Annotated in this window: 211 protein-coding genes, 1 tRNA gene and 25 pseudogenes (2 of these 237 only partly in view); 122 read left to right on the forward strand and 115 right to left on the reverse strand. The window is 62.9% G+C overall.

The window, feature by feature from the left end:
• Positions 1–762: the 3' portion of a polysaccharide pyruvyl transferase family protein gene (locus tag HK436_RS21310; RefSeq protein WP_173192988.1), read on the forward strand. 480 nt of this gene lie to the left of the window's left edge; 762 of the gene's 1,242 nt are visible here — the last part of the coding sequence; its start codon lies off the left edge, out of view; it ends in the stop codon at positions 760–762.
• Positions 763–770: 8 nt separating this feature from the next.
• On the opposite strand, the gene HK436_RS21315 is transcribed toward HK436_RS21310, so the two are convergent.
• Genes HK436_RS21315 through HK436_RS21325 form a run of 3 tightly spaced genes read right to left on the reverse strand, consistent with a single transcriptional unit; the run spans position 771 to position 3,721 of the window.
• Complete coding sequence (locus HK436_RS21315; RefSeq protein WP_173192990.1) at positions 771–1,775, reverse strand: glycosyltransferase family A protein; 1,005 nt, start codon at positions 1,773–1,775, stop codon at positions 771–773.
• Positions 1,772–3,280, reverse strand: coding sequence for an oligosaccharide flippase family protein (locus HK436_RS21320; protein WP_173192992.1), 1,509 nt, complete (start codon positions 3,278–3,280; stop codon positions 1,772–1,774). Before HK436_RS21320 ends, HK436_RS21315 begins: the two co-directional genes overlap by 4 nt.
• Before the next feature lie 57 nt (positions 3,281–3,337).
• A complete protein-coding gene (locus HK436_RS21325; protein WP_173192994.1) occupies positions 3,338–3,721 on the reverse strand; it encodes a hypothetical protein in 384 nt (127 codons plus the stop codon).
• 291 nt (positions 3,722–4,012) lie between these two features.
• Here HK436_RS21325 and HK436_RS21330 point away from each other — a divergent pair, with 291 nt between their 5' ends.
• The 6 genes from HK436_RS21330 (at position 4,013) to HK436_RS21350 (ending at position 8,511) form a co-directional block, all read left to right on the forward strand.
• Positions 4,013–5,116 carry an MraY family glycosyltransferase gene (locus HK436_RS21330; RefSeq protein WP_173192995.1) on the forward strand — a complete coding sequence of 368 codons (1,104 nt, stop codon included), beginning with the start codon at positions 4,013–4,015 and terminating at the stop codon, positions 5,114–5,116.
• Between the two features lie 77 nt (positions 5,117–5,193).
• Positions 5,194–6,003 carry a glycosyltransferase family 2 protein gene (locus HK436_RS21335; protein WP_312860692.1) on the forward strand — a complete coding sequence of 270 codons (810 nt, stop codon included), beginning with the start codon at positions 5,194–5,196 and terminating at the stop codon, positions 6,001–6,003.
• Positions 6,004–6,059: 56 nt separating this feature from the next.
• Complete coding sequence (locus HK436_RS31605; RefSeq protein WP_244649095.1) at positions 6,060–6,299, forward strand: hypothetical protein; 240 nt, start codon at positions 6,060–6,062, stop codon at positions 6,297–6,299.
• Positions 6,251–6,661: a YdcF family protein gene (locus HK436_RS21340; RefSeq protein WP_312860693.1), complete on the forward strand. Its 411-nt coding sequence runs from the start codon at positions 6,251–6,253 to the stop codon at positions 6,659–6,661. The genes HK436_RS31605 and HK436_RS21340 overlap by 49 nt, the downstream gene beginning before the upstream one ends.
• A complete protein-coding gene (locus HK436_RS21345) occupies positions 6,658–7,920 on the forward strand; it encodes a hypothetical protein (RefSeq protein WP_173192997.1) in 1,263 nt (420 codons plus the stop codon). Before HK436_RS21340 ends, HK436_RS21345 begins: the two co-directional genes overlap by 4 nt.
• A 3-nt stretch (positions 7,921–7,923) precedes the next feature.
• Positions 7,924–8,511, forward strand: coding sequence for an LbetaH domain-containing protein (locus HK436_RS21350; RefSeq protein WP_173192998.1), 588 nt, complete (start codon positions 7,924–7,926; stop codon positions 8,509–8,511).
• A gap of 15 nt (positions 8,512–8,526) precedes the next feature.
• Here HK436_RS21350 and HK436_RS21355 read toward each other — a convergent pair whose 3' ends face one another.
• The 4 genes from HK436_RS21355 to HK436_RS33135 are packed head-to-tail and all read right to left on the reverse strand — an operon-like array spanning position 8,527 to position 13,350.
• Positions 8,527–9,708 carry a glycosyltransferase gene (locus HK436_RS21355; protein ID WP_173193000.1) on the reverse strand — a complete coding sequence of 394 codons (1,182 nt, stop codon included), beginning with the start codon at positions 9,706–9,708 and terminating at the stop codon, positions 8,527–8,529.
• Positions 9,705–11,618 carry an asparagine synthase (glutamine-hydrolyzing) gene (gene asnB / locus HK436_RS21360; protein WP_173193002.1) on the reverse strand — a complete coding sequence of 638 codons (1,914 nt, stop codon included), beginning with the start codon at positions 11,616–11,618 and terminating at the stop codon, positions 9,705–9,707. The genes HK436_RS21355 and asnB overlap by 4 nt, the downstream gene beginning before the upstream one ends.
• Positions 11,606–12,865: a glycosyltransferase family 4 protein gene (locus tag HK436_RS21365; protein ID WP_173193003.1), complete on the reverse strand. Its 1,260-nt coding sequence runs from the start codon at positions 12,863–12,865 to the stop codon at positions 11,606–11,608. Before HK436_RS21365 ends, asnB begins: the two co-directional genes overlap by 13 nt.
• Entirely contained in the window at positions 12,862–13,350 is a 489-nt protein-coding gene (locus HK436_RS33135) for a glycosyltransferase family protein (protein ID WP_312860699.1), read from the reverse strand. Before HK436_RS33135 ends, HK436_RS21365 begins: the two co-directional genes overlap by 4 nt.
• Positions 13,351–14,394: 1,044 nt before the next feature.
• On the opposite strand from HK436_RS33135, the gene gmd reads away from it, so the two are divergent.
• On the forward strand, positions 14,395–15,468 hold the full coding sequence (gene gmd, locus HK436_RS21380; protein WP_173193009.1) for a GDP-mannose 4,6-dehydratase: 1,074 nt from the start codon (positions 14,395–14,397) through the stop codon (positions 15,466–15,468).
• Complete coding sequence (locus HK436_RS21385) at positions 15,440–16,450, forward strand: GDP-L-fucose synthase family protein (RefSeq protein ID WP_376769199.1); 1,011 nt, start codon at positions 15,440–15,442, stop codon at positions 16,448–16,450. Before gmd ends, HK436_RS21385 begins: the two co-directional genes overlap by 29 nt.
• Before the next feature lie 40 nt (positions 16,451–16,490).
• Here the strand turns inward: HK436_RS21385 and HK436_RS21390 are convergent, their stop codons facing one another.
• From HK436_RS21390 to HK436_RS21410, 5 genes and pseudogenes are all read right to left on the reverse strand, one after another.
• Complete coding sequence (locus HK436_RS21390; RefSeq protein ID WP_173193011.1) at positions 16,491–17,756, reverse strand: polysaccharide biosynthesis/export family protein; 1,266 nt, start codon at positions 17,754–17,756, stop codon at positions 16,491–16,493.
• Positions 17,753–18,286 (reverse strand): P-loop NTPase family protein, encoded by a 534-nt coding sequence (locus HK436_RS21395; protein WP_173193013.1) that lies wholly within the window; start codon positions 18,284–18,286, stop codon positions 17,753–17,755. The genes HK436_RS21390 and HK436_RS21395 overlap by 4 nt, the downstream gene beginning before the upstream one ends.
• Positions 18,235–19,722, reverse strand: coding sequence for a GumC family protein (locus HK436_RS30430; RefSeq protein ID WP_194248555.1), 1,488 nt, complete (start codon positions 19,720–19,722; stop codon positions 18,235–18,237). The genes HK436_RS21395 and HK436_RS30430 overlap by 52 nt, the downstream gene beginning before the upstream one ends.
• A gap of 298 nt (positions 19,723–20,020) precedes the next feature.
• Positions 20,021–20,784: pseudogene (locus tag HK436_RS21405) on the reverse strand (LuxR C-terminal-related transcriptional regulator).
• A gap of 351 nt (positions 20,785–21,135) precedes the next feature.
• Entirely contained in the window at positions 21,136–21,855 is a 720-nt protein-coding gene (locus tag HK436_RS21410) for a Crp/Fnr family transcriptional regulator (protein WP_173193015.1), read from the reverse strand.
• 525 nt (positions 21,856–22,380) lie between these two features.
• Between HK436_RS21410 and HK436_RS21415 the strand changes: the two genes are divergently transcribed.
• Together HK436_RS21415 and HK436_RS33660 are read left to right on the forward strand one after the other, a co-directional pair.
• A complete protein-coding gene (locus HK436_RS21415) occupies positions 22,381–24,624 on the forward strand; it encodes an AGE family epimerase/isomerase (protein WP_312860694.1) in 2,244 nt (747 codons plus the stop codon).
• Positions 24,625–24,811: 187 nt separating this feature from the next.
• On the forward strand, positions 24,812–25,129 hold the full coding sequence (locus tag HK436_RS33660) for a DUF6894 family protein (protein WP_376769183.1): 318 nt from the start codon (positions 24,812–24,814) through the stop codon (positions 25,127–25,129).
• On the opposite strand, the gene urtE is transcribed toward HK436_RS33660, so the two are convergent.
• From urtE to urtA, 5 genes are all read right to left on the reverse strand, one after another.
• Positions 25,085–25,780 carry an urea ABC transporter ATP-binding subunit UrtE gene (gene urtE, locus HK436_RS21420; protein ID WP_173193019.1) on the reverse strand — a complete coding sequence of 232 codons (696 nt, stop codon included), beginning with the start codon at positions 25,778–25,780 and terminating at the stop codon, positions 25,085–25,087. The two genes, HK436_RS33660 and urtE, sit on opposite strands and share 45 nt — an antisense overlap.
• A 2-nt stretch (positions 25,781–25,782) precedes the next feature.
• Entirely contained in the window at positions 25,783–26,529 is a 747-nt protein-coding gene (urtD, locus tag HK436_RS21425) for an urea ABC transporter ATP-binding protein UrtD (protein ID WP_173193021.1), read from the reverse strand.
• Between the two features lie 3 nt (positions 26,530–26,532).
• Entirely contained in the window at positions 26,533–27,765 is a 1,233-nt protein-coding gene (gene urtC / locus HK436_RS21430; protein WP_173193023.1) for an urea ABC transporter permease subunit UrtC, read from the reverse strand.
• Positions 27,762–29,408, reverse strand: a complete 1,647-nt coding sequence (gene urtB / locus HK436_RS21435) for an urea ABC transporter permease subunit UrtB (RefSeq protein WP_446685689.1) — start codon at positions 29,406–29,408, stop codon at positions 27,762–27,764. Before urtB ends, urtC begins: the two co-directional genes overlap by 4 nt.
• Before the next feature lie 74 nt (positions 29,409–29,482).
• Entirely contained in the window at positions 29,483–30,724 is a 1,242-nt protein-coding gene (urtA, locus tag HK436_RS21440; protein ID WP_173193027.1) for an urea ABC transporter substrate-binding protein, read from the reverse strand.
• 363 nt (positions 30,725–31,087) lie between these two features.
• Between urtA and HK436_RS21445 the strand changes: the two genes are divergently transcribed.
• From HK436_RS21445 to HK436_RS21460, 4 genes are all read left to right on the forward strand, one after another.
• The gene (locus HK436_RS21445; RefSeq protein ID WP_173193029.1) at positions 31,088–31,924 is read left to right on the forward strand and encodes an inositol monophosphatase family protein; all 837 of its coding nucleotides are present in this window, start codon (positions 31,088–31,090) and stop codon (positions 31,922–31,924) included.
• A 162-nt stretch (positions 31,925–32,086) separates the two neighbouring features.
• On the forward strand, positions 32,087–33,091 hold the full coding sequence (locus tag HK436_RS21450; protein ID WP_173193031.1) for a cache domain-containing protein: 1,005 nt from the start codon (positions 32,087–32,089) through the stop codon (positions 33,089–33,091).
• Positions 33,088–33,462 carry a PAS domain-containing protein gene (locus tag HK436_RS21455; RefSeq protein ID WP_173193032.1) on the forward strand — a complete coding sequence of 125 codons (375 nt, stop codon included), beginning with the start codon at positions 33,088–33,090 and terminating at the stop codon, positions 33,460–33,462. Before HK436_RS21450 ends, HK436_RS21455 begins: the two co-directional genes overlap by 4 nt.
• 20 nt (positions 33,463–33,482) lie before the next feature.
• Positions 33,483–34,016, forward strand: coding sequence for a diguanylate cyclase domain-containing protein (locus HK436_RS21460; protein ID WP_173193034.1), 534 nt, complete (start codon positions 33,483–33,485; stop codon positions 34,014–34,016).
• A 21-nt stretch (positions 34,017–34,037) separates the two neighbouring features.
• Here HK436_RS21460 and HK436_RS21465 read toward each other — a convergent pair whose 3' ends face one another.
• The 11 genes and pseudogenes from HK436_RS21465 to HK436_RS21500 all read right to left on the reverse strand — a co-directional run bounded on the left by HK436_RS21465 (position 34,038) and on the right by HK436_RS21500 (position 43,257).
• Complete coding sequence (locus HK436_RS21465) at positions 34,038–35,678, reverse strand: MFS transporter (RefSeq protein WP_173193036.1); 1,641 nt, start codon at positions 35,676–35,678, stop codon at positions 34,038–34,040.
• A gap of 109 nt (positions 35,679–35,787) precedes the next feature.
• Complete coding sequence (locus HK436_RS21470) at positions 35,788–37,182, reverse strand: AMP-dependent synthetase/ligase (RefSeq protein WP_312860653.1); 1,395 nt, start codon at positions 37,180–37,182, stop codon at positions 35,788–35,790.
• 11 nt (positions 37,183–37,193) lie between these two features.
• Entirely contained in the window at positions 37,194–37,334 is a 141-nt protein-coding gene (locus tag HK436_RS31610; RefSeq protein ID WP_244649097.1) for a hypothetical protein, read from the reverse strand.
• Positions 37,331–37,597: an AMP-binding protein gene (locus tag HK436_RS31615; RefSeq protein WP_244649099.1), complete on the reverse strand. Its 267-nt coding sequence runs from the start codon at positions 37,595–37,597 to the stop codon at positions 37,331–37,333. The genes HK436_RS31610 and HK436_RS31615 overlap by 4 nt, the downstream gene beginning before the upstream one ends.
• An 8-nt stretch (positions 37,598–37,605) precedes the next feature.
• Complete coding sequence (locus tag HK436_RS21475) at positions 37,606–38,415, reverse strand: ABC transporter ATP-binding protein (RefSeq protein ID WP_312860654.1); 810 nt, start codon at positions 38,413–38,415, stop codon at positions 37,606–37,608.
• Positions 38,416–38,420: 5 nt separating this feature from the next.
• Positions 38,421–39,596, reverse strand: coding sequence for an ABC transporter substrate-binding protein (locus HK436_RS21480; protein WP_173193037.1), 1,176 nt, complete (start codon positions 39,594–39,596; stop codon positions 38,421–38,423).
• A gap of 23 nt (positions 39,597–39,619) precedes the next feature.
• Positions 39,620–40,663 carry a branched-chain amino acid ABC transporter permease gene (locus tag HK436_RS21485; RefSeq protein WP_173193038.1) on the reverse strand — a complete coding sequence of 348 codons (1,044 nt, stop codon included), beginning with the start codon at positions 40,661–40,663 and terminating at the stop codon, positions 39,620–39,622.
• Position 40,664: 1 nt separating this feature from the next.
• Positions 40,665–40,859 (reverse strand): ABC transporter permease, encoded by a 195-nt coding sequence (locus tag HK436_RS31620; RefSeq protein WP_244649100.1) that lies wholly within the window; start codon positions 40,857–40,859, stop codon positions 40,665–40,667.
• Positions 40,817–41,544: pseudogene (locus HK436_RS21490) on the reverse strand (branched-chain amino acid ABC transporter permease). Before HK436_RS21490 ends, HK436_RS31620 begins: the two are co-directional and overlap by 43 nt.
• Positions 41,544–42,368, reverse strand: coding sequence for an ABC transporter ATP-binding protein (locus HK436_RS21495; RefSeq protein ID WP_173193039.1), 825 nt, complete (start codon positions 42,366–42,368; stop codon positions 41,544–41,546). Before HK436_RS21495 ends, HK436_RS21490 begins: the two are co-directional and overlap by 1 nt.
• A gap of 112 nt (positions 42,369–42,480) precedes the next feature.
• Positions 42,481–43,257 carry a FadR/GntR family transcriptional regulator gene (locus tag HK436_RS21500; RefSeq protein ID WP_173193040.1) on the reverse strand — a complete coding sequence of 259 codons (777 nt, stop codon included), beginning with the start codon at positions 43,255–43,257 and terminating at the stop codon, positions 42,481–42,483.
• A gap of 212 nt (positions 43,258–43,469) precedes the next feature.
• On the opposite strand from HK436_RS21500, the pseudogene HK436_RS21505 reads away from it, so the two are divergent.
• The 5 genes and pseudogenes from HK436_RS21505 to HK436_RS33670 all read left to right on the forward strand — a co-directional run bounded on the left by HK436_RS21505 (position 43,470) and on the right by HK436_RS33670 (position 47,785).
• Positions 43,470–44,527: pseudogene (locus HK436_RS21505) on the forward strand (AI-2E family transporter).
• 215 nt (positions 44,528–44,742) lie between these two features.
• Positions 44,743–45,723: a tripartite tricarboxylate transporter substrate binding protein gene (locus HK436_RS21510; RefSeq protein WP_173193041.1), complete on the forward strand. Its 981-nt coding sequence runs from the start codon at positions 44,743–44,745 to the stop codon at positions 45,721–45,723.
• Between the two features lie 82 nt (positions 45,724–45,805).
• Positions 45,806–46,276 (forward strand): tripartite tricarboxylate transporter TctB family protein, encoded by a 471-nt coding sequence (locus HK436_RS21515; protein ID WP_173193042.1) that lies wholly within the window; start codon positions 45,806–45,808, stop codon positions 46,274–46,276.
• Positions 46,277–46,289: 13 nt separating this feature from the next.
• Positions 46,290–47,021 (forward strand): tripartite tricarboxylate transporter permease, encoded by a 732-nt coding sequence (locus HK436_RS33665; protein ID WP_376769184.1) that lies wholly within the window; start codon positions 46,290–46,292, stop codon positions 47,019–47,021.
• Positions 46,976–47,785: a tripartite tricarboxylate transporter permease gene (locus HK436_RS33670; RefSeq protein ID WP_376769185.1), complete on the forward strand. Its 810-nt coding sequence runs from the start codon at positions 46,976–46,978 to the stop codon at positions 47,783–47,785. The genes HK436_RS33665 and HK436_RS33670 overlap by 46 nt, the downstream gene beginning before the upstream one ends.
• Positions 47,786–47,790: 5 nt before the next feature.
• On the opposite strand, the gene HK436_RS21525 is transcribed toward HK436_RS33670, so the two are convergent.
• Positions 47,791–48,591, reverse strand: coding sequence for a CPBP family glutamic-type intramembrane protease (locus HK436_RS21525; RefSeq protein WP_173193044.1), 801 nt, complete (start codon positions 48,589–48,591; stop codon positions 47,791–47,793).
• Between the two features lie 110 nt (positions 48,592–48,701).
• Positions 48,702–50,393, reverse strand: a complete 1,692-nt coding sequence (locus HK436_RS21530) for a GspE/PulE family protein (protein WP_173193046.1) — start codon at positions 50,391–50,393, stop codon at positions 48,702–48,704.
• 178 nt (positions 50,394–50,571) lie between these two features.
• Between HK436_RS21530 and gspD the strand changes: the two genes are divergently transcribed.
• The 3 genes from gspD to HK436_RS21545 all read left to right on the forward strand — a co-directional run bounded on the left by gspD (position 50,572) and on the right by HK436_RS21545 (position 54,037).
• The gene (gene gspD / locus HK436_RS21535) at positions 50,572–52,785 is read left to right on the forward strand and encodes a type II secretion system secretin GspD (protein ID WP_173193048.1); all 2,214 of its coding nucleotides are present in this window, start codon (positions 50,572–50,574) and stop codon (positions 52,783–52,785) included.
• On the forward strand, positions 52,782–53,333 hold the full coding sequence (locus HK436_RS21540; RefSeq protein WP_173193050.1) for a prepilin peptidase: 552 nt from the start codon (positions 52,782–52,784) through the stop codon (positions 53,331–53,333). The genes gspD and HK436_RS21540 overlap by 4 nt, the downstream gene beginning before the upstream one ends.
• Before the next feature lie 320 nt (positions 53,334–53,653).
• Positions 53,654–54,037 carry a hypothetical protein gene (locus tag HK436_RS21545; RefSeq protein WP_173193052.1) on the forward strand — a complete coding sequence of 128 codons (384 nt, stop codon included), beginning with the start codon at positions 53,654–53,656 and terminating at the stop codon, positions 54,035–54,037.
• 27 nt (positions 54,038–54,064) lie between these two features.
• Here the strand turns inward: HK436_RS21545 and HK436_RS21550 are convergent, their stop codons facing one another.
• The 7 genes and pseudogenes from HK436_RS21550 to HK436_RS21575 form a co-directional block, all read right to left on the reverse strand.
• Positions 54,065–54,727: a prepilin-type N-terminal cleavage/methylation domain-containing protein gene (locus HK436_RS21550; protein WP_173193054.1), complete on the reverse strand. Its 663-nt coding sequence runs from the start codon at positions 54,725–54,727 to the stop codon at positions 54,065–54,067.
• Positions 54,724–54,912, reverse strand: a complete 189-nt coding sequence (locus HK436_RS21555; RefSeq protein WP_173190149.1) for a hypothetical protein — start codon at positions 54,910–54,912, stop codon at positions 54,724–54,726. Before HK436_RS21555 ends, HK436_RS21550 begins: the two co-directional genes overlap by 4 nt.
• Entirely contained in the window at positions 54,840–55,085 is a 246-nt protein-coding gene (locus HK436_RS33675) for a PilW family protein (protein WP_173193056.1), read from the reverse strand. Before HK436_RS33675 ends, HK436_RS21555 begins: the two co-directional genes overlap by 73 nt.
• Positions 55,082–55,495, reverse strand: coding sequence for a GspH/FimT family pseudopilin (locus HK436_RS21565; RefSeq protein ID WP_173193058.1), 414 nt, complete (start codon positions 55,493–55,495; stop codon positions 55,082–55,084). The genes HK436_RS33675 and HK436_RS21565 overlap by 4 nt, the downstream gene beginning before the upstream one ends.
• Positions 55,496–55,556: 61 nt before the next feature.
• Positions 55,557–55,835 carry a type II secretion system protein GspG gene (locus HK436_RS33145; RefSeq protein ID WP_312860695.1) on the reverse strand — a complete coding sequence of 93 codons (279 nt, stop codon included), beginning with the start codon at positions 55,833–55,835 and terminating at the stop codon, positions 55,557–55,559.
• A 50-nt stretch (positions 55,836–55,885) separates the two neighbouring features.
• Positions 55,886–55,993 (reverse strand): annotated as a pseudogene (locus HK436_RS33150) (prepilin-type N-terminal cleavage/methylation domain-containing protein); the annotation flags it as partial.
• A 9-nt stretch (positions 55,994–56,002) separates the two neighbouring features.
• Positions 56,003–57,202, reverse strand: a complete 1,200-nt coding sequence (locus HK436_RS21575) for a type II secretion system F family protein (RefSeq protein ID WP_173193060.1) — start codon at positions 57,200–57,202, stop codon at positions 56,003–56,005.
• A 429-nt stretch (positions 57,203–57,631) separates the two neighbouring features.
• Here HK436_RS21575 and HK436_RS21580 point away from each other — a divergent pair, with 429 nt between their 5' ends.
• From HK436_RS21580 to lpdA, 13 genes and pseudogenes are all read left to right on the forward strand, one after another.
• Positions 57,632–60,001: a S8 family peptidase gene (locus HK436_RS21580; protein ID WP_173193062.1), complete on the forward strand. Its 2,370-nt coding sequence runs from the start codon at positions 57,632–57,634 to the stop codon at positions 59,999–60,001.
• A complete protein-coding gene (locus HK436_RS21585; RefSeq protein ID WP_173193064.1) occupies positions 59,949–60,677 on the forward strand; it encodes a hypothetical protein in 729 nt (242 codons plus the stop codon). The genes HK436_RS21580 and HK436_RS21585 overlap by 53 nt, the downstream gene beginning before the upstream one ends.
• 347 nt (positions 60,678–61,024) lie before the next feature.
• The gene (locus HK436_RS21590) at positions 61,025–61,663 is read left to right on the forward strand and encodes a hypothetical protein (RefSeq protein ID WP_173193066.1); all 639 of its coding nucleotides are present in this window, start codon (positions 61,025–61,027) and stop codon (positions 61,661–61,663) included.
• A 123-nt stretch (positions 61,664–61,786) separates the two neighbouring features.
• The gene (locus tag HK436_RS21595) at positions 61,787–62,863 is read left to right on the forward strand and encodes a PilN domain-containing protein (protein WP_173193068.1); all 1,077 of its coding nucleotides are present in this window, start codon (positions 61,787–61,789) and stop codon (positions 62,861–62,863) included.
• On the forward strand, positions 62,860–63,465 hold the full coding sequence (gspM, locus tag HK436_RS21600) for a type II secretion system protein GspM (RefSeq protein ID WP_173193070.1): 606 nt from the start codon (positions 62,860–62,862) through the stop codon (positions 63,463–63,465). The genes HK436_RS21595 and gspM overlap by 4 nt, the downstream gene beginning before the upstream one ends.
• 7 nt (positions 63,466–63,472) lie before the next feature.
• Positions 63,473–63,919, forward strand: coding sequence for a hypothetical protein (locus tag HK436_RS21605; RefSeq protein WP_173193072.1), 447 nt, complete (start codon positions 63,473–63,475; stop codon positions 63,917–63,919).
• A gap of 182 nt (positions 63,920–64,101) precedes the next feature.
• Positions 64,102–64,524, forward strand: coding sequence for a hypothetical protein (locus tag HK436_RS21610; protein ID WP_173193074.1), 423 nt, complete (start codon positions 64,102–64,104; stop codon positions 64,522–64,524).
• Between the two features lie 174 nt (positions 64,525–64,698).
• Complete coding sequence (locus tag HK436_RS21615; RefSeq protein ID WP_173193076.1) at positions 64,699–65,598, forward strand: DMT family transporter; 900 nt, start codon at positions 64,699–64,701, stop codon at positions 65,596–65,598.
• 63 nt (positions 65,599–65,661) lie between these two features.
• Positions 65,662–66,116: pseudogene (locus HK436_RS21620) on the forward strand (RbsD/FucU family protein).
• Positions 66,117–66,360: 244 nt separating this feature from the next.
• Positions 66,361–67,593, forward strand: a complete 1,233-nt coding sequence (locus HK436_RS21625; RefSeq protein WP_173193078.1) for a 3-methyl-2-oxobutanoate dehydrogenase (2-methylpropanoyl-transferring) subunit alpha — start codon at positions 66,361–66,363, stop codon at positions 67,591–67,593.
• Positions 67,594–67,595: 2 nt separating this feature from the next.
• Positions 67,596–68,609: an alpha-ketoacid dehydrogenase subunit beta gene (locus tag HK436_RS21630; protein WP_173193080.1), complete on the forward strand. Its 1,014-nt coding sequence runs from the start codon at positions 67,596–67,598 to the stop codon at positions 68,607–68,609.
• Positions 68,610–69,914: a dihydrolipoamide acetyltransferase family protein gene (locus HK436_RS21635; protein WP_173193082.1), complete on the forward strand. Its 1,305-nt coding sequence runs from the start codon at positions 68,610–68,612 to the stop codon at positions 69,912–69,914.
• 226 nt (positions 69,915–70,140) lie between these two features.
• Positions 70,141–71,538, forward strand: a complete 1,398-nt coding sequence (gene lpdA / locus HK436_RS21640; protein WP_173193084.1) for a dihydrolipoyl dehydrogenase — start codon at positions 70,141–70,143, stop codon at positions 71,536–71,538.
• A 189-nt stretch (positions 71,539–71,727) separates the two neighbouring features.
• Here the strand turns inward: lpdA and HK436_RS21645 are convergent, their stop codons facing one another.
• Both HK436_RS21645 and gcvA read right to left on the reverse strand, forming a co-directional pair.
• Entirely contained in the window at positions 71,728–72,903 is a 1,176-nt protein-coding gene (locus tag HK436_RS21645; protein ID WP_173193086.1) for an aminotransferase, read from the reverse strand.
• A 17-nt stretch (positions 72,904–72,920) separates the two neighbouring features.
• Positions 72,921–73,910, reverse strand: a complete 990-nt coding sequence (gcvA, locus tag HK436_RS21650; RefSeq protein WP_173193720.1) for a transcriptional regulator GcvA — start codon at positions 73,908–73,910, stop codon at positions 72,921–72,923.
• Between the two features lie 152 nt (positions 73,911–74,062).
• Here gcvA and speB point away from each other — a divergent pair, with 152 nt between their 5' ends.
• The 6 genes and pseudogenes from speB to HK436_RS21680 all read left to right on the forward strand — a co-directional run bounded on the left by speB (position 74,063) and on the right by HK436_RS21680 (position 79,919).
• On the forward strand, positions 74,063–75,124 hold the full coding sequence (gene speB / locus HK436_RS21655) for an agmatinase (RefSeq protein WP_173193088.1): 1,062 nt from the start codon (positions 74,063–74,065) through the stop codon (positions 75,122–75,124).
• A gap of 76 nt (positions 75,125–75,200) precedes the next feature.
• Positions 75,201–76,289: an ABC transporter substrate-binding protein gene (locus HK436_RS21660; RefSeq protein WP_173193090.1), complete on the forward strand. Its 1,089-nt coding sequence runs from the start codon at positions 75,201–75,203 to the stop codon at positions 76,287–76,289.
• Between the two features lie 98 nt (positions 76,290–76,387).
• Entirely contained in the window at positions 76,388–77,413 is a 1,026-nt protein-coding gene (locus tag HK436_RS21665) for an ABC transporter ATP-binding protein (RefSeq protein WP_173193092.1), read from the forward strand.
• A gap of 73 nt (positions 77,414–77,486) precedes the next feature.
• On the forward strand, positions 77,487–78,344 hold the full coding sequence (locus HK436_RS21670) for an ABC transporter permease (protein ID WP_173193094.1): 858 nt from the start codon (positions 77,487–77,489) through the stop codon (positions 78,342–78,344).
• Positions 78,341–79,143, forward strand: a pseudogene (locus HK436_RS21675) (ABC transporter permease). Before HK436_RS21670 ends, HK436_RS21675 begins: the two are co-directional and overlap by 4 nt.
• A complete protein-coding gene (locus HK436_RS21680; RefSeq protein WP_173193096.1) occupies positions 79,140–79,919 on the forward strand; it encodes a carbon-nitrogen hydrolase family protein in 780 nt (259 codons plus the stop codon). Before HK436_RS21675 ends, HK436_RS21680 begins: the two are co-directional and overlap by 4 nt.
• A 3-nt stretch (positions 79,920–79,922) precedes the next feature.
• Here HK436_RS21680 and HK436_RS21685 read toward each other — a convergent pair.
• Positions 79,923–81,057, reverse strand: a pseudogene (locus HK436_RS21685) (Gfo/Idh/MocA family protein).
• Between the two features lie 291 nt (positions 81,058–81,348).
• Here HK436_RS21685 and HK436_RS21690 point away from each other — a divergent pair.
• The 4 genes and pseudogenes from HK436_RS21690 (at position 81,349) to HK436_RS21705 (ending at position 84,917) form a co-directional block, all read left to right on the forward strand.
• On the forward strand, positions 81,349–82,767 hold the full coding sequence (locus HK436_RS21690) for an undecaprenyl-phosphate glucose phosphotransferase (protein WP_173193104.1): 1,419 nt from the start codon (positions 81,349–81,351) through the stop codon (positions 82,765–82,767).
• A gap of 343 nt (positions 82,768–83,110) precedes the next feature.
• A pseudogene (locus HK436_RS33680) lies at positions 83,111–83,549 on the forward strand (WecB/TagA/CpsF family glycosyltransferase).
• A 7-nt stretch (positions 83,550–83,556) separates the two neighbouring features.
• Positions 83,557–84,240, forward strand: a complete 684-nt coding sequence (locus HK436_RS21700) for a hypothetical protein (protein WP_173193109.1) — start codon at positions 83,557–83,559, stop codon at positions 84,238–84,240.
• On the forward strand, positions 84,171–84,917 hold the full coding sequence (locus tag HK436_RS21705; protein WP_173193111.1) for an O-antigen ligase family protein: 747 nt from the start codon (positions 84,171–84,173) through the stop codon (positions 84,915–84,917). Before HK436_RS21700 ends, HK436_RS21705 begins: the two co-directional genes overlap by 70 nt.
• 71 nt (positions 84,918–84,988) lie before the next feature.
• On the opposite strand, the gene HK436_RS33155 is transcribed toward HK436_RS21705, so the two are convergent.
• The 19 genes and pseudogenes from HK436_RS33155 to HK436_RS21800 form a co-directional block, all read right to left on the reverse strand.
• The gene (locus HK436_RS33155; RefSeq protein ID WP_312860655.1) at positions 84,989–85,369 is read right to left on the reverse strand and encodes a flagellin; all 381 of its coding nucleotides are present in this window, start codon (positions 85,367–85,369) and stop codon (positions 84,989–84,991) included.
• The gene (locus tag HK436_RS21715) at positions 85,294–85,983 is read right to left on the reverse strand and encodes a flagellin N-terminal helical domain-containing protein (RefSeq protein WP_173193112.1); all 690 of its coding nucleotides are present in this window, start codon (positions 85,981–85,983) and stop codon (positions 85,294–85,296) included. The genes HK436_RS33155 and HK436_RS21715 overlap by 76 nt, the downstream gene beginning before the upstream one ends.
• Before the next feature lie 173 nt (positions 85,984–86,156).
• Positions 86,157–86,956, reverse strand: a pseudogene (locus HK436_RS21720) (flagellin N-terminal helical domain-containing protein).
• Positions 86,957–87,271: 315 nt separating this feature from the next.
• The gene (locus HK436_RS21725; protein ID WP_173193114.1) at positions 87,272–88,069 is read right to left on the reverse strand and encodes a flagellin N-terminal helical domain-containing protein; all 798 of its coding nucleotides are present in this window, start codon (positions 88,067–88,069) and stop codon (positions 87,272–87,274) included.
• Between the two features lie 315 nt (positions 88,070–88,384).
• A complete protein-coding gene (locus tag HK436_RS21730; RefSeq protein WP_173193116.1) occupies positions 88,385–89,182 on the reverse strand; it encodes a flagellin N-terminal helical domain-containing protein in 798 nt (265 codons plus the stop codon).
• Positions 89,183–89,389: 207 nt separating this feature from the next.
• Positions 89,390–90,127 carry a flagellar type III secretion system pore protein FliP gene (fliP, locus tag HK436_RS21735; RefSeq protein WP_173193118.1) on the reverse strand — a complete coding sequence of 246 codons (738 nt, stop codon included), beginning with the start codon at positions 90,125–90,127 and terminating at the stop codon, positions 89,390–89,392.
• On the reverse strand, positions 90,124–90,615 hold the full coding sequence (locus HK436_RS21740; protein ID WP_173193120.1) for a flagellar basal body-associated FliL family protein: 492 nt from the start codon (positions 90,613–90,615) through the stop codon (positions 90,124–90,126). The genes fliP and HK436_RS21740 overlap by 4 nt, the downstream gene beginning before the upstream one ends.
• An 11-nt stretch (positions 90,616–90,626) precedes the next feature.
• Positions 90,627–91,328: a flagellar basal body L-ring protein FlgH gene (flgH, locus tag HK436_RS21745; RefSeq protein ID WP_173193122.1), complete on the reverse strand. Its 702-nt coding sequence runs from the start codon at positions 91,326–91,328 to the stop codon at positions 90,627–90,629.
• Positions 91,325–91,864, reverse strand: a complete 540-nt coding sequence (locus HK436_RS21750) for a MotE family protein (protein ID WP_244649101.1) — start codon at positions 91,862–91,864, stop codon at positions 91,325–91,327. The genes flgH and HK436_RS21750 overlap by 4 nt, the downstream gene beginning before the upstream one ends.
• Positions 91,865–91,874: 10 nt before the next feature.
• Positions 91,875–93,083, reverse strand: coding sequence for a flagellar basal body P-ring protein FlgI (locus HK436_RS21755; protein ID WP_173193124.1), 1,209 nt, complete (start codon positions 93,081–93,083; stop codon positions 91,875–91,877).
• Positions 93,080–93,547, reverse strand: a complete 468-nt coding sequence (gene flgA / locus HK436_RS21760) for a flagellar basal body P-ring formation chaperone FlgA (protein WP_312860658.1) — start codon at positions 93,545–93,547, stop codon at positions 93,080–93,082. Before flgA ends, HK436_RS21755 begins: the two co-directional genes overlap by 4 nt.
• A gap of 5 nt (positions 93,548–93,552) precedes the next feature.
• The gene (flgG, locus tag HK436_RS21765; RefSeq protein WP_173193126.1) at positions 93,553–94,341 is read right to left on the reverse strand and encodes a flagellar basal-body rod protein FlgG; all 789 of its coding nucleotides are present in this window, start codon (positions 94,339–94,341) and stop codon (positions 93,553–93,555) included.
• Between the two features lie 11 nt (positions 94,342–94,352).
• On the reverse strand, positions 94,353–94,631 hold the full coding sequence (gene fliE / locus HK436_RS21770) for a flagellar hook-basal body complex protein FliE (RefSeq protein ID WP_173193726.1): 279 nt from the start codon (positions 94,629–94,631) through the stop codon (positions 94,353–94,355).
• Between the two features lie 47 nt (positions 94,632–94,678).
• Entirely contained in the window at positions 94,679–95,098 is a 420-nt protein-coding gene (gene flgC / locus HK436_RS21775) for a flagellar basal body rod protein FlgC (protein ID WP_194248557.1), read from the reverse strand.
• A gap of 2 nt (positions 95,099–95,100) precedes the next feature.
• On the reverse strand, positions 95,101–95,481 hold the full coding sequence (flgB, locus tag HK436_RS21780; protein ID WP_173193128.1) for a flagellar basal body rod protein FlgB: 381 nt from the start codon (positions 95,479–95,481) through the stop codon (positions 95,101–95,103).
• 63 nt (positions 95,482–95,544) lie between these two features.
• Positions 95,545–96,351, reverse strand: coding sequence for a hypothetical protein (locus HK436_RS21785; RefSeq protein WP_173193130.1), 807 nt, complete (start codon positions 96,349–96,351; stop codon positions 95,545–95,547).
• The gene (gene fliI, locus HK436_RS21790; RefSeq protein ID WP_173193132.1) at positions 96,335–97,756 is read right to left on the reverse strand and encodes a flagellar protein export ATPase FliI; all 1,422 of its coding nucleotides are present in this window, start codon (positions 97,754–97,756) and stop codon (positions 96,335–96,337) included. The genes HK436_RS21785 and fliI overlap by 17 nt, the downstream gene beginning before the upstream one ends.
• A 4-nt stretch (positions 97,757–97,760) precedes the next feature.
• Positions 97,761–98,485, reverse strand: a pseudogene (flgF, locus tag HK436_RS21795) (flagellar basal-body rod protein FlgF).
• Between the two features lie 80 nt (positions 98,486–98,565).
• On the reverse strand, positions 98,566–99,717 hold the full coding sequence (locus HK436_RS21800; protein ID WP_312860659.1) for a DUF1217 domain-containing protein: 1,152 nt from the start codon (positions 99,715–99,717) through the stop codon (positions 98,566–98,568).
• Between the two features lie 66 nt (positions 99,718–99,783).
• On the opposite strand from HK436_RS21800, the gene motA reads away from it, so the two are divergent.
• Genes motA through HK436_RS21830 form a run of 6 tightly spaced genes read left to right on the forward strand, consistent with a single transcriptional unit; the run spans position 99,784 to position 104,724 of the window.
• The gene (gene motA / locus HK436_RS21805) at positions 99,784–100,659 is read left to right on the forward strand and encodes a flagellar motor stator protein MotA (protein ID WP_173193134.1); all 876 of its coding nucleotides are present in this window, start codon (positions 99,784–99,786) and stop codon (positions 100,657–100,659) included.
• A 10-nt stretch (positions 100,660–100,669) separates the two neighbouring features.
• Positions 100,670–101,593 carry a FliM/FliN family flagellar motor switch protein gene (locus HK436_RS21810; protein WP_173193136.1) on the forward strand — a complete coding sequence of 308 codons (924 nt, stop codon included), beginning with the start codon at positions 100,670–100,672 and terminating at the stop codon, positions 101,591–101,593.
• Between the two features lie 42 nt (positions 101,594–101,635).
• The gene (fliN, locus tag HK436_RS21815) at positions 101,636–102,112 is read left to right on the forward strand and encodes a flagellar motor switch protein FliN (RefSeq protein WP_173193138.1); all 477 of its coding nucleotides are present in this window, start codon (positions 101,636–101,638) and stop codon (positions 102,110–102,112) included.
• A gap of 41 nt (positions 102,113–102,153) precedes the next feature.
• Positions 102,154–103,164: a flagellar motor switch protein FliG gene (locus HK436_RS21820; RefSeq protein ID WP_173193140.1), complete on the forward strand. Its 1,011-nt coding sequence runs from the start codon at positions 102,154–102,156 to the stop codon at positions 103,162–103,164.
• A 31-nt stretch (positions 103,165–103,195) separates the two neighbouring features.
• Positions 103,196–104,287 (forward strand): flagellar biosynthesis protein FlhB, encoded by a 1,092-nt coding sequence (gene flhB / locus HK436_RS21825; protein WP_173193142.1) that lies wholly within the window; start codon positions 103,196–103,198, stop codon positions 104,285–104,287.
• Positions 104,284–104,724 carry a BspJ family T4SS effector nucleomodulin gene (locus HK436_RS21830; RefSeq protein WP_173193144.1) on the forward strand — a complete coding sequence of 147 codons (441 nt, stop codon included), beginning with the start codon at positions 104,284–104,286 and terminating at the stop codon, positions 104,722–104,724. The genes flhB and HK436_RS21830 overlap by 4 nt, the downstream gene beginning before the upstream one ends.
• A 2-nt stretch (positions 104,725–104,726) precedes the next feature.
• Here the strand turns inward: HK436_RS21830 and HK436_RS21835 are convergent, their stop codons facing one another.
• The 5 genes from HK436_RS21835 to HK436_RS21850 all read right to left on the reverse strand — a co-directional run bounded on the left by HK436_RS21835 (position 104,727) and on the right by HK436_RS21850 (position 108,781).
• Complete coding sequence (locus HK436_RS21835) at positions 104,727–105,461, reverse strand: helix-turn-helix transcriptional regulator (RefSeq protein ID WP_244649105.1); 735 nt, start codon at positions 105,459–105,461, stop codon at positions 104,727–104,729.
• A 29-nt stretch (positions 105,462–105,490) separates the two neighbouring features.
• Entirely contained in the window at positions 105,491–105,643 is a 153-nt protein-coding gene (locus tag HK436_RS31625) for a helix-turn-helix transcriptional regulator (RefSeq protein ID WP_312860696.1), read from the reverse strand.
• Positions 105,607–106,110, reverse strand: coding sequence for a hypothetical protein (locus HK436_RS21840; RefSeq protein ID WP_244649340.1), 504 nt, complete (start codon positions 106,108–106,110; stop codon positions 105,607–105,609). The genes HK436_RS31625 and HK436_RS21840 overlap by 37 nt, the downstream gene beginning before the upstream one ends.
• Positions 106,111–106,537: 427 nt before the next feature.
• On the reverse strand, positions 106,538–107,329 hold the full coding sequence (locus HK436_RS21845; protein WP_173193146.1) for a polysaccharide deacetylase family protein: 792 nt from the start codon (positions 107,327–107,329) through the stop codon (positions 106,538–106,540).
• A 48-nt stretch (positions 107,330–107,377) separates the two neighbouring features.
• A complete protein-coding gene (locus HK436_RS21850) occupies positions 107,378–108,781 on the reverse strand; it encodes an oligosaccharide flippase family protein (protein WP_173193148.1) in 1,404 nt (467 codons plus the stop codon).
• Positions 108,782–108,988: 207 nt separating this feature from the next.
• Here HK436_RS21850 and HK436_RS21855 point away from each other — a divergent pair, with 207 nt between their 5' ends.
• The 24 genes and pseudogenes from HK436_RS21855 (at position 108,989) to HK436_RS21960 (ending at position 129,610) form a co-directional block, all read left to right on the forward strand.
• On the forward strand, positions 108,989–109,963 hold the full coding sequence (locus HK436_RS21855; RefSeq protein ID WP_173193150.1) for a glycosyltransferase family 2 protein: 975 nt from the start codon (positions 108,989–108,991) through the stop codon (positions 109,961–109,963).
• 56 nt (positions 109,964–110,019) lie between these two features.
• Entirely contained in the window at positions 110,020–111,426 is a 1,407-nt protein-coding gene (locus tag HK436_RS21860; RefSeq protein WP_173193152.1) for a GumC family protein, read from the forward strand.
• Between the two features lie 130 nt (positions 111,427–111,556).
• On the forward strand, positions 111,557–113,200 hold the full coding sequence (gene fliF / locus HK436_RS21865; protein WP_173193154.1) for a flagellar basal-body MS-ring/collar protein FliF: 1,644 nt from the start codon (positions 111,557–111,559) through the stop codon (positions 113,198–113,200).
• Positions 113,200–113,853, forward strand: a complete 654-nt coding sequence (locus tag HK436_RS21870; protein ID WP_173193156.1) for a hypothetical protein — start codon at positions 113,200–113,202, stop codon at positions 113,851–113,853. The genes fliF and HK436_RS21870 overlap by 1 nt, the downstream gene beginning before the upstream one ends.
• On the forward strand, positions 113,850–115,118 hold the full coding sequence (locus HK436_RS21875) for a MotB family protein (protein WP_173193158.1): 1,269 nt from the start codon (positions 113,850–113,852) through the stop codon (positions 115,116–115,118). Before HK436_RS21870 ends, HK436_RS21875 begins: the two co-directional genes overlap by 4 nt.
• A 163-nt stretch (positions 115,119–115,281) precedes the next feature.
• Positions 115,282–116,316: a MotC family chemotaxis protein gene (locus tag HK436_RS21880; RefSeq protein ID WP_173193160.1), complete on the forward strand. Its 1,035-nt coding sequence runs from the start codon at positions 115,282–115,284 to the stop codon at positions 116,314–116,316.
• The gene (locus HK436_RS31630) at positions 116,313–117,524 is read left to right on the forward strand and encodes a hypothetical protein (protein ID WP_244649107.1); all 1,212 of its coding nucleotides are present in this window, start codon (positions 116,313–116,315) and stop codon (positions 117,522–117,524) included. The genes HK436_RS21880 and HK436_RS31630 overlap by 4 nt, the downstream gene beginning before the upstream one ends.
• A complete protein-coding gene (gene fliK, locus HK436_RS21885; RefSeq protein WP_244649109.1) occupies positions 117,478–117,828 on the forward strand; it encodes a flagellar hook-length control protein FliK in 351 nt (116 codons plus the stop codon). Before HK436_RS31630 ends, fliK begins: the two co-directional genes overlap by 47 nt.
• Positions 117,776–118,348 (forward strand): transglycosylase SLT domain-containing protein, encoded by a 573-nt coding sequence (locus tag HK436_RS21890; RefSeq protein ID WP_173193164.1) that lies wholly within the window; start codon positions 117,776–117,778, stop codon positions 118,346–118,348. Before fliK ends, HK436_RS21890 begins: the two co-directional genes overlap by 53 nt.
• A 148-nt stretch (positions 118,349–118,496) precedes the next feature.
• Complete coding sequence (locus HK436_RS21895; RefSeq protein WP_173193166.1) at positions 118,497–119,165, forward strand: response regulator transcription factor; 669 nt, start codon at positions 118,497–118,499, stop codon at positions 119,163–119,165.
• A 124-nt stretch (positions 119,166–119,289) separates the two neighbouring features.
• Positions 119,290–120,578, forward strand: a pseudogene (locus HK436_RS21900) (flagellar hook protein FlgE).
• Between the two features lie 33 nt (positions 120,579–120,611).
• Positions 120,612–122,060, forward strand: a complete 1,449-nt coding sequence (gene flgK, locus HK436_RS21905) for a flagellar hook-associated protein FlgK (RefSeq protein WP_173193167.1) — start codon at positions 120,612–120,614, stop codon at positions 122,058–122,060.
• A 46-nt stretch (positions 122,061–122,106) separates the two neighbouring features.
• Positions 122,107–122,877, forward strand: a complete 771-nt coding sequence (locus tag HK436_RS21910; RefSeq protein WP_312860660.1) for a flagellar hook-associated family protein — start codon at positions 122,107–122,109, stop codon at positions 122,875–122,877.
• The gene (locus tag HK436_RS33165) at positions 122,874–123,107 is read left to right on the forward strand and encodes a flagellin (RefSeq protein WP_312860661.1); all 234 of its coding nucleotides are present in this window, start codon (positions 122,874–122,876) and stop codon (positions 123,105–123,107) included. The genes HK436_RS21910 and HK436_RS33165 overlap by 4 nt, the downstream gene beginning before the upstream one ends.
• Positions 123,108–123,151: 44 nt before the next feature.
• Entirely contained in the window at positions 123,152–123,499 is a 348-nt protein-coding gene (flaF, locus tag HK436_RS21915; RefSeq protein ID WP_173193169.1) for a flagellar biosynthesis regulator FlaF, read from the forward strand.
• On the forward strand, positions 123,496–123,930 hold the full coding sequence (gene flbT / locus HK436_RS21920; RefSeq protein WP_173193171.1) for a flagellar biosynthesis repressor FlbT: 435 nt from the start codon (positions 123,496–123,498) through the stop codon (positions 123,928–123,930). The genes flaF and flbT overlap by 4 nt, the downstream gene beginning before the upstream one ends.
• Before the next feature lie 4 nt (positions 123,931–123,934).
• Positions 123,935–124,324 (forward strand): annotated as a pseudogene (gene flgD / locus HK436_RS21925) (flagellar hook assembly protein FlgD); the annotation flags it as partial.
• Positions 124,325–124,398: 74 nt separating this feature from the next.
• Entirely contained in the window at positions 124,399–124,665 is a 267-nt protein-coding gene (fliQ, locus tag HK436_RS21930; protein ID WP_173193174.1) for a flagellar biosynthesis protein FliQ, read from the forward strand.
• A 114-nt stretch (positions 124,666–124,779) separates the two neighbouring features.
• A complete protein-coding gene (gene flhA / locus HK436_RS21935) occupies positions 124,780–126,867 on the forward strand; it encodes a flagellar biosynthesis protein FlhA (protein WP_173193176.1) in 2,088 nt (695 codons plus the stop codon).
• Between the two features lie 11 nt (positions 126,868–126,878).
• Positions 126,879–127,637 carry a flagellar biosynthetic protein FliR gene (gene fliR / locus HK436_RS21940; RefSeq protein WP_173193178.1) on the forward strand — a complete coding sequence of 253 codons (759 nt, stop codon included), beginning with the start codon at positions 126,879–126,881 and terminating at the stop codon, positions 127,635–127,637.
• A 1-nt stretch (position 127,638) separates the two neighbouring features.
• A complete protein-coding gene (locus HK436_RS21945; protein ID WP_173193180.1) occupies positions 127,639–128,025 on the forward strand; it encodes a hypothetical protein in 387 nt (128 codons plus the stop codon).
• A 65-nt stretch (positions 128,026–128,090) separates the two neighbouring features.
• Positions 128,091–128,654, forward strand: a complete 564-nt coding sequence (locus tag HK436_RS21950) for a rod-binding protein (protein WP_244649111.1) — start codon at positions 128,091–128,093, stop codon at positions 128,652–128,654.
• A 96-nt stretch (positions 128,655–128,750) separates the two neighbouring features.
• Positions 128,751–129,101: a hypothetical protein gene (locus HK436_RS21955; protein WP_312860662.1), complete on the forward strand. Its 351-nt coding sequence runs from the start codon at positions 128,751–128,753 to the stop codon at positions 129,099–129,101.
• Positions 129,098–129,610: a hypothetical protein gene (locus HK436_RS21960; protein ID WP_173193184.1), complete on the forward strand. Its 513-nt coding sequence runs from the start codon at positions 129,098–129,100 to the stop codon at positions 129,608–129,610. The genes HK436_RS21955 and HK436_RS21960 overlap by 4 nt, the downstream gene beginning before the upstream one ends.
• Positions 129,611–129,614: 4 nt before the next feature.
• On the opposite strand, the gene HK436_RS21965 is transcribed toward HK436_RS21960, so the two are convergent.
• Together HK436_RS21965 and HK436_RS32490 are read right to left on the reverse strand one after the other, a co-directional pair.
• Positions 129,615–130,124 (reverse strand): crotonase/enoyl-CoA hydratase family protein, encoded by a 510-nt coding sequence (locus HK436_RS21965; RefSeq protein WP_280515741.1) that lies wholly within the window; start codon positions 130,122–130,124, stop codon positions 129,615–129,617.
• Complete coding sequence (locus tag HK436_RS32490; protein ID WP_280515742.1) at positions 130,124–130,387, reverse strand: enoyl-CoA hydratase-related protein; 264 nt, start codon at positions 130,385–130,387, stop codon at positions 130,124–130,126. Before HK436_RS32490 ends, HK436_RS21965 begins: the two co-directional genes overlap by 1 nt.
• Positions 130,388–130,719: 332 nt before the next feature.
• Here HK436_RS32490 and HK436_RS21970 point away from each other — a divergent pair, with 332 nt between their 5' ends.
• Positions 130,720–131,139, forward strand: coding sequence for a MarR family winged helix-turn-helix transcriptional regulator (locus HK436_RS21970; protein WP_173193186.1), 420 nt, complete (start codon positions 130,720–130,722; stop codon positions 131,137–131,139).
• Between the two features lie 6 nt (positions 131,140–131,145).
• On the opposite strand, the gene HK436_RS21975 is transcribed toward HK436_RS21970, so the two are convergent.
• The 6 genes from HK436_RS21975 to HK436_RS21995 all read right to left on the reverse strand — a co-directional run bounded on the left by HK436_RS21975 (position 131,146) and on the right by HK436_RS21995 (position 138,875).
• Positions 131,146–133,002, reverse strand: a complete 1,857-nt coding sequence (locus tag HK436_RS21975) for a feruloyl-CoA synthase (protein ID WP_173193188.1) — start codon at positions 133,000–133,002, stop codon at positions 131,146–131,148.
• A gap of 90 nt (positions 133,003–133,092) precedes the next feature.
• A complete protein-coding gene (locus HK436_RS33170) occupies positions 133,093–133,887 on the reverse strand; it encodes a biotin/lipoyl-containing protein (protein ID WP_312860663.1) in 795 nt (264 codons plus the stop codon).
• A complete protein-coding gene (locus tag HK436_RS33175) occupies positions 133,827–134,987 on the reverse strand; it encodes an acetyl-CoA carboxylase biotin carboxylase subunit (RefSeq protein ID WP_312860664.1) in 1,161 nt (386 codons plus the stop codon). Before HK436_RS33175 ends, HK436_RS33170 begins: the two co-directional genes overlap by 61 nt.
• 187 nt (positions 134,988–135,174) lie before the next feature.
• The gene (locus HK436_RS21985; protein ID WP_173193190.1) at positions 135,175–136,344 is read right to left on the reverse strand and encodes an acyl-CoA dehydrogenase family protein; all 1,170 of its coding nucleotides are present in this window, start codon (positions 136,342–136,344) and stop codon (positions 135,175–135,177) included.
• A 48-nt stretch (positions 136,345–136,392) separates the two neighbouring features.
• On the reverse strand, positions 136,393–138,003 hold the full coding sequence (locus tag HK436_RS21990; protein ID WP_173193192.1) for an acyl-CoA carboxylase subunit beta: 1,611 nt from the start codon (positions 138,001–138,003) through the stop codon (positions 136,393–136,395).
• Positions 138,003–138,875, reverse strand: coding sequence for an SDR family oxidoreductase (locus tag HK436_RS21995; protein WP_173193194.1), 873 nt, complete (start codon positions 138,873–138,875; stop codon positions 138,003–138,005). Before HK436_RS21995 ends, HK436_RS21990 begins: the two co-directional genes overlap by 1 nt.
• 127 nt (positions 138,876–139,002) lie before the next feature.
• On the opposite strand from HK436_RS21995, the gene HK436_RS22000 reads away from it, so the two are divergent.
• Together HK436_RS22000 and HK436_RS22005 are read left to right on the forward strand one after the other, a co-directional pair.
• Positions 139,003–139,284 carry an SCP2 sterol-binding domain-containing protein gene (locus HK436_RS22000; RefSeq protein WP_173193196.1) on the forward strand — a complete coding sequence of 94 codons (282 nt, stop codon included), beginning with the start codon at positions 139,003–139,005 and terminating at the stop codon, positions 139,282–139,284.
• A gap of 172 nt (positions 139,285–139,456) precedes the next feature.
• On the forward strand, positions 139,457–139,780 hold the full coding sequence (locus tag HK436_RS22005) for a hypothetical protein (protein WP_173193197.1): 324 nt from the start codon (positions 139,457–139,459) through the stop codon (positions 139,778–139,780).
• A 25-nt stretch (positions 139,781–139,805) separates the two neighbouring features.
• On the opposite strand, the gene HK436_RS22010 is transcribed toward HK436_RS22005, so the two are convergent.
• Positions 139,806–140,324 (reverse strand): GNAT family N-acetyltransferase, encoded by a 519-nt coding sequence (locus HK436_RS22010; RefSeq protein ID WP_173193199.1) that lies wholly within the window; start codon positions 140,322–140,324, stop codon positions 139,806–139,808.
• 270 nt (positions 140,325–140,594) lie between these two features.
• Complete coding sequence (locus tag HK436_RS22015; RefSeq protein WP_173193201.1) at positions 140,595–141,728, reverse strand: type III PLP-dependent enzyme; 1,134 nt, start codon at positions 141,726–141,728, stop codon at positions 140,595–140,597.
• Between the two features lie 535 nt (positions 141,729–142,263).
• Between HK436_RS22015 and HK436_RS22020 the strand changes: the two are divergent.
• The 4 genes and pseudogenes from HK436_RS22020 (at position 142,264) to HK436_RS22035 (ending at position 146,181) form a co-directional block, all read left to right on the forward strand.
• Positions 142,264–143,459, forward strand: a pseudogene (locus HK436_RS22020) (amidase).
• Positions 143,459–144,358, forward strand: a complete 900-nt coding sequence (locus HK436_RS22025) for a LysR family transcriptional regulator (RefSeq protein WP_173193203.1) — start codon at positions 143,459–143,461, stop codon at positions 144,356–144,358. The pseudogene HK436_RS22020 and the gene HK436_RS22025 overlap by 1 nt, the downstream one beginning before the upstream one ends.
• Positions 144,359–144,442: 84 nt before the next feature.
• The gene (locus HK436_RS22030; RefSeq protein ID WP_376769186.1) at positions 144,443–145,111 is read left to right on the forward strand and encodes a DUF1007 family protein; all 669 of its coding nucleotides are present in this window, start codon (positions 144,443–144,445) and stop codon (positions 145,109–145,111) included.
• Entirely contained in the window at positions 145,108–146,181 is a 1,074-nt protein-coding gene (locus HK436_RS22035; RefSeq protein ID WP_173193205.1) for a nickel/cobalt transporter, read from the forward strand. The genes HK436_RS22030 and HK436_RS22035 overlap by 4 nt, the downstream gene beginning before the upstream one ends.
• Here HK436_RS22035 and denD read toward each other — a convergent pair.
• The 5 genes from denD to HK436_RS22060 are packed head-to-tail and all read right to left on the reverse strand — an operon-like array spanning position 146,173 to position 149,743.
• On the reverse strand, positions 146,173–147,138 hold the full coding sequence (gene denD / locus HK436_RS22040; protein WP_173193207.1) for a D-erythronate dehydrogenase: 966 nt from the start codon (positions 147,136–147,138) through the stop codon (positions 146,173–146,175). The genes HK436_RS22035 and denD overlap by 9 nt on opposite strands.
• 2 nt (positions 147,139–147,140) lie before the next feature.
• The gene (locus HK436_RS22045; RefSeq protein ID WP_173193209.1) at positions 147,141–147,353 is read right to left on the reverse strand and encodes a hypothetical protein; all 213 of its coding nucleotides are present in this window, start codon (positions 147,351–147,353) and stop codon (positions 147,141–147,143) included.
• On the reverse strand, positions 147,353–148,111 hold the full coding sequence (locus HK436_RS22050) for an SDR family oxidoreductase (RefSeq protein WP_173193211.1): 759 nt from the start codon (positions 148,109–148,111) through the stop codon (positions 147,353–147,355). Before HK436_RS22050 ends, HK436_RS22045 begins: the two co-directional genes overlap by 1 nt.
• Before the next feature lie 13 nt (positions 148,112–148,124).
• Positions 148,125–149,048 (reverse strand): cation diffusion facilitator family transporter, encoded by a 924-nt coding sequence (locus HK436_RS22055; RefSeq protein ID WP_173193213.1) that lies wholly within the window; start codon positions 149,046–149,048, stop codon positions 148,125–148,127.
• 11 nt (positions 149,049–149,059) lie between these two features.
• Positions 149,060–149,743, reverse strand: coding sequence for a GNAT family N-acetyltransferase (locus tag HK436_RS22060; protein WP_173193215.1), 684 nt, complete (start codon positions 149,741–149,743; stop codon positions 149,060–149,062).
• An 80-nt stretch (positions 149,744–149,823) separates the two neighbouring features.
• Between HK436_RS22060 and HK436_RS22065 the strand changes: the two genes are divergently transcribed.
• Both HK436_RS22065 and HK436_RS22070 read left to right on the forward strand, forming a co-directional pair.
• A complete protein-coding gene (locus HK436_RS22065) occupies positions 149,824–151,008 on the forward strand; it encodes a pyridoxal phosphate-dependent aminotransferase (protein WP_173193217.1) in 1,185 nt (394 codons plus the stop codon).
• Between the two features lie 38 nt (positions 151,009–151,046).
• Positions 151,047–151,418, forward strand: coding sequence for a YciI family protein (locus HK436_RS22070; protein WP_173193219.1), 372 nt, complete (start codon positions 151,047–151,049; stop codon positions 151,416–151,418).
• Here the strand turns inward: HK436_RS22070 and HK436_RS22075 are convergent.
• From HK436_RS22075 to HK436_RS22090, 4 genes are all read right to left on the reverse strand, one after another.
• Positions 151,415–153,193, reverse strand: coding sequence for an SLC13 family permease (locus HK436_RS22075; protein ID WP_173193221.1), 1,779 nt, complete (start codon positions 153,191–153,193; stop codon positions 151,415–151,417). The two genes, HK436_RS22070 and HK436_RS22075, sit on opposite strands and share 4 nt — an antisense overlap.
• Before the next feature lie 161 nt (positions 153,194–153,354).
• Positions 153,355–154,113 carry an SDR family oxidoreductase gene (locus HK436_RS22080; RefSeq protein WP_173193223.1) on the reverse strand — a complete coding sequence of 253 codons (759 nt, stop codon included), beginning with the start codon at positions 154,111–154,113 and terminating at the stop codon, positions 153,355–153,357.
• A gap of 196 nt (positions 154,114–154,309) precedes the next feature.
• Positions 154,310–155,158 carry a hypothetical protein gene (locus HK436_RS22085; RefSeq protein WP_173193225.1) on the reverse strand — a complete coding sequence of 283 codons (849 nt, stop codon included), beginning with the start codon at positions 155,156–155,158 and terminating at the stop codon, positions 154,310–154,312.
• Between the two features lie 21 nt (positions 155,159–155,179).
• A complete protein-coding gene (locus HK436_RS22090; protein ID WP_173193227.1) occupies positions 155,180–155,614 on the reverse strand; it encodes an ABA4-like family protein in 435 nt (144 codons plus the stop codon).
• A gap of 140 nt (positions 155,615–155,754) precedes the next feature.
• Here HK436_RS22090 and HK436_RS22095 point away from each other — a divergent pair, with 140 nt between their 5' ends.
• A complete protein-coding gene (locus tag HK436_RS22095) occupies positions 155,755–156,372 on the forward strand; it encodes a TetR/AcrR family transcriptional regulator (RefSeq protein WP_173193229.1) in 618 nt (205 codons plus the stop codon).
• Between the two features lie 6 nt (positions 156,373–156,378).
• Here HK436_RS22095 and HK436_RS22100 read toward each other — a convergent pair whose 3' ends face one another.
• The gene (locus HK436_RS22100; protein WP_173193231.1) at positions 156,379–157,098 is read right to left on the reverse strand and encodes a tellurite resistance TerB family protein; all 720 of its coding nucleotides are present in this window, start codon (positions 157,096–157,098) and stop codon (positions 156,379–156,381) included.
• A 107-nt stretch (positions 157,099–157,205) separates the two neighbouring features.
• A pseudogene (gene trhO / locus HK436_RS22105) lies at positions 157,206–158,136 on the reverse strand (oxygen-dependent tRNA uridine(34) hydroxylase TrhO).
• 95 nt (positions 158,137–158,231) lie between these two features.
• Here trhO and HK436_RS22110 point away from each other — a divergent pair.
• A complete protein-coding gene (locus tag HK436_RS22110; RefSeq protein ID WP_173193233.1) occupies positions 158,232–159,107 on the forward strand; it encodes an N-acetylmuramidase domain-containing protein in 876 nt (291 codons plus the stop codon).
• Positions 159,108–159,193: 86 nt separating this feature from the next.
• Positions 159,194–159,852, forward strand: a pseudogene (locus HK436_RS22115) (2-dehydro-3-deoxy-phosphogluconate aldolase).
• An 80-nt stretch (positions 159,853–159,932) separates the two neighbouring features.
• Here HK436_RS22115 and mepK read toward each other — a convergent pair.
• The 3 genes and pseudogenes from mepK to HK436_RS22125 form a co-directional block, all read right to left on the reverse strand.
• Positions 159,933–161,723 carry a peptidoglycan L,D-endopeptidase MepK gene (mepK, locus tag HK436_RS22120; RefSeq protein ID WP_173193736.1) on the reverse strand — a complete coding sequence of 597 codons (1,791 nt, stop codon included), beginning with the start codon at positions 161,721–161,723 and terminating at the stop codon, positions 159,933–159,935.
• A 240-nt stretch (positions 161,724–161,963) separates the two neighbouring features.
• Positions 161,964–162,185 (reverse strand): annotated as a pseudogene (locus HK436_RS33685) (helix-turn-helix domain-containing protein); the annotation flags it as partial.
• Positions 162,167–163,492, reverse strand: a complete 1,326-nt coding sequence (locus tag HK436_RS22125; protein ID WP_376769187.1) for a sigma-54-dependent transcriptional regulator — start codon at positions 163,490–163,492, stop codon at positions 162,167–162,169. The gene HK436_RS22125 and the pseudogene HK436_RS33685, both read right to left, overlap by 19 nt.
• Before the next feature lie 143 nt (positions 163,493–163,635).
• Here HK436_RS22125 and HK436_RS22130 point away from each other — a divergent pair, with 143 nt between their 5' ends.
• From HK436_RS22130 to HK436_RS22175, 10 genes and pseudogenes are all read left to right on the forward strand, one after another.
• Positions 163,636–165,477 (forward strand): M3 family oligoendopeptidase, encoded by a 1,842-nt coding sequence (locus tag HK436_RS22130; protein WP_173193235.1) that lies wholly within the window; start codon positions 163,636–163,638, stop codon positions 165,475–165,477.
• A 30-nt stretch (positions 165,478–165,507) separates the two neighbouring features.
• On the forward strand, positions 165,508–166,665 hold the full coding sequence (locus tag HK436_RS22135) for an aminodeoxychorismate synthase component I (RefSeq protein ID WP_173193236.1): 1,158 nt from the start codon (positions 165,508–165,510) through the stop codon (positions 166,663–166,665).
• 8 nt (positions 166,666–166,673) lie between these two features.
• A pseudogene (locus tag HK436_RS33690) lies at positions 166,674–167,186 on the forward strand (aminotransferase class IV); the annotation flags it as partial.
• 96 nt (positions 167,187–167,282) lie between these two features.
• A complete protein-coding gene (locus tag HK436_RS33695) occupies positions 167,283–168,176 on the forward strand; it encodes a heme-dependent oxidative N-demethylase family protein (protein WP_173193738.1) in 894 nt (297 codons plus the stop codon).
• A gap of 68 nt (positions 168,177–168,244) precedes the next feature.
• Positions 168,245–169,695, forward strand: a pseudogene (locus HK436_RS22150) (homospermidine synthase).
• A 94-nt stretch (positions 169,696–169,789) separates the two neighbouring features.
• Complete coding sequence (omp10, locus tag HK436_RS22155; protein ID WP_173193238.1) at positions 169,790–170,188, forward strand: outer membrane lipoprotein Omp10; 399 nt, start codon at positions 169,790–169,792, stop codon at positions 170,186–170,188.
• Positions 170,189–170,320: 132 nt separating this feature from the next.
• Positions 170,321–171,573: pseudogene (locus HK436_RS22160) on the forward strand (phenylacetate--CoA ligase family protein).
• Positions 171,574–171,655: 82 nt separating this feature from the next.
• On the forward strand, positions 171,656–172,717 hold the full coding sequence (gene hemH, locus HK436_RS22165; protein ID WP_173193240.1) for a ferrochelatase: 1,062 nt from the start codon (positions 171,656–171,658) through the stop codon (positions 172,715–172,717).
• An 89-nt stretch (positions 172,718–172,806) separates the two neighbouring features.
• The gene (locus tag HK436_RS22170) at positions 172,807–173,763 is read left to right on the forward strand and encodes an SPFH domain-containing protein (protein ID WP_173193242.1); all 957 of its coding nucleotides are present in this window, start codon (positions 172,807–172,809) and stop codon (positions 173,761–173,763) included.
• A gap of 20 nt (positions 173,764–173,783) precedes the next feature.
• Positions 173,784–174,245, forward strand: a complete 462-nt coding sequence (locus HK436_RS22175; protein ID WP_173193244.1) for an NfeD family protein — start codon at positions 173,784–173,786, stop codon at positions 174,243–174,245.
• Here the strand turns inward: HK436_RS22175 and HK436_RS22180 are convergent.
• Positions 174,242–175,240, reverse strand: coding sequence for a KpsF/GutQ family sugar-phosphate isomerase (locus HK436_RS22180; RefSeq protein ID WP_173193246.1), 999 nt, complete (start codon positions 175,238–175,240; stop codon positions 174,242–174,244). The genes HK436_RS22175 and HK436_RS22180 overlap by 4 nt on opposite strands.
• Before the next feature lie 148 nt (positions 175,241–175,388).
• On the opposite strand from HK436_RS22180, the gene HK436_RS31635 reads away from it, so the two are divergent.
• Positions 175,389–175,973, forward strand: coding sequence for a hypothetical protein (locus HK436_RS31635; RefSeq protein ID WP_244649342.1), 585 nt, complete (start codon positions 175,389–175,391; stop codon positions 175,971–175,973).
• 35 nt (positions 175,974–176,008) lie between these two features.
• Positions 176,009–177,088, forward strand: coding sequence for an outer membrane beta-barrel protein (locus tag HK436_RS22185; protein WP_244649328.1), 1,080 nt, complete (start codon positions 176,009–176,011; stop codon positions 177,086–177,088).
• 5 nt (positions 177,089–177,093) lie between these two features.
• Here HK436_RS22185 and galU read toward each other — a convergent pair whose 3' ends face one another.
• Positions 177,094–177,975, reverse strand: coding sequence for a UTP--glucose-1-phosphate uridylyltransferase GalU (gene galU, locus HK436_RS22190; RefSeq protein WP_173193250.1), 882 nt, complete (start codon positions 177,973–177,975; stop codon positions 177,094–177,096).
• Positions 177,976–178,180: 205 nt separating this feature from the next.
• Here galU and HK436_RS22195 point away from each other — a divergent pair.
• Both HK436_RS22195 and HK436_RS22200 read left to right on the forward strand, forming a co-directional pair.
• A pseudogene (locus tag HK436_RS22195) lies at positions 178,181–179,409 on the forward strand (lytic murein transglycosylase).
• Positions 179,410–179,420: 11 nt separating this feature from the next.
• Positions 179,421–180,671: an SGNH/GDSL hydrolase family protein gene (locus HK436_RS22200; RefSeq protein WP_173193252.1), complete on the forward strand. Its 1,251-nt coding sequence runs from the start codon at positions 179,421–179,423 to the stop codon at positions 180,669–180,671.
• 3 nt (positions 180,672–180,674) lie between these two features.
• On the opposite strand, the pseudogene HK436_RS22205 reads toward HK436_RS22200, so the two are convergent.
• Together HK436_RS22205 and gltB are read right to left on the reverse strand one after the other, a co-directional pair.
• Positions 180,675–182,131: pseudogene (locus HK436_RS22205) on the reverse strand (glutamate synthase subunit beta).
• Positions 182,132–182,199: 68 nt separating this feature from the next.
• Positions 182,200–186,926, reverse strand: a pseudogene (gltB, locus tag HK436_RS22210) (glutamate synthase large subunit).
• A gap of 518 nt (positions 186,927–187,444) precedes the next feature.
• Here gltB and HK436_RS22215 point away from each other — a divergent pair.
• Both HK436_RS22215 and HK436_RS22220 read left to right on the forward strand, forming a co-directional pair.
• The gene (locus HK436_RS22215; protein ID WP_173193254.1) at positions 187,445–188,494 is read left to right on the forward strand and encodes a threonine aldolase family protein; all 1,050 of its coding nucleotides are present in this window, start codon (positions 187,445–187,447) and stop codon (positions 188,492–188,494) included.
• Between the two features lie 39 nt (positions 188,495–188,533).
• Positions 188,534–188,956, forward strand: coding sequence for a GFA family protein (locus HK436_RS22220; protein WP_244649117.1), 423 nt, complete (start codon positions 188,534–188,536; stop codon positions 188,954–188,956).
• A 50-nt stretch (positions 188,957–189,006) separates the two neighbouring features.
• Here the strand turns inward: HK436_RS22220 and HK436_RS22225 are convergent, their stop codons facing one another.
• Entirely contained in the window at positions 189,007–189,471 is a 465-nt protein-coding gene (locus HK436_RS22225; RefSeq protein ID WP_173193256.1) for an Hsp20 family protein, read from the reverse strand.
• 411 nt (positions 189,472–189,882) lie between these two features.
• Here HK436_RS22225 and HK436_RS22230 point away from each other — a divergent pair, with 411 nt between their 5' ends.
• Positions 189,883–190,860: an alpha/beta fold hydrolase gene (locus HK436_RS22230; RefSeq protein WP_194248560.1), complete on the forward strand. Its 978-nt coding sequence runs from the start codon at positions 189,883–189,885 to the stop codon at positions 190,858–190,860.
• Positions 190,861–190,868: 8 nt separating this feature from the next.
• On the opposite strand, the gene hisN is transcribed toward HK436_RS22230, so the two are convergent.
• The gene (gene hisN / locus HK436_RS22235; RefSeq protein WP_244649119.1) at positions 190,869–191,621 is read right to left on the reverse strand and encodes a histidinol-phosphatase; all 753 of its coding nucleotides are present in this window, start codon (positions 191,619–191,621) and stop codon (positions 190,869–190,871) included.
• A 220-nt stretch (positions 191,622–191,841) separates the two neighbouring features.
• Positions 191,842–192,730 (reverse strand): annotated as a pseudogene (locus HK436_RS22240) (N-formylglutamate amidohydrolase).
• Between the two features lie 229 nt (positions 192,731–192,959).
• Between HK436_RS22240 and cpdR the strand changes: the two are divergent.
• The 3 genes from cpdR to HK436_RS22255 all read left to right on the forward strand — a co-directional run bounded on the left by cpdR (position 192,960) and on the right by HK436_RS22255 (position 194,330).
• Positions 192,960–193,322 carry a cell cycle two-component system response regulator CpdR gene (gene cpdR / locus HK436_RS22245; protein ID WP_173193260.1) on the forward strand — a complete coding sequence of 121 codons (363 nt, stop codon included), beginning with the start codon at positions 192,960–192,962 and terminating at the stop codon, positions 193,320–193,322.
• 128 nt (positions 193,323–193,450) lie between these two features.
• A tRNA-Val gene (locus HK436_RS22250) sits at positions 193,451–193,525 on the forward strand.
• 358 nt (positions 193,526–193,883) lie between these two features.
• Positions 193,884–194,330, forward strand: a complete 447-nt coding sequence (locus tag HK436_RS22255) for a VOC family protein (RefSeq protein ID WP_173193262.1) — start codon at positions 193,884–193,886, stop codon at positions 194,328–194,330.
• A 105-nt stretch (positions 194,331–194,435) separates the two neighbouring features.
• Here the strand turns inward: HK436_RS22255 and HK436_RS22260 are convergent, their stop codons facing one another.
• The 3 genes from HK436_RS22260 to HK436_RS22270 all read right to left on the reverse strand — a co-directional run bounded on the left by HK436_RS22260 (position 194,436) and on the right by HK436_RS22270 (position 198,608).
• Complete coding sequence (locus HK436_RS22260) at positions 194,436–195,608, reverse strand: iron-containing alcohol dehydrogenase (protein WP_173193264.1); 1,173 nt, start codon at positions 195,606–195,608, stop codon at positions 194,436–194,438.
• A 209-nt stretch (positions 195,609–195,817) separates the two neighbouring features.
• Positions 195,818–197,200, reverse strand: coding sequence for an aldehyde dehydrogenase family protein (locus HK436_RS22265; protein ID WP_173193266.1), 1,383 nt, complete (start codon positions 197,198–197,200; stop codon positions 195,818–195,820).
• Positions 197,201–197,237: 37 nt separating this feature from the next.
• The gene (locus HK436_RS22270; RefSeq protein ID WP_173193268.1) at positions 197,238–198,608 is read right to left on the reverse strand and encodes a glutamine synthetase family protein; all 1,371 of its coding nucleotides are present in this window, start codon (positions 198,606–198,608) and stop codon (positions 197,238–197,240) included.
• 126 nt (positions 198,609–198,734) lie between these two features.
• On the opposite strand from HK436_RS22270, the pseudogene HK436_RS22275 reads away from it, so the two are divergent.
• The 4 genes and pseudogenes from HK436_RS22275 to HK436_RS22285 all read left to right on the forward strand — a co-directional run bounded on the left by HK436_RS22275 (position 198,735) and on the right by HK436_RS22285 (position 204,090).
• Positions 198,735–199,564: pseudogene (locus tag HK436_RS22275) on the forward strand (MurR/RpiR family transcriptional regulator).
• Positions 199,565–199,754: 190 nt separating this feature from the next.
• Positions 199,755–200,303, forward strand: coding sequence for an HlyD family secretion protein (locus HK436_RS33185; protein WP_312860667.1), 549 nt, complete (start codon positions 199,755–199,757; stop codon positions 200,301–200,303).
• A gap of 2 nt (positions 200,304–200,305) precedes the next feature.
• Positions 200,306–200,923, forward strand: coding sequence for an efflux RND transporter periplasmic adaptor subunit (locus HK436_RS33190; RefSeq protein ID WP_312860668.1), 618 nt, complete (start codon positions 200,306–200,308; stop codon positions 200,921–200,923).
• Positions 200,924–200,955: 32 nt separating this feature from the next.
• The gene (locus HK436_RS22285; protein ID WP_173193270.1) at positions 200,956–204,090 is read left to right on the forward strand and encodes an efflux RND transporter permease subunit; all 3,135 of its coding nucleotides are present in this window, start codon (positions 200,956–200,958) and stop codon (positions 204,088–204,090) included.
• Between the two features lie 249 nt (positions 204,091–204,339).
• Here HK436_RS22285 and HK436_RS22290 read toward each other — a convergent pair whose 3' ends face one another.
• The 11 genes and pseudogenes from HK436_RS22290 to HK436_RS22335 all read right to left on the reverse strand — a co-directional run bounded on the left by HK436_RS22290 (position 204,340) and on the right by HK436_RS22335 (position 215,082).
• Complete coding sequence (locus HK436_RS22290) at positions 204,340–205,518, reverse strand: ABC transporter substrate-binding protein (RefSeq protein WP_173193272.1); 1,179 nt, start codon at positions 205,516–205,518, stop codon at positions 204,340–204,342.
• Between the two features lie 44 nt (positions 205,519–205,562).
• Positions 205,563–206,168 (reverse strand): hypothetical protein, encoded by a 606-nt coding sequence (locus HK436_RS34030; RefSeq protein WP_446685690.1) that lies wholly within the window; start codon positions 206,166–206,168, stop codon positions 205,563–205,565.
• Positions 206,148–207,568, reverse strand: a pseudogene (locus HK436_RS33700) (AMP-dependent synthetase/ligase); the annotation flags it as partial. The pseudogene HK436_RS33700 and the gene HK436_RS34030, both read right to left, overlap by 21 nt.
• Positions 207,483–208,301 (reverse strand): ABC transporter ATP-binding protein, encoded by an 819-nt coding sequence (locus HK436_RS22300; RefSeq protein WP_173193275.1) that lies wholly within the window; start codon positions 208,299–208,301, stop codon positions 207,483–207,485. The gene HK436_RS22300 and the pseudogene HK436_RS33700, both read right to left, overlap by 86 nt.
• A complete protein-coding gene (locus HK436_RS22305) occupies positions 208,298–209,086 on the reverse strand; it encodes an ABC transporter ATP-binding protein (RefSeq protein ID WP_173193277.1) in 789 nt (262 codons plus the stop codon). The genes HK436_RS22300 and HK436_RS22305 overlap by 4 nt, the downstream gene beginning before the upstream one ends.
• A complete protein-coding gene (locus HK436_RS22310) occupies positions 209,083–210,183 on the reverse strand; it encodes a branched-chain amino acid ABC transporter permease (RefSeq protein WP_173193279.1) in 1,101 nt (366 codons plus the stop codon). The genes HK436_RS22305 and HK436_RS22310 overlap by 4 nt, the downstream gene beginning before the upstream one ends.
• A 7-nt stretch (positions 210,184–210,190) precedes the next feature.
• Positions 210,191–211,066, reverse strand: coding sequence for a branched-chain amino acid ABC transporter permease (locus HK436_RS22315; protein WP_173193281.1), 876 nt, complete (start codon positions 211,064–211,066; stop codon positions 210,191–210,193).
• Between the two features lie 100 nt (positions 211,067–211,166).
• Complete coding sequence (locus HK436_RS22320; protein WP_173193283.1) at positions 211,167–212,216, reverse strand: zinc-binding dehydrogenase; 1,050 nt, start codon at positions 212,214–212,216, stop codon at positions 211,167–211,169.
• A gap of 4 nt (positions 212,217–212,220) precedes the next feature.
• Positions 212,221–213,189, reverse strand: a complete 969-nt coding sequence (locus HK436_RS22325; protein WP_173193285.1) for an NADPH:quinone oxidoreductase family protein — start codon at positions 213,187–213,189, stop codon at positions 212,221–212,223.
• 1 nt (position 213,190) lies between these two features.
• The gene (locus tag HK436_RS22330; RefSeq protein ID WP_376769188.1) at positions 213,191–214,441 is read right to left on the reverse strand and encodes an acyl-CoA dehydrogenase family protein; all 1,251 of its coding nucleotides are present in this window, start codon (positions 214,439–214,441) and stop codon (positions 213,191–213,193) included.
• Positions 214,438–215,082 (reverse strand): TetR/AcrR family transcriptional regulator, encoded by a 645-nt coding sequence (locus HK436_RS22335; protein WP_173193287.1) that lies wholly within the window; start codon positions 215,080–215,082, stop codon positions 214,438–214,440. Before HK436_RS22335 ends, HK436_RS22330 begins: the two co-directional genes overlap by 4 nt.
• 163 nt (positions 215,083–215,245) lie before the next feature.
• Between HK436_RS22335 and HK436_RS22340 the strand changes: the two genes are divergently transcribed.
• Genes HK436_RS22340 through HK436_RS22355 form a run of 4 tightly spaced genes read left to right on the forward strand, consistent with a single transcriptional unit; the run spans position 215,246 to position 218,374 of the window.
• Positions 215,246–216,058: an SDR family oxidoreductase gene (locus HK436_RS22340; RefSeq protein WP_173193744.1), complete on the forward strand. Its 813-nt coding sequence runs from the start codon at positions 215,246–215,248 to the stop codon at positions 216,056–216,058.
• Between the two features lie 10 nt (positions 216,059–216,068).
• The gene (locus HK436_RS22345) at positions 216,069–216,563 is read left to right on the forward strand and encodes a MaoC family dehydratase (protein WP_173193289.1); all 495 of its coding nucleotides are present in this window, start codon (positions 216,069–216,071) and stop codon (positions 216,561–216,563) included.
• Positions 216,560–217,594 (forward strand): phosphotransferase family protein, encoded by a 1,035-nt coding sequence (locus HK436_RS22350; RefSeq protein WP_173193291.1) that lies wholly within the window; start codon positions 216,560–216,562, stop codon positions 217,592–217,594. Before HK436_RS22345 ends, HK436_RS22350 begins: the two co-directional genes overlap by 4 nt.
• Positions 217,595–217,597: 3 nt before the next feature.
• Entirely contained in the window at positions 217,598–218,374 is a 777-nt protein-coding gene (locus HK436_RS22355; RefSeq protein ID WP_173193293.1) for an SDR family NAD(P)-dependent oxidoreductase, read from the forward strand.
• Here the strand turns inward: HK436_RS22355 and HK436_RS22360 are convergent.
• Positions 218,371–219,066 (reverse strand): HAD family hydrolase, encoded by a 696-nt coding sequence (locus tag HK436_RS22360; protein WP_173193295.1) that lies wholly within the window; start codon positions 219,064–219,066, stop codon positions 218,371–218,373. The two genes, HK436_RS22355 and HK436_RS22360, sit on opposite strands and share 4 nt — an antisense overlap.
• Before the next feature lie 112 nt (positions 219,067–219,178).
• On the opposite strand from HK436_RS22360, the gene HK436_RS33195 reads away from it, so the two are divergent.
• Together HK436_RS33195 and HK436_RS22365 are read left to right on the forward strand one after the other, a co-directional pair.
• Positions 219,179–220,012: a CHASE domain-containing protein gene (locus tag HK436_RS33195; RefSeq protein ID WP_312860669.1), complete on the forward strand. Its 834-nt coding sequence runs from the start codon at positions 219,179–219,181 to the stop codon at positions 220,010–220,012.
• 23 nt (positions 220,013–220,035) lie between these two features.
• Entirely contained in the window at positions 220,036–221,880 is a 1,845-nt protein-coding gene (locus tag HK436_RS22365) for a putative bifunctional diguanylate cyclase/phosphodiesterase (RefSeq protein WP_312860670.1), read from the forward strand.
• Here HK436_RS22365 and HK436_RS22370 read toward each other — a convergent pair.
• From HK436_RS22370 to HK436_RS22390, 5 genes are read right to left on the reverse strand one after another with little or no spacing between them, the layout of a single operon-like run.
• Positions 221,877–222,428, reverse strand: coding sequence for a sarcosine oxidase subunit gamma (locus HK436_RS22370; protein ID WP_173193297.1), 552 nt, complete (start codon positions 222,426–222,428; stop codon positions 221,877–221,879). The two genes, HK436_RS22365 and HK436_RS22370, sit on opposite strands and share 4 nt — an antisense overlap.
• Positions 222,421–225,414: a sarcosine oxidase subunit alpha gene (locus HK436_RS22375; RefSeq protein ID WP_173193299.1), complete on the reverse strand. Its 2,994-nt coding sequence runs from the start codon at positions 225,412–225,414 to the stop codon at positions 222,421–222,423. Before HK436_RS22375 ends, HK436_RS22370 begins: the two co-directional genes overlap by 8 nt.
• Positions 225,411–225,704: a sarcosine oxidase subunit delta gene (locus HK436_RS22380; protein WP_173193301.1), complete on the reverse strand. Its 294-nt coding sequence runs from the start codon at positions 225,702–225,704 to the stop codon at positions 225,411–225,413. The genes HK436_RS22375 and HK436_RS22380 overlap by 4 nt, the downstream gene beginning before the upstream one ends.
• The gene (locus HK436_RS22385) at positions 225,676–226,536 is read right to left on the reverse strand and encodes an alpha/beta fold hydrolase (RefSeq protein ID WP_244649125.1); all 861 of its coding nucleotides are present in this window, start codon (positions 226,534–226,536) and stop codon (positions 225,676–225,678) included. Before HK436_RS22385 ends, HK436_RS22380 begins: the two co-directional genes overlap by 29 nt.
• Before the next feature lie 9 nt (positions 226,537–226,545).
• On the reverse strand, positions 226,546–227,799 hold the full coding sequence (locus tag HK436_RS22390) for a sarcosine oxidase subunit beta (protein ID WP_173193303.1): 1,254 nt from the start codon (positions 227,797–227,799) through the stop codon (positions 226,546–226,548).
• Positions 227,800–228,031: 232 nt separating this feature from the next.
• Here HK436_RS22390 and HK436_RS22395 point away from each other — a divergent pair, with 232 nt between their 5' ends.
• The 4 genes from HK436_RS22395 to HK436_RS22410 form a co-directional block, all read left to right on the forward strand.
• Positions 228,032–228,790 carry an SDR family oxidoreductase gene (locus HK436_RS22395; protein WP_173193305.1) on the forward strand — a complete coding sequence of 253 codons (759 nt, stop codon included), beginning with the start codon at positions 228,032–228,034 and terminating at the stop codon, positions 228,788–228,790.
• 183 nt (positions 228,791–228,973) lie between these two features.
• Complete coding sequence (rpsU, locus tag HK436_RS22400; protein WP_173193307.1) at positions 228,974–229,207, forward strand: 30S ribosomal protein S21; 234 nt, start codon at positions 228,974–228,976, stop codon at positions 229,205–229,207.
• 132 nt (positions 229,208–229,339) lie between these two features.
• On the forward strand, positions 229,340–230,212 hold the full coding sequence (locus tag HK436_RS22405) for a tetratricopeptide repeat protein (RefSeq protein WP_376769189.1): 873 nt from the start codon (positions 229,340–229,342) through the stop codon (positions 230,210–230,212).
• Positions 230,213–230,325: 113 nt separating this feature from the next.
• A protein-coding gene (locus HK436_RS22410; RefSeq protein WP_173193311.1) for an NAD(P)H-dependent oxidoreductase crosses the window boundary here: on the forward strand, positions 230,326–230,686 show its 5' portion. It continues 227 nt past the right edge of the window; the window shows 361 of its 588 coding nt (coding positions 1–361); the start codon lies at positions 230,326–230,328; the stop codon falls past the right edge of the window.

Consider the following 230,686-nt stretch of genomic DNA (forward strand, 5'->3'; position numbering starts at 1 on the left):
TACCGCTCCTACAGGGACATCCAGTCGCGCGATTTCATGGTGGAATTGGGCATCGGTCGCGGTACGGATCAGGTCTGTCCCGATCTGGCCTTTGCCCTTGCACCGCCTCCGGCAAAGCCGAGGCCCGTCCGGGATGTTTTGACCGTCGGTGTGGGCGTCATGGCCTATTCGGGCTGGGTCAATCGCGGGGCCAACTCCGAGGAGATTTACGACCTCTATATGGGTAAGATCGTGTCCTTCATCGGGTGGCTCCTGGAAAAGGGGCACGACGTTCGGCTGCTGACCGGCGACATCATGGATCAGCGCGCCGTGTGGCACGCGCTGGAGCGCCTGCAGGCAACGCTATCTCCCGAGCTCACATCAGCCCTCATCGTCGAGCCGACGACAACGCTTTTCGAGCTCATGCGCCAGATCGCGCTGACAGACGTTGTCGTCGCCAGCAGGTTCCACAACGTCGTCTGCGCTATCAAGCTGAAGCGGCCGTTGATCTCTCTCGGCTATGCCGAAAAGAACGAAGCGCTGCTGCGGCAGATCGGCCTTTATGGCTTCTCGCAGCACATCGAGCATTTCGATCTTGATTTGTTGAAGCAGCAATTCATGCGCGCATCGGCCGAGCGTGTCGAGATCGCTGACCGGATGGCCATCGTCACTTCAGGCTACATGAAACGCCTGATCGCACAGCGAGACGCTGTACTTGAATTGCTGCCATCGCCTCCCGAGCGGGAAGTGGAACTCGCGCCAGGTGCGCCCTCGTCTCGCTGATCATGGCATCAACCGCGGGCCGACTGCACACCGCCAGCCGTCAGGGATCGCAATGTTGCGGCGATACGCTCCATGGCATCGCCTCTGGTCATCAGGCTTCCCACAGGAGGCAGCACCGCAAACGAAGGACGCCTGCTTAAGGCGAAGCGGATGAGATTGGCTACCCCCGGTTCCCGCCGAACAAAGTGGGAAACCGCGCACCAGTAGGCCCGCGCCGCCAGGCTGTTTACCGCAAGCCTCCTGAGCCTTTCCGCTTGAGCCAGATTTGCGCCCGGCCCGGCGAAGAAAACGTTGAAGGCCCGCTCCATCTCGACGTTCCACATATGGACGTCGCGAACCGCGGACGATTTGTTTTCACCGTGGATACGGGAGATGACCTGCGTGGCGTCGACCTGCGCGACATCGCCTATGGCGGCGAAACGCATCCACAACTCGACGTCATCGGTATGGGTGAGCTCGGCGCGATAGTGTCCCACACGTTTTTGCGTGCTTGTCCGCACGACCACGGCCGGACCGGCAACCGGATTGCGACCGGTTCGACAGAACTCTTCAAGGAAGTCGCCGCCTGCCATCACCTGATAGCCTTCTGCGGCTCCATCCGTCGATGCAAGAGAGGCCTCGTCGTCGCCCATGACGAACCGCGTGGGCCCGTAAACGAGATTGACATTGCGGTGTCGCTCCATGATCGCGACCGCGCGCGCCAGAGCCCCGGGCGTAAACAAATCGTCGGCGCACAGAACGGCGAAATAATCCGAACGCGCCCAGTCTATGCCTTCATTGAAGGAGGAGGTCGATCCGAGATTTTTGGTGCGGGCTCGCACCTCGATCCGCGGATCCTCGGATGCATGTCGGCGAGCGATCGCGACGCTTTCGTCGGTCGACGCATTGTCGATAACCAGCACCCGCATTCCAGATTCACGGTAAGATCGGATGCTTTGGAGGCACTCGTCCAGGTAACGCGCGTAGTTGTAGCTCGGAACGAGAATGTCGATGCTGGCGATCTTGTTGCTCATGCCTGGCCCGTTCCCTGAAGAACGCCTCTTTCTCCTCCCCTCTCGGCGGAACGGTCCTCCCCGCGCCATATCCATTGCCGCAGTCGAAGCAGATTGAGCATCTCGGAGAGCACGGGATGGCGCGTGAGCAACACGCCCGCCAGCCAGCCGCAGAAGGCTAGAAGCAAGACCGCCCCGAACTCCAGGACGGTGAAATCGAGATCAGGCCGGATCCAGCAGGTGAAACCCACCGGGCATGCCATCGCCGCGACCGTGACGATCGCGCTGCTGCCGATCGCGCCGGCAAGGTCGCGCCAAGTAAACGAAACAGCCTTCCGCGCATAATGAAGCGCGATGATCATTTGCAACGGCAGGGCCACCAACTGGCTCCAGGCCATCGCCGTCAATCCGAACATGCTGGCGCTGCACAGGATGACTGCGGCGCTGGACTTGGCGGTCAGGTTGGAAACGAATGCCGTCTTGTTCTTGCCTGTAGCCATTAGCAGCGGATGGGTAAGTATGACGGGGAAGAAGAAGATGCCCCCAACCGCGACGATCCGGACAAGCGGCACCACCTCCATCCAGGCCGGCCCAAGGATGAGGTTGACGACCGGCCGCGCAAGCAGCGCCATCAAAAGCAGGGCCGGCCAGTAGATCACGCAAATAAGCCTCAACGCATGCAAATACGCGCGCTTGACGTCCCGCCCGTTGCGCACGCCGTCGGCAAGGGCTGGAAAGGCGATCGAGAATACCGAAGACAGCAGCATCTTGTCGGGTATGCCCGAGATCGCATTCATGCGGCTGTAGAGCCCGACATCGGACATCGGCATGAAGCGGCCAAGCACGAGTTGCGGGATCGCCTCGTAGATCTTGTCGACGATGCCTGCCGCGCCCCGGAACCGGCCGAAATCCAGCACGACCCGCCACGCGGAAACTGTCGGCTTCGTCGGCAGGGCGTCTGGATGGATGAAACTCGTCATCAGTGTCGTTGCGCACGCAGCAACGAGATTGCCCCATGCATAGCTCATGAAGCCGAATCCCATCGCCGCGAGGCTGATGGTGGTGATGGCCATCGCCACGATCGAGGCCACGCGGATCCTTGCCGTGTTGCCGAAATCGAGCTCGCGATGCAGCAACGCCACCGCCGGGTAGGACATGGTGTCGATCACGGTTGCCAGGATCATGACGGCGAGAAAAAGCTGCAGCCCTTCCTCGCCATAAAACCGCGACAGCATGGGGGCAGCCAGCATCAGGCCTACCCCCAACATCACGCATGCACAGATGAGTATGGTGCCGGAACTCTGCACCTCCTCCGCATTCACGGCCGGTCGCTGCACGAGGAACTCGGCGGTGAAGAATTCGCGCAAAGAGAAGGTGATGACGCACACACCCAGGCCGACCACGGCGATGCCGATCTCCGCCGGCGTCAAGAGCCGAGAGAGGGTTGCCACGAGCACGAAATTGATGATGAGCGAAAGATACTGCTCAACCGAAGCCATCACGAAGGCACGTCGAACGCGATTCATTACCCCTCCTGCCCGGCCGGCCGCCGCCGGCTTTCATGGTCTGCTGAAGACCGCCTGCTATCCTGGCTTATCGAGGACGGAGAGCCGGTCGTGTCTCAGGCGCATCGCATCGACGATGCGGCCCGCCTCCATCCATTGCGACTTGGCAGCGACAGCGCTGCTTTGGCGTAGCGCGTTAGCGGCATCTTTCAGCAACCCCTGGACGCCATCATGATCGATCCTGCCGGTCTCTTCCAATTCGAGCAATAGAGATTGACAGATGTAGAGAGCGGCCAGGCTCAAAGATCGCGTCTCGGAACTGCTTATGACCACGTCCATTTCGGTCGTACTCCACACGATCTGCCCAGCTACCGAGCAGACATTGACCGATAACTCGCCGATGCTGATGCTCGCACCGAGCGCACTCGAAATCGCTTTGAACGATTTGTCCTTTTGCGGCATCCGAATGACACCGGGTTAAGCCTTTGGTTGCATCGGCGAGTGGGGGCGATGGACTCGCGCCGCTATGGCTCGAAACAGCGATGCGGCGGATAACGGGAGGGGTTCCCAAGGCACATGGTGCTGCTCGGCAACCCTTACCCTCCACCAGAGGATTACGCAGCTAGTTCTTTTGGGCCCAACGGCTCCCTGAATGTCCAGATAGAGTGGAGCAGCGTTCAAGCTAGCATTGAGCCATGTTCGGATCGCGCAAGTGATACCGATCATTTGGTTGGGAAGGGCTTGGAGGCGGGGTTGCCAAATCTCTACGCACATCTTCTGAACGCGATCCTGACGACCGTGTTGCTGATCGAAGTCATGCGCCGCGTTGCGCCCGGCTTCCGGCTCGTCGATCTTCCAGATTTGCGAAAGCAGCACGAAGGCGCGGTGCCGCTCTGCGGTGGACTGGCGATCTTCGGCGCTTTCCTGATAACCGCCCTCGGTTTTGACGGGCATCACGAGGTGCCCTGGTACATGGCCGCGGGCATCGGCATCCTGGTCCTGACGGGTGCCGCCGACGATCGCTGGGGTCTGCGCGCAGCGACGCGCCTGGTCATCCAGCTTTGTGCCGCCTTGTTGCTCATCCTTCCTGGAATGAGCCTGTCGATCCATCTGGGCTATGTCGGCGAATTGCCGGTGCTGCTGTCACCCCTGCTCGGCGGTGCGCTTGCCCTCGTTTTCCTCGTCGGCAGCGTCAATGCGATCAATATGCTCGACGGCATCGACGGTCTCGCCGGTGCAAGCGTCGCTGCCGCGCTTTTCTGGCTCGCGCTCATAGCCGCCCATGTGGGTGACACCGACGTGGTATTGCAGGCGCTCGTGCTGCTGGCAGCAACGATCGGCTTCCTCGTCTTCAACATGCGCCATCCCTGGCGGTCCAAGGCCAGCGTCTTCCTCGGAGATGCCGGCAGCGCCATGCTCGGTGCGTTCCTGGCCTACTTCGTCGTTCGCCTCTCGACCGGCAGCAGCGTCGCATTTGTCAGTGCACTGTGGATCCTGGTGATCCCGTTCATGGATACGCTGAGCCTTATCATGCGCCGCATCGCGGCTAGGCGTAGCCCCTTTTCGCCAGATCGGATGCATCTGCACCACCTGCTGGTCGACCGCGGCATGCCGCACGCGCAGGCTGCCATTATGATCGCAGGTGTCAGCGCGCTGTGCGGCGCAATTGGCTATTTCGGCATTCTGTTCGGCGTACCGGATATTCTGATGGCGCTCGGCCTTGCGATCCCGGTTGCCGCGCACGTCGCAGCGGTGACTGCACTCACCGGAGCCGGGCGGAGCTCCAATGTCCAGCCTGCTGGCAATGCGGGCTTCGTCAGGCGTGACACACCGCCAGTCATGGGAGGTGGGCAATGACCACTGTTCTGGCCGACCGGAAGTCGGGAGCAGCTTCAGGAGCAGGCCGTACTCGGACCGGCGTGTCGGTGCTCATCATGACCTTCAACGAGGAGCAGAACCTGCCGGCTTGCCTTGCCTCGGTCGACTGGAGCGACGATGTGGTGGTGCTGGATTCCTTCAGCACAGACCGCACCGTCGAGATCGCACGGGCAGCAGGCGCACGTGTGGTGCAGCATCACTACACGACCGAAAACGGCCAGCGCATGTTCGGGCTCACCCAGATTCCGTTCCTCAACGAGTGGGTCTATACGCCCGACGCCGACGAGATCACGCCCGAAGAACTGCGCGACGAAATGCTGGCGATCGCCGCCGATCAAGGCCGGCCGGAAGCATTTTTCAAGGCGCGCTACAAGAACATGTTCATGGGGCGCTGGATCAAGCACGCGAGCCTGTATCCCACCTGGATCACACGGCTTGTCAGGCCCGCCAAGGTCCGCTTCGACCGCGAGGTCCATTCCGTCTGCGCTTCCGACCAGCCGGGTGGCCTGCTGAAAGCGCATTTCATCCACTACAGCTTCAACAACGGGCTCCGCGCCTGGTTCGACAAACACAACCGCTATTCGAGCGTGGAGGCTGAACTCGCGATCGAGAATCCGCCGCCGCCGCTACGCTGGGCATCCTTGTTCAGCCGACGTGCCGACCAGCGGCGCGGCGCGCTGAAGGCGATGGCAGCCAGGCTGCCGTTCCGCCCCACCCTGCGCTTTCTCTACATGTACGTGCTGCGCGGCGGCTTCCTCGACGGCTGGCCGGGCTACGCCTATTGCCGGCTCATTTCCGGCTATGAGTTCATGATTGGGCTGAAGACGGAAGAGCTTCGTCGCAGGCGGCAAGGCCTGCGGATCTGACGACCGCGATGCAGCTCATGAATGCACTCATCACAACGGGTATCGGGAGAGCAAGCATGCTCGCCGCGGCCGCTTTGGCGGCAATTGCGGTTTTCGTGCTCTATCTCTGTCTGGTCGCCCTGGCCGAACCGCTGCTGACGGTGAGGGACGCGTTCGCGAGGACCGATGTCATTGTGGTGCTTGGGGAGACGGACCGCCGCGCGCTGCAAAAGCGGCAGAGCTGTGGCTCGCCGGCCTGGCGCCCAGGATTCTCGTATCGGGCGACGGCGACTGTCTGTACATCCGCGACGCCATGATTGCAGCGGGCGTGTCCAGGGGTGCCATAACCACGGAATGTCGATCCGGTAGTACCCGCGAAAACGCGCAGCTCTCCGCTCCCATACTTGCCAGATCTGAGATGGCTTCGGCCACGCTCGTGACAAGCTGGTACCATTCGCGCCGCGCTCTGGCGAGCTTCGAAAGGGCCTGTCCGCGCATCGACTGGAAATCCAATCCGACGGAACCCCCGCCGACATTTCCAGGAGCCGCATTCAGCCATCACGGCCCCGCGATAGCCCAGGAATATGCCAAGACCGTCGTCTACGCGCTCGGCGATCTCGCGCGAGATATCGAAGCTACGGATAAGCCCACTGGCTGGTGCGCGGGAGAACCGGCATGAGCTGGGCCCTGACCTTGATTTTCACCGGCATCGTCGCCTGGTTCCTTGCCACCGGCTTTGCCTCCCCACGGCGGGTCTACGAGTTTCCGTTTCTTGCAGGGATGATGGCGTTTGCCTTCCTGGTGCCGCAGATTCCGCCGGTCATCAGCGATATGACGCTGCCGGAGGGCGCCTATACCGCCGCGATGGGCGTCGCGGTGCTTTGCATGGCGATGATCCGTGTTGGCTGGCGGGAGAATGCCGCGCCGCTTCCGTTTTTCGCCCAGAGCTTTTCCGAAGCGAGGCTTCTGAAAGTCGCCATCGTCATGTCGCTCGTGGGAGCGCTGTTCTACTTCCAGCTCAGCCGCATGCCCTCGGAACTGACCGTCGGCGTTCAGATGTCCGGCATCAGCGTGGTTTACCTGTTCTTCGGCCGGCTTCTGATTTACGGACTTGCCATCGCCGCCCTGTGTTTCGCACGACGACCGAGTTGGCTGGCCGGCGCGGTCATCGCCTTCGACCTGGTATTCTGCCTCGACCGGATTCTGGTCACGGGCAAGCGTGCCGAGACCCTGGAAATCGTTTTGATCCTGGCGCTTGCCTACTGGTTCCATCGCGGCTGGACACCGCCACGTCTTGCTGCGATCGCTGGCGTGGTCGGCATCACGCTCGTCATGGGAAGCCTCGCCGACTACCGTCACATCAACCGCGAAAGCGGTGGCTTCGACGCCCGGCAGATCATGGAGATCGATGTCGTCGACAACTTCAGGGAAAACCTGGCCAATGGCGGGCTCGAGTTTCGCAACGCCGTCCAGCGCATAGGGCAGATCGATCGCAGCGGCGAATTCGACTACGGCGCGGTTCACTGGAACCGTCTCGTCTTCAACTTCGTGCCTGCCCAGATTCTTGGGGCCTCGACGAAGAAGGCATTGATGATCCCGACGCCGGAACCCTCGCGAGACTATCTTCCCCCAACGGGCACGACCGAGACCGGCTTTGTCGATGCTTTCCTGTCGTTCTGGTATTTCGGAGCGGTCAAGTTTCTCATCCTCTCCTATCTCATGTCCCGCATCTGGGCCTCGGCCATGAGCGGGTCCACGACGGGACAGATCGTCTACATGCTCAGCATCGTACCTGCGATGCATTCCATTTCACATGTGACCGACTGGGTGTTGCAGGTCTGGGTGCACATGATCTTTTTCCTGGCGCCGGCACTGTTGTTGGCATCGCTGCACCAGGTCAAAAGCCGACACCGGCTTGTGCCGGCAACGGTGGCGTGACCCATGGCCCGTTACAGCGAGACAGTAGAACCCAGGGGCCGCGCGCACGGACGGTCTCCGTTGCTTGGCGGGGCGACATTCGAACTGCGCCATCGTGTGGCAAGGATGGCATGGTCGACCTGCTGGATTTTGTTCGCGAGATGGACGCCGCCGCAGTTGCAGCCGCTGCGCCGGCTGGTTCTGCGCGCCTTCGGAGCCGACATCCACCCGACGGCCATGGTGCGCAGCAGCGTGAAGATCTGGTGGCCCGGCAATTTGAAGATGGGTGAGCGGGCCTCTCTGGGACCGGGCGCAATCTGCTACAACGTCGCCCCGGTGACGATCGAGGATTTCGCAATCGTCTCGCAACGGGCACATCTGTGTACGGGCACCCACGACATCGACGACCCGGACTTCCCGCTGCGTGCTCGGCCGATCAAGGTCGGGCGAAACGCATGGGTGGCGGCCGAGGCGTTCGTCGGTCCGGGGGTACATATCGGCGAAGGCGCGGTTCTTGGAGCCCGCGCGGTGACCTTCCGCAACCTTGAAGACTGGACAGTCTATGGCGGCAATCACGCCGAGCCGCTCAGAAGTCGCAAAAAGATAGTCTGAACCAGCCCATCAAACTCAAGCAGCGACGCGGATGTTCGGTTTTCTCGCAAGCGCGTAGGCATCGAGCGTCATGTTGGCGATCACCGGCCAGGTGAAGCGCTGCCTGACGAGCGCGCGGCCGGCAGCGCTCATTGCCTCGGCTGTCTCGGCGTCGGCCAGGATAGCCGAAAGTGCGGATGCAACAGCCTCCGCATTCAGATCGACGACCATGCCGGCGCCCACTGCCGCAACCTCGGGAAAATGGCACTCCTTCGAGATGACGACGGGTGCGCCGCAGGCGAGCGCCTCCGTGATCGCCACGCTGAACCCCTCCTGCCGACTGGGTAGGCAGAAGCACGCGGCATCGCAAAGCGCCTCGAGCTTCTCGCGGCCGTAGAGGCCGCCGACAAGGTGCACGCGCTTGCCAAGTCCATGGGTGTCAATGGCGCTGCGTAGGGACGCTTCGGCCCCGTCGTCCGGGCCGGCAATCACCAGATCGACGTCCGGCCACTGCGGCGCGAGCCGCGCATAGGCATCGACCAGATAATCGAGCCCCTTCTTGGTGTGCAGCCGCGACAGAAACAGCACGAAGCGCCGTCCCGCCAGCGCCGAATGCTGGTTTGAAAAGCTGCCTTTTGGCGGCAACGGCTCAATCTCGTCGAGAAAGATGCCGTTGGGGATCGTTCGTGTTGGCGCGCGTAGGTTCAATGGCGCCAGTAGCCGCGCCTCGTCGTCGTTGAGCACATGGATGAACGCGGCCTCGTCGAGCATCCGTCGATAGCCCAAAGCGAGCGCGACCCGCTTCTTCCAGTATTTCTGCTGCAGGCTCCAGGGATCGAGCATTCCCGCCAGACGAACGCAGTATGGAATGCCGGCCGACCGCGCGACATTCGCCGCCTGCCGCAGGATCGGTTCCCATACTCCGTGAAGATGAACGGCATCGGCGCCAGCGATGATTTCGGTGAGAGGTCGGCGTGTCGCCAGCGCCAGTATGCGTTCGCTGCGGCCCGGTTCGGGCAGCAGGTGCCGTTCGACATCGAGTATCCCGGGCACGTCCATCAGGGCCCTTCGAATGCGCGGCTCCGCTTCCGCATCCGCGTAGCTGACGATGTGCACATTGTGCCCTTTGGCAGCCTGGGCTGCGGCTATGCGCATCACGACCCCGGGAGGGCCGCCGAAGGCCGGGTCGATCGAGCCGATGACGTGAACGACCTTCATGACGCGTACTCCCTTGCAGGCGAGGTGCGGGCGGTTCGGCGCAGATAGTGGCCGAGCACGCAGCAGGCGAAAGCGCGTGACCATGCCGGACTTTCCGGCTCGGTGACGAAGGTCGACCACAAGGCCTCGAGGCCTTCCGCCTCGACGAGCCCGGACGCGCGAAGATGTTCGAATCCGCTTCGGCAGCTCTCGGCCAGCGGGCCGAGCATCCAGCGCCGTATAGGCAGCGTGAAGCCGTGCTTGGGCTGGTTGAGGAGTTCGGGACGAAGCAGGTCCGGCATTGCCGCGCGAAGCATATGTTTGTCGGCGCGCCCGTTGGGAAGGCGAACGCGTCCCGGCAGGCCGAAAGCAAGGTCGACAAGCCGTCGATCAAGCAACGGTACGCGAATTTCCAGCGAGTGCGCCATGCCATCGGCATCCCCATCCCGCAGCAGCATGTTGCCCATGTAGAGGCGGCTCTCGAGCAGGCCGACACTCCATATCGGGTCCCGAGGATTGACGGGCATCGCCTCCATTTCCTCGGGATCGAGGAAATTTTCATCCAGTCCCAGCCATCGCGCATCGAGACCGAGCGCATTCATCTGCGCAGGAGCCATTAGCCGCCGCCGATGAGTGTAGAGGCTGGTCAGGTCCGCGCCGGATTCGGCCAGAGCGGCAGCCTTGGCCCGGAACGCTGCCGGCTTGCCCGCGCTGAGGAGTTCCGCCAGCCGCCGCCGCTTCGGCGCCGGCAGCCAGGATGCATGTCTCAGCATCCGGTAGAGGCGCGGCACATCGACAAAGCTCGAATATCCGCCGAAAAGCTCGTCTCCGCCCTGCCCTGACAGGGCGACGGTTATGCCGTGTTCGCGCACTGCCTTTGAAATCACATAGACGTTGAGCCCGTCGATCGACGGCATATCGATCGCGCCCAGCCATGCTTCGGTCGTTGCAATCGCATCCGCGCTTTCGATGCGTATTTCCGTATGGTCGAGGCCGAAGCGGCGCGCTGTGTCGCCGGCCAGTTCCAGTTCGCTGAGATCGGGGTTCTCGGCAAAGCCGACTGTGAAGCTTCGCAGCGTCGAGGCGTGTCGCGCGGCAAGCCCGGCAACGATGGTGCTGTCGAGGCCGGAAGACAGGAACACGCCTACCGGCACATCGCTCACCAGATGATCGCGCACCGATGCTTCCAGCGTTCCACGTACAGCCTCGACGGCTTCCGATCGGCTCAGATGCGATTCAGGCCGCGGTGGCGACCAGTAGTGCACCGGCGGCTCTTCTTCGCCCCTGGCCGTCAGCATCTGCCACGCGCCGGCCGGAAACGACCGGATGTTGCGGAACATCGTATAGGGATGCTGGCATGCGCCGTAGGAGAATAGCCCTGCGATGCCGCGCGGGTCGATCTGCGGCTCGAGCAGACCCGAGGCGAGAATGGCGCGCACCTCGCTGGCAAAGACGAATGTACGCCCGCGCCGCCCGATATAGAGCGGCTTGATCCCCAGGGGATCGCGCGCAAGCATCATCTCCCCGGTAGCGGCCCGGTAGAATGCGAACGCGAACATGCCCTGCAAGCGCGACAGCGCGCGCGGCCCCCACTCGACGAGCGCGTGCAGCAGCACCTCGGAATCGCTATCGCCCAGAAAGACGGTGCCGCCGGCACTCAGCTCCGCCTTGAGATCGCGATAGTTGTATATCTCGCCATTGTAGACGAGCACGTCACCGGTATGCGGATGAACCATCGGCTGCGCGCCCTGGGCCGACAGGTCGATGATTGAGAGCCGCCGGTGGCCCAGCCCGAGGGTCGCATCGCCCATCGTCAGATAATGCTCGCCGCCGCCGTCTGGGCCACGATGGCGTTGCGCGTCAACCATTGCCGGCAACGCCAGCCGCGCAATCCCGCCATCCTGGCAAATGACACCTGCTATACCGCACATGGCAGTTTTTCCATTTCGGCCGATGCGGAAGGATCGAAGGCGGCCCACAGCCGCCGGCCATAAGCAGCCACATCGAACTCGGCCGCCCGCGCACGCGCATTGCGTCCCATCCACACGACGAGATCGGGATCTGCGGAGAGCCGCGAAATCCTGTCACACAGGGCGTCGACATCGCCCGCAGCGCAAACGAAACCATCGACGCCATCGCGAACCACGCTGCCCGCATTCGGCGTCGTCACGACCGGCAGCCCGGCTGCGAGTGCCTCGTAGATCACCGTTGCCGACCCCTCGCAGATCGACGGCAGGAAGAATATGTCGGCCCAGTCGTATTGTGCCGGAATTTCGGAGCGGGGCACCTGCCCCGTCACGGTGAGGGCGTCGGCCAGCTCGCGCTGGCGCGCCGCCGGCAGTTGCTCGACCGGCCCGACGAAGCGGAATGACGCCTCCTTGCTCAGACGCAGTGCCGAGGTCATGACGTCGGGCGTGCCTTTCCTGAGGCAGGCCGCACCCACCGTCAGCACCCGCAACCGGCCCGGCAAACGGGGCGTCGAAAAGTTTCGCACGACCGTGGCGTCGACCCCGTAAGGCACGACCACGCAACGCTCGACCGGCCCTCCAGCCGCAGCGATACCGTCGCGAACGAAGTCGGACGCGCATATGACGAGGGCGGCCGCTTCCCATCGTCGTTTTTCGCGCTGCGCGTACTCGCCAGCCAGCGGCACCTCGTCCGGCGCAGGCTCCCAGCCCGGATGCCGCTCGGTTTCGAGGGCCACCAGACGGTCGGCCACCGAGCGCGGCGCGATAACCTGCTCCACGGCGCTCCAGAGGCCTTGCTTTCGCGCCGCCTGCAGTTGCTCGAGGCATTCGCCGCTCATGCCGTAGAAGGCGCGGGCTTCCCCGAAGCCTTCCGCCACCACCGCGCGCGAGAATGCGCGCCCCGCTTCCAGCGCGACCTGGGTGTCGACAGCGATTGTCGGCGTCATCATGCGACGGATGACGGACTGAAGCCCAATCGTCTCGAAGCAGCGTATCTTGTGGGGCGGTATGCCTTGCGGAACCCTGCCGGCGAGGCGTCTTAGCGAGGCCGGCAGGGCGCGGCGCGGCATCATGCCGAGCGCGCGCGGCCAGCCGCGTGCGGCGCAAATGTCGGTATTGAGCCGCTCGAGGCGGCCAAGGTTTTCGAAGATGCGAGGCACCGCATAGTGCATGCGCGCGCCAAGCTGACTGACGACGACTGTTCCCTTCATGCGGTTGCTGCGCCTCCGCGCGTCTCGACGGGAATGCCGCTCTGGGGCGCGAGCTTCAGCACCGCGCGAAGCCATGCGTTAACGCCGATGCCAATCGAATATTCGTTCTCGAACAGCCGCCTTGCGTTCTCGCCCAACATACGAAGGCGCTCTTCGTCATCGCGCAGGGCGACGATCTCGGCAGCCAGGCCTTTCGCGTCCTCGATCTCGAATGCACTTCCACAATCGTAATCGCGCGCGACGCGGGCGACTTCTCCCCCAAGCGAACCGACGAAAAGCGTCGGCCGGCCTGCAGCCAACACGCCGTAAAACTTGCTGGGAATGATGCAGTGTTCCAGCTCCGGCAGCAGCGACACCAGATGCGCATCCGCGACGCAGAGGCTTTGCGAAAGCACGTCGATCGGCTGCAGCGGCTTGAAGGTCACGTTTTCGAGCCGGCGGCGCTTCACTTCCGCCTCGACCGTCTTGCGCTGTCCGTCCGTCACCGACCATCAGAAAATGGATGTCGTTCTGGTCGCGCAACCGGTCCGCTGCTTCAAGCAGCGTCGAGAAATCATGCGCACGCCCGAAGTTTCCGGAATATCCGACCACAAACTTGTCCCGGAGGCCCCACTGGGCACGCAGCTCGTTCTTTTGTCGTTCAATCGGCCGTATCTCGCCGCCGTCGGACCAGTGATGAACGACCGAAATCGGCGTCGTGGTTGTCGCTGCCAGATGGCGCGCCATGGTGCCTGTCGGACAGACGATCAACGACGCGCGCCGGTCCGACCAGTTCCGTAGGCGCAGAGCGAGCGCTGCAAGCCTTGGATGCCGGTCCAGCATTCCAAGTTCGATGGCGGTTTCCGGAAAAAGGTCCATGACCCAGCCCACCAGCGCCGCGCCGCGAAGGCGGATCGGCAAGGCCGTGGCGACCGAAAGCAGCGGCGGGTCGGTGCAGTTGACGCACAGATCGCCCCGGCGGGCGTTCACAAGCATCCACCACGCGGCAAGAACGTGGAACGAAAGATAGTCGGCGGCACGGCCGGGCAGGCTCCCCCTCCCAAACGCGGAGGTAGCCAGCCTCGTGACCTCGACCCCCTGGATCGTTTCGCGAGCCGGAAGGACCGCATCGTTGTCGTTGTGGAACTGCCGGCTTGTGACCACGGCCACCGAATAGCCCCGTTTTGCAAGCGCGAAGGCCAGCCCGGAGACCATTCGGCTCGTTGCCGACTGGTCGGGATGGAAGTAGCGGTTGACGAGGACGATCCGCATGCGAGCGCCTGTGTTCGTTTTGGTGCATCGCAGGCTGTGACTTCACAACCGGAACCGCAATTTCAGCGAAAGGTGGAGCCGGAGCGGTATTCGAACCCGCCTACCCCTTATGGCTGCGGAAGGCCGCTCCGATTGCGGCAGAACGTGCCACCCGCCTGCAGGCTACACCTTTAGGGCTGTGCTGTTTCGCCCCGCCATGCACCTATTTGGCAAGTTCCGCGCCCGCGCGAGACCGGCAAAGCTGCGGTCTGGTCTTGCCAACATAAAAGGGGGCGCAATTGCCGAAACAGCGAGCACTCATCATCGGCGTCACGGGACAGGATGGCTCCTATCTCGCGGAGCTTCTGCTGTCGAAGGGCTACGAGGTCCACGGTCTGAAGCGGCGTTCGTCCTCTTTCAACACCGCGCGCATCGATCACCTCTACCAGGACCCGCACGACGAGGATATTCGTTTCATCCTGCATTATGGCGATCTGACCGACGCGACAAATCTCTGCCGCGTGATCCAGAAGGTGAAGCCGCACGAGATCTACAATCTCGGCGCCCAGAGCCATGTTCAGGTAAGCTTCGAAACACCCGAATACACGGCAAACGCAGATGCGCTCGGAACCTTGAGGCTGCTGGAAGCGATCCGCATCCTCGGTTTGGAGAATGAGTGCCGTTTCTACCAGGCCTCGACATCCGAGCTCTTCGGCAAGACCGCACCGACGGCGCAGAACGAAATGACGCCGTTCGTGCCGCAGAGCCCCTACGCGACAGCCAAGTTGTTTTCATATTGGACCACGGTCAACTACCGTGACGCCTATGGCATGCACGCCTCGAACGGCATTCTCTTCAACCATGAAAGCCCGGTGCGCGGCGAAACCTTCGTGACCCGCAAGATCACCCGTGGCGTCGCCGCCATCGAACGCGGGCTGCAGAAGCGTCTCATGCTCGGCAATCTCGACGCCAAGCGCGACTGGGGCCACGCTCGCGACTACGTGGAAGGCATGTGGCGCATCGTTCAGCAGGACGTCCCTGACGACTACGTGCTGGCGACGGGCGAAACGCACACGGTCCGGGAATTTGTCGAGAAAGCCTTCTCGGTTGTCGACTGTACGATCGAATGGGCGGGAAATGGCGTCGAGGAAATCGGCATCGACACGCGCAACGGCAATACGATCATCGAGATCGATCCCCGCTACTTCCGGCCGAACGAAGTGGACTTCCTGCTGGGCGACGCGTCGAAGGCGCGCGAAAAGCTCGGATGGTCGCACAGCTGCTCCTTCGACGATCTCGTCGCCGAGATGGTCAGCTCGGACATGAGAACCATAGCGCTCGAGGCTGGTCGCAATGACTTCCATGGCATGTGAGCAGACGTTCGAGCTGCGCGGCAAACGGATCTGGATCGCCGGACACACTGGTCTCGTGGGCTCGGCCCTGCACCGGCGCCTGTCGCAGGAGCCGTGCGAATTGCTGCTGGCCGGCCATGACGAACTCGACCTTATCCGCCAGGATGCGACCGAGGCATGGATGCGCCGTACGCGACCTCAGGTGGTGGTGGTCGCGGCGGCACGAGTGGGCGGCATCATGGCCAACTCCCGCTACCCGGCCGACTTTCTCTACGACAATCTGATGATTGCGGCGAATGTGCTGAGGACAGCGCACGAAATCGGCGTCGAACGGCTCGTTTGGCTTGGTTCGAGCTGCATCTATCCGCGCGAGGCCGAACAGCCCATTCGGGAAGATTCTATTCTGACCGGACCGCTGGAGGCAACCAACGAAGCCTATGCGATCGCCAAGATCGCCGGGCTCAAGCTGGCAGAGTCCTACAACCGGCAGCATGGCCAGCAGTTCTTCACGGTAATGCCGTGCAACCTCTACGGACCGAACGACAATTTCGATCCGCAGAACTCGCACGTTATCCCCGCGCTCATGCGCAGGATGCACGAAGCGAAGGAAGCTGGGGCGCGAACCGTGGAACTATGGGGCACGGGAACGCCGCTTCGCGAGTTCCTGCACGTCGACGATCTGGCGGACGCTGTGGTGTTGCTGCTCAGTCGCCACGTAAGCGGCGAACCGGTCAACGTCGGGTCGGGCCTGGAGATTTCTATTGCCGACCTCGCGCATGTGGTCGCCCGCGTCGTCGGTTATCGCGGCCGGATCGTCTTCGATCCGACCAAGCCCGACGGAACGCCGCGAAAGGTTCTGGGATCGCAGCGCGTCAAATCGCTCGGCTGGCGACCGTCAATTTCTCTAGAAGACGGGCTTGGCGAAATGTATCGCGCCTGGCGCGCCCGCAACGCTGTGGCGCAACCGCCGTTGGGCCGCGCCGTGGAGCAGGTTGTCGGATGAGAGAGGGAGCGGCGCCGGCGGCATGAAGCCGCCGGAACCTTCAGTTCGTGTTGGCGCTCGTAGCGACCGGTCGAACCATCTCGGCTCTGAGGATATCCCCCGGCCTGATCTGTTCACGTTCGCCGACAGGCGTTTCCTCATAGTCACCCTCGGGCGTCCGGCGCAGGATGCGATAGGACAGCGTAACACCCGCCTGAAGCTGCGCGCCGGAATCCGCCGTCATGGCGACTTCAACCATGGAAGCCAGAAGCGCCTCCTCGCGTTTGGCCTTGCGCTCAAGCTCCAGTTCGACTTCCTGCAACTTGGCGGCCGCCTCGTTGCGGCGCTGTTCCTTGAGGCCTTCGCGCCTTTGCTGGACCGCAAGCAGGTTCTGCCGCGCGCGGGCGAGATAGGAGTTGAGTTCCAGCGCGTCGCGTCGCGTGGCGGAAAGCCGGCGCTCGGATTCGCGCAGGTTTGACTTGGACGTGAGGCCGCGCTCGACGAGTTGGGTCGTCGCCGCCACGTCCTCGCCAAGCAGCCTTATTTCGTCCTCATGCAGTTTGATGCTTTGGGTGATGCTCGCGATCTCGTCGACGAAACTCTGCTCCTGAGCCAGAAGTGCTTTCCCCTCAGCCTCCAGATTGGCGTTGCGGATCGTCAGCAGATCCCGTTCACGCTCGTTGACCTTTCGCTGAAAAGCCAGGAGCGCCGGCTCGTCCTTGCGTGGCTCCGGCGGAATGAAGTCGCCATCGTCCAGTTCGGCACGATGTCGCGCACGCGCAGCCTCCAGGCCCATGATCTGCAGTTCGTTGTCATTGAGTTCCTGGCGCATTCCCAGAAGCTGGAGACCGCTGCCGCTGGCCAGAGGCGTTTCAGCACGTCGAAGGCCGCCACCCAGAGCAAACAGCTCCAGCGTGATCATCCCGGGCCGATAGTCGTAGCGGCCTGGAGTCTGCACGTCGCCAAGGACGAAAACCGGCGCGTAGCGGCTGACAGCAGCCGCCACGGACAGGCCCGGCACGAATTCCGCGAGGTCGCGGGAAAGCGCATCGGCGACATCCGCCGTGGATTTGCCGGATACCGCGACCTGCCCCAGAAGCGGGTACGCGATCGCGCCATCATTGATCGTAAATTCGCCAGACAGGCCCTCCTCGCCGAAGACGTTGATAGCCAGCACATCACCGTTTCCGAGAAGGTACGGCTCGTTTGCAGCCTGGCCGAACGCGCTTGATACCGTGACAGCCAGCAAAGCGCTGCCGGCGACCGTAGCGAACAGGCGTTGGGCAAACCGGCCTTGCCCGGCCTTGGTGGCAATGGTGCTTTTCATCGCGCTATCCTTATCACCGACCCCTGGCCGGATGCCGGGTCACCGGGCTGCCGCTTCAGCGACCAGGATGTGGTTTCGGGCGAAAGATCGGGTTCCAGCGTGACATCCTTGCTGGCCCGGTTGAGGATGATACCGTCCGGCGCGGATCCGATCGCCGTCATGCGGCGAAGCGCATCCACCACCTGTTCCGAACGATCGCGCTCGCAGTCGACGACAAACAGCGAGCAATCGGCAAGCCCGGCGATCACCACCGCATCGTTGGCACGCTCGAGATCGGGTGCGTCGAGCACCACCAGTTCGAAGTTTTCTCTCAGGCGGGCGACGAACTGGCCGAACGCGGAACTCTGCAGGAACAGTTCCGGCGCGACCTTGCGCGACCGCGCAGGCACGATGCAGGCTTGCGATTGCGGATCGCGATGGATGACGGCATCGCTTGCGAGCTCACTGTCCAGTATGCCGTCCAGCCACTCGTCCGGCTTCAGCCCTGCCGTACTGGCAAGGCTCGGATTCCGGAGATCCGCTTCAACCACCACCGCCTTGAGCCCCGCTGCAGCAGCCGAACGGACGAGCCCCAGCGCGAGAGACTGGTCTTTCCGCGCCCGCTACCGGCCGACGTGACCGCAACGACCTTCTTGCCTCGCGCCCGCAGGCTGAGCCGGATACCCGACAGTGCCAAGCCGAGAGGCGTAGCCTGATCCGCCACCGTCTCGACCTTGCCGAAACGGCGCGCCGGCAGGCGCGGAACCGCGCCTATTACCGGGATGCCTGTCGCCTCCAAGTCCCGCAGGATCCGCAGACGCCTGTCCGTCATTTCACGCCATGTGATGCCGAAGGCGGCGAAGCAGCCGGCAAGGCCGATACCCAGCAGCAACCAGTTGGATGGCCGCGGGCTTGCGCGCGCAGCCGCTGGCTGCGCAGGCGAGATAAGCTGCGCCTCGGGCATCTCGAAGCCGTCCTGTTCGATCGTCTGCTTGTAGCGAACAAGGTAGCTTTCATAGATCGCCCGGTTGGCGGTCGCCTCGCGTTGCAACTGCGCTGCGGTCAACTCCGCATTGTTGGCTTCCGAAAGTTCTGTCTGGGCAGCCTGCAACGACTGTCCGAGCGCGGCGAGGTTCTCCCGCGCGATATCAGCTTCGTTTGCAAGGCTCTGGATGAGCCGGTCGACCTCGACGCCGATTTGCCTGCCGAGAGCTTCCTTTTCAGCCGTCAGCAGATCGATCTGCCTGCTGCGGATCGCACCGCTCTTCTTCAAGGTGTCCAGCTCACGCTCGACCCGCGAATGTTCTGTTTGCAGGGTCTGGATAGCCGTCGAGCCGAGAAATTCCGCGAGAGCCGGCACATCCTGCTCGCCCGCCAGCCTTTTCACGACTTCAAGCCGCGCCTCGGCCGTTGCGAGAGCTCCCTTAACTCTTGCGGTTTCGGTATTTGCAGCCGTCACCGCCATCGACTGGAGCGATACGCCGTTTGTCTGGATAAGCCCCGCGCCTTGGCGGAAGTGCTCCAGCGCCTGTTCCGATTGTTCGAGCTGGGCTCGCAGACCAATCAGCGTCTCCCCAAGCCAGTCGCTTACCCGGCGGTTGGCCGCTTTCTGAATGTCGATCTGATGAGCCAGATAAGAACGCGCGAACGCGTTCGCGACGCTGGCTGATATCTCGGGCTTTGCCGAAGCATAGGATATGAAGATCGTGTATGATCGACCGTCGTTGCTGACCCTGAGGTTTGACAACAGCAGGTCGATCATACGCTCATCGGAATTGGTCGTCGTGGGTTGCGGCGCCTGTTCCGCCTCGCCGGATGAACCGGCGTTGCCCGAAGCAACAAATCCCACGACCGAGCGAATGAGCGTTAACGGGCTCCAATCGACAAGCCGGTGCTCCTCGACATCGATGCCTTCGCGCTTGAGCCGTTCGACCACGTTCAGGGCGAGAGTACGCGACCCGATAATGTCGAGCTGTGTCCGCAGCACTGGACTGTCCTGCGGTAGTGGTGAGACGACGGACTCATTCGGGATTGCCTGAACCCGTCGCACGTCGAGAACGATGACCGCCTGCGAAACATAGCTGGACGGTGCGTTGGCATAGCCGAACCATGCAGCCGACAAACCCAAGGCGCTTGCGACGGCAATCGTTATGCGTCGTCGTCGCAAGGTGAGCCAAGGATTCCAGGACTGACGTAGTTTCACACTCCCGGCCGAACGCCGTACATCATCAACAATCATCTGAAACGCCCCCGCGTTAGAACTAACTGACTAATCGCTTCGGCGATCAGTGCTGGAAGTTCGCGTGCTCCGGGAACATTTCATTGATCTTGAAAGCAACCTCGGTCCTGTTGGTTGCCTTGAGCTTCCGCATGATGTTGCGGATGTGAACCTTCACGGTGCTTTCGCGAAGATTGAGTTCGTAGGCGATAATCTTGTTGGCCTTCCCGCGACAAAGAGCGTTGACGACCTCTTCCTGCCTCTGCGTGAACATGCCCGACATCGGCCGGTTCACGTCGTTGCCGGCCTCGATCGCCCTGCGCATTGCCAAGACGCTGCTGGCCGGGAGGAATATTCCGCCTGCCAGCGCAAGATTGATTGCCTCGATGCATACATCGATCTGGACCGAAGTCGGGATGTAACCCTTGGCGCCGAGTTCGAGAGCTTTCAGCACATGGGCCAGCTCGTCGTTGTCGGCGAGCACGATAACGGGGCATGCATATTCCGCTACCAGCTTGGTGATCGTCGATCCGACCGCCGCGTCTGCAGGACGCTGCCGTCCGATACACAGAAGTACTGCGGCAAGGGGGGATGCTGGTTCTTCATCTGCCGCCATTCTGCGATTGAACCGCATGCGGCGACTTCGAAGGGCATCTGCTTGGCGCGAAGTCCTTGAGCCAGGCAATCGCGATCGAGAACACGGGTATCGAAGATAAGCAACGTACCTTTATCTTCGTGTCGGTCGACCCCGTCACGGGCCCGATCATTGAGATTGTCTTCACTCACAAGGAATATTGAACGCTCCGGTCTTTCTTCATGGATGCTGCGCATGACTAGTTGCTCCCCTTTACTACCTACACCAAGTTTCCGCGCCGCATCCTGGTGCCCGTCATTCCGTTGGCGTTTGCCAAACATTAAGATTAACGGGCGGTATACAAACCATTAGTAGGCCCTATCGATCAGGCAAACATTGATTAGGATTAAGTGAATTGCAAAATTTCATTCTCAAAATCAGCAATAATGAAATTTATTCGCAATAAATGGGATGGATAGGGAGAATCTTTGTTCGCATTTGATAGCTGACAAAGAAGGATTCTCAGCCAACGCGATGAATTTACTGAACGACAACCGGTTAATCATCACCCTTGATGATAGCCAAGCCATCACCTTTCGGGGGATACTTCACACCCGAAGGTATCGGTGATCGAAATCCGCAAGTTCGATCAACCGGTCCGTGTTCAGGAACTCTACGGTTCCCTGCCGGAATGAGAGCAACTCGTCTTCCCGCAATTCCCGCAGTTTACGGTTGAGGTGGATCGGCGTAAGGCCAACCGCGTCCGCCAGATCGTTCTGCGTCAGGGGACAGGCATACTGGCCTATTTCCGAGGGCCTTTTTCCTGTGACGCGACAACCAAGCTCCAGAACGATGTGCGATATCCGCCCCAGAACACTGCGGCGACCGAGGTTGACCATGTGTTCGCACATAATGGCGAGCCGGCGACCGGCTGAATTCAGCAGCACGCGATCGACAGGCGAGTTGGCGTCCAAACGCTCCATCGCAAAGCCTGGCCTGGACTCGAAAACGATGACGTCCGTGATCGCCGTGACCGAGAACCCGGCCATGCGGTTGTCTCCCGCAAGGCCTATGATGTCGCCCTTGATCGGGAAATCGATGATCTGCCGTTCGCCTTCGCCGACAAACTTTTCGATCCGACACCACCCCGAATGTACGATACGGACGCGATGTCTTTCCTCGCCCAGCGGCGCAATCGTTCCATGCGCGGCGTAACGCTTTGGCATGAAGCCAAATGACTCCAGATCCTTCAGCCCCTGCTGGCTGATCGTAAATCCGGCAAAAGCCGGGTTCTCCAGCAAGGCGGCATGGATGTCGGCAGTCGACATACGAGAAACGCCCCTTCCACCCTGGCGTGAATAATACATAATAGCCTCGTCAGGACAAAGTTCCGCATAGCGAAAGTTCGCCGGAAAATATTTGCCTCGGATCAAATGTCGTGACATCTTCTTCTGTCGCGAACATTCCAGAATAAACGGAAGCTAATTTAGGACTTCGCAGCACGGCCAAGCAATTCAAAGACGTGCATTTCCAAACCGATGGATTTTTGATCATGACAAAAACCTCCATAACGCTTGGATACATGCCCAGACCACCGCTCACATCCCCCGATTAGGGTATGCATCTACGGCGCGATCGTTAGTGTTCAGGCTTTAATCCAAGTTCCCCACGCGCTCGCGAAAACGCAGTTTCATTGTCTTGCAAGCGCGGAGGGGCTGACAATGGACCATGCTACACCGACGGACGCAGACACCACCGTCGCACCCGGATTGGATACAGCCAGGCTGGATCGCCGTTCGCGTCGGCCGCTCGGCAAACGTTCGGTCGCCGCTTCTGACGCGGTTGTTGTATGCGTGCTTTGCGGCGGCAGCGGATCCCGTCTGTGGCCGCTATCGCGCCGTGACCGCCCCAAACAATTCCAGACACTGACCGGCGGAAAGTCGATGCTCGCCAAGACGCTCGACAGGATGCGCGCCGGCAGGGAGGCGGATACCGCCATCGTCGTTATCGGCGCCGCCGAGCATGAAAAGGCGCTTCTGGAGGCCGTCGAACCGCATGAGCCGTCGACTTGCCAGGTCATTCTGGAACCCATGCCGAAAAACACCGCAGCCTCCGTGGCGATAGCCGCCAGGCATGCGCTTGGCGACGGCGACAGCGATCCGTTGATGCTCGTCGTCCCCGCGGACCATGAGATCGGGCCAGACAACCTGTTCTGGGAAACCGTCGCCGACGGCATGGACGCGGCCCGCGACGGCAAACTCGTCGTATTCGGCGTCAGGCCGACACGTCCCGAAACCGGCTACGGCTACATTCAGATAGAAAGAAAAGCCAACCAACAATCCCCCAATTTCCTGCGTTTCGTCGAAAAGCCGGATGAAGCGAAGGCGGCGGCTTTTGTGGCCGACGGCAACTATCTCTGGAACGCTGGCATCATCCTTTGCAGGGCATCTTCCATTCGGGATGCCTTCGAGAGGTTGCAGCCTGCGATATGGAAACGGGTTGGCAAGGCGTATGAGACCGCTGCGAAGCGGGGCCGGTCAACATTGCTACCGCAAAACGTGTTCGCGACCATTCCACCCATTTCGGTCGATCACGGAGTGCTCGAGCATTTTGCCGACATAGCGGTCGTGGAGGCACGCTTCCAGTGGAGCGACGTCGGATCATGGGAAGCGCTCTTCACGCTCGGCGATCCGGATGCCAACGGCAATGTGATGATCGGCGACGTCGTCTCACATGATTGCCACAGCTCATATATTCGCAGCGATGGTCGTCTGGTTGCAACCATCGGCCTTGAAGGCATCACCGTAGTCTCGACGGCAGATGCCACGCTCGTGGCCAAAACGTCGCGCGTCCAGGACGTTCGCCTCATTGCCGAGCGCCTCGAGCAACAGGCTCGCGCAGAGTTGCGCTCTCCCCCGCAGATCGGGCTGGAGCCCGCATCTCCACGAATGCGGATGCGGTGTCGGCGCTGGTTGACGGACGAGGCACTTCCATTCTGGGGGCGTCATGGCGTCGACCACGTTCATGGCGGGTTTCATGAAGCAGTCGGCCTTGATGGTGCCCCCATCATAAAGCCCAAGCGGATGCGCACGATGGCGCGGCAGGTCTATTCCTTCGCCGTCGCCGCCAGGCGTGGATGGTATCCTGATGCCCGGGAACTCGTCGCAGACGGGCTCGACTTCCTGCGCAGCCATGGACGGCGCGCGGACGGCGGCTGGGTCAAGCTTCTCGATCCCGCAGGCGCGGTCCTGGACGGCGCGGGCGATGCCTACGACCAGGCATGCATGCTCCTTGCCCTCGCACATGCCCATCGCTGCGGATTTGCCGAAGCCAGGGACCTTGCCGACGAAACGATGGCATATGTCGATGGCGTGCTCGCCGACCGGCGGTCCGGCGGCTTCCATGAGGATGATGCAGGTACGCTACCGCGACGGGCGAACCCGCATATGCACCTGCTGGAGGCGTTTCTCGCCTGGCACAAGGCGACCGGTGAGACCTGCTGGCTGGAACGGGCGTCGACGATCGGCAATCTCTTCGCCCGCCACTTCTTCGACAGCGAAACTTGGACCGTCGGGGAATATTACGACGCTGCATGGCGCCCGATGCCGGGGCAACAGGGAGACTGGACCGAGCCGGGCCATCATTTCGAGTGGTCTGCGCTGCTTTGCGAACTGGCAGCATGCTCGGATTGGAAGGACCAATCACGTGCTGCGTACAAGATCTACTGCTCGGCGCTCGCAAGCGGAACCAATCGGCTCACCGGCCTCGCTTTCGGCGCAGTGAGCCGCAATGGCAAGGCGTTAGATCGGATTTCAAGGAGCTGGCCACAGGCTGAAGCGGTCAAGGCGGCAATAGCACTCGACCAGGCGGACGAATTGCAGCTCGCCCGGGAGGTGGAGGAGCGAATGGAACGCATCTTCCGCACTCACCTCTCGCCCGCAAAATCAGGTCTGTGGCTCGATCGCATTGCCGAAGACGGTACGCCGGTAGCAACCGAGGTCCCCGCGAGCATTCTCTACCATCTCGTCACGGCCTTTAACCGCTACCTTGAGTACCGATCGACTGTGTCAGACACCAACCGTCCTGCAAGTGCATGACACCGGAACTTTATCCACGCCTAACGCAACCAGCGCAGTGAAAAATTCTTGCAAAGGCAAGGGGCCGATGTTTCAATTCCTTGGGGATTGGAGGTGGGTGTCCATCCTTAAACTGACCCGGAAGCAGATGACCTGGGCTTAATCTGGCAAGCTGTGCTTGTGCGAGATTGTTTAAGGGAAACTGGATATGCCGCATTTCTACTTTGATACGCGGAGCGGCGATGAAGTCCTCTTGGACGAGTCGGGGCATGAATTCGCCAGCGTTGAAGATGCCAGGCAGACGGCAGTCTTCGCATTGCTCGACATGGCGCGCGAAAAAGCCACCAACCCTGATCGATTGGATCTCGCGATTGATGTGAGGGGGACGCGACCGTGCTGTTCCGGACACGCATCTCGCTGGAAGTCAGCCAAGAGACTTAGGCGAGCGGACAAACCGCCAAGCTTTTCGGCATGCTTTGCCTCACAGCATCAGATGACGGCGCACTTCCGGGTCGTCGAGCCCTGACGCGCCACCCGAGTACACGATCTGGCCCCGATCCATGATCGCGACGTGGTCGGCGAGCTCCCGGCAAAAGTCGAGATATTGCTCGACAAGCAGGATCGTCAGTCCGACCGTGTCTCGTAAATAGGTGATAGCCCGCCCGATATCCTTGATGATGGACGGCTGAATCCCTTCAGTCGGCTCGTCCAGCACCAATAGCTTGGGTCGCATCACCAGCGCGCGACCAATGGCAAGCTGCTGCTGCTGGCCACCCGACAGGTCGCCGCCCCGCCGTCCGAGCATTTCCTTCAACACCGGGAAAAGTTCGAAGACATGATCGGGAATGGTGCGCTCGCCCCTCTTCAACGGCGCGAAACCGGTTTCGAGATTTTCGCGTACCGTCAGCAGCGGGAATATTTCGCGCCCCTGCGGTACGAAAGCGATACCCGACCGGGCGCGATCGTACGCCGCGCTCCGGCCGAGCATCTTCCCCTCTAAGGAAATCGAACCGCTGCTGAGCGGATGGTGGCCGACGATGGCCCTAAGAAGACTGGTCTTGCCGACGCCATTGCGGCCCAGCACGCAGGTGATCCTGCCCTGTTCAACGTCGAGTGATACGCCGCGCAGCGCCTGCGCGGCGCCGTAGTGGAGGGTGGCATCCTGGACGGCAAGCATGCTCATCTCCCCAGATAGACCTCGACCACGCGCTCGTCGGACGACACGAAATCGAGCGAGCCCTCCGACAGTACGGAGCCCTCGTGCAGGCACGTGACCTTGACGTCGAGTTCGCGCACGAAATGCATGTCGTGCTCGACGACGACGACGGAATGTGTACGCGCGATCTCCCGGAGCAAACGGGCGGTTTCCGCGGTCTCCGCATCGGTCATGCCGGCGACCGGCTCGTCGACCAGAAGCAGCTTCGGGTCCTGTGCGAGCAGCATGCCGATCTCGAGCCATTGCTTCTGGCCGTGCGAAAGGTTCTCGGCGAAATCCTGGCGGCGATCTTCGAGCCGGATCGTGGCAAGAATTTCCCCGATCCGCGCTTTCTCCTCGCTCGACTTGCGATGAAACAGGGTCGGGAAAATGCCGCGCTGCCCCTTGAGGGCAAGCAGCAAATTGTCCTCCACGGTATGACTCTCGAAGACCGTCGGTTTCTGGAATTTCCGTCCAATCCCCATTGTAGCGATGTCGGCTTCGTCATGCTGGGTCAGGTCAATGCTGCCGTTGAAGAAGACTTCGCCCGTATCCGGCTTCGTCTTGCCGGTGATAATGTCCATCATCGTTGTCTTGCCGGCGCCGTTGGGCCCGATGATCGCGCGCATCTCGCCCTTGTCGAGCACCAGCGAAAGGTTGTTGATCGCCTTGAAACCGTCGAAAGCGACCGACACACCGTCGAGATAGAGGATCGTGTCGGTGCGTGGCATGGTCTACTCCGCCGGCTGTGGTTTGGCTGCCCCCAGGACGGGGGACACGGCGGTCGAACGGGCGCGAACGGTCTTTTCCGCCGCCACCTGTTCCGTTTCGGGGGTCTCGGGAGGTGCGCCGCCTTCATCGCGTGCGCTGCGGCTGCGCCAATACTGACGCAATTGCCCGATGGCACCGACGATGCCGCGCGGCAGGAAGAGTGTGACCGCGACGAACAGACCGCCAAGCGCGAACAGCCAAAGTTCCGGATAGGCAGCCGTGAACCACGACTTTGCATAGTTGACGAGCACGGCGCCGATGATCGGGCCGAAAAGCGTGCCGCGCCCGCCGATCGCCGTCCAGACCACGACCTCGATCGAATTGGCCGGCGCGAATTCGCCGGGATTGATGATGCCGACCTGCGGCACGTAGAGCGCGCCGGCAATACCGGCGATGACGGCCGAGACAACGAAGGCGAACAGTTTCACGTATTCTGGCCGATAGCCGATGAAACGGGTACGGCTTTCGGCATCGCGGACCGCCACCATAACCTTGCCGAGCTTGGAGCGGGTGATCGCGGAACAGATCAGGAGCGAGACGGCAAGCGCCAGCGCAGTGATCGCAAAAAGTGTTGCCCGTGTGCCTGTGGCCTGAATCGGATAACCGAGGATGTCCTTGAAATCCGTAAGCCCGTTATTGCCCCCGAAACCCATGTCATTGCGGAAAAAGGACAGCATGAGCGCATAGGTCATCGCCTGCGTTATGATGGAAAGATAGACGCCGGTGACACGCGAGCGGAACGCGAACCAGCCGAACACGAAGGCAAGCAGCCCCGGCACCAGCATCACCATCAGCATCGCAAACCAGGCCTGGTCGAAGCCCCACCAGTACCAGGGCAGCTCCTGCCAGTTGAGGAAGACCATGAAGTCGGGCAGGTCGGGATTGGCGTAGACGCCCCGGTCGCCGATCTGGCGCATCAGGTACATGCCCATCGCGTAGCCGCCCAGCGCGAAGAACGCCCCGTGGCCGAGCGACAGGATGCCGACATAGCCCCACACCAGATCGAGCGCGAGCGCGAGCATCGCGTAGGTGAGATACTTGCCCAGCAGCGCCACCATGTAGTTGGGCACGCGCAGCGGGTGGCCGACCGGCAGCAGCAGGTTCGATGCCGGCACGAGGATGGCGATGGCCAGCAGGATTGCGGCCACCCACAGGATCTTCCCGCCAAGCGCGTTGAGGAGGCGTTGCGTGATCATGCTTCCACCGCCCGGCCCTTGAGCGCGAACAGGCCGCGCGGACGCTTCTGGATGAACAGGATGATGAAGACGAGCACGAGGATCTTCGCCAGAACCGCGCCTGCATAGGGCTCGAGGAATTTATTGACGACGCCCAGCGTCAGCGCACCCACCAGCGTGCCCCACAGATTGCCGACGCCCCCGAACACGACCACCATGAACGAGTCGATGATGTAGCCCTGCCCGAGATTGGGCGAGACGTTGTCGATCTGCGAAAGCGCTACACCCGCGAGCCCGGCGATGCCGGAGCCGAGACCGAAGGTCAGCGCGTCGACCCAAGGGGTGCGGATGCCCATGGAAGACGCCATGCGCCGGTTCTGCGTGACCGCGCGCATCTGGAGACCAAGCGCCGTGCGCTTCATCACCACCAGCAGGATGGCGAACACCGCAAGGGCGAAGAGCACTATCCAGAAACGGTTCCACGTCATGGCAATGCCGTAGAAATCGAACGATCCCGACATCCACGACGGATTGCCGACTTCACGGTTAGATGCGCCGAAGATGCTCCGCACGGCCTGCTGGATGATCAGCGAAAGGCCCCAGGTTGCCAGCAACGTCTCCAACGGACGGCCATAAAGCCACCGGATGATGCCCCGTTCGATCGCGATGCCGATGAGCGCGGTGACTAGAAACGCAACTGGCAGCGCGAATGCCAGCGTCCACTCGAACAATCCGGGAAACGACGTGCGAACGATGTTCTGGACGACGAAGGTGGTATAGGCGCCGATCATCACCATCTCGCCATGAGCCATGTTGATGACGCCCATCACGCCGAATGTGATGGCAAGACCGATCGCCGCCAGCAGCAGGACCGAGCCGAGCGAGATGCCGTACCAGACGTTCTGGCCGACATCGAGCAGGGCCAGATGCCGTTCTATGGCCTCGATGCCGTCCTCGATCGCGGGCCTGACATCGTCCCCGGCCTGCCCGAGCATTGCCGTCAGAATGCCGAGCGCGGCACGGTCACCGCGTGCGCTGATCGTATCCACGGCCTCGGCGATCTGTTCAGCCGAGGCATCGGTTTTCAGGATCGAAGCGGCTCTTGCCTGCTCCATCGTCCGGCGAACGCCGGCATGTTCCTCCTGCGCCAATGCCTCGTCGAGCAACGCCAGGTTGTCTGGCTCGGCGGTATTGAACATCGCCTCGGCGGCACTTCGGCGTGTTGCAGCACTGTCGCTCATCAGCGTGAGCTGGCCGATGGCGGCACGCACAGCCCGACGCAGGCTGTTATTGACGCGAATGCGCTCGACCGCGCCTTTGGACGCTTCGCCGGCGGTCTCTGCCGTCAGCGCATCGGTCAGTCGGACGATGTCGCCCGCAGGAGCGATGGTCACCACCTGCCCGGTTTCTTCGACAACGTTGAGTTCGCCGGCTGCGAGCGCCTCCAGCAAAGGCACGAGTCGCACGTCTCCGCTAGCCGCAAGTTGCGCGACCACTTTCCCGCGTTCCGAATAACTTCCGTCTGGAAGCTGGCGCACCAGTTCCTCGACGGATTGAGCGCGAGCGGCAGGCACCGAAAACAGCATCGAAAGGAAGGCTGCTGCCAGCAAAACTGCACTCCACCGCATGACTCGTGGAATGTCCCTGTTATGTGCTGTGACCATGCGCTTCATCGTTTGTCTCACGGAAGGCCGGGTGAAGGCGCTGCGTGGCGCCTTCACCCGCGAGCTTCATGTGGCTACATCGAGCCGCCGCAGCTCTTGGTCTCGGTGTTGTAGTTGCCGCAGTTGACCGGGTCGGTCCAATCGGCCTCCAGCACCGCGGATTCCGGCAGATAGTCAGACCAGGCATCGCCTGGCACGAGGCCTTCCGTCTCCCAGACGACGTCGAACTGGCCGTCATCCTGGATCTCTCCGATCAGCACGGGCTTGGTGACGTGGTGGTTGGCAAGCATGACGGCGGTGCCCCCGGTGAGGTTCGGAACCTCCACGCCGACGATCGCATCGATCACTGCATCGGCCTCGGTCGACTGAGCCTTTTCGACGGCCGCCGCCCACATGTTGAATCCGATGTAATGTGCTTCCATCGGGTCGTTTGTCACACGATCCTCATTGCCGATGAAGGCGTGCCAGGTCTCGATGAACGAGGCGTTCTCGGGCGTGTCGACCGACATAAAGTAGTTCCACGCAGCCAAGTGGCCAACGAGAGGGGCCGTATCGAGGCCGGCAAGCTCTTCCTCGCCGACGGAGAACGCGACCACCGGAATGTCTTCCGCCGCGATGCCCTGATTGCCGAGCTCACGGTAGAACGGAACGTTGGCATCACCGTTGATGGTCGACACGACGGCGGTCTTCTTGCCGGAAGAGCCGAAGTTCTTGATGTCGGAAACGATGGTCTGCCAATCGGAATGACCGAACGGCGTGTAGTTGATCATGATGTCTTCGGCGGCCACACCCTTGTCCTTGAGGTAGGCCTCGAGGATCTTGTTGGTGGTCTGCGGATAGACGTAGTCGGTGCCAGCCAGCACCCAGCGCTCGACGCCTTCCTCGTTCATCAGGTAGTCGACGGCGGGAATGGCCTGCTGGTTGGGTGACGCGCCTGTGTAGAACACATTGCGCTGGCTTTCCTCGCCCTCGTACTGCACCGGATAGAACAGCAGCGAGTTCAGTTCCTCGAAGACAGGCAGGACGGACTTGCGGCAGACCGAGGTCCAGCATCCGAAGACGGCATCGACCTTGTTGACCTCGATGAGCTCTCGCGCCTTCTCGGCGGCGAGCGGCCAGTCGGAAGCGATGTCGACGACCACCGGCTCGAGCTGCTTGCCGAGCAGGCCGCCCTTCTTGTTCTGCTCTTCGACCAGCATCAGCATGACGTCTTTGAGCGTCGTCTCGGAGATCGCCATCGTGCCCGACAGCGAATGCAGTATGCCGACCTTGATTGTTTCGTCCTGCGCGGCAGCCGGTCCGGCCTGGGCGAGCATCGCGGCGAGAGCCGCGCCCCAAGCAACCGGCGGGTAGATCCCATTTTCTCGATCATGGCGCCTTCCCCTTTCGTAATTTTTGCACCGCAATACGAAAAGCAGAATGCGTGCCAGATGATGTGGGCACGAGCCAAGTCTTAAGAAATCAGTAATTTAGCAATAAAACGCATCGTGGCCGCGCCGATGCCGGAAGCCTTGAAGACGAAGTAACTGCCTAATAATGTGCACGTGCACAATAATTATGCTCCAAGCCTTGATGGGTGCTATCAGGCTTCGTCATGGCGGCGTCATCTGCCATGAATATCGGGGCGGAAACCGGGACCAGCCGGAACCACAGTCATCATCGGCAGGGAATGCGGGAACATGCAGGACAACGAAGTAGCGGCACGTCTGGAACGGGCTCAAGCGGTCGCGCGCGAGGCAGGCGGCATGGCCATGTCCTATTTCGCCAGACGCGACGAGCTTGCCATCGAGACCAAGGCCAATCCCCAGGATGTCTTTTCAGTTGCCGACCGCAACGTCGAAACCCGAATCCGCGAAATGGTTGTCGACGCCTTTTCCGCTGACGGGTTTCTGGGCGAGGAGTTTGGTATGTCCGATGGCTCCAGCGGCTTCACCTGGGTTGTCGACCCGATAGACGGAACCAGCCCCTTCATCTTCGGCCTTCCAACCTGGTGCGTATCGATCTCGTTGCTGCACGAAGGTCGCACGGTGGCGGGCGTCATCTACGCACCGCCGACCGACGAGATGTTTGCCTGCATGAAGGGTGCGGGGGCGACCCTAAACGGCCGACAGATGAAGCTGGATGCCGAAACCACGCTAAGTACCGGGCTGACGGGGCTTGGCGCCAATTTCCGGGTCCCGCGGGAAACGATTTTGAATTTCGTCGATGGGCTGATGGCGATCGGCGGTGTCTTCATCCGCAACGGCTCCGGCGCGCTCATGCTGGCGCACGTAGCCGCCGGCAGGCTGGTCGCCTACTACGAACCGCACATGAATTCATGGGACTGTCTCGCAGGCATGCTCATGGTGCGGGAGGCAGGCGGCTGGGCTGGAGAATTTCCGGATGGCGACAGTCTGCTCCACGGCGGGCCAGTTCTCGTGGCCAGCCCCGGGGCGAAAGATCAGTTGCAGGAACTCGTCGCCGCCACGACGACCCCGGCCCAGCCGGCACCGGCCACACACATCAACCATTCATGAAACGTTGACCATCCTCGCAAACCCTTGGTTTCTACATCGCTGATAGAAGCGACGCAGGGACACGGACAGGAAACGTCTGGAGGGGTTGCATTTGCTGTCTAATTTTCCAGCGATCGCCAGAAGAAGCTCTACGTATTTCTTCTTGCCTTTGCTCTGGCCTGTTTGCTCCCGATTATCACCGTCACCGGCATAGGTGTCTGGAAAACCGGCGAGGCCTACAGGCAGACAGCGACCGCGCGGCTTGACGACACCTCGAAAACGCTTGCACGAGCGGTCGAGGCCGACCTGGATAGACGCTTTGCATTGCTTCGACTGCTTGCCTCCGTTGCAATGAAAGTCGACGGAGCCGAGACGTCCGGGCTTGTTTCCGGTTCCTTGATCGATGATGTCGTTGTCGAGGGCGACGTCCGGCTTTTCGGCCAGTCAGAGGACAAGGATATGGTGGGGGCTGCCGGATTGGCCCGCAGCCTGGCAAGCCGGGCGATAGCAAGCGGCCATCGGACCGTTTCCAACCTTGCAATGGAAGAAGGCCCGGCCGATGGACGCGTGTCGCTCGCCATGCCCTTCGACAGCGGGCCGAACGAGCGAAGCGCAATTGTCTTGAGCGTAAGACCGCAGGACCTGGTAAAAGCGCTGCAACAGCGGGGGCACGCGCTCAACGGCATCCTCGTGGCTGTAACCGACGGCAATGGGCGCATACTCGCCCGTTCGCGCGACCCTGAGCGTTTTATAGGGAGCCTGGCACCGGACTGGGACAAGCTCGTTGCCATAGGCGATGACGACGGAGCTTTCGAGGCCGTCACCAAGGAAGGCGGCACGGTCATGATGACCTTTCAAAGGCTGGACGGGACACCGGGGTGGGTTGTCGTCGTCGCCGAACCGCTGGCCGTGTTCAACGCGCGATGGCGCAATCCGCTAGTCGGCCTGCTGATCGGTGGCTTGATCGCCATAGCTGCCACGGTTGCTGCTGCAATCTGGATCGGCCGCCTTATCCTCGATCCCGTCAACGCGCTTGCAAGAAACAGCGCGGCAATTGCGGCGGGCGCCGCTCCTGACAATTTGCCTTCGATACCCCGGTCGTCGATCCGCGAATTCGAGACGTTGCGCCGCAGCGTCGAGGCAGCGGAAAAACCCGGCGCGAAAGCGACCGCCGCTACCGAACGATGAGCCGCGCCGGCGCGTTGGTGATGTGGCGCTGGCAGGATGGCGCCCTCGTGTGGATTGCTGGCTGGGAGGAACTGACCGGTCAGCCCCAGGAAAACGCGCTGGGGACAAACTGGCTTGAAAGCATACACCCCGAAGACCGGCAAAGCCTGCTCGTTGCAACCTCCACAAGCGAGGCGCAGACCCGGCAATATCTCGACCTCGAGTTCCGCGTTCGCGACGCCGATGGGCAATGGCGATGGGTTCGCGACAGAGGCGGTGCGGTGCTCGACGAGAACGGTGCTGTGCTCGAGTGGGTCGGCGTGCTTGAGGATATCGACCTGCGCAAGCAGTCAGAAGCGCGCATCGCCCACATGGCGCGTCACGATCGCTGACAGGCCTCGGCAACCGCGTCATGCTGCGCGAGCGGCTGAAGCCGGTAATCCGGCGGGCGCGGCGCGGTGTATCCGGCGCTCTTCTGGGCCTCGACCTTGACCTCTTCAAGCAGGTCAACGACACGCATGGCCACGCAGCGGGCGACGAGCTGCTCTGCGAAGTTGCCAACAGGTTGCGCGCGTGTGCAGGCATGGACGATCTTGTTGCACGGGTCGGCGGCGACGAGTTTGCCATCGTCCAGCAGGAAGGCGAGCAGCCCGACGTCGCCGCCGAGCTGGCCTACAACATCGTCGAAGCGGTGAGCGCACCCTATTATGTGGACGGTCGGGAAGTCGTGATCGGTGTCAGCGTCGGCATCACTTTGATCGCTGATCCCGAGACGAGCCTGGATGACCTTCTCCGAAGGGCGGACAAGGCGCTCTACCGCGCGAAGCAGAACGGTCGCGGCCAGGTCTGCATTTACGAGCATGACTTGTTGCTCGGGGAGATCGCTGCTCGGATCGATGAAAGCAAAGGCAAGGGCGCAGGGCCGGCCCAACAGAAGGCCGGCTGATCGGCCTGTGACGCGTCGTCTTCAGCCTCGCTGGTGCAGGTCCGTCATGCCCTTGGGCTGACCATCGCGCGCATGCCGTCCTGTCGGCCGCTCGATCATGCGCCACACACGTGGCGGCTTTTCGCCGGCATGCAGGCGCCTGATCTGATCGCCAACGATGGCATCGGCGTGGGTAAGCCGCTGGTTGTAGCGCACATATTCAAGCCATGTCGGCAGGTGATAGGCCTCGATCCAGTGCCGCGGATGCTCGAGGTCGCGCGTCAGGCTCCAGCGCCGCGCGCCGTCGCGTTTGCGGATGCGTCGGCGCTCGGCCATCATCTCCACAAACTCCCGCGTGTCCTTTTCGTCGATCTCGTACTCGATCATGATCTTCACGGGGCCACTGCGCGGCGTGAGGTCGAGTTCCAGATGCGGCTGCTTCCAGCGGTTGAGCGGGTCGAGGTTGAGCGATGCGAGCGCCGGCAGCGCCAGCCGCCCGACACCCATGGCCGCGCCGAAAAACATGACGCCGGCAGCGAACCAGAGCGCGACATCGGTGCCGTAATCTTCGGCCGCATGCCCCCATACCCAGCTCCCGAGCGCCATGCCGCCGAAGGTCGCCATCTGGTACAGCGACAGCGCGCGGCCCACGACCCAGCGCGGCGTCGAAAGCTGCACGGTGATGTTGAACATCGAAAGCGCAATGACCCAGCAAGCGCCGGCGACCATCAGTGCGATGCAGGTCAACCATCCGAACGGACTTTCGGCGATGGCCAACGCACACAACGCGAAGCTCGCAAATGCAAGCCGCGCGATCCACTCGGTCGAAAGCCGCTGCCGCAACAGTCCGCTGATGAATGCGCCACCCACGGCACCGACGCCGAACGCGCCGAACAGAACGCCGTAAAGTAGCGCCCCGCCTTGCAGCAGATCGCGCGTCACGAGCGGCAGCAGCGCTACGACCGATATAACGGCGAAGCCGAATACGAAGCCGCGCAGCAGCACCTTCTCGATGTTGGGCGACATCGCCATGTAGCGGAGGCCGGAACTGATCGCCAGGCCAAGAGGCTCGGGCGGCAGGCTGTTGTTGCCGGTGGGCGGCTTCCAGCGCAGCAGCACCACTATCAGGGCGAGGTAGCTGACCGCATTGATGGTGAAGGCGGCCACGGCTCCGAAGGCGGCCACGATGACGCCGCCGAGCGCCGGGCCGACGCTGCGCGTGAGGTTGAACCCCATGCTGTTGAGCGCGACCGCGGCCGGCAGATCGGTCCTCGGCACCATGTCGCCGACGGAAGCCTGCCAAGACGGATTGTTGAGCGCCGCGCCGCAGCCGATCAGGAAGGTGAAGGTCAGAAGCAGCCAGGGCGTCATAAGCCCGCTATAGGCGGTCAGTGCCAGCACGACCGAGACAAGCAGCATGAAGGTCTGCGCGACGAGCATGACCTTGCGCCGGTTGAAATTGTCGGCGATCGCGCCGGACACGAGCGCGAACAGCATGATGGGCAGCGCGGTCGACGCCTGCACCAGCGCTACCATGTCTGCGGATGACGAGATGATGGTCATCATCCACGCCGCACCCACCGTCTGGATCAGCGAGCCGAGATTGGTCGCGAGGCTGGCGAGCCAGATCGAGCGGAATATCCGATGCTGGAAGGGGGCGAGAGTGGGAAAGCGTTCGATCACGGCAGGTCTGGCGGCTTGGCTGGACGGCTCGCCCGCGAGGACTCGCCGAGGTGCAGCCTAGCCGGGAATGCCGGCGAAGCACAGAGCGATCGACTGGGCCAAGCCTCTATCAGGCTGCCGTGTAAAGTCCTTCGATCTCGCTGGCGTATTTCTTCTGGATGTTAGAGCGGCGCACCTTCATCGTCGCGGTCACCTCGTCATCATCGTGGTCCAGCTCCTTCGCCAGCAGGTGGAACCGGCGGATATGCGACACCTGCGCAAGCTGCGCGTTGGCCTCGGCGATCTCGCGATCGATGAGGTCTCGGACGGCGGGGTTCTCGGCCAGGTTCCTGAAGTTCGTATAGGCGATCTTTTCTTCCTCAGCCCATTTGCCGACCGTCTCGTAGTCGATCTGGATCAGCGCGGAGACGTATTTGCGCGCTTCGCCGATGACGATGCATTCCTTGATGTAAGGGCTACCCTTGACCGTGTTCTCGATCTCTGACGGGCTCAGGTTCTTGCCGCCGGCGGTAATCATGATGTCCTTGAGACGGTCGACGATTTTGAACTGTCCGCCTTCCTCCGCAACTACATCGCCCGTATGCAGCCAGCCATCGCGCAAGGCCGCGGCGGTCGCTTCCTCGTTCTTGTAGTAACCGACGAAGACAGTCGGGCCGCGCACCAGCAGCTCGCCATGATCGCCCATCCGCGCTTCGACGCCAGCCGCTGCCGTACCGACGCAGCCCGGCAGCAGATGTTCCGTCTTCTGGCCGAGCGCCACGCCGCTCGTTTCCGTCGCGCCGTAGACCTCGACCAGCGGCACGCCGATCGTGCGGAAGAAGCGGACGATCTTGGGCGAGATCGGCGCAGCGCCCGTCATTGCGACCCGGGCGCGGCGTAGGCCGATATAGTTTTGCAGCGCGCGGAAGACGAGAAGATAGGCGACGCCGTAGCGCAGCTTCTCGCCCACGGAACGCTTGCTCCGCGGTTTTTCGGCTAGCGGCTCGCAGGCTCGATAGGCCCATTCGAAAAGGCGCCGCCTGAACCCGCCCGTCTCCAGCATGCGGATGTGGATCGACGAATGCAGCTTCTCCCATATGCGCGGCACGCCGAGGAACATGTTCGGCGCCACCTCACGCAGGTCTTCCTGCACGGTGCGGATCGACTCGCCGAAATTGATCTGCGAGCCGAGATAGACGGGCGCCATCAGCGTCGTCATCTGTTCGGCGACATGGCAGAGCGGCAGGTATGAGAGATGGGTGGTGCCTGAATCGAGCGCCAGCCGTTCCGTGATGGCGATCGCCTGCGCGCGTATGTTGCCATAGGACAGCATCGCGCCTTTCGGCTTGCCGGTCGAGCCGGAGGTGTAGATCATCAGTGCGATGTCGGAGAGACCCTGCCGCGCCAGCGCGCTGTCGACAAGTTCGGGGTTGGCTTTGCGATGTGCGGCACCGCTCTCTTCCAGCTCGGCGAACGAAACCACAAGGTCTGCGGGGTAGTTGCGCATGCCCTTGGTCTCGACCACGACGATGCGCTTCAGGAGAGGAGCTGCGCGCGCACCTCGATGACCTTGTCGACCTGCTCCTGGTCTTCGCAGACGATGATTTCCGCATCGGAGTGTTCCAGCACATAGGCGACCTCGTTCGCTGGGCTCGTCGGATAGACGCCAATGGTCACCGCCCCACGAGGCCCGCGCCTAACTGGGCCAGGACCCACTCGACCCGGTTTTCCGAAAGCACGGCGACGTGGCCGCCATCGCCAAGCCCCAGCGCGCGAAAGCCATGTCCTGCATCCGCCGCGCGGTCGAAATAGGCTTTCCACGACACCGGATTCCAGATGCCGAAATCCTTCTGCCGCACGGCGATCCGTTCTGGGGAACGCACGGCATGCTCGCGCAGCATCTGGGGCAGGGTCAGTTCGGGAAAGCTTGGCACGGTCATCGGCACCCTCAGGAAAGCCAGCGCTTGCGGCGCTTGTAGTGTTTGACGTCACGATAGCTCCTGGCGCCCTCGCCTCCGCTAATCCCGAGGTAGAACTCGCGCACGTCCTGATCGCTGACCAGTCTTTCCGTCGGCCCGTCGAGCACGATCTTGCCGGTCTCCATGATGTAGCCGTAGTGGGCCACCGCGAAGGCGACCGCCGCGTTCTGCTCGACCAGCAGCATCGACACGCCGGTCTCGCGATTGATGCGCGCGATGATGCCGAAGATTTCTTCGACGAGGATGGGCGACAGGCCGAGCGACGGTTCGTCGAGCAGGATGAGCTTGGGCTGGGCGATCAGCGCCCTGCCGATGGCGAGCATCTGCTGCTCGCCGCCGGACAGGTAGCCAGCGCGACCATGTCGGCGTTCATATAAGCGGGGGAAGTAGCCATAGACGACGTCGAAGGAGGTGGGTTTCACGCCACGACCGGACAAGGCGAAGGTCGCAGCGGTGAGGTTTTCTTCCACTGTCAGGTCTTCGAAGATCCGCCGTCCTTCCATGACATGGAAAAGCCCGCGCCGAACCAGGCCATGCGGCGTGTCGTCGGCGATAGCCTGCCCATCGAAGGTGATCGAGCCGGCGGTCACCGCCCCGTCCTCCAGCGACAGAAGGCTCGAGATCGCCTTGAGCGTGGTCGACTTGCCGGCGCCATTGGAGCCGAGGAGCGTGACGACCTTGCCACGCTCCACGGTCAGCGAAAGGCCGCGGAGCACCTGGATCGTCTTGTTGTAGACGACCTCGATGTTCTCGACCGAGAGGATGGTATCCGCGGCCACGATGCCTACTCCTGCAGGCTGATCCAGTCGGAGACGGGCTCCATCCGCTTGTCGGCGGCGTCATACTGGTAGATGCGACCGACCGGCACCGTGTTGCCGGGAACGGAGATCGGCACGCCGATGATGCCGCCGGTATCGAAATCCTCGATCGTGTTCAGCGACGCCTTCAGGTTTTCCGCCGTCAGCTCGTTGCCGGCCTCCAGTGTGCGCTTGGCCGCTTCGGTCATGAGCATCGCCGTAAGGAAGCCCTGCATGTAGCCAGTCGCCTGATATTCCGGGCGCATCTCACGGATGCGATCGAGCATCGGCGCTTCTTCCTCGTCGTAGTAGTAGCGATAGGGCATCACGCCCATGAAGCCGTCGGCAACCTCGCCAACATCCGCCCAGATGCTGGAGTCCATCGACCAGAACGTGCCCATGAACTTGGTCTCGAGGCCGAGCTGCTTGGCCTGCGTCATGAACTCCGGCAGCGGCGCGAGGATGTAGCCATGGAAGAGCGTGTAGTCCGGCCGCGCGCGCCGCAGCTTCAGCACTTCGGTCGAAACATCGACCGCACCGGGCGGCGTGATGATCTCCTCGACGATCTCAAGGCCGAGCTCGGCGGCGCGGGCGCGTGTCGACTCGATCGGGTCGCGGCCGAACTCACTGTCGGAATTCACCGTGACGATCCGCGCGCCCGGCTTCTCCTTGGCGATGTATTCCAGAAGGATCGAGAACATCTCGCTGTAGTCCGGCCCCGCGATGAACTGATACGGGAAATTCTCAGGATCGTTGATCTCGCTGGCGAAGGACGCACCGGCCATGATCATCGCGTTGCGGCGGATGAGCTCCGGGTTGATCGTGCGCGAAAAGGCGGTCGAGTCGCCGTAGTAGAGATGCATGTTCTCGTTCTGGCTGGTCAGCTTGTTGAAGACCGCCACGGACTGGTCGACCTGATAGCCCGTATCCTCGTAGGCCAGCCGCACCTGACGGCCGTCGATGCCGCCCTGCTCGTTCAGAATCTTCAGATAGTCCTGGATACCGGCCTCGATGGCGACGCCGGCAAAGGCAAAGACGCCGGTGAGCGGGATCGAGCCGCCGATGACGATATCTTCCTTGTCCTGCGCAAAGGCAAGTGTGCCAAAGGCCAGCGCCGACGATGCAGCGAGCGCAAGCAATGTTCTCTTGGTGATTCCGGACATTTCAAACTCCTCCACGGTTTTGGTTATTTCTTGAACGGCCAGAGATGGAAGAACCTCCGTATCCTCTGGACAATCTCCGCCAGACCCTGCGGCTCCAGCACGAGAAAGGCGATGATCAACCCGCCGAACGCGACAGTGCGGATTGGCGACAGAAGCGTTGCGGCGTTGCTGACATAGGAAGAGGCAATCTCCACACCGAAACGCAGTATCTCCGGCACCAGCGTCATGAACGCCGCGCCGATGACGCCGCCGAGGATCGAGCCCATGCCGCCGACGATGACGGCGGCGAGATAGAAGATCGACTCCACTATGGTGAAGCTTTCCGGGCTCACCGAGCGGAAGAAATAGGCCCACATACCGCCCGCGACACCGGCATAGAAGGATGAGATCGCAAAGCTCAGGAGCTTGTAGCGCAAGAGCGGAATGCCAAGCACCTCGGCCGAGATGTCGCGGTCGCGGATTGCGATGAATGCACGCCCGACGCGCGTGCGGAAAAGGTTCGCCGCACCCAGCACCATCAGCGCTGCGATCGGCACGAACAGCCAGTAGAGCTGGAAGTAGGTGGTGAGCTGCGTGCCGAAGAAGGTCGCCGGAGCGACGTTGATGCCGCGCGAGCCGCCTGTAACCGAACTCCAGTTGACGAAGAAGAACTGGAGTATGATCGACGCACCGATTGTCGCGATCGCAAGGTATAGGCCTTTGACCCGCAGGCTGGGGATGCCGACAAACACGCCGACGAGCGCGGCCAGCGCGCCGCCGGCGACGAGGTTGACAAAGAACGGCGTGCCTACGTTCGCCTCGAGCCACGCGACGGTGTAAGCGCCGACCGCCATGAACGCGCCCTGACCCAGGCTGACGAGGCCGGTATAGCCGGTGAGGATATTGAGGCCCGTCGCGCTGGCGACGTTGATGGCGACGAGGCAGGCAAGATAGAGCCAGTAATTGTTGAGCACGAACGGTGCTGCAATCAGAACCAGCGCCAGGATGCCCATCCACGCCCACTGGGTGCGCGTCGAAAGCAGCGCCTCGTCGGCCAGATATGTCTCGTTGGCTGTCGCTATGCGCATGTCAGAGCCGCTCGATTTCGGTGGTGCCGAAGAGGCCGTAAGGGCGGATCATCAACATCAGAATGAGAATGCCGAAGGTGAAGACGAGTTTGTATTCGCCGCCGAGATAGGTTCCGGTCCAGGCCTCGACGAGGCCGATGAACAGCCCTGCGATCAACGCGCCGGCCACGGAATCCAGCCCGCCGACAATGACCACGACCAGCGCCGAGAGGCCGAACGCGCCCATGGTTGGCGCAATACCGCCAATCTGCCCGAGCAGCATTCCGGCGCCCGCGCCGTGCCACAGCCGATGATCCATGCGAGCGAGAAAACACCGGGCACATTGATGCCGCAGGAATAGGCGGCCGCCTGATCGGTTGCCGTGGCGCGAAGCGCGACACCGCCGCGCCAGTAGCGGAACAGAACGAGGAAGATGGCGATCACCACCGCGGCGACCACGAAGCTGATCGCGATCTTGCGCGAAACGTAGACCTCGCCGAGGAAGATCGGCGCCGATCCCATGAAGTCCGGCAGCGAGCGTGGGTCCGTGCCCCAGATGAACTCGACCAGCCCGACCAGGACCGAGCCGAGCCCGACCGTGACCATGAACACCGAGATCGGGCTTTCGCCGAGCATGCGACGGATGATGCCGCGCTCCACGATGGCGCCGATCAGCCCACCCCGGCGATCGCCAGCGGAATGGCGATCCACACCGGCAAGCTCATGCCGGCTGCCAGCGCGAAGAAGAAGTAGCCGCCCATCATCAGGGTCTCGCCGACGGCGAGATTGATGACGCGGGTTGCCTTGTAGATGAGCACGAATGCCAGCGCGGTCAGCGACAACAGCGCGCCTGAGCCGAGCCCCGCCAGCGACACTTCGATGAAGAACAGAAAATCGCTCATCACGCCGCTTCCTCCGCAAGCCGCTTCATCAGCGCAGCCGGGTCACCGCTGCCGAGATAGGCTTCCACCACCTGCGGGTTCTCCTGCACCTCGTGCGGCAGCCCGCTTGCGATCACCTGACCGAAATTCAGCACAACCACATGGTCCGAGATGTCCATGACCATGCCCATGTCGTGTTCGACCATGAGGATCGTCGTGCCCCACTCCTCCTTCACGTCGAGGATGAAGCGCGCCATGTCCTCGGTCTCTTCGCGGTTCATGCCCGCCACCGGCTCGTCGAGCAAAAGGATGCGCGGGCGCATGGCGAGCGCTCTCGCCAATTCCACACGCTTCTGCAGCCCGTAGGACAGCGAGGCGACGGGCATGTGCCTGATGTGGTTGATCTCGAGGAAATCGATGATGTCGCGCTCGACCTCGGCGCGAAGTTCCATTTCTTCCCGCGCCGCCGTGCCGAAATAGGCAAGCGCCTGGAAGATGTTCGTCTTCATGTGCGCGTGGCGACCGAGCTTGATGTTGTCGAGCACGGTCATGCCGCGAAACAGCGCGATGTTCTGGAAGGTACGGGCGAAACCCATCCGGGCGCGTTCGGGTGGATGGGTGCGGGACACGTCCTCGCCGTCGAAACGGATGGCGCCCCGCTGCGGCTTGTAGAAGCCGGAAATGCAGTTGAACATCGACGTCTTGCCGGCGCCGTTCGGCCCGATCAACGCCGTGATCGAGCCCGGCTCGACGCTGAACGACACGTCGTTGATGGCCTTCAGGCCGCCGAAGGATAGCGACAGCCCGGCAACCTCGAGGCTCGCAGGTTTCATCGGCGCGCGCATGGATGCGTCCCGCCGGAAATCAACTCGCCCCCTGTCCGGCCCGTTACGGCAAACCGGCTCATTTCTCCTCCCTTCCCCTTGCTCACGCAGCCTCCCCGCGCATGAAGGGCACCTACAAGAACGAAGCTCCCGGTGAGAGCTTCGGAAATATCCTTTCGACGGGCTCGTCGATGTCGCGGCCCGCACGCTCGAAACCACGCTTCCAGTCGCGCACGTGCCGGAACATCCATGTGCGGGCACGCTCGACGTCACGCGCCTTGATGGCGTCGATGATCTCGCGGTGCGCGGCAACCATGCGGCTGCCGCCCTGAGGCACGCGGCGGCAGATCATCTCCGAAGTCGGAAAAAAAAGCAGTGCGGCCGGCTCGCGCGCCAGTTCGAGAACCCGGTTGCGGGTACTGCGCGCCACAAGCGCGTGAAACTCCGTATCGACATCCGCAAGGCGAATGGGATCGTCCACGACGCTTTCTGCGCGAAGCTGGTTTTCCTCCATCGCGGCGATGTCGTCATCCGTGGCACGCTCGACTGCGGCCTCCACGGCGCCGCCCTCCAGAACCTGCGCGGTTTCATACAGTTCGCGGAACGTGACCTCGTTGATGATCATCGCCCTGCTCATGCGGCTGGACAGGTTGCGGTAGCGCGGCACGCAGACGAACAGCTTGCGTCCGGTCTCGCGGCGTACGAAGCCGCTTTGCTCCAGCACGCGGATGCCCTCGCGCACGGTCGAACGGTTGACGCCGAACTGGCGGACAAGGTCGGCTTCGGTGCCGATCTGGTCTCCCGGCTTCAGGCGGCCGGAGGTGATTTCGCGCTCGATGGCGTCGGCCACCATCTCGTAGGCCGAGGGCACCTTGATCCTGTCAAATCTGCCAAGTTCAGTTTCCGACATCGGCCCATTCATGCGAAAATTCGCTTTGTCGGACAATTGGCACTTTTGCGAATTTCGAGTCAATAGCGACGCACCAAAACGGCCTCTAGGAACCCGATACCAATTCGCGCATTGTTGATGCTTCCAGCTGGGGGATCGCCGTGAGCAAGACCGATAGCGACGAGCGTGAACAGTCGACGACACCCGAGCCGCTTCCTGGCCCGGACAGGACAGTGCGCCGCGATTTCGCACTCACAGGCATTTTCGTTATCCTGGTGATTTACGTGCTCTATTTCGGTCGCGAATTCTTCATGCCAGTCATCCTAGCGTTCCTCTTCGCCCTTACGCTGACACCAATCGTCCGCTTCGCCGGGAAGCGCGGCATCCCCGCACCTTTGTCTGCGACTTTGCTGGTAGCGGCATCAGCGTTGGTTCTCACCATCGGAGGCTACCTGCTCAGCGGGCCGGTAATGCAGCTCGTTGATGATGCGCCGCAGATCGGACGCGAACTGACCGAGCGCATGAGGGAGCTGCGATCGCCGCTTGACAGGCTGCTTGCCATCTCGCGGCAGATCGACGAAGCGGCGGACACAACAAATGACCAGGGCGTACTGAAAGTAGCTGTACAGCAGCCCGGCATCCTGTCGCAGGCGGCGGGCAACATGCTGAGCGCGGGCACAACGATCGCGATCGTGTTTGTACTGTCCCTCTTTCTGCTGGCTTCCGGCACGCTTTTCTACGAGAAGATCGTCCAGTCCTTCACCACGATGACCGAGAAAAAGCGCGCGCTGCGCGTCGTCTACGACGTGGAGCGAGAAGTCTCGCGCTATCTGCTCACAGTCGCCATCATCAATGGCGGGCTCGGCGTCGTGGTGTGCATCGGCCTCTGGGCTTTGGGCATGCCAACCCCCTGCTGTGGGGCGCGATGGCGGCATTGCTCAACTTCCTGCCCTATGTCGGCGCGTTGATCACGATACTTGTCGTCGCCGTCATCTCGATCGTCACTTTCGATAGCTTGAGCTATGCGTTGATGGCGCCGGCCTTCGTCATTCTGTGCAATATCATCGAAAGTCAGATCGTCACGCCGCTGGTTGTCGGGCGCCGTCTTGAGCTCAACGCTGTCGCCATTCTCATCGCGGTTGCCTTCTGGTCATGGCTGTGGGGATTTGTCGGCGCGTTGATTGCAGTTCCCTTGTTGGTCGTCATCAAGGTGTTCTGCGATCATTTCGAAGGGCTGCAGCAAATCGGCAACTTCCTGTCTGCGCAACAGGTGCTCAACCAGGACGACTGAGAGAACGGCAAACCCAGCTCGACGCTGGGCATCTGTGCGCATGTTTCGGCTTCAGCATCCACAGCCGTTCGGCAGTCGCTGACGGGCGACGCAGCAATGCCGCATGCTCCTGGCCCATACCCTCCCGTCTGTCTGTTTCAACCCGGCGGTTGCGCCCACGTTCCGTATCGTCAATTCTGGACGGCGCTATCGAGGAGAATTTCGGGAGGAATGAAATGCTCAGAAGATCGGTTCTTGGACTAGCAGTAGCCGGCGCGATCGCCACCCTGCTGCCGTTTGCGACACCTGCCATGGCAGAATACCCAGAGCGTCCGCTGACGATCATCGTGCCCTGGGGCGCGGGTGGCGGCACCGATGCCACGGCCCGTATCATCGGTTCCGTGCTGGAGAAGGAACTGGGCCAGCCGGTGAACGTCGTCAACCGGACCGGGGGCTCTGGTGTCGTTGGCCATTCGGCAATCGCCGAGGCCGATCCGGACGGCTACACGCTGGGCATTGCAACCGTCGAGATCGGCATGATGCACTGGCAGGGTCTCACCGAACTGACCTGGGAAGACTACACCCCGCTTGCGTTGATGAACGAGGACGCCGCGGGCGTACAGGTCGCCGCGGATTCCGGATATGACACGCTGGAAGCGCTTCTTGCAGCCATCGAAGCGGGCGAACCGGCGACGTTCCGGGCCTCCGGAACAGGCCAAGGCGGCATCTGGCACCTGGCAATCGCCGGCATGTTGAACGATCGCGGCATCGACCCCGCCAAGGTTCCGTGGGTGCCGAGCGAAGGTGCAGCTCCAGGCCTACAGGAACTTGTCGCCGGCGGCGTCAACATCGTACCGTGTTCGCTGGTGGAAGCCCGCGCGCTGATCGACGCGGGGCGCGTCAAGTCGCTCGCAATCATGTCCGCCAACCGGGCGGAACTCTTCCCCGACGTGCCCACGCTCAAGGAAGCGGTAGGCTCGGACTGGCAGATCGGCGCCTGGCGCGGCATCGTCGGCCCGGCCGGGCTGCCGGAGGACGTCGCAACGAAGCTGACCGCCGCTCTCGAGACCGTCTACAACAGCGACGACTACCGCAACTTCATGAAGGCGCAGGGATATGGCGTGCGCTGGGCGCCGGGCCAGGAATTCGCCGATTTCATGAGCCAGAGCAACCAGGCGCTCGGTGACACGATGAAGGCCGTCGGCCTCGTCCAGTAGCAACCGGACGGCATGGATGGGATGAAGGGCGCAGCAGCGCCTTTCATCCATCCTGCCGCGCTGTATGCCGCGCGAGGTTTCGATGCGCTTCAGTGACACCATGTTGGGTGCCATGCTGCTGGTCTTCGGGCTGGCGGTCGGCATCTATTCGCAGACCTTTCCGGCAATACCCGGCCAGCGCTACGGGGCAGCCGCATTCCCGACAGCCATCGCCATCGGCTTCGTCGGCTGCGGGCTGGTGCTGCTTGTGCGTGGGTTTCGCGCCGCGCCGTTTCCGCTGATAACGCGCACCGAGTGGACCCGGAAGCCGGGCGCGATGCCGGCAATCTTGGTCACGATACTCTGCGTCGTCGCCTACATTTTCTTCGCGCGCCATCTCGGCTTCATTCCGATCTCGATACTGATCCTGATTGTCCTGTTCAGGATGCTGCGCGTCCCGTGGTGGCAGACGCTTATGTTCGCGTTCGCCGCCGCCTTTGTGTGCGATTTCGTTTTCAGATCGATCCTTCTCGTGCCGTTGCCGCAGGGGTTCATGCCCCGCCTGCCCTGGTAGGACGGAGCCCCGTATGAACGCGATCCTTGCCGCATTCGAACTGGTCTTCACCGTCGATGTACTTCTCACGCTGATTTCGGCGGCACTTTTCGGTCTGCTTGTGGGCGCGGTTCCCGGATTGACCGCCACCATGGCCACGGCACTGCTGGTGCCGCTTACCTTCTTCATGGACCCTATCCCCGCTGTAGGCGCGATGGTCACCTGCGCGGCCATGGCTATCTTCGCCGGCGATATTCCTGGTGCCTTGCTGCGCATACCCGGCACACCGGCCTCCGCGGCCTATGTGGACGAAGCCTACGCGATGACGCGCAAGGGAGAGGCGGAAAAGGTGCTGGGCGCCTGCGTCGTCTTCTCGGCCATCGGAGGGTTGTTCGGCACGGTCGTGCTGATCTTCGCCGCGCCGGCGCTTGCCGAGATCGCGCTGAAATTCTCCTCGCCGGAATATTTCTGGATGGCGCTGCTGGGACTGACCTGCGCCGCCTTCATCGGTGCTTCTTCACCGATCCGCGGCATGGTGAGCCTGCTGATAGGCCTCCTCATCTCGACCGTGGGACTGAACAACCCGGCCGGCGTGCCGCGCTTCACCTTCGGCTCGACCGACATGCTCGCCGGCATCGACTTCATTCCCGCGATGATCGGCCTCTTTGCGGTTTCGGAAGTGTTGCGCACCATCGCCGCCGGCGCGCCCCCTGGGACTCGATGCAGACCAAGGTCGGTAACATTTTCCGCGACTGGGGCGCAATGATCAGGACGTATTGGCGCCAACAGGTGCGCGGCAACGTGCTCGGTACAGCGATCGGCGTGCTGCCCGGCGCAGGGGCGGACGTGGCGGCCTATGTCAGCTACGCCATCAGTCGCCGTCTGTCGCGCAATCCGGAGAAATTCGGCACCGGCCATGTCGAGGGCGTGATCGAAAGCACCTCGGCCAACAATTCGTCACTGGCCAGCGCCTGGATACCAGCGCTGGTCTTCGGCATCCCCGGCGACACCATCACCGCCATCGTCATCGGTGTGCTTTATGTGAAGGGCATCAATCCCGGCCCCACACTGTTCCTTTTCAACCCGCAGACCATCTACGCGGTCTTCCTGATCTTCATTCTGGCCAACCTGTTGATGGTGCCGCTTGGCTGGCTCGTCATCAAGCTCGCCAGACACCTGCTGCGCACGCCGAGACGCGTGTTGATGCCGATGATCCTGATCTTCTGTATCGTCGGCGCATTCGCCTCCAACAACGCCGCCTACGGCATCGTGCTGATGCTGGGTTTCGGCGTGCTCGGCTTCTTCATGGAGGAAAACGAGATCCCGATCGCCCCGTGTATCCTGGGCATCGTCATCGGGCCGATCCTCGAACGCAACTTCATCACGACCATGATCAAGTCCGACGGAGCGGTTACCGCCTTCTTCGAACGGCCGATCGCTGCGGCGCTCGGCGCGGTCGTGGTGATTATCTGGTTATCGCTAATCCTAGGGGCCTGGCGGCGCCGCAGCGCAGATGATCAAACCTCCTGACCGGATCAGGCCGTACCGGCATCCGGACTGATCGCCAATGCCATGACAGTGAAAATGAGCCAGTCATTGATTATGTGCGCGCCGGTCGACACCCAGATGTTTTTGGCCACTATGTAGCCGACCAGCAGCACGATGCGGGCCGTCCCTATGACAAGAAAACACTGGACGAAATTCCAGCCATAGGTCGGCAGATGCAGGGCGCCGAAGATCAGGGCCGCCCCCAGCCACGCAACCACGATGGCGCTTTTCCTCGTCATCGCAAGCTTTGAATGACAGAACCATAGAATCGCCAGGAACGGCAGGACGGAAACGACCTCTTCGCCGAAGAGCTGGGGGATTGTCCTCGCATAGAACAAGACAAGCCCGCCAGCCGACGAGTCGCCGATGATGCCGCCGACGGGATTGGCATTCATCTCAAAAATCGAGCGAATGGCCAGCACGACGGCGACGGAAACGATGAGGTTGGCGACCGCGATACCGACCATCCACAAAAGGTCGGCCATGACCGGCTTGCGAAAGAGTGACGTCCACGCAGAGCCAGCGACCATCGCCAGCGTCACCAAAGGTATCCCGAAGAAGAGCAGAACCGGGAGCAGGCCGCCAGCCAGGGTTCTCAGAATTCCGATCGGTGCGATCAACAAGGCGAAGCCGGCAGCCGTACCGATAAGCAGAGCGAGCCATTGCACTCCGGATAGGGAAACGGGGCGTCCGTTGTAAAACGGAAAGTCTCCGGCGGACTCGCGTTCGATCGCGAATAGATCCGGCAGCGCAGGCGCTGCGTTACCGGGCTGTGGATGATGCGCCATAATTCGGTCCTCCATGCCGGCAGCGACGCCTCATGGTCATCAGGCCGCCATTAAAGCAAAAGTCCTGAGGCAAATGCGGCCGGCAGCACCTGCCCCCGTCATTAGCGGCATTAACGAAGCGCGGTCACGCGCACCACTTCGGACGGAGACGTCAGCCCATCGAGAGCCTTGCCCACCGCGTCATCGGCCATCGTCGTCATGCCACCTCGCAGCGCAGCTGCCTCGATCCTCGCATTGTCGCCGCCCTCGGACGTCAAATGCACGACCTCCTCGCCCAGCGTCAGGATTTCGAACACGGCGATACGGCCGCGATAGCCCGCATCGGCACAACGGGCACACCCGACGGCCTCGAACACCTGATCGCCGGCACTGAAACCCACGGCCGAATAGCGCGGATCGCCTGCAAGCAGATCGGGGGCGATGGTAGACGGTCGCTTGCAATGTTCGCACAGCCTCCGAACCAGCCGCTGGGCGACCACACCGCGAACCGCACCGACAAGCAGGTAGTTCTCGATGCCGAGATCGCGCAGACGCGTAAATGCTGCGGCCGCCGTATTGGCGTGGACCGTGGTCAATACGAGGTGGCCGGTGAGACCGGCCTGAACCGCCGCTCGCGCCGTTTCGGGGTCGCGTACTTCGCCGACGAGGATGATGTCAGGGTCCTGACGCACGAAAGCGCGGATCGCCGACGAGAATGTGAGGTCGATGGCCGGCTGCACCTGCGATTGGACGATGCCGGGTATCTGGTACTCGACCGGATCCTCGATGGTGACGATCTTGCGGCCGGGATCGTTCAGGCGAGACAGGGCGGCAGCCAGCGTGGTCGTCTTGCCGCTACCGGTAGGACCTGCGACGACGATCATGCCATGCGTATGCTCCAGAAGCCTGTGCAGCGTTTCCATGTCACGACCGCGCAGGCCAATGCTGCCGAGATCGACCAGCGCACCGTCGCGCTGCAGGATACGCATTACCAGCGTCTCGCCGTGGATCGACGGCAGCGTTGCGACACGCATCTCGATATCGCGGTCGCGCACCTTGAGGCGCATGCCACCATCCTGCGGCCGGCGACGCTCTGCAATGTCGAGCCCCGCGAGCACTTTGACACGCGAGACAATCGGCTCACCCATATCGGCAGCCGGAGGCGTCATGACCCGCAACACGCCGTCGATGCGGAAACGCAGAACGAGCCGCCCGCGCATCGGCTCGAGATGAATGTCGGTCGCCCGCAGGTCGACCGCCCGCCGGAAAATGTCGTCGACGGCCATGACCACCGGCGCGCCGCTGGCCATGTCCCGCAGGTCGGCAATCGCCTCTTCCGACGATAGCGACGCTTCAGCGACTCCCTCGGGAGCCTGCGCGTCCGCGAGTCGCTCCAGACGCGCTTCCATGTCGGGCGCGGAGACAACGCAGAGCTCGGCATGCTCGTCAAGCACCGCGAAAAGAGCATCGAGCGGCTCATGATCGCCCGGATGAAGCGCACCCACGAGGCGCGTGCCGTCCGCACCGCGCAGTGGAAGAAGCCAGTTGTCGACTAGAAACCTGTGCGAAAGGTCCGACGCCGCAATCTCCATGTCTTCCAGAGCGGCCCCATCCAGCAGCCGCACCCCATAGCGGCTGGCAAGGAAGGCCGCCAATGCATCGGCGTCAACGAGCTGAGCGTCAACCAGGCGGTGCAGATCGGAAGCGCGGGTTACGCCGCCCGCCCCGATGACACGGTCCATCGCGCCGAGCCCGGCGAGACCGGCATCCGCAATCGCCTCGAGCATTGCCCGACCCTGGAGCGCCGGATCGTGGATATTCATGCCTTTTCCTTGCTGGCTCGCCGTCTCTGTCCGTCAGATGCTGTCTCATCTGCAACAGGGTCACGCATTCCTGTTAAGGAGAAATGGGAAAACAGGTAGAACCGGTTGTCAAGCTGAACTGCGCTGCGATAGAAGTCTTTATAATAAGTAAATGTCGCGTACTTGTCGGGGTATTTTAGTGAAAGTCGGGAGCGGGGACATCGTCGCGGCGAAACGCGCGCGTTTCGCGACAGTGCTGGGCACCGCTGCCCTTTTGCTGTCAGCCTGCGTTTCCGGCAAGAATATCGAAGAAGCCATGCGGCCCGACCCGCTGGAGCGGGCAACCAATGCCGACCTGTCGGCAAGAAATCCATCAGGTGGTGGCTTTCTCTCGTCTTTCGGTTTCGGCCGCGGCAACAGCTCTCAGGCGCAGCTCTACGGCGGCACGGACCGCACATCGGTTGTGGCGCAGGCAAGCGAGTTGTCTCGTGTCGTCACCAGCGGAGAAACTTTCGAGGTCAATCTAGACGGCGCCGAAGTTGCGGTGGCGACACGCACGATCCTCGGGGAGATCCTGCGCATCAGCTACGTGATCGACCCGCGCGTCACCGGACAGGTTTCGATCGTGACGGCAAGACCCGTGCCGGCAGCCGAAATCCTCTCCATGTTCGAGGCTTCGCTGCGCAGCAACGACATCGCACTGGTCCGCGAAGGCAACCGTTTCAGGCTCATGGTGGCCGCGGAGGCCATGGGCGTGGCCCAGCTTGACCAGAGCGTCACCATCCAGCCCGGCTACGGCGCCACCGTTCTCCCGCTGCGCCATGTGTCGGCCGACACGATCCTGCCGCTGCTCGAAAACTTCGTGACGCGCCAGGGCATGGTGCGCGCCGATGCCGGAGGCAATTCGCTAATATTCCAGGGAACGGCAGAGGAGCGGCGCGCAGCGATCGCGGCGGCGCGCTCATTCGACCAGGATTGGCTCGCAGACCAATCGGTTGGCCTGTTCCCGATCGAGAATTCGACGCCGGCCGCGATGATCCCCGAGCTTGAGCGTGTTCTGGGCCTGAACGAAGGCGGTCGTGGCCGCAATACGGTCAGCCTGCAGCCGATAGAGCGCACAAACACGATCATGGTGGTCGCGCGCACGAACGAGTTGCTGCATCGCGCCGCGAGCTGGATCAAGCGCCTGGATACGACGAACGTCGCCGGCTCGAACCTGCGTGTCTACCGGGTGCAGCACGCCGATGCCCGTCGGCTGGCCTCCATGGTCAACGCCCTCTTCACGGGTGGCGCCTCCGCGCAGGACGACCCGTCGCGTCAGTTCCCGCCGGGCTCCAGGCCGACACTGCAGCAGGGCACCGATGAGCCGATGGCCATGGCATCGGCGATGACCGGGGAGCAGAATAATGGCGAAGCCTTCGCAGCCGAACAGCCGCAATTCTCGGCGCCCGTTGGCGGCGGCCAAGCCTTGCTGGAGAACGTGCGCATAACGGCTAATCCGGAAAACAACTCGATTCTGATCTACGCGCGCCCGGACCAGCAACGTGTCATCGAGCAGGCAATCGTTGCTCTCGACCGCCCGTCGGCGCAGGTGGCAATCGAGGCCACCATCGCGGAAGTAACGCTCACGAACGATCTGCGCTACGGCGTTCAGTTCTTCCTCAAATCGCAGGACTTGGGGCTCGGAGACGATGACGGCTCGATAGGACTTTTCCGCGATGTTGGCGCAGCCGCGATTGACCGCGTGCTGCCCGGCTTCAACCTTCTGCTGGGGCCTGAAAGCGATCCCCGTTTGATCATCGATGCGCTGCGCGGTGTGACGGAAGTCAAGGTGCTGTCGTCGCCGTCCGTGGTGGTACTCGACAATCGAACCGCCAGCCTGCTGGTCGGCGACGAGGTGCCCGTCGTGACGCGCACGGCACAGACGATCGACGATCCCGATGCCCCGATCGTCAACAACGTGGAGTTCCGCAACACAGGCGTCATTCTGAACGTCCTGCCGCGCATCACGGCCAACGGCACCATCAACCTGCTCATCGAGCAGGAGATCAGCTCGGTTGCGCGCGGTTCGCCGGCGCTGACGCCGACGATCTCGCAACGTAAGGTCAACTCGACTGTTTCTGTCGCCAGCGGCCAGACGGTCCTGCTGGGCGGCCTCATCAGCGAAAACCAGACCAAGGGCCGCGACGGCATCCCGATCCTCGGCGACGCCCCCATCATCGGCGATCTTTTCCGCACGAACACCAACCGGGCGACCAGAACCGAACTGATTGTGCTGATCCGCCCACAGATCATCCGCGACAGCCTCGATGCGCAGAACGTGGCGGAGCAGATGCGCTCTCAACTGCGTGTCATGGGAACGCCGAGCCGCAACGTGCCGCTGCAGCGCCCGGCACGCACGCTGATCGAATGACCCTGCCGCGGGTGACGTGGCAGGCCATCGCGATCATGGCCTGTCTCCTCGCCGCCTCCACCCTTCCGCCGATGCTCCACGAACCGCTCTTGCGGCAGGTCGCGTGGCTGATGCTCTGTGCGCTCGCCGCAGCCATTGCCATAGAAGATCTCGCGCGAATGTTGATCCCGGATGGCTATACGGCTGCGATAGCTGTCGTTGGGGCGGCACTCGCCTTTACCACGCACGGCTGGGCAGGCCTTGGCGTGGCAGCGATCGAGGCGGCAATTCTTGCCGCCGGTCTAATGCTGATGTCGCTGTTTTATGAACGGCTGAGAGGCCGGTCCGGGCTCGGCTTCGGAGATGTCAAACTTCTGTCGGCATCCGCGCTGTTGATCGGGGTATGGGGTGTGGGCATGCAGATTCTTTTCGCATCCGTCGCCGCTCTCGTGTTCACGGCGCTCCGCGCCGCTCGCCGCCGGCGCCCTTTGAAGGCAGTCACACGCATTCCCTTCGCGACCTTTCTCGCGCCTGCCCTTGTCCTCGTATGGGCCTGGGTCGTTCGGTAACTGCCAGTCACCAGTCCCACGCAAGGCCGAGGCAATAGAGTCCAGTCTGCGTGTTTTCGCTCCTCGGGCGAAGTGGGGTGCGCGCACGACGGATGAACCTTTGAAGGTGAGGCGGGCAGGATGACAACGATCCCGGGAAATCTGCAAAATGGCGCGCATTGGCGCGATTTGCAGAAGCATGGCGCTTCCAAAGGCCTGGAAGACGGCACCGCATTCTTCAACCCTCCCCTGCCCAAACCCGACGGGCTGCCCTTCAAGCCAGGTCCTGTTGCCGACGGCTTGCCTGCGATGCCCTCCCCGTTGTCGAGGGGTTGCCTTTCATGCCGGCACCGGTCGTGGATGGGTTACCTTTTATGCCGCCCCCGAACATTGACGGCCTCCCCTTTGTGCCCGCGCCGGGCGTCGACGGCCTGCCTATGATGCCGCAGCCCACAATTGATGGTCTGCCCTTCATGCCCCAGCCCAGAGCCGACGGCTTGCCCTTCGTGCCTGAACCGGGAATTGACGGCCTGCCGATGATGCCCGGATCCGACCCTGTGATCGACGGCCTGCCGGTCATGCCCTACGATCCGCCGAAGGAAACGGACAAGGCAGCGCCCGGCGACAAGGATCCGCTTGATGTGGCCAAGAAGCGGCTGGCGGAGGACTTTGCGACCCGGATGCTGGAGAAGAAGAACCTGACGGATAGCGCGCTGGGCGAGTGAGCGTCCGACACCCTCCTGCGGCGGCTCTCAGCCGCTTCCGCCCATAAGCCGCAGGCATTCCTGGATCAGTTCCTGCGTGGCGCATGAGGCAGGCATCTCCGCCCGGGGACGGGCGTAGGCGACCTGCTGCCATGGCCGGGGGCTTGATCCCGATATCTCGATCCGCACAAGTGTCGGCAACCTACGCTGATCGGTCCACTCGTCGACGAAGGCGCCGTCAACTCCGCGGTAGGAGAGCGAAAGCCGCACATCTCCGCGCATAAGCGGCAGGTCTTCGCCGTTGCTACCTAGGTCTGACCCGTAGTCGCGGCGCATCCGCATGATGGCAGCCTCGCCGTCAACCGAGCCATATCCGTAGGTGACCCGGTCAAGCCCTGCCCTGCGCTCGAAGCCAAGCGCCGGCCGCACGAAACTCAAAGATTGCGCATTGCCCTCGAAAGTGCCGGCAACCGTACCGCCGTCAAAAATCAAAGTCGGCTGTGCCGCCTCGATTTCCTCAACCATGCGATCGAGCACGATCGCTGCCACGTCTTGATTGGCGCTGAGGAGCGTGATGCGATGCCACTGACCGGCCCAGCTACCAGTATACATCGCGATGCCCGCGAAAAGGATCGAGGCCAGCAAGAGCGCCAGCAACGCCTCGATCAAGGTGAAGCCACGCTTCGCCCTGCTGCGGCCGGCAAGGCTCAAAGCGGAGCGCTCCGAACTGTTTCGAGGATCTGCGCCGACGACACCGATGGCTGACTCACGCTCAGCGTGTAGAGCTGCCAGCCGGCGCGTCGCAGATCCGACGTGTTCTCATCTATGCGTGGACGCACCTCGACCCGGAAATCGCCCAGCGTGAAGTCTCCTGCCCGCAGCGGGTTGACCGCCATCGCCGCTGCGGCAGCAAGTTGCAGACTGGCGCGCCTTTCGACCGAACGCTGAAGCCCCCGAAGGAGCCGGATATTCCCGATATGATCGAGGCTACCGGGACGATGAGGACCAGCGCGATGACGAAGGCGGCCATCACCTCGATCAACGTAAAGCCGCGCCGTGCTCTTTTCATTGCGACGCCAGTTCGACGCGGCCGGTCAGCCAGTCGACGCGCAGCCGCGTCTCATATCCCGCTCCCGCCAGGGTAAGCACGCCACCGCAGGAACGCCCGTCCGGCAGGAAGCGCAAAGCACGGCGTCCGGCATCGACCGGGCACTGATTGGACGTTGACCAGACAAGACGGATCCCTTCATGAACCTGCAATGGCTCGCCGGCCCCCTCGATCAGGCCCTCCATCGCATCAACCACCACATCGATGGATGCGCGGCCACGAATAGCGTCGGTTCTTGCCTGCCGGAAAATGGCTGCTGCCCGCACGGCATCGGCCTTCACGTCGTTTTGCGAAAGCGAATTGCTTGGCACAGGCATGAGAACATACGCCGCAAGGGCTATGACAGCGAGGGTCAGCACCAGATCCAGCAAGACCACGCCCCGCCGCGAATCGCGGTTGCAGCGAAAGCCGGAGCGGCGGCCGGCAGTTTGGCTACTGCGTTGCACCGACCCCGTCCGGCCCCATGGTCACGATGGTGTAGGACCCGCCGTCGGCTGAATATCGGTACTCCTGGCCCCAAGGATCCAGAGGGACCGCGCCGCCGCGCAGATACGGACCGCTCCAGGACCGAGCCCCCGAAGGCGCCTCGACCAGGGCCCGCAGGCCTTCCGACTGCGTCGGGTAGCGGCCGACATCGATGAAAAGATGTCCAGCGCACTTGAGAATGCTCTGATCTGCAACTCGGCCGCGCGTTCGCGCGACTCGGTCAATTGCCCAATCAGGCGCGGGCCAACCAGCGCCGAGATAAGCCCGATGATGGCGAGCACCACCAGCATCTCGACCAGCGTGAAACCGGCACGCCGCCGACGCGACGGGCTACGCCGCTTTGCCTTGCATGCACCGAATGGTGCCGTATCTACAACACTCATGCTCCCACCCTATCGCACCAGTTCGTTGAACGACATCAGCGCGGACATGATTGACACGATCATGCCGCCGATCAAGACGCTTATGATGATCACAGCGGCAGGACCGATAAAGCCAACCAGCCGCGAAAGCTGGCGCTCCAGCCTTGCTTCATAAAAATCCGCGGCACGATAGGCAAGCCCGCTCAGATCGCCGCTTTCCTCGCCGATCCTCAACATCCGCACGGCGAGCCCAGGCAGCGACATGATCTCCAGAGCCTCGCCGATCCGGCGTCCCTGTCGCACGGCGTCGGAGGCGCGTTCCGCCCGCCTATCTGGGTCCGCAGGGTCAATGGCGTCACCGATCAGCTTGATCGCAGCCGGCACGCCGACCCCGGCTTCGACCATGATGCCCATCAGGCGCGAAAAGCGCGCCGTTCTATAGCTCATTGCGATGTCCGACAGAAAAGGCAGGCGTGAAACGAATTTGCGCAGACGCGCGCGAAATGCAGGGCGCCGCCCTGCAAGCAATCCCACGAGAAGCAGCAGCGCCGCGCCAGCCAGAATGAGGTCGCGGTTGTTGCGGATGCCACGCGACACGGCAAACATGAACTCGACAAAGCCGTTCGCCTGGCCGGTCTGTGCCAACACCGGCTCGAACTGCGGCACAACACCGATGAGGAAGAAGGTCATTACCGCCATGACGCCGACAAGCAGGAAAGCGGGATAGCGAAGTGCTTCGGCGACTTTGGCGGCAAGCCCCTCGAAGCGCTGGCGTTCTTCTGCGACGCGGGCGAGCAGCATCGGCAGTCGTCCCGCACGTTCGGCAATCCGTACCATCGCGATCTGAAAAGGCGGAAACAGGCGCGGCCAGTCCTCCAGAGCCTGCGAGAACGATCGCCCGTTCGCAAGTTCACCACGAAGCCGCGAAACGACCGGCCGCAATCGACCATTGTCGAACTCGCGTTCCATGATGGACAGCGCCTCGTCAACGCGAATTCCCGCATTGATCATGATCGACAGATCTGAAAGGAAGCGCGTCACCTGCGGGGCAGAAACGCTCAGCCGTTGCGCACCGCTACTCGCTGACCCCGATTTACGTTCATCCACGCTGACGGGTATGAGCCCGCGCCGGTCGAGAATGCGCAGAACTGATTCGGCATCCGCCGCTTCCAGTTCGCCCGTTTCCAGTCGCCCGTCCTGCGTAACCGCTTTGTAGGCGTAGCCCGCCATGAGTGCCTTTTTACTCCACTAGCGCCGTGAAGCTGCGCCCGACCATATCGATGATCCCGCCCTGTTGGGGGATGTCCCGATTTCTAGATCAGAGGCATGCTTCCTACAATGTCCCTGCGGCAGCCACAGCCTCTCATGACGCCTCGCCGGGGAAGGCATTCGTGGATTTTCGGCGAGGCAAACTCTGGAAGTCTTCAGCCAGCAAATTTTCTTGTTCTGCTCTCGGCCTGATTGCAACTAGTACATTTTATACATGCTTACGCCCTAAGTGTTCAATTGACTTTCCGCTTCGTAATCTCGATAGTCACGAAGGGTGGATTCTAGTCACCTTGTTGGGTTCACGCGTGAGAAAGGCGTCGCCGCTGAGGGTGGGTGGCGCCTGATTTTGCGCATTTTTTTAAAATCTCCAGAAATTCGAAGGAGGCTTGAATGGTGGGGAAGACAGTTGCCTTGAGAAAGCAGCTGCTGGGGGCGATTGCGTCCGGCCTGTTTCTCGCTGGTGGCATGATGGCGACGCCATCGATTGCTGCCGACGCCGCGCCCGCTGCCGTTGCGCAGAAGGTTGAGGGACATAACGAGCTTTGGTCCAAGCTCACAGCCGAGCCGGGCGCGAAGCTGCCCGTGATCGTGCAGTTCAGCATGCCTGCACTGCCTGACGCTGCGGCTTTCGCAAGCGCCAAGGCAGCAGACGATGCCCAGACCAAGGCGATCCACGCCGCGCAGGACAAGATCCTCGGCGCGGTGTTGCCGTCCGGCACGCGTTCCGCCGCTCAGGCTAGCGAAGAGCGGAACCTGAAGCGGATGGATTTCTCGCCGATGTTCGGCATCCTCGCCGATGCGGACGATCTCGCGAAACTGGCCGCCAACCCGAACGTAACCGTGATTCAGGAGGACGTCCCTGTGCCTCCTTCGCTCACCCAGTCGTTGCCGCTGATCCAGATGCCCGCAATGTATTCGGCCGGCGCGACGGGCAACGGATATTATGTTGCGGTTCTCGACACTGGCGGGCGTAGCAGTCACCAGTTCCTGTCCAGCCGTATCGTTTCGGAAGCCTGCTACAACACGATAAATTCGACATATGGATCGACGAGCCGTTGTCCCGGTGGCGCTCAGGCGTCCACCGCTCCCGGATCGGGTGCCGATTGCACGGCCAGCAACATCTATGGCTGCGGCCACGGCACACACGTCGCCGGCACCGCTGCGGGCTTTAACACCGCGCCGCAGTCGGGCCAGCCGTCCAATGGCGTTGCGCGCGACGCCCGCATCATCTCTATCAACATCTTCGCGCAGTTCCCCGCAAGCCAGTGCGGCGGGTTGCCGGCAGGCTACAATAGCTGCGTGTTGACCTTTACCAGCGATCAGATTAGCGGCCTGGAGCGTGTGTATGCGCTGCGCAACACGTACAACATCGCTGCAATCAACATGAGCCTCGGCGGCGGGCAGCATTTCAGCAATTGCGACAGTGACTCGCGCAAGCCGATCATCGACCAGCTCAAGGCGGCGCGCATCGCAACCGTCATCGCCGCCGGCAACGAATACTACACCAATTCGGTCGGCGCGCCTGGCTGTATCTCGAGCGCCGTGACCGTTGGTTCGGCGACGAAGAGCGATGTCAAGTCCGACTTCTCCAACTGGGGAACGCTGATCGACGTCGTGGCGCCCGGCTCAAGCATTGTTGCTTCCTACATTAACGGCAGCAGCAACTCGCAGTTCTCGTCGCTCTCTGGCACGTCGATGGCTTCTCCGCATGTGGCGGGTGCTTTCGCGGCCATTCGTACCGCGCATCCCAATGCAACCGTCGATCAGATCGAGAATGCCCTGAAATCCACGGGCACGGGCATTTCGGCGCACGGCGTCACCAAGCCGCGCATCAACGTCAACAGCGCCCGGCTCGCGCTCGGTGGAACCACGCCTCCACCGCCGACCGGTCCGGCCAACAACAATTTCGCCAATCGCATCGCCGTGGCCGTACCTGCCGCCGGGTCGACCCGCACGGTAACGGGCTCGAATGTCGGCGCCACGGCGGAGACCGGCGAGCCGTTCCATGCCGGAAGAACGGGCGCGCGGACCAGTGTCTGGTGGCGTTATACGCCCACAGCCTCGGGTTCGATCACCATCACGACGGCCGGCAGCAGCTTCGACACCGTTCTCGCAGTCTATACGGGCTCTTCGGTCGGCGCCTTGAGCTCAGTGGCTTCGAACGATGACGTGGCCAGCGGGAACCTTCAATCCAGCGTGACGTTCAACGGCACGGCCGGCACCCAGTACCAGATCGCGGTTGCGGGTTATAACAACGCTACCGGCAACGTACGCCTCAACGTCACGGATGGCGCTGCGTCTACGGATCGTCCTCCGCACGATGATTTCGAGGTGCGCCGGAACGTTTATCCGCCGTCACGTGTCGGCTCCAGGCGGACGGTTACGTCAACCAACCACTATGCGACGGCCCAGCGTTTCGAGCCTTACCACGCCGGCTGGAGAAACGCCCGCAACAGCGTGTGGTACCGCTTTACGCCGCAGAGCACCGGCCGTGTGGTCATCGACACCAGGGGCAGTGATTTCGACACCATCCTCGCAGTCTATGTCCGTGGCTCCCTGCGTCACCTGACCGAGATCGCCTCCAACAAGGACTATCGGGGGCTTCGGCCGCCAGTCGCGGGTTCACTTCCGTGCGATCGCTGGCCGCCAGTACCAGATCGCGATCGCCGGCTACGGCAACCGCAGCGGCAACATCCGCCTGAACATCGTGGGCGGCGAGCCGGGTCGCGGCACCTATGCGGTCGGCGCAAACTCTGTTGAGGCAACACCGGTCGAGCCGATAGCCTCTGCCGCAAGCGTCACCACCTACGCATCGGACACGCCGTCCCCGGCGCGCCTGGCAGCAGCACCTGTAGCGCTGCAGCAGGCTACGTCGGCCGGCGCTTCGGCGACCAAGTCCGGCGATACAGGCGATGTCACGGTTGCGGCCGGTTCGCAGCAGGTGTCTCAGCCTGCCGCAGCACTGGTCGGCAGCAACCGCGTCGAGCTCGTCTCCGCCGTGGTGACACCGAGCAACGATGGCGTGCTGCGGGTCCCCGCAGGCGGCGGCAGCTTCACCACTGTCGCGGTGAACAATGCCGGCGCGGATGCGACACTGACGGCCGAGCTGTCGCTATCGCCGGTTGCCGGTGCGGCTTCGGCACTGCCTGCGGGCATGTCGATCTGCCGGACCGACCCGGCGACCAGCACCTGCATCGGCGCGCGGGCAAGCTCGGTCAGCTTCGAGGCCGCCTCGAACATGCCAGTCACCTTCGCGGCGTTCGTGGACCATCAGGGCAGCGAGATCGCCTATGATCCCGCAACCCGGCTCTACGTGCACTTCCGCCAGGGTTCGGCGGTGGTCGGCACCGCCAGCGTATCGGTCTGCACCATCGGCAGGGAAGGCTGCGAAGCCGGTCCGCGCCAATCGGCCAGCCTGGCAGACATCGCCCAGTAAGGTCACTCCACTTTACACGGAGCTCAAACAAGATCGGCCGCCGCGACATCGAACGTCGCGGCGGCCGATCGCATGATAAGGCAGCAGCGCTGGCGGCTGCAATGCGGCAGGAAATGCCAGACGGTCCCTGTAGTTGCATCAATAGCCACTCCCGGAACGGCTCGCTCTTGACGGAAGGCCGTCAAAGGCATCAGTTCCCATCGATGATTTCCGCCTTGAGCCAGCCAAGAAAACAAGATCGACGCCGCGGCGCGATACTGGTCGGCGTCCTCTGGATCGCGGTACTATTGTCGGGGCTCGCGGTCGTGCTCAGCGTTCACATGCAAAGCGTCACTCAAAGCGTGCGCATGACTGAGGACAAGGCGATTGCAAGCACGCTGGCCGATGCCGGCCTGGCAATGGCAGCGGCCCGTGTTCGTGCAGCGCCAGCCGAAGGTCCTCGCCGTATAGGCTACGAAGCAAATGCGGAGATGTCTCTGGCCTCCGGCACCGCCAGCGCCTCGCTGCGAAACGAAGCTCTCCGTGTCGATCTCAATCACGCGCCACCCGATCTTGTCGCAGGCGTCCTGATAGCCGCGGGCGCCAACCGCGCTCAGGCCGGCACGCTGACCCAGGCTTTGGTTGAAATGCGCGAGGCAGCCGACCGATCGCCGATCGGCCCCCTGCAGTCGATCGACGAGCTTGCATTGCTGCCCGACATGCCGGCCGCCGTCGCCATTCGGGCTGCGCGTTACGCTACCGTCTCATCCGGCCTTGAGGGCGTACGGCTCGATGGCATCGACGACGCGCTTCTTCGCGCCATACCCAACCTGCCGCGCGCTATCCGCAACGCAATCGTCGCCCATCGCGCCGGTCGATCTCCCAGGCGCAGCTCAACGCAATCCTTGCAGAGAGCGAACTGCATACCACCACGCGTTCCCAGGTTTGGCGCGCAGAACTCAACGTGGTTCTTCCAGGCGGCTATACGCAGGCCAACCAAGCGTTGATCCTGATCGCCGGCAGCGACACCGTGCCCTACCGCGTGCTTGACTGGCGCAACGCGACAGAGGAAGTAGACTGACCGGTCCTGCAAAAGCAGAACCGTATGCGTCGTCGCATGGAGACAATTGATGCAGCAGGTCCTCCGCACCGCGTGGCAGGTGCTGGATAACTGGCTAGAAGGCCCGGCTTCGCTGATTGCCGAGCGATGGCAGGCAGGTCGCCGCCACACCGACATCGAGGCGCGTCTTGCCGAGGACGGGAGCAGCATCGCTTTGCGGGGTGCTGGCAAAGGTGGTGCTGCGGAAGCGTCGTTGCCCCTGCAGCCGGGCGGCGACCAGCAGGCACAGGCGAGAGCGCTTTCGACGTTAGTCAAGGGGCAGCGCGTGGTGCTTGTCGCGCCGCGCGCATGGGTCATCGAGCGCCGCATCGAACTGCCGCAGGAGGCAGGCGATCACCTCGAAGGCATCGTCGCCGCGCGTGTGGCTTCGCTTTCCCCGCTGCCCGTTCAGGACATGCTCTACGGGCACGGCGTAGCCGGAACCGACAGCGCCACGAGACGCATGCGCGTGGATATAGCGCTGCTTCCCAAAGCGCGCGTTGCTTCCGTGATCGACCTGCTCGAAACCGCCGGCGCGCGGCACACCGAGCTGGTCGCACAGGCACAGCAGGGAACACGCATCGTGCTTTATCCGCGTCGCGCCGGGCGCGCCGCAACGCTTGGCCGGATCAAGCTGGGGCTTGGCTTTTTGCTGTCGGCCGCGATCGCCTCGATGCTTATCGCCTTCGGGGTCACGGTCGCCAACGGCATGTATCGATCCGGCCAGCAGGCAGAGCTGGAAGTCAGAGCGGCTGCGGCACGGGCGACGATAAGCGAATTGATGGCGCCACAGACCGCGGGCACCGCGCCCGAGCAGGCGGCTATCGACATCAAGAACGATGCGATCAGCGCGATTGGCGCGCTGGACGATCTGGCTGCGGCCCTGCCTGTCCATTCCTTTGCGACCGAAGTCGCGCTGGCTGAAGGGAAATTGCGACTGGCCGGGCGAACCTACGACCTGCCGGATGTTCTTACAGCTCTGGAATCCTCCGGCCGCTTCGCCGACAGCGCGCTGATAGGCCCGGCTGTACGGGGCGAAGATGAGCGCTCGTCACTCTTCACGCTTGAGACGCGACCGCTCATCCGCTCCGGAGGCGAGTTGAAATGAGCCGCGCACCCGGAACCTGGCTCGACCGTCGCCTGCTGAGCCTTGCGGTCATCGCGATGATCCTCATCGCGGCCGTGGTGGTCATTGTCGACTCCGTGTCGACAGTCAAAGCCCAGCGAGGAGCCGTCGTCGAGCTACGCCAGCGCACGCGCATGCTGGAAGCGCGGGCAGCCGAGCTTGCGGGCGGCGGCGACGCGGCCGCCGGGGGCGCTGTTTCACGAAATAGGCTCATCGCGGGCGACACATCAGGTCTTGCCTCGGCGGAATTTCAGCGTGATTTTACACGGCTCGTCGAGAATTCCGGGGCTTTGGTGCGCTCGCTCGACATTCGCGAGAGCGAACAGGTCCAAGGCGTGGCCACGGAAACGAATGGCGAGCTGATGCGCTTGCATCTCGAGGCAAGCGTCGAGGTTCTCGAACAAACGCTACCCGATCTGCTATATGCTTTGGAGACGAACCTGCCGCTGATGATCGTCGACACCGTGACGCTGCGCTCCAACCGCTCGGCCGGTGGTGCATTCGACGCTGCAGTCGATCCCGGCGCCGACCCCGCACTCAACCTGCAGCTCGGCGTGTCCGCGTTCTGGATCCGGGAGCTTTGAACAGCCGATGAAGCTGCAGCCCGTCGCAATCGCCTTTCCGCTTCTGCTGATCGCAGTGCCGCTCTTGGCGCAGACCGGCAGCGACCGCGCGGTCGGCTCGAGATTGGCTCAAGACTATGTCGCACTGCGCGAGCGCCCTCTGTTTTCACCGGACCGACAGCCGCCCGCCCGGATTGCCGCGACCCCGGTGGCAACGACCGAGCCGCAACCGGAACCGGATCCTGAATTGCCGGAGGCGATGCCGGAACAGGCGCCCCAGTGGCAGCTCATTGGTGTCGTACGTTCGGAAAGGCTTCGCAGCGCGCTCTTTCGTGTCAGCTACGACAACAGCGTCTTCAGCCTTCGGCGCGGCGAAAGCCGGGACGGATGGACCCTGACGAGCGTGGAGCCATTCGAGGCCGTGCTGGACAGCAACCACGCACGCGCCTTCATGCGCTTCCCCGAAAGCCAATAGGGCGACATCCTATGCAACCCGCCGCCCATTCGGTACTTTGCAAACGTCGCACCGCACGTTTTCCGGAGTTGGTCTCCTTGCCAAAGGCTGCGCCACCACTCCTGCTGGCTCTTGTCTGCTTGGCGTTTCAGCCTGTCGGGCTCGCACGGGCGGAATTTACCATTGAGGGAAACCTGGAAACGATGACCGTTGATGCGACCGATGCTGGCCGCGCCGATATCGTCGCGACCATCAGCAAGCAGTTCGACCTGGAAATCATAAACGGTATCTACGATGGAAGTACGGTGACCGGCCGTTTCCAGGGCTCGTTGAACGATGTGTTGCAGGCGGTGATGGGCGGCAATGGTTTTGCAATCGCCTATGAGGGCAGCCGGCCCAGCCGGGTGACCTTTGCGACCGGACAGGCCTCGTCCACCTATGCGGCGCGCGACAAGACTATCGATCCCAAGAAGGACTTCGGCAAGCCCGAGGAAAAGTCCGTGGCTACCGGCACCGAAGCGAAATCGTCAGACGAGGGGCTCTCGCGAGCAGAGGCAACGCAGCAGGCCGTTCGCGAACTGGAAGCGCTGTTGAAGGCCGCGCGCTCGGACATGGACGACCAATAGCTCCCGACGCAAGTACCTTATGCGCCGACGCTGGCCCACACGGGCTGCAAATGCTCTGCCAGATGCCGATTGACCGAATTGCGGACTTGCCTGCCGTGGCGCTCTGCTATTGGAACGGAGCATGGAGCGCCGCGCAAAGCTGACAATTTCGGCGCCACGGAACCAGTCCAACCTATGAGCACCGTCCCGTCCACTGTTCAGCTCACCGAATCCCGCTCAACGGCGAGGCTGGGCATGGTGGTCATGCTGATCGGCATTCTCCTGTTTGCGCTCAACGACGTGCTGGGCAAATGGCTGGTGGCAACCTATTCGGTCGGGCAGGTCCTGCTGATCCGCAGTGCGGCAGCACTGCTGATATTGTGGCCGTTCCTGTGGAAGGGCGGCATTCGACCCCTCTTGTCGCTGCAACGGCCCGGCATGCAGGCCATGCGCGTGATCCTGTCATCGGCAGAGGTCTATTGCTTCTATTTCGCCGTCATCACGCTACCTCTGGCCGATGTGATGACCTACTGGCTGGCGGCCCCCATTTATGTCGCGGCGCTGTCTCCGTTCCTGCTCGGCGAGCAGGTGGGCTGGCGGCGCTGGACGGCAATCTTCATCGGCTTCGCCGGTGTCATCGTGGCCCTGGAGCCATCAGCGGCGACGCTGACGGCTCCGGCGCTGATATCGATCGCTGGATCATTCTGCTTTGCGTTCATGATGTTGTCGGCACGGGCGCTTCGCGACACCGCCGACACCGCGCTTGTTTTCTGGCAGCTTGTCGGCGCCGGCGTTGTCGGGTTGGTGACTGCGCCTTTCGGCTGGGTCACGCCTACGGGTTTCGACTTCGGGCTCCTAGCGCTTCTAGGTGTTGTGGCCATGGTCGCGCATATCTGCGTGAACCGTGCATTCAAACTTGCGGATGCCGCCACCATCGCGCCCTTCCAGTACACGTTGCTGTTCTGGGCTATCGTCTTTGGCTGGCTGGTCTTCGGCGACGTCCCCCGCACGGCAATGCTGGTTGGCGCGGCGATCATCGTCAGCGCCGGACTCTTCATCTTCATGCGTGAGCAGAAGGCCAGAGCGAAGCAATAGCAAAAGCTTGCATGCCCCACCGTTCTCGGGTGTTCTGTCGGCCTTCTGAGGGAGGACGTTCGGATGCTGCGCGACATACACCCCCTGCTGGGCCCCGACCTGCTGTTTGCAATCGCCACGATGGGACACGGCGACGAGATCGCCATTGTCGACGCGAACTTCCCGGCGGCGACGGTCGGGCCGAAGGTTGTGCGGGCTGACGGTCTTGGCGCCGCACCCTTGCTTGAGGCCGTGCTAACTCACCTGCCGCTCGACACATTCGCGCCCGCCGCTGCCTGGCGCATGGAGATGGTGGACACCCCCAGATCGTTCCCCCTATCTGTCTGGCCTTTCAGGAAATCGTCGATCGCATTGCTGGTCCGTTCATGATCGAGCCGCTGGAACGCTTCGCGTTCTATGAACGTGCGGGCAGCGCCGCCTTTGTTGTCGCCACAGGCGAGCAGGCGCTTTACGCAAACATCATCCTCAAAAAGGGCGTGGTGACCCCGGAAGAAGCCGGCCGCTTCGCCGCGCAATAATAATTTGCATCTTTTTTCACGCCTGACTTTCCTCAGGTCGAAAACATGATCCGTTCGCTGTCAGCGTCCGTTCGGCAACAAAGATGACACTGTACCATCTCCTCGGGAAATGAACCTAAAATTCAGCCGTTTGGGAGCGCCCTCGGCTTGAAACGGCGGGTCTCAACGCCAGTTGAAGCCCTGTAGACAAGCGGGTTTGCTTTACATTAGCTGGTCCGGAGCTTGGGTTGGTGAGGAGATGACGATGGCCGAAGCAGAGAGGCTGAGCCTCCATGTACCGGAACCGGAGGTTCGTCCGGGCGACACGCCCGACTTCTCGAAAGTCGTGATCCCGAAGGCCGGCTCGGTTGCCAGGCCGCCGGTCGATGTCGACCCGAAAGAGATCCGCGATCTCGCCTATTCGATCATTCGCGTGCTCAACCGCGATGGCGAGGCGGTAGGCCCCTGGGCTGGCACCCTCACCGACGAAGAACTGATGGAAGGCCTGCGTCACATGATGACGCTACGCGCCTTCGACGCCCGCATGCAGACGGCCCAGCGCCAGGGCAAGACGTCCTTCTACATGCAGCACATGGGCGAGGAAGCCGTGAGCTGTGCCTTCCGCAAGGCCCTGCAGGACGGCGATATGAATTTCCCGACCTATCGCCAGGCCGGCCTGCTGATCGCAGGCGGCTATCCGATGGTCGACATGATGAACCAGATTTATTCGAACGAGGCGGACCCGCTGAAAGGCCGCCAGCTTCCGATCATGTATTCGTCGAAAGATCACGGCTTCTTCTCGATTTCGGGCAATCTCGGCACGCAGTTCATCCAGGCCGTCGGCTGGGCAATGGCCTCGGCGATCAAGCAGGACACCAAGATCGCGGCAGGCTGGATCGGCGACGGCTCGACCGCCGAGAGCGATTTCCACGCCGCGCTCGTCTTTGCATCCACCTACCGTGCGCCCGTCGTGCTCAACATCGTCAACAACCAGTGGGCGATCTCAACCTTCCAGGGCATCGCGCGCGGCGGCTCAGGCACGTTTGCAGCGCGTGGCCTCGGCTTCGGTATTCCCGCCCTGCGTGTCGATGGCAACGACTATCTCGCCGTTCATGCGGTGGCTAAGTGGGCCGTGGAGCGGGCCCGACGCAATCTCGGCCCGACGCTGGTCGAATACGTCACCTATCGCGTCGGCGCGCATTCGACCTCGGATGATCCGTCGGCCTACCGTCCTAAGACGGAATCCGACGTCTGGCCGCTCGGCGACCCGGTTATCCGGCTGAAGAACCATCTCATCGTCAAGGGCCTGTGGTCCGACGACCGCCACAAGCAGACCGAGGCGGAAATCCTCGACACCGTGATCGCGGCGCAGAAGGAAGCGGAAAAGCACGGCACGCTCCATTCGGGCGGCAAGCCTTCGACGCGCGACATGTTCGAAGGCGTCTACGAGACGATGCCGCCGCATCTGCGTCGGCAGCGCCAGAAGGCGGGGGTTTGACGATGCCGCGCATGACGATGATCGAGGCGATCCGTTCCGCCATGGATGTGTCGATGGCGCGCGACGACAATGTCGTCGTGTTCGGCGAGGACGTCGGCTATTTCGGCGGCGTCTTCCGCTGCACGGCCGGCCTGCAACAGAAATACGGCAAGACCCGCGTTTTCGACGCGCCGATTTCAGAGCTTGGCATTGTGGGTGCCGCGATCGGCATGGCCTCCTACGGGCTGAGACCCTGCGTTGAAGTGCAGTTCGCCGACTATGTCTATCCGGCCTACGACCAGATCGTGTCCGAGGCAGCCCGCCTGCGCTATCGCTCGAACGGCCAGTTCACCTGTCCGATCGTCATCCGCATGCCGACCGGCGGCGGCATTTTTGGCGGGCAGACCCACAGCCAGAGCCCCGAAGCGCTGTTCACGCACGTCTCCGGTCTCAAGGTCGTGGTTCCGTCCAACCCTTACGATGCGAAGGGCCTGCTGATTGCGGCGATCGAAGACCCGGATCCGGTCATCTTCCTGGAGCCGAAGAGGCTATATAACGGCCCCTTCGACGGCCATCACGACCGGCCGGTAACGGCCTGGTCCAAACATCCGCTGGGCGAAGCGCCGGACGATCACTACACCGTACCGCTCGGCAAGGCCGAGATCAGGCGCCAAGGCTCGGCCGTCACGATGCTGGCATACGGCACGATGGTGTATGTCGCCGAGGCCGCGGCGGAAGAAGCCGGCATCGATGCCGAGATCATTGATCTGAGAACATTGCTGCCGCTCGACCTCGATACCATCACGGCTTCGGTCAAGAAGACCGGCCGATGTGTGGTGATCCACGAAGCCACACTGACGTCGGGCTTCGGCGCGGAACTCGCCGCATTGGTGCAGGAGCACTGCTTCTATCATCTGGAGGCACCCGTGGTGCGCGTGGCCGGTTGGGACACCCCCTATCCGCACGCGCAGGAATGGGATTATTTCCCCGGGCCGAAGCGCGTCGGCGAAGCGCTCCTCGAAGTGATGGAGGCGTAGATGGCCGAACATGTCATCAAGATGCCCGATGTCGGCGAAGGCGTGGCCGAAGCCGAGCTTGTCGAATGGAATGTGAAGGTCGGCGATCTCGTCCGCGAGGACACGGTGATCGCTGCGGTGATGACCGACAAGGCCACGGTGGAAATCCCCTCGCCCGTTGAAGGCCAGATCGCCTGGCTCGGCGCGGAGATCGGCGACACCGTCGCCGTCGGCTCACCGATCGTGAAGATCGATGTCGCAGGCGATGCGACACCAAGCACGGAGCCGTCGGACGAAACGCCAAAAGTCGACAGCAAAGCCGTCGCCGCCGAACCCGAGGCAAAGCCTGCAAAAGCTGAACCGGTCGCGCCACCTGCCTTAGAGAAGAAGCCCGCACCTGCTTCCGTCAAATCGACGGCTGCCGGCCCAACCTCCACCGGCGCGCCGCGCCCCGAAGGCGAACGGCCTCTTGCTTCTCCCGCCGTCAGGCTGCGAGCCAGGGAAGCCGGCATCGACCTGCGCCAGGTGCCGGGCACCGGCCCCGCCGGTCGCATTTCGCACGAGGATCTCGACGTCTTCATAGCGCGCGGACGCGAACCCGTCGTCACTGGGCTGCGGCCTGACACCTCGGTGGAGGAGATCAAGGTGGTGGGGCTGCGCCGCCGCATCGCCGAGAAGATGGCGTTGGCGAAGTCGCGCATCCCACACATAACCTATGTCGAGGAGGTCGATGTCACCGCGCTGGAGGATCTGCGCGCCTCGCTGAACGCCACGAAGCGCCCCGACCGGGCCAAGCTCACGCTCCTGCCCTTCCTGATGCGCGCGATGGTCAAGGCGATCGCCGAACAGCCGCAACTGAACGCGCTGTATGACGACGAAGCCGGCGTCATCCATCGCCACGGCGGCGTCCACATCGGCATCGCGGCGCAGACCCCGTCCGGTCTCGTCGTGCCGGTGGTGCGCCATGCCGAAGCGCGCGACCTTTGGGACTGCGCGGCCGAGGTCAACCGGCTTGCGGATGCTGCCAAGGCAGGCACGGCGACGCGTGAGGAACTCTCCGGCTCGACCATTACCATAACGTCGCTCGGTGCCATGGGCGGGGTCGCGACCACGCCCGTGATCAATCACCCGGAGGTGGCGATCATCGGCGTCAACAAGATGATGGTACGACCGGTATGGGACGGCTCGCAGTTCATCCCCCGCAAGATGATGAACCTGTCGTCGTCCTTCGATCACCGCGTGATCGATGGCTGGGATGCGGCGGTCTTCGTACAGCGCATCAAGGCGCTGCTGGAAACCCCGGCGCTTATCTTCGTGGAGACTTAGGAACGATGCTAATCTCCATTTGCCGCGTTCCTTCACACCCCCTCTGTCCTGCCGGACATCTCCCCCACAAGGGTGGAGATCGGCAGCTTCACGCTCGCCGCTTCCTCGGAGACGCCACCGATTGGCGAAAGCCGGGCAGCCGGCTGATCTCCCCCTTGTGGGGGAGATGTCCGGCAGGACAGAGGGGGCAACGTAGGGTGCGGATATATCGGACGGGAACCTGCCAATGAAGGAAATCTCCTGCAAGCTGCTCGTGATCGGCGCTGGCCCTGGCGGCTATGTCTGCGCCATTCGTGCCGGCCAGCTCGGCATCGATACCGTCATCGTCGAGGCCGGCAAGCCGGGCGGCACCTGCCTCAATGTCGGCTGCATTCCCTCCAAGGCGATGATCCACGCCGCCGACGAATATCTGAAGGTTTCCGAGATGGCCGAGGGCACGAGCCCGCTCGGCATCGGCCTGTCCAAGCCTACGCTGGAGCTGAAGAAGACGGTGGCCTGGAAGGATGGCATCGTCGGCCGGCTGAACACAGGCGTCGCAGGCCTGCTCAAGAAGGCCAAGGTGAAGTCGCTTCAGGGCTGGGCGAGGTTCCGCGACGGCAAGACTGTAGAGGTCGAGACGGAAACCGGCGTTCAGGTCATCCGCGCCGAAACTATCGTCATCGCAACCGGCTCCCTGCCGACCGAGCTTCCGTTCCTGCCCTTTGGCGGCAAGGTCATATCCTCGACGGAGGCATTGGCGCTCAAGGAGGTACCAAAGGCGCTCGCCGTGGTCGGCGGCGGCTATATCGGGCTCGAACTCGGCATCGCATTTGCCAAGATGGGCGCGAAGGTCACCGTGGTCGAGGCCCAACCGCGTATCCTTCCGCTCTACGACGCCGAACTGACACGCCCGGTCGCGAAACGTCTGGACGAACTCGGCGTGACCGTGCTGACCGGCGCAAAAGCCAGGGTCCTGTCGTCGAAGGGCGACGCCTTGCTGGTCGAGACATCTGACGGAACCGAAACGAGTATCGAAGCCGACCGTGTACTTGTGACGGTGGGCAGACGCCCCAACGTGGATGGCTGGGGGCTGGAAGAGATCGACGTCGATCGCACCGGGCCGTTCATTCATGTCGACGACCAGTGCCGCACTTCCATGCGCGGCATCTACGCGATCGGCGACGTCACCGGCGAACCGATGCTGGCGCACCGCGCCATGGCCCAGGGCGAGATGGTGGCGGAGATCGTTGCCGGCCAACGCAGAAGCTGGGACAAGAGCTGCATCCCGGCGGTCTGCTTCACCGATCCGGAAGTCGTGTCGGCGGGGCTTTCGCCTGAGGAGGCGCGGCAGAGCGGAGCCGAGATCAAGGTCGGCCAGTTCCCCTTCTCGGCCAACGGTCGCGCCATGACGCTGCTCGGCGAAAGCGGCTTCGTGCGCGTCGTCTCCCGCGCCGACAACCATCTGGTGCTCGGCATTCAGGCGGTCGGCAGCGGGGTCTCGGAACTTTCGGCCGCGTTCTCTCTGGCCATCGAGATGGGCGCGCGGCTGGAGGACATCGCCGGCACGATCCACGCGCACCCGACCCAGAGCGAAGGTTTCCAGGAAGCAGCCCTCAAGGCGCTCGGCCACGCCCTTCACATTTAGCGCAGCCGTCATCCCGGGCGACCGAGCGAAGCGAGGGCCGACCCGGGACCCATTGGCCGCAAAATCGTGTGGCGCGAGCCGGTTGAGGATGTGGCATATGCCGGCGTCGGCGCGAGAACCCTCAGCCCGGCCGCACTGCTCAATGGGTCCGGATAGCCTTCGCTGCGCTTCGGCTTCCGGGATGACGCTTTACCGCGTCGCCTTCGCAAGCCGGTGCGCCACTGCACCGATCTGGTCGACATCGACATTGGCGAAGGCGACGCGCAGGTGTCGTTCCAGCCCGTGGCCGAAATAGCTGCCGGGGATGGTGACGATGCCCAGGTCCCGCGCCAGCCTTTCGGCGATGGAGGCAGCACCCTGCCCTTCGTAAGGATGTCGCACGAAGGCGAAATAGGCACCGATCGCCTGCAATTCCCAGTCAGGCAGGGCGGCAAAGGCAGCCACCATGGCCCGCGCCCGCCGTTCGATCTCCAGCCGGTTCGCCTCCCGCCAGTCGCCAAGTGCCGGCAGCCCCTTCGCCACGGCGCTTTGCGGCGGGCGCGGCGCGCAGATCTGGAGATTGTCCATGACCTTCGCAATCTGCGTCACAGCCGCCTCGCCGGCCGTGATAGCACCCAGCCGATGCCCCGGAATGCAGAATGATTTCGAGAAGCTGTAGAGTTGGATCAGCGTTTGTTGCCATCCATCCAGTCCCAGCAACCCGTGCGGCGGTGTTTCGCCCAAGGCGATGAAATCGCGATAGGTCTCGTCGAGGATCAGCCAGACGCCGCGCTCGCGGCACAAGGCAAACACTTCTGCAAGCAGCTCTGCCGGATAGACCGCTCCGGTCGGATTGTTGGGCGAAACCAGCGCAAGCGCCCTGACATCCGGAGCCAGCGCCGCCTCGATGTCGGCAAGCTTAGGCACGAAATGCGCCTCGGCATGGCAATCGACATAACGCGCCCGCACGCCCATCATCTGAAGCGTCGTTTCGTGATTGAAATAGCGCGGATTGGTCATCAGCACCGTATCGCCAGGGCCGGCAACCGCCATCACGGCGGCAACGAAGGCCTGATTGCAGCCGGCGGTGAGATGGACGTTGCCGGCAGCAACCGGTGCGCCATAGGCCTTGGACACATGTTCGGCATAGGCCGCGCGCAGCGCCATGTCGCCTTCGATCGCACCATAGCCCGAAAGGCCAGCAGAACCGGCTGCCTCTGCAAGCCATTGCAAGAGCTGCGGGTGCGGCGGATAGCCGGGCACCGCCTGCGACAGGTCGATCAACGGCCCATATGCGCCGTCATAGGCGCGCGCCCAAGCCTGCACCGACGGGATCGGCGGCGGCGAAAGCTGTTCGACAAGCGGGTTGAAGCGGGTTTTCGTCATTATGGATGAATCCTCGGTCATCTGATCTTCGACGGCTTCGGCGCCGATACACGTTTGCTGCGCGCCTCCTCGGACCCGCGCCGCAAGGTGCGCCGGGCGGAGGTCTGCGGCTCGGCGCGCGCGCCGTCTTCCTCGAGTTCGGCGTAGAGCCAGTCGATGAAGACGTTTACGATGGGCGCGGCCCTGAGGTCGCTGCGGCAGGCGACATAGAACGCATCGGCGGCCGGCACTGCGAGGTTGAACGGCGCGACGAGCTGTCCCTTCGCAAGCAGCGCCGCCGCTGTCATGGTGTCGCCCAGCGCGATGCCGTGGCCGTGCATGGCCCCCTCGATCGCCAGCCTCGCGTCTGAAAAATGGTGCTGCGGCCCGCGCGACAGGTCGAGCGCGTCGGCCGCCGCCAGCCACTGGTGCCACTCGCGACCATCATCGGCATGCAGCATCACGTGGCTGGAGAGGTCCCGGATTGTTCGCACCGGGCGGCTGTTCATCAGTGTCGGGCTCATCACCGGGAACAGTTCAAGATGCGACCAGCGCTTCAGCCAGCAATCCGTCCAGCCCCCGTCGCCATAAAGGATCGACACGTCGATCTCCGGGGAGCGGATCGACTGCGCGTCGTTGGAGGCATCGAACGTCAGCCTGATCTCGGGAAATTGCGCGGTGAAGCTGCCAAGACGCGGCAACAGCCAGAACGATAAGAGAGCCGGCACGCAGGCGACCGACAGCGCACCCGAACTCGTCGGCCGTGTCATCCGCGCAGTAGCGGCTGCAATGTCGTCAAATGCGGAGGACACGGCAGGCAACAGCTCCGCCCCATGCGCCGTCAACCGGATGCGTTGGCCGACACGCTCGAACAGGCGCACGTTGAGCGACGCCTCGAGCGCCTTGATCTGATGGCTCACCGCGCCGTGGGTGACGTTGAGCTCACCCGCCGCCCGCGTCAGCGAACCATGACGCGCCGCCGCCTCGAAGGCGCGGAGCGGATTAAGCGGCGGCAGGCGTTTGACCATGGGCTCGAACGTTTCCATGTGAGCATTTCTCACAAGATGACGTACAACAATATCAATTGAGTTTTCAATATTTCTGCATCACGATCAGCCCACTGCGGGGAAACGGCGCCTGGGAACTGAAGGGCGCGGACTGCTGAATGGGAGAAGTACACGTGACCTGGACCGGAGAACGGCTCGCTGCCTTGCAGGCGAAATATGGCGAAGGCCATGGGGGCGACATCTTCGACCCGCGTTTCCGGCGCGTCGCAGACCGCATCTTCTCCGCAAGTGGAACCCGCATGGCGCCCTATGCCGGGCTGCCTACCCTGCTCGATGCGCCCTATCACCCGATCGATCCGTCGAATCCCGACTTCGGCGACCTGCAGGTTGCAATGGTCGGCATGCCCATGGACCTCGGCGTCACCAACCGGCCGGGGTCGCGTTTCGGCCCGCGCGCGCTACGCGCCATCGAGCGCATCGGGCCTTATAATCACGTGCTCGACTGCGCGCCCGTCTACGAGCTAAAGGTGGCAGATATCGGCGACGTGCCGTTCCGCAGCCGCTACAGGCTCGAGCAAAGCCACGAAGACATCGAACGCCATGTCGGACAGATCGTGTCGGCCGGCGTTATCCCGCTCTCCGTCGGCGGCGACCATTCGATCAGCCACCCGATCCTCAAGGCGGTCGGCAGGGATCGCCCCGTCGGCATGATCCATATCGATGCCCATTGCGACACCGGCGGCGCCTTCGACGGAACCAAGTTCCATCACGGCGGCCCGTTCCGCAACGCCGTGCTCGACGGAGTCCTGGACCCGACGCGCACCATTCAGATCGGCATTCGTGGCGCGGCCGAATATCTGTGGGAGTTCTCCTACGAGGCGGGCATGACCGTGATCCACGCCGAGGAAATGCCGGCGATGGGCATTGCCGCGATCATCGAGAAGGCCAGGCAGGTGGTCGGCGACGGCCCGACCTACCTGTCCTTCGACATCGACAGCCTCGACCCGGCCTTTGCACCCGGCACCGGCACGCCGGAGATCGGCGGCCCCACGACGCGTGAAATCCTGGAGCTGATCCGCGGGCTCAAGGGCGTCAATCTTGTCGGGGGCGACGTCGTCGAGGTCGCGCCGCAATACGACGCGACGACCAACACCGCCCAAGCGGGCGCACAGGTACTGTTCGAAATATTGAGCCTGATGGTGTTCAGCCCGGCTGTCACTGGAAAGACCGCCTGAAAGACCTAAGATAACCGCAGCCAGTCAAAATGATCGGAGCCGTAGAGTTCCGACAGCCAACAGAGGAGAACAATAGATGAGGAAGCTTCTGAATTCCGCAGTCAGCCGTCGTGCCGTTCTTGGCGCCGGTTTGGCAACCGCCGGCGTGCTGGCAATGCCGTCGATCCTGCGCGCACAGGATCGCTCGATCAAGGTCGGCGTCTACGGCGGCTATTTCAAGGATTCGTTCGACAAGCACGTGTTCCCCGCCTTCACCGAGGCAACCGGCATCGCCGTCGAATCCGTCGCTGAACCCACCGGCGAGGCGTGGCTGGTGCAGCTCGAGCAGGCCGCCCGCGCCGGGCAGGCCCCGGCCGACCTTTCCATGATGTCCCAGGTGGCAATGCTTAAAGGCCAGTCGACCGAACTCTGGACGCCGATCGATACCTCCAAGCTCGAAAATGCCGACAACCTGCTCGATCAGTTCGTCAACAAATATCCGGATGGCCGTGTCGCCGGCATTGGCGCGGTGGCCTGGTACATCACGCTGGTCACGAATACCGACGCCTATCCCGAGGCCCCGGAAAGCTGGGCGGCACTCTGGGACCCGGCCAACGCCGACAAGCTCGGACTTCTGGCACTGGTCTCCAACTCCTTCCTGCTGGAGGTGACGGCCAAGACGCACATGGGCGGCACCAACGCGCTCGACACCGAGGAAGGCCAGATCGCGGCCTTCGAGAAGCTTGCGGAAGTGAAGCCCAACGTGCGGCTCTGGTATCGCGACGAGGCGCAGTTCGAGCAGGCGCTGAAGTCGGGCGAAATCCCTATGGGCCAGTATTATCACGACGTGACGGGCCTCGCCGCGGCCGATGGCAATCCGGTTCGCTCCACCTTCCCGAAGGAAGGCGGCATCCTCGATTCCGGCTGCTGGGCGCTCTCCCGTGCCTCGGAGAAGGGCGAGGAAGCGCATGTCTTCATCGACTATATGAGCCAGCCGGATATCCAGGCCCTCATGTCGCGCAAGGTCGGCACCGCACCCACTGTCGCGCGCGACCTCCTCGACCTGAGCGACGAGGAGTTCGCCGCCGTCTCGTCCGACATCGACCCGATTATCCCCCGCTATGACCTTTACACGTCGAAGTCTGACTGGCTGAACCAGAAGTGGACCGAGATGATCGCTGGCTAGGCTCCTACGACACAGGTTAAGCTCCTCGCGCCATGGCGCGAGGAGACTCCGCCGGTATAAGCACTCCGCAATTCGGCGGACCACAAGCAGGAAATCCCATGTCCGGTCTCGCGCTGCAGGGCGTCTCGAAGCGTTTCGGTGATTTCACAGCCGTCGACAACGTGTCGCTGTCGATACCGCATGGCACCTTCGTGTGCATGCTGGGGCCATCGGGCTGCGGCAAGACTACCCTGCTGCGCATGGTTGCCGGGCTGGAGGAGCCGTCGGCCGGCACGATCCTGCTCGACGGCACCGACATCACGCCGATCCCGACCCACAAGCGCGATTTCGGCATGGTGTTCCAGTCGCTGGCGCTGTTTCCGCATCTGAACGTCGGCGACAACATCGCTTACCCACTGCGCATACGCGGCGTTGGCAAGGCCGAGCAAAAACAGCGTGTCGCGGAACTCCTCGACATGATTTCGCTGCAGGGCTACGCGGAACGGCCCGTTGCAAAGCTCTCCGGCGGACAGCGCCAGCGGGTGGCGATCGCCCGCGCACTCGCGCTGTCGCCGAAACTCTTCCTTCTCGACGAGCCGCTTTCCGCACTGGATGCCAAGCTGCGCGAGGCCATGCAGGTGGAACTGCGCCAGCTTCAGCAGAAGCTTGGCATCACCACCATCGTCGTCACCCACGACCAGCGCGAGGCGATGACGATGGCCGACCTTGTCGTCGTCATGGGTGAAGGCAGCATCAGGCAGGCTGCACCGCCCGTCGAAATATACCGGAAACCGGCCGACGCCTTCGTCGCCGACTTCATCGGCTCGACCAACCTGCTGACCGTCGGTGCCGACGGCACACTGCTCGGCCGCGCCATGCCCAGCCTTGCGATGGCGACGCGGTCGGCAGGTGGCAAGCTTTCCATCAGACCTGAGGACGTCCAGCTCCTCGCACCCGGCAGCGGCATGTTCGCCGGCACGGTCAGCTTCGTGCGCGACCTCGGCGGTACGATCGAAACCTTCGTCGATGTCGGCGGCACGACCGTAATGGCCATCACAACGCCCCGCGAGCGCACGCCTTTCAAGGCCGGCGACCCGGTCGACGTGACGCTACCCCTCGAAAGCTGCGTGGTGCTGAAAGGATGAGCCCTGCTTTTGCCACGAGCTTGAACTGCGACAACGCACGGCAAAACCTTCGCCGACCACAGGACGGCCGACAATGAGACGCGAGCCGCCGCGTACAGCCGCCGACTACGCGCCGATTGCGTTTCCAGCGCTGATGCTTGTCATCTTCTTCGTCGTACCGTTTTCGACGATGATCGCTGTATCGTTCTTTCAGCGCGACCCGGCGGGCTTCTATTCGCCGGCCTTCACATTCGCCAACTACGAGCGTTTTCTGTCCGCCTTCTTCGGCGGCGTGCTCGGCTTTTCGATCATGCTGGCGGTGATGGTGGCCATCGTCTGCGTGCTCGTCGCCTTCCCGTTTACCTGGCTGCTGACGCAGGCCTCGCGGCGCGTTCAGATCGTATGGCTGGTCGCAATCCTCTCGGTCCTGTCGCTGTCGGAAGTCATCATCGGCTTCGCATGGTCGACGCTTTTCTCGCGTACGGCCGGCATCACCAACCTGCTCGTTATGGCGGGGCTGATGGCCGAGCCGCAGGCGCTGATGCCGGGTTTCGGGGCGGTACTGACGGCAATGGTCTATCAGGCCCTGCCCTACACTGTGCTAGTGCTCTATCCCGCCATCGTGCGGCTCGATCCAACCCTGCTCGAAGCCGCGCGCACGCTTGGGGCCTCGCCGATGCGCGCCTTCCTCAACGTGGTGGTCCCGGCACTGCGCAACACCATCATGGCCACGCTCATCATGGTGTTCGTCTTCGCGCTCGGCTCATATCTGTTGCCGCAGATACTCGGACGGCCCCAGCACTGGACGCTGTCGGTGCTCATCACCGATCAGGCGATCTACCAGTCCAACATGCCGTTTGCCGCCGCCATGGCGGTGTTCCTCGTGCTGATGTCGCTGGCGCTCGTCGGCCTGACGCTGATGGTCGGCTCGCAGCGGGAGCAACGGACATGAGTGCCGCAACGCTGCGCCGCATCGTTTTCCTGCTGGTGGCCCTGTTTCTTGCCGGCCCGCTCATCGTCGTGGCAGGCGTTTCCGTGAACGAGAAGCAAAGCCTCATCTTCCCCCGGAAGGCTTTTCCCTCGCATGGTACGGGCAGATCTTCAGCGATCCCGGCTGGCGGTCCGCACTGGTGAATTCCCTTACGCTGGCGGCCGCATCGGCGGCACTCGCCGTCATTATCGCGATGCCGCTCGCCTGGTTCCTGTGGCGGCGGATCGCGCCGTGGGCGCGCATCTTCCAGCTTCTGGGCGTGGCGCCCTTCATCCTGCCACCGGTGATTACCGCCTTGGGCTTCCTGACCTTCTGGGCAACGGTCGGCGCCTATGGCCAGCCATGGACGGCGGCGATCAGCCACGCGATCTTCTTCGTCACCCTGCCGCTTGTGACGCTGTCGCTGGGCTTCAGCTCCATCGACCGCAGCCTTGTCGAGGCAGCCTCGACGATGGGGGCGGACGACAGGACAGTGCTGCGCACGGTGGTGCTGCCGCTGATCCTGCCCTACGTGATTTCCGGCTATGCGTTCGCCTTCGTGCTGTCGCTCAACGAATACATCGTTGCCTACATGACCGTGGGCTTCACCATGGAAACGCTGCCGATCAAAATCTTCAACGCGCTGCGCTACGGCTACACGCCAACCATGGCCGCGGTCTCGATCTTCTTCGTCGCCGTTGCAGCGATCGTTTTTGGCCTGATTGCGCGTTTCGGCGATCTGCCGCGATTGCTGGGCGCCTTGTCGGGGGATCGAGAGTGAAGATCGCCGTGCTCCAGATGCAGGCGCACCCCGGCGACGCCGCCGCCAACATAAAGCGCATCGGTCGCGCGGCGCGAGAGGCGGCGACGAGAGGAGCCGACCTCCTGATCACGCCCGAGCTCGCGATCACCGGCTATGGCGCCGGCGAAGCGATCCGCGCCCTGGCAGAGCCGGCAGACGGCCCTGCGCTCTCGCACCTCGCGGAGATCTCGGCCGAGACGGGAGTCGCGATCGTCGCGGGATTTGCCGAGGCCGATAAAGGCGCGGTCTGGAACAGCGCCGCCTTCATCCGCGGTTCTGAGCCTCCCGTCGTCTATCGCAAGTCCCATCTCTACGCGGACTACGAGCGCAACCTGTTCAGACCCGGGACACCTTCTGCCGTAACGATACAGCATGCCGGGCAGAAGCTGGGCCTGCTGATCTGCTACGATGTCGAGTTCCCGGAGAACGTGCGACGGCTGGCGCAGGTAGGCTGCACGCTGATAGCCGTGCCTACGGCGCTGCCGCAAAGCGACCATGCCGCTTTCATTGCCAGAAGCATGATTCCGGTCCGCGCATTCGAGAACCAGGTGTTCGTCGCCTATGCAAACCATTGCGGCGCAGACGAGCGTTTCGCCTATGCAGGGCTGTCGACGGTTGCCGCACCGGACGGCAAGGTGCTCACCGGCGCGGAAAATGTCGGCGAGGCACTTCTGATTACAGACATTCTGCCGAGCGCCTACACCACGTCTGCCGAGGATAACACCTACCTGCGCGATCTGCGCTCGGTGGAGTGAGATCTATAGCTTCGTCCAGGCGCCGTTCTTCTTCGAGGATTTGACGCAGGCTTCCACGAAGGCCACGCCCTCGACGCCGTCCTCGACCGTCGGGAAGACAACGTCCTTCGGCATCTTGTCGCCCTTGCGCCGCATCGCGCGGATGGCGCGCGCAGCCTCCGCATAGATATTGGCGAAGCCTTCGAGATACCCTTCGGGATGCCCCGCCGGAATGCGGCTGACGCGAGCAGCGGAGGGCCCTGCCCCTGCCCCGCCCCGCGTGATCAAGCGCTTCTCCTCACCGAACGGCGTGTACCATAGTTGGTTGGGATGCTCCTGTTCCCATTCGAGCCCGCCCTTCGTCCCGTAGACGCGGAGCTTCAGCCCGTTCTCGTTGCCGGGTGCCACCTGACTGGCCCAAAGCATGCCCTTGGCAGCCGGCGCATTGCCGTTCGCCTTGAAGCGCAGCAGGATATGCGCGTTGTCGTCGAGCAGCCGACCGGGCACGAAAGCGTCGAGGTCGGCAGCAAGGCTGTCGAGTTCCAGGCCGGTGACGAAGCGTGCCAAATTATACGCGTGCGTGCCGATGTCCCCGTTGCACCGCCGGCACCGGACTGTTTCGGGTCGGTGCGCCAGACGGCCTGCTTGGAGCCGCTAGCCTCGACAGCCTCGGTCAGCCAGTCTTGCGGATACTCGGCATGGACCACGCGCAGGTCGCCCAGCATGCCCTTGGCGACCATCTCGCGCGCCTGCCGCACCATCGGGTAGCCGGTATAGTTGTGCGTCAGCACGAAAAGCCGCTCGCTCTTGGCGCGGCGGCAGCAAGCTTCTTCGCATCGGCAAGGTTCGAGGTTAGCGGCTTGTCGCAAATGACATGAATACCCGCATCAAGAAATGCCTTGGCCGCCGGGTAGTGGACGTGGTTCGGCGTCACGATCGCGACGGCCTCGATGCCGTCGGCTCGCGCCGCCTCTGCCTTGGCCATCTCGGCAAACGAGGCGTAGCAGCGTTCCGCATCGAGACCGAGCTCGCGCCCGGAAGCAATAGCCCGTTCCGGATCGGACGACAGCGCACCGGCCACCAGTTGAAACTCTCCATCCAGTCTTGCCGCGATGCGGTGCACACCGCCGATGAACGCGCCCTGCCCGCCACCGACCATGCCATAACGGATCGGTCCGGCGTCGGTTCTGCTGATCTCTGCTTTGGCCAAATCGACCTCCCTCTCTTCGCCGGCGACTGAACCTCAACTTTTAAACCGATTCAAGTGCCCCTTTCTCGATGATCGCAGCCCACGCCTGGCGGCTCAACCCTGAGTGGCCCGCCTTTTGCAACACCTGCCGCAGGTAACAGCAGATTTGGCAAAAGAGCGTTGGGGGTCGGAATTGTGTCCCTAAAAGATACAGAAATTCTGGAAACGAGGTTCGCCCGAACCTTTGGCATGGGCGACAGAATGCCAGCGGACCTGCGGACCAATGCGCAGGCCAGCCCGCACGTTAGCGGACAGATTTATGCAGTGATGGAACTGCTCGTCACGCTGCTGCTCGGCATGCTGATAGGGCACGTCTACGTTTACACGCATCTGGAACAGCACGATTTCCTCCAGACCTACATCTGGCCGTCGATCCTCATCGTCCTGACCTTCGGCTACCTCAACTATCGCTCGAAGCTCTACGATGTGCAGAAGCTCTCACGCTTCCTGACCTTCTCGAGCGCGGCGGTGGGTAACCTCGTTGGCGCATTCCTGATCGTCGCGTTGATTGGCCTCGCGATCGGAGCTGCCGATGAATTTTCGCGGCTTTGGTTCGGCGTGTGGTTGTGTTCGTCGGTCGTCGCCGTCTGGACGCTGCGCGCAGCCGCAGCGCGGGTCTTTTCGAGCCAGGCCGTGCAAGGCGCGATTTCCCGCCGTGCGGCGATCTTCGGCACGGACGCTCCACTACGGCGCGCGGTCGAGGCATTGGGAATGCCCGACAGCGGCGTGCGCATTGCCGGTATATTCGGCCCGACGCGCGACGGCGACCAGACTGGCGTTGTGACCGCACGGGATGGCGGCCTCGCGGAGCTGATCGATTTTGGCCAGCGTAACGACGTCGACACGGTCATCATCGCGCTTCCGCCGTCTCAGCGGCGGCATCTGGAGGATATGCTTTCGGAGCTGAGCGTTCTGCCGGCCGAGATCAAGCTCCTGCCCGATATCGAAACTCATATGGTTCCGTTCCGCGGCATCAGCTCGCTGGCGCAGGTGCAGTTCATCGACCTGCAGCAGAAGCCGATCTCCGGCTGGGGCCATATGATGAAGGCGGTCGAGGACTACGTACTCGCGTCCATAGCGACCGTGCTGCTCGCACCGTTTCTGCTGCTCGTCGCCGCCGCGGTTAAGCTCGACAGCCCCGGCCCCGTTTTCTTCAAGCAGAAGCGTCACGGTCTCAACAACCAGGTCATCACCGTCTTCAAGTTCCGTACCATGCACGTGCAGTCGGAGGGTCAAGGCTTCCGGCAGGCCACGCGTAACGACAATCGCGTCACGCGGGTCGGGCGGATCCTGCGCCGGCTGTCGATCGACGAACTGCCGCAACTCTTCAACGTGTTGCGCGGGGAGATGTCGATCGTCGGGCCCCGGCCCCACGCGGTCGAGCAGAACGCCGCCTATGCCGGGCTGCTGCCCATGTACAACAACCGCCACCGCGTGAAGCCAGGCATCACCGGGTGGGCGCAGGTCAACGACTTTCGTGGGCCGACCTTCACGGTCGAGGCCATGAACAAACGCCTGGAATACGACCTCTACTACATCGAGAACTGGTCGATCCTCTTCGACATTTCGATCATCGCCGCCACGCCCTTCATCGGGCTGGTCCACAAGAATGCCGTGTGAGGAAGATCACAATGCGCAACCAGAAAATTCGTGACCTCGTGCCGGTCTGCAAGCTTGGCGGAATGGCAAACGCCCGCCTCAGCCTGCGCGAGACGGTACAACTCATGGACGACGCCATCGCGGGACGCTTGCCCGAATTGGAACAGCCGCTTTTCATGACCTCGTCGAATGGACAGGTCCTGTCCATGTATGCGCGCAGCAGCAAGATAAGGCGGCTGTTCGATCAGGCAGATGTCATCAGCGCCGACGGCCAGCCGATGGTGACGATCTCCCACCTGCTGACCTCAAGCCGGTACCTGACCGCACCAGCACGACGGACCTGTTCGACGATGCGAGCCTGCTGCTGCCGGAAGGCACCTCTTACTACATGTTCGGCACCACGCCGGACGAGATCGAGCGCGCTGCCGCGACGGTCCGCCACCGCTTTCCGCGGATCAAGCTTGCCGGCTACTCCCACGGCTACCTCGACGCGGCAGGCGAGGAAGCACTGTTCGAGGATCTCGACCGGTTACGGCCGGACATCCTGTGGATCGGTCTCGGTGTGCCGCGCGAGCAGGAGTTCGTGCTGCAACATCGACCGGCTGAAGAGCGTCAAGGTGGTCAAGACCTCTGGCGGCCTGTTCAACTTCCTGTCAGGCTCCCGCTCCCGCGCTCCTGTCTGGATGCAGAAGGCAGGCCTTGAATGGCTCTACCGCACGGTGCTCGAGCCGCGCCGGCTGGCGATGCGCTACCTGATCACTAATCCCCACAGCCTCTATCTTCTGCTGACGCGAACCGGGTGACACCTCGATGGCGGCGATAGGCGATACGAGAGGCAACGTCAGACGATCGGCCGGTCCGATCGTCACCGACGCATGGGCGCTGCAATGCTTCCTCATTGCCGCGACCATCGTCATGCTGCCGGTGAACTGGGCGCTGGGCACCGATCTGCCCTGGGTTTACCTCGTGGGCGTCGTCCTCGCCTTTGGAATGGTGCGTTTCGCACTCCCCGAGTGGCAGCTTCTGTCACTGGCGGCGGCGCTCGCCTTCTCGCTCTTTCTGGCAATGATGACTCATTTCCAGGGCGAGCGCGCCTTCGGTGCCGCCTACAACATATCCGTGCTGCTGCTGCTTCTGGTCTTCATCAATTTCGGCCGGCAGCTCGACCATGCCCCGCGCAACCACCGCGGCGTCTGGCCCAAGGACACGATCTACGGCGCAGCCCTTATCGCCTACATCTCCTATGTCGTCTTCATGGTGGTGACCATGGGCTATTCGGCGGTGTCCGGCCAAAGCCGAATCTACTTCTATTCGCTTATTTTAGGTAACCTCGGCCAATTGCCGGGCATTCTCGGCACCTACGCGTTGAACATCGTCGTGGAGAGTGACTGGATCAACGGCGGGTCGTCTCCCGAAATCACGGTATGGGTGTCTACGCCACCGAAAGCGCGATCCAGGTCGTCATGCTGGGCGCAATGGGCGCCATCTACCTGATCCGCCGGCGCATGTTCATGTGGGCCATACTTCTGGAACTCTCGATCCTGCCGATGCTCCTGCCGTTCGGCAGCCGCACGACCAGTCTCGCCTATGTCGCTTCTCTCGCATTCCTGGCTGTGGTCTGGCGGGGCGGCGTGATGCTCGGCGCAATTCTGCTCGGGCCGTTGGTCCTGGCGGTGGTCGCTCTGTTCGGCTCGGACCTGGTCGACCTGTTCCAGGCTTCGGCACAGTCGGTTGCCGAGTCCCGCGCGGGCTCCACCGCGACGCGGCTGGAGACCTATGCCCTCGCGATCCGGATGGTGCTGGACCAGAACCTGATCTTCGGGCTGGGTATCAAGCCTGTCGACGTCTCGCTTGCGGAAATCCCGATCGGCTCGCATTCGAGCATGGTGTCGACCTTCACGCGCGGCGGACTGATAGGGCTCGGACTGTTCCTGGCCTTCTATCTGACAGTGGCCGTCCGCATGATCGTGGTGCAGGTGGCTGCCTTCACGCGCAGCGCGCGACTGACTAACGAGTCGCGGCTCGAACTGGTTTTTCTCGCCCGCGCAATCTTCGTCATCCTGATCTGGTATCTGACGGAAGATCTCGATGTGCCGCTGTACCATACGCTGCTATCAGGTCTTATCATCGGCATATTCTGGAACATGGGCGAGCGGCTGCGGCGCATTTGACGGGTGCTCCCAATGCAAAACGGGCTGCCCTCGCGGACAGCCCGTCAGATGCTCGCCCCTGTAATGCCGCGCTAGTTGCGGAACAGGAGCAGGATGTTTTCCGCATAGGAATTGGCTATCTGGAGCGACTGCACGCCAAGCTGCTGCTGCACCTGCAGCGCCTGCAGCCGGGTCGACTCCTTGTTCATGTCTGCATCGACCAGCTGACCGACACCGCGGTCGATCGAATCCATCAGGTTGGACGTGTAGTCCTTCTGCAGGTCAACGCGCTTCTTGATCGCGCCGATGGCCGTCGCGGCGTTGGCCATTTCCGCCAGCGTCTGGTCGACGACCGTAAGCATCTGTTCGAGCTGCTCGTCGGTGTGGCCCACGACATTCAGCGACGATACAGCGTAGCCGTCGGTCGCGGCCGCGGTTCCGGGCGTGGCCGCGGTGGCAGTGTTGTCGCGCAATCCCGTCGTGCCGAGGCGGAGCCCTCGAGCATGCCCATCGTTTCGTTCGTCGTCGCCGCGGCGTCATAGAGCTTGATAGCCTGTACGTCGATGCCGATGTAGCCCAGAATGATCGCGCCGTTCTGGTCGCGCGTGAAGGCCGAAACGATGTCGACCTCCTTGTGAACGCCGTCCGACGGATGACCGTTGGCTGCGAGCGAGTTAACCGACAGCCAGTTGGCGCCCGAGAAGGTTGCGGCTAGCGCGGTGAACCGAAGCTGCTCCTGGAAGGCGGTCACTTCTTCCTGGATGCGCTCCTTGTTGTCTTCGCTCATGCCGACGGCTGCGAGAACCTTCTGCTTGATCTCGTCGATGAGACCGATCGCGGCTTCGAGCGCCGTGTAGGCGGTGTCGACGCGGCTGGCGCCGAGGCCGAGCGTATCCTGGACGGTGGACAGGACATTGTTATCGGACCGCATCGTGGTCGCAATCGACCAGTAGGCCGCGTTGTCGGACGCCTGCGAGACGCGCAGGCCGGTCGAGATGCGACCCTGCACAACCTCCAGCGCCTTGTTGGTGGCGTGAAGGACCTGCAACGCGGTCATCGCTGCCGGGTTTGTGTTGATGCTCGACAAGGTGTTGCCCCTTCTAAGACGCCCGCTGATTTGGTTAACCATAAGTAGATTTTCATGGTTAACGGGTCGTTAAGCAGACGTGCCGAATGGGGTTCTCTGAGAAGCGCGCGCAGCACAAAGGCCCGCGCCCCCATGAGGAGCGCGGACCAGCATCGACTGAGGTGCCTTAGGGATCAGCCTCGGAACAGCGTCAGGATGTTCTGGCTCGACGAATTGGCGATCGACAGCGCCTGGATGCCGAGCTGCTGCTGTACCTGAAGGGCGGACAGCTTTGCCGATTCCGCATTCATATCGGCATCGACGAGCTGACCGACGCCACGGTCGACAGCATCGATGAGCTTCGACGTGAAGTCATCTGGGATTCGAGCCGTACCTTCATCGCGCCCAGTTCGGAAGCAGCACCGCGCATCGCATAGAGAGCAAGTTCCGCCGTGTCGGCATCGGTCATCGTGGCGGCTTCCGCCTCGAGGTCGTAGGCGTTCAGCGTCAGGGTCTTGACTTCGGTCGAGCCCGCAGTGCCATCACCCTTGATGTAGCCCGTTACCACGGTCACGTTGGCGCCAGTGCTCGCCAGCAGGTTCTGGCCTTCGAAGTCAGCCGCGGCAGCGATTTCCTGCATGGCGGCAACAAGTTCGTCGATTTCCGCCTGGAGTGCCGCGGTATCGGTGCCGTCCTGCTCCATCGCAAGGTAGCGGGAATGGATCTCGGTGGTCAGCTTGATCGCTTCGTCGAGACCGGTATACGCGGCATCGAGGATCGCCCGGCCGAAGCCAATCGAGTCCTTCACGACGCCGAGCAGGTTGCTCTGGCTCTTCATGCCGACCGAGATCGACCAGTAGGCCGCATTGTCCGAAGCCTCGTTGACGCGCGCGCCGGTGGCAATTCGGTTCTGGGTTACAGCAAGTTTCTTGTTGGTGCTGGTGAGGGTTTGCAGCGCCGTCATCGCGGCGGCATTCGTCAGGAGACTAGCCATTTTTCTACGCCTTGAACTGATTACGTCACGACATGCCGGGCTGATTGCCGGCGTGGCGGATTGGCGTCATGCCCCCGGATACTGCACACTCGGTCCGGCCCGCTTGTTGACGCTATTTATGAACAAGGATGGATAATGGGAGGCTAAGAAACATGGTTAATGAAGTATAAATCCCAATGTTTTTGGTTTATAAATAGTAAAAATACAGGATAAGTATTTATGAAATAGAAACTTTAGTTCTTAAATGGTAAAGGCCGCGCTCCGGTTGAAGCGCGGCCTTCGATTTTTCAGGGCTGGTCAGCCCTGCCTTGTCGCTTAGCGGAAGAGCGACAGGATGTTCTGGCTGTTGGAGTTGGCGATCGACAGCGCCTGGATGCCGAGCTGCTGCTGGACCTGCAGGGCCGACAGACGAGCCGACTCTGCATTCATGTCGGCATCGACGAGCTGGCCGACGCCGCGGTCGAGCGCGTCCATCAGCTTCGAGGTGAAGCTGAGCTGGGCGTCGAGGCGGGTCTTCATCGCGCCGAGTTCCGAAGCAGCCTCACGCATGGCGACCAGCGACGCTTCCGTGGTGTCGGCGTCGGTCATGTTACCCGTCTCGGCCTCGAGATCGTAGGCGTTGAGCGTCAGGGTCTTGGTCTCGGTCGAACCGGCAGTGCCGTCGCCCTTGATGTAGCCGGTCACGACCGTGACGTTGGCGCCACCGGTGGCGAGCAGGTTCTGGCCCTCGAAGTCGGCAGCCTGCGCGATTTCCTCGATTGCCGTCTTCAGTTCGGCGATTTCGGCGTCGATGGCAGCCGTGTCCACGCCGTCCTGCTCACGAGCAAGGTAACGCGAGTGGATTTCCGAGGTCAGCTTGATGGCTTCGTCCAGGCCGGTATAGGCCGCGTCGAGGATCGCCTTGCCGAAGCCGATCGAGTCCTTGACGACCGACTGCAGGTTGCTCTGGTTCTTCATGCCGACCGAGATCGACCAGTAGGCGGCATTGTCGGAGGCCTGCGAAACACGCTCGCCGGTAGCGATGCGGTTCTGCGTGGTAGCCAGGTTGTTGTTGGTCTTGGTCAGGGTCTGGAGCGCCGTCATTGCGGACGCGTTGGTCAGAAGACTCGTCATAAGAATACGCCTTGTACTGAGTACTAAACTGACATGCCGGGCAACTGCCGGCTAAGCGGAGGGGCGTCATGCCAACCGGAACACTCTGTGTTTCCTCCCGGCCCGCTCTTGAACGCAGATGTAAACAGCAATGGCTAACCGCCACCTAAGGAACATGGTTAATGATTTGCTTTTGCTGAAAAATTTACCATTCGCCTTAGTATTTCGGCTCCGGAATACCTCCCGCATGGCGGATTCAAGCAAAAGGCCGCGCCCTGAGGGACGCGGCCTGATGATAGGAGATAGGCTTCAGCCTATCCCAGCCGATGGAACGTCTTAGCGGAAGAGCGCGAGAACGTTCTGGCTGTTGGAGTTGGCGATCGACAGCGCCTGGATGCCGAGCTGCTGCTGAACCTGCAGGGCCGACAGACGAGCCGACTCTGCATTCATGTCGGCATCGACGAGCTGGCCAACGCCACGGTCGAGGGCGTCCTTCAGCTTCGAAGTGAAGCTGAGCTGGGCGTCCAGACGGATCTTCTTGGCGCCGAGGTCAGAAGCGGCCTCACGCATGGCGACCAGCGACGCTTCCGTGGTGTCGGCGTCGGTCATGTTCGCCGTCTCGCCTTCGAGGTCGTAGGCGCTGAGGGTCAGGGTCTTGGTCTCGGAGGAACCGGCAGTGCCGTCGCCCTTGATGTAGCCGGTCACGACCGTGACGTCGGCGCCAGCAGTGGCGAGCAGGTTCTGGCCCTCAAAGTCGGCAGCCGCCGCGATTTCCTGGATAGCCGTCTTCAGTTCGGCGATTTCGGCGTCGATGGCAGCCGTGTCCACGCCGTCCTGCTCACGAGCGAGGTAACGCGAGTGGATTTCCGAGGTCAGCTTGATGGCTTCGTCAAGGCCGGTATAGGCCGCGTCGAGGATCGCCTTGCCGAAACCCATCGAGTCCTTGACGACCGACTGCAGGTTGCTCTGGTTCTTCATGCCGACCGAGATCGACCAGTAAGCAGCGTTGTCGGACGCTTCGTTGACGCGCGCGCCGGTGGCGATGCGGTTCTGGGTGTTGGCCAGGTTCTTGTTGGTCTTGTTCAGGGTCTGGAGCGCCGTCATTGCGGACGCGTTGGTCAGAAGACTCGTCATGAGAATACGCCTTGTACTCGATACACAATTGACATGCCGGATTCTCACCAGCGAAGCGGCGCGGCCTCATGCCCGATCGGTTGGAAATCCCCATGACCAATCTGCCCCTCGCAATCCGTTCTAGGGGCCAAACCCTACGGATGAGATAAGCAGCGTGGTTAATTTTCGTCGGAAAATCAGATGGTTAACGTGCGCTGAATCAGCCCGTTAAGCGAACGAGCGCACAAGACTGCCAACGAGCAGGTTCCAGCCGTCGATAAGGACGAAGAACAGTATCTTGAACGGCAAAGACACCACCACCGGCGGCAGCATCATCATGCCCATCGACATGGTGATCGTCGCCACGATCAGGTCGATCACCAGAAACGGCAGCACGATCAGAAAGCCGATCTCGAACCCACGCCGGATTTCGGAGATCATGAACGCCGGGACGAGGATGCGAAAATCCGCGTCCTGAACGGAAACGTCCGCCTGTTCGCGTTCGCGCGCGAGATCGGCGAACAGGTCGAAATCCTTGTCGCGCACGTTGGCTATCATGAAATCGCGGAACGGCTCCGAGATGCGCCCGAACGCCTCTTCCTCGTTGATCTCGTTCGCGACTAGCGGCTGCACGCCCTCGTTCCAGGCGCGATCGAATGTAGGTCCCATGACATAGAACGTCATGAACAGCGACAGGCTGACCAGGATCAGGTTCGCCGGCGTGCTCGGCAAACCCATGCCCGAGCGCAGGATCGAGAACACGATGACGAACCGGGTGAAGCTCGTCACCATGATGAGGATGCCGGGCGCAAGCGACAGGACCGTCAACAGCCCGAAAAGCTGAATGATCGAACCGACCGTCTGGCCCTCGAGCTGGTCGGTCAGGCCCCCGAGGTCGAGCTGCTGCGCGCTGGCCGGCGCGACAAGCACCAGCAGCAAAAGGACTGAGGTGGCCAGGCGGATCATTGGAAAAGCAACGTCCGGATCAGGATACGCTTGACTGCGCCGTCGCTGCGGATGGAGGCGCGCTCCTCGATATCGGAACGCAGGTGCTGGAAGCCGCTCGCGCCCTCGACCTGATGAATCTTCACTGTGCGGAGATAGGCAAGAACATCCTGCTGAATGGTCTGCGCCATCATCATGTCCGGTTCGGCATCGAACACCAGCGCCAGCTCAAGCCTCACCCATGTTCCTGTCGGCCCGGCCAGATTTGTTGTGATCGGTTCCAGATAGACGACACCCATTCCGTCATGGGCCTCGGCAAGCGTGGTCTCCGTTGCCTTCGCCGTCTCGACTGCGGCCTGCTCATGGGCAGCCGGTTGCTGGCCGGTCAGGTAGAGGCCCGAGCCCCAGCCGATACCGACCGCAACGACGCTCAATCCCACGAGCAGCGCGATCTGCAGCAGCAGCGAGGGTCCCTGCTTTTCCGGTGCCGTATCGTCGACGATAGCCAAGTCCGTCACCCCTAGAACGGAAGCAGGTTGTCGAGAACCTGATGCCCGTAGGCCGGCTGCTGAACCTCCGTCAGTCGGCCCCTACCGCCGTAGGAGATACGCGCCTCTGCGATCCTCTCATAGGACACGGTATTGGCCGCGCCGATGTCGGACGGCCGCACAATGCCGGTAATCGTCAGCACCCGCAGTTCGGCATTAACCAGCACTTCCTGCGAGCCGCTGATTACGAGGTTCCCGTTCGGCAGCACCTCGGTCACCACCGCCGCCACCTGGAGCTGGATGTCCTCGGAACGAGCCGTTGCCCCCGCGCCCTTCGAATTCGTGGATGAATCGATATCGGCGCTAGCCGCGCCGGCGGTTCCAAGCCCCAGCCACGACAGATCGGCGCCGAAGCCAAGGCCCCGGCTGCCGGTGCGGCTGCGTTCGGATTCGTTGCGGAATCGTGCGCGATCGTTGATGCGGATATCAACCGTGAGGATGTCGCCGGCGCTCAGCGCGCGCGCATCGGTAAAGAACTTGCTCTGCCGGTCGTCCCAAAGCGAATAACGCTTGGCTTCCTGCGCAGGCGGCGTCGGATACGTGTAGATCGCCTGCGGGTCGCCCACGCCGTAGCCTACCGGCGAAAGCGTCGGCGGGACGCCGACCTCTTCCCGCACGGTCGAGCAACCGGCGAGCGCGAGCCCCGCGATGAGAAGAAGCGGCTTGCGGATCATGTCGGGTCCTGCTTGCGGGTGGCGCTCGCGAGAATGCCGGTAAGCACCGCGGCGGCCTTGCTGTCCATTTCATTGAGGATGATGCCAGCCTTGCGGGCCTGCAGTTTCATCAGGATGCTGGCCGCGACCTCGACATGCACCTCGGCCAGCCGCTCGGCCGCCGCATCCGGCCGCATGACCGAATAGATCTCGACGAGGTTTTCCTCCGCCTTCGCGAGGAAGTCATTGCGGCGCGTGAGCCAGGCTTCATATTCGGCGCGCTTTTCCTCCATCGCCTCGATGCGCTGGTCGATATCCTTCTGAAGCGTCTCGAGTTCTGCCTTCTGCAAGGCGTATCTGCGGTCCCTCGCGGCATCGGCGATGTTGGAGCAGAAGCGACGGACGTCTTCATCCAGCTCGCTGACTGTCTCGGTGATCGCACCGACAGCCTGCGTTGCCGCGGGCGTTCCGCCGAAGACTAACGCGCCCAGGATGACGCCGGCGCCGAGAGCCAGGGTTGCCGTGCCACGTGGTCGAAGGTTGAGGTAGCTGCGCATTGTCCTGGTCCTATTGCAGCACGAGTTCGGCCTGGAGCGCGCCGGCGGACTTGATGCCCTGCAGGATCGCAATGATGCCGTCCGGCTTCACGCCGAGCCGGTTGAGGCCGGCGACCAGTGTCTGAAGGTCGGGCCCGTCAAGCATGGCGACATTCGCGTCCGGCTGGTTCGCATCGATCGCCGTGAATGGCTCGACCGCCGTTTCGCCGCGCGAGAATGGTTCCGGCTGCACGACCTGCGGCATTTCGGTGATGCGGACAGTCAGCGCGCCGTGGGAAATCGCCACGCGCGAGATGCGCACCTGCTGGCCGATCACGATCGTGCCGGTTCGTTCGTCGACGACGACGCGCGCAGGCGCATCGGATTCGACCACGATGTTTTCCAGCTCGGCAAAGAAACGCGCAGAAGAGATGTTCGAAGGCCGGTTGATAAGAACCGTACGCGCATCCTGCTCGGCGGCCAGCCGCTGGCCGAAACGGCTCACCGCATATTCGTTGATCGCATCAGTGATCCGCACCGCCGTGGAGAAATCTGGATTGCGCAGTTGCAGCGTGAGCGTCGTATCCGCGCTGAAGGAGGCCGGCACCTGCCGCTCGACAATGGCGCCGTTCGGAACACGGCCGCTTGTGGGCACGCCCTGCGTCAGCGTTTCGGCCTGACCCTGCGCGGTGAAACCGGAGACGATAACCGACCCCTGCGCCACGGCGTAGATCTCACCATCTGGAGCGCGCAGCGGGGTCATTACCAGCGTGCCGCCTGCAAGCGAAGTCGCATCGCCCATCGAGGAAACGTTGACGTCAATCCTTGCACCCGACTGGACGAAGGGCGGAAGGTTCGCGGTTACGATTACGGCGGCGACGTTGCGCGAGCGGGATGCACCGCCACGCGTGGAGATGCCGAGATTTTCCAGCATCGCCCGCACCGACTGCTCGGTGAAGGGTGAATTACGCAGCCCGTCGCCGGTGCCCTGCACGCCGATCACCAGACCGTAACCGACGAGCTGATTGTCGCGGGCGCTTTGCAGCGTGGCGACATCCTTGATCCGCGAAACGGTAAAGCCTCGTCCGGAAAGCGGGTCGTTGCGGTTCACGCCGCCATAGGCCGCCCCGCCATAGACGTCGCCGGCCGGTTGCGCGCCGTTCGCAAGCGCTTCGTCGGCACTGGAGGCGCCGACGAAACCGAGACCGAGGCAGAATGCAAGGATCAGCGCACGCATCATGATTCGGAAACTCTTATCGAACCGTCGCCCATCACCGTGCCGGTGAAGACGACACCACTGTCGATGTTGCGAACCTTGACGAGGTCACCGGCGGCGCCAGCCTGCAGCGGCACGCCCGCAACCGAGATTTCGAGCACCCCTTGCACGAAGCGCACCTGCACCGGCTTGCCGGTCTCTACCAGATAGGCGTCCCTCACCGCTGAAAGGCCAATCAGACGCCCAGGCAACAGCGTGCGCCGGGCAACCTTGCCGTCGATCTGGCCCCATGCACGCGCGAAGGCGGCCGGGTTGCGCAACTGACGACGCAGCGGAACTTCTTCCAACGCGTCTGTGGTGACCGTCTCGCCGGGATAGATGACGCGCGTCGTCACCAGTACCGTCTCCTGCGCAAAAGCCTGCGCGGCGCCGGCCACAGCCAGCAGCGCGATTGCCAATAATGTCCTGCGCAGGAGAAAACGCATCATCGGTCCTATCTCAGTCCCTGGGTGACGACCGCGGCCATCTCGTCTGCCGCCTTGATGACCTTGGAGTTCATCTCGTAGGCGCGCTGCGCCGAGATGAGCGCGGTGATTTCCTTCACCGGATCGACGTTGGACGATTCAAGGTAATACTGCTCGACCGTGCCAAAGCCCGGATCGCCGGGCACGCCCACATTGGCGGGCCCTGACGCGTCGGTTTCCTGGAAAAGCTTGTCCCCCAGCGGCGCAAGGCCCGCCTCATTCGAAAAGACGGAGACCGTAAGCTGGCCGAGCTCCTCGAGCTGCACCTGCCCATCGAAGCGCGCGAAGAATTGCCCGGACTTGTTGACGATGATCTCGACCGCGTCCTCGGGAATGACGATACCGCCGGCGACCAGATAGCCGTCGGCCGTGACAAGCTGGCCTTCCGCGTTGGTGTTGAAGCTGCCGGCGCGGGTGTAGAGCGCCTCGCCGTTCACGCCCTCGACCTGGAACCAGCCGCCTCCGGCGATCGCGACATCCAGCTTGTTGCCGGTTTCGGCGAGAGGACCCTGCGTGTGAATGTTGCGGACCGCGGTGGTCTTGACGCCAAGGCCGATATGCGTGCCTTCCGGCACGAGCGCCTGGTTGGCCCGGTTCGGCGCGCCCTGCACGCGGTCGACCTGATAGAACAGGTCGGAGAACTCGGCCCGCGCGCGCTTGAACGACGTGGTGTTGATGTTCGCGATGTTGTTCGCGATCACCTCAAGGTTGGTCTGCTGGGCGGTCATGCCGGTGGCGGCGATTGCAAGTGCTTTCATCGCTTAAATCCTCAGATCGCCATGCGGCTGATTTCGAGATAGGAGCTCACGATCTTGTCGCGGATCGCGATCGCAGCCTGGAGGGTCTGTTCGGCGCTCATCACGGCATCGACGACCTCGCGCGTGTCCGCTTCGCCCTGCAGCGCCTGCAAGGACAGGCCTTCTGCATTGCGCAATGTCGAGATCGCCTGCCCCGAGGCAGCCGAAAGAGCCGCAGCAAAAGTCGTCTCGGGAGCGACGTTGGGGCGATTGAGCGCCGGGCCGGTGATGTTGGCGAGGCCGTCGAGCATGCCGGCCACCTGACCGACCTTGTCGACCCCTGCGAGTCCCTGGATCATTACTGGCCCCTCATCAGTTCAATGGTCATGGAAATCAGTTCGCGTGCCTGCTTGATGGTCTGCAGGTTCGCCTCGTAGCTACGGTTGGCCTCGCGCATGTCGGCCATCTCGACCAGCACGTTGACGTTCGGCATCTTCACGAAACCGAGCTCGTCAGCGGCCTCGTGGCCCGGCTGGTATTCGGTGACGAACGGTGTGCGATCGGGCGAGATAGCTGAAATTTCCACCATATGGGCACCCGAGGCGCGGTCCAGCTCGGCGGTAAACGTGATCGTCTTGCGCTGGAACGGATCGGCGCCGGGCGTATTGCCGGTCGACTGTGCATTGGCGAGGTTTTCCGAAACGATGCGAAGGCGCTCGGATTGAGCGCCCAGCCCCGACGCGGCCACCTTGAGTGAAGAAATGAGCGGATCCACCATGACTACCCCCTGGTCGTCATCATCAGCATGCGGTGAAACGACCTGACGATCGCCGTGTTCATCTCGAAGGAGCGGCGAACCTCACCGGATTTCATCAGTTCGTTTTCCAGCACAACGGTGTTGCCGGAGGGCATCGTCGGATGATCGTCGTTGACCTGGCGAACGTTGAATTCGCCCACCGCATTCGCACCCGCCAGATGCAGCGGATGCGTCGCGCGCATCGACACGCTCGTCTGGTTCAGCACGGCCTCGAACGGCTCGACCTCACGCATGCCGTAGCCGGGCGTGTTCGCATTGGCGATATTGCTTGAAACGGCGGTCTGGCGCACCGAAAGCCACTTGGCTTGCTGGGATGCCAGATCGAACAGGCTGACGGGTTGCATCGCTACTCCCTTGACGCGTAGCGCCACCCTAGGGAGTGAGTCTTGCGTGGACCTTGCGCGCGGTCAGCGCTGCAGTTCGACGACCTTGTCGAGGGTCGTTACCAGCACCCAGTTTCCGTCCCGCTGCTCGATCGAGGCCACCTCGCTGGCGTCGGGCAGACGAGAACCGCGCTGCACGACCCAGAGCCCGTCATCGTCCTCGATCATCGCGCGGCCATTGGCGACATGGACCAGCTTGAAGCTTATGAGATCCGATGGAAACGGCTGCTCCGAGGCGGGGACGGCCCGAACCTCATCTTCTTCTCCCGGCAGCGTGGCAGTGGGGAAGAAGTCCAGGTTCATCTTCGGCACTTCGCCGGTCGAGAAGGGCTGGTTGATCAACGCTGGCTGATAGACCAGATTGGACGGCGGCGTTACCGAGCCGCGGCCTTCGAAAATGAACTCGCGAACGCCGAACTGCTCCTGATTGAAGAAGATATACCACGGAAACAGCGCGCAGGTCAGGCCGAGTGTAACGCCGAGCGCCGCGACAACGATATCGCTGCGGTCCCGTTTTCTGGCTTTTGGCGGCAGCGCAGCAGGCTTTGCAACCTGCGCGGGCGGCGCGGAACTGGCGCGGGCGGCCTTGGGCGCCTTGAACTCTTCGAAGGGAGCCGGCTCTTCCTTCCTGCGGAACCCCAGGCGATGCAGCAAACCCTTTTTTTCGTGACGGCTGGCGAGCTTGGCCTGATAGGCGTCACGCTCAGCCTGGTCGCGTTCGTGATAGAGGGTCCTGATGGCCACATCGCGCGCTTCGGCGAGAGCAGTTCCATCGCCCGCGAGCCGCGGACGGCCCTTGTGTCCGAGGCCAAGCCTATTCGACAGGTTCATCGACCGGCTTCTCCTTGCTCCTCAGGTGGCGGGCGAGATCGGCGAACGGATCTGGCGAGACCCTGTCCTGCGGCGTCTGCGTCAGCGCCTCGTATATGGTCGGCACCTGCCGGACCGCGAGATCGAGTTCCGGATCCGCGCCGGGCTGGTATGCGCCAAGCAACCTTATGTCGCGGGTATCCTCGAAGCGGGCAATCATGCTGCGCAGGCGCGTCACCAGTATCTGCTGCTCCTTCGTCCACGCCTTCGGCGCAAGCCGCGAGATCGACGCAAGAGGATCGACGGGCGGATACCGCCCCTGCTCGGCGATCGACCGATCAAGCACGACGTGGCCATCGAGAATACCGCGAATGGAATCGGCGACCGGGTCGTTGTGATCGTCACCGTCGACCAGCACCGAAAGAATGGCCGTGATCGATCCGGCGCCATCGACACCTGGGCCGGCCCGCTCCAGAAGCTTCGGAAGATCGGTGAAGACCGAGGCGGGATAGCCGCGCGCCACGGGAGGCTCGCCGACACCAATCGCCACTTCCCGCAGCGCGTGAGCAAAACGTGTGATCGAATCCAGCACCAGCAGGACGCGCTGCCCCTGCTCGCGGAAATGCTCGGCGACACGCATCGCCATATCCGGCGCGCGCTTGCGCATCATCGCGCTTTCGTCGCTGGTCGCCACAACCGCCACGGTTTTCGCCAGGCTCTCCGCGCCGATGGTATCTTCGAGGAACTCGCGGACCTCGCGTCCTCGCTCGCCGACCAGCGCCACCACAACCGTGTCGAACGCTTCCGCGCTCGCAAGCATCGCCAGCAGCGTGGACTTGCCGACGCCCGATCCGGCGAAGATGCCGAGACGCTGTCCGAAGCAGATCGGGGTGAAGATGTCGATCACGCGCACGCCGGTCCTGAAACCGGTGGTTACCCTCTGGCGGGACATGGCGAGAGGGGCGGCCGCCGCCTCGCCGGCTTTACCTTGCAGCAGGGAACCAGCGCCATCGACCGGCCGGCCAAGGGCGTCGATCACACGGCCACGCCATGAAGCGTGGGGAGCAGCGCCGCGCCCGGTCTGAATGAAGACAGGGTCGCCGATACCCGCATCCGCGTTGCGTTCATATGGAGCCACCAGCACTTCTTCCGGGCCGATTCTCACGATCTCGCCGGAGCGCGCACCCGATGCCGACCGATGCTCGATGACGTCGCCGAGCCGCGCGCTCGCCGAGATTCCGCGCACGCGGTAATGGCTGGGGGAAACCTCGTCGATGCGTCCGCCGTTGCGCAGGAGCATGCGGTCACCGGCGAAGCGGGATTGCAGATGCTCCAGTGCATGCAGCGTCGTCTCCGGCAGGTCTGCCGGCGCCGCGGACACGGCGGCTTGCACCGGCAAGGGCTGGATGTCAGGCTCGGCGGCCATGAACCTACCTGTTCGGTCCAAGCGTAGAGATCGCCTGATCGAGCGCATTCTCGCTGTCGCGGATCAGGGCCGACGTTTGCTCGAAGGCGCGCTGAACCTGAATCAGGCGGGTAATCTCCTGCACCGGGTTCACGTTCGAATCCTCGACGAAACCTTGAGCAACGCCGATATCCATACGGTCGACGATGGGTTCGGGCGGACCAAACGGCACAATGCCGGAGTTTCCGAAGCGCTGGAAATTGACACCGGGCTGGAAATCAAAGAGGCCGATCGCACCGATCTGAACACCGTTCTGACGCAGCGAACCGTCCGCCCCGGCCTCCGGGGGACCTCCCTGCGGATTGAGCTGGATCGGCGCACCGCCAGCGTCAAGCACGCGGTAGCCTTCGAGCGTGACGAGTTCCCCGTATCGAGCATCGTGAAGCGACCGTCGCGAGTCATGACCGGGCCCTGCGGCGTCTCGATGCCGAACCACGCGTCGCCCTGGATGATGAAGTCGAGCGGATTTCCGGTCTCGCGAATACCGCCAGCCTGCTCCGACAGATAGGTGTCACCGGACGAAACGAACGAAACGGATTGCGACCCCAGCCCGCTGACGAGGTCCTCGAACTTCACACCGGTGGCGCGAAAGCCGACCGTGCTCGCATTGGCAACGTTGTCGGCAATGGTTGTGAGACGTTTGTCCAGCGCGATCTGCGAGGACAGGGCGACGTAGATTCCGGATTGCAAGGTTCGTTTCCTATCGTTGCATCTTGGCGATCGCCATCATGGTGTCCATCGAGATGCCGAACTCCATCGGCTGGAACAGACTAACAAGCATGGACTCGGGCGACGTGGTCGGATTGTTGATTTCCCACATCGTCGCGAAGCGCTGCATGAGCTTGCCGAGTTTCTCGGGGTCCTGAAGATCCTTGAGATCGAGTTTTAGACTCGATGAGCTTCGCCTGCTTGTCCACGTCGAGCTGGGCGACGGAGTCGGGCAGGCCGAGCAGGGTCCGCACTACCGTGCCTAGCGCCTTGTCGCCGAGAATCTGATAGGCGTTTGTGATCTCGCCTGCCTTGCGCTCGAAATAGAGTGCAAGCCGAACGCCTTCGTTCTGGACACCGGCATCCTCTTCCAGCTTCTGGCGGAGGAACTTGTCGACCGACGGCTGCAGCGCGGCGTTGTTGGTCGTCGCGTGCTCGCCCAGCCGCACGAAATCGAACGTCGCGACGAATTTCGCCCACTGCTCGTTCTCGTCCTTGTTCGCCGGGCTGTTCGGATCAGCCACGCCGCCTTCCAGCATCTTGCGTACCAACGCCTTGTCATCCAGGGCATCTTCGAGGTCGAAGGCGGACAAGGCGTAGGTCAGCAGCCGTTCGTTATCCTTGTGCAGGAACTGATCGATCGATTTCACGCTGCCGATGTTCTGGGCGTAGTTGGCGCTTTCCTGAACGTGGAATTCGGACGGCTGACCTTCGGAGGGCGTGTGCATGCCCAGATAGAGATCAATCACCGGGTGCTGGGCCAGCGTGTAGGTGGTCGCGAATTCGCCATAAGCTGCAAAGTTGAAGCTCTTGACGAACTCGGCGTAGCGCTTGTCGATCAGCTTGTTGGCGAAGCTTTCCGGGTCCGTGATGCCCTCTTCCAGCGCCTTGACCATGAAAGCCTTGGCATAGGTCATGTCTTCAAGGCCATGAGCCTTCATGGCGTAATTAAAAAGCCGAGGATTATCGACGAATTCCTTGATCGAACGAACCTTACCGATATTGGCGAGGTAGTATTCGGTATCTCTTTGCACCACCGGTTGCTTCTCGACGCGCTCAAGCGACTTGTCGAGATCACGGGTAATCAGGTTGTAACTCATATACGTATTGAGCACGCACGCCTCCATTCCACCGGATGGTCGGTCAGTAGATACCCACAAAATGCTTGCGCGAAGCTGAACGGCACCGGTTGCATGCGATGCACCTGCCCCCATTCAAGCTTCGCGCAAGCCCGGCACGATAGGCAGCAGAATGACAGCGCGCATGTAGAGGTGGACCCCGTGGGCATTCTGATCGGTTTTGTGGTGATCTTCGGCTGCGTCCTTGGCGGCTACATGGCCATGGGCGGGCATCTCGACGTGCTCATGCAGCCTTGGGAACTGGTCATCATCGGCGGCGCCGGTGTCGGCGCTTTTCTGATCGCCAACCCGGTGTCAACCGTAAAGGACTCCGGCAAGGCGATCATGGAAGCCTTTCGCCACCAGGTGCCGACCGAGCAGGACTATCTGGAGACGCTCGGCGTACTGCATAGCCTGATGCGCGAATTGCGTACGAAGTCGCGCAACGAAGTCGAAGCGCATATCGACAATCCGGACAGATCCTCGGTTTTCCAGGCATTTCCGCGCGTGCTTTCGAACCGCGACCTGACCAACTTCATCTGCGACTACTGCCGCATCATCATCATCGGCAACGCCCGTCCATTCGAGGTCGAGGCGCTGATGGACGAAGAAATCCACACCATCAAACATGACAAGCTGAAGTCGTATCATGCGCTGGTGGTGCTGGCCGACGCATTCCCCGCGCTGGGCATCTGCGCGGCCGTTCTGGGCGTGATCAAGGCCATGGGCGCCATCGACCAGTCGCCGGAAATCCTCGGCGGCCTCGTCGGCGCCGCTCTTGTCGGCACGTTCCTGGGCATCTTCCTCAACTACGCGGTGGTTGCGCCGATCGCTCAGAAGGTGAAGATCGTACGCGACAAGAAGAACCGGCTCTATGTCATCGTGAAGCAGACCCTGCTTGCATACATGAACGGCTCGCTGCCGCAGGTCGCCCTCGAGTTCGGTCGCAAGACCATCTCGGCTTACGACCGCCCGTCGATCGACGCGGTCGAGCAAAGCACCCTGCACGCCGCCGACGCGGCCAGAAACGCAGCTTAGAGGCGGTAGCGTGAACGACGTCGCGACAGCTCGCAATCCCATCGTCGAACGCCTGATCGGCGACACGGGAGAGCCCGACCACATCATCAAGGCGGCACGCGCGCTGGGCCTGCGGGCCCTGCCCGCAATCCGCCAGAGCCTCAACGAACAGGTCTCCTACCCGATTGAGATCGAAGTCGAGTCGGTTGCCTTGAGCCGCATGGCAGAAGCGCGCCGTGCAGACGTCGAAAACGACGCACTGGTCGTCGCGGCTTCCGCGACCTCTCCGGATGCGCTGATGCTGATCGCCGATGCCGGCGCTATCGCCCTTCTGGTAAGTGCGCTTTTCGGTGGCGATCCCGATATGCCGGTCACCCCTATCGATCGCGCCCTGACCTCAATCGAGCTCGAACTGGCCTCGGTGGTCTTCGAGGCAACAGCGAAGGCACTTAACGGTTCGGGCGTGCGCGCGCTTTCGATAAAGTTCCCGATGCCGTCCGCTATTTCCGGCAAGGACCTGAAAAAGCTTGTGATCCGCGACGGCCCCGCCGTCCGCATCGCCTTCACGCTCATCACGCCGTCCGGCGAGGGACGCTTCACGGTGATGATGCCGCAGCGCGTGTTGCTCCTGCACCGGGGCGACGCCGGCGCGGACCTGCCGCAGGAGCAGGAAGCGGAATGGAGCGCACGCTTCAGCGAGGAGGTCATGCGTTCGGGCGTTCGGGTTGAAGCGACAATCCCGCTTTCGCGCATGACGCTTGGCGAATTGTCGGAGCTGTTTGTTGGCCAGGTGCTGGAAATGCCGGAGACCGCACCGACAAGCGCACGGCTGTCGGCGCGCCGCAAGACGCTTTTCACCTGCGAGTTCGGCAAGATCGGCCAGAACTTCACGGTTCAGATCATAGAGCCCTACGACGCGGGCAAGGAATTCATCGCCGGGCTTGTGCCGCGCTGAGCCGCGGATCGGTTGCCGAAACAAGCCTTCAAGGAGACGAACATGAACACATCCATCCCCGATTTCGACAAGCTCGGCACGCTTGGTAATCCCGACGAGACTGCCGGCTTCGGCGAGGACCGCCAGGAAGAAGAGCTGAACAAGGCCATCGAGGAGCTGCGCGGCGTCCTCCACGATGAGGAAACTGTGGAAATGTCGGACCTGTCCGACGATGAAGCAGCGCCGCGCGCCCCGGCGCGCAGCGAGCGCGCGCCCAGCCAGAGCGGGAATACCAACATCATCATGAACATCCCTGTGGACGTTCAGATCGTGCTGGGTAGCGCCGAAATGCCGGTTTCGGAGCTGATGGCGCTTCAAAAGGGCTCTACCGTGGCGCTTGACCGCCGTATCGGCGAGCCGGTCGACGTTGTCGTCAACGGTCGCAAGATAGCCAGCGGTGAGATCACCGTTCTGGAAAACGACCCTTCACGTTTCGGCATCAAGCTCACGCAGATCATTGATACTGCCAAGCCCGGCTAAGCCGTTATAAACTCGGGTTGCAGATCGGGGACAGTGTCGGAATGAGCCTGGAAGGCAAGCTGACGAAGGCTCAGAAAGCCGCCGCCATCATGGTGGCCATGGGTAAGCCATCGGCTGGCCGGCTTCTGCGTTTTTTCAAGCATGAAGAACTGAAGGCGCTCATCGACGCAGCCCGAATGCTCCGCACGATTCCGCAGAGCGAGCTTGAGAACATCGTCGCCGAGTTCGAGGAAGAATTTACCGAAGGTGCCGGCCTGCTCGATTCCGGCGATCAGATGGACACCATCCTCAACGAATCGCTGTCGCCTGAGGAAATCAGCGCGCTGATGGGCTGGGGGAAGCCGTCGCTGATGAGCGACGAGGCGCCGCCGATCTGGCCCGACCTTGCAGAAATGCCGGCAGAACGGCTTGGCGCGCTGCTTGAAGGCGAGCACCCGCAGACAATCGCTATGGTGTTCTCCAATCTGGAGTCCCAGCCTGCGGCCAACGCGCTTCTGACCTTCGAGAAATCGATGCGGCGCGAGGTGCTTCGCCGCATGCTGTCGATGACCTCCGTCCAGCCTGCCGCCAAGCAGCTCGTCGAAAACCAGCTTCGCGTCCGCATCGCCGCCGATTCGACCGGCAAGGACGTGTCGGCCGGCCAGACCCGCGTTGCCAGCCTCCTCAACGAGCTCGACAAGACCGTGCTCGACGAACTCGTTTCGGATCTTGAGGAGAGCGGCGTCGAGGGCATCGAGGCCGTCAAGGCCCGGCTCTTCACCTTCGACGACATCGGCACGCTGGACCAGAAGGCCCGCGTTACCCTGTTCGACGGCATCTCGACGGAACTCGTCACCATGGCGCTTCGCGGCGCACCGCAGGACCTGGCCGAAGCCGTTCTGTCGGCGATCGGCGCCCGCTCGCGCCGCATGATCGAATCGGAACTCACGATCGAATCCGATGCCGCAACGCCGGCGGAGATTGCAAAGGCACGCAAGCGCATTGCTGCAACGGCTATCGGTCTCGCGGCAACCGGCGCGCTCGAACTCCCTGCAATGCAGAGCGCCGCCTGACCTCTTCGTCCTCTGCTGAACAGGTTGCTTAATGGCCGAACAGGCGGACAAGGAAAGCAAAACAGAAGAAGCCACGGAAAAGAAAATCCGTGATGCGGTCGAGAAGGGACAATTGCCCTTCGCCAAGGAGGTGCCCGTTGTCGGCTCGTTCCTGGCAATCCTGGTCTTCCTGATCTTCATCGCACAGTCGGGCGCGATCGAGCTTGCCGGTTTCCTGTCGATGTTCCTCGAGCGTCCCGAGAGCTGGTCACTGGCCACCGAACACGATGCAGTGCTTCTCTACCGCCAGGTATTCCTGGAAATCGCCAAGCTGCTGGCAAGCCTGATGGCGTTGCTGGTGGGAGCCGGCATAGCGGCATCCGTTTTCCAGAACGTGCCGCGCTTTGTGGGCGAACGTATCCAGCCCAAGCTCTCGCGCGTTTCACCAAAGGAAGGCTGGAGCAGGCTGTTCGGCCAGAAGGGACTGGCGGAATTCGCCAAGTCGCTGGGCAAGCTCGTCTTCGCCGGCGCAGTGCTCGCTTTCACGATGCGAGACGCGCAGACGAGGCTCCTGGCCGGCATGATCACCCAGCCGGAAGCGTTCGGTGCGGTCATCCGCGAAATCGCAATCGAGATCGTAGTGGCGATAACCGTCATCATGGTCGTCATCGCCGCGGTCGACCTGCTGTGGACACGCTTCCACTGGCGGCAGGACCTGCGCATGACCAAGCAGGAGGTCAAGGACGAGATCAAGCAGGCTGAGGGTGATCCGATCATGCGCGCACGGCTGCGCTCGCTGCAGCGCGACCGCGCCCGCCGCCGCATGATGGCCGACGTTCCGAAGGCCACGCTCGTCATCGCGAACCCCACGCACTTCTCGATAGCGCTGCGCTATGTGCGGGACGAAACGCCCGCTCCCGTCGTCGTTGCAAAGGGGCAGGATCTCGTAGCGTTGAAGATCAGGGAGATCGCGGAAGCACACGAAATCCCGATTTTCGAGGATGTGACGCTCGCCCGCTCCATGTACAATCAAGTTTCAGTGGATAGTGTGATTCCGCCTCAGTTCTATCAGGCGGTCGCCGAACTCGTTCGGGTCCTATACGCAAACAAGGCAGCCCCCGCTGCAGGCAGGGTGACGTCATGAACCGCCAGCCACATTCATCCACCCGCGAGATAATCGTGGCCAACGCCATCAAGGAGGTGGTGAGCGAACTGCGCCTTGTCGATGTGGGCGATTATATCGCCTATATCCGCCTTGAGCGGTTCGCCAGCGTGGCCGATCTCGTCGATTCCGCCGCGGAACTCTATTTCGAGCCCGGCACGGTGCGACTTGGCCACGGCGGGGAGGCCCACGCGAGTTGGAGCCATGCTCCCCGCATCGTCCTCGACCTCGAATTGCGGCCCATGGGCGTCACCGTCTATTTCGCGCTGACGATGACCGCCAAGCATGCGTCGGTCGAGGTCAACTACGTTTCGTTCGACAACGCCTCGCCCGATCCGCTGGAGAACAATGCGTTTCTCGAAGCCGCACTCGAACGCGCCCGGATCCGCAAAAGCGAGCCGGCGGTCGCGAGCAAATAGCTTCAGTCGATCAGGCCGCTGCGAAGCGCTTTGGCAACCGCATGAATGCGGTTGACGGCATTCAGCTTGTGCGTCGAATTGGTGAGATATTGGTTGGCCGTATGCACGGACAGACCGAGCGAAGACGCAATATCCTCACTGGTCATTCCGCTGGCTGTCAGCCGCAGGCATTCGATCTCGCGCTTGGATACCGGCAGGGCCTTGGCGCAGTCCTCGAGCCGCTGCTTGGCAACCTCGCCGAACAGGGCGAAACAGCGCGCATGAACGTCGCATAAGCCGACTTCGTCGATCACGATGCTGTCGCCCGCGAAAGCGATCACACCGCTGCGCCCGTGCTCCAGCGAAACCGGAAACGCGATACCGCAAGTATCGGACCCTGTCGGGTTTTCAATCTCGTCCGCCCAGCAGCGCGCTCCAGCACTCGGAAAGGGCGGGGCCCCTGCGGGACGCCACCACAGCGGCACGGTCGACTGGGCGATCTGCCGCGCAAATGCGCCCGCTTCGCGTGCCGAAAGGGCCTTGGAAAGAAACGAAACACCGGGAAAATCGCTGTCGAAAACCGGCGCCAGACGCCTGCTCTCGCCTTGGGGCGACAGGAACTGAAGGCTGAAGCTCTCGGCATTCATCGTGTCGGCGATCCTGCGACACACGCGCACGGCCTCCGGGAGGCCGGTCACGTGCTGCGGGCTCCATTCCGCCGGCAGGCTCCAGCCGGTCAGCTTTTCTTCGTCAAACATTCGTGCTCCCCGAGCCCTGACCGCAGCCATCAGATGATCCCGCTTCTGATTGCAGTGGCGATCGCCATTGCGCGATTGCTGGCGCCAAATTTCTGGATCGCGTGCGCAACGTAGCTGTTCACGGTATTGGACGACACGCCGAGGATCACCGCGACCTCGTCGGTCGTCTTTCCCTGAGACACCCAAGCGAGGCATTCGCGCTCGCGCTCGGACAGCGGGTCGCGGGAGGCGCGACTGCCCGTGGCCGTGAAGAATTGGTTGAGCGCGTAGCAGCAGGCCATGTGGGCACGCGCCAGCGCTGCCGCATTGATGCCATGTCGGGTCTCCCCGAAAACAGGGCGAAGATGCGCGTGCCGCCCGCGTCGAGCTTCTGACAATAGAGCTCGGCATGACCGTGGTCTCGCAGGGCGCGCCTTTCCTCGGATGAAAGAAACGTGGCCTCGGCGGTCACGATGGCACGCGGCTGCATGCCCGGACCCGTTGCATTTCCGCTCTCGATGACGGCGGCGATGCCTTCCGTGCCCAGATCTTCGAGCGCGTCGAATATCCAGTTTGAGGTGATGATGCGGACGGATTTCGGCCCCCGCTCCACGGACGGCTCGACCAGCATGTAGCGGTCAGCGCAGATCTCGCTACAGGTGCGTCGCATGAATCGCGCAAGCCCCGCACGCGACGTCACCGGTCCTGGTGCGTCCTGCGTCGTCTGAATCGGGGCGGCCTGTGTCATCGGTCCGTCGGGTTGCCGGCCATCATGGCGCGGTGATTGTCGGAAACTCGCAAACGCAAGCGCGAATCCAGCTAACGCCCCGCGACATCGCGAGACCGCCCAGACAACGCTGTTACGGACAAACTCATTTCAGCGGCAGGAAAACGACCCACACGACACGCCCTGGCAGAGCGGTCACAGCCTGAGGTCGGCACAGGAATCCCGGAAAACAACCGACGCCCTGAAGTGCGCCAATCCGCGAATCACTTTCGCCCGCCCAAACCCGCTTACATGCAGAGTGATATGTATCCGATTGATTCGCGTCAAGATTCCGCAACAGGGCGGCTTAACAAAATGCTTTAAGGATTCATTAATGCGGCTTTTCAGCACCACCGGCGATCGCCATGGCTTCCCGCATCGGCGCCACCGTGCAGCCAGCGGCCAACACCCGCTCGACCGCCTGTGAAAGCAGGCGCGGCGAGCACCCATGCTCGCTCGGCCCATCCTGCACATCATGGGTGTAGAACACCAGCCAGGCATTGCTGCTAACCGCTTCGCCGATGACTTCGTCGAGGCCTTTTTCATCGAGCCTGCAATCGTAGAGCTGGATGGCGAGAAGCTGCGCGCGGTCGGCTTTGCCTGTGTTGAGGCCGTGCCGCACACCCCGGCTGTTGGCAAAGCGCCGGGCCGTCAGCGCCTTCTGCGAAAAGCCGACGGCCCCGTAGGGGTAGGCGAAGCTGACCGGCTCTGCGCGTGGATCGACGGCGGTCAGCCACTGCCTGTTACGGTCGAACTCCTCCACAAGCCTGCGCGCGTCGAGCGTCTGCACCACGGGGTGCGAGAAGGTGTGGCAGCCGACTTCGTGGCCACGGTCGAGGAGATAGGGCACATCGGAAGGCACGAAAAAGTTGTATGGCCCGAACGTCCCGCCGGCGAGGCCACCTGCCAGGTAGAACGTGCCACGACATCCCTGCTGCTCCAGAATGCGGGCGCCGTTGATGATGGCGCTATCGGGTACGTCATCGAAGGTGAAGCTTACCACCGGCCTGTCGAGACTTACCGGCATCGGATGCCGCCGCAGCCAGAGCGCAGCCGCGCGGTCGATCCGGCTTGGCAGATCGTGATTGGCTCCTTCGGCGAGGATGATCGGTCTCGCGTTCATCGCTTCGTCTCCATCCAAAGCGCCGACATCCCGTCGGCCGCATTTACGTCAGCGGGCGAAGGCGAGGACATGCCTCACCACCAGCCGCGCGGCAAAAAGGTCGTAGTACCAAAGCACCAGCCCTGCACTGCCCGAGATCAGGACCAGATCGGTGACGATACGCACGAGATCCTGCTGGATCACGCTCGCCAGCGCGAGATGCGCAAGCCAAACGGCAAAGCCCGCGGTCGCGATCCAGACGATGTCCAGAAGCGGCACCGGCATGCGGAATGATGTGGTGCGCCAGAACATCACCACCGCACAGCTTGTGCACTGGCCCGCAATCAGGGCGATGGCCGCACCATGCTCGCGCATCTCGGGTACCAGCAGCGCCACAAGGATGACGGTGACGGCGAGTTGCAACGCGGAGGCGTAGAACTGCAGCAGTCCGGAAGGCAGGAAGTAGACGATCTGACCGAAATAATAGGTGCGGAAGACAAGGATAGAGCTCGCGACCAGCAGCAGGGGCAGCAGTTCTTTGGCGGATGCATGGAATTGCGCGCCGAAGAAGACCGCAATGATCGTATCCTGCAATGCGAGCACGAGAACCGACCCGAATACGGTTATGACGGCGATGGTACGCATCGCCTCGTTGAGCGCCCGCTTGACATCGCCGTGGCGCCCCTCCGATGCCGCCCGCTTGGCGAGCGTCACCAGCGAAAGCGCGACCACTTCGCCGAATACGAAGAAGCCCTGCTTGAGGAAATCGGCCATCGCTCCATACGGGCCGATACTGGCCGAGCCGTAGAAATGACCGAGCGCAAGACGATCCACGTTCTGGGCAAGCGCCCACGTGCCGCCGGCCAGCATAAGCGGCCAGCCGTAGCGCAGAAGCTCCACGACCGTCTCTCGCCGGAAGCCGCGAAAGAGCTCGCGCCGATAGGTGATGAACATGGGAACCGCGGAGATGAGGTAGGCGCTTGCGACCGCAATCGGCAACGCCACCGCCTCGTCGGCAAAAAGCGTCAAGGCAGCGCTGCCCAGGCCCACGGTCAATATGGACCGCAACATCGTGGCTGTTGCCGACAGGGCGGGTGTCATGCGCGTGCGCGGCACGGTGACCGCGAATTCGTGGATAGCAAGCCCGGCCGTCATCATGAACAACGCCAGCGCGAAGGTCGGCGTCAACGTGCCTTGCCAGATAAGGAATGCCATCGGCGTTGCGACAATGGTGAGCGACGTCAGCTTCATCGCCAGCGCGCTCGAGATATAGCGAATGCGCGCCGTCTCGCGAAAACGGGCGAAGAATGCCTCGTCGATCCAGAACGTCATCGTACCGTGGAGGATGAACGACCATGCGAGCACGAGCAGATAGGTGCCGTATGTCTCGACGCCGCCAAGACGCGTAAAGACCGCAACGGCAAGCAGGTTCAAGCTTGCCGAGGCGATCCTCGATCCCAGAAATACGAGCATGCCGTTCTTGTGGTGCATCAGCCGCCCAGACGATCCTTCCGCGTTCCGTCACAGCGAAAGCAAGCGGCGTGCCGTTTGCCCGCTCCGGCCACAACATCCCCGCCTCGCCCGCCTGACCGCTTATTGGCCCATGACTTGCAAAGCTCAGGACAACGAGCACGGCACGGTATCCCATGTGTCGTTTCGAAACAGTGTGGAGTTCAATTCGTGGACAGGCAGGCGGCGCAGAACCTGAATCGGGACAAGTCCTCCGTGGCGATGGCGGCGCGGTCGGGACTGATCAGCGTCGTCATTCCCATGCACAATGCCGCGCCCTTCATAACCGAAACCATTGCCAGCGTTCTGGCGCAGGGCGATTGCGTCCGCGAGGTGATCGTCGTCGACGACGGCTCGTCCGACGGCAGCGGCGAGGTGGCAGCGGCTTCTGGCGACCCGCGCGTCCGCGTGATCACCATGAAGTCCTCCGTCGGCGTATCGGCAGCACGCAACATCGGTGTGCGAGAAACGTCCGGCGAATGGCTCTACTTTATCGACGCCGACGACCTCGCGCGTCCTGGCGCCCTGGATGAACTCCTGAGTGCCGCCGGCACGAAACCCGATGTCGGCCTTGTTTATGGGGACTACGACCGGATCCGCCAGGACGGCGCTTCTGCCGGCAACCGCCGCCATTTCATGGCGATGCGCCGCAAGCCTACGGGCGACGTGCTGGAAAGCATCGTCCAGAAGAACTGCATGGTGGTCGGCGCACAGATCGTCAGGCGCGAAATATTCGATGCCTGCGGCGGCTTCGACGAGACCCTGAGAAAGCTCGAGGACTGGCACTTCTGGTGCCTGGCCGCGGCACGCACCGAGTTCCTGTTCGTGCCGGGCCTTTACGTCATGAGCTACCGTGTCCACGAAACCAGCACGATGCACACCCGCCTGCTGCCGTTCGACGCGGTCAAGCCGGGCATCGAAGCCGTCTATAGCGATCCGTCGATCACGGCGCGGCTGGATGCCAAGCGGCTGGCCGGCTTCCGGCGCAGCACAGAAGCGGCAATGTTGAGCTATCTCGCTTCGGTTGCGGTGCGCCTCGGCACCTACCGCGCGGGGCTGGCGATGATTTTTCATTCGATCCGGCGCGACCCGGCGCGCGGCCCGCGGGCCATGGCGCAGTTCGCCGGTGCATTCGTGGGACTTTAGACAGAAGCAGTTGTTCCAACGCCGGGCGGTTCCGGCATAGGATAGGGATGCGGCAGATGACTTTGGCGAATTATGAGGACATGACTTCCTATCGCGGCGGCGGCACGCAGCAGGCGTCTGGCCCAGCCTTTATCGACCTTCGAAAGCTGGTCGATACGCTGCGCGACAACCTGCGCCTGATTGTAACCACGATGGTCCTGCTTGCGGTTGGCGCAGTGTTGGTCGCGGCGCTGCTGCCTTCGACCTATGTAGCCTCCACTCGCATTTTGATCGATCCGCGCGGATTGCGTGTCGTCGAAAACGAGGTCACGCCGCCCGCTCAAACCGCCGAGGCCAATACCGCGGTCGTCGAAAGCCAGATGCGCGTGATGATCTCCGACAACGTGCTTCGCAAGGTTGTTGTCCAGGAAAATCTGGCGACCGACCCCGATTTCGGCATGCGTCGCGGAATGCTTTCCGGTCTGAAAGATGCCCTCGGCCTTGGTGGTTCCGGCCCGGGCGAGTCGCCGGAAATTCAGGCTCTGCGTGCGCTTTGGGAATCGGTCAGCGTGTGGCGCGCACCGGAAAGCTACATCGTCGACATCAGTGTTCGTACGAGCGATCCGCAAAAATCTGCCCGCCTCGCCTCAGCCATCGCCGAAATTTACGTCAATTCGGAAATCGAACAGCGCGGCGATACGGCAAGGCAAGCATCCGATGCGCTCTTCAGCCGCCTGGATGAACTGCGCGCCAATCTCGCCGCCGCCGAAGAAGCCGTCGAGAACTATCGCGCCGAGAACCGCATTGTCGACGCGGACGGCGCGCTGGTCAGCGAGCAGCAGGTGCGTCAACTCCGGGCAGAATTGACCCGCGCCGAAGTCGAGACGTCGCGCGCCGAGGAAAAGTACCAGCAGATCCACGGAATGACCGAGCGCGGCGCGAGCATTGAATCGCTGCCCGAGGCGTTGCTGTCGAGCACGATCGCCAGCCTGCGGTCGTCCTACGTCACAGCGCTGCGCGAAGAGCGTTCGTTGAGCAGGGAATTGATGGGCCGTCATCCGGAATTGATACGCGTGCGCGAACAGGTCGCCGCACTCCGCAGTCAGATCGATGAGGAACTGCGCCGGATTGCGGTTTCGGCTAGGCAGGAACTGGACCGCGCACGCCAGAACCAGGCGCAGCTCGTGACCATGCTCAACCAGTCCGAGAACCAGTCGCTGGGCACCAAGCAGGCGCTTGTTCAGCTTCGGGAGTTGCAGCGCGAGGCGCAGGCAAGCCGCATGGTCTACGAGTCCTATCTCGTGCGTGCGCGAGAACTGGATGAGCAACAGGGCCTCAATACAACGAGCGCCCGCGTCATCTCGCCGGCGCTGGCGCCTGTAAAACCGCGCGGCCTGTCGCTGTCGGCCGTCTTCATATTGGCGCTAGCTGCCGGTGCCGGCCTGGGTGCGGTCCTTGCACTGGCACGTTCGGCAATGGACTGACCTGACCGGTCCACACGCACCCACTTTTACCCGAGATCGAGATCGGGCCGCCGCACTGGCGGCCCGATTTCATTTTCGCACAAGCTTCGCTGCCTATTCTGGCAATGCCGCATTTCCGGAGCGTGAAGCCGTGCCTGAACAAATCAAGACTCTCATTGCCAATCTCCGCAGCTTCGGGCCGAAGCGCCTCGCCATGCTTGGCGGTGTCGGCGCGGCCGTGATCGCCATAATATTGACGGCCTCGATCTATCTGAACCGACCGTCTTACGAGACGCTCTATGTCGGACTCGACCGCAACGATGTCGGCCAGATCGGCATCGCTCTCGGCGAGGCAGGCATTCGCTACGACGTATCGAGCGAAGGCACGAGCGTCATGGTGCCGGTCGGAAGCACCGGCCAGGCGCGCATGCTACTCGCCGAGCGCGGCCTACCGACGAGCAGCAACGCCGGTTACGAGCTTTTCGACAATGTCGGCTCCTTCGGCCTCACCTCCTTCATGCAGGAAATCACCCGCGTTCGAGCGCTGGAAGGCGAGATCGCACGCACCATCCAGTCGATCGCCGGCATCAAGTCGGCGCGTGTCCATATCGTCATGCCCGAGCGCGCCAGCTTCCGCCGCGAAGAGCAGGCTCCGACCGCCTCGGTCGTGATCCGCGCCGCCCGCGAGGACGGCATCAAGGCAGCCGTGGCCATCCGCCACCTGGTCGCCGCTGCCGTGCCGCGGCTCAATGCAGACAAGGTGACGGTACTCGACGCGTCGGGCGACCTGCTCGCTGCGGGAGACGACCCGGCCAACAACAGCTTCACCCGCTCGCTGACGGTCGAACGCACTGTCGAGACACAGATCGAGGACAATATCCGCCGCGCGCTGTCACCCTATCTGGGCCATGAGAACTTCCGCGCCAGCGTCAAGGCCGACATCAACACCGACAGCCGCCAGACCGAGGAGATCATCTTCGATCCGGAATCGCAGGTCGCCCGCTCCATACAGTCGGTGCGCGCCAACGACGAAGCCAGCCAGCGGCAGGCCGCACCGCCGACGACTGTCCAGCAGAACCTGCCGGAAGAAAACGTCGAAGGCGGCGAAGGTCCTGCCTCGTCCGAGCAGCGCGAACGGCGCGAAGAGACAACGAACTACGAGCTCAACTCCAAGCGCGTCGCGACCGTCAGCAACGGCTACACGGTCGAGCGTCTGTCGATCGCCGTCGTGGTCAACAGCGAACGTATCGCCGCTGTGCTCGGCGAGAATGCGACGCCGGAACTCGTGGAGCAGCGGATCGCAGAAATCCGCCAGGTGGTGGCTTCGGCGACCGGTTTCGACGAGGCCCGCGGGGACAGCATCAACGTATCTTCCGTCGAATTCATCGAGAGCATGCTCGGCACGGAGATGGCCGCACCCGGCTGGCTTGAAATGGCTGGCCGCCACACCGGAACGATGGTCAACGCGCTGGCCTTCATCGTGGTTGTCTTCCTTGTGTCGTGGTTCGGCCTGCGCCCGATGATGGCGGCGGTCACCAAGAAGCAGGGCGATGACGCGATGAACTTCGACGACATCCAGCTTTCGCTCCCCAATCCGCTCGACTCCATGCAGCTTCCCGACGTGATGGGTGGCGAGAACGGTGAAGGCTACAGCTTCCCCGACCACATGGCCGACGACATCCGCTTCAAGATAAAGCCGGCACCGCAGGACCGGCTGGCCCAGATGGTCGATCTCAACGAGGAACGTTCCGCACTGATCCTGCGTAAGTGGACCAGCCAGGAGCTCGCTGCCTGATGGCTTCCAGTGCCCTGGCCAAAGCATTGAAGGATTTCGGGGCGCGGCCGCTCGAAAGCGCCGGTGTGTTCACGCCGGCGCCGAGCTTCGCCGTTCCCGATGCCGTTTTGCCGACGCTTCCCGACTTTCCGACATTCGACCCGGTGGACACGGATGCATTGGTGGCCGATGCGGTTACGGCCGCCGAAGCCGATTTGGCGGATCGCCTCGAACGGCAACACGCCGAGGCGCTGGAAACCCAGCGCGTCCAGCATGCCGAAGAAGTCGCAGCGCTGCAGCAGCGCTTTGCCGAGGACGCGAGCGAGCTCATTCTCAAGAGCATCGAAAGCATGGAAACACGCGTCGTCGAGCTGACGACCGCTGTGACCGCACGTATACTGGGCGTGGTGCTGACGGATGACGTCCGCGAGCGCTCCATCGAGCGCCTCGGCTCGGTCATCCGCGACGCGCTCGACGACGATGAAGCTGTTCGTATCCGCGTGCGGGGCAGCGTTCCGCTTTATGAAGCGCTGAAGGAAAAGCTCCCGAAATACGCCGATCAGCTCGATTTTACCGAAACGGCCGACTTCGATATTTCGGTCGCGATCGATGACAGCGTGTTCGAAACCCGTCTCGCCGAATGGTCGACGGCCCTGTCGGAGGCCCTGTCATGAGTGCGTTCGACGCAGACGAAGGCAAGCGCGAGATCATCATCGTACGCCGCAGCGGCGGCGACCACGAGGAAGGCCATCACGGCGGCGTCTGGAAGATCGCATTTGCCGATTTCATGACCGCCTTGATGTGCTTCTTCCTGGTGATGTGGCTCGTCAATGCAACGAACGAGGACACCAAGGCCGCGATTGCCAGCTACTTCAACCCGATGACGCTGGTCGACACCGCCCCGGCCAGCAAGGGCCTGGACGATCCCGGCGAAAGCTCGACATCGCCGGAGAGCTCGAACAACGATACGGAAAAATCCTCCGACCAGTCCGCCGGCTCGCGCGACCAGCGGTCCGGCCCGGGCGAGCACGCCAATTCGATCGACCAGTCCGCCGACCGCAAGACGTCGGACCAGCACCTGTTCTCCGACCCCTATGCGGTCCTAGCCGAAATAGCCGCGCAGACCGCCACATTGCAGAACGTGTCGGCAAAGGGCGACGGTGGTGCGCAGACCTCCGGCCCGGCAACCGGCGCACAGGGTGGCGAGTCCTATCGCGATCCGTTCGCGCCTGACTTCTGGTCTCAGGAGATCGCCACGGCGGAGGACGCGGCTGAGCTGGACGTATTCCGGACGACCGGCGAGCAGACGCAGCCCGCCGAAGAGGGTGAACAGGCCGAACAGACTGAAGCTGCGGTGGCCATGGTCGTACCGTCCGAAGCGGCCGCGGAGACCGCGCCATCCGCGGAGGCCATGGAACAGCCGGTTGCACCGGCAGAACCCGAGCAACTTCTGAACGAGGAAGGCGCGCTGACTGAAACGACGCAACTCGCAGAACAGATCCGGCAGGAAATCTCCGACGCGTTCGGGCGAGAGTCGGAATTGAACAGCACCATTTCCGTGGTTGCAGAGGCGAACGGTATCCTCATCTCGGTAACGGACGAACTCAACTACGGCATGTTCGAGATCGGCTCCGCCGTGCCGCAGGGCCAGCTTGTTCTCGCCATGGAAGAGATCGGCCGCACCCTCAGCCAGCATGAAGGCACGGTCCGCATCAACGGCCACACCGATGGCAGGCCTTTCCGCAATGCGGAATACGACAACTGGCGCCTTTCGACCGCGCGTGCCCATGCGGCCTATTACATGCTCGTTCGCGGCGGACTGGCAGAAGATCGTATAGGCGAGGTCGCCGGTTTCGCCGACCGCAAGCTGAAGGTCGCAGACGACCCGCTTGACGACGCGAACCGCCGTATCGAGATCTTCGTCGAGGTGCCGAGGTGACATCGCGGCGCGGCATGGCGCTCGGCGTTTTAGCGCTTGCGGCCTTCGGTCTCGGTCAGGCGCAGGCTCAGACCGAAGCGGCCGGATTGGCGCCCTATCAGATGGTGCGCTCCTGCAGCTCGTTCAGGACCGTATAGCCGGCGGCGATCACGCCGCCCTGCCGATGCAGAAGAAACTGCTCGAGATGGTCGACGCCCGCTTCCGCAACGCCGGCAACGACGAGTTCGAGGATCGCCGGAACTTTCAGGCGATGATGATCTACGCGATGAGTGGCGGCAATCCGTCGACAATCGCCGATCTGCTGTCGCGCATGGAAATCGACGATGCTGACCGAGCCGCCGGCGCGGGCGTGCTTGGCTATCTGACCGGCAATGTCGCCCAAGCCCGAGACGCGATGGCCGGCATCGATCCGGACCGCTATGCACCTGAGTTGGCCGCTTTCCTGGCGCTGGTGAAGGGCTCGGTCGTGGCCGGCGAGGATGCGACGGCAGGCATGGCCATGCTTGACGAAGCACGGCTGGCAGCGCCCGGAACGCTCGTAGAGGAAGCGGCACTCAGGCGCACCATCGCGCTGGCATCGGGCGCGGGCGAAGCTGAGAAGTTCATGTCGGCCTCAGAGCAGTATGCGCGGCGCTTCCTGCGCTCGCCCTATGCGAGCCAGTTCGCGGAGTCTTTCGTCAGCGGCATGATAACGCTGGATCGCGGCAAGCTCGACCTGCGTCGCATCGAGCAGACGGTCGACTGGATGACACGCGAGCAAGCTCACACCGTCTATCTGCGGCTTGCCCGCAAGGCGGCCATTGACGGCGATGCCGAACTCCTCGCATTCGCGACCCGACACAGCACAGGCGATGAGGAAACCGCGCCGGAAGAAGTCGATCCGCGCACCGAACTCTACTCCAGCATCTCGTCTGTGACATCCGACACCGTCGAGAACGTGCTGTCGCGCCTGGACGGGCTGGATGCGACACAGCTTTCTTCGCGCGATCGCGCCTTGCTCACCGCAGCGCGCACCGTTGCCGCCGAAGTTGTAGCACCGGTCAAGACAGACGCCGCAGCGCCATTGTGGTTGGAAGATTATCCGACCGAGGAAACCGCAGCACCAAACCAACCGCTTGACGAAGCAGATGAGCTTGTCGCCTCCACGCGCTCCAGACTGGAGGCCATCGACAAGATGCTTGAGGAAACGAAACGATGATGCCCAACATCACCTTGGGTGGCAGCCCCGCAAATCTGCAGCAGAAAGGCGAACGCAGCGCCAAAAACGGCGAGATCGACGGCATGCGTTTCGACGAGGCCCTTACGATCCGTTCGGCGGAGCGCAAGGCGACAAAGGGTGATGGGGATGACGGTCCGATGGACACACGCCAGGACTGGAAAATAGACCGCTATACGGCGCTGTTCAGGCTCGACAAGACGGCCGACGGCAAGGCCCCCTCGGACACACCGGCATTCGGAGATTTCCTGGGCGACCAAGAAGCATCCGCCGATCCGCAAACGTCAGCGGCAACGGGCCCCGAAGCGCTCGTCGATAACGCGCGTGCAGAACCCAACCTGAATGGTGATGATAACGCAGAAACCGATGACGCATCCGCATCGACCGATCTGAACATCGCGGACGCTACGGATGCCGGCCCGGCGTTCGTAGCGCCTCGGGCCTCCACGGTCCGTGAACAAGCAGCCAAAACGGCCGAGCCCGCCAGTGTAAAGACCGTGGGCGATCAGGACGCGCCGAAGAACCCGGCAATCGCGCTTGGCGCCAACGCTGCTGACGCCGACGCGGACGATACGCACCCCCGCGCCGCAGTTCAGTCTGAACCCCCGAGCACCTCGAAGACACAAGCCGCGCAGGTTTCGGCTGCCGAGCGCGCCGCCGTTCCGGCAGCACCCGCAGACGGCCAGCCGGCGCGCACGCGCACCGCTGCCAACGCGCCGGTTAACGCTGCTGTTGCGGAAAAGCCAGCACCGGCAACGCAGCCGCCCGCAACTATTCAGCAAGAGGGCGCACATAAGCCGCCCCCCGGCTGCTCCCACTTCGGCCTCCGGCGATGTCTCTGGATTCGTCAGCGCGAAGGAAGGCTCGTTCGCGCGCAGTTCCGCGGCCAATCCGGCTGCAGCAAATGCAGATCCCGTTTCGGCAAAGGTGAATGTACTGAATTTCACCGCGGCGCCCGCCCCCGCGCAGGCGGCTCCCCCGGTCCTCAGCACCACCGCGACGGGCCTTGTGGCCGCAATCGAAGCGGAAGGAACGTGGCGCACGGCGGCCCAGGATCCCGCAAATTCGGCCGCGCCGCGCGGCACGTCCGCGCCGGGCGGAGTCAATACCCTTCGTATCCAGCTCCAGCCGGTCGAGCTGGGCATGGTCACGGCGCGCCTCGTTGCATCGGGATCACAACTCTCGATTGAAATACAGGTGGAGTCGAATGATGCGCGCCAGCGCCTGGCCAATGATAGCGAGGTCATCGTCAAAGCGCTGCGCGCGATCGGATACGACATCGACAAGGTGACCATCCAGCAGGGCCCACAGAACAGCCAGTCATCTGCGCAGGGCGCTTCCAGCCGAAATGACCAGATGCAACCTGATCAGCAGGCTGACCGGAATGCCCGTGGGCGCGGCGACCAGGGCGCTTCTGGACGGGATGGCGGAGGAGCGCGCAATGGCGCAGGCGAGACCATGGCTGACCGCGCTGGCGGCGGCCGCTATATCTAGCATTGCCTGCTTGCCGGCCCTAGCTGCCGGCAATGTCTGCGAAGCGGAAATCCTGCGCGCTTCCGAACGCTATGGCGTGCCGGCCGGCATCCTCTATGCCGTGGGCCTTACGGAGACAGGTCGCAAGGGCAGCCTGCAGCCCAACGCCCTCAACATCGAGGGGCGCGCAGTCTTCCCGCGCTCACCACGGGAAGCCATTCGCGAATTCGAGAATGCGAAGCGCGGCGGCGCGAAGCTGATCGATCTTGGCTGTATGCAGATCAATCACCATTACCATCGCGAGAAGTTCGCCAGCCTGCAGCAGATGCTCGATCCGCGCCATAACGTCGACTATGCGGCGCGCTTTCTGGTCGAGCTCAAGCAGAGGCACGACACCTGGTCCATGGCCGTCGCCCGCTATCATGCCGGACCCGACAACGATCCGGCGCAGAAACGCTATGTCTGCCGCGTCATCACCAATATGGTCGCCACCGGCTTCGGAAAATGGACATCGGCAGCGCGGGAATTCTGCAACCAGTGAGTGCAGCAAGCGCCCTGCCACCCCGTTGCCGACTCACACGAATTGACTCCCAAAAAACCAGCTATAAGAAATTACCATTGTCGGCGATTCCCCGCACCGGTTAACCCTTTATCCACAACTTAGATCAACTGATTCGGAGGGCGGGCCGATGATAGTGATAGTGGACGAGCGCGAGCTCGTAAAAGACGGTTATCACTCACTTTTTGAGCGGGAAGGCGTTGCAAGCGCCGGTTTCGGCTCGAACGAATTCGGCGAGTGGGTTTCCACAGCCGCGGAAGACGACCTGAAGGCAGTTCGAGCCTTCCTGATCGGCGAATGCTCGAGCGACCTCGTGTCGCCGCGCCGCATCAGGGATCGCACAACCGCGCCGGTTATCGCGCTTTCCGATCAGCACTCACTCGAGAACACCTTGAGGCTCTTTGAGTCCGGTGTGGACGATGTGATCCGCAAGCCGGTTCACATCAGGGAGATCCTCGCACGCATCTCGGCCATCAGCCGCCGTGTGCAGGAGGACAAGCCCTATTCCGAATTCGGGCCGATGCGCATCTTCATCGACGGGCGCGATCCCGAAATCGACGGCGAACCGCTGCCTTTGCCTCGCCGCGAACGGCGTATCCTGGAATTCCTCGCGAGCAATGCCGGTCGTCGCGTGACCAAGACGCAGGTCTTCAACGCGATTTACGGGATTTTCGACGAAGAGGTCGAGGAGAACGTGGTCGAGAGCCACATCAGCAAGCTGCGCAAGAAGCTGCGTGAAAAGCTGGGCTACGACCCCATCGATTCCAAGCGGTTTCTTGGCTACCGGCTCGTAACCTGATGTGCGCGGAAGCAGGCGAGATCGCCTCGCCCCTGTCCCGCTCATCCTCCATACAAGCCAGCTTCACGCAAGACAGGACAGCTACCTTCGGGCTCAGCGGCCTGAATCTTGAGGAGAATCCCGAATGAGCTTGTATGGAATGATGCGCACCGGCGTGTCCGGCATGGCGGCGCAATCAACGCGGCTCGGCACCGTTGCCGACAACATCGCCAATTCCGGCACCAATGGCTACAAGAAGGCCAGCGTCGAGTTCTCCTCGATGATCATCCCGAATTCCGGCACCAGCTATATCTCGGGCGGCGTCGCCACGCAGGTGCGGTATTCGATCTCACAGGCCGGCCCAATCCAGTACACCACTTCCGGTACGGATCTCGCTGTGGACGGAAATGGCTTCTTCGTCGTCCAGAACAGCAACGGCCAGCCCTTCCTGACGCGCGCCGGCTCGTTCGTACCGGACGGTGAAGGCCGCCTCGTCAATGCCGCCGGCTTCCAGCTCATGGGCTACAACTACGAGAACGGCATTCCGAGCACGGTTGCTAACGGCTTTGCAGGCCTCGAGCCGGTGCAGATTTCCGGCCAGGAACTGCAGGCGACGCCGTCGACCTTCGGCACCTTTGCCGCAAACCTTCCTTATGCCGCTCCGAACTGGACCGGTGTCGACCTGTCGACCAACCCGACCAATCCGGTCGGGCTCGACGAAGCGCTGGAAGACGGATCGGTCGTCAAGACCTCGCTCGTCGCCTACAATAATGTCGGTGAAGAGGTTCTGCTCGACATCTACTTTGCCAAGCAGGCCACCGGCGAATGGCAGATGTCGGTCTACTACCAGCCGGACGGCACCGCGGATCATCCTTCCCATACAGCGGCCCCGCACTGGCAACGGACACGCTCGAATTCGACATCTCGACCGGCAAGCTCGATACTTCCAGCATCAGCTCGCTCACGATCGATCTTTCGGCGCTGAACGGCCAGCCGATCGAACTCGATCTTTCCAAGATGACCAATCTGGCCACCGGCTACTCGCGCGGCGAAGCGGACATGAACGGCAATGCGCCTTCCGCTGTGGAGCGCGTGACCATCGGCAAGGATGGCGTCATGTACGCCGAATACGCAAACGGCGGTCGCACGCCGCTCTACAAGCTGCCTCTGGCCACGGTACAGAGCCCCGACATGCTCAGGGTCGAACCGGGCAACGTCTTCTCTGCCGGTCTTGAGTCCGGCAACGTCCAGATCGGCTTCGCAGGTGGCGGCGGACTGGGCGACATACTTTCCGGCGCGGTCGAAAACTCCAACGTCGACATCGCCGAAGAGCTTACGAGCATGATCGAGTCGCAGCGCAACTACACCGCGAATTCGAAGGTCTTCCAGACCGGTTCCGATCTCATGGACGTTCTGGTGAACCTGAAGCGGTAGGAGTGACGGTGCTGGGTAGGGAATAGGGGAAAGATGTCACTTTCGACTGCACTTAATATTGCGCAGAATTCGCTCCTGAATACCCAGCGCCAGACCACCGTTGTCTCGCGCAACATCGCGAACGTATACAACGCAGACTATGCCCGTCGCACTGCAATGCTTTCGAGCCTTGCGCCGGGCGCCCGCGTTGCGGAAATCCGTCGCGCCACCGACGCCGCGCTCTTCCAGCAGAACCTGACGGCGCTCTCGGGCTACAAGGCCCAGAGCATCATCGTGAGCGGCCTTGAGCACATCACGATGTCCGTCAACGGCGTCGAAAACGCCACGTCACCCTCGGCGATGATCGCAAAGCTGCAAGAGGCCTTGCAGCTCTATTCTTCGACCCCTTCGAACCGGACACTGGCCGAAAACGCCGTGGAGATGGCCCGTCAGGTACTTGGCAGCCTCACGGAAGGCACCAAGTCGGTTCAGGCGCTCCGCACGGACATGGACGCCCAGATATCGACGGGCGTGACGGATCTGAACCGCCTTCTGGCTGACTTCAAGACCGTCAACGACGCGGTGGTCAAGGGCACCCAGGCCGGGCGCGATGTGCTCAACGAATTGGACACCCGCGACGCGATCCTGAAGAAGATCGCCGAATATGTGCCGATTTCCACGATCTCGCGCAGCGCCAACGATCTGATGATTGTGACCGCGGACGGTACGACCTTGTTCGAGACCGTACCGCGCCACGTTGCTTTCGAGAGCACGGCGGCATTCGGCCCCACTACCACCGGCAACGCCATCTATGTTGACGGCGTACGGATAGCCGCCGCCAATGGCGCAAACACCAGCGCCGGCGGTTCGCTGGCGGCCATGATGCAGATGCGCGACGGCTACGCCACCGGCATGCAGGCACAATTGGATGAGACCGCCCGCGGCCTCATCAAGGCGTTCGCCGAAGTGGACCCAGGCAATCCGGCCGACATTCGGCCCGGCCTGTTTACATGGCCTGGTGCGCCGGGCATGCCCGCCGACGGCGTGCTGGAAACCGGCCTTGCCGGCATGATCACCTTGAACGCGCAGATCGATCCACAGCAGGGCGGCAACCCGGAGCTTTTGCGAGACGGCGCAAGCTTCGACCTCAATCCGAACGATCACGCCAGTTTCAACGAGCTGCTCCTGCGCTTCACCAACGCGCTGGATGCTCCTGTCGACTTTGTGACCGTGGCTGGAACCACGGCCAGCATGGGCCTGCAGGATTATGCCACGAACACGATCAGCTGGCTGGAGGATGCGCGCAAGACAGCAGCCGGCGCCGCGGAGACCAAGGGCGCTTTGATGATGCGCACCGGCGAGGCCCTTTCAAACGTGACCAGCGTGAACGAGGACGAAGAAATCGCCCTGATGCTGGAACTCGAACGCTCCTATGCGGCATCCGCAAAGATGATGCAGATCATAGACGAGATGCTCGAGACGCTGCTCAATACGGTGAGATAGGACTATGAAAGTCTCTTTCGTATCATCTCAGGCTATCACCCAGGCCATGCGCTATCAGCTGCTGCGCATGCAGTCCGATCTGATCGTCGCCCAGAAGGAAGCAAATACCTGGCGCGTGGCCGATGTCGGGCTGGCGCTGGGCGCACGCACTGGCGTGTCGGTTTCCCTCAACCGCGATATCGAGAGACTCAATGGACTGAAGGATTCCAATCAGCTCGCGGCATCGCGTCTGGAATCCACCCAGCTTGGCCTGCAGCAACTCACGGAAGCCGCGAACGACTTGCTGGCCGCATACACGACCGGCATTTCCGGCGCGTCCGACCCGGCTATCATCAAGCAGCAGGCAGATCAGGTGCTGGGCCTGATGTCGTCCGTGCTCAACAGCAATCTCAACGGCGAGCATCTCTTCGCCGGCATCAACACGGACGTTCAGCCGCTCAACGATTTTCTTGATCCGGCTTCACCGAACCGTGCCGCGTTCGATACGGCATTTTCTACCTATTTCGGCTTCCCGCCGAACGATCCGGCCGCAGCCGGCATCACCGACGCGCAGATGAACGACTTCCTGGACAACCAGGCAGCGCCGCAATTCTTCGGAGCCGGCTGGGACGACTGGTCGAACGCGACCGACCAGCAGATCACATCTCGCATCACGCTGACCGAGACCGCACAGACTTCGGTTTCGGCAAACATTCCGGGCTTCCGCAAGCTGGCCATGGCGGCCGCAATCGTTTCAGCCACGTTTGACGGCTCGATGAGCGAAGCGGCACGCACCCGGCGCTGGATCGCGGCATTGCCTTGCTCGGTGAAGTGGTGAACGATCTCGCCAACCAGCAGGGCGCGACCGGCATCACGCAGCAGCGAATCGAGCGGGCAAACGATCGCATGTCCATGCAGGTCGACCTGTTCACCGAAAGCCTGACCGAGATGGAAGGGGTAGATCCCGCCGAGGCATCGACGAGGGTCAACAGCCTCCTGGCGCAGATCGAGATTTCCTATTCGTTGACGGCACGGCTGCAGCAGCTCAGCCTGCTTCGGTACCTGTAGGCGCAGACCTGGACGCGGAACAAGTCAGACAACACGGAAGACGCATGTATCAATTCTCCTACGCCGAAGTACAGACCGACTCCGTGGCAGACGCCAAGGATCGCGAAAGGCAGTTGCTGTCGCGGTCTATCGACCTGCTCGTCGAGGCGAGAGACAAGGGTACGAAGTCGATCGAATCCACAAGGGCGATCTATTTTCTCAACCGCGTCTGGACGACCTTCGTCGAGGACCTCGGCAGCGAGGACAACGAGCTGCCCCACGAGCTGCGCGCAAACCTGATTTCCATAGGCCTCTGGCTGCTGCGCGAGGCCGAAGAGGTCCGGCAGGGCCGCTCCGACAATTTCGAAGGGCTCATCGAGGTCTCGCAGATCATTCGCGACGGTATTCAATGAAGAATACGTTCAAGATCACGCTCAAGGCCAATGAGAAGATTTACATCAACGGCGCCGTCATCAAGACGGACCGCAAGGTCTCCCTCGAATTCCTGAATGACGTACAGTTCCTCCTCGAGGGCCACGTGCTTCAGGCCGAGGACGCGACGACGCCGCTGCGGCAGCTCTATTTCATCATCCAGGTCATCCTGATGAACCCCGACGGTGCACCGGAGGCGCGCGACATGCTGCGCAGGTCGCTGCCGCTTCTGCTGGCTTGCTTCTCCGACCACCAGATCCTTGCCGCGCTAAAGGACATCGACCGCCTCGTCAGCGAAGGCCATGTCTACGAAGCGCTGAAGGCGCTGCGCGGCCTTTATCCGGCAGAGGCCAGAATTCTCGCCAACGAGGGCGCGCCGGTCGCGCCCCTCGTCCTCACCGCAGCGGAGTAGGACCATGAACATTTCGGCGATCACGAACACCATGGCGACGACGCAGAACACTACGGGCACGCCGCAGTCGGTCGATTACAAGGCATTCCTGCAGCTCCTGGTTGCCCAGATGAAGAACCAGGACCCGACGGCGCCGATGGATTCGACGGACTACGTCGCCCAGCTTGCAACTTTCTCGCAGGTGGAGCAGTCGGTCGAAATCAACAAAAAGCTCACCGAAATGCTGCAGGCATCGACGATGGCGCAAGCGACCGGCCTTATCGGCAAGGTCGTCGAGAGCATGGACGGCGAAATCAGCGGCGTTGTGCGCCAGGTCGAGATCTATTCCGATGGTATCGTCGCTGTCCTCGACGGCGGCGAAAAGCTGGCGATCACGCCCGGCGTCATCATCCGCGATGCGGATTACACCCCGCCGCCGGGAGACGAAACGCCCGGTGACGACGAACAGCCCGGCGACGAGCAGGCAGCGTGAACGAAGCCGACGCTCTCGACATCGCGCAGTATGCGGTCTGGACCGTCCTGACCGCATCCGGCCCGGCCGTGGCCGTGGCGATGTTCGTCGGTGTCGGCATTGCCTTCATCCAGGCGCTCACGCAGGTTCAGGAAATCACCCTCACCTTCGTGCCGAAGATCGTTGCGATCCTCCTGGCTGTCGCTTTTTCGGCTCCGTTCGTCGGCGCGCAGATCGCCGGCTTCACCAACGTGATGTTCCAGCGCATCGAGACGGGTTTCTGACCCAGCGCCGGCGCGCAGCCTTCCCACCTCATTTTCGCACAAGCTTGGCAGCCTAGTCTCTGGCCGGCGGCGTGTGTTCGCGCACGCCCTTGAACAGGTAATGGTCGGTCAGGCATGGCACTCAGCGAAAGCGTATCCCTTCCGCAAGTCAAGAACTACGGTCGCGATATCGCGCTCGCGGTCGGCATCATCACGATCCTGTCGATCCTGTTTCTGCCGATTCCCCCGTTTCTGATCGACTTCGGGCTTGCGCTGTCGATTGCCGTTTCCGTGCTGATCTTGATGGTGGCGCTATGGATGCAGCGGCCGCTCGACTTTACGTCGTTCCCCACGATCCTGCTGATCGTCACCATGTTGCGGCTCGCGCTCTCGATCGCGACAACGCGCGCAATCCTGTCGAATGGCGACGAGGGCACGAATGCCGCTGGCTATGTCATCGGCGGCTTCTCCAACCTCGTCATGGCCGGCGACTTCGTCATCGGCCTCATCGTCTTCCTGATCCTGATTACGGTGAACTTCATCGTGATCACCAAGGGCGCCACCCGTATCGCGGAAGTCGGCGCGCGCTTTACCCTGGACGCCATTCCCGGCAAGCAGATGTCGATCGACGCTGACCTCTCGGCCGGTGTCATCGACGACAAGGAAGCACAGCGCCGTCGCCGCGAACTTGAAGAGGAAAGCTCCTTCTTCGGCGCGATGGACGGTGCCTCGAAATTCGTGCGCGGTGACGCGATCGCCGGTCTCATCATCACCGTCATCAATATCGTCGGCGGTATTGCCATCGGGTACACGCGCCACGGCATGGGCATGGGCGAGTCGGCCGACATCTTCGTCAAGCTGTCGGTGGGCGATGGTCTTGCCACCCAGATCCCTGCCTTGATCGTTTCGCTGTCGGCCGGCCTCGTCGTTTCAAAGGGCGGTACGCGCGGAGCCACGGACGAGGCCGTATTCGGGCAGCTCGGCGCCTATCCGCGCGCCCTATCGGTTGCAGCCGTGCTGATGTTCGCCCTCGGGCTGATGCCCGGCCTGCCGGCCATCCCATTCATGGCTCTGGCCATGTGCCTCGCCGCGATCGCTTATGTGATCCCGCTTCAGCGCAAGAAGCACGAAGACGCGCAGGCAGCGATCGAGAAAGAGTTGGAAGAAGCGAAACAGGAAGAAGAAAAGCAGTCGATCAAGTCTTCGCTCAAGACGGCCGAAATCGAGCTCCTGCTGGGCAAACAGCTCTCGATGCGCCTGCTCGCATCCCATCAGGAACTCGCCTTCCGCATGGGCAAGATGCGCAAGAAGTTCGCGACCCAGTACGGCTTCGTCGTGCCTGAAGTCAGGCTGACGGACGATTTCTCGATCCCACCGAAGAGCTACCAGATCAAGGTTCACGGCACCGTCGTCGCCGAATATCACATGCGCGTCGGCGAGGTGACGGTCCTGCTGGGCAACGGCCCGGTACCGGAAGTTCCCGGCGAAGAGGTGCGTGAGCCCGCCTTCGGCATGCGCGCCTATTCGGTGTCTGAAATGTTTGCCGAAGACCTGAAACGCGAGCGTTTCACCTATGCCGACAACATGTCGGTGCTGCTGACCCACCTTTCCGAGGTGATCCGCAACAACCTGCCGCAGCTTCTGTCCTACAAGGACATGAAGGCGCTCATCGAGCGCCAGGACCAGGAATACCGCAAGCTTATCGATGAGGTCTGCACCTCGCACATTTCCTATCCGGGCCTGCAGGCAGTTCTGAAGCTGCTGCTGGCCGAACGCGTATCGATCCGCAACCTGCACCTGATCATCGAGGCGATCGCGGAGATCGCACCGCATGTGCGCCGCACCGAGCAGATCGTCGAACACGTGCGAATCCGCATGGCGCAGCAGATTTGCGGCGACCTGACCGAAGGCGGCGTACTGAAAGTGCTGCGGCTCGGCAATCGCTGGGACCTTGCGTTCCATCAGGCGCTCAAGCGCGACGCCAAGGGCGAGATCCGCGAGTTCGACATCGATCCGCGACTGCTGGAGGAATTCGGCAACGAGGCCACCAAGGCAGTGCGCAAGCATCTCGATGCGGGAGAGCGGTTCGTGCTGGTCTCGGCACCGGATGCGCGGCCTTACGTGCGCATGATCATCGAGCGGCTTTTCGCGACCCTGCCGGTGCTCTCGCACGTCGAAATCGCACGCGGCGTTGAGGTGCGCGTCCTCGGTTCGATCTCCTAGGCGCAGAAGGAATGCTCAACGGTCTCAATCTCGAGACGGTCGTTTTCGCGGCATTCCTCGCATTCTGCCGCATCGGCACATGCTTCATGTTGATGCCCGGCTTTTCAAGTGCGCGCGTGGCAATGCATGTGAGGCTCTTCGTTGCCCTCGCCGTCACCTGGGCACTACTCGCGCACCTTTGGGACTCCATCATCCCGCATCTCGACCGCGAGCCGGATCGCATGCTCTTGCTGGTGGCTTCGGAGATCCTGGTCGGCGCGACGATTGGGCTGGTCACGCGCTTCTATGTGCTGGCGCTTCAGTTCGCCGGCTCGGCAATTGCCATGACCGGTGGCTTTGGCGGCATGTCCGGAACGGTCGTCGAGGAGAACGAGCCGCAAGCGGCGCTCACCGCGCTGATTACGCTCTGCGCCCTGCTACTGCTGTTCGTGTTCGACTTTCACCATGAAATCCTGAAAGCTCTGATTCTTTCATACGAAGCTGTCCCGGTTTCGGGGACGTTCGGTGCGCAATCGGCGCTGATCGATCTCGTCGACACCTTGTCGCAATCGTTCTACATCACGCTGAGGCTTGCCAGCCCCTTCATCGCCTACGCGATCCTGGTCAATCTCGCCGTCGGCTTCGTAAACAAGCTAACGCCGCAGATACCCGTCTATTTCGTCTCGATGCCGTTCCTGATCGCAGGCTGCCTCATCCTTCTATATTTCGGGATCGGTATCATGCTCAGCCTGTTCGTTGACGGGTTCCTGCCCACGACGCTCGGAGGCTGACGTGACAACACGCGCGGAACGGTTGAAACGCCTGGTACGGCTGCAGCAGCAGATCAAGGCACTGCACGAGACGAAGCATGCGACGCATCTGTCACATGCCGCAGCCGCCCGGCAGGAAGCGAACGAGATGCTGGAGGCGCTCAATGCGGCCTCGCCAATGCCCGGCCTGTTTCCTGACCTCTATAACCGGCGAATCGGCGCCGCCATGGAACGCGAAGCACGGGAAAATGACCGGGCGCAGCAGGAAGCATCTCACGTGGCCACGGCCACTGCGCGCACCAACATCGTCGAGCGCGCCTATCGTGAGGCTTTTCGCCTGGAAGAACGAGAAATCGCCGAGAAAGAGCAACTCGAAACCATCGAACGCAAGCTTTCCGACCCAAAGTAAGCCTGCCACAAGCTTGTCACGCCATATTCGCAAAATCGAAATCAACACGTTGGGAGGTCCTGCCTTTGGCGATTTCACCCCCAAGCGACATCGTGATGGATGTGGCGCGGGCGGCCGATCCTGCCGCCGCGCAAGCAGCACGGACGCGCCTCGCCTCGCTGGCGAGCCAGCGGGTCGACGCCGCCAGGTTCGAGCCGACGGGAACACCTTCGGCCACCGCCGCACGCATGCCTGCCGATCACAAGTCGCCGGCGGCCGACGCCTTCCAGAAGTTCGAGGCCGTCGTCCTGCAGACCTTCATCCAGTCCATGCTGCCGAAGGACACCGAATCCGTCTACGGACAGGGAATGGCCGGCGAGATGTGGCAATCGCTTCTCGCCCAGCAGCTCGGTGACGTGATGGCCGAGCGCGGCGGCATCGGCATCGCCAACCGCATCCTGGGCGACCATTACCGTGCCCAGGGCAAGTCAACGGTCGAGGGACCGATGCGCGAGTCATCGCCGGAACGCGCGGAACAAGATGCCCAGGAGATGCTGTCGGTTGCTCTGGTACAGGAAATCCAGCGCATGACCGCCCAATCGATCGACGAGGAGCGCGCGATGCCGCCTTCCGTCGCCAGCAGCCGCTAATTTCAGTCAGAGTCAGATGAGAAAAGCTCTATGCCAGACCACGCGGAATTCATGCAGCCAGAAGATCCGAATGAAGACAATTCGGGAGCAGCGCTCATGAATCTCTCTGCCATCCTTGGCCGCATCGAAGAAACCGTGGATGCCGAAACCGCAGCGATCCGTACGGATGTTCGTTTCGACATCAAGGCCTCGAACCTTCGCAAGAGCCGTTACCTTTATGAACTCAACAAGGCCGTTTCAGGCCTCGGCGCAACGGGGCTCGGCGACGAGCATCGTCACGGCATCATCCGTCTGCGCGAGAAGCTCTCGGCCAACGAGGCCGCGATCCTGGCTCATCTCAACGCTGTCACAGAGGTCGCTGCGCTGATGCAGGATGCAATTCAGCGCGCGGAAGCTGACGGCACATATACGGCCAGCGAGTTCGGCAGGATGGCCGAACAGCCATGATAAAGTTCATGGTCGCCGCCCTGTGGATCAGCATCGCCACCACCGGCGCGCTGCTCTATTCGTTCCAGTCGGCGCAAAAGCCGCAGGAAACGGCGGAAGCCGAAGCGACCGCGTTCCAGGGGCTCGACTATGTGAAGACCGGGATCATTTCGGTCCCGGTGTTCGATCGGGGAAAGGTCTACGGCTATTTCCTCGTGCGCCTCGTCTTCACCGCCGAAGGCAAACGGCTCGCCGCGCTCAAGCTTCCCGCCGAGGCGCTGCTGGCTGACCAGATCTACACGCAGCTTTACGCTAGCCCCGAGATCGATTTCACCAAACGCGACGATCTGGATATCGATTCCTTCCGCGAAAGCATCCGCACGGGCGTCAACGAACGGCTCGGCGAAGAGCTTATTCGCGAGGTTCTGGTCGAACAGGTCGACTTCCTGCCGAAGGACGAAGCCGGTTCGAGCTCGATCAGCCAGTCCGTCCCCACGCCGGTTTCCACAGCGGCCCCGACCGGCCACTGACAGGTCAGCCGAAGCGGGGCTTCCGCTTTTCCAGAAATGCCTTGAGCCCTTCCCGCGCGTCGGCACCGGTCTGCGACAGCGCCGCACTCAGGCTTTCCGTGTAGAGGCCGTCATCGTGCGACATGTTGCCGATGCGGGCGATCGACTGGATGATCAGGTAGTTGACCAGCGAGGCGTTGCCGGCGATCTCGCGCGCCAGCTCCTCGGCCCTGGCCAGAGCCTCGCCTTCACCAACCAGATGATGGGCAAGCCCCAGCCTACACCCCTCCTCGCCATTGTAGCTGCGCCCGGTCAGCATCATCTCGGTCATCCTGTCCGGGCCGAGTATGCGTCCCACCCGCACCGTCGCGCCGCCACCCACGAAGATGCCGCGCTTGCCTTCGGGCAGCCTGAAAACGGTCGACGGTTCGGCCACCCGCACGTGCGCGGTACTGGCGATCTCCAACCCACCGCCCATCACGGCGCCGGAAAGGGCCGCAACCACCGGCACACCTGAAAACTGGATTGTGTCCATCAGCCGGTGCCAGCCGCGGAGTGCTTCATCACCTGTTCGGGTTCACGCTCGACCTGCTCCGACAGATCCAGTCCCGATGAAAAGTGTCCGCCCGCTCCGCTTAGCACGATGGCACGAACCCCATCGGGAATGTCATTGAAGAAACCCCCGAGAGCCTGCAGAAGCGCGTCGTTGATCGCGTTTCGTTTTCCCGGACGGTTGATCACCAGGCGGGCGATCGGACCTTCCACGCAGGTCAGAAGTACCGGTTCGTCTTTTTTCATGGTTCTCCCGACAACGAGCCTTCGCCGCATGACTTCCGGCCTAATCGCTCTTCCCTGGATTGTTTTGTTATATAACAATATAGCTGCTTTCCTGTCGCGCGTCGAGTGAGTTGCCTACAAATCGGGCATCCCGGCAAAACAAGTTTCACCCGGCGGTGGACGCAGTAAACTGGCTTACGCAGCCGCGATTCGAGCGTCGGCAACGCATGATCCGAATTCCGGTTGTTGACCTGACATCGCGGTTGTCGTGATAGCTTGGATGAGGGTTCGTGGTGGGTAAGAGCAGCGACGAAAACAACACGGGATCTGGCGTTCCAGCCGGGATTCCCGAGATGGCGGAAATAGTCGGCTACAAGCTGCGGCGGGCCCAGCTCTTCGTATTCCAGGACTTCATTGAAACCTTCGAGAAGATTAAGCTGCGCCCGGCCGAGTTCTCCGTACTTGCGCTCATTGCCCGCACACCGGGCCAGAAACAGACGGAGATCGCCGAACAGCTCGGCATAAAGCGGGCGAACTTCGTGGCGCTGATGGATAGCCTCGAACGGCGTGGTCTGGCCGAGCGGCGCAAGGCAGAAGGCGACAAGCGCTCGCACTCGTTGCACCTCACGCCTGAGGGCACCCGCTTCGTCGACAAGATGAGCACCGTATGGCGCACGCATGAAGAACGCCTTGTCGAACGCCTCGGCGGGCCGGAAGCCCGCGCGACGCTGCTGGATTTGCTTGGCCGTCTCCTCGGTGAAAAACCGGCCTGACGCGGCTCAGCGTTTCGCCACGATCACGTGCGGTGGAGCGGGATCGGCGTAAAGGTCCTCCACCAGCGTCGCGCGCGCTTCCATCACCGCGCGCTGGTTGATCGATCCCTTGTCGGTCATTTCGTTCGCGTCCATCGCCGGTGGACTGTCGAGCACGATTGCACGAGCGACGAGGTTCGAACTCCCGGTGGCTTGTTGCGCCATATGATCCAGCGCTCCGGAGATAGCGCTACGAACCGCTTGGCTTGCCGCCAGTTCCGCCTCCGTCGACTGCGCCAGAACGGGGCTCAACTTCCGCGCGGCATCGACATCCAGGAAAAGCAGCGCGCCGATGTGATTGCGATTGAGCCCTGTCAGCACCACGTCTCGCACCAACGGTGCACAACCGCGGATCAGAGCGCCGCGCACAGCGGCCATGTTCACCCAGGTGCCGGTCGACAGCTTGAAATCTTCCGACACGCGGCCGTCGAAGAGTAGCCCCTTGTTGGGCTCTTCCGGATCCACGAATTTCAGCGCATCGCCGATACGGTAGAAGCCCTCGTCGTCGAAGCATTCGGCGGTTTTTTCCGGCTGACGCCAGTAGCCCGGAGTGATGCTCGGGCCGCGCATGCGCACCTCAAGCTTCTCGCTCGCAGGAACCAGCTTGAGTTCCAGCCCGGGAGCCGGCAAGCCGACTTCGCCGGGCCGCGTGACCGGCCATGTCGTCGTCGAGGCGAAGGGGGCGGTCTCGGTGGAACCGTATCCGGTCACGATCATGATCTTCTCGCCGGCAGCCTCCTGCGCCAGCCGCTCCAATGCGTCCCAGACGTGCTGAGCCAGCCCCGCACCGGCATATTGAAGTAATTTAACGCGCGAGAAGAAGGTCTTCCGCAATCGCTCGTTCGACGAGAGATGCTCACTCAGCATCTCGTAGCCCTTGGGCACGTTGAAATAGAGCGTCGGCGCGATTTCCTCGAGATTGCGGACCGTCTTGGCGATGCCCGCAGGCGTCGGTGCGCCGTCATCGATGTAGAGCGTTCCGCCATTGTAGAGCGCGATGCCGTAATTGTGGTTTCCGCCGGCGGTGTGGTTCCAAGGCAGCCAGTCGACCATGACGGGCGGTTCGTCGCGCAGGAATGCAAGCGCCGTCGCGATCATTTCCTGATTGCAGCACAACATGCGCTGTGTGTTGATCACCGCCTTCGGCATACCGGTGGAACCGGACGTAAACAGGAACTTGGCAATCGTGTCCCCGTCGACCGCCGCGTTGGCGCGCGCAACTGCATCGGTTGGTTTTGTTGCAAGCATCTCGTCGAAGCTTGCCGCCGTCAGCCCTTCAACTGGCGCCCGGGAAAAAACAAGCTGCATGTCCTCGGTAAAAACAGCCCGAACCGCCTTCTCGAAGGGCTGTCCATCCGCCGCGAAAACCAGGCCCGGCGTCAGCAGCCCGAAGATGTGCCGCAGCTTTGAATGATCGGTCGAAATCAGCGAATAGGCCGGCGACACGGGCGCGAACGGCACCCCTGCCATCATGCAGCCGAGCGCGATCAGCCCGTGCTCGATGCCGTTGCCGGACAGGATGACCACGGGCCTGTCTGCATCGAGATTGAGATCGAGAACATACTGCGCAATCGCACGGGCATGCTCCAGAGCTTCACGGTAGCTGCAATGCCGCCATTGCCCGTCAGGGCCACGATCAGCGAGGAAGGTACGTTCGGGCGCTTCGTCGGCCCAACGGTCGAGACAGTCGATCATGGAGCGCGGATAGGGACCGAGTTCTTGCCTCGACCGCAACACAGCAGCACCGTCGGCGCGGTGCTCGACGTCCACTGCCAGCGCGCCCATACGTACGGGACGCATGCCCGGAACGGACACGATCGGCATCAGACTCCTCCCCAACATTGTTATTCATCATAACAATAGGCCAATGAAGACTCAAGATGCGTTCATGCTGACAGGGAGTTTGTCCCATGGCTATTGCTCGCCGGCAATCTCGATGAGCACGTCGCCAGCCCGGACCTGATCGCCAGTCTTACCCCTCACCGCGTTGACGATACCGTCCATGCGTGCGGTGAGCGCGGTTTCCATCTTCATGGCCTCCACGATGCCGACGACGGTGCCAGAGCGAACGGAATCGCCGACGGCAACGTCGACGCGTCGCAACAGGCCTGAAACCGGCGTAACGACCACCCGGCCGTCGGCAGCCGCAGCATCACGCTGCATGGGGTCCGGTTCATCGAATCGGAACGTTCGGCTTGCGCGATCAATCCACACCGCACGACCTTCCCGCACATGCAACGAGCCATGCGTTTCGATTGACGACGCGGCGATATTCGCCTCACCGACGTCTATCGAAACCAGTCGACCGCGTTCAAAATTGGCCGAGCACTCTTTTGTCGTCTCGCCAGCTCGAAGCGTGATAGGGCAACGCCTGCGCCCGGTCGAAGAAAACCAGTCGTCGCCGTCCGCGAGCGCCAGAACCGAAACGGCAGCGGCAAAATCCTCGTCGGACGGCGCAGTCGTCGGTCGCTCTGCCGCATCCAGCATGCCCGTCGTAACCGCGCCAGCGCCGAGCGTTTCGCTTTCAAGCAGCTCGAGCAGAAAGCCTCTGTTGGAAACCACACCAAGCAGAGGGGTCGCCCGAAGCGCCCGGGCGAGCGTCGCGACCGCCTCGTCGCGCGTTGTGGCATGCGCGATCACCTTGGCGATCATCGGATCGTAGAACGGCGTGACTTCCCCGCCTTCGTCGATGCCGTGGTCGATCCGCACCCCGGAATGGCAGCCGCCTCCGGTCGCCAGTGAATCACCTTGCCGGTCTGCGGCGCGAAGCCGGCTGCCGGGTCTTCGGCGCACAGCCGTGCCTCGATGGCATACCCCGAGAAGCTGATCGACTCCTGCGTATGAGGCAGCCGCTCACCGGCCGCCACCCGCAATTGCCACTCCACGAGATCGAGCCCGGTGACCATCTCCGTAACGGGATGCTCGACCTGCAGCCTCGTGTTCATCTCGAGAAAGAAGAAAGTGCGATCGGACCCGACAATGAACTCCACCGTCCCCGCCCCTGCATAGTTCACCGCACGAGCCGCTTCCACGGCCGCCTTCGTCATGGCCTGGCGCATCGGCGCATCGACGAAAGGCGACGGCGTCTCTTCGATGATCTTCTGGTGCCGTCTTTGCGTGGAACAGTCACGCTCGCCGAGATGAACGACGGTGCCGTGATTGTCGGCAAACACCTGCACCTCGACGTGCCGCGCATCCTCGATCAGCTTCTCGAGCAGCAGTCTGTCGGAGCCGAAGGCCGCGGCGGCCTCTTGGCGCGCGCTCTCCAGCGCGCCTGCAAGCTCGCCGGCGGACCTGACACGGCGCATGCCGCGACCTCCACCGCCTGCGGACGCCTTGACGAGCACCGGAAAACCGATGCGTTCGGCTTCTGCTGCGAACGTTGCGTCCGACTGGTCGTCGCCATCATAGCCCGGCACCACCGGCACGGCAGCCGCGCGCATCAACGCCTTGGCGTTTGCCTTGTCGCCCATCGAGCGGATAGCCTCAACCGGCGGACCGACGAAAAGAATATCCGCTGCCAAGCAGGCTTCAGCGAAATCCGCATTCTCGGACAGAAAGCCGTAGCCGGGATGAATCGCATCCGCACCGGACTGTATCGCCGCCTCGATGATCGCCTCGACCCGCAGGTAAGACTGCGCGGCCGGCGCCGGGCCGATGCGCACGGCGCGGTCGGCCATGCGCACATGCAGCGCATCCGCATCCACGTCGCTGAAGACCGCCACGGTGCCGATACCCATGCGTTTCGCGGTACGGATTATGCGACAGGCGATCTCGCCGCGATTGGCGATGAGAAGCTTGGCGATCATATAGGTGCGCCCTTCGAGGCTCGCAGCACCCGAACCACCCCCACTCCGTCCCTTCGGGCCACCTCTCCCCCTGCCCGGGGAGAGGAATCCAAGCTGGATGAACGCCGGCGTCGCGGCCGCTCTTCCTCTCCCCGGGCAGGGGGAGAGGTGGCCCGAAGGGACGGAGTGGGGGTGATTAGTCATCGGCTCAATTCGGCCTTGCCTTGTTGCTTATGCCCGGCAGCGTACCCTCGAACTTGGCGATGATGCCCAGCATGATTTCGTCCGCACCCGCGCCTATGGAAACCAACCGCGTGTCGCGATAGGCCCGGCTGACCGGATTGTCGGCCGTGTAGCCCATGCCGCCCCAATATTGCAGGCAGGCATCGGTCAGTTCGCGTGCCAGCCGGCCGGTCTTGAGCTTGGCCATGGATGCAAGCCGCGTCACGTCCGCACCCGCCACATATTGCTCGATCGCGCTCCAGGTCAGCGCGCGCAGTGCCTCGACCTCGGTGCGCAGTTCCGCCAGCCGGAAGTGGACGACCTGATTATCGAGCACCGGCTTGCCGAAAGTCTTGCGATCGCGTGTGTAGTCGATGGTGAGGTCGATAAGCCTGTCGAAACCCTTCAGCGCGCTCGCCGCCGCATAGAGCCGCTCTTCCTGGAACTGCAGCATCTGCATCATGAAACCGCCGCCCTCCTGACCGATCAGGTTGCGGCGCGGCACCCGCACCTCGTCGAAAAAGAGTTGCGCGGTGTCGGAGGAGTGCATGCCGATCTTGTGGATCTTCTGCCTCGTGATGCCCTTGGCATCCATCGGCACGCAGATCAGCGACTTGTTCTGATGCACCGGCCCTTCCGACGTGTTTGCAAGCAGGCAGCACCAGTCCGCCTTCATGCCGTTGGTGATCCACATCTTGGTGCCGGAGATCACGTAGTCGTCACCGTCCTTGCGCGCCGTCGTCCTGACCGCCGCGACGTCGGAGCCGCCGCCGGGTTCGGAAACGCCGAGGCAGCCGACGACGTCACCCGCAATCGAAGGCGCCAGGAAGTCCTCCTTTACCGTGTCGGAGCCGAAGCGATTGAGCGCCGGCGTACACATGTCCGTGTGCACGCCGATGGCCATCGGCACGCCGCCGCAATGCACGAGCCCCAGTTCCTCCGCCATGATCATCGAATAGGAAAAGTCGAGGCCGAGGCCACCGTAGGCGGGGTCGTACTTGATGCCGAGCAGCCCGAGATCGCCGAGCTTCTTGAACAACTCATGGGACGGAAATTCTTCCGCCGCCTCCCACGCATCCACATGCGGATTGATCTCGGTCTCGACGAACTTCGCGACGGTGCGGCGCAGGTTCTCGTGCTCGGCCGTGAATTGCATCAGGTTCCTCCCAAGATTTCCACTGGCGCCCGCTACGCGGATCGTTCCTCACCCACGCGCAACACCGAAAGCGTTCGGGCGCAGCGTCCGCCGTTCGCCTTCAGCCGCGATTCCCAAGCAAAGGCCGAGCACACGCCGCGTGTCGCGCGGATCGATAATGCCGTCATCCCACAGCCGCGCGGTGGCGAAGAGCGCACCGGACTGCGCCTCGATGCCCGCGCGGATCATGCCGCTCTGTTTTGCCAGCACGTCCTCGTCGACCTCGACGGCTTCTCGCGCAGCCTTGCCGCGCGCGACGATTTCCATGACCTTCGCAGCTTGCTCCCCGCCCATGACGGCGGTGCGCGCCGACGGCCAGGAAAAGATGAAACGCGGCGAGAAACCCCGCCCGCACATGCCGTAATTGCCCGCGCCGTAGGACCCGCCGATGAGGATAGTGAACTTCGGCACGCGGGCGTTGGCGACGGCCTGGATCATCTTGGAGCCGTGCTTGATGGCGCCCTCACGCTCGGCCGCCGAGCCCACCATGTAGCCTGTGGTGTTCTGCAGGAAGACCAGTGGCGTTCCGGCCTGATCGCAGAGCTGGATGAACTGCGCCGCCTTCAGCGAGCCCGACGGCATGATCGGCCCGTTATTGGCCAGGATGCCGACCCTTGCGCCCTCGATCGCCGCATGTCCGCAAACAGTATCAGGCGCATAACCGGCCTTGAACTCAAGGAAATCGGACGCGTCGACGATACGTGCGATGATCTCCTTCATATCGAACGGAGATTTCTCCTCCGCCGGCACGATCCCCAGGAGGTCTTCTTGATCGAACAGCGGTTCCGGTGCCGCGCTCCGATCCGGCACCCCGTCCCAGGTGAGATGCTCCATGATCGACCGGCCATAGGCCAGCGCCTGCGCGTCGTCCTCGGCGACATATTCACCGAGCCCGGTGACGCTGCCGTGCAGGTCGGCCCCGCCCAGCGACTCGTCGTCGGCGTCCTCGCCGATAGCCGCCTTCACCAGCGGCGGCCCTGCAAGGAAAATCTTGGAGCGCTTGCGCACCAGCACGACATAATCGGAAAGCCCCGGCAGGTAGGCACCGCCGGCGGTCGACGACCCGTGCACGATGGCAATCTGCGGAATGCCGGCCGCGGACAGCCGGGCCTGATTTGCAAAGGACCTGCCGCCTTCGACGAACATCTCCGCCTGATAGAGCAGGTTCGCGCCGCCGCTTTCGACCAGATAGATCAACGGCAGGCGGTTTTCGAATGCAATCTCATGGAGCCGCAGCGACTTCCTGAGCCCGATCGGCGGGATCGTGCCGCCCTTGATGCCGCTGTCGGAGGCAGAGACGATACAGCGCCGGCCGCCGACGACGCCGATGCCGGCGATCGTTCCACCGCCCATGATGTTTTTGCCGCCGTCATCGTCGTGCATCCGGTAGCCGGCGAGCGTGGACAATTCGAGGAACGGCTGACCGCGATCCAGCAGGCGTTCGACGCGCTCGCGCGGCAGCAACTGCCCCCGCTCCTCGAAACGCGCCTTCCTCGAAGCGGAGTTCTGGCGAACCGCCTCTTCCAGCCGTCTGACCTCGGAAAGCTTTTCGCCCATTGCCAACGCATTGGCGCGGAAGGCGTCCGAGCGTGTGTCCAGTTCCGATGCGAGAGCGGGCATCAGCCGTTCTCGTCCGCAAGCACGGCGGGCATGACGGCACGGTGAAACCCGTAGAACGGCTTCGTCGCCCGCCCCTTGCCCAGCGGAAACAGCGCCGAGCCGAGCGGCGCGCCGCCGTCGATGGGGATCGTGACGCCGGTGACGAATGCGGCGGCAGGAGACAGCAGGAAGCAGATAACGGAAGATACCTCCGCCTCCATCGCCAGCCGCCCGAGCGGCACGTGGTTCTTGAGCTGCGGAATGAGCGCGCGTGTCATGCCGTCATAGGTGTCCATGCCCGATGACGCCACCCAGCCCGGCGCGACGCAATTGATCCGCACGCCTGCATGCGCCCATTCGTAGGCGGCAGTCTTTGTCAAATTCACCATACCGGCGCGCGCGGCGCCCGAATGCGCCATGCCCGGCATGCCGCGCCACATGTCGGCGGCCATGTTCACCATCGCGCCACCATGTGCCTGCATGGATTGCACGAACACCTCGCGCATGACGAGGAAGCCGCCGGTGAGATTGGTCGCGACGACGGCATCGAAACCCTTCTTCGAGATGCTCTGCATAGGTGCCGGAAACTGGCCGCCGGCATTGTTCACGAGACCGTGGAGCTGGCCGCGTTCCGATACGATTGCCGCGATCGCATCGCGCACCGCATCCTCGTCGCGAATATCGAAGGCCGCGGTCGACACCTGCCCGCCGTCGAGCGCGATCTCGTCCGCCACGGCATCGAGCCTGTCCTGCTTGCGCCCCGTCAGGACGACATGCGCGCCCAGGCTCGCCAGCTCGTGGGCGACACAACGACCGATACCGCTGCCCGCACCGGTGACGATGTGGGTCTCGCCCGCGAAACAATCCTTGCGCAGCACGCTGCGGTAGCCCACCGTGGCCTCCTCCCATTGGCGGTTCGAGGAACGCTAAATCACGTTGACGTAAACGTCAATCGCCTGCTATCTGAACCCACCTGTAAACAGCGGCCTCTCGTCGGGCCGCCTCCGAAGGAGATGATCCATGAGCCTTGACGCCATTGCAGACAAGATTCGCGAACGCGTCGCGGGAAGCGGCTTCGACAAATCGGTCAAGTTCGACCTGGGCGATGACGGTGTCATCGTGATCGACGGCCAGTCCGTGTCCACCGAAGATTCCGGCGCCGATTGCACCATCACCATGTCCAAGGACGATTTTCTGGCCCTCACCTCGGGTGATCTCAACCCGACCATGGCGTTCATGCAGGGCAAGCTGAAGGTCGAGGGCGACATGTCGATCGCCATGCAGCTCAGCCAGGTGCTCTGATCGGATAGACCTCCAGTTTTCCCGAAGAAAAAAGGCGGCCTCGGCCGCCTTTTTTCTTGTATGCCTATCCTGATAAGCAAATATTTTGCGTCCCGCCCTCGCGCGTCGCTTCCCGGCCGCTTGAAAGTGCCGTAGAAGCCGGATGCAATTGTGCATTCTGGGGTGTGATTTCATGTTTTCTTTCAAATACATGTCGCTGGCGGCGGTCGCCGTTCTGATGCCGGCTGGCGCATTTGCGGACGATCTCGTATTTCGCTTCGACAACAACAGCAGCTACACGGTCGTCGAACTCTACGCGTCACCCAGTGATGTCGGCGAGTGGGAGGAGGATATCCTTGGCCGCGATGTGCTGGAATCGGGAGAATCCGCGCGCGTGACGATCGCCGACGGCCGCAGGGCTTGCGAATACGACCTTCGCGTTGTGTTCGAAGATGGCGACAGCATCGAGGACACGACGGATCTTTGCGAAACGGAAAGCTACGCCGTCACCGACTAGATTCCGACGCCCGTCAGGAGCCAGCTTACGCGGCCCGCGCCATCGGCGCGGGCTTTGCCTTGCGGCCGGAAGCCTTGAGCACGCCGCTGGCGCCGTCAAGCACACCCTCGACCAGCTCCAGCGCCAGGAAGCGCTCACGCTCGTAGGGTCCGGGCATTGCGAGCTTGCCGGTCTTCTCGCTGGAGAAGCCGAAACGGCTGTAATACGCGGCATCGCCCACCAGCAGGATGGCGCTGTGGCCGAGCCGGGCAGCCTCGCCGATGGCATGGCGCATCAGCGCCGAACCGATCCCGGCAGACTTGACCGCAGGGTCGACGGCGAGCGGGCCGAGCAGAAGCGCGGCAGGACCGCCCTCGCCGGCGCGGACGTCCCACAGTCGCACCGTTCCCACCAGCGTGCCGTCGCCATCCTTCGCGACAAGGTCGAGCCCCTCCGAAGGCCTGCGGTCGCGGCGCAGCTTATCCGAAGACTTGCGCCGGCGGCCCGGACCCATGGCACGATCAAGCAACGCTTCGCGGGCCGCCACATCGTCGGCGCGTTCCATGCCGATGAGATAGGTGCCCCCTCATCCGGCGTTCTGCGCGAGCCAGTATCCTCCCCGTGGGAAGAACAGGGCGCAATCGCCGCCGGCCTCTCCTCCCCCCGGGGAGAAGCGGGCGCAAAACGTCGGATGAGGGGGTGATCATGCCGGCATCGGCCAGCAGATTCATGAAGTCCATCTCTGCAATCCTTCACAAGCGGACATCAATTCCACGAGCAATGCCGGGCGGGCGCATGCGCCCGCCGCAGCAGGATTTGAGGCAGGCTCGCTGCCTCAGATCACGTAGGATCGCAGGGGTTCGAAGCCGTTGAACGCCACTGCCGAATAGGTGGTGGTGTAGGCTCCGGTGCCTTCGATCAGCACCTCGTCGCCGATCGTCAGCGACAGCGGCAGCGGATAGGGCGTCTTCTCGTACATCACGTCGGCGGAATCGCAGGTCGGACCGGCGAGCACGCAGGGCGCGACTTCGCCGCCGTCATGCGGCGTCACGATCGGATAGCGGATCGCCTCGTCCATCGTTTCGGCAAGCCCGCCGAACTTGCCGATGTCGAGATAGACCCAGCGCACATTGTCGTTGTCGGCCTTGCGCGAGATCAGCACGACTTCCGACTTGATGACACCGGCATTGCCGACCATGCCGCGGCCCGGTTCGATGATGGTCTCGGGCAGGCGATTGCCGAAGTGGCGCGACAGCGCGCCGAAAATGGCTTCGCCATAGGCCTGCGCGGTCGGCACATCCTTGAGGTAACGGGTCGGGAAGCCGCCGCCCATGTTGACCATGCGCAGCACGATGCCTTCCTCGGCAAGCGTCGCGAACACGGCCTTGGCATCGCCCAGCGCCTTGTCCCAGGCCGACAGGTCGGTCTGCTGCGAACCCACATGGAAGGAAACGCCATAGGCGTCGAGGCCAAGCGCATGGGCGTGGCGCAACACGTCGATGGCCATGGCCGGCACGCAACCGAACTTGCGCGACAGCGGCCACTCGGCGCCCTCGCCGTCGGTCAGCACGCGGCAGAACACCTGTGCGCCGGGCGCTGCCCGCGACACCTTCTCGACCTCCTCGACGCAGTCGACGGCAAAGAGCCGGACGCCGAGCTCGAAGGCGCGCGCGATGTCGCGCTCTTTCTTGATGGTGTTGCCGAAGCTGATTCGTTCGGCGGGCGCGCCGGCATCCATCGCCATCTCGATCTCGGCGACCGAAGCAGTGTCGAAGGACGAACCGAGGCCTGCGAGCAGGCGCAGGATTTCCGGCGCCGGGTTTGCCTTGACGGCGTAGTAGATCTTCGAGCTCGGCAGGGCGCGCTCGAAGGCGTGGAAATTGTCGCTCACGACATCGAGGTCGACGACCAGGCAGGGGCCGGCCGGACGTCGGGTGGCGAGGAAGTCGAGGATACGCTGCGTGGCCATGGGTTTCTCCGATCGCGGCGCAAGCCGCTTCATCTCAAGCTCCCGTCTTCGGCGCGCGGCCACGGACGGGCGGTGGACAAAGGGCGCGATGCGTCGGCTCAGGGTCCAGCCGGTGGAGTCACCGGACCATGAAAACGCGCGTCACGCGGCGGTGAGCCATCGCCTTGCGGCGGTTGCTCGCTTTGTCTGCCTCAGCTTTGGAGAAACCCTCCGCACTGCCGGCAATGAAGGTGTGCCTCTTCAGTAACCCCGGTCTTTGGACGACCGGCAGAACACCAGAAAGGCCCGCACCGTCGTTGCTTCAAGGTGTCCTCGGTTCAGGCGGTTGGCCGTCTGACCGACTGGAGTGGTTGGCTCCAGGTACCTTACCGTTTTCCTCACCGAACGAGGGGACGGCGGACACCCACAGGCACGTGCGACTTTGGGCAAGCGCGATATATGGATAAGTGCTGTCATAATCAACGGATTTTTCGGGTTCGCTTGAAAAAACTCTGCGTTGAACGAAGCTGCGCTCACTGTTTCCAAAGGTCGAACAATGTCTCCAACCGACGATCCCTTCAACGCGTTCCTCGATCATTCCGATGCGCCGGTCGCCAATGCGTCGGACGGCCCGCTTGCGGGCCTGACGCTTGCGGTGAAGGACATCTACGATATTGCGGGCCAGCGCACGGGTGGCGGGAATCCGCAGAAGCTTGCCGAGGCTCCCGTCGCCGAGACGACGGCACCTTCGATCCAGCGCCTGCTGGATGCGGGCGCCCGATTCGTCGGCCGCACGCAGACGGATGAACTGACATTCTCCTTGATGGGCCAGAATGCCCACTACCCGGAGCCCGTGAACCCGGCCGCACCCGACCGCGTCACCGGCGGTTCGTCTTCCGGCTCCGCCGCGGCAGTGGCCGGCGGGCTCGCCGACATCGCGATCGGTTCGGATACCGGGGCTCCATCCGTGCACCGGCGAGCTTCTGCGGCCTCATCGGCCTTCGACCCACCCATGGCGTCATCTCGCTCGACCGTGCAATGCCGCTCGCGCCTTCCTTCGATACGTTCGGCTGGTTCGCAAGGGACATCGCCACCTACGAACGCGTGGCCAATGTGATGCTGCCTGCCGACAACACCACACGACAGCATCACTTTCTCAACCTGGCATCACTGGACGCCCTAACGCTTGGCGACAGGGAAGCGACGGAATATGCGCGCATGGTGGACATTATCGCCGCCACGCTTGATGTTCCCCGCGAGGCGCCGCCTCTCGTGCAGGAGATTGACGATCTCTACTGGTCGTTCCGCAAGCTCCAGGCCTACGAAGCATGGGCCACCCATGGCGCCTGGATTTCGGCGAGTGAGCGGGGGCTCGGTCCCGGCGTGAAGGAGCGTTTCGAGTTCGGTTCGAAGGTAACGGACGCGACGGCCTCGGAAGAATCGGGAAAGCGGGACGCCTTCCGCGACGAACTCGCCGAACTGCTCGGCGACGACGGCATCCTCTTGCTTCCAACGGTGCCGGGAGCAGCGCCGCGCAAGGATCTCGGCTTCGACGATCTTCAGGCCTATCGCGAGCGCGCCTTGCGCCTGCTGTGTCTGTCCGGCCTCTCGGGCTTTCCGCAGATCACCGTTCCTCTGGGCACGGTCGATGGCGCTCCGTTCGGCATCTCGCTGCTTGGCCCGGCGGGAGCCGACCGGCAATTGATCGAACTCGCCCGCACCATCCTTACCGCCGCCGGAGAGCGTGGATAATGGATACGCTCACCCGCATGCGCGCCTTCATCGAGGTGGTGGAGGCAGAGGGCTTCTCGGCGGCGGCACGCAAGATCGGGCGCTCGAAGGCGCTGCTGTCCAAATATGTCCGCGAACTTGAAGACGAGCTCGGCGCCCTGCTCCTCAACCGGACCACGCGGCAGTTCTCGCTGACAGAGGCCGGGCACACCTACTACAAGCGCGCTTCCGAGATTGTGCGCGAAATCGACAGTCTTGCGGACACGGTTCGCGATTCGTCGGGCGACGTGCGGGGACGCATCAAGATCACGGCGCCGCGCACATTCTCCGATGCCCCGATCGGCCATTCACTGATCGATTTCGCCAAGGCCTATCCCGACATCGTGCTCGATGTGCATCTCGACGACCGTTTCGTCGATCTGGTCGAAGAGGGCTTCGATCTGGCGATCCGTATCACGCGGCTGGAGGATTCCTCGATGATCGCGCGCCGGCTTGCGCCTTTCGCGCTGAACATCTGCGCCTCGCCTGCCTTTCTCGAAAAACACGGCAAACCGGAAAAGCCGCAGGACCTTGCCCGCATGCCGTGCATCATCGACACCAACGGCCGGTGGCTCTCCAACTGGCCGTTCATGCGCGAGAACGGCGAGATGTTCTCGGTGGCGGTCTCCGGCCCGCTGGAGGCCAACAGCCCGCTGACGACGCGTGCCGCCGCTATCGCCGGCCTGGGGTTTGCCCCGCTTCCGGATTTTATTGCCGCCCCCGCGCTGGAAAGCGGCCAGCTCGTGACGGTCCTGGAAGAATGGGTACCGCGCGGCGGCGGCATCTTTGCGGTGTACCCGCATCGGCGCTACCTGCCTGCCAAGATCAGGGTATTCGTCGACTTTCTGGCCCAGTGGTTCAAGCAGCATGAACAGGATTGATTCTACGGAACAAATACGTGCGGATGTCCCATTTTTGCCCGCTTTATGATGATGCTCGGGCGCACCGGAGAGGGTGGGTCAGCCGTGCACTGCAGAATCAGCAAGCGAACATTGCCGGCCGCTGTTGCGGCGCTGTGCGTTTCGGGCGCAGCCCCTGCTCTGGCGCACCCCCATGTCTTCGCCGAAGCGAACCTTGAAGTCGCAATCGATGCGGATCGCAACGTCGTCGCGCTGCGCCACGTCTGGCGTTTCGACGATCTCTTCTCCAGCACCGTGCTTCTGGAATTCGATAAGAACGCCGACCTCGTACTCGACAACGCAGAACTTGAGGAAGTCGGCGCGGTCATTCATGAATCGCTTGCCGAGTTCAACTATTTCCAGATCGTCACCGCTGGCGGCAAGGAAGTGGACATGGTTGCGCCGGACCGCATCATGGCGAATTACGAAGACAACCAGCTCATCATTCTGTTCGAATCACGCCCTGCAGAACCGCTGCATCTCGATGGCCAGCTCGATTTCGGCGTCTACGACCCGACCTTCTACACCGCGATCGACTTTTACGAAGACAAGAACCTGGTGGTTGCCGATCTTCCGGAAAGCTGCATCCGCACAGTCGTTCGCCCCAATCCGGATGAAGCCATCGCGATGAATCAACAGTCGCTCACCGAGGCGTTCTTCAACGACCCGTCCAACAACGACTATTCCAAGCTTTTCGCGACCCGACTCGAACTGAAGTGCTCCGGAGAGGGATGACCGGCGTGAAAAAGACGACCACCCGCATAGTCTTCGCGCTGTTGGCGCTGACCTTCATCCTTACCCATTTCGCAGGCCTTGCGCATGCGCAAAGCTCGCTCGGCATCGGAGCGAACGAGGCAACCCTGCCGTCAACCGGTCTGTTTGCAGGCCTGCTGAACTGGATCAACGCGCAGCAACAAGGCTTTTACCGCTCGCTTACCGGAGCCTTGCGGTCGATGCGCGACGGCGGCGGTGGTTTGTGGATTCTTGTCGGCCTTTCCTTCGCTTACGGCGTGTTCCATGCCGCCGGTCCGGGCCACGGCAAGGCGGTCATCTCCTCCTACATGCTCGCCAACGAGGTTGCCCTGCGGCGCGGCGTGATGCTGTCTTTCGTTTCCGCCATGCTCCAGGCGTTGTCGGCAATTGCCATCATGGGCGCCGTTTTCCTGGTCCTGCGCGGGACGGCGATCTCGATGACCGACGCAACGCGTTTCCTCGAGATCGTGAGCTATGTGCTGGTGACAGGTTTCGGCGCCTGGCTGTTGTGGCGCAAGGCTGGCCCATATCTGCGTGGCTTGTTGTTCGGCAATCCGGCCCACAGCCTTTCATCGGCCGCCCATGCACATACCGATAACCACCACCATGACCATGGACATCACCATCACGATCATCACCACGAGCACCATGGTCACCACCACGCGCATGGCGAGGTCTGTTCGACCTGCGGCCATGCCCACGCGCCCGACCCGAAGCTGATCGCAGGTGAGCATTTCAACTGGAAAACCGCCTGGGCGGCTGTCGTTGCCGTGGGTCTGCGCCCCTGCACCGGCGCGCTGATCGTGCTGTCCTTCGCTTTCCTCAACGGTCTCTGGTTCGGCGGCATCGTCTCGGTCTTCGCCATGGCGATCGGCACCGCGATCACGGTGTCGGCGCTGGCCATCATGGCGGTTACGGCGAAGAACTGGGCCGTTGCCTATGCAGGCGACGGACGCACCGGAAACCGGGTGCTCGGCTTGATCGAGATTGCCGGCGCCGGCTTCGTGTTCCTGCTCGGCCTTACGTTGCTGATGGCTGCGCTCTCAGTCTGAGAGCTCATCCTCGATGTGCGCGCGAATGATCTCGTCGAAGCTCGTTTCGGCCTTGAAACCGAGTTCGCCCGCACGGCGCGCCTCGAACCGCGTAGGCCAATTCTTGACCAGCGCCCACACGGCTTCGTCTGGCTCCTCCCGGATCAAGTCAACCGCATCCTGACCGGCCACGCGACGCAGCGCCTCGATCTGCTCGCCGACCGAAACGCCGACGCCCGGCAAAGTGATATTGCGGCGCGGCCCGACCCGATCGCCATCAAGACCAGCCGCATGAATGAGGAAACCCACTGCCGAACGCGGGCTTGCGTGGGTATGAACCACGTCCCGCGGCACGGGCAGAACCGCCGGCAAGCCTACCAACGGCTCGCGGATGATGTTGGAGAAGAAGCCGGAAGCCGCCTTGTTCGGCTTACCCGGTCGCACGCAGATCGTCGGGAACCGGAGACCGATCCCGTCGAAGAAGCCACGCCGGCTGTAATCGTTGAGCAGCGCTTCCGACATCAGCTTCTGCGTGCCGTATGAAGTGAGCGGAACCGTGTGGAAATCGTCGGGAATCACCTCTGGATAGGGACCGCCATAGACGGCGATCGACGAGGTGAAGACGACGCGCGGCGCGTTGCCGGCCTGTCGGATCGCATCGAACAACGCGCGGGTGCCGTCGAGGTTGACGCGGTAGCCGAGTTCGAGATTGACCTCCGCCTCGCCCGACACCACGCCGGCCAGGTGAAATACCAGATCCGGCTGCGGAGCGACGAGCGCGGTTGCCGCCCCTTCGGCGGCAAGGTCTCCGACATGCACGGTCACATGCATCGCCGGCGACGACATCGCCTCGAACGGCGTCACGTCGTGTAGATCGAGCGCAGCAATGGTCCTGCCGGCAACGGAGCCGTCTTCCATCAGACGCTTGGTCAGCTTGCGGCCGACCATCCCGGCCGCACCCGTCACCAGCACGCGCATGGCTACTCCTCCCCGTTGCCGTTCCGTTTGCTGCGCCCACGCAGCCAGAACACGCCGAAGAAGGCAAGCACGAATGCCACCGCGAGTATGCCGCCGATGATGGGCGAGGCTTCACCGGCGGCCAGCATCAGCGTCGGCATGTAGAACGCGACGATGCCGAACCCGACCAGTATGACCGCGGCAGCGATCGCCGCGTTGCGCGTGTCCCGATCCATCAGTTTGTCAAACCGCCGTCGACCGGGATCGCGGTTCCGGTAGTGAAGGCCGATTCATCGCCTGCGAGATAGACGGCGAGCGCGGCGATCTCCGATGCTTCACCAACGCGCCCCATCGGCTGGCGCGCCACGAACATCTCGAGCGCCTTATCCTTGCCGCCGACTGACTGGCCGAGTTCCTCGACGCGCTCCTCCCATGACGGCGACCGCACGGTGCCGGGGCAGATCGCGTTGCAGCGCACGCCCTTGGTGACGAAGTCCATCGCAACGGCCTTGGTGAGGCCGATCACCGCTGCCTTGGAAGCCCCGTAGGCGTAGCGGTTAGGCACCGCCTTCAGCGAAGACGCGCAGGATGACAGGTTGATGATCGAGCCCGACGAGCCGGTTTCCCTGGCCCGCTCCAGCATGCCGGGCAGGAATGCGCGGATCGTGCGGTGCATAGCCTTGACGTTGAGGTCGAAGGAAAAATCCCAGTCCTTTTCCTCGCAATCGAGCACGGTGCCGTGATGCACGTAACCGGCGACGTTCACCAGAATGTCGATCGAACCAACCTTGGCAGCGTAGGCGTCAACGGCGCGGGTGGAGAGCACGTTGAGCTTGCCCTTCTTCGCCCGTGCCAGACCTTCGAGCTTTGCGCGGTCGACATCGGTCGCGTAGACGGTGGCGCCTTCCTTCACGAAGGCTTCGGCGATAGCGCGCCCGATCCCCTGCCCCGCTGCGGTCACCACCGCGATCTTGCCCTTGAGCCTTCCAGCCATTCGACTTCTCTCCCTAATGCAGATGGACGCCCGCCGGCCGGTCGGCGCAATGCCCGAATTCCGGCTCGACGGTTACATGATCGATGTGATGCACCTTGGCCATGCGCAGCTTGATGTCGCAGATCGCTGCATGCGCGTTGATCCCCTCGCGCAGGCAGGCGTGCAGTGTTGCCATGTTGCGTGTCCCGTCCAGCGACCAGACATGCATATGATGAATGCCAAGCACCCCTTTGACATTCGCTTCGATGTCGCGCGCGATATCGTCGCGGTCAAGCCCGCTCGGCGCACCTTCGAGCAGCATGTGGCCGGACTCCCGCACCAGCGACCAGGCGCTTCGGAAGAGCAACAGCGCCACAAGAGCCGAAAGGATCGGGTCGATGGGGTACCAGCCGGTCAGCAGGATGATGCCGGCCGCCGCGATTGCCGCGACTGAGCCCAGCAGATCGCCGATGACATGCAGGATCGCCCCGCGCATGTTGAGGTTTTCCCTGTCACCGCCATGCAGAACGAAAAACGCCGCCACATTGACCAGCAGGCCGAGCACGCCGATCACCAGCATCGGCCCGCCGAGGATAGGCGAAGGCTCCGCCATGCGGTGCCAGGCCTCATAGACGATCCAGATACCGATGGCGAAGATCGTCAGCCCGTTTGTGTAGGCAACCAGCGTCTTCACCCGGTCGAAGCCGTATGTCAGGCGCGTCGTCGCCGCCCTCCCCGCCAAGTGAAACGCATACCAGGCCAGCACCAGCGCAACCGTGTCCGAAAGCATGTGGCCGGCATCGGCCAGAAGCGCCAGCGACCCGGTGGCGAGGCCGCCGATCGCCTCCGCCACCATGAACCCGCCCGTCAGGCATGCAGCGACCAGCACCCGCGTCTTGTCGCCCGCGCCGTGGGAATGGCCGTGGCCGGAATGATCGTGCGCGTGGCCATGGGCCATGCCGGCGCTCCTCAGGCTGTCACGGCAGCCCTGATCTCGCCGAGCCGCCTTTTCTGCTGCCCTTCACTATCGAAATTTTCCGGATCAAGCCACTCCTCAAGGGCGCGGCCTATCGTCGGCCATTCCTTGTCGATCATCGCAAACCATGCGGTGTCGCGATTGCGGCCTTTGACGATGAGATGCTGGCGAAAAACACCCTCGAAGGAAAAGCCGAAGCGCAGCGCCGCGCTGCGCGACGGTTCGTTCTCGGCATTGCATTTCCACTCGAAGCGGCGATAGCCGAGATCGTCGAAGGCATGGCGCGCGAAGAGGTAAAGCGCTTCCGTCGACGCCGGCTTTCGGGCGACGAGCCCGTTCCAGAGAATGTTGCCAATCTCGATGACGCCGTTGGCGGTATCGATGCGCATGAAGCTCTGGCGACCGGCGATCCGCCCGCTGGCCTTGTCGATCACCGCGAAATAAAGCGGATCGTCGCTCGCCGCGGCCTTGTCGAGCCAGGGCTGGAAATCCGCCCGGTCCTGTGGCGCATGGTCGTAGAGCCAGCGGAAGCGCGAATCCTTGTCCGGTGTCGAAGATGCTTCGAAAAGCCCGTCTCCGTGACGTGCGGCATCCAGCGGTTCAAGGCGCACGTAGCGCCCCTCCATCGGCTCGCGCTCAGGCCGCTGCCGCGGCGTCCATTGGCTCAGATCTTCCATGTGCCCACCAACATTGACAAACAGACGCCAAGCCTCACAAGAACATCGTGCCGGGAAAAGAACCAGGGAGGAACGCCCGCATGCTCCAAACGATCGAAGCCTTCGACAGGATCGGCGAGGAGAATGCCTTCGCGGTGCTCGCGCGCGCGACCGCACTGGCGCAATCGGGCAAGGACATCATAAATCTTGGCATCGGCCAGCCCGATTTCAGCACCCCTGCCCATATCGTCGAAGCCGCCATCAAGGCGCTTCGCGACGGCCACCACGGCTACACGCCGGCGACCGGTTTGCTGGCGACGCGCGAAGCAGTCGTGCGCCGCACGCTGACCACGACAGGCGTGGAGGTTTCGCCCGAGAACGTGATGATCATGCCAGGCGGCAAGCCGACCATGTTCGCCGCGATCCTGATGTTCGGCGCGCCGGGCGTCGACATTCTCTATCCCGATCCGGGTTTTCCGATCTATCGCTCGATGATCGAGTTCACCGGCGCGCGGCCGGTGCCTGTGCCGATCCGCGAGGAAAACGGGTTCGCCTTTTCGGCTGACGAGACCCTCGCCCTGATCACGCCCGCAACACGGTTGCTGATCGTCAACTCCCCTGCCAATCCCACCGGCGGCGTGACCCCGAGGGCGGAAATCGAGAAGCTGGTGCGGGGCCTCGATGCGCATCCGCACGTCGCAATCCTCTCCGACGAAATCTACGACGTGATGACCTATGACGGCGAGACGCATACCTCGCTGCTCCAGTTCCCGGAAATCCGCGATCGGCTGATCGTGCTCAACGGCTGGTCGAAGACCTGGGCGATGACCGGCTGGCGCATGGGCTGGTCGATCTGGCCGAACGACCCGGAGAGCGGTCACCTCTACGACAAGGTGCGCAAGCTTGCGGTCAATTGCTGGTCCTGCGTCAACGCGCCCAGCCAGTTCGCCGGCATCGCCGCCATCGACGGCCCGCAGGACGACGTGGAGAAGATGCTCGCGGCCTTCGACCGGCGACGCAGGATCGTCGTGGAAGGCCTGAATGCGCTGCCGGGCTTTTCCTGCATCATCCCCAAGGGCGCGTTCTACGCGTTCCCGAACGTGCGGGACACAGGCCGTCCGGCCAAGGCGTTTGCATCGGCCTTGCTGGAAGATGCCGGCGTCGCGCTGATCGGCGGCCCGGATTTCGGCGTTCTCGGAGAAGGCTATCTGCGCCTTTCATACGCCAATTCCGAAGAGAATATTCTGCGGGCCCTGGAGAGGATCGAAAACTTCCTTACCCGCTAACCGATACAGCACCACCCGACAAAGCCTGGAGGAACCGCATGCTTTACGCGATACTCGCCTATCACGAGGAAGGCGTCGTCGCCGCGATGACGCCGGAAGACGGTGAGGCGTTGATGGGCAACCTGATGAAGGTCCATGACAAGATCAACGAGACCGGCAAGCTGGGGCCATCGGCGCGGCTCGACTTCACCGGCCAGGCGGTAACATTGCGCAGTCCCGAGGCGATGGTCATCGATGGTCCATTCGCCGAGACGAAGGAGCAGTTGCTTGGCATTTACATGCTGGAGTGCGACTCACTGGAGGCCGCAATCGACGCAGCACGCGAATTGCGTCGCGTGAACAAGTCCGCCGTCTACGAAATCCGGCCGATCACGCGCTACCTGCCCGGTGTCTCAGTGGCGGAGGTCTAGAGGTCATAGATCAGCCAGATTGCCACGCAGCTTGCGACGGCAACGGCGATGTTCATGGGAATGCCCACTTTCAGGAAGTCGGTGAAACGGTAGTTGCCGGCACCGTAAACCAACGTGTTCGTCTGGTAGCCTATCGGCGTCGCAAAACTGGCGCTGGCGCCGATCATCACGGCGATGAGAAATGGCCGTGGGTCGATCCCCATCTGCGTTGCGAGACCGATGGCGATCGGCGCCACGAGAACCGCGACCGCATTGTTGGTGACCAGCTCGGTCAAGGTTGATGAGATCGCGAAGATCGCGACCAGTGTGACCACCGGCGGCATTGTCGCCAGATACGGCGCTAGCGCGTTGACGATGAGCTGGACGCCGCCCGATCGCTCCAGTCCCGCGCCGATGATCAGCATCGCAAAGATCAGCACGAGGATCGAGCCGTCGATGGAGCCCCAAGCCTCGTCACTGTCGAGGCAGCGTAGCAGCAGGATCGCCGCCACCGCGAGCAGCGCGAGAATGGCGATGTCCATGACGTTGAATGCCGCAAGCCCGACGACCGCTGCCAGCGCGCCAAGTGCCACCGGAGCCTTGCTGCGTCGATAGGGCCGTGCGCTGGGTCGCGATACCGAGACGAGACTTGCATCCTCGGTCAACGCGTCGAAATTGTCCGGTGGGCCTTCGAGCAACAGCTTGTCGGCGGGCCTCAGCTTGACGCTTTCCAGATCGGAGCCCGGAATATGGCGGTGGCGATGCGCGCCAAGGATACGCACGCCGTAGCGGCGGCCCAGCATCAGGTCGCCGATCCGCTCGCCGGTAGTTGCACGATGTGGGGCAACGACGGCCTCCACAACCACTTTTTCGCCGGCACGCTCCTGGCTGCGGCGCAGGCCAACATGCAGTTCGCTCTTTTCGTTGAGCGTGAGGATTTCCGAAGCAGTGCCGAGTAGGATCAGCGAATCGCCCCGCTTCATCGTGCGCTCGCCGACATTGTCGCGGATGACCTCGCCGCCACTGCGCAGGCCCAGGACCTTGAGCCCTGCACGATTGAAGTCGCTGATGGCGCCGATCTTCGCCTGGGTGTAACGGCCCTCGGCGCGAACGGTCACCTCGGAGAGGAACTCCGTTTCTCCGGCCTGGGCCGTCTCGCCTGCACCGCGCCTGTCAGGCAGCAGGAAACGCCCGAGGAGCAACATGACCAATGTTCCGGTAAGTGCGGCCACGATGCCGATCGGGGTTATCTCGAAGATTGAGAACGCCGGCTCGCCGGCATTGCGCGCCACACCGTCGACGAGAATGTTGGTGGACGTGCCGATCAGCGTGCAGGTGCCGCCGAGGATCGCCGCGTAGGAAATTGGGATCAGCAGCCTAGTGGCTGCGATGTCCAGCGTGCGGGCGAGCCGAAAAACGATCGGGATCAGGATCAGCACGACCGGCGTATTGTTCATGAAGGCCGACGCGGCCACCGTGCCGATCAAAAGAGCCGCGACCACCAGAGCCGGATGGTTCGTGGCGCTGGTCGTCAACCTGCTTGCGAGGTTTTCGAGCACGCCGGTACGCACCAGCGCACCCGAAAGCACGAACATCGCCGCAATGGTTATGGGCGCGGAATTCGAGAAGACGCGCATCGCATCTTCCGGGGTGGTCAAACCCAGCAGAAGGAACGCCGCAGCGCCTCCCGCGGCAGTAACCTCCGGCGGATAGCGTTCGATCACGAAGGCGGCCAGCAGAAGCACCAGCAGCACGAGCGCGATATAGGGTTGAGCCCCGCCAAGAAGCGCTTCCATGTCGAGGTCAGCCTCCGCAATCAATGGCCGTAGATTGTTCTAGCACGGCGGCAGCCACGACCGGCAAGCCCCGTACGTCCTGGAGGAAATAGAAATCCCGTCAGCGACGTAAAGTCCAACAACGCCCTATCGAAGTGGGCCGGAAAGCGGGAGGGTTCTTCCTATCCGCGCCCGACAAAGGGCATTTTCGTCGCCATCACGTTCATGAAGAGGATATTGGCTTCGAGCGGCAGGCTGGCCATGTGCACGACCGCATTGGCGACGTGCTCGACATCCATCACCGCTTCCACCTTTACCGACCCGTCAGCCTGCGGCACGCCTTGCGCCATCGGCGCGGCCATTTCAGTCAGCGCATTGCCGATGTCGACCTGGCCGCACGCAATGTCGAACGGCCGGCCATCGAGCGCCAGCGTCTTGGTGAGGCCGGTGATGGCATGCTTGGTGGCGGTATAGGGTACGGAACCCGGACGTGGAGCATAGGCCGAGATCGACCCGTTGTTGATGATGCGACCGCCCTGCGGGGCCTGCCTGCGCATCATCCCGAAAGCCGCGCGTGCGCAAAGGAACGAACCGGTCAGGTTCACGTCTACAACGTCGTGCCACGTCTCTACCGGAATTTCATCGATCGGCATGGCCTTGGCGCTCATGCCGGCATTGTTGAAGAGAAGGTCGAGCCGGCCGAACTCGTCACCGATCCGCTCGAACAGCCGCTCCACCTGCTCCGGCCGCGACACGTCGCACGCAACCGCCAGCGCGCGACCGCCGCCCAACCCATTAGCCGCCTCTGCTGCCTCTTCGAGCCGTCCCAGCGTTCGGCCCGTAAAAATCGTGTCCCACCCGTTGCGCACCAGCGCGGTGGCAACGCTCTTTCCAACGCCGGTGCCGGCACCAGTCACGAGAGCGAATTTTGTTGCGGCCATGAGAACCTCCTCCACGTTTCACCAACGTTGATTTGCAGATGGGAGGCGGGAAGGCAAGACAGACAGGTGCTGCCAAAGAAAGGGCGGTCGTAGGGACCGCCCTTAATTTGAATCGCGCTTGGGAGGAGGAAAGCCGATTCGACTTGTTTCAGATTGTACCTGATTCGTTAACGATCGGTTAATCCCGTTTGCCGGCTCAGCCCACAGCCGCCAGAAACGGCCTGCCCATCAGCGCCTGAACGAAGGTGAAAGCTACTAAGGCCACAAACAGTGCCGCGAAAATCCGCACCGGCCTGCGGTCGGCACCGCCGAAAACGGCAACCGAGACGAGCGCGAACGCCGGGATGAAATGCATCGCGTGGGTGGCGAAGAAATGGGCCACGCGCAGGTCGCCGCCATCACGCGCCCACCCCATGAGCATCAGGCCGCCAGTGTCGCCCGCCTGGCCACCGATGCCGTGTCCACCCAGCCCGCTCATGGTTCCAGCGGTTATCAGTGTCAGCGGCAACACCAGCGCAAGCCCCAGCACGACGCTCTCGCGGAAGGCGGGCGGCATGCGCAGCGCACCGTTGCGCCAAATCTCCCAGGCGAAGACGGCGGACGCGGATGTAATCAACGTCGCTGCGACACCCATCGCCGGATAGATTGCGGCGCCGATTGGCGTCGTGTTGAAGTGGGACGCGGTGCCCATCGCCGCCGCCGCTCCGATCCAGACGATCTCGGCAACCGAAGCCACAACGACTGCTCCGGTAAACCAGCGATACCAGCGCCGAGCGCGGATACCGGCCGGCAGCCAGCGCGCAAAGAACGCCAGCGTGAGAAAATAGACCGTCAGCGAGAACTCGAACTTCAGCGGCTTCAGCCAAATGTTCACGCCGTTGAACGTGCGCCCGTCAATGGCATAGGCGAACAATGTCGGCGCAATCGCCGCCATCATCAGAAGCCCCAAGGCGCCGAAGACGGGCTCATGCCTGACGAGCGCATCGAGTGGCCGGCGCCGGTCGATTGTCACGAAGCGGGCTTCCTCGGCAATGGACATGGTCATCGTCATGTTTCCTCACAAAACTCAAGCGGGCTCGAACAGTCGCCGGCCGGGGAGTACCGTCCTCAGCGAAACGAAAGCGAGATAGCCGGCTGGACCGAACAGGAAGGTCAACGGAAGGCAGGGCAGCACAAGCCAGAATGAAATGCCTTCGGCGCGCGCCGTGCGCACAATCCATGCCCCCACGAACAGGTCGAAGGCGAGGTAGTGTAGCCAACCTGCCAGCAGCAATTCTCGCGTCTGAAACAGCAACGCGACATTATCCAGCGTGTCGAACCCGCCTTCGGCCCCGCTCCAGAAGGCCAGCATCAGCCCGACATAGGCGACCGACAGCAGAGCCGGCACGATTGTGCTCGCGAAACGGTCGGCAAAGCTCGGAAGCCACGGACTTGCGAGCAGCGACAGCCATCCGGCGATGGCCACCGGCCCGCTGAGCTGAAATATCGTATCGGCATCCATACCCGCCTCTCCATTCTTGACGCCGTCAAGATTGACTTACGATCTTTACGGCGTCAAGATAAATTTTACATTGGAAAGATTGAATTTCGCACGGTGCTGGTGCATTGCGGACGTGGGAGCTGGTGAAGGACAGGCGGGACATGAAGACAAACGGCGAGCCCGAACGGCAGGGCTATCACCACGGCGATCTGCGCCGTGCACTGCTGGAGGCGGCAGAAATCGAACTTGCCGAAAAGGGACCGGAAGGCTTCACGCTGCGCGGCTGCGCCAAGCGAGCCGGCGTTTCGCACGCCGCCCCGGCCCATCACTTTGGCGACGTGGCCGGGTTGCTTTCGGCACTTGCCGCCGAAGGTTTCGAACGTTTCCTGAAAACGACCTCCGCGCGGATGAACGCGGCGGACCCGGGCGATGCCAGAGCAAGGCTGGTGGCGATGGGGCTGGGCTACATCGAATTCGCTCGCGCCAACCCTGCTCTCTTCAGCCTGATGTTCTCATCACGGAAAGCCGACTTTCAGGAAGACAGGCTGCAACGGGCCGCGACCGCGTCGTTCGAGCAACTCGTTGCAGGCGTTGGCGCGGTCGCCGGCGTCGATCCCTTGACGACACGCGAAGGAAGACGGCAACTCGCCGCCACCTGGGCTATTGTCCACGGCCTCGCGCACCTTCTGCTTTCGCAGCGCATGAAGTTCCTCCAAGATCAGAGCTCGGAGGAACTGGAGGAAGATCTCGCTGCGATCGTTTCGCGCGTGTTGGGCTGACGCCGCTTACCAGACCGACTGGTTGTCGGTCTTGACCTCGGAGACCGTCGCCTCGACGTGATCGATTAGCGCGTCCGGCAGCTTCAGCCTGCCAGCGAGCATGTCGAGATAGCCGCGCTCGGCTCGCGTCTGCGGCTCGATCGCAAGGCGAGAGGCGGTGTAGAGCTCGACCTTCTGCGCGTCGGTCTTCGCAGCGTCGATGAGGGTGTCGAGGTCGACGGGCTTCGACAGTTCGGCAAGCAGGAATTTCTCCGCCTCGTCGCCGATGCCTGAAAGACGCAGCCGGTCGGCGATGCGGCCTCGCTCATCTTCGTCAATATGCCCGTCGGCGCGTGCGGCGGCGATCATTGCGCGAACGATGACAAGCGCGAACTCTGCCTCGCCCTGCGGGGCCTGCGCGGGATCGAAAGGCGTGTCGGCCGGCGGCGGCAGCAGTTCCGGTTCGGCAGACGTCTGCGCCTGGCCCGGCTGGTCGCCGTTGCGGTAGTTCTGGTAGGCCTTGTAGGCAAGCCCGGCGACGGCGGCCATGCCGCCGATCTTGAGCACCGAGCCGGTGAGCTTGCGCCCCGTACCGGTGCCGAGCAGGACCGCTGCCAGCGCGCCAGCGGCGAGCGGATTGTCCCGCGCCATCTGGGCGGCCTGACCGGCTTTGTCGCGCACGGTCGATTCGGTTCCGGGAACCTTCGAACCGAGCAGGTCATCCAGCAGCTTCCTGGGATCGAGCATCGGGGGCACTCCTTGCAGCTTCGTTTCGCTCCGCGCCGCTGTCGCGACAACCTGCCAGAAGTAGGCAGGCGACAGCGACATTGCAATGACAGGAGAGATACCGCGTCTTAGCGGCCGATATGAGGCTTTGTCCCTCGCCTGCTTGCAAGCTCCACCTGGCGATGGCGTTCGGCATAGCGGGCACGGTCGGCCTCGCTGCGGCTCTCGTGGCAGCGATGGCACGACACGCCTTCGACAAAAGGTCGATTGCTTATCCGCTGCGGTCAGAGGATGCCGGCATGCCCGGCAAAGCTCCGCCTCGCCTTCACGCAGACCGTGGGTCACGGACACGCGCTCGTCGAAGACAAAGCATTCGCCATCCCACAGGCTTTGCTCCTGCGGCACGTCCTCGAGATATTTCAGGATGCCGCCCTTGAGGTGATAGACCTCCTCGATGCCGATCGAGCGCATATAGGCCGTCGCCTTCTCGCAACGGATGCCGCCGGTACAGAACATCGCCACCTTGCGCCCGGCGAGGTCCTCGCGCCGCGCCGCGGCCCAGCCTGGAAACTCGCGGAAACTCGCCGTACCCGGATCGACGGCGCCACGAAAAGTACCGATGGCCGTCTCGTAGTCGTTGCGCGTGTCGATCACCACCGTTTCGGGATCGGCGATGAGCGCATTCCAGTCCTGCGGCTCGATATAGGTGCCGGCATCCCGCGCGGGGTCCAGGTCCTCGACCCCCATGGTGACGATCTCGCGCTTGAGCCGCACCTTCATGCGGTGGAACGGCATATCGGACGCCGTGCTGTACTTCACCTCGAGCCCGGCCAACGCCGGGATCGCCTCTAGATGGGCGACCAGTTCGGCAATTGCATCGTGGCTGCCGGCGACCGTGCCGTTGATGCCCTCATGGGCGAGCAGCAGCGTGCCCCTTATGCCGCGCGCGCAGCAGAATTCGGCGAGTGGCATGCGCAGCTCGCGCCACTGCGGCAGCGCTGCGAAGCGGTAGAGCGCGGCAACAAGAAAGACGGAACCTGTGGGGTCAGAACGATCCATGGCGCGCTCCTATCGTTCCGATGTGCCAGTTTCAAGGCGTTTGTCCACCTCCCCCAAACCCGTTCGACAATGCGTCTCGGCCAAGGAGATGCGACATGCTGGGTGAAGCGGTGCTGACTGAAATCGAAAAGATCGCAGAGCGGCTGGGTATCGAGCCGGCGGCACTCGCTGCCGTCGCGCATATAGAAAGCGGCTTGAGAACCCACGCCATGGTCGGCGGCAGGGCGGAGCCGCTGATCCGTTTCGAGGGGCATTATTTCGACAGGCGCCTATCGGGCGCGAAGCGCGAGGAAGCGCGCCTTAGCGGCCTGGCCTCTCCCGATGCAGGCGCGATCGCCAACCCCGCCTCCCAGTCGGCACGCTGGTCGCTACTGGCGCGCGCTGCCCGGATCGACCGGCGGGCAGCATACGAGTCCGTTTCATGGGGCATCGGCCAGGTCATGGGCGCGCACTGGGCTTGGCTCGGCTACGCCAGCGTCGATGCGCTTGTCGATGAGGCACGGTCCAGCACCGCCGGTCAGCTCAATCTCATGGCGCGCTATATCGACAAGGCCGGTCTGGCCGAGGCGCTGCGCCGGCGCGACTGGGTTGCCTTTGCACGCGGATATAACGGCCCCGGCTTTCGCAAGAACGGCTACGACCGGAAGCTTGCCAGGGCTTACACCCGATACAGCCGGGGCAATGCCGGGACGCCCTCCGTTCTCCTGCGGCGCGGCATGCGTGGTGACGGGGTACGAAACCTGCAAATCGGCCTGAATGGACACGGCTTTTCGCTGCGCATCGATGGCGTATTCGGCCCGCAAACCGAGGACGCCGTGCGCCGCTTTCAGGATCGATGGGGACTGCTGGTCGACGGCATCGTAGGCCCGGCCACCATGGCGGCGCTGGAGAAGCGCGAAAGCGGCGGCTTCTCACTCTCCGCATGGTTCGAGAATCTCCTGAAGAGGCTCTTCGGCCGGGCAACCCTTTGACGGCGGCGCGCACGATCCGTATTGGCATGGACAGTCCGGCGGCGCTCTGCTAGAGCCGGCACAGACCTAAATCGATTGAATTTCAGATGGAGCGGCCCATGCCATCCGGCACGCAGAAAACTGACGAGCTTCTCAAGATCATGCAGGGCCAGCCGGTGATACCGGTCCTCAAGATCGACCGCCTTGCGGACGCCGTCCCGCTGGCGCGCGCGCTGGCTCGCGGCGGCCTGCCGGCGGTGGAAATCACGCTCCGCACGCCAGTCGCGCTGGACGCGATCCGCGCGGTCGCGGCGGAGGTGCCCGAGGCGATAGTGGGCGCCGGCACGATCCTCAATCCCGACCAGTTCGAAGAAGCGGTTTCCGCCGGCGCGCGGTTCATCGTCAGCCCCGGCACGACGCCGTCTCTCATCGACGCCGCCGCATCGAGCCCCGTGCCACTGCTGCCGGGCGCGATCACCCCGGTGAGCTCATGGCCGCAGCCGAACGCGGCTACTCGCTGCTGAAATTTTTCCCCGCCGAACAGGCTGGTGGCGCCGCATTCCTGAAATCGCTCGCATCACCTTTCGCCGGCATCCGCTTCTGCCCGACCGGAGGCATCGGCGCCGGCAACGCAGCAGATTATCTCTCGCTGCCGAATGTCATCTGCGTCGGCGGCTCGTGGGTGGCGCCGGACGGTCTCGTGGCCGAGGGCAAGTGGGATGAGATCGAAGCCCTGGCGGCGGCTGCCGCCAAACTCCAGCGCTGACAACACGCCTCACATGACAAAGCGCGTGGCGATCTTTTGGATCGGCTCCACGCGCCTTGATTTCTTAAGCCTCGCAGGCTTCAGTTCGTGGCGAACTTGGCAGCAGGCAGGAATGTTACGGCCTTGCCGGTGAAACGATTGACGTCCTCACGCGGCGTGTCGCGCTGGAAGCCGGTCGTGTAGACCATCTGCGGCGCGCTCCAGACCGTATCGTAAGCCTTGTCGGGTCTCTTCGTGCCACCGGCGGTCGCCACGGTCACGTCGCGGCGGAAAGCCCAGCGCGTCAACTCGTGCTCGACCGGTACGGCAACCGACTTGCGCCCGGGCCGCGCATCGTTGGCACGGGGCTTGCCAGACTTTTCGGTGGTACGCACGCCGGACTCCAGCGCCGAGGTGGCATCGGTTCCAGCCTCGCGGCCGATCACCGCAACGCGCGGCGATGCGGAAAGCGATGCAAGCCGTTCATCCTTGCGTGGCGTCGACGTGAGCGCGACCGGCAGCTCGGCAGGGCGCCCAGCCTCCTCCTTTACACTCGGCAGCGACGCCAGCACGAAGACATCTCCGCGGTCCGCAGTCGGGCTGGTGAGGGCAGCGACTTGTTTTCCATCCAGCGAAGTGTCCGATTGCGTTGGACGCAGGTGTGGAACCGGAGGATTGATGACCACGTCAGCACGCGCTTCGGCTGCCGTCATCGCCAGCATTTCCGTGATCGCAGTCGTTCCGCTGCCACGTGGCTGCGGCGCTGCGATAGCCGAAACAGGGAGATCCGGCGCGGGCACTTCGGCTGCCGCAAGCTGCACGGCGGGCTCAGGCGCATAATCCGGCCGCCGCGTTGGCACTGGCATGTTGAGCGCTGCAACCTCGACTGCGGGGGCCTCGGCCAGCGCAGGCGCCGCGGGCTGTTCCGGCAGGCCGGGGATCAGCGGAGCGGCAGCCGGCGCGCCTACGTCCACGATCGGACGGGGAGCGGCCCCCGGTACAGGCACGCTGCGGGCCGGAAGCGCCGCAATGATCGTCTCCGGAGTTTCCGCAACCGGCGCGGGCTGTGCCGCAGGACGCGAAGGTGCAGCGGCAGCCACAGCCGCCGACGGTGTCGGAGCGGAAGCTTCCGCCTGGCCGCGATTGCCGTTGCCGAACAGCGCGCTCAGCAGTCCGCCACCGGAACCGCCACTACGCTCGGAACCGGCATCGGCGCTGGCGATCTGAACCGTTGCGCCGGAAGCGCGGCGCGACTTGTAAGCGGCCATGGCCTGCTGATAGCCGGGCAGCGGCTTCCCATCGCTGGGCAGATGAATTGTCTTGCCATCGGGGAAAAGCGCGACAAGCTCGCTCCGGCTCATGCGCGGCCACGAACGGACATTGCCGACATCCAGGTGAACGAAGGGCGAGCCGGACTTGGGATAGTAGCCGACGCCGCCGCCCTCGACTTTGAAAGCGGCTGCCCGCAGCTTGGAAAGCGGAACGCCCGGGATATAGAAGTCCATCGCCTTGCCAAGCATGTGCTGGCTTTTCTCGGCCACGCCGGACGAGCGGCTGCGCAGCATCGAGTTGGTAGCGGGCGAACGGTACGCGGACACGACATGGATGTAGTCGCGCGCGCCGACCGAACGATAGACCGACCACACGAGATCGAGCAGCTTAGGATCCATCTTGGCCGGCTCGTTGCGGCGCCAGTCGCGCAGGAAACGATTGATCTCGTTGAGACCGCGCTGGTCGTAGCGACCGTTGCGCATATAAGTGATCTCTGCGCGTTCCTTGGTGTGGATGAAGTACAGCTTCAGGCTGCGCGTCTGCGCATTGGCCGGTGCTGCTGCGGAGAGGAAAACAATCGCTGCGAGCGCAAGGCAGCCCAGCCATCCTAGCCGGGACATACCCTCCAACCGCCGCACGATGTCAGTTCGGTTCAGAATGCTCAAAACGCGTCGCCTTATCGGCTATTGATTGGTCCCCGAAACAAAAGCCGGGGCGATTCCGCCCAACTATCGCTTCTAATGGTTAATCCCCGCTTATTAAAGCAGGAATGCGCAAAGACCATGGCGACATCGTGGCGTTTCTCCACAATAGATCGCATGGTAAACCGATCAATAACAATGGCTTCTTGCGTGTGGCTGTCAGGAGGCCATCCTGTCGGAGCGCCCCTCCTCAGGTTCGATGCCCATTTCCTTGAGCTTGCGATAGAGCGTCGACCTGCCGATGCCCAGTCGCCGCGCGACTTCGCTCATCTGGCCCTTGTAGTGCTCGATGGCCAACCGGATCATCTCATTCTCGACATCGGCCAGCGGCCGCACGTTACCCCGTTCGTCAAGCGCCCGCATCAGTCCGAAGCGTGGCTCCGAGGGCTTCGCAGATGGCATGGCCGAATCTGCTGGCACCACGCGCTGGGCCTCGCTCCTTTCACCGATCTCGGGAATACCCCCGGCGCTGCGGTATCCAGCACGGACTCGTCTATGCCTTCCACCTGCGCCTTGATCTGCGGAAACTCGTCAGCCGTGAGCACATTGCCTTCGGCAAGCACGACAGCCCGGAAGATCGCATTCTCGAGCTGCCTGATGTTACCCGGCCAGTCATAGGCCTTCAGCATGGCAAGCGCACCGGACGAGATTCCGTGGATCTTGTCGCGCGCTTCTGCCGGACCGACGCGCGAAATGAAGTGCTGCACCAGCATCGGGATGTCCTCGCGCCGGTCGCGAAGCGGCGGCACGTGGATCGGAAAGACGTTGAGTCGGTAGAACAGATCCTCGCGGAACTCGCCGTCCTTCACTCGCTGCAGAAGGTCGCGGTGGGTCGCCGATATCAGCCTGATGTCGACCTTGACGGTAGAGCGCGCGCCCACCGGATCGACCTCGCCCTCCTGCACGGCGCGCAAAAGCTTGACCTGCACGTCGAGCGGCAGATCGCCGATCTCGTCGAGGAACAGCGTGCCGCCATTGGCTTCTACGAACTTGCCGGTGTGCTTTTCCGTAGCGCCCGTGAACGACCCCTTTTCGTGGCCGAACAGGATGCTTTCCACAAGATTGTCGGGGATCGCGCCGCAGTTGACGGTGACGAAAGGTTTGCCCTTGCGATCGGACGATCCCTGGATGGCGCGGGCGACCAGTTCCTTGCCGACGCCGGACTCTCCCTCGATCAGGATCGGAATATTGGAGGATGCAGCCTTGCGCGCCAGACCGATGACCCGCTCCATGGTCGGGCTGCCAGTGACGAGGTCCTTGAAGGTCAGTGCCCCGGCCGCCCCCTTGCGCGCCCGCTTGGCCTCCCCTTCGAAGGCTTCCACCTTCACCGCATTGGCGAGCGCGACCTGCAGCCGCTCGGGCGAGGCCGGCTTGACGACGAAATCGAACGCACCGGCCCGCATCGCCGACACCGCGGTGTCGATGCTGCCCTTTGCGGTCTGCACGATCACCGGGACGTAGATTTCCCGCTCGCGCATCCGTTTCAGCACTTCAAGCCCGTCCACGCCCGGCATGACGAGGTCAAGGATCACAACGGCGATGTCGCGGCCACGCGGACCGTCCATCGCCGCGAGCGCGGCTTCGCCGCCGTCGGCGACAAGCGTTTCATAACCGAACTTGCTGACCGCGGCTTCGACAATGCGGCGCTGGACCGGATCGTCATCGACAATGAGTACTGGGCGTGCCATGGAACTTTCTTGAGATCTCGCTAGGCTGGACCGATGTGAGTTGGATCAACATGGCACAGCCGTCTAAACACGGCCTCAAGAAACCCGGTGAACGGTTGCTTGCCATCTTCCCTAAAAACGAATGAATCATGCGAGCGAGTTTTATGTCGTCTCTGGATAACCGCGCCAACGCCCCTGCCACCGGCTCCAAGGAAAGCGCTTCCGTGCGCGAAAGACTGCCGGAATGGAACCTGGCGGACCTCTATACCGCCATGGATGCGCCCGAGTTCAAGCGCGATCTCACGCAGGTCGCGGCCGATGCCGATGCCTTCGAGAAGCGCTGGAAAGGCAAGCTCGCCGAGGAAGCCGGCAAGGGTGCTGGCGGCGGGCTCGGCGCTGCCGTGCGCGAATACGAAGCCCTTGAGGATCTGATGGGACGCATCGGCTCCTATGCCGGATTGCTCTATGCGGGCGACACCTCGGATCCGGCGCGCGCCAAGCTTTACGGCGACGTGCAGGAGAAGCTGACGGACGCCAGCGCGCACATGCTGTTCTTCACACTGGAGCTCAACCTTGTCGATGACGCGCTGATCGAGGCCGCGCTGGATGCCGACCCGGTACTCGGCCACTACCGGCCCTGGGTGCTCGACCTGCGCAAGGACAAGCCGTTCCAGCTCGAAGACCGCATCGAGCAGCTATTCCATGAAAAGTCGATCACGGGCCGAGGCGCCTGGAACCGCCTGTTCGACGAGACGATGACCGCGCTGCGCTTCGACGTCGACGGCGAAAAGCTGGCGCTGGAACCGACGCTGAACAGGCTGCAGGACCCGGACGGCAAGGTGAGGCAGAAAGCCTCGGAAGCGCTCGCCGCGACCTTCCGCGAGAATCTGCGAACTTTCACGCTCATCACCAACACGCTTGCTAAGGACAAGGAAATTTCGGATCGCTGGCGCGGCTTCGAGGACATCGCGGATTCGCGCCACCTCGCCAATCGCGTCGAGCGCGAGGTGGTCGACGCGCTGGCAGCCGCTGTGAGGGAAGCCTATCCGCGCCTGTCGCACCGCTATTATGCCATGAAGGCGAAGTGGCTCGGCATGGACCAGATGAACCACTGGGACCGTAACGCGCCGCTTCCCGAAACCCCGCAGGCGGAGATCGGCTGGGCGGAAGCGAAGAACACGGTCCTGTCAGCCTATGGCCACTTTGACCCGAGAATGGCCGAGATCGCCGGCCAGTTCTTCGACAAGAACTGGATCGACGCGCCGGTTCGCCCGGGCAAGTCGCCAGGCGCTTTCGCGCACCCGACGGTGCCTTCCGCGCACCCCTATGTGCTTCTCAACTACATGGGCAAGCCGCGCGACGTGATGACGCTGGCGCACGAGCTGGGCCACGGCGTTCACCAGGTGCTCGCCGCACGCCAGGGCGCGCTGATGGCCTCGACCCCGCTGACGCTCGCGGAGACGGCATCCGTCTTCGGCGAGATGCTGACCTTCCGCTCGCTGCTCGACCGCACCAGGGACCGGCGCGAGCGCAAGGCGATGCTCGCCCAGAAGGTCGAGGACATGATCAACACGGTCGTGCGCCAGATCGCCTTCTACGAGTTCGAGCGCAAGCTTCACACCGAGCGCCGCAATGGCGAGCTGACCTCGGACCAGATCGGCGAGCTGTGGCTGCAGGTTCAGACCGAGAGCCTCGGGCCGGCGATCCGGCTGCGAGAAGGATACGAAACCTTCTGGGCCTATATCCCGCACTTCATCCACTCGCCGTTCTATGTATACGCCTACGCTTTCGGCGACTGCCTCGTGAACTCGCTCTACGCCGTTTACCAGAACGCCGAGAGCGGCTTCCAGGAGAAGTATTTCGAGATGCTCAAGGCCGGCGGCACCAAGCACCATTCCGAGCTGCTGGCGCCCTTCGGCCTCGATGCGTCCGACCCGGCCTTCTGGGGCAAGGGCCTGTCGGTGATCGAGGCGCTGATCGACGAACTCGAGGCCATGGACGCCTGACGCGGCGAGCGGCAGGCGCGGCGCGCGACGATGCATCCGCGACGAGGACTGGCTTACTTCCGGAACGACCTGGAAGGCCACGAGACATTGTTTGTCGAGCCGCGCGATCTGATCGTCGCGTGGGACGCCGAGGAATTCCTGTCGGCGCTCGATCGCATCGAGGAAGCGCAGCGGGCGGGTCGGTGGCTCGCCGGATACATGTCCTACGAAGCAGGCTATCTGCTCGACCCGGCGCTGCGCGATTTCCTGCCCCCGGACCGCCAGTCGCCTCTCCTGTGCTTCGGCGTTTTTGACGGCCCCGCAGACCCGGCATCGCTCGAAAGCGGCGCGGCCAGCGACGAGTCCCCGCCGTTCATCGCCGAACCGCGCGCCACATGGACGGCGGCGCAATACCATCAGCGCTTCGACAGGCTGCACCGGCACCTGCGCGAAGGCGATTGCTATCAGGCGAACCTCACCTTTCCGGTCGAGGCGCGCTGGGGCGGCGAGCCGTTCGCCCTCTTCCATTCGCTGATGGAGCGGCAGCCGGTGCGCTACGGCGCTTTCATCGATCTCGATGGTCCCGTGGTGCTGTCACGCTCGCCCGAACTTTTCTTCGAGGTTTCCGACGATCGCTGGATCGACGCACTACCAATGAAGGGAACCGCGCCGCGCGGGCAAACACCCGAGGAAGACGACGCGCAGCGGACATTCCTGCGCAACGATCCGAAGAACCAGGCGGAAAACCGCATGATCGTCGACCTGCTGCGCAACGACATCTCGCGCATCTGCGAGGTGGGCACGCTGGACGTCCCCGAACTCTTCAGCGTCGAAACCTATCCGACCGTGCACCAGATGGTCAGCCGCGTTCGCGCGCGCCTGCTGGAAGGCATCGGCTTTCACGACATGCTGGGCGCGCTGTTTCCCTGCGGTTCGATCACCGGCGCGCCCAAGATCAGCGCGATGAAGATCCTGCGCGCATTGGAAGACACGCCGCTCGACGTCTATTGCGGGGCAATCGGCTGGATTGCGCCGACCGGCCGGATGCGCTTCAGCGTCGCCATCCGCACGATTTCGCTGTTTCCCGAAGGCCGCGCCGTGTTCAATGTCGGCGGCGGCGTCGTATTCGATTCCACCGCCGAGGGAGAATATGCCGAATGTCTGCTGAAAGGCCGCTTCGCCACGGGCGAGAAGCCGGCTTCCATTTGATCGAGACCATGCGGCTGGAGGCCGATGGCACGGTCCCCCGGCTGGACCTCCACCTCGCCCGGTTGAGCGCTTCGGCCGCCGCCTTGGGCTTTGCCTGCGACGCCGGAAAGATTGCCGCGCAACTCGAAAATATCGAGGCTGCAGACCACCCGCTACGGGTTCGCCTCACGTCGCGGGAGGACGGTTTCAGCGATGTCGAGACCACACCCTTCGTCGCCGCCGATGGCGGCAAGTTGTGGACGCTCCGACTTGCAGCCGAACGGCTGAATTCGGCCGATCCTCTGCTGCGCCATAAGACATCGCACCGTGCCGTCTACGACAGGGCACGAGCCGAATTCTCACGCGCCGAGGCTGACGAGGTCCTGCTCCTGAATGAAAAGGGAGAGCTCTGCGAGGGCACGATCACCACTCTGTTCGCCAGGATCGATGACGGCCCGCTGGTCACGCCGCCGCTCAAATGCGGCCTGCTGGCCGGTGTCCTGCGGGCTGAGTTGATCACGCGAGGGCTTGCGCGGGAGCACGTGTTGACGCCAGAAGATGCTTTCGCCGCCCGGGAATTGTTCGTCGGCAATTCACTGGGGGCTTGTTCCGGCGCGTCTGGACGCGAAAATGCGGGCATGACTTTTGCCCACACTCCATATGATGGCTCCTCGCAACCCTTCACGATCGGCCTGAAGCCCCTCGATCCTGCCGCATGGCTCGACGTCGATGCGCACTACGGGCCATATCTTGCGGAGAAACGGCGTCTCTTCTCCGAGCGGCCGGACGACGTATTCGCGGCGGAGGCTGATACGCGCGAGGCTCAGCAGGAGGTTGCCGAGCTAGTCGCGGCACACATGGACGCGCATTTTCCGCAGCTCGGGCTTCCTGCACTCGACCCCGCCGACCCGCCCCTCAAAGCCGCCTCGCTCATGGTGCAGGAAGATCTGGTGCTGATGCGCAAGGGCGAGGATGGCTGGCGGCTCGCGGCAGCATCGCTCTGTTTTCCCTCGTCGTGGTCGCTCGCGGAGAAATTCGGACGGCCACTGGCCGACATCCATGAGCCGGTGCCGCGTTTCGGCCGCGACACCCGCAACGCGGAACTGATCGAACGCATGTTCGATAAGCTGCAAGGTCAGGTCGTGCTGCGCTGGAACTGGTCGCTGCAGAACAATCCGGCGCTCTACCACCCGCTATCGAACGCCGAGCGCGAAGTGCGGGCAAGCGATAGTCCGACGCGCTTCAGCGAACTGGACCCTGCCGCCAGCGCCTTCATACGCGTCGAACGTCAGACGCTCCGCAAGCTTCCCCGGTCGGGTGACATCCTGTTTACGATCCGCATCTTTCTCGACCCGATGAAGCGATTGAGCGAACATCCAGACAGAAAACGCCTCGCCGGCTCCTTTGCCGATCAACTGGCAGGTCTTGACCCGGAACAGCTTGAATACAAGGGGCTCAGCGCCGAGCGGGACCGGCTGGCAGCGGCGCTGCGGGCCATTGCGGAGCGCGAAGCGGGAACGCATGCAACGTAGCCGTGTTGATTGTGTCATGGTTCCGTGATTAAGGCCGAACCATCGCTTTCAGTCTGGAGTTCCCCGCAATGGCAGATGCCGCCCCGCCTATCTACGGTGAAATCACCGGCCCGATCGTCATCATCGGATTTGGTTCGATCGGTCAGGGCACGCTGCCCTGATCGAACGGCACTTCCGCTACGATCCTTCGCGGCTGGTGGTCGTGGAGCCGCGGGAAAGTGCCGCCGACGCAAAGATCATGGCGCAGTACGGCGCAAGTCATGTCGCCGCACATGTCACGCAGGACAACTACCGGGAATTGCTCACCCCACTGCTGACGGCCGGAGAAGGTCAGGGCTTCTGCGTGAACCTGTCCGTCGATACCGGGTCGCTCGACCTCGTGCGGCTCTGCCGGGAACTGGGTGTCCTCTATATCGACACGGTGGTGGAGCCGTGGCTCGGCTTCTACTTCGACCGTGACGCCGACAACGCCTCGCGCACCAACTATGCGTTGCGCGAAACGATGCGGGCGGAGAAGCGCAATTCGCCCGGCGGCACCACGGCGATCTCATGCTGCGGCGCCAATCCCGGCATGGTCTCATGGTTCGTCAAGCAGGCACTGCTCAATCTCGCCAAAGACCTGGGTCTCGATTTCCAGGAGCCACCCACCGGCGACCGCGAAGGCTGGGCGCGCCTTATGCACTCGGCTGGCGTCAAGGGCGTGCACATCGCTGAACGTGATACCCAGCGCGCGAAGGACCCCAAGCCCTTGAACGCGTTCTGGAATACCTGGTCGGTCGAGGGCTTCATCGCCGAAGGTCTGCAGCCGGCCGAACTGGGCTGGGGCACGCACGAGAAGTGGATGCCCGCGAACGCGAAGCAGCACGTGGACGGCAGCGCCGCTGCGATCTATCTGGAGCAGCCGGGCGCCAACACGCGCGTGCGCAGCTGGTGCCCCACACCCGGCCCGCAATACGGCTTCCTGGTCACCCACAACGAGGCGATTTCCATCGCCGACTATTTCACGGTGCGTGGTGAGGACGGCGTGCCCGTCTTCCGCCCCACCTGTCACTACGCCTACCATCCCTGCAACGACGCGGTGCTGTCGCTGCATGAGATGTTCGGCGCCGAGGGCAAGGCCCAGCCGGTGCAGCATGTCCTCGACGAGTTCGAGCTGGTGGACGGTGTCGACGAGCTGGGCGTGCTGCTCTACGGCCATGACCGCAATGCCTACTGGTATGGCTCGCAGCTTTCGCTCGACGACGCGCGGCAACTGGCGCCCTACCAGAATGCGACCGGACTTCAGGTTTCCTCGGCGGTGCTCGCGGGCATGGTCTGGGCGCTGGAAAATCCGGAGGCGGGCATCGTCGAGACCGACGAGATCGACTATCGGCGCTGCCTTGAGGTTCAGATTCCCTATCTTGGGCCTGTTAAAGGCTATTACACGGACTGGACTCCCCTCGACGGAAGGCCCGGTCTCTTCCCCGAAGACATCGATACGACCGACCCCTGGCAATTCCGCAACATTCTTGTTCGTTAAGCGTTGTGCGGACGGCGCGACAGCGCGCCAACCTTGCTTTCGCCTGCAAAAACGGCGATTGAGAATCCAGTCGTACCGAAAAAGGACAGTCGGCATGATGAATGCGGTCAAATTTCGCGCAGTTGCAGCGGTGGCAACTGTGGTCGCTCTGGCAGGTTGCCAGAGCATGGGTGAGCCGCAGAGGCGCGACCGTCCCGTCGGCCCTTCGGCAATGCAGACCGGCTTCGAGGGCGAATGGGTCAGCACCGACGGCGTGGCAATGTCGCGCTTCACTGCCGGCAGGTTCGAAACGCTTGCAACCGACACCGGTAACAAGCTCGCCGAAGGCAATTATTCGCAGATCGACGCGTCGACGGTGTCGATCTCGGTAACGTCGCTCATCAGGCAGACGACGACCCAGGTCAATTGCGCAATGGTTAGCCAGACGCAGCTCAACTGCACCGGCTCGACCGGCCAGCAGTTTTCGCTGATACGCCGCGGCGCAGCCGCCTGAGGCACACGCCTCACCTGACAGCACGACTTTCCATGGGAAGGGCGGATGCATCGCATCCGTCCACCTTGCGCGTATGGCGATCCCCCTGCGATAAGGCATCTGAAAAGGATGCCGGAGGCTGAGGGAGGAACGATGGCCGCCTATTTCGATGATCGCGAGCAGCGAAGCCCGGACGAACGCGAGAAAGACCTTTTCGCACGCTTGCCGGAATTTCTGGCTGCCTCGATACGCGATGTTCCCGGCCTTGCACGGTGGCTCGAAGGGATCGATCCTGCGACGCTGACCTCCCGTTCCGCCCTCGCCTCGCTGCCGGTGCTGCGCAAGGCCGAGCTGATGGAGAAGCAGGCGCGGAACCCGCCATTCGGCGATTTCGTCAATCCGGCTCATCTGCAGGGCAGCCGGGTTTTCATGTCGCCGGGCCCCATCTGGGAGCCGCAGGGATTGGAGAAGGATTCCGGTCACTCGGCGCGGGCCATGTTTGCCGTCGGCATTCGGCCGGGCGACGTCATGCACAACGCGTTTTCGTATCACATGACCCCCGGCGGCTTCATCATCGACGAAGGTGCGCGGGCGCTGGGCTGCACGGTCTTCGCGGCCGGCACCGGCAACACCGATATGCAGGTCGAGGCCGCCGCGGCGCTGAAGCCAGGCGTCTATGGCGGCACGCCGGATTTCCTCAAGGTGATGCTCGACCGCGCGGCCGAGACCGGCAAGGACATCTCCTCGTTCCGGCTCGGCCTCGTTTCGGGGGCGCACTTTTCCCGTCCCTGCGCCAGGAATACCTTTCGCGCGGAATCCGGGTTTATCAATGCTATGCCACCGCCGAATTCGGCGTGATCGCCTATGAGACAGCGGCCGAGGACGGCGCGCCCAACCCCGGCATGATCGTCAACGAGGACCTTATCGTGGAGATCGTCCGCCCCGGAACCGGCGACCCGGTGCCGGAGGGCGAAGTTGGCGAGCTGGTGGTGACCAGCCTCAACCCCGCCTATCCGCTGGTGCGGCTCGGCACCGGAGACCTCTCGGCAATAATGCCCGGCCATTCGCCCTGCGGACGTACGGGACAGCGCCTCAAGGGCTGGATGGGCCGCGCCGACCAGCGCACCAAGGTGAAGGGCATGTTCGTGGACCCGAAGCAGATCGCCGAGGTGGTGGCCCGGCATCGCGAGGTTGCGCGGGCACGGCTGGTGGTGATACGCGACGGAGCGCGCGATGCGATGACGCTGCATGTCGAGGCTACACCGGGCACATCTCCAGACGCATCCGCCATCGAGACGTCGCTGCGCGAGATCACCAAGCTCGGCGGCGCGGTGCATCTGGCCGACCCAGGTTCGCTTCCCAACGACGGCAAGGTGATCGCCGACGAGCGGGACTACGCGAACTGACGCCGGCAAGGTGCGTCAAGCGGGCATATTGCAATGCATCACGTAATGCCTAGCTTCCGGCCACCTGCAAGGAGTGACTGAAATGGGCGTCGGCGCAACTGCACCGGGTAACGCAAAGGCGACGGTATCGCTGCCGGAAGGACATCCGCCGGTGAGGACGGGACGCATCGGCGTCCTGCTGACCAATCTCGGCACACCGGACGGCACCGACTACTGGTCGATGTGGAGATACCTGCGCGAGTTCCTGTCCGATACACGCGTCATCGAACTGAACAAGGCGATCTGGTATCCGATCCTCTACGGCGCGGTGCTCACCACGAGGCCGCAGAAGGCGGGCGCGAATTACGAGAAGATCTGGAACCGCGACAAGGACGAATCGCCCCTGCGCACCATCACCCGCGGTCAGGCGGAACGCCTTGCAGAAGCCTTGGCCGACGAGCCTCGCATAACCGTCGAATGGGGCATGCGCTATGGGAGCCCGTCGATCGCGAGCGCGGTCGAGCGCCTGACCGCGCAAGGCTGCGACAGGATCGTGATGTTCCCGCTCTACCCGCAGTTCTCGGCGACGACGACCGCGACGGCGAATGACCAGCTCTACCGGGCGCTGATGAAGATCAGGCACATGCCGACCGTGCGCTCCGTGCCGCCCTACTACGACGATCCCGCCTATATCGAAGCGCTCGCGCAGTCGATCCAGACACACCTTGCCGGGCTCGATTTCGAACCCGAGGTCGTGCTTGCGTCGTACCACGGCATCCCGAAGGCCTATTTCGAGAAGGGCGATCCGTATCACTGCCACTGCCAGAAAACCACGCGACTCCTGCGCGAGCGGCTGGGCTGGGACGACAAGCGGCTGCGGACGACCTTTCAGTCGCTGTTCGGCAAGGCGGAATGGCTGAAACCATACACCGACAAAACGGTCGAGGCCCTTGCGAAAGAGGGCGTGAAGTCCATCGCCATCATCAATCCGGGCTTTTCGGCCGATTGTATCGAGACGCTGGAGGAGATCGACGGCGAGGTGCGCGAGGTCTTCATGCATGCCGGCGGCCAGAACTTCTCCCACATACCCTGCCTCAACGACAGCGACGCCGGCATGGCCATGCTGGAAACGCTCGTCAGGCGGGAGCTGGCGGGCTGGCTCTGACATTGTAACGGTGCGCAAACGGCCTTAAGTCTGTTCGGCGACATTCTGCGGCGCGTAGCGTCGGCGCGGGCAACACGATGGAGGGCTTGATGCCGTTTTCTGGGTTCGACATTCTCATTCCGGTTCTTGTCGTCCTCGTCCTGTTCCTCATCTTTGCGGGGATCAAGACGGTGCCGCAGGGCTACAACTATACGGTCGAGCGCTTCGGCCGCTACACCAAGACTCTGTCGCCCGGCCTCAACATCATCGTGCCGTTCATCGATCGCGTCGGTGCGAAGATGAACATGATGGAACAGGTGCTCGATGTGCCAACGCAGGAAGTCATCACCCGCGACAACGCCATCGTCGCCGTGGATGGCGTTGCGTTTTACCAAGTCCTGAGCGCCGCGCAGGCGGCCTATCAGGTCTCCGGTCTGGAGAACGCCATCCTCAACCTGACCATGACCAATATCCGCTCGGTGATGGGTTCCATGGACCTCGACGAGCTGCTGTCGAACCGCGACGCGATCAACGACAGGCTGCTTAGGATCGTCGACGAGGCCGCCCAGCCCTGGGGCATCAAGATGACCCGCGTGGAGATTAAGGACATCAACCCGCCCGCCAACCTGGTCGAATCGATGGCCCGCCAGATGATGGCGGAACGCAACAAGCGCGCCCAGATTCTCGAGGCAGAGGGCCTGAAGCAGGCGCAGGTGCTTGAGGCCGAAGGCCGCCGCGAAGCCGCCTTCCGCGACGCCGAGGCCCGCGAGCGCGCGGCTGAGGCAGAGGCCCGTGCGACGCAGGTCGTTTCCGAAGCCATCGCCAAGGGCGACGTACAGGCGATCAACTACTTCGTGGCCCAGAAATACACCGAGGCAATGGCCAAGATCGGCTCCGCCACCAACAGCAAGGTCGTGTTGATGCCTCTCGAGGCGTCGTCGCTGATCGGCTCCCTGGGCGGCATCGGTGCGATCGCGAAGGAAGTATTCGGCGAGGACGGTCAGCCGACCCGACCGCGCCACTCCACCGCCCGCACGCCGAGCGTCACGCCCGACCAGCCGGCCTGACGTCTGCGAAAGGTCCGCCCATGATCATGCAATGGTTGACCGACCTCGGCCCCTGGAACTGGATGGTGCTGGGCGCCGTGCTGCTGACACTCGAGATCGTTGCGCCCGGCGCCTATCTCCTGTGGCTGGGCATCGCCGCGATCCTGACCGGTACGCTTTCCCTGCAGCTATGGGACGCACCGATCTGGGTCTGGCAGGTGCAGGTGCTCGTGTTCCTCGGCCTGTCTATCGCTTCGGTGCTCGTCGGCCGGCGCTTTTTCTCGAGCAGGAACCAGGACGACACCGATCAGCCGCTGCTCAACCAGCGTGAGCGCCAGCTTGTCGGGCGCACGGCGACGCTCGAGGAAGCGATCACCAACGGATACGGCCGAGTGCGGCTGGGCGACACGCTGTGGCGCGTCGCGGGCCCCGACCTGCCGGTCGGCACCCGCGTGCGGGTGGTCTCCGCCGAAAACGGCGAATTGAGGGTAGAGCAGGCCTAGGCCGCGCCGATCCGCAACAGATCGTGCATGTGAACCAGCCCGACAGGCTTGCGATCCTCCACGACGATCACCGAGGTGATCGAGGACGCGTTGACCAGTTGCAGCACCGCGCCCGCCAGAGCATCCGCCTCCACGCACCGGGGCTGGCGGGTCATGATGTCGTCCACCGTCATCGCCATCATGTCCGTGTCGATGTGGCGCCGCAGGTCGCCGTCGGTGACGATCCCTTCGAGCGCGCCGTCGGCGCCCACCACCGCAACGCAGCCGAAGCCTTTGCGCGAGATTTCAAGCACCGCATCGCGCACGCTCGTTCCGCTTGCGACGACTGGAAGCTCCTCACCGCGATGCATGATCTCGCCCACCTGAACCAGGCTCGCGCCCAGCTTGCCGCCGGGATGGAACGTACGGAAGTGATCCGGCGTGAACCCCCTCGCCTCCAGCAGCGCCACCGCAAGCGCATCGCCGAGCACGAGTTGCATGACGGTCGAGGTGGTGGGGGCGAGACCGTGCGGGCAGGCTTCCGCGACCTTCGGCAAGGCGAGCACGACGCTTGCCTGTCGCGCCAGTGCTGAATCGAGCCCTGCGGTGATTGCGATCAGCGGGATCGCGAAGCGGCTCGCATAGGCGACGATGCCTTTCAGCTCCGACGTTTCGCCGGACCATGACATGGCGATGATCGCGTCGTCCGGCGCGATCATGCCGAGGTCGCCGTGATTGGCTTCGGCTGGATGGACGAAAAAGGCCGGCGTGCCGGTCGAAGCAAGCGTTGCCGCGATCTTCGAGCCTATATGGCCGCTCTTGCCGACGCCGGTGACAATGACGCGACCGGTGATGCTGCCGATCAATTCGACCGCCGTGGCGAAAGGTTCGCCGAGGCCGTTTTCCAGCGAGGCGGCAAGCGCGTCCAGCCCGTTCATCTCGGTGCGCAGGGTGCGCAGCGCCGAGGCGATCGCCAACGCCCTGTCGACCGGTGCGGTAATGGCTTTTCTCTGCATGGCAAGCGCTTAGCGCTTCCGCCGCGCCGTGTCCATCGGCAGTGCCGTCGCGGACCCCGTTCCCCTCCGAAATCAATCATCCGTTAACCAACGCTGTTTACGGTTCGGTAAACCTCGGCGCGCTCCGCGCCGCACCGATCGGGCGACGATGGCACCACTTCCGCCGCATCATAGAAGGACGCCGCGCAGCTTTGGCGCGCTCACGCTGGCAGCAGCCGGCGCGGTCCTTGTTTGCGGCGAGGCTTCGGCGCAGATGGAACCCGGCCTGCGCGGGCCGGTGCTCGAGCGCAGCATTACCGACGATCTGATCGACGGGCAGGCGCGCCGCGACGAGCAGTCCCTGCTCGGTTCCCCGACAGCGCTCGATACGGACATGCTGGACGCCCCGCCCTATACGCCGAGCAGCGCCGGCGCGCTGGCAGACGAAGAAGAAGCCGTGTCCGATGCGGCGGCCGCCCAGCCAAGGCAAGGTGCGCTGATCGACAATGCACTCGACGATCCGGCATCCGCGGTGGAACCGGTCGGCCGCGCTCAGACGGCGGCAACCCTCAATCAACAGAGGGCTGCAGCCGTCGATGCCGACGAGGCCGATCTCGTCACCGGGACGGTGCGAACGCCGCGGCCGGCGCGCTCGACGACGTCGACACGGGGCGAGCCGCTGCCGACAGCACCCGCGCTACCGCCATCGAAGGCCTCACGCGAACGCCTGACGAAAACCCCTACGCTCCGCTAGGTCTGCGGCTCGGCACCTTCATTGTCACGCCAACCCTGGAACAGGGCATCGGCTGGACATCGAATGCCAATCTGAGCCCCGATGGAGAAGGCTCGACCTTTTCCGAGACGGCCCTGCGCCTCAACGCCATCTCGGACTGGTCCCGCCACAGCGCGACGATCGACGCCGACGTCTCGTATCGCAAATCACTGTCCGGACAGGAGATTTCCGAGGTCGAGGGCGGCGTCGCAGGTCAGTTGCGGCTTGATCTCGCCGACCAGTGGAGCGCGTTTGTCGGCGGCGGTTATCGCGTGCGGCCGGAATCGGCTTCATCGCCGGAGACGATCGAGGACGCCGTCTCGCGACCGACACGGCACACCTTCACCGGCAATGCGGGCGTCGAACGGGATCTCGGCCCGCTTCGCCTGCAGCTGGCCGGTGACGTTATCCGGGAAACCTACGGAGACGCCGAGCTATCGGGCGGAGGAACGCTGCCGCAGGACGACCGCGACACGACGCTGGCGCTGGTGCGGATGCGCGCCGGCTATGAACTATCGCCGGCGCTGCGGCCCTTCGTGGAAGCTGAGATCGGACGGCGCTCCTATGACGAGGAATTTGACCGCAATGGCTACCAGCGCTCGGCCGACCGCTACGGCGTACGCGCCGGCGTGGAAGTCGACATTCAGGAGAAGCTGCGCGGCGAGATTTCGGCTGGATGGGTGAGCGAAAACCCGGAAGACGAGCGGCTGCCGACGATGTCCGGGCTGTCGCTCGCAGCCAATCTCGCCTGGTCGCCGGTGCGCGGAACGACGGTGGCGCTCGACGCCTCGACCGAAGTCGAGGGTTCGACAATCGCCGGCAAGACAGGTTCGCTATACCACTCCGCCAGCCTCTCGGTGAGCCGCGAATTGCGGCAAAACCTGACCGGCAGCGTTCTCGCCGGCATCGGCTGGCGCGACTATTTCGGCCATGACGAAAGCGATCTCGTGCTGCGCGGCGAAGCAAGCCTGACCTGGTGGCTGAACCGATATGCCGGCATCACCGGCCGTGCCAGCCACGAGATCCAGCGTGGAACGCTACCCGACCGCGACTATGACGAGACGCGGGTCTATCTCGGCATGACGTTCCAGCGCTGAGTTTTTCAGCCGCCCTGCTTGCTGCGCAGGCGCTCCACCACGTCGACCACCACGTCGCGCAAATTGCCCTGCTGAAACGCAAAGGCGATGTTTGCCTCCACGAAGCCTTCTGGCGAGCCGCAATCGTAGGTCTCGCCCTGATAGTGGTAGCCGAACAGCTTCTGCTGCTCGCCCAGTTTCTTCATAGCGTCGGTAAGCTGGATCTCGCCGCCGGCACCGCGCTCCTGGTGTTCGAGAATGTCGAAGATTTCCGGCTGCAGGATATAGCGGCCGTTAATGTAAAAGTTTGACGGCGCGGTGCCCTTAGCGGGCTTCTCGACCATTTCCGTGATCTCGAAACCGGTATGCGCTTCGGCACCTTTGCCGACGATGCCGTATTTATGCGCCTCTTCCGGGTCGCACTCCTGCACGGCGATGATGTTGTCCCCGGTGTGTCCGTAAAGCTCGACCATGCCTTTCAGGCAGCTCGTTTCCGATTGCATGATCATGTCGGGCAGCAACAGTGCGAACGGCTCGTTGCCGACGAGGTCACGAGCGCACCAGACAGCGTGGCCGAGCCCCATCGGCACCTGCTGACGGGTGTAGCTGGTCTGCCCCGGCTTGGGCTGGAGGGCTCGCAGCTTTTCGAGCTGGTCCAGCTTCCCTCTCTGCTCGAGCGTGTCGTAAAGCTCGAACTGGATATCGAAGTGATCCTCGATCACGGTCTTGTTACGACCGGTGACGAAGATGAAATGCTCAATGCCCGCCTCGCGCGCCTCATCGACCACGTATTGGATAACCGGGCGATCGACGACAGTCAGCATCTCCTTTGGCACCGCCTTGGTAGCGGGCAGGAAACGGGTCCCCAGTCCGGCTACGGGAAACACGGCTTTTCTTACTTCTCTCATCTGCGCTCTGTTCCGTTGTTGGGGCGGCGACACTTTCCGCCGCGACACTTTCATGCCGAGATTGAAGTTTATTGAATCGATTGTGCTGCGGGGAGTGTCACGCCTGTCGCTGTAGGCCTTCAAAAATGCCTATGGTAAACTTTTTCCTAACCCGAATGGTCGATGAATGGTTCCCTGAATGCAACATGCAATTGGAGACATGCAGATGGCCAAGAAGACGGCAGGGCGTTTCTCGTCATTCCTCAGGGCTACTGGCGTAGCGATCGCGCTTGCGGCAGCCGCGCAGGCAACGCCGGCCTTTGCCGACGCCCAGTTCCAGCGCTGGGTCGGCCAGTTCCGTGCGACGGCAACCAGCAACGGCGTTTCCGGCGCAATCTTCGACCGGGCCTTCGCCGGCGTGACGTCACCCGACCCCGAGGTGCTCGAGCTCGCGCGCAATCAGCCGGAATTCAACGCGCCTGTCTGGCAGTATTTCGACAACCAGATCACCGACGAATCCATCGGCAACGGCCGCCGGATGGCCCAGCAGCATCGCCGCACGCTCGATGCCGTGGAGCAGCGCTTCGGCGTTGACCGCAACATCGTGCTGGCAATCTGGTCGATCGAGTCGCGCTACGGCGAGGCGCTGAACAACCCGCGCATCGTGCGCAACATCGTAAGGTCGCTCTCCACTCTCGCCTACGCCGACAGCAGACGCCAGAAATTCGCGCGCTCCCAGTTGATTGCCGCACTCAAGATTCTGCAGAACGGCGATGTGGACGTTAGCCACCTCACCGGGTCCTGGGCAGGCGCGATGGGGCACACCCAGTTCATTCCGACCAGCTACCAGACATGGGCCGTGGATATGGACGGTAACGGCAAGCGCGACATCTGGGGCTCTGTTCCCGATGCGCTAGGCTCGGCCGCAAACCTGCTGCGCCAGAACGGCTGGCGCCCAGGCCATGCATGGGGTTACGAAGTTGTGCTGCCGCAGGGACGCAAATTCCCGCGGGCAGGATGACACTCGCCCAGTGGCAGGCGATCGGCGTCGTCCGCGCCAATGGCCAGGCTTATCCCCGTGCAAACGACCAGGCGGAGTTGAAGGTGCTTGAGGGGCGCGATGGCCCGGCCTTCCTCGTGCTTCACAACTTCAACATGCTGAAACGCTACAATAGCTCGGACCGCTATGCGCTCGCCGTCGGCCTGCTTGCCGACCAGATCGCAGGCCACGGCAAGCTTTCGCGCGACTGGAACCGGCCCTTCACCCGCCTCAGCTTCAACGAGACGCAGGAGCTGCAGAAGCGTCTTTCGGCACATGGCTATTATGATGGCGAGATCGATGGCAGGATCGGCCCCGCCTCGCGCGAAGCGATCAAGGCCTTGCAGGGCCGCATGGGCATGTCGCCCGACGGTCATCCGAGCAAGGAACTGCTGACGCGGCTGCGCGGTCAATAACCGGAGTATCGATGCGCGTACCCCCTCTCACCCTTGGTCATGCGCTTCGCCTCCTGTGCGTTGCATTGACGCTGACGCTGCTGGCGCCCGTCGGCGGTGGTATTCTCTTAAGCGCTGCGCATGCGCAGGAGGCCGGCGAGCGGCAATCAGGGGGCGGGATATTGCGGTTCCTGTTCTCGCGCCGCGACCGGGAGCCTCAGCGCCGCGATAGGGTGATCGCACCGCCGCCGGAGACCCAGCGCCGGGCGGCACCTGCGGTCCGGCGCAGCCAGCCGGCGGCGCCCGCAGCGCCCGTGGTTCCAGCGATTGAGAAGGCGGAAGATGCAAGCCGGGTTCTGGTTGTCGGCGACTTCCTGGCCGGCGGACTGGCCGACGGTCTCGACGCTGCCTACGAACAGAATGCCGACGTGGTGATCGTCAATCGCACCAACGGTTCCTCGGGTCTGGTCCGCGACGACTACTACGATTGGCCCGGCAATATCGGCACGTTGATCGACGAGGAAAAACCCGACACCGTCGTCGTCATGATCGGCTCCAATGACCGCCAGCAGATGCGCGTAGAAGGAAACCGCGAGCCCCCGCGCTCGGACGCATGGCTCAAGGAATATGAGCGCCGCGTGACCGCGCTTATCAAGACGGTCAGGGACAGGGACCTGCCACTGATATGGGTGGGTAACCTGCCCTTCCGTCCAGGCGCGATGTCATCGGACATGCTGGCATTCAACGACATCTACCGGCGCCTCGTGACAGATGCGGGTGGCGAATATGTCGATGTCTGGGACGGTTTCGTCGACGAAAGCGGCGCGTTCGCAACCAACGGCCCCGACATGAACGGCCAGCCGGCCCAGCTTCGCTCCAGCGATGGGATCAACGTGACCCGCGACGGGCGCCGCAAGATCGCCTTCTATGCCGAAAAGCCGCTCAACCGCCTGTTCGAGACAGGCTCGGCAACACCGGGAACGCCCGGGCTCGATGGCGACGGCTTGCTCGGCGGGCCCACTCCCGACGGCTCCACACCGGCGGTCATCGACCGCACCGCGCCCATGGCGCTGGACGATCTGGGATCCGACAGCGGCGGACAATTGCTCGGCGCATCCTTCGCGCGCCCCAGCGGCGAAGCGCGAACGCCTGCTGAGCAGCTTTCCCGCAAGGGACTGGCTCCTGCCCCCACCCCCGGGCGCGCAGACGATTTCGAGATAAGACGACCCGGCCCCGCCTCAGCCGGGCCCGACCGTCAAAGCACCACGGCGATAACGCCGTAGTCGCTAACGCGGCAGAACAGTCTCACCCATGAGGAACTTGTCGATGGCATGCGCGGCCTGGCGGCCCTCGCGGATTGCCCAGACGACCAGTGACTGACCACGACGCACGTCGCCGGCTGCAAACAGCCTATCGACGCTGGTGCGATAGTCGCGATCGTTGGCGACCACATTGGTCGAGCGCCGCGCATCCACATTCAGCGTCATCTGGCCGTCCAGCTCCTTCGTCACGCCACCGGAGATGGGGCCCGCGAAACCGATGGCGATGAAGGCGAGATCGGCGCGAATGACGAACTCGGTGCCAGCGACCGGCTTGCGCTTCTCGTCCACCTCGCAGCACTTGACGCCGGTCAGTACGCCGTCCTCGTCGCCAATGAACTCCAGCGTCGCGACCTGGAATTCGCGCTGGGCGCCCTCCGCCTGCGATGAGGAGGTCCGCATCTTGGTCGCCCAGTAGGGCCAGACGGTGAGCTTGTCTTCCTTCTCCGGCGGCTGTGGGCGAATGTCGAGCTGCGTCACACGTACCGCGCCCTGGCGGAAGGCGGTGCCGACACAGTCGGAGGCCGTATCACCACCGCCGACGACGACCACATGCTTGCCACCGGCGACGATCGGCTCGGAGGCCCATGCGACCGACTGGATGTCCTCGCCCCCACGCGCCGGTTCTGCTGAACCAGATAAGGCATGGCGTCGTGAACGCCGATGAACTCCGCACCGGGAATACCCGCCGGGCGCGGCGTCTCGGAGCCGCCGCAATAGAGCACGGCATCGTGCTCGGCCAGCAGTTCGGAGACCTTCTTGTCGACACCGACATTGACGCCGCAGTGGAAGGTAACGCCCTCGCCTTCCATCTGCTTCACACGCGCATCGACATAGTGCTTCTCGATCTTGAAGTCGGGGATGCCGTAGCGCATCAGCCCGCCCGGCTTCGACTCGCGCTCGAAGACATGAACCTCGTGGCCGACGCGGCCGAGCTGCTGCGCGGCAGCCATGCCCGCCGGTCCCGAACCGATGATCGCGATCTTCTTGCCGGTCTGGCTTGCAGCGGGCATCGGGCGGATGTGGCCCTGCTCGTACGCCTTGTCGGCGATCGCCTGCTCCACGGTCTTGATCGCGACAGGGATGTCCTCGAGGTTGAGCGTGCAGGCCTCCTCGCACGGTGCCGGGCAGATGCGTCCGGTCCATTCCGGGAAGTTGTTGGTCGAATGCAGGTTGCGGATCGCACCGTCCCAGTCGCCGTTGTAGACGAGGTCGTTCCAGTCCGGGATCTGGTTGTGAACCGGGCAGCCCGTCGGCCCATGGCAGAACGGAATGCCGCAATCCATGCATCGGGCGGCCTGTTTCTCGACTTCCTGATCCGACATCGGCAGGGTGAATTCCCTGAAATGCCTGATACGGTCGGAGGCCGGCTGGTACTTGTGCACCTGCCGGTCGATCTCGAGAAATCCTGTTACCTTGCCCATTCTTACCTCCAGCCTCGGGAAGCGGCCAGTCGGGCCGCCTCCGGGCGCAGCAATGTCGTTCTTCCTGCCTATTCGGCCGCGATGCCCATGCGCATGCGCTCCATTTCGATCAGCGCACGGCGGTACTCAACCGGCATCACTTTCCTGAATTTCGGACGATAATCCGCCCAGTTGTCCAGGATTTCGCGGGCGCGTGTCGAGCCGGTATAATGCATGTGGTTCGAGATGAGCTGCACCAGGCGCTCCTCGTCGTGGCGCGTCATGTCGCCCGACACGTCGACACGGCCCTTGTGGTCGATGTCGCCACCATGGTGATGCAGCTTCTCAAGCATGTCGTCTTCCTCGGGCACGGGCTCGAGCTCGACCATCGCCATGTTGCAGCGTTCGGCGAAATCGCCGGCTTCGTCGAGCACATAGGCCACGCCGCCCGACATGCCGGCCGCGAAGTTGCGGCCCGTCTGGCCGATCACGACGACCACACCGCCGGTCATGTATTCGCAGCCATGGTCGCCCACGCCTTCCACGACCGCCACCGCGCCGGAATTGCGCACAGCGAAGCGCTCGCCCGCAACGCCGCGGAAGTAGCACTCGCCCTCGATGGCACCGTAGAGCACGGTGTTGCCGACGATGATCGAGTCTTCTGGCACGATCTTCGAATCGTCCGAAGGCCGTATGACGATGCGACCGCCCGAAAGGCCCTTGCCGACATAGTCGTTGCCGTCGCCGATCAGATCGAACGAAACACCGCGCGAAAGGAAGGCGCCGAAGGACTGGCCGGCGGTGCCCGTCAAGGTCACGGCGATCGTGTCGTCCTTCAGTCCCTTGTGGCCGAAGCGCTTGGCGACCGCTCCCGACAGCATTGCACCCGCCGAGCGGTCGACATTGCGGATCGGCACCTCGATCTTCACCGGCTGCTTAGACTCGAGCGCAGGGGCTGCAAGCTCAATGAGCTTGCGGTCCAGCACGTCGTCGACCGGGTGCTCCTGTCGCGTCGTCCAGTAGGTCTCTTCCTTGGGCGCTTCGGGCTTGTGGAAGACGCGGCTGAAATCGAGCCCCCTCGCCTTCCAGTGCTCGATCATCTCCTGCTTGGCCACCAGATCGGTATCGCCGATGATCTCGTCGAGCTTGCGGAAGCCCATGGCGGCGAGCAGTTCGCGCACTTCTTCGGCAACATAGAAGAAGTAGTTGATGACGTGCTCCGGCGCGCCCTTGAAGCGCTTGCGCAGCACCGGGTCCTGCGTGGCGACGCCGACCGGGCAGGTGTTGAGATGGCACTTGCGCATCATGATGCAGCCGGCGGCGATCAACGGCGCCGTTGAGAAGCCGAACTCGTCGGCCCCCAGCAGTGCGCCGACGATTACATCGCGGCCGGTGCGCAGTCCGCCGTCGACCTGCAGCGCGATGCGGCTGCGCAGGCCGTTCAACACCAGCGTCTGGTGGGTCTCGGCAAGGCCCATCTCCCACGGGCTGCCGGCATGCTTGAGAGAGGTCAGCGGCGAAGCGCCGGTACCACCGTCATAGCCGGAGATGGTGATATGGTCGGCCCGCGCCTTGGCGACACCCGCCGCAACCGTACCGACGCCCACTTCGGAAACCAGCTTCACCGACACGTCGGCCGTGGGGTTCACGTTCTTCAGGTCGAAGATGAGCTGCGCCAGATCCTCGATCGAATAGATGTCGTGGTGCGGCGGCGGCGAGATCAGGCCAACGCCAGGCGTCGAGTGCCGGGTCTTGGCGATGGTCGCGTCCACCTTATGGCCCGGCAACTGGCCGCCCTCACCGGGCTTTGCGCCCTGCGCGACCTTGATCTGGATCATGTCGGAATTGACGAGATATTCGGTCGTGACGCCGAACCGGCCGGACGCGACCTGCTTGATCGCCGAGCGCTCGGGGTTCGCCGAACCGTCGGGCAGCGGCAGGTAGCGGTCGGGCTCCTCGCCGCCCTCGCCGGTGTTCGACTTGCCGCCGATCCGGTTCATGGCGATGGCGAGCGTGGTATGCGCCTCACGGCTGATCGAGCCGAACGACATCGCGCCGGTCGAGAACCGCTTGACGATCTCGGCCGCAGGCTCGACTTCGTCGAGCGGGACCGGCGCGCGGCCGGTCTCCTCGGCCAGCTTGAGACGGAAGAGGCCACGAATGCTTCTGGCCCGAGACGCATCGGAGTCGATCTGCTGAGAGAACTCCTTGTAGGTCTCCACGAACCTTTGCGCACGGCATGCTGCAGCGTGGCCACCGCGTCGGGCGACCACATATGCGCCTCGCCCCGCATGCGGAACATGTATTCGCCGCCCACATCGAGCGCGTTGCGCAGCACCGGGTCGTCGCCGAAAGCCAGCGCGTGTCGCTGCACTGTCTCCTCGGCCACCTCGGCCAATCCGACGCCTTCGATGGTAGTCGCCGTTCCCGTGAAGAAATGCTCGACGAACTCCGACGAGAGCCCGACCGCATCGAAGATCTGAGCGCCGCAATAGGACTGGTAGGTCGAGATGCCCATCTTGGACATGACCTTGAGGATGCCCTTGCCGATCGACTTGATGTATCGCGAGACCACCTCATACTGGTCGACTTCCGGCGGGAAATCCCCGCGCGCATGCATGTCGAGCAGGGTGTCGAAGGCGAGATAGGGGTTGATGGCTTCCGCGCCATAGCCGGCGAGGCAGCAGAAATGATGCACTTCGCGCGGTTCGCCCGACTCGACCACGAGGCCGACCGAGGTGCGCAGACCCTTGCGGATCAGATGGTGGTGGACCGCCGCCGTCGCCCACAGCGCCGGGATCGCTATGCGGTCCGGCCCAACCTGGCGGTCGGAAAGGATGATGATGTTGTAGCCGCCGGCAACCGCCGCTTCGGCGCGCTCGCAAAGCCGCTCGACCGCGCCCTGCATGCCCGCCGTTCCCTCCATCACCGAATAGGTGACGTCCAGCGTCTTGGTGTCGAACCGGTCCTCGGTGTGGCCGATCGAACGAATCTTCTCCAGGTCGCCATTGGTCAGGATCGGCTGCCGAACCTCCAGCCGCTTGCGGCGCGAGGACCCGACGAGGTCGAAGATGTTGGGGCGCGGTCCGATGAAGGAGACGAGGCTCATCACCAGTTCCTCGCGGATCGGATCGATCGGCGGATTGGTGACCTGCGCGAAGTTCTGCTTGAAATAGGTGTAGAGCAGCTTCGACTTGTCCGACATCGCCGAGATCGGCGTGTCGGTGCCCATGGAACCGACGGCTTCCTGCCCGGTCGTCGCCATCGGCGACATCAGAAGCTTGGTGTCTTCCTGCGTGTAGCCGAAGGCCTGCTGACGGTCGAGCAGCGACACGTCCTTGCGCAGCGCACGCGGCTCCACCGGCTTCAGATCCTCGAGGATGAGCTGCGTGTTGGCGAGCCACTGCCGGTAAGGGTGCTTGGTGGCGATCTCCGACTTGATCTCCTCGTCGGAAACGATGCGCCCCTTTTCGAGGTCGATAAGCAGCATGCGGCCGGGCTGCAGCCGCCACTTCTTGACGACCTTTTCCTCGGCCACCGGCAGTGCGCCGGCCTCGGACGCCATGATGATGCGGTCGTCGTCGGTGACGACATAGCGCGCCGGACGAAGCCCATTGCGGTCGAGCGTCGCGCCGATCTGGCGCCCATCGGTGAAGGCTACGGCAGCCGGACCGTCCCACGGCTCCATCAGGGCCGCGTGGTATTCGTAGAAAGCCTTGCGCTCCTCATCCATGAGCTTGTTGCCGGCCCAGGCCTCCGGGATCAGCATCATCATGGCGTGGGCCAGCGAGTAGCCACCCTGCGTCAGGAATTCGAGCGCATTGTCGAAGCAGGCGGTATCCGACTGCCCCTCGTAGGAGATCGGCCACAGCTTGGCGATGTCGTTGCCGAACAGTTCGGAATCGACCGAGGCCTGCCGTGCCGCCATCCAGTTGACGTTGCCGCGCAGCGTGTTGATTTCGCCGTTGTGGGCGACCATGCGGTAGGGATGGGCAAGCTGCCACGACGGGAACGTGTTGGTCGAGAACCGCTGGTGAACAAGGACCAGCGCGGATTCGAAACGCGGATCGGCGAGATCCTTGTAGTAGGCCCCCACCTGATAGGCCAGGAACATGCCCTTGTAGACGATTGTCCGCGACGACAGCGACACGGTGTAGGGGCTGTTGTCGCGCCCGCCCGTCTCTGCATAAATCCGCGCGGAAACCACCTTGCGCAGAATAAAGAGCCGGCGCTCGAACTCGTCTTGGCTTTCAATCGCCGGATTGCGGGCGATGAACACCTGACGATGGACAGGCTCGGAAGCCGCAATGTCGGGAGCCTTGGACAGAGACGAATTGTCGACCGGCACTTCCCGGAAGCCCAGCAGCGTCTGGCCTTCCTGGTGGACGACCTCGGCGATGATCTCCTCGGTGCGCGCAACGATAGCCGGATCACGCGGCATGAAGATATGGCCGACGGCGTAGTGCCCCGACTCCGGCAGTTCGACGCCCTGAGCGGCCATTTCCTCGCGGAAGAACCGGTCGGGAATTTGCACCAGCAGCCCGGCGCCATCACCCATCAGCGGGTCGGCGCCCACCGCGCCACGGTGGGTGAGATTTTCGAGCATGGCGAGACCGTCGCGCACGATGTCGTGCGACTTCTCGCCTTTCATGTGCGCGATGAAGCCCACACCACAGGCATCGTGCTCGTTGCGCGGATCGTAAAGCCCTCGCGCAGCCGGCAGGCCGAACGTGGAGGCGATGGTTTTGGTGACGGCCGTTTTGCTCTGCGCGGCCGGCATAGGCACGGTCGTTTCAGATGGCGTCAGGTCCGTCATCGCCTCTTCCTCCAGAGTAGCCCTTTTGGGGCGGTCGGTTCGATCCGGCAGGCACAGCGTTTGCGCACTTCCGGCATTCTGTCGGCATATCTTGCGAAAGGCCGTCAGGGAGACTATGCCGCTTGCGGCTTTGCCTCCCTTGGCGAACGAAGCCGGAGCTGCTCGCGCGGGCTCCAACCCATCCGAAACCGCCCGCATCGAAAACCGGATTTGCGGTCATCATACCCCAAACCCGGCCATTCAAGCGCGCGTTAAATAAGACAGCAATACTGTCCTAAATTCCGTATGCCACAAAGCTTAAGCACAGACAAGACGGATGTGCAAAAAATTGCGGCTAAACGCGAAATTTTGTTGCGCGCAACGCGACGTTTTCGAACGTTCCGGTCGGTTGCCTGTGAAAAACCACCTTGGCCGCCGTCTACCGCGCCCACCGGCAGCGTAACCACACGGCTTGCGGAACCCGCGCGATCTCGTCCACACTGCCAGCCTCACCTTTCACTGTCACCCCGGATCATCTCATGTTTTTTGCCTCCGATAACTGGGCCGGCGTCCACCCGCGAATTGCTGGAAACCTGACGCGGCATTCCGCCGGCTTCGCCTCGGCCTACGGATCGAGCGATCTCGATCGTCAGGTCGAGCAGACCTTCAGCGAAATCTTCGAACGCGAGGTGGCGGTGTTCTTCGTCGCGACCGGCACGGCTGCGAATTCGCTGTCGATGGCAGCCGTCGCAAGGCCCGGCGGCGTCGCGTTCTGCCACCGCGAGGCGCACATGATCGCCGACGAGGGCGGCGCGCCGGAATACCTGACCGGCGGCGGTCGGCTGTGTCCCGTTGATGGACCATTGGGACGGATGGATCCGGCAGCGCTGGAGCACGAGATCGGTCGCTATCCCCCGGAATTCGTTCATTCGGGACAGCCGGCTGCGATCTCGATCACGCAGACAACGGAAATTGGCACCGTCTACCAGCTTGCCGACATCGCGGCGGTTTCACAGGTCGCACGAAAGCACGGCCTGCCGCTGCACATGGACGGTGCACGCTTCGCCAACGGCCTGGTAGCGCTCGACACCTCGCCGGCGGAAATGACCTGGAAACAGGGCGTCGACATCGTCTCCTTCGGCGGCACCAAGAATGGCTGCTGGTGCGCGGAAGCGGTCGTCTTTATGGATCCGAAGAAGGCACAGGCATTTCCATTCATACGCAAACGTGCCGCTCAGCTCTTTTCCAAATCGCGGTTCATCGCCGCACAGTTCGAAGCGTATTTCGAGGACGGCCTGTGGCTGGAAACCGCGCGCCACGCGAACGCCATGGCCGCACGGCTGGCCGATCATATCAGGGCGTCATCGAAGACGCGGCTCGGATGGGAGCCTCAGGCCAACGAAGTGTTTCCGATCATGCCGCTTTCAGTGGTCGAAGTGTTGAAGGCGCAGGGCGCGGCCTTCTATCCATGGCATCCCCCGCATGGCTTTGCCGGCGAAATCGGGGAGGACGAGACGCTCTGCCGCTTTGTCACAAGCTTCGCAACCAGTGCGGACGAAGTGGACCGCCTGGGCGACCTGATCGCGTAGCGCTCCATCGGTTGCGGTTCTGAAGGAGAGGAGATGTTGATGGAATTGACCGGCGGGTGCTATTGCGGCGCGATGCGCTACGAGGCGGAGGGCAAACCGAAGCTGAGAGCTCAGTGTCATTGCCGCGAATGCCAGTATTTTTCCGGCGGCGGACCCAATTTTTTCCTGCTCATTCCGCCGGAAAATTTTCGTTACACCGAAGGGACCCCGCAAAGCTTCAGGCGCAGCGACCTGGAAAATGCCGTGACGCGCGAGTTCTGCGCGCAATGCGGTACGCATCTGGCGACACGCAGGCAGGACATGCCCGAGGTGATCCTGAAGGCCGGCACGCTCGACGGCCCGAACTTTTCGGCCAACCGCAGATCGCTATCTTCACGATCGACCGCCAGCCCTTCCATTTCATCGCGGAAGAAATGCCTGCCTACGAGCGCATGCCGCGACGCTGAGCCGAAAGACACGTAAAACAAAAGCGGCGCCCGAAGGCGCCGCCTCGATGTCCAATCTGGACGGACTTATTTCGAAGCCTGGGCCTCGATCTGCTTCGCCTTTGCCGGAGCGGCGGCAATCGCGATCCGGCGCGGCTTCATCTCCTCGGGGATGTTGCGCTTCAGCTCGATGTGCAGAAGGCCGTTCTTGAGCGCGGCGCCCTGGACCTCGACGTGGTCGGCGAGCTGGAAACGGCGCTCGAAAGCGCGCGCGGCGATGCCGCGATGCAGGAACTCCGAGCTCTCGGTCTGCTCCTCGGTCTTCTCGCCCTTCACGGTCAGCACATTGCGGTGTGCCTCGATCGAAATCTCGTCTTCCGAGAAGCCTGCAACGGCCATCGAGATGCGATAGGCGTCTTCGCCGGTTCGCTCGATGTTGTAGGGCGGGTAGGTCTGGCCGTTATCGGGCTGCGCAAGCGAATCCAGCATCGTGAAGAGGCGGTCGAAGCCGACGGTGGAACGATAGAGCGGCGAAAAATCAACATGACGCATGGGTCTGTTCTCCTTTGAGCAACATGTTTGCGTATGGTCATGTCAGCGAAGATCCGTATCGGCATCTCCCACGACCAGTGGCCCCTTCTATTGGCGGCCACGCACTGGATTTGGGTTTGACGCAGTCCGGTTTCAAGTCCCCGACATGCCGCCTTTGATGAACGCCAGATGAACCGCTCCTTCGGATCGGGTTCAGGCGGCGGCTGCTAGATTTCATCTCGAGACTACGGATTGGCGGATGAGAAATTCTCCGTCACCGATGCCGACCCGGGTGTATCGTCCCTTCCTCCCGGTTCGTCAGGAGGCCGGAAGCAGTCCATAATGGGCTCTTCCGGCCTTTCCACGTCCGGCGTCAGCAAACCGGCCGGAATCCCTTTGCATTTCATCGAGCCGCTTTCTATCACGGCAGCTATGAACCCGCCTCAGGACGACCAATCCATTCAGGAGCTTCTCCACGAGACGCCGGGCAACCCGGTGCCCGCCAACGTGCATGCCGGGTTCATCACCACGCGCGACGGCAAGCGCCTGCGTTATGCGCGTTTTGCGGCCGAAGGTCGCCCGCTCAAGGGCACGGTGGTCATTCAGACCGGGCGCAACGAGTGCATCGAGAAATATTTCGAGACGATCCGCCACCTGTCGAAACGAGGGCTCGGCGTCGCGATCTTCGACCTGCGTGGCCAGGGCGGCTCGGAGCGCCTGATCCGCAATCCGCATCGCGGCTATGTCGACAGCTTCATGGATTATGTGGGTGACGTCGGCGTCTTCTTCGAGGAAATCGTTCTGCCCGATTGCCGCGGGCCCTACTTCATGCTGGCTCACTCCACCGGCGCGCTGGTGGCACTGCTGGCCGCGCCCACTTTGGCCAACCGGGTGCAGCGCATGGTTCTCAGCGCTCCGTTGCTGGAATTTGCAGGCCAGCCGCTTACGATGCGCGGCACACTGCGCCTTTCGTCGTTCCTCTACGGGCTGGGCCTCGGCACGATGTATCTCGGGCACGGGAAGCGCGACGAGAACCCGCCCTTTGAAGGCAATGTGCTCACCAGCGATCCTGAGCGCCACGCACGCAATGTCGACATCTACCGGCACTATCCCAAACTGGGCATCGGCGGCCCGACCGTCGCCTGGATCCGCGCGGCATGCCTGGCCAGCGAGCGCGTGCAGGACCCCGACTACATCGCCTCAATCAAGGTCCCGACCCTTATCGTTGCCGCCGGTGCGGATCAGGTGGTCGAGACGCCTGCCATCGAACGGTTCACGCAGCTTCTGCGCACAGGATCGCTGGTGACGATCGACGGCGCGCGCCACGAATTGCTGCAGGAAGCGGATGTCTATCGCGAGCAATTCTTCGCCGCCTTCGATGCGTTTATTCCCGGCAGCGAGCCGGCCTGACTGACAGCCTAGGCGTTGAGCATCTCGAGCGCGGCAGCGTGTAGCTCGGGCGTTGCGGCAGCGACGATGTCGCCAGCCTTTTCGGCCGGACCGCCGTCCCAGCGGGTGATGACGCCGCCTGCCCGCTCGATGATCGGCACCAGAGCCACGATGTCGTAAGGCTGGAGTCCCGTCTCCACGACAAGGTCCACATTGCCCGCCGCCAGCATGGCATAGGCGTAGCAATCGGTGCCGTATCGCGCGAGCCGCACCGAACCTTCAAGCCGGTCGTACGACGCGCGCATTTCGCCGGCGAACAGCGCCGGCGTGGTGGTGCACATAGTGGCCTCGGCGATCGCGCGCGTGCCACGCGTCGCGAGCCGCCGCGCGCCGCCCGGCCCGTCATAATGCGAGGCTTCGCCAGCGGCCCAGAACAGTTCGCCGGTGAAGGGTTGGGACATCATTCCCGCTATAGCGTCGCCGCCATCGGTCAGCCCGACCAACGTGCCCCACAACGGCAGACCCGAGATGAATGCGCGCGTTCCGTCGATCGGATCGATCACCCAGACATGGCGGCTATCGGTGTTTTCCGCGCCGAACTCCTCGCCCAGGATGCCGTGATCCGGGAAGGTGCTGCGGATCAGCGAGCGTATCGCCTTTTCAGCTTCACGGTCGGCTTCCGTCACCGGATCGAAGCCGGAAGCGAGCTTGTTGGAAACGAGCCCGGCCTGGCGAAAACGCGGCAATGTCTGCGCTGCTGCGGCCGCTGCGATGCACCGCATGAACTCCGCCTCTATCATAAAATCCGTCTCCTATGGGCCGCCGGCCGCGCCGTCGCCTAGTTTTTGCACAGCCCTTACAGGCCGCTTGACATTTGTGCAACGCAGCATAAACTCGATTTTGGACAGGGCGACCTGTCTATGCCCTCCTTGGGCGTTTCCTCCCTAGACTTCGACCGCGTCGTGCAAACGGTGCGGTCTTTTTTAGGTTGGATCGTGTCGGCTATTCCGCCGCGAGCGGCAGGCTGCTGAAGCAATGGTCTGGCAGCGCCATAATGTCGGCGGCGAAACGGGTCAAGTCGTTGGCCAGCGCCGCGAACCCTCTGGTCTTCTGCAGCGTCCGCTCGTCCATGTAGAGGCCGCGGTTGACCTCGATCTGCAGCGCGTGCAACCCGCGGCGGCCGGCCGTAATGCTCGGTTATGAACCCGCCTGCATAAGGCTTGTTGTGGGCAACGCTGTAACCCATGCCGGCAAGGATGGCGATCGCAGCTTCCGACAGGGCCGGGGCGCACGCGACGCCGAAGCGGTCTCCAACGATGAAATCCGGCTTCATGCCCGTATCGCCGAGGCGGATGCTTGCCGGCATCGAGTGGCAGTCGATCAGAACGGCGTAGCCGAACTTTGCATGGGTGCGCGTCAGGAGCCGCTTCAGCTCCTCATGATAGGGCCGGTAGACGGTTTCAATCCGCATGAGGGCTTCTGAAAGCGGCAGCTTTCCAGCGTAGATCTCCTGCCCCTCGCCTACCAGCCGCGGCACCGTGCCGAGCCCGCCGGCCACCCGCGCCGAGCGCGCGTTGACATGCGCGGGCAGCGGGTCGGCGAACATGCGCGGGTCCAGTTCCCACGGCTCGCGGTTGGCATCGAGATAGGCACGGGGGAAATTGGCGGCCAGCATCGGCGCGCCGAGCGTTACCGCGCCCGCGAAAAGCTCGTCGACATAGCAGTCCTCCGAGCGCCGTATACCGACGGCATCGAGCTTGCTCATCGCAAGGAAGCGGGCCGGATACGTGCTGCCGCTGTGCGGCGAATTGAATACGAAAGGCACACGCTGCTGCGCGGCGCGTCTGACCACGAAAGGCGGCGTTCCGGCGAAATCTCCTGCTGGCGTCATGGAACTCCCGAAAAGCTGCCTCAGGTCGACCCTTTGCTCAAAGGTGCCACTTGCCGCACGGCCTGTCCAGCCTGACCCAACGTCGCCAACGTCTTGAAAACGACCGATTTGCGGACCGACATGCACCCTCCCATTCACTTGATCTTTACTCCCGCGCGGGCATATACGCGAAATGGTTAATGCGTCCGCGAGCCGGCGGGCGTACTGCGACTGATTCGGACGGGAACCCATGACAAGAATTCTCCTGGCGGAAGATGACGACGATATGCGCCGCTTTCTCGTGAAGGCTCTGGAACGGGCCGGCTACGACGTGAGCGATTTCGACAACGGCGCAAGTGCCTATGAGCGCCTGCGCGAGGAGCCGTTCTCGCTGCTTTTGACCGACATCGTCATGCCGGAGATGGACGGCATCGAGCTCGCCCGGCGCGCCACGGAGATCGATCCCGACCTCAAGGTGATGTTCATTACCGGTTTCGCCGCCGTCGCGCTCAACCCCGATTCCAAGGCGCCCCGCGACGCCAAGGTGCTGTCGAAACCATTCCACCTGCGTGACCTCGTCAACGAGGTCGAAAAGATGCTCCAGGCCGCCTGAGCCCCTGCCAGACCCCTGTCGCAACCGGGTGCGGCAGCGTGGACAATTTTGCGCATTCTCGAGGGCTGAAACTTCGTGTTTCGGCTATTGACGCAGGCTCCGGCCTGTGGTGTATGCGCGGCTCGGATGGGCGTGTAGCTCAGCGGGAGAGCACTACGTTGACATCGTAGGGGTCACAGGTTCAATCCCTGTCACGCCCACCATCCTCAAAGCCCTAATGTCCTGATTTGTGCAGCCGCCGAACCCGGTTAGCTGGCACGATCGAACAAGGCTTCTGTCCGCCCCACGAAAAGAGAATTTTGCCTGCGGTAATCGGAGTGATTGTCAGCATACAACCGCCGCGCCGTTGACATGTCCCTGTTGAATACGTTGATATCAACTCACAAAACTGTAGGCCGATCACGACGCGATCAGCGGAACAGCGCGGAAGGTGGAAATCTCCTCAAAACGTCAGCGCGATTTGTGAGTAGGCCTTCAAGCGGATGCCTGGTCGGGTGATCGCCTTCCACCTGCCCGTTGTAAAGCCAGAGTCCTCAAGCCAACCGAAGAAGGGAACCATCGATGAAGATCGTGATGAGCCTGAGCTTTCAGGGTCAGTGCCGCGAGGCTTTCGAGTTCTACGCCAAGGTGCTGGGCGGAAAAATTACCGCGGCCATGCCCTATGCCGACGGGCCGCCCGACATGCCGATCAGCGACGAGAAGTACAAGACATGGCTGATGCACTGCTGGCTGGAAATCGGCGATCAGGCGCTGATGGGTGCTGACATGGACACCGACTGGGCACCCAATATCGACAAGCCGAAGAACGGCTTCGATGTCACGCTGCACACCGAGGACAGTGCCGAAGGCCAACGCTGGTTCGACCAGTTGTCGGAGGGCGGCAAGGCCATCATGCCGTTTGGCGAAACCTTCTGGTCTCCCGGTTTCGGTTCGCTGGTCGACAAGTTCGGCGTCCCCTGGATGGTCAACGTCATCCCTTCGCCCGACTGGAAACCCCAGCAGGGCTGAACGAGAAGCGCAACGTTTCGGATGCTTGTAGCAGCCCCGCTCAGTCGTGTGAGCGGGGCTGTGTAAGCTATGACGCTGGCACCTGCGCGGCGTCGGCGGACGACTTTAGAGTTTGCCTTCGATCGCGTCGTTCAGAAGCGACAGCGCACCGTCCCGGGTCAGCTCGATTGGATTGCCGCCCGCTGTGGGGTCGACGATCGCCATGTCGGCGATCAGTTCCTTGCGCGCAGGATCGGGTGCAAAGCCGTCAATGAACGCCGGAAGGGTGTGCGGCACGCCCAGCTCTGCGCGCAGCTTCAGAACGGCATCGGCGAACCCGTCGAAACCGCCTGCAATGCCGCAATAGGCGGCCAGTCTTTCGACGCGGGGCTCGATAGCGGAACGGTTGAAGGCCAGCACATAGGGCATGAAGACCGCGTTGGTCATGCCGTGATGCGTGTCGTAGAGCGCGCCGATCGGGTGCGAGAGCGAGTGAATCGCGCCGAGACCCTTCTGGAACGCCGTGGCGCCCATGGCCGCGGCCGACATCATGTGCGCCCGCGCCGTGAGGTCGGAGCCGTCGGCGAAGGCTTTGCGCAGGTTCTCGAAGACAAGACGCACGCCCTCGAGCGCGATGCCGTCGGCCATCGGATGATAGCCCGGCGCGCAATAGGCTTCCAGACAGTGCGCGAGCGCGTCCATGCCGGTGCCGGCGGTGATGAAGGGCGGCATGCCCGCCGTCAGCTCCGGGTCGGCAATCACGATGGCCGGCATCATCTTCGGGTGGAAGATGACCTTCTTGGTGTGGCTCGCTTCGTGCGTCAGCACGCCCGCGCGCCCGACCTCGGAACCGGTGCCGGCCGTCGTCGGCACGGCCACGATGGGCGCGATCCGTGAGGCATCAGCCCGGGTCCACCAGTCGCCGATGTCCTCGAAATCCCAGACCGGGCGGGACTGGTGCGCCTGAAAGGCGATCAGCTTGCCGAGGTCCAGCGCCGAGCCGCCGCCGAAGGCGATGACGCCGTCGTGCCCGCCGGCCTTGAAGACCTCGACGCCGGCATAAAGGTTCGATTCCACCGGGTTGGGCTTCACGTCGGAGAATACGCCATGCGCTACACCGGCATCCGCAAGCAGCTTCAGCGTCGAGGCAACCACAGGCAACTTCGCAAGTCCGGGATCCGTGACGAACAGCGGATTGGCGATGCCCGTGTCCCTGAGCACCTCCGGCAGCTCGGCAATGCGGCCCGCGCCGAATCGGATCGTGGTAGGGTAGTTCCATTTGGAGACGAGATTGGTCATGGGTTTATCTTTCACAATGCAAATTCTTCATCCCGGCCGATCCAGGCCAGCGGGGGGAGAGCCGGGACCCATTGAGCAGCCGGCCGATTTGCGGTTTCGCGCTGACGCGAGGACCGGGCTGCGATCGACGATGCACCGACCAATAGGTCCCAGATAACCTCCGCTTCGCTCCGGTTTCCGGGATGACGCGGTGGGGATTCATGGCTGTCCTAAATCGCTTCCCGCAAATGATAGCTCTTCGGCCGCGTCAGGTTCTCGTAACCTACAAGTCCCATCGCGCCGCCCTTGCCGGTGTCCTTGACGCCGGTCCAGACGAGACCGGGATCGACGTAGTCGCAACGGTTCATGAACACGGTGCCGGTCTCGATCCGATCTCCCAGACGCGCGGCGTGGTCCGTGTCGGTGGTCCATAGCGATGCGGTGAGCCCGTAGGGACTGTCGTTCATCAGCGTGATCGCCTCGTCGTCGTCGCGCACCTTCATGATGCCGACGATGGGGCCGAAGCTCTCCTCGCGCATCACGCTCATCTGGTGGTTTACGCCGGTCAGCACTTCCGGCGCGATATAGGGCGAGCCTTCACGGTCGCCTTCGACCTTCATGCCGATATGCGCGGCCGCCCCCTTGCGCAGCGCTTCCGCCTTCTGCTCGCGGATGAAGTCGGCAAAGCGCGCCTGCGCCATCGGGCCCATGGTCGTGGACTGATCGAGCGGGTTGCCGACCACATAGTTTTTCGTCTCGGCGATGAAGCCCTCGACGAAATCGTCGTAGACCTTCTCGTGCACATAGACGCGTTCGATGCCGCAGCAGCATTGGCCCGAATTGTAAAAGGCGCCGTCGACGAGATTGGCGATGGCATGGTCGAGCTTCACGTCTGGCAGCACATAGGCAGGATCCTTGCCGCCAAGCTCCAGCCCCAGCGTCATGAAGGTGCCGGCGGCGGCCTTCTCGATGGCGCGGCCGCCCGCGACCGAGCCGGTGAAGTTGCAGTGATCGACTTTGCCAGAGCCGAGCAGCTTCTCGGTCTGGGAATGGCTCAAGACGATGTTCTGGAACAGGCCCTTGGGCAGCCGGGCCTTGTCGAAAGCCGCCTGGAAACGCTCGCCGACCAGCAGCGTCTGCGCTGCATGTTTGAGGATGACGGCATTGCCGGCCATCAGCGCCGGCACGATCGAGTTCACCGCGGTGAGATAGGGATAGTTCCACGGCGCGATCACGAAGACGACGCCCAGCGGCTCGCGCTTGAGATAGCGGCGAAAACCGGGACGGTCCTCCGGAACGAAGGGCGCCAGTGCCTTTTCCGCCAGAGCGACCATGTAGCGGGTGCGTTCTTCCACACCGCCCTTCTCGCCGCCATACCGCACGGGGCGCCCCATCTGCCAGGCAAGTTCGGGCACGATGTCGTCGTTCATCGAAAGCAGCGCTTCGAGGAAGGCGAGCAGGTATTTCGCTTTCTCGTCGATCGGTGTGCCGGCCCATGCGAGCTGCGCCGATCTGGCGCGCTCGACCGCAGCGCCGATTTCGGCTTCGGCCGCCACGGGCCGCTCGGCATAGATCGAGCCATCGATGGGTGACTTGAGTTTTATGGTTTCCACTTGGAAGTCTCCGGAGGCGTTTTAAGTCTGGTTCGCCCTAATATCTCTCGAAGCCGCGATGCAACTCCCAATCGGTCACGCGGCGATCATACTCCATCTGCTCCCAGCGGGCGGTGTGGAGATAATGGTCGATCACCTCGTCGCCGAAGGCTTGCTTCAGCATCTTCGACTTCGCCATCGTGTCGATGGCCTCCCGTAGCGTCTTGGGTATCTCCGGCAGGCGGTTGGCCCGATATGCATCGCCGACGAACGGCTCCTGCAGTTCGAGCTTCTCGTCGATGCCTGCAAGGCCGGCTGCTATGAGCGCCGCAAAGGCGAGATAGGGGTTGAGGTCGGCGCCGCCGATGCGGCACTCCATACGGATGCCCTTGGTGCCCATCCCGCACAGGCGGAAGCCAGCAGTGCGGTTGTCTTCGCTCCACATGATCTTGGTCGGAGCGAAAGTGCCCGCCTGAAACCGCTTGTAGGAGTTGATGTAAGGCGCGAGGAACCAGGTGAATTCCTTGGCATAGCGAAGCTGGCCTGCAGCCCATTGCTGGCCGAGTTCGCTCAGCGTCCACTTCGCCGACTTGTCGAAGAACAGCGGCGTCTTCCCATCGGCGCTCCACAGAGAGTTGTGGATGTGGCTCGAATTGCCGGCGAGCTCGTAGTTGTACTTGGCCATGAAGGTGATGGCCTTGCCTTCCGAATGGGCGATCTCCTTGGCGCCGTTCTTGAGAATGACATGGCGGTCGGCCATCTCCAGCACTTCCGCATAGCGGACGTTGATCTCCTCCTGCCCCGGACCCCACTCGCCCTTGGAGTTCTCGATGGGGATGCCCGCCGCTTCCATCTCGTTGCGCAGGCGGCGCATCACGCCTTCTTCCTTCGAGGTGAGCTGGATCAGATAGTCCTCGATATACGGAGATGCCGTATCGAGCCCGCTCCAGTGCTTCATCCGGGCGGTATCGTAGGTCTCGTCGAACAGGTAGAATTCCAGCTCTGAGGCGAAATAGGCGAGATAGCCCCGCTCCTTCAGCCGCGCCACCTGCCGCTTGAGGATACCACGCGGCGAGTGCGGAAGGTCCTCATGCGTGTGATGGTCCTGGAGGTCGCACAGCACCATTGCCGTCTTTTCAAGCCAGGGCAGCGTACGCAGCGTCGAAAGATCGGGCTTCATGACGAAGTCGCCATAGCCCTTCGTCCAACTCGCCGCCTTGTAGCCCGGCACCGGCTCCATATCGATATCGTTTGCCAGCAGGTAGTTGCAGCCATGCGTCTCGTCATAGGCGGATTCGACGAAATACTTCGCCAGGAAACGCTTGCCGATCAGCCTGCCCTGCATGTCGACCGCGCAGGCGAGCACGGTATCGACATCGCCGCCGGCGACGAGCTTCTTCAACTGATCGAATGAAATCGTGCCTGCCATCGTCCGCTCCGTCGCTGGGCGTCGTTACGCATGTAACGAATGATACGAGATTGATTGCATTGAGGTATGTTGGATGATTTCATACACTTCGTGACAGTTTGTCAAACCCGTTCCAGCGGCCGCCATATGAGCACAAGTATCGCCGAACTCATCGCCGACCGGATGGACCAGATGCCGGCCGGTGAAAGGCGCGCCGCGCAGATTCTGATCGCAAATTACCCGCTGACCGGACTGCGCACGGTGGCCGAATTTTCGGCCCAGGCCGGCGTATCGTCACCGACAATCCTGCGCTTCGTTGCACGGCTCGGGTTTCAAAACTACGCGGACTTCCAGGCACGGCTGCAAGATGAACTGGCCGCGCAGCTTCAGTCTCCGCTCTCCCGGGCAACCGGCCCGAATTCCGATCGCCACACAACGCCGTTTGTTGCAGCGGCAATCGAAAATGTGCGTGAAACATTCCGCCATCTCTCCAAGCGCCAGATGGACGACATCGTCGGCGTCCTGTCCAACCGGCGCGGCAAGGTCTATCTCGTCGGTGGCCGGTTCACCGATCCTGTCGCCGCATACATGGCCGCTCACCTGGCCATCGTGCGTCCGGGCGTGCAGCACTTGGCCGGGCAGGAAAGCAACTGGCGTGACCGGCTCATCGACCTGGGCCGCAACGACGTTGTCGTGATCTTCGACATCCGGCGCTACCAGGAGAGCCTTCTGCGCTTCGCCGAGCCGCCGCCCACGGGCGCGGCGCCCAGATAATTCTCCTGACCGATCAATGGCTGTCGCCGATCGCGCGCTACGCCCGGCACGTGATCGCCGGCCGGACGGCGGTTCCCTCGGCATGGGACTCCTCCGTGGCACTGTTCCTCGTTGCCGAAGCGCTGACTGGCGATCTCACCCGCAAGCTAGGTGACGCCGGTGCGAAACGCATAAGGGAAATGGAGCGTTTGCGCGGCGGTTGAGACGGACGAGGGAAGCCGGTCAAATTACCGATATTTAATGATATACTGGATGCATTAGGACAGCATAGTTGGCATAAAGACGACGAAGGGATGCGCCGCACCATCGGTGGAAACGGCGCTTTCGTCGTTAATTGCATTCCCGGTGGTTGCCAGGCCCTTTCGGGTACCCCGCCAGAACCCGGAGTGACGTATGTCGTTTTGGAAGCAACTGATCGCGTCGCTGATCGTGATCGCCGTGGCCGTCGGCCTCTGGGTCCGCTTCTTTCCGGGCGCGCCGGAGATGCTGGAAAGCTGGGGCATGGAATGGGCCATGGCTGCCGTGCCGGACCGTCCCGCACCGCAAACCGAAGCGAGGCAGGGCCGCGGCGGTTTTGGCCAGCAGCCGGCACTTGTTGTCGCCTCCCGTATCGAGACCGCGACGATCAATGACAGGCTGTCTGCAATCGGCACCGGCCGGGCGACCAGTTCTGTGTCCGTAACGCCTTTCGCATCCGGCAGGCTGACAGAGCTTTCGGTGGAGTCCGGATCGCGCGTAGAGGCCGGCGACCCAATAGCCCGTCTTGATGCCGAAGCCGAAGAAATCGCACTCGACCGCGCCCGCGCCGCTCTCGACGACGCGGAGGCTCGGCTGGAACGCATCCGCGCGTTGCGCAATACCAATACGGCGACCGCCGTCCAGCTTAACGAAGCCGAACTCGCGGTCACCAACGCCCGGCTCGCTGCGCGGATGCCGATCTGACCTTGCAGCGACGCACTGTCGTTGCGCCCATTTCCGGCATTGTCGGCATCCTGCCGGTTTCGGCCGGCAACTACGTCACCTCGCAAACCGAAATCGCGACTATCGACGATCGCTCGCGCATCGTTATCGACTTCTGGGTTCCAGAACGGTTCGCGGGCATGATCGAGGTCGGCGACAGCGTATCGGCCGCCTCCGTTGCCCGCCCCGACGATAATTTCGACGGCATCGTCAGCGCTATCGACAACCGCATCGATGCGCAGAGCCGCACGCTGCGGATCCAGGCCAGCATCACCAATGACGACGACACGCTGCGCGCGGGCATGTCGTTCCAGGTCACCATGACGTTCCCGGGCGACAGCTATCCCGCGGTCGACCCGCTGGCGATCCAGTGGGGCACCGACGGCGCGTTCGTGTGGCTGGTCGAAGACGGAAAGGCGCGCCGCGCCCCGGTCACCATCATCCAGCGAAACACCGACAGCGTCCTTGTCGCGGGCGATTTCGGTGAAGCAGGCGCGGTCGTCACCGAAGGCATCCATTCGGTGCGCGAAGGCGAAGAGGTCCGGCTCGTCCGCGCGCAGGATGATCAGGCCCAGCCCGTCATCACCACGACCGGATCGTAAGGCGCGGCATAACCCATACGAGGAAACAACGCGTGAGCCAGGAAACCAACGCCGCCGTCGAGAATGGCATCACCGCGCTTTTCGTGCGGCGGCCGGTACTGGCATTCGTCATCAACACGCTGATTGCGGTGGCGGGACTGGCAGCGCTTTTCGGTGTCGAGATCCGCGAGTTGCCGGACGTCGACCGTCCGGTCATTACCGTCAACACCAACTTCACCGGCGCTTCGGCTGAATCCATCGACCGCGAGATCACCGCCGTCATCGAAGGCGCGATCGCGCGCGTGGCCGGCGTCAAGTCCATCTCGTCGTCGTCATCCTTCGGCCGTAGCCGCATCACCGTGGAATTCAACGACGGCGTCGACCTCGATACCGCCGCCTCTGACATGCGCGATGCGGTAGGCCGCATCCAGAACAACCTGCCCGATGACGCCGATGTGCCGCGCATCGTCAAGGCGGATGCCGATGCCCAGGCTGTCCTTCGACTCGCCATCACATCGGACACGATGAGCGTGCACGACATGACCCTGCTGGTCGAAGACCAGATCGTCGACGCACTATCATCGATCGACGGCGTCGCCGAAGTCCAGGTCTTCGGCGACCGCGACAAGATTTTCCGCGTCGACATAAACCAGTCGCGGCTGGCCAGCCTCGGCCTCACCGTCGCCGATATACGCAACGCCCTCGCATCCATAGCCTTCGACACGCCGGCCGGCTCGCTGACGAGCAATACCCAGGACCTGATCGTGCGGGCAACAGCCCCGGTCACGACGCCCGAGGACTTCGAAAGCATCATCATCAACGGCACCACCCGGCTGTCCGACGTGGCGACGGTGACCCTGGGCGGCGACGTCGGCGAATCCCAACTTCGCGCCAATGGCCGGACGGGCATTGGCATGGGCATTATCCGGCAGGCGCAGTCCAATACGCTGACGATTTCCGAAGGCGTGCGCGAGGCCGTCGAGCGTATCCGGCCGACCTTGCCCCAGGGCGTAGACATCTTCGTGACCGGCGACGAGGCGGTGTTCATCAACGGCGCGATCCACGAGGTGGAGATCGCGCTGGGCATCTCGGTCACCGTCGTGCTGCTCATCATCTTCGCGTTCCTGCTCGATTGGCGCGCCACCATCATTCCCGGCCTCGCTCTGCCGGTTGCCTTGATCGGCTCGGTAGCAGCGATCTATCTTGCCGGTTTCTCGATCAACATCCTGACGCTTCTGGCCTTCGTGCTTGCCACGGGCCTCGTGGTCGACGATGCGATCGTCGTGCTGGAAAACATCGTGCGCCGGCGCAATGAGGGTATGGGCCCACGCGCAGCGGCGGTGCTCGGCACGCAGGAGGTTTTCTTTGCCGTGCTCGCGACGACCGCCACGCTGGTCGCCGTCTTCGTGCCGCTTTCCTTCCTGCCTGGCCAGACCGGCGGCCTCTTCCGCGAATTCGGGTTCGTCCTGGCCATCGCCGTCTTCCTGTCCTCGATCGTCGCGCTGTCGCTTTGCCCCATGCTTGCATCCCGCATGCTCTCAGGCAAAAGCGAGGAGCACAGCCATCACGGCCTGCTCGGGCGCATCGGCGGGGCGCTGGCAAGCGTCTACCGGACGACACTGCGCGCGGCGCTCAACGCACCGATGCTCGTAATTGTCGTCGCTGTTCTGTTTTCGGCGCTGGCGGCGGCGCTGTTCCCCACGATCCGCTCGGAGCTCACACCTTCCGAAGACCGTTCGGCAGCGTTCGTGCGCATCTCCGCCCCGCAGGGCGTCAGCCTCGACTACCTCGCACAGCAGATGCGGCGCATCGAAAGCCTGATCCAGCCATTGCGCGATTCCGGTGAGATCACCTCGACTTTTGCCATTGCAGGCTCGGGTGGATCGCAGAACTCCGGCTTTATGGTCATGTCTCTGGCGCCATGGGAAGATCGGGAGCGCTCCCAGCAGGAAATCCTCAACGACGTGACCGCCCTCGTCCAGGACGTGCCGGGTGTCCGCGCCTTCGCCTTCCAGCCGAACAGTCTTGGCATTCGCGGCGCCGGCAGCGGTCTGCAATTTGCCATCGTCGGCAACAATTATGCCGACCTCAACGCCGCAGCGGAGGCTGTTGTCGCCGAGTTCGAACAGGACGCCCGCTTCCGCCAGCCGCGCCTGTCACAGGAGACGACGCAACCTCAGCTTTCGGTGCGCATCGACCGCGAGCGTGCATCGGATCTCGGCATCAATATCACTGGATTGTCGGAAGCGATCCAGGCAATGGTCGACAGCCGTGAAATAGGCTCGGTGTTTATCGACGACCGTTCTTACGACGTGAAGCTGCTGTCGACGACCAACCCGATCAACGATCCCACCGACCTTGAGAACATCTTCCTCAAGGCCCAGGACGGCCGCTTCGTGCCGATGTCGACGATTGCGAACCTGACGGAACAGGCTGTCGCGCCGTCGCTGGCACGCGAACAGCAGATGCGCTCCGTGGCTGTCACCACCGCGCTGGCGCCGGATTTCGCATTGGGCGATGCCTATGCTGTGGCACAGGAAATCGCGGCGAAACACATGCCGCCCGGCAGCCGGGTTGTGCCGCTTGCCGAGGCAGCAACGCTCGACGAGACGTCCGGCGGCATGATGACGATCTTCGGCTTCGCCATCGTTATCATTCTGCTCGTCCTCGCCGCGCAGTTCGAGAGCTTCGTCAGCGCCGCTATCATCATGGCCACGGTTCCCCTCGGCCTTGCCTGCGCTGTCTTCGCCTTGCTGCTGACCGGCACCAGCCTAAACGTCTACAGCCAGATTGGCCTTGTCCTTCTGGTCGGCATCATGGCCAAGAACGGCATCCTGATCGTCGAATTCGCCAATCAGCTACGCGACAGGGGACTTGGTGTTCGCGAAGCCGTCGAACAGGCGTCCAATATCCGCTTGCGTCCCGTCGTGATGACCATGCTGTGCACGATCGTCGGCGGTTTGCCGCTCATTCTTGCCAGCGGCGCCGGCGCGGAAGCACGTGTGTCGCTCGGCTGGGTGATCGTTGGCGGGCTGGGACTATCGACGTTGTCGACGCTATATCTCACCCCCGTCGCCTACCTCCTGCTCGGCCGCTTCATCACGCCGGCGGTGGAGGAGGAAAAGCGCCTCCACCGCGAACTGGAAGACGCGAGCCGCCCGAAGATGGGTACACAACCGGCAGAATAGCGGAGAGCCCGTCTATCTCGGGCGTCCTTCGAGGCTTGCTGCGCTCGCACCTCAGGAATGAGGGAGGTTAGAGCTTCGAACCCACCATCGTTGCGGACTCGATGCGCGACTTCCCTCATCCTGAGGTGCGAGCCCTCGCGTACGGTTCCGGGTCTGCATAAAGTTCAGCGGGCGAGCCTCGAAGGACGCACCAAAAAATAAATCGCCGCGCGGTTGCCCGCGCGGCGATTTATTTTGCGTTGTGGCGCCTTACTGCGATTCAGTCGGATCGACGCGGCCGACTTCGACCCATTTGCCGCCCTCGATCTTCGAGATCACGATCAGGTCGCCGCCTTGGTGGTCGTCGGGCCCGTAATTGACCGTGATGTCGAGGATCGCGTCGTCGAACTCGAGACCCTCCATGCCCTTCTGGAAGCTCTCCGCAGTCAGATCAGGTCCTGCCGCCTCGAGCGCAGCGATCAGCGTCCGGGCCGCTCCGTAGCCGAGCTGGGCTGCCGTTCCAGCCGGCTCGCCGGCCTTGGCCTGGAAGTCCTCGGCCCAGGCCTTGACTTCGGGATTGTCCATCCGGTTCTCGAAGTCCGACCAGCCGGCGGCCGCGTAGTAGCCCTCGGTCACGCCTTCCGGAACCTTTGCGACTGCGGTGTTGAAGCCGGCGGACGAGCCGATGAAGGCGGCGTCCGTCCAGCCCAGCTTCTTCGCGGTGCCGAAGGCGACGATGGTCTGGCGCACGCCGATGCCGGTCGCGACGATGTCGCAGCCCGCTTCCCGCAGCTTCTGGATCGAGCCGACGAAGTCCTGCTCATCCGGCTTGTGCGTGGTTTCCGCCGCGAAGGTCAGGCCCATCGCTTCGGCCTGGTCACGCGCCGCCTCGAACACTTCGAGACCGAAGTCCGACGGGATGTACATCGCGCAGACTTCCTTGGCGTCGTTCTGCTCGGCGAGATACTTAACGCCTGCACGCAACCCGTCATAATACGAAGCGGTGCCAGCGTATTTGTAGGTTATGTCGCCTTCGATCATCTGGCGCGCCGAGGTCAGCGGCGAGACGTTTGCCACCTGCTTGGCCTCCATGAGCGGGAAACCGGCGATGTTGTGCGGCGTGCCGAGGTTCAGAATCATCGCGAAGACCTGATCGGAGTTGATCAGCTTGTTGAAGTTCTGGACCGCCTTCGGCACCTGGTAGCCGTGATCCTCCACCACGAACCGGATCTTGCGGCCGTGAATGCCGCCCTTGGCGTTCACGTCGTCGAACATCTGCTGCGCAGCCTTGATGGCGCCGACGTTGAACGCGGCGAAGATGCCCGAAAGGTCGCCGTTCGATCCGATGACGATCTCGGTGTCGGTAACGCCCTGTGTGGCGTGGGCAGCAGACGCCATGCCTGCGGCAAGCCCCATCGCCAGAATAGATTTCGTGAGCATGCTTTTCATTTTTTCACTCCTCCTGGTTGTCTTTCAGCACGTCGGGTCGGAAATCATTCCCGCCCGTACATCTCGTCAATCAGCTCTTTGTGCTTCTTCTCGACAAAGCTGCGCTTCAGCTTCATCGTCGCTGTAAGTTCCTCATCTTCAGCGGTCAGAAGCACATCGATCAAGCGGAAATCCTTGATTTGCTCGACGCGGGCGAACTCCTTGTTTGTCTCATCGACGATGCCGGCGATCAGGTCTCGCACTTCCTGAGCCGCACATAGCGATTTGAAGTTGTTGAATGGCACCTTGTGGTCCTGCGCAAATTTTTCGACGTTCTCCTGGTCGATCATCACCAGACAGGTCAGGAACTTGCGTTTGTCTCCGATCACCACGGCGTCGGATATGAAGGGCGAGAATTTCAGTCGGTTCTCGATCTCGGCCGGGGTGATGTTCTTGCCGCCCGCCGTGATGATGATGTCCTTGGCGCGGCCGGTGATGAACAGGAAACCCTGGTTGTCCAGCCGGCCGACATCGCCCGTGCTCAGCCAGCCATCGGCCGAGATCGTCTCCGCCGTCTTGTCCGGCTTGTTCCAGTAGCCCTTGAAGACGTTGGGACCCCTGTATTGGATCTCGCCATCCGGCGCGATGCGGATTTCGCCGCCCGGCACCACCGGCCCGACACTTGCCGTCTTCTCGTTCTCGATCAGATTGACGGAAATCACGCCTGAACTCTCCGTCATGCCGTAACCTTCGAGGATCGTGATGCCGATCGAGCGATACCACCGGATGAGGTCGGGGAGATCGGCGCCGCACCGGTCGTGCCGCGCCGCAACCGGTCGAAGCCCAGCATGCGCCGCACGTTGGACAGGAGCATGAAATCCCAGAAGGAATAGGCAAGCCTGGTTCCGAAAGGTACCGGCCGCCCCTCCTCCAGTGCCTCGGCGCGCGCCCGGCCGGCCTTCATGGCCTGCGCGAACGCCCATTTGCCGATCATGCTAGCCTCGCTCGCCATGATCATGACGCGGCTGTAGATTTTCTCCCATACGCGGGGAACAGCCGTGAAGACATGTGGCGAGACCTCGCGCACATTGTCGAACACCGTTTCGGGGCTCTCGGCAAAGTTCACCGTGGACTTCAAACCGATCGGCGTGAAAACCGAGATCAGACGCTCCAGAATATGGCACAGCGGCAGGAAGCAGACCTGCTCGTCGGTGGGTGTCACCGGCAGGGTCAACACCGAACCGATGATCGACACGATGATATTCTGGTGGCTGATCATCGCGCCTTTCGGCGGGCCGGTCGTACCGGAGGTATAGACCAGGATCGCCGTCTCCTCGGGCTTGGATCTGGCGATTTCCTCGTCGAAGCGGTTGGGGTTTTCCTTCAGGAAGGCGCGCCCCAACGCGTAGAGATCATCAAGGAAGATCACCTTCTCGTCGGAGAAGTCGTGCAAGCCATCGCGGTCGTAGACGATCACCCGCGTCAGCCCCGGCATCTCGCCCTTGATCGACAGATATTTGTCGAGCTGCTCGTCATTCTCGACGAACAGGAAGCGGCTGTCGGAATCGTTTACGAGATATTTGAGCTGTGCGGCCGAGTCCGTCGTGTAGACGCCGGACGATATGCCACCGACCGACTGGACGCCGAGATCGGTGTAGATCCACTCCTTATTGTCCTCGGACAGAATCGACACCACCTCACCGCGCTTGAGGCCGAGCGACAACAGCCCGAGGCCGATCAGGCGCGCGTGTTCGTAGAAGTCGCTCCACGTATAGGACAGCCAGATGCCGTAATCCTTCTCGCGGTGCGCCACCTTGTCCTGCAGCTCCAGGCATCGCTGCCGGAAGAGCTTTACCAGCGTGTCGCAACCGTCGAGGTAGTAAGGGCCCCTGGTCAGGTCGGCGTTGAAAGAATGCCCGTGCACTGTCTGCTGGGCGGGCAGTTTCTCGGCGATGGTCATGTCACTTTCCTCCCGAAAGCGCGCATCAGCGCCACGTTTTCTTCTGCTTCCAGCGCTTCTGGCCGCGCTGGCTCTCCTCCGTCTGCATGCCGAGATAGAACTCCTGCACATCCTTCGACTGCAGCAGTCGCTCGGCCGCGTCGGCCATCACGATGCGCCCAAGTTCCATCACATAGCCGTAGTCGGCCACCTCGAGCGCCACCTTGGCGTTCTGCTCGACCAGCATCATCGTCACACCCTGCTCGCGGTTGAGCCGCCGGATGATCTGGAAGATTTCCTTGACAAGCAATGGCGAAAGCCCGAGCGACGGCTCGTCGAGAAGCATGAGCTTCGGCTTTGCCATCAGCCCGCGGCCGATCGCCAGCATCTGCTGCTGGCCACCCGAGAGCGTGCCGGCCGCCTGGTTGCGGCGTTCCGCAAGAATCGGGAAGTAGGAGAAGACCATGTCGTGGTCGCGCCGGATGCCGTCCGTGTCCGAACGGGTGAAGGCGCCCATCTTCAGGTTTTCCTCGACCGTCAGCAGCGGGAAGACCTCGCGCCCTTCCGGCACATGAACGACACCGGCGCGGACCACCTTGTCGGGATTGGCGCCTGCGATGTTCTGGCCCTGATAGACGATCTGCCCCTTCTCTGGGTCCATCACGCCGGAGATGGTCTTCATCAGGGTCGTCTTGCCGGCGCCGTTGGCGCCGAGCACCGTGACGATCTGCCCTTCGCGCACCTCCAGACTGACGCCCCGGATCGCCATGATCGGCCCGTAGAAGCTCTCGATGTTGCGGATCGAAAGCACAACCTGTGTGTCCTTGGCGGCAGAAGGAGCCGCTGCTTTTGCCGCGACATTCATGCCGGCACCTCCTGCTTCTCGTCCGAAACGCCGATATAGGCCTCGATCACCCTGGGGTCGTTCTGCACCTCGTGCGGCTTGCCGATCGAAAGCATCTGGCCATCGGCCAGCGCCAGCACCCGATCCGACACTGCCGACACAAGATGCATGTCGTGTTCGACCATCAGCACCGTGATGCCCATCTGCTTCTTGATGTCCTCGACCCAGAACGCGACGTCCTGCGTTTCCTCCACCGACAGGCCCGAGGCCGGCTCGTCGAGGAGGAGCAGCCGCGGCTCGATTGCCAGCGCGCGGCCCATCTCGACCACCTTGCGCACGCCGTAGGGCAGCCCCGCGATATACTTGTCGCGATAGGCCTGCAGGTCGAGGAAATCGATCACCTTCTCGATCGCCTCGCGGTGCCGGCGTTCCTCGGCACGAACGAAAGGCGTGAAGGCGAGCTCCGTCCACATGTTGCTTTTGCGATGCCGATGCCGACCGACCAGCAGGTTCTGCATCACCGTCGCCTGCTCGAACAGCTCGATGTTCTGGAAGGTTCGCGCGATACCGAGCCTGGCGATATCGTGCGGCGCCTTGCCGAGGATGCTCTCGCCGTCGAAACGGATGTCGCCTTCGGCCGGGTCGTAGATGCGCGAGATCAGGTTGAAGAGCGTCGACTTGCCTGCTCCATTCGGGCCGACGAGGGCGAAGACTTCGCCCTCCTCGACGTTGAACGAGACCTGGTTGACCGCCACTACGCCGCCGAAGCGCAGCGTGACGTTGTCGATTTCCAGCAGCGCGCTCATCGCATCCGCTCCGTCTTCAGATAGGATTTCTGGCGGCGGAACATGTCGCGGCGATAGAACGGGAACAGCTCGAAATAGGTTCTGATCTTGAACCAGCGTCCGTAAATGCCGCTCGGCTCGAACAGAATGAAGGCGATTAGGATCGCGCCGAAGATGGCCGATTCCAGACCGGGAATGGCGATGGAACCGCCGCCGAGCACCTGGTTGAGAAGATCACGCGTCATCGAGATCGCCTGCGGTAGCAACGCAACCACGGCAGCACCGAAAAACGCACCGTGGATCGTTCCGAGCCCGCCGATCACGATCGCCAGCAGAAGCTGGATCGAGATGATGATGTTGAAGGTCTCGTTGTTGAAGATGCCGGCGAAGTGTCCCATCAGCGCGCCGGCCAGCCCGGTGATGCCGGCCGAAATGCCGAACGCGACAGCCTTGGTGCGCGCCACGTTGACTCCCATCGCCTGCGCCGAGATTTCGGAATCCCGGATTGCCGCGAACGAGCGGCCGAGCGGTGAGCGCTGGAGATTGCGGTAAGCCAGCACCACAAGAAGCGTGATACCGAGGATCAGGTAGTAGAGCCGTTCGGGATTGGCATAACGGTTGAAGCTGAGCCCGAAGATGTCGATGTCGGGCGCAAACAGGCCGATCACGCCATTGGTCAGCGGCGCCGCGATGACGATGAAGTCGTCGACGAGGATCGCAATCGCCAGCGTACCGATCGCCAGATAGATGCCGTGCAGCTTGGTCATCGGCCGGGCGATGAGCGCGCCGGCGATGCCCGCGATCAGTCCGGCCAACGGGAAGGAAAGGATGAAGGGCAGGCCAAGCCGTTCTTGAAGCAGCACATTGGCATAGCAGCCGATCGCCAGGAAGGCTGCGTGGCCGAGGCTCGCCTGCCCGGTCTGGCCGACGAGAATCATCAGTCCCATGCACGCGATCGACCAGATGAGCAGGTTGGTCATCTCGCCAATGGCGAAGCTGCTGACGCCCAGAGGCAGCACAAGCATGACCACCAGCAGCAATATGTACCAGCCGCGTTGTGCGCCATGCCGGAAGAGGTTGATGTCGGCGTCGTAGGAAGTCTTGAAAACCGTCCGCATGTCAGCCTCACACCTTCTTCTGGTGGACCTGGGCAAGGATGCCGTGCGGTCGGAAGACGAGGATCAGGAAGAGCAGCAGGTAAGGCATGATCTGCGAATAGCCCGCAGCGATGTAGCGCGACGCGAAGGGTTCAAGCAGCCCGACGATCAGCCCGCCCAGCAACGCGCCGGGCAGCGAGCCGAAGCCGCCGATCACGGCCGCCGCGAACGCCTTGATGCCAAGCAGGCCGATCGACGGGTCAATCGAGCCCTTGGAGGCAAAGAGGATGCCCGCAACCGCTGCCACCATGCCGGCAAGCGCCCAGATCAGCGAATGGATCCGCTTGACGGGGATTCCCATGTAGTAGGCCGCGAGCTGGTTCTGTGACGACGCCTGCATCGCCACGCCGAGCTTGGTGCGGTTGAAGTAGAAGTACAGGATGACCGTCAGCGCGACCGTCACGAGTATGATGATCAGCTCGTTGAGACCGAGCACGAGCCCGCCGAACCGGACATATTGTCCGGCCATCGGGGTCTGCAGCGAGATCGGTTCATGCCCCCAGATCAGGCCGGCGGCGAAGCGCAGCACGAAGCCGAGCGCAATCGTCAGGATGATGACGGCTACCTGGCTCTGGCCGAACATGCGGCGCAGCACCACGAGGTCGAGCGCATAGCCAAAGGCCCCCATGGCGGCGATGGCGATGGGCACCGAAATCCAGAAAGGCAGACCCATGAATTGCGGGTTGGTCAGCCCCAGACAGATGAAAGCCCCGAGCATCATGAAATCGCCCTGGGCGAAATTCACCGCTTCGGTTGCCTTGTAGATCAGCACGAAGCCCATCGCGACGAGGCCGTAGACACAGCCATTGGCGAGACCGCTGACGATCAGCTGCAAGACGTCCAAATGTGTTCCTCCTCCTCACGGGCCGGCACTCTGCGTCACCGCACCCGAAATCTTCTCCCTTTTCGCGGCAGCCTCCCGCGGCCGCGCCTCCAGTTCGCGCTCAGGGCGCGATGAAAACCTTGCCGTTCGGCTTGGCCAGTTCCTGCGGCACCCGCTCGATCGCTTGCGAGAGCGGCACCACGGCCGTCACGTCCGTCGCCCACCGCCCGTCGGAGAACCGCTTCTGCGCCTCCACCACCGCGCTCATGCGACGCTCCGCGCCGGCAGTCCGCATCCATTCGACCAGCCAGAAACCCTCGATCTTCTTGTGCATGAAGATCAATTGGCCAGGCTCGGGGATGGGCGTTGCGGCAGGGTCGAGCCTGCCATAGACGATCCACCGCGCATGCCTGCCCATCGCGTTGAAGATCGCGCCCGCCAGCGGCCCTGTGACTGCGTCGAGGAAGATGCGCGGCTTTTCCTCGCGCAACACGGCGGCAAGTTCGTCGCGGAATCCCGGCGCATCGGCGTTGAGCACGTGGGCCGCGCCCAATTCCTTCAGCATCGCAATCTGCTCGTCGCGGCGCACGATCGCGATGGGGCGATAGCCTTCGTCCCTGGCAACGCTGATTATCAGCTTGCAGAGCTGGCTGGCGCCTGCGGTCAGCACAAATGCCTTCTCGCCCGCCTCCTTGACGATACCGAACATGGCAAGCGCGGTGAGCGGATTGACGATCATCGCCGCCGCATCCTCGTTCCGCACCGTATCGAGAAGCGGGATGCACCCCGGCGCATCGGCAACGGCGTAGTCGGCCCAGCTACCCCAGTTGGAAAGCCCGGTCGCGAATGCGATGCGCCGTCCCATCAGGGCCTGTGCTTCCGGCTCCGGCCCGGCGGCAACGACATGGCCGACACCCTCGAACCCAGCCGGCCGGCCCTGAACGCGCGGCTGGCCATACATGCCTTTCACGAACATCACGTCCGACGGGTTGATCGAGGCGAGGTCCACCTTGATCAGCACCTGCCGCCCTTCCGGCTCGGGCACGGCAATCGTGCCGGCCTCGACATAGGGATCAAGCGCTTCCAGGACGGTGCCGGACGGCTGCCGGGCATAGCCGTCGTTCTTCAGAAGAAGCGCGTTCATCGTGGCTGGAATGGACACTGGCGGCATCTCCTCAGGGCTTGAGCACGATCTTGCCGGCCGCGCCCCGGCCAAGCACGCGTTGCAGCACGGCTGGCGCATCGGCGAGCGCATAGACGCCCTCGATCACCGGCTTCACCTTGCCGGCAAGATGCCAGCCGACCAGTTCCTTCATATTCTCGGCATAGACGGCAGGTTCCTTCTGGGTGAAAGCACCCCAGAACACGCCGACAACGCTGTAGCCTTTCACCAGTGTCAGGTTCACCGGCAGTTTCGGGATCGTGCCCGAGGCAAAACCGACCACCAGCAGACGGCCGTTCCAGGCCATCGACCGCGACAGCGCATCGAAAGCGTCTCCGCCGACGGGGTCGAAGGCGACATCCACGCCCTTGCCATCCGTCGCATCCTTCAAGGCATCCTTGAGGTTGTCATAACCGAGCACGATGTCGGCGCCGGATTGCCTGGCGATTTCGCGCTTCGCCTCGCTGGAAGCGACACCGATGACCCGCGCACCCATCGCCTTGCCGATCTGAACGGCCGCCACGCCGGTAGCACCGGATGCACCGAGCACGCACAGCGTCTCGCCGGGCTGGAGCTGGCCACGCTGCTTGAGCGCGTGGTGCGAGGTGCCGAAACCGCAGAGCAATGCGCAGGCATCCTGCCCGGAGATCGCATCCGGAAGCTTCATCACCGAGGCTTCGGGCGCACCCACGCGCTCCGCATAGGCACCCAGCGAGGACACGGAAGCGACGCGGTCACCGATCTTGAAGCGGGTGACTTCGTCGCCCACCGCCACGACCCGGCCCGCCACTTCCATGCCGGGCACGAATGGCGTCTGCGGCTTCATCTGGTAGAGGCCTTGCACCAGCAGCCCGTCGGGGAAATTGACGCCGACCACCTCGGCTTCGATCACGACCGTGCGGCCTGCCGCGACAGGCTCGGGCCAGTCCGCATACTGCAACTGGCTGATCGGCCCGAATTCCTTTGCAACGATGGCTTTCATGTCAAACCTTCTGTTGCGTGTATTTGCGCAGCTCTTCGCGCGCCACCTGACGACGATGGACTGCATCCGGCCCGTCCGCAAGGCGCAGCGTGCGCAAATGGGTCCATGAGCGCGCCAGCGGCGTGTCTTGGCTGATGCCCTGCCCGCCATACATCTGCACGGCTTCGTCGGTGACCTTGAGCGCCACGCGCGGTGCCACCACCTTGACCTGGCTGATCCAGGGGGCCGCAGCCTTCTTGTCGCCCTGGTCGATCATCCAGGCGGCCTTGAGGCACAGAAGCCGGGCCATCTCGATCTCCATGCGGCATTCGGCGATGATGTCATAGTTGGCGCCGAGCTGCGCGAGCGGCTTGCCGAACGCCTCGCGGCGCATCGAGCGCTGGCACATCAGTTCCAGCGCCATCTCCGCCTGGCCGATGGCACGCATGCAGTGGTGGATGCGTCCCGGCCCGAGCCGCCCTTGCGCGATCTCGAACCCGCGCCCCTCGCCGAGGATGAGATTGTCGGCCGGCACCCGCACATTCTCGAAGCGCAGATGCAGATGGCCGTGCGGCGCATCGTCATCGCCGTAGACCTTCATCGCCCTGAGCTTGGTGACACCGGGCGTGTCGGCCGGCACGAGGATCATCGAATGCTGCTGGTGCTTCGGCCGGCTCTCGTCGGGCGAACTCACCATGGTGATGTAGATCGCGCAGCGCGGGTCGCCCGCACCGGACGACCACCATTTCTCGCCGTTGAGCACATAATGGTCGCCGTCGCGTTCGCAGCGCATGGCGATGTTGGTGGCATCCGACGAGGCCACGTCCGGCTCGGTCATCAGATAGGCGGAGCGGATCTTGCCTTCGAGCAGCGGAGCCAGCCAGCGGTCCTTGTGCGCCTGCGTGCCGTAGCGCTCCAGCACCTCCATGTTGCCGGTGTCGGGCGCGGAGCAGTTGAAGGTTTCGGCGCCCAGGTGTGCCTTGCCCATTTCCTCTGCCAGATAGGCATACTCCACGGTCGACAGGCCGTAGCCCCGGTCGGAATGGGTGAGCCAGAAGTTCCAAAGTCCGCGCTCGCGCGCCTTTGCCTTCAGCCCTTCGAGAATCTCGGTCTGCCGTGGCGTGTAGCTCCAGCGATCGCCATCCTTGCCGACTTCCGCCAGAAACTCTTCGTCAAGCGGGATGATCTCCTCGCGCACCATCTGCGCGACCTTGTCGTGGATCGGCTTCAGCCGCTCGGTCATGCCGAGGTTCATCTCGGGGTTCTTTGTCATGGCGTCGATTGTTCCTCCTTGCCGCCCAGGCCGCGATAGGCGGCGGTGACGACCTTTCGTGCGAGATCCTCGATGTCGGCGCGGGTTTCCCCGACGCGCGGCGAGTACCAGAAGATTGGCGAATTGAGCACGACGAACATCAACTGATTGGCGATGCTCAGATCGTCGAAACGGAAGTCTCCGCTCTCGCGCCCCTCGACAAGCGTCTCGCGAAAGACGTTGCCGTAATTGGTGCGATATTCGATCAGTTCGGCAAAGACGCTGCGCTGTTCAGGCGTCGTCGCGCCGCGCAGATGCATCTTCACGCCGACCCACACCGTGCGCTGGAACGGTTTGGTCGTGATCATCTGGATCGCATGCGCGAAGGCCATATGCCGCCAGCGCGCCACCGGATCGGACATCGCGCGATAACGCTCGATCGCCGCGTAATTCATCTCCATGCCGACACGGAACACCTCCGCGAAGATGTCCGCCTTGGAGCGGAAATGGTGGTATATGCGCCCTTTGGTGGCGCCGAGGCTGCGGGCGACGTCGTCGATGGACGTCTCGGTGTAGCCGCGCTCCATGAAACAGTTGGCGGCCGCCTCGAGAATATCGGCTCGCGAGCTTTCCTGGACATGTTCGCGCACGCCAAGCGTCATTGCGCAGCAACCTCCCGACCCGCCGGCATCCTCGTTGTGCGAACAGCGGAGCAAATTCGCGTCGGGCCTTTACGGGTATCGAAATGATGAACATACTACCGGGTATGTTGTCAACGCGGCCGGTACGAATTTCCCCCTGCCCGCCGCGCCAAGGGAGGAAATGATGGCGTATCTGGACGAACTCTTTTCGGTGGCCGGCAAGACCGCGCTGGTGACAGGCGCTGCAACCGGCATCGGGCGAATGGCTGCGACCGGTCTCGTGCAGGGCGGCGCGCGCGTCTTGATTGCCTCGCGCAAGGGTGCCGATTGCGCCCGTGTGGCCGAAGAGCTCAACGCTCTCGGCAAGGGCAGCGCAGAAGGGTTCTCCGGCGACGTGAGCACTGAAGAAGGCATTGCTGCATTGGTCGCGGAGGTGCGCAGCCGCACCGACAGCCTGAACATCCTTATCAACAATGCCGGCGTCTCCTGGGGCGCGGAATATGAGGATTTTCCCTACGGCGCCTGGGCAAAAGTGCTCGGCGTCAACGTCACCGGCCTATTTCACCTCACCCGCGAACTGACCCCGATGCTGGAAAAGGCGGCGAGCGATGAAGACCCTGCCCGCATCATCAATCTCGGCTCCGTCATGGGCACACAACCGATGGCGGACGGTGCCTATTCCTACACGGCTTCGAAGGCGGCTGTTCACCACCTCACCCGCACGCTGGCCAACGAACTCGCGGCACGACGCATCACCGTCAACGCCTTCGCGCCCGGCCCCTTCCAGAGCCGGATGACGGCATTCGCCACCGAGACCGACGAACAGGCCGACAAGGTCGGCAAGCGCGTGCCGATCGGGCGCATCGGCGCACCGGATGACATCGCGGGCGCGACCCTGTATCTGTGCAGCAGGGCGGGGAGCTATGTGACCGGCGCGATCCTGCCACTGGACGGCGGCCAGTCGGCCCAGCATGGCATGACGCTTTTCAAGGAATGATGCGAGCTAGATGAGCAATAGCCAGAGAGAACCGCTTCCGCTCGAGGAAGCCCAGAAAGCGGTCGGCCAGGAGATCGGCGTGTCGCCCTGGCGCGTGGTGTCCCAGGAGATGATCGACAAGTTCGCCGATGCGACCGACGACCATCAGTTCATCCACGTGGATCCGGAACGCGCAGCGGCTGAAACACCATTCGGTGGAACCATTGCACACGGATTCCTGTCGCTGTCGCTGCTTTCGGCCATGGCTTACGAAACGATTCCCCCGATCCGCGAGGCCGGGATGGGCGTGAACTACGGCTTCGACCGGCTGCGCTTCGTTTCGCCGGTCAAGTCGGGCGCGCGCATCCGCGCGCGTTTCAAGCTGGCGGAAATGACTGCGCGTCCGTCCGGCTGGATTCACCTGAACTACGACGTCACGATCGAAATCGAAGGCTCGAAGAAGCCGGCCCTTACCGCGCGCTGGCTCACGCTCGCGGCGATAGAGCGCAAAAGGGAGGACGCATGAGCGATCCCAACGCGCTCGATGCGGCAGCGCTGGCTCCCTATCTCGAAAAGCACGTGCCCGGCTTCAGGGGCCTGAAGGATATCCGCAAGTTCGGTTCGGGCCAGTCGAACCCGACCTATGCGCTGGATGCTGAAAGCGGACGTTACGTGTTGCGCGCCAAGCCGCCGGGCGAGTTGCTGAAATCGGCGCACCAGGTCGATCGCGAATTCCGGGTCATGAAGGCGCTGAAAGATACGGCCGTGCCCGTGCCGGAAGTCCTCCACCTGTCGGAGGAGGCCTCGCCGATAGGCCGCATGTTCTACGTCATGGCATTCGTCGACGGGCGTATCCTGTGGGACCCGGCACTGCCCGACCTTGCAACGAACGAGGAACGCAGCGCGACCAGCGACGCCATGAACGCGGTGCTTGCAGCCCTCCACGATGTCGACATCGAGGCCGCCGGGCTCAGCGATTTCGGCAAGCCGGGCAGCTATTTCGAGCGACAGTTCGGACGCTGGACCAGCCAGTATCGCGCCTCCGAGACCGGCACGGTCGAAGACATGGATGCGCTGATCGCCTGGCTTGAGAGCAATCAGGTCGCCGATGACGGCCAGGTCTCGCTCGTTCACGGCGATTACCGCCTGGACAACATGATATTCGCTCACGACCGGCCCGAAGTGATCGCCGTACTCGACTGGGAACTGTCAACGCTCGGCCATCCCTTTGCCGACATCGCATATCAATGCATGCAATGGCGGCTGCCCCACGATTCCGGCTTTCGCGGGCTCGGAGGTATGGATCGCCAGGCGCTCGGCCTGCCGTCGGAGGCCGAATACGTCGCCCGCTACTGCGAGCGTCGCGGCATTGCCGGCATCGACAACTGGATATTCTATCTCGCCTTCTCCTTCTTCCGGCTCGCCGCCATCTGCCAGGGCGTCTACAAGCGCGCTCTCGACGGCAATGCGTCCAACCCGGAAAAGGCGAAGACCTATGGTCAGGCCGTGCGCCTGCTGGCCGCATTGGCGCGCCAGGCAATCGACAAAGGGAAGTGATGCATGGCGCGGTTTTCGGGTCTGACGGTACTGGTGACGGGTGCGACCGGCGGTTTTGGCCGCCGTGCCGCGGAACGCTTCGCGGCTGAAGGAGCGCGCCTCGTCCTGTCCGACCTTGACCCCGCCCACCTGGAGAAAACCGCCTCGGCAATCGATGCCGAAACCGCCGTTCTGGCCGGCAACATTGCGGACGAAAATCTATCGAAAGAGCTCGTCGCCTTGGCGGAAAAGCGCTTCGGCGGGCTCGACATCGCGCTCAACAATGCCGGCATCGTGCACGATATGATGAAGCTGCCCAACATCGCATCCGACGACGCGCGCAAGGTCATCGAAGTCGACTTGCTCGGCGTGTTCTACGCGCTCAAGCACCAGCTTCCGTCGATGGAGCGGCGCTTTCGCGCAGAGGGGAAACGCAGCGCGATCGTCAACATCGCGTCCGTGGCCGGCATCGCCGGAGCACCGCGGCTTTCCGTCTATGCCGCCGCCAAGCACGGTGTGGTGGGGCTCACCCGATCGGCGGCGGCCGAGTACGCGACCAAGGGCGTGCGCGTAAACGCCGTTTGTCCCTCCTTCGCACGCACCGCGATGGTCGAAAAATCGTTGCCGGCTGCAGAGGAAGATCGCAAGGCGAGCGAGGCCGAACTGGTGCGCGGCGTACCGATGCGGCGGCTGGCCGAGGTCGACGAGATCGTCGAGGTGATCCTGTTCGCGGCAAGTCCCGAGAACGGTTTCATGACCGGCCAGACGCTTGCCGCCGATGGCGGGATAACGTCGATCTAGAGCTTCGCAATCAGCTCGCGGAGCTGCCCCAGATGCTCGATCTGCCGGTAGCGAGGATGCTCCTCCGGTGCCTCGATCCGCTCCAGAACCCACGTGAGCTCGTGTGGAACGTACACGCCCCAGCTCCCCGCCTCGATCGCTGGCGCGACGTCAGACTTCAGCGAATTGCCGACCATCATCGCATGCTCGGCGCCGTCGCCGTGGCGTGAGAACACGCGCTCATATGTGCCGGCACTCTTGTCACTGACGATCTCGACCGCATCGAAGAAGTCGCCCAGTCCCGACTGCGCAAGCTTTCGCTCCTGATCGAACAGGTCGCCCTTGGTGATCAGTACCAGCCGGTATTTGCCAGCCAGCTCTTCCAGCGTCTCCTGCACGTGCGGAAGCGTCTCGACAGGATGCCGGAGCATCTCCCGTCCAGCCGCCAGGATTTCACCGATCACGCTCGCCGGCACCCGTCCCTCGGTCACTTCGACTGCGGTTTCGATCATCGAGAGCGTAAACCCCTTGATGCCGAAGCCATAGTGCCCGAGATTGCGTTTCTCTGCCTCCAGCAGCCGGTCGAGCAGATGATCGGGCTCGGCGTGGTCGGCCAGCAGTTCCGCAAAACGCGCCTCGGTCAAGCGGAAGAACTGCTCATTCTGCCAGAGCGTATCGTCGGCATCGAAGCCAATGGTGGACAGTTCTTTCATCTGCGCGCGTTCCCTCGCGATAGACATTTGCTTAGTTCTCTAAAGCCTAATTTAAGCAGTTCATGCAACGGTCGGGGTCGAAACTCGGACCAGCTAACCGCCTCATAGGCAGGTGGGTATTGTGAAATTTCTAGCCATCGGCACCTTGGGGCCTGTCAGGCCTGTTCTAAGGGCGACCAATATACCGGCCTTTCTGGCATTGGTCGTTATTGCGCTGGCATGGCTTTTCGCGGAACAGCAGAACCGCGCTGTCTTCCGGCATGACCTGCACAGCGAAGTCCTCGGCGAGATCAGCCTCATCCGCGCGAAGCTCGAAGGCAACATCAACGGCAATATCCAGCTTGTTCGAGGGCTTGTCGCTACGCTTTCCACCGAACCGGAGATGGATCAGACGCGCTTCGCCACCCTTGCGGCGGCGCTGCTGCAAGAGCGATCCCAGATCCGTCATATAGCTGCTGCGCGCGATCTGGTCGTAAACCTGATCTACCCTTTGCAGGGCAATGAAAGCGCTCTCGGTCTGGATTACAACCGGAACGAAGCGCAGCGCGCCGCAGCTTTGCGTGCTCGCGATACTGCAGACCTTGTGCTTGCCGGGCCGGTTGACCTGGTGCAAGGCGGCGAGAGCTTCATCGGGCGATTCCCTGTTTTCACTCCCGGCCCGAACGGCAGCGAAACGTTCTGGGGCATTGTGTCCGCCGTGGTCGATGCCAACAAGCTGTATACCCAAAGTGGCTTGCTCGATCCGGATCTGGCGATCGATATCGACCTCATCGGGCACGACGGCACCGGCGTGAACGGCGCGCGTTTCTACGGCTCGGGCGCAGCTTCCGCCAACGATCCGGTCACTGCGGACGTGATATTGCCGTCCGGATCCTGGCGCATTGCTGCGATACCGAAGGGGGATGGGCCGGAACGCCTACGAACACCTGGGCACTTCGTCTGCTGATCCTGCTTGCCGGCGCGCTCATCATGGTACCCGCCCTGATCATGGGACGTCTTATCGAAGAGCGTCTGAACCACATTCGCGAATTGAAGCGACGCGAACTTCAGCTTGCGCGCATGTCGCGTCGCCTCGGCCTCGCACTGGACACGTCCAAGGTCGCGGTATGGGAGATGAATGTCGGCGAGAAGGAAGAATACTGGGACGACCGGATGAACGAGCTCTATGGCTATCCGGCCGATGGCGCTCCGCGAAATACGAAGGACTGGGAAAAGCGCGTTCACCCGGACGACCTCGAGCGTGCAAACAGCGAATTCAATGCTGCCTTCACGGGTGACAGGGGTAGCTATGTCTCGCAGTTTCGGATCGTTCTCGATGACGGAGAGACACGTCATATCCGCGCGCTGGGGACGCTATACAAGGACGCCGGGACGCCGGCAAAAATGATCGGCGTGAACTGGGATGTGACAGCCGACGTCGCGCTCAACGATGAACTGAAGCGCGCCAACGCATTGACCGAGGCACGCAATGCCGAGCTCGAACGCGCGAAGGCCCGCATAGAACACAACGCGCTGCACGATTCGCTGACTGGCCTGCCGAACCGGCGCTATCTCGACGACGTAATGGCTGATCACGCGCGGCAATTTGCCGAGGGCAAGGAAACGGCTGCCCTGCTCCAGATGGATCTCGACCGATTCAAGCAGATCAACGACACGCTCGGGCATTCGGCCGGCGACGCCATGCTGGTACACGCAGCCAGCATCCTGCGCGCGACGGTGGAGCCGGGTGATTTCGTGGCACGGGTGGGCGGTGACGAATTTGTTGTCGTCCGCCGCTGGCAGACCGGGGCGGGCAATCCTTCGATCCGTGGGTTGGCAAAGCTGTCGGAGCGGATCGTCGAGCGCATGCAGCAGCCGCTTAGCTACGGCGGGCACGATTGCCGCGTCGGCGTGTCGATCGGCATTGCAACTGACATGGATGAGCTGGCCGATCCGACGCGGTTGCTGGTCAACGCCGACATCGCGCTCTACCGGGCCAAGGAGCGCGGCCGCAACCGCCACCAGTTCTTCAACGATGCGCTGCAGACCGAGATCATCACCACCAAGCGGGTCGCCGACAACATTCTCTCAGGCCTCGAGCAGCGACAGTTCGTGGCACACTACCAGCCGCAATTCGATGCAGAGACGCTTGAGGTTATCGGTGTCGAGGCACTGGCCCGCTGGAACCACCCGCGCGAAGGTCTGCTTGCGCCCAACGCCTTCCTCAAGATCGCGGAAGAACTCAACGTCGTTGCCACGATCGATCGCATCGTCCTCGAACAGGCGCTTGCCGACTTCAACCGTTGGGAGGAGATCGGTCTCGGCATCCCCAAGACCTCCGTCAACGTTTCGGCGCGGCGGCTGCATGACGACGAACTGATAAACAACCTGCGCCAGATGGACATCCGGCCCGGCACTGTGTCGTTCGAACTCGTGGAGTCGATCTTTCTCGACGAGAATGACGAAGTCATCACCTGGAATGTCAACCAGATCAAGGAACTCGGCATCGACATCGAGATCGATGATTTCGGCACCGGATATGCGTCTATCGTCAGCCTGATGAAGCTCAAGCCGCGCCGTCTCAAGATCGACCGGCAACTCGTGATGCCCATCGTACATTCGGCGGGGCAGCGTCAGCTTGTGGGCTCGATCATCGACATCGGACGGTCCCTCGGCATCGAAGTCCTCGCCGAAGGCGTCGAGACTATGCAGCACGCGAAAGTGCTGCGGCAGCTCGGCTGCAACGCCCTTCAAGGTTATGCCTTCGCAAAAGCGATGAGCGCCGACGATCTCATCGAGTTCGTCCAATCGCGACGCTGGCGCAACACCGGCTAGCCGTTGGCGTCTCTCGCAGCTTCGGCAAGAAGGGTGAAGGCGTAGTCGGCGAACGATCGCCAGCACTCGACGCGAAACTGCGCTTCGCCCGTGCGCCACAGCACGATTTCGATCTTGCCCAACACGGTCCGCGAACATGCGCCTACCGGAAAGGCCTGAAGCGAGACGTCCTGCGGACAACCTGCGGCGATCGTCGCCTCGGCCCCCTGACCTTCGACGAGAATCCCGACATTGCGATGCGACACGTCGACAGCCGAATGAAACACCCTGACCCGATCAACTGCCGCATCGAGGTTGCTCTCGGCACGGTCTATCAGCAGCCATTCGTCAGGCCCGAGCCAGAGGGCTGCACGGTCACCTTTCAGTACGGACTGCTTTGGCCTCTCCGGCAACTTCAAGCCAAGGGTACGTGATAACGAGGCGACGCTCTCCGCCGGCGCGCGCAGCGAAAGTCGCTTAGCGGGTTCCGCCGGCGTGACACCGACCCAAGCGTGATTGGCCATCCGGCCTCCGAGCACGGGTTTGCGGGCGGCTTCGGTTCTAGCCATCGAGACGCTCTCCCTTCTCGTCGAAGAAGACGGTTCCGGTCACTTCAACCTCGATCGTGCGGTCCGGCATCGGCACATGAAGTGTCTTACCCGTGAGCGCGCGTCCGTCGGCAACGAGGGCCAGCGCGATCGAATGGCCGCAATTCTCCGACCAGTAGGACGAGGTGACGTGTCCGATCATTTTCATCGGAACCGGCTGGTTCGGATCGGCAACGATCTGCGCACCTTCCTCGAGCACCGTCTTCGGATCTTTGGTCCTGAGCCCGACGAGCTGCTTGCGCCCCGGAGCGACGAGGTCGGGGCGCATCAACCCGCGAATGCCGACGAAATCGGTCTTCTTCTTGCCGACAGCCCAGTCAAGGCCGGCATCGTTCGGCGTCACCGTGCCGTCGGTCTCCTGTCCGACGATGATGTAGCCTTTTTCGGCGCGCAGCACGTGCATCGCCTCGGTGCCGTAGGCGCAGGCGCCATGCTTTTCGCCCTCAGCCCAGACCGCCTCCCACACAGCCTGCCCGTAGTCCGCGGGGACGTTGATCTCGAAGCCCCGCTCGCCGGTGAACGACATGCGGAAGAGACGCGTCGGCACACCGCAGATGCGTCCCTCCCGCACCGACATATGCGGCATCGCGGCGTCTGACAGGTCGATGCCCTCAACCAGCGGCGCGATGATGTCGCGGGATTTCGGCCCCTGCACGGCAATGACGGCCCACTGCTCCGAAATCGAGGTGAGATAGACCTTCAGGTGCGGGAACTCGGTCTGGAGATAATCCTCCATGTGGTTCATGACGCGCGCCGCGCCGCCTGTGGTTGTGGTGACGTGGAAGCGGTCATCCGCCAGCCTGCCCACCACGCCGTCATCGTAGATGAAACCGTCCTCGCGCAGCATGATGCCATAGCGGCACCGGCCGGGCGCGAGCTTCTGCCACGGATTGGTGTAGAGCAGTTCCATGAAGGTCGCGGCGTCAGGCCCGACCACCTCGATCTTGCCCAGCGTCGACGCATCGAAGATGCCGGCCGACTGTCGCACCGTACGGCATTCCCTATCGACCGCAGCGTGCATGTCCTCGCCTGCACGCGGGAAATACCAGGCGCGTTTCCACTGGCCGACGTCCTCGAACACGGCGCCCTGCGCCTCGGCCCAGCCATGCATCGCGGTACGTCGGGTCGGATCGAACAGGCTGCCTCGTGCGTGGTTGACGATCGCCCCGAAGGTGACCGGCGTGTAGGGAGCGCGGAACGTCGTCAGGCCGACCTCGGGGATAGGCTTGCCGAGCGTCTCGGCGGCAATGGCAAGTCCGTGCAGGTTCGAGGTCTTGCCTTGGTCCGTCGCCATCCCGTTGGTGGTGAAGCGCTTGACGTGCTCGATCGAGCGCATGCCCTCCCGCACGGCCTGGCGAATGTCCTTGGCGGTGACGTCGTTCTGGAAGTCGACGAACGCTTTGGCCTTCGAGTCCGCGCCGGCCCCGGGTGCGGCACCCAGCATGCCACCGGCCCAGCGCTCGCCGGTAGATGCCTTCGGCTTCGCTACGCGGCCGACCTTGATGCCTGCCGCTTTGGCGGCAGCATGGCCGGCGATGGCAGCTTCGCCAAGAAGTGCGCCGAGTTCGTCAGTCCCATTGCACGCACCGACAGATACGCAATCCTGTACGTAGGTGCCCGGCAGGAACCGCCTGCCCGCCTCGTCGAAGGCTACTTTGCCACGCGACTGGGAAAAGAGATGCACGGATGGCGTCCAGCCGGCGGAAGTCAGAAGCGCATCCACCGGGATCGTGCGCGAGGCGCCGCCGTTCTTCGGCTGCACCGTCATCGCCGAGATGCGCTGGCGCCCTGAAACGCCGGTAACGGCACGGCCGGCACTGATCTCGATGCCGAGCCCCCTCGCCTCGTCGACCGCCGGGCCTTGCGGATTGTCGCGGAGATCGACGATTGCCGCGACATGCACACCGGCCTTCTTGAGGTCGATCGCGGCGTGATAGGCCGAGTCGTTGGCCGTGTAGACACCGACCGCTTTGCCGACAGCAACCCCATAATGATTGAGATAGGTGCGCGCCGCCGATGCCAGCATGACGCCCGGTCGGTCGTTGTCGGGAAACACCATGTGCCGCTCGATCGCTCCCGTGGCGAGGACGACCCGCCTGGCCCGCACCTGCCACAGCCGCTCTCGCGGGAGGTCCGGCAACGGGGCCGCCAGATGGTCGCTCACGCGTTCCACGAGGCCGACGAAGTTCTGGGCATAGTAGCCGAAGGCAGTGGTACGGGTCAGCAGGCGCACATTGTCCATCGCCGCCAACCGCGCCGCCGACTCGCTCGCCCAGGCCCATCCGTCCTTGCCTTCTATGTTCGTCCCGGTCTCAAACCGCAACGCGCCGCCAAGCTCTGCCTGTTCGTCGGCGATGATGACGCGTGCGCCCGCCTCGGCCGCGCTCAGCGCAGCCGCAAGGCCCGCAGCGCCGCCACCTACGACCAGCACGTCACAATGCGCGTAGCGTGCCGCGTAATGGTCGGGATCGGGCTGGTCGGGCGCGACGCCAAGACCGGCAGCGGAGCGGATCTGCGGCTCGTAGAGATGCTTCCATGCCGCCTTCGGCCACATGAACGTCTTGTAGTAGAAGCCGGCGGAGAAGAAGGGCGACGCGAGATCGTTGACGGCGCCCACATCCATCTTCAGCGAGGGCCAGCGGTTCTGCGAGACGGCAGTGAGCCCATCGTAGAGCTCCTGCACCGTTGCGCGCACATTGGGCGTCTTGCGCGCCGCGTCTCGATGGATACCCACCAGCGCGTTCGGCTCCTCGGCGCCCGCCGAAAGGAAGCCGCGCGGCCGGTGATATTTGAACGACCGACCGACGAGATGGACGCCATTTGCGAGCAGGGCCGAGGCGAGTGTGTCGCCCTCCAGCCCCGCATAGCCGGCGCCATCGAACGTGAAGCGCGCCACTCTGGCGGGCGTCAGACGGCCCTTGCCTGCGATGCGGAACGGCGCGGTCATTCGGCTGCTCCCTTGATGACGGGCTTCTTCTCGCCGGCCTTGTAAGTCATTACGAACTTGTCGCTCACCGTGTCGCGCACGGCGTTGAAGAAGCGCGCGCAGCCGTGGACATGCCTCCAGCGTTCATAGACCAGCCCTTTGGGATTCTGCCGGATGAAGAAGTAGCCCTCGAAATCCTCGTCGCTCATCTCGGTGATGTTCGACGGCCTGACGAGATGCGCTTCGCCGGCATGCCGGAATTCAAGCTCCGGTCGTTCTTCTTCACAATAGGGGCAACGGATCAGCAGCATGGCTTTCCCTACTCGCCTGTTTTCGAAAGCGCGTCGAGCAGACGCGCGGTAACGGGTTCCGGGGCTTCGAGCTGTGGCAGATGGCCGACACCGGCCATCGCCTCGAAGCTCGAATGTGGTATCTTCTCGTGCAGCAGTCGGCCCCGCGCGACCGGAATCCAGGGTCGTCTTCGCCCCACAGGATCGCGACCGGGCAGCGTATGTCCGCAAGCCTGTCTTCGAAGTCACCGGTCAAACGCTCGTCGGCCTGCGCGAACTGGGCATAGAAGCTCGCCCGCCCCGCCTCGCTCAGCCACGGCGCGCGAAGCCGATCGAAATCGTCATCCGCGAGTTCATTGACCAGGGCACCCTGGATATACGCGCCCACGACCGCCTCATGGATATGCGGCGGCAGGCCGGTAAACGCGTCGATATGGCGGCCGACATGGTCGAAGAACGCCGAGCCCCATGGGCTGAGCGCGACGACATTCATGAGCACGAGCCTGTCGTACTCGACCCCGCCTAGCAGATGGGCTCGCAGGGTCACCGCACCGCCCATGTCGTGCGCAACGACATTCGGACGCACAAGCTCCCACCCGTCGAGCATTTCGGCGAACACCTGCCCCTGCACGTCCAACGCGGTCGATTGACCGGGCCGCATCTCGGATTCGCCGTAGCCCGGCATGTCGAACCAGTGGACGGTAAAGTGCCTGGCAAGTAATGGGATCACCTGGTGCCAGCTAAACGACGACCATGGCCAGCCATGCGCGAGCACCAGCGCCGGCCCGCTGCCGGCCCGGCCCCAGGCGACCTCTCCCGCCTGCGTCATCGTTCGCTGGTCGACCTTCCACATTGAACGAACTCAGTGCGCCACGGCGGCCGCTGCCGCCTCGTCGATCAGTCGTCCGGTACGGAAACGCTCCAGCGTGAACGGCGCATTGATCGCATGCGGTTCGTCGCGCGCGATCGTGTGGGCGAAGACGTGGCCCGAGCCGGGCGTGGCCTTGAAACCGCCCGTGCCCCAGCCGCAATTGACGTAGAGCCCCTTGACCGGCGTCTTCGCCATGATCGGCGAGCGGTCGGGCGTCACATCGACGATGCCGCCCCACGAGCGCAGCATCTTCATGCGCGTGAACATCGGGAACATCTCGCAGATCGCGTCGAGCGTGTGGTTGAGGATGTGCAGCCCGCCGGTCTGCGAATAGGAGGTGTATTGATCGGTGCCGGCGCCGATCACCAGTTCGCCCTTGTCGGACTGGGATATGTAGGCGTGCACGGTGTTGGACATGACCACGCACGGGAAAACCGGCTTGACCGGCTCCGACACGAGTGCCTGCAGCGGATAGCTTTCCAGTGGCATGCGCACATCGGCCATCTGCATGATGACGGACGAGTGCCCGGCCGCCACGACACCCACCTTCTTCGCGCCGATGAACCCCTTGCTTGTCTCGACACCGAGCACATGACCCTGCGGCGCGCGGAGGATGCCCGTCACCTCGCAGTTCTGGATGATATCGACGCCGCGCGCAGAAGCGCCGCGCGCATAGCCCCACGCAACTGCATCGTGCCGCGCCGTGCCGCCCCGGCGCTGCAGAGCCGCGCCCATCACGGGATAGCGCGCGCTCTTCGAGATGTTGAGCGGCGGGCAATAGTCCTTCGCCTGCTCCGGCGTCAGCCACTCATTGTCGACACCGTTGAGCCGGTTCGCGTGGATGTGCCGTTTGAACACCTGCACGTCGTGGACGTTGTGCGCCAGCATCATCACGCCGCGGGCCGAATACATGACGTTGTAGTTGAGCTCCTGCGACAGCCCGTCCCACAGCTTCACCGCGTGGTCGTAGATGCCCGCGCTTTCATCATAGAGATAGTTGGAGCGGATGATCGTGGTGTTGCGGCCGGTATTGCCGCCGCCCAGCCAGCCCTTCTCAACCACCGCGACATTGGTGATGCCGTGAACACTTGCAAGGTAGTAGGCTGTCGCAAGCCCATGCCCGCCGGCGCCGACGATAACGACATCGTATTCGGCCTTCGGCTCTGGCGAGGTCCACTGTTCTTCCCATCCCTTGTGGCCGCGAAACGCTTCCCGGGCGATGGCGAAGGCGGAATATTTGCGCATGGCTGTCGGCTCGCAGTTCGAAGGCGCTCTGGCTGTCACCAGCCTCGGACCGTGTATCACTAGCGAAATGACACGGCCACTCTTGCGCTGTTTGCGACGGTGCGTGCCGTAATGCGTCGACCGTGACGACCCATCGCAACCCCTGTCCGATTTCGGGTGGCTGGCCCACACCCGCAGATGCGATCACCCCACCGTCCGGCCGGGCATAACTGCAACAACAAGGACAGGAATCATGTTTTCACTGAACCGAAAGGTGGCGATCGTCACCGGCGCAAGTTCGGGTATCGGCCGGGCGACCGCGCTGCTCTTCGCGCGCCAGGGTGCCAGGCTTGTGCTGGCGGCACGGCGCGAGCACGAGCTGGAGCGCGTACAATCGGAAATCGGGGCGGATGGCGGCGAAGCAGCGATCCTTGCCGGCGATGTCGCAGACGAAGCCTATGCCGCCGCATTGGTTGATCTGGCCATGTCGCGTTTCGGCAGCCTCGACATCGCTTTCAACAATGCCGGCGCTACAGGCGAAATGGGTGAATCGCACACGGTTTCACTAGACGGCTGGAACCGAACCATCGAGACGAACCTGACCGGGGCGTTTCTCGGTGCAAAGCACCAGATTCCGGCGATGCTGGAGGATGGCGCCGGCTCGATCATCTTCACCTCCACCTTCGTCGGTTACACGGTGGGCATGCCCGGCATGGCCGCCTATGCATCGGCAAAGGCTGGCGTGATCGGTCTGACGCAGGTTCTGGCCGCCGAATACGGACCGAGGGGCATCAGGATCAACGCACTCCTTCCCGGCGGCACCGATACGCCTGCCGCCACATTCAAGACGCCGGAAGAACGTTCCTTCGTTGAAGGCCTTCACGCCCTGAAACGCGTTGCCGGGCCGGAGGAGATCGCGGCGACCGCGCTCTATCTGGCAGCCGACGAATCCAGCTTCACCACCGGAACGGCGCTTCTTGCGGACGGCGGCGTTTCGATCAACCGGGTGTGATTGAAAAGTGGTGTCCGGCCCGGTGAAGACAGAGAACCGCGCCGGGCATCGCTTTCCGCTCGACAAGCCTTTTGCGTTCTGCTAAGAGCCGCCGCAATTCGTGGTGTATCCGCCGCGGGGGCGCATGGGTATTGCGTCCGGAATTTTTTGACAACGCACATCAACCGGAAGACAGGAACGCACGTGCAGGTACTCGTCCGCGACAACAATGTTGACCAGGCGCTCCGCGCTCTCAAGAAGAAGATGCAGCGCGAAGGTATCTTCCGCGAAATGAAGATGCGCGGACATTACGAGAAGCCGTCCGAGAAGCGCGCCCGCGAAAAGGCCGAAGCCGTTCGCCGCGCCCGCAAGCTGGCTCGCAAGCGCGCACAGCGTGAAGGTCTCGTTGCTGGCGGCCGTTCGGCTCCTGCACGCTGATCACGCCAAGTTTTCGTCCTTTTCCGGCGATACCGACTAAGGTGGCGCGATGAGAATCGTCGCCACCTTTTTGATTCCAGCCCGCAGCCATTGCGCGGAACGTCTTCGTCCCCGGCACGTTCCGGTGGGGCGATGAAGCAGGGGGAGCCCAAGATGACAGAAGCTGCAACCTTTCGCGGTCCCGAGGTCAAGCTGACGGTCGCCGCTCTGGTTATGGCCGCCGCACTGTCCCTTGCCGGATGCCAGACCTCGACAGGCCCGCTCGTAGAGGTCTCCGAGGCCGAAGCAGCCCAGGCGTCTACGGAGAATATCTCTTCCCTCTCCGCCGTCATCCAGCGCAGCCCGAACGATCCGGAAGGCTACAATGTGCGCGGCTCGGCCTACGGGCGCGGCGGACGTTATCAGGACGCGCTGAAGGATTTCGAGACAGCGGTCCGTCTCAATCCCAACTTCTACCAGGCCTATTCCAATCGCGCACTGATCTATCGATATATGGGCGACCAGCAGGCTGCGCTGCAGGACTACAACCGGGCACTGCAGATCAACCCAAACTACGATGCTGCCTATATCGGCCGCGGCAACCTCTACCGCCTTGCCGGGCGCGGCAACGAGGCCTTCCAGGACTTCGAGCGCGCCATTCAGCTCGACACCACCGACCCGCGCGCCTACCACAATCGCGGGCTTCTCTATCAGGCGCGCGGCCAGCACGACTTCGCGATCGAGGATTTCGCCAAGGCCATCTCGCTGGCGCCCAACGCCGCCGAACCTTACAACGGCCGTGGCCTGTCCTATCTGGCTCGCAACGACGAAGACAACGCGCTCGCGGATTTCAACACGGCGATCCGTCTCGACAAGACCAACGCCGAGGCCTGGGCCTATCAGGGACTGATCCTCGAACGGCGGGGCGACAACACGCGGGCCGCGCGATCCTATGGCGAGGCAGCGCGGCTGGATCCCAATCTCAAGGCGGCCAAGGACGGCCTCGCCCGCACCAAGGGCGCCTGAGCGACTTCTTCGCAACAAGCCACGTACGCGGGCGAGGATGCGAATTGTCGGCCGCAAGGTAGACCGCGTCTGGATCGCTGGCGCATGGTGCGCTTCGTCAACGAGGCTTGCCAATGAACTGCCTGATCGTCCGCGCTCATCCGCTTGAGGAAAATCTCACCCGCCGGTTCTCCGATTTCGCGTCGAACAGGCTGGAAGCAGCCGGGCACGAGGTCTCGCTTGTCGACCTTTACGCCGAGGATTTCGATCCGCGCCTGACGGCCGCCGAGCGTGCCTCATATTATGCCGACCGGTATGATCGGTCAGGCATGGAGCGCCATATCGCGGCACTCGGCGCAGCCGAAATGCTGGTGCTCGCCTTTCCGACCTGGTGGTTCGGACCACCGGCGATCATGAAGGGCTGGCTCGACCGTGTCATGGCGCCAGGTATCGCCTTTGACCATGGTCGCGATTTCGGGCCGATCGTGCCGAAGC

This window comes from Neoaquamicrobium sediminum (assembly GCF_013240295.1).
GTDB lineage: Bacteria > Pseudomonadota > Alphaproteobacteria > Rhizobiales > Rhizobiaceae > Aerobium > Aerobium sediminum.

Coding starts and splice junctions, on each gene's coding strand:
- HK436_RS21315 (WP_173192990.1), bottom strand. CDS start 1,775: ATGAGCAACAAGATCGCCAGCATCGACATTCTCGTTCCGAGCTACAAC.
- HK436_RS21320 (WP_173192992.1), bottom strand. CDS start 3,280: ATGAATCGCGTTCGACGTGCCTTCGTGATGGCTTCGGTTGAGCAGTAT.
- HK436_RS21325 (WP_173192994.1), bottom strand. CDS start 3,721: ATGCCGCAAAAGGACAAATCGTTCAAAGCGATTTCGAGTGCGCTCGGT.
- HK436_RS21335 (WP_312860692.1), top strand. CDS start 5,194: ATGACCTTCAACGAGGAGCAGAACCTGCCGGCTTGCCTTGCCTCGGTC.
- HK436_RS31605 (WP_244649095.1), top strand. CDS start 6,060: ATGCTCGCCGCGGCCGCTTTGGCGGCAATTGCGGTTTTCGTGCTCTAT.
- HK436_RS21345 (WP_173192997.1), top strand. CDS start 6,658: ATGAGCTGGGCCCTGACCTTGATTTTCACCGGCATCGTCGCCTGGTTC.
- HK436_RS21350 (WP_173192998.1), top strand. CDS start 7,924: ATGGCCCGTTACAGCGAGACAGTAGAACCCAGGGGCCGCGCGCACGGA.
- HK436_RS21355 (WP_173193000.1), bottom strand. CDS start 9,708: ATGAAGGTCGTTCACGTCATCGGCTCGATCGACCCGGCCTTCGGCGGC.
- asnB (WP_173193002.1), bottom strand. CDS start 11,618: ATGTGCGGTATAGCAGGTGTCATTTGCCAGGATGGCGGGATTGCGCGG.
- HK436_RS21365 (WP_173193003.1), bottom strand. CDS start 12,865: ATGAAGGGAACAGTCGTCGTCAGTCAGCTTGGCGCGCGCATGCACTAT.
- HK436_RS21390 (WP_173193011.1), bottom strand. CDS start 17,756: ATGAAAAGCACCATTGCCACCAAGGCCGGGCAAGGCCGGTTTGCCCAA.
- HK436_RS21410 (WP_173193015.1), bottom strand. CDS start 21,855: ATGTCGACTGCCGACATCCATGCCGCCTTGCTGGAGAACCCGGCTTTT.
- HK436_RS33660 (WP_376769183.1), top strand. CDS start 24,812: ATGCCGCATTTCTACTTTGATACGCGGAGCGGCGATGAAGTCCTCTTG.
- urtE (WP_173193019.1), bottom strand. CDS start 25,780: ATGCTTGCCGTCCAGGATGCCACCCTCCACTACGGCGCCGCGCAGGCG.
- urtD (WP_173193021.1), bottom strand. CDS start 26,529: ATGCCACGCACCGACACGATCCTCTATCTCGACGGTGTGTCGGTCGCT.
- urtC (WP_173193023.1), bottom strand. CDS start 27,765: ATGATCACGCAACGCCTCCTCAACGCGCTTGGCGGGAAGATCCTGTGG.
- urtB (WP_446685689.1), bottom strand. CDS start 29,408: ATGGTCACAGCACATAACAGGGACATTCCACGAGTCATGCGGTGGAGT.
- urtA (WP_173193027.1), bottom strand. CDS start 30,724: ATGCTCGCCCAGGCCGGACCGGCTGCCGCGCAGGACGAAACAATCAAG.
- HK436_RS21445 (WP_173193029.1), top strand. CDS start 31,088: ATGCAGGACAACGAAGTAGCGGCACGTCTGGAACGGGCTCAAGCGGTC.
- HK436_RS21455 (WP_173193032.1), top strand. CDS start 33,088: ATGAGCCGCGCCGGCGCGTTGGTGATGTGGCGCTGGCAGGATGGCGCC.
- HK436_RS21460 (WP_173193034.1), top strand. CDS start 33,483: ATGCTGCGCGAGCGGCTGAAGCCGGTAATCCGGCGGGCGCGGCGCGGT.
- HK436_RS31615 (WP_244649099.1), bottom strand. CDS start 37,597: ATGACCGTGCCAAGCTTTCCCGAACTGACCCTGCCCCAGATGCTGCGC.
- HK436_RS21480 (WP_173193037.1), bottom strand. CDS start 39,596: ATGTCCGGAATCACCAAGAGAACATTGCTTGCGCTCGCTGCATCGTCG.
- HK436_RS21485 (WP_173193038.1), bottom strand. CDS start 40,663: ATGCGCATAGCGACAGCCAACGAGACATATCTGGCCGACGAGGCGCTG.
- HK436_RS21495 (WP_173193039.1), bottom strand. CDS start 42,368: ATGCGCGCGCCGATGAAACCTGCGAGCCTCGAGGTTGCCGGGCTGTCG.
- HK436_RS21500 (WP_173193040.1), bottom strand. CDS start 43,257: ATGTCGGAAACTGAACTTGGCAGATTTGACAGGATCAAGGTGCCCTCG.
- HK436_RS21510 (WP_173193041.1), top strand. CDS start 44,743: ATGCTCAGAAGATCGGTTCTTGGACTAGCAGTAGCCGGCGCGATCGCC.
- HK436_RS21515 (WP_173193042.1), top strand. CDS start 45,806: ATGCGCTTCAGTGACACCATGTTGGGTGCCATGCTGCTGGTCTTCGGG.
- HK436_RS33665 (WP_376769184.1), top strand. CDS start 46,290: ATGAACGCGATCCTTGCCGCATTCGAACTGGTCTTCACCGTCGATGTA.
- HK436_RS33670 (WP_376769185.1), top strand. CDS start 46,976: ATGCAGACCAAGGTCGGTAACATTTTCCGCGACTGGGGCGCAATGATC.
- HK436_RS21525 (WP_173193044.1), bottom strand. CDS start 48,591: ATGGCGCATCATCCACAGCCCGGTAACGCAGCGCCTGCGCTGCCGGAT.
- HK436_RS21530 (WP_173193046.1), bottom strand. CDS start 50,393: ATGAATATCCACGATCCGGCGCTCCAGGGTCGGGCAATGCTCGAGGCG.
- HK436_RS21540 (WP_173193050.1), top strand. CDS start 52,782: ATGACCCTGCCGCGGGTGACGTGGCAGGCCATCGCGATCATGGCCTGT.
- HK436_RS21545 (WP_173193052.1), top strand. CDS start 53,654: ATGCCGGCACCGGTCGTGGATGGGTTACCTTTTATGCCGCCCCCGAAC.
- HK436_RS21555 (WP_173190149.1), bottom strand. CDS start 54,912: ATGGCGGTCAACCCGCTGCGGGCAGGAGACTTCACGCTGGGCGATTTC.
- HK436_RS33675 (WP_173193056.1), bottom strand. CDS start 55,085: ATGAAAAGAGCACGGCGCGGCTTTACGTTGATCGAGGTGATGGCCGCC.
- HK436_RS21575 (WP_173193060.1), bottom strand. CDS start 57,202: ATGGCGGGCTACGCCTACAAAGCGGTTACGCAGGACGGGCGACTGGAA.
- HK436_RS21580 (WP_173193062.1), top strand. CDS start 57,632: ATGGTGGGGAAGACAGTTGCCTTGAGAAAGCAGCTGCTGGGGGCGATT.
- HK436_RS21590 (WP_173193066.1), top strand. CDS start 61,025: ATGACTGAGGACAAGGCGATTGCAAGCACGCTGGCCGATGCCGGCCTG.
- HK436_RS21595 (WP_173193068.1), top strand. CDS start 61,787: ATGCAGCAGGTCCTCCGCACCGCGTGGCAGGTGCTGGATAACTGGCTA.
- gspM (WP_173193070.1), top strand. CDS start 62,860: ATGAGCCGCGCACCCGGAACCTGGCTCGACCGTCGCCTGCTGAGCCTT.
- HK436_RS21605 (WP_173193072.1), top strand. CDS start 63,473: ATGAAGCTGCAGCCCGTCGCAATCGCCTTTCCGCTTCTGCTGATCGCA.
- HK436_RS21610 (WP_173193074.1), top strand. CDS start 64,102: ATGACCGTTGATGCGACCGATGCTGGCCGCGCCGATATCGTCGCGACC.
- HK436_RS21615 (WP_173193076.1), top strand. CDS start 64,699: ATGAGCACCGTCCCGTCCACTGTTCAGCTCACCGAATCCCGCTCAACG.
- HK436_RS21625 (WP_173193078.1), top strand. CDS start 66,361: ATGGCCGAAGCAGAGAGGCTGAGCCTCCATGTACCGGAACCGGAGGTT.
- HK436_RS21630 (WP_173193080.1), top strand. CDS start 67,596: ATGCCGCGCATGACGATGATCGAGGCGATCCGTTCCGCCATGGATGTG.
- HK436_RS21635 (WP_173193082.1), top strand. CDS start 68,610: ATGGCCGAACATGTCATCAAGATGCCCGATGTCGGCGAAGGCGTGGCC.
- lpdA (WP_173193084.1), top strand. CDS start 70,141: ATGAAGGAAATCTCCTGCAAGCTGCTCGTGATCGGCGCTGGCCCTGGC.
- HK436_RS21645 (WP_173193086.1), bottom strand. CDS start 72,903: ATGACGAAAACCCGCTTCAACCCGCTTGTCGAACAGCTTTCGCCGCCG.
- gcvA (WP_173193720.1), bottom strand. CDS start 73,910: ATGGTCAAACGCCTGCCGCCGCTTAATCCGCTCCGCGCCTTCGAGGCG.
- HK436_RS21660 (WP_173193090.1), top strand. CDS start 75,201: ATGAGGAAGCTTCTGAATTCCGCAGTCAGCCGTCGTGCCGTTCTTGGC.
- HK436_RS21665 (WP_173193092.1), top strand. CDS start 76,388: ATGTCCGGTCTCGCGCTGCAGGGCGTCTCGAAGCGTTTCGGTGATTTC.
- HK436_RS21670 (WP_173193094.1), top strand. CDS start 77,487: ATGAGACGCGAGCCGCCGCGTACAGCCGCCGACTACGCGCCGATTGCG.
- HK436_RS21690 (WP_173193104.1), top strand. CDS start 81,349: ATGCCAGCGGACCTGCGGACCAATGCGCAGGCCAGCCCGCACGTTAGC.
- HK436_RS21700 (WP_173193109.1), top strand. CDS start 83,557: ATGGCGGCGATAGGCGATACGAGAGGCAACGTCAGACGATCGGCCGGT.
- HK436_RS21705 (WP_173193111.1), top strand. CDS start 84,171: ATGGGTGTCTACGCCACCGAAAGCGCGATCCAGGTCGTCATGCTGGGC.
- HK436_RS21725 (WP_173193114.1), bottom strand. CDS start 88,069: ATGACGAGTCTTCTGACCAACGCGTCCGCAATGACGGCGCTCCAGACC.
- HK436_RS21730 (WP_173193116.1), bottom strand. CDS start 89,182: ATGACGAGTCTTCTGACCAACGCGTCCGCAATGACGGCGCTCCAGACC.
- fliP (WP_173193118.1), bottom strand. CDS start 90,127: ATGATCCGCCTGGCCACCTCAGTCCTTTTGCTGCTGGTGCTTGTCGCG.
- flgH (WP_173193122.1), bottom strand. CDS start 91,328: ATGATCCGCAAGCCGCTTCTTCTCATCGCGGGGCTCGCGCTCGCCGGT.
- HK436_RS21750 (WP_244649101.1), bottom strand. CDS start 91,864: ATGCGCAGCTACCTCAACCTTCGACCACGTGGCACGGCAACCCTGGCT.
- HK436_RS21755 (WP_173193124.1), bottom strand. CDS start 93,083: ATGATGCGTGCGCTGATCCTTGCATTCTGCCTCGGTCTCGGTTTCGTC.
- flgA (WP_312860658.1), bottom strand. CDS start 93,547: ATGATGCGTTTTCTCCTGCGCAGGACATTATTGGCAATCGCGCTGCTG.
- flgG (WP_173193126.1), bottom strand. CDS start 94,341: ATGAAAGCACTTGCAATCGCCGCCACCGGCATGACCGCCCAGCAGACC.
- fliE (WP_173193726.1), bottom strand. CDS start 94,631: ATGCTCGACGGCCTCGCCAACATCACCGGCCCGGCGCTCAATCGCCCC.
- flgC (WP_194248557.1), bottom strand. CDS start 95,098: ATGGTGGATCCGCTCATTTCTTCACTCAAGGTGGCCGCGTCGGGGCTG.
- flgB (WP_173193128.1), bottom strand. CDS start 95,481: ATGCAACCCGTCAGCCTGTTCGATCTGGCATCCCAGCAAGCCAAGTGG.
- HK436_RS21785 (WP_173193130.1), bottom strand. CDS start 96,351: ATGAACCTGTCGAATAGGCTTGGCCTCGGACACAAGGGCCGTCCGCGG.
- fliI (WP_173193132.1), bottom strand. CDS start 97,756: ATGGCCGCCGAGCCTGACATCCAGCCCTTGCCGGTGCAAGCCGCCGTG.
- HK436_RS21800 (WP_312860659.1), bottom strand. CDS start 99,717: ATGGGGGCAGGTGCATCGCATGCAACCGGTGCCGTTCAGCTTCGCGCA.
- fliN (WP_173193138.1), top strand. CDS start 101,636: ATGAACACATCCATCCCCGATTTCGACAAGCTCGGCACGCTTGGTAAT.
- HK436_RS21820 (WP_173193140.1), top strand. CDS start 102,154: ATGAGCCTGGAAGGCAAGCTGACGAAGGCTCAGAAAGCCGCCGCCATC.
- flhB (WP_173193142.1), top strand. CDS start 103,196: ATGGCCGAACAGGCGGACAAGGAAAGCAAAACAGAAGAAGCCACGGAA.
- HK436_RS21830 (WP_173193144.1), top strand. CDS start 104,284: ATGAACCGCCAGCCACATTCATCCACCCGCGAGATAATCGTGGCCAAC.
- HK436_RS21835 (WP_244649105.1), bottom strand. CDS start 105,461: ATGTTTGACGAAGAAAAGCTGACCGGCTGGAGCCTGCCGGCGGAATGG.
- HK436_RS21840 (WP_244649340.1), bottom strand. CDS start 106,110: ATGCGACGCACCTGTAGCGAGATCTGCGCTGACCGCTACATGCTGGTC.
- HK436_RS21845 (WP_173193146.1), bottom strand. CDS start 107,329: ATGAACGCGAGACCGATCATCCTCGCCGAAGGAGCCAATCACGATCTG.
- HK436_RS21850 (WP_173193148.1), bottom strand. CDS start 108,781: ATGCTCGTATTTCTGGGATCGAGGATCGCCTCGGCAAGCTTGAACCTG.
- HK436_RS21860 (WP_173193152.1), top strand. CDS start 110,020: ATGACTTTGGCGAATTATGAGGACATGACTTCCTATCGCGGCGGCGGC.
- HK436_RS21870 (WP_173193156.1), top strand. CDS start 113,200: ATGGCTTCCAGTGCCCTGGCCAAAGCATTGAAGGATTTCGGGGCGCGG.
- HK436_RS21875 (WP_173193158.1), top strand. CDS start 113,850: ATGAGTGCGTTCGACGCAGACGAAGGCAAGCGCGAGATCATCATCGTA.
- HK436_RS21880 (WP_173193160.1), top strand. CDS start 115,282: ATGCAGAAGAAACTGCTCGAGATGGTCGACGCCCGCTTCCGCAACGCC.
- HK436_RS31630 (WP_244649107.1), top strand. CDS start 116,313: ATGATGCCCAACATCACCTTGGGTGGCAGCCCCGCAAATCTGCAGCAG.
- fliK (WP_244649109.1), top strand. CDS start 117,478: ATGGTCACGGCGCGCCTCGTTGCATCGGGATCACAACTCTCGATTGAA.
- HK436_RS21890 (WP_173193164.1), top strand. CDS start 117,776: ATGGCGCAGGCGAGACCATGGCTGACCGCGCTGGCGGCGGCCGCTATA.
- HK436_RS21895 (WP_173193166.1), top strand. CDS start 118,497: ATGATAGTGATAGTGGACGAGCGCGAGCTCGTAAAAGACGGTTATCAC.
- flgK (WP_173193167.1), top strand. CDS start 120,612: ATGTCACTTTCGACTGCACTTAATATTGCGCAGAATTCGCTCCTGAAT.
- HK436_RS21910 (WP_312860660.1), top strand. CDS start 122,107: ATGCGCTATCAGCTGCTGCGCATGCAGTCCGATCTGATCGTCGCCCAG.
- flaF (WP_173193169.1), top strand. CDS start 123,152: ATGTATCAATTCTCCTACGCCGAAGTACAGACCGACTCCGTGGCAGAC.
- flbT (WP_173193171.1), top strand. CDS start 123,496: ATGAAGAATACGTTCAAGATCACGCTCAAGGCCAATGAGAAGATTTAC.
- flhA (WP_173193176.1), top strand. CDS start 124,780: ATGGCACTCAGCGAAAGCGTATCCCTTCCGCAAGTCAAGAACTACGGT.
- fliR (WP_173193178.1), top strand. CDS start 126,879: ATGCTCAACGGTCTCAATCTCGAGACGGTCGTTTTCGCGGCATTCCTC.
- HK436_RS21955 (WP_312860662.1), top strand. CDS start 128,751: ATGAATCTCTCTGCCATCCTTGGCCGCATCGAAGAAACCGTGGATGCC.
- HK436_RS21960 (WP_173193184.1), top strand. CDS start 129,098: ATGATAAAGTTCATGGTCGCCGCCCTGTGGATCAGCATCGCCACCACC.
- HK436_RS21965 (WP_280515741.1), bottom strand. CDS start 130,124: ATGGACACAATCCAGTTTTCAGGTGTGCCGGTGGTTGCGGCCCTTTCC.
- HK436_RS32490 (WP_280515742.1), bottom strand. CDS start 130,387: ATGAAAAAAGACGAACCGGTACTTCTGACCTGCGTGGAAGGTCCGATC.
- HK436_RS21970 (WP_173193186.1), top strand. CDS start 130,720: ATGGCGGAAATAGTCGGCTACAAGCTGCGGCGGGCCCAGCTCTTCGTA.
- HK436_RS21975 (WP_173193188.1), bottom strand. CDS start 133,002: ATGCCGATCGTGTCCGTTCCGGGCATGCGTCCCGTACGTATGGGCGCG.
- HK436_RS33175 (WP_312860664.1), bottom strand. CDS start 134,987: ATGATCGCCAAGCTTCTCATCGCCAATCGCGGCGAGATCGCCTGTCGC.
- HK436_RS21985 (WP_173193190.1), bottom strand. CDS start 136,344: ATGCAATTCACGGCCGAGCACGAGAACCTGCGCCGCACCGTCGCGAAG.
- HK436_RS21990 (WP_173193192.1), bottom strand. CDS start 138,003: ATGCCCGCTCTCGCATCGGAACTGGACACACGCTCGGACGCCTTCCGC.
- HK436_RS22000 (WP_173193196.1), top strand. CDS start 139,003: ATGAGCCTTGACGCCATTGCAGACAAGATTCGCGAACGCGTCGCGGGA.
- HK436_RS22005 (WP_173193197.1), top strand. CDS start 139,457: ATGTTTTCTTTCAAATACATGTCGCTGGCGGCGGTCGCCGTTCTGATG.
- HK436_RS22010 (WP_173193199.1), bottom strand. CDS start 140,324: ATGGAACGCGCCGACGATGTGGCGGCCCGCGAAGCGTTGCTTGATCGT.
- HK436_RS22015 (WP_173193201.1), bottom strand. CDS start 141,728: ATGGCCACGCAGCGTATCCTCGACTTCCTCGCCACCCGACGTCCGGCC.
- HK436_RS22025 (WP_173193203.1), top strand. CDS start 143,459: ATGGATACGCTCACCCGCATGCGCGCCTTCATCGAGGTGGTGGAGGCA.
- HK436_RS22035 (WP_173193205.1), top strand. CDS start 145,108: ATGACCGGCGTGAAAAAGACGACCACCCGCATAGTCTTCGCGCTGTTG.
- denD (WP_173193207.1), bottom strand. CDS start 147,138: ATGCGCGTGCTGGTGACGGGTGCGGCCGGGATGGTCGGCCGCAAGCTG.
- HK436_RS22045 (WP_173193209.1), bottom strand. CDS start 147,353: ATGGATCGGGACACGCGCAACGCGGCGATCGCTGCCGCGGTCATACTG.
- HK436_RS22050 (WP_173193211.1), bottom strand. CDS start 148,111: ATGGCTGGAAGGCTCAAGGGCAAGATCGCGGTGGTGACCGCAGCGGGG.
- HK436_RS22055 (WP_173193213.1), bottom strand. CDS start 149,048: ATGGCCCATGGCCACGCGCACGATCATTCCGGCCACGGCCATTCCCAC.
- HK436_RS22060 (WP_173193215.1), bottom strand. CDS start 149,743: ATGGAAGATCTGAGCCAATGGACGCCGCGGCAGCGGCCTGAGCGCGAG.
- HK436_RS22065 (WP_173193217.1), top strand. CDS start 149,824: ATGCTCCAAACGATCGAAGCCTTCGACAGGATCGGCGAGGAGAATGCC.
- HK436_RS22070 (WP_173193219.1), top strand. CDS start 151,047: ATGCTTTACGCGATACTCGCCTATCACGAGGAAGGCGTCGTCGCCGCG.
- HK436_RS22075 (WP_173193221.1), bottom strand. CDS start 153,193: ATGGAAGCGCTTCTTGGCGGGGCTCAACCCTATATCGCGCTCGTGCTG.
- HK436_RS22080 (WP_173193223.1), bottom strand. CDS start 154,113: ATGGCCGCAACAAAATTCGCTCTCGTGACTGGTGCCGGCACCGGCGTT.
- HK436_RS22085 (WP_173193225.1), bottom strand. CDS start 155,158: ATGACCATGTCCATTGCCGAGGAAGCCCGCTTCGTGACAATCGACCGG.
- HK436_RS22090 (WP_173193227.1), bottom strand. CDS start 155,614: ATGGATGCCGATACGATATTTCAGCTCAGCGGGCCGGTGGCCATCGCC.
- HK436_RS22095 (WP_173193229.1), top strand. CDS start 155,755: ATGAAGACAAACGGCGAGCCCGAACGGCAGGGCTATCACCACGGCGAT.
- HK436_RS22100 (WP_173193231.1), bottom strand. CDS start 157,098: ATGCTCGATCCCAGGAAGCTGCTGGATGACCTGCTCGGTTCGAAGGTT.
- HK436_RS22110 (WP_173193233.1), top strand. CDS start 158,232: ATGCTGGGTGAAGCGGTGCTGACTGAAATCGAAAAGATCGCAGAGCGG.
- mepK (WP_173193736.1), bottom strand. CDS start 161,723: ATGTCCCGGCTAGGATGGCTGGGCTGCCTTGCGCTCGCAGCGATTGTT.
- HK436_RS22125 (WP_376769187.1), bottom strand. CDS start 163,492: ATGGCACGCCCAGTACTCATTGTCGATGACGATCCGGTCCAGCGCCGC.
- HK436_RS22130 (WP_173193235.1), top strand. CDS start 163,636: ATGTCGTCTCTGGATAACCGCGCCAACGCCCCTGCCACCGGCTCCAAG.
- HK436_RS22135 (WP_173193236.1), top strand. CDS start 165,508: ATGCATCCGCGACGAGGACTGGCTTACTTCCGGAACGACCTGGAAGGC.
- HK436_RS33695 (WP_173193738.1), top strand. CDS start 167,283: ATGACTTTTGCCCACACTCCATATGATGGCTCCTCGCAACCCTTCACG.
- omp10 (WP_173193238.1), top strand. CDS start 169,790: ATGATGAATGCGGTCAAATTTCGCGCAGTTGCAGCGGTGGCAACTGTG.
- hemH (WP_173193240.1), top strand. CDS start 171,656: ATGGGCGTCGGCGCAACTGCACCGGGTAACGCAAAGGCGACGGTATCG.
- HK436_RS22170 (WP_173193242.1), top strand. CDS start 172,807: ATGCCGTTTTCTGGGTTCGACATTCTCATTCCGGTTCTTGTCGTCCTC.
- HK436_RS22175 (WP_173193244.1), top strand. CDS start 173,784: ATGATCATGCAATGGTTGACCGACCTCGGCCCCTGGAACTGGATGGTG.
- HK436_RS22180 (WP_173193246.1), bottom strand. CDS start 175,240: ATGCAGAGAAAAGCCATTACCGCACCGGTCGACAGGGCGTTGGCGATC.
- HK436_RS31635 (WP_244649342.1), top strand. CDS start 175,389: ATGGCACCACTTCCGCCGCATCATAGAAGGACGCCGCGCAGCTTTGGC.
- galU (WP_173193250.1), bottom strand. CDS start 177,975: ATGAGAGAAGTAAGAAAAGCCGTGTTTCCCGTAGCCGGACTGGGGACC.
- HK436_RS22200 (WP_173193252.1), top strand. CDS start 179,421: ATGCGCGTACCCCCTCTCACCCTTGGTCATGCGCTTCGCCTCCTGTGC.
- HK436_RS22215 (WP_173193254.1), top strand. CDS start 187,445: ATGTTTTTTGCCTCCGATAACTGGGCCGGCGTCCACCCGCGAATTGCT.
- HK436_RS22220 (WP_244649117.1), top strand. CDS start 188,534: ATGGAATTGACCGGCGGGTGCTATTGCGGCGCGATGCGCTACGAGGCG.
- HK436_RS22225 (WP_173193256.1), bottom strand. CDS start 189,471: ATGCGTCATGTTGATTTTTCGCCGCTCTATCGTTCCACCGTCGGCTTC.
- HK436_RS22230 (WP_194248560.1), top strand. CDS start 189,883: ATGAACCCGCCTCAGGACGACCAATCCATTCAGGAGCTTCTCCACGAG.
- hisN (WP_244649119.1), bottom strand. CDS start 191,621: ATGCGGTGCATCGCAGCGGCCGCAGCAGCGCAGACATTGCCGCGTTTT.
- cpdR (WP_173193260.1), top strand. CDS start 192,960: ATGACAAGAATTCTCCTGGCGGAAGATGACGACGATATGCGCCGCTTT.
- HK436_RS22255 (WP_173193262.1), top strand. CDS start 193,884: ATGAAGATCGTGATGAGCCTGAGCTTTCAGGGTCAGTGCCGCGAGGCT.
- HK436_RS22260 (WP_173193264.1), bottom strand. CDS start 195,608: ATGACCAATCTCGTCTCCAAATGGAACTACCCTACCACGATCCGATTC.
- HK436_RS22270 (WP_173193268.1), bottom strand. CDS start 198,608: ATGGCAGGCACGATTTCATTCGATCAGTTGAAGAAGCTCGTCGCCGGC.
- HK436_RS33185 (WP_312860667.1), top strand. CDS start 199,755: ATGTCGTTTTGGAAGCAACTGATCGCGTCGCTGATCGTGATCGCCGTG.
- HK436_RS22290 (WP_173193272.1), bottom strand. CDS start 205,518: ATGAAAAGCATGCTCACGAAATCTATTCTGGCGATGGGGCTTGCCGCA.
- HK436_RS22300 (WP_173193275.1), bottom strand. CDS start 208,301: ATGAATGTCGCGGCAAAAGCAGCGGCTCCTTCTGCCGCCAAGGACACA.
- HK436_RS22305 (WP_173193277.1), bottom strand. CDS start 209,086: ATGAGCGCGCTGCTGGAAATCGACAACGTCACGCTGCGCTTCGGCGGC.
- HK436_RS22310 (WP_173193279.1), bottom strand. CDS start 210,183: ATGCGGACGGTTTTCAAGACTTCCTACGACGCCGACATCAACCTCTTC.
- HK436_RS22320 (WP_173193283.1), bottom strand. CDS start 212,216: ATGCCGCCAGTGTCCATTCCAGCCACGATGAACGCGCTTCTTCTGAAG.
- HK436_RS22325 (WP_173193285.1), bottom strand. CDS start 213,189: ATGAAAGCCATCGTTGCAAAGGAATTCGGGCCGATCAGCCAGTTGCAG.
- HK436_RS22330 (WP_376769188.1), bottom strand. CDS start 214,441: ATGACAAAGAACCCCGAGATGAACCTCGGCATGACCGAGCGGCTGAAG.
- HK436_RS22335 (WP_173193287.1), bottom strand. CDS start 215,082: ATGACGCTTGGCGTGCGCGAACATGTCCAGGAAAGCTCGCGAGCCGAT.
- HK436_RS22340 (WP_173193744.1), top strand. CDS start 215,246: ATGGCGTATCTGGACGAACTCTTTTCGGTGGCCGGCAAGACCGCGCTG.
- HK436_RS22345 (WP_173193289.1), top strand. CDS start 216,069: ATGAGCAATAGCCAGAGAGAACCGCTTCCGCTCGAGGAAGCCCAGAAA.
- HK436_RS22350 (WP_173193291.1), top strand. CDS start 216,560: ATGAGCGATCCCAACGCGCTCGATGCGGCAGCGCTGGCTCCCTATCTC.
- HK436_RS22355 (WP_173193293.1), top strand. CDS start 217,598: ATGGCGCGGTTTTCGGGTCTGACGGTACTGGTGACGGGTGCGACCGGC.
- HK436_RS22360 (WP_173193295.1), bottom strand. CDS start 219,066: ATGAAAGAACTGTCCACCATTGGCTTCGATGCCGACGATACGCTCTGG.
- HK436_RS22365 (WP_312860670.1), top strand. CDS start 220,036: ATGGTACCCGCCCTGATCATGGGACGTCTTATCGAAGAGCGTCTGAAC.
- HK436_RS22370 (WP_173193297.1), bottom strand. CDS start 222,428: ATGGCTAGAACCGAAGCCGCCCGCAAACCCGTGCTCGGAGGCCGGATG.
- HK436_RS22375 (WP_173193299.1), bottom strand. CDS start 225,414: ATGACCGCGCCGTTCCGCATCGCAGGCAAGGGCCGTCTGACGCCCGCC.
- HK436_RS22380 (WP_173193301.1), bottom strand. CDS start 225,704: ATGCTGCTGATCCGTTGCCCCTATTGTGAAGAAGAACGACCGGAGCTT.
- HK436_RS22385 (WP_244649125.1), bottom strand. CDS start 226,536: ATGTGGAAGGTCGACCAGCGAACGATGACGCAGGCGGGAGAGGTCGCC.
- HK436_RS22390 (WP_173193303.1), bottom strand. CDS start 227,799: ATGCGCAAATATTCCGCCTTCGCCATCGCCCGGGAAGCGTTTCGCGGC.
- HK436_RS22395 (WP_173193305.1), top strand. CDS start 228,032: ATGTTTTCACTGAACCGAAAGGTGGCGATCGTCACCGGCGCAAGTTCG.
- HK436_RS22405 (WP_376769189.1), top strand. CDS start 229,340: ATGAAGCAGGGGGAGCCCAAGATGACAGAAGCTGCAACCTTTCGCGGT.